Origin of the sequence: Variovorax endophyticus (genome assembly GCF_025376855.1) — a bacterium.
GTDB lineage: Bacteria > Pseudomonadota > Gammaproteobacteria > Burkholderiales > Burkholderiaceae_C > Variovorax.
Genome location: NZ_JAHUTH010000001.1, coordinates 1 through 230,686 on the forward strand (window position 1 = coordinate 1; position 230,686 = coordinate 230,686).

The window sequence follows — 230,686 nt, forward strand, 5'->3', positions numbered from 1 at the left end:
GCTGCATGCCGAGCGCAACCAGGACATCGAGGTCGAGCACGACGAGACCCATTGGGTGGGCCACGACCGCGCCAAGACCATCGACCACGACGAGACGGTGCACGTGGGCCACGACCGTACCGAGACCGTGGACCACGACGAGACCATCACGGTGCACAACGACCGCACCGAGACCGTCGACGGCAACGAGCGCATCACCATCCACAAGAACCGCGGCGAGCGCGTGGACCAGAACGAGACGATCTCGATCGGCGAGAACCGCAAGGAGGACGTCGGCCTCAACGAGACCATCAAGATCGGCGTCAACCGCACGGAGACGGTGGGCAACAACGAGAAGGTGAAGATCGGCGTCAACCAGAACCTCACGGTGGGCTCCAACAAGCAGGAGACCATCGGCCTGACCAGCCTGAAGAACGTGGGCATCGCGCAGATGACCAACATCGGCGCCGCCTACAACCTCAACGTGGGCGCGATGTGGATGAGCAACGTGGGCTTCCTGCACACGCACAACGTCGGCACCCGCTACGCGACCACGGTTGGCACCAGCTATTCGCTGAGCTCGGGCAAGACGGTCAGCGTGAACGCCGGCAGCACCATGGTGCACCAGGCCGGCGATGAGCTCACGCTGGTGTGCGGTGCCTCGTCGATCACGCTCAAGTCGGACGGAACCATCGCCATCCGCGGCGACCGCATCCAGGTCAACGGCGCCACCGTCGTCGACATGGACGGCCAGCACATCCACATGAACTGACGATGGCCATCGCCCTGATCAACGAGACCCCGTACCCCGCCTTTGGATTCGACACCGAGCTGTACGACGAAAAGGAATACCACAGCCTCGCCGCCAAGGCGACCTTCGCGATCACGGCCCAGGGCCTGTCGCCGCTCGAGGAGCAGCCGCCGCTGAACATGGCCGACCGCTACGCGGGAGAGCCGGGTGCGTCGAGCCTGCTGCAGCCCAGCGACCTGATCCCGTTTCGCGAACGCACCGACGTGCTGGTGACCGGCGAGGCCAGGGCGCCGGGCGGCGAACCGGCCCATGGCTGGCTCGCGCACGTGCAGGTGGGCGCGCTGCGCAAGTCGCTGCAGCTCACGGGGCCGCGCCACTGGCGCTACCGCGCCATGGGGGGCTGGGAGCTGTCGCATCCCGCGCCGGTGCGCGGCGTGCCGCTGCTCTACGAGCATGCCTTCGGCGGCGAGCATCCGAGCGGCGACGACGAGCCGCGCGATGCCTGGCTCGCCAACCCGGTCGGCGTCGGCTTCGGCGGCCGGCACCGCGGCGAACGCGGCGAGCGCTGGGAGCGCGACCGCGAATGGCCGGCGCCGCAGCTGCTGTCGCCCGAGGAGACGCTGGCCGCCGCGCCCGGCCGCCATTACCGCACTCTCAACTTCGCGCCCGTGCCCGGCGACTGGCAGCCGCGCGTCTCGCGCATCGGCACCACCGACGAGGCCTGGCGCAAGCAGGTCGCGCCGCACCTGCCGCGCGACTTCGACCTGCGCTACTTCAACTGCGCGCCCGACGACCAGCAGACCAACGGCTATCTGCGCGGCGACGAGGACGTGGAGCTCGAGGGCCTGTTCGAGGCCGTGCGCGGCTTTCGCCTGCCGGCGCTCAAGGCCACCGCGCTGATGGCGGACCACGACGGCATCGTGGTGCCGCTGGACATGGACCTGTCGACCGTCCACATCGACCTCGACCTGGGCACGCTGGCGCTGGTCTGGCGGCTGACCACCGGCGCGCAGGACTGGTCGCAGGCCAACCTCAGCATCATGGAGCGCTGAACGCATGGCCGCGCCCGAGCAGGCGGAGAAACGCCACGAACACTTCGCGCTGGCCAAGGCGCCCGACTGGAAGTACACGCCGCTCAAGCCCGACAAGGGCGTGCCGGTTCCCTACTGGACGATCTCGTACTTCGACGAATCGGTGCAGACCGCCAGCCGTTCCGACGGCCGCACCAACGAGTACTTCCTCGACCGCTCGCGCGTGCCGGTCAGCCGCGGCGGCGAGGCCGGCAAGGGCAAGGGCGTCATGTCGGGCACGTACATGGACGAGTTCGAGCCCAAGGAGTGGTCGCAGACGCTGCACATCGACGGCGGCCTGGCCGTGTTCAACGGCCACATGGGCACCATCAACAAGGGGAATGCGCCGGCCAAGGTCTACACCAGCATCAACCCCGAGCAGGCGATCGCCGACAAGGCCTGCTGGGAGCAGATGAAGACCAACATGGCCGCCCTCGGCGTGGCCAGCAAGGACCGCATGTTCGCGGACCCCGCGGGCTGCGGCAAGGACGTGCTCTCGGGCGCCTGGAACACCATCACCGGCGACGTGGCCGCGGTGGGCGACATGCTCGGCAGCGTGTGGGGCGGCATCAAGGCCTTCTTCTCCGACCCGCTGGGCTCGATGAGCAGCGCGGTCGACGGGCTGCAGAAGTTCGGTGCCCAGGCGGTGGAGGCGGGCAAGCAGGTGGTGGGCGTGATCAACGGCCTGCGCGACGGCTCCATCACCATGGACGACCTGCTCGACTTCGCGGCCGACATGCTGCAGGACCAGCTCTGCGAGATTGCCGCGCAGGTCGAGGAGATGGTCAAGCAGGGCAAGGGCTGCGAGGCCGTGGGCGTGATCCTCGGCCAGACCGCGGAGGCCGTGGCCGTCTCGCTGGCGACGGCCGGCGTGGGCGCGGCGGCGGGCGGCGCGACCAAGGCCGCGCAACTGATGGCCAAGGCCGGCATCACCAAGGGCGATGACATCGCGGCGGCGATCCGCAAGCTCAAGGAGTTCAAGAAGAAGCACAAGGAGCGGCCGCACGAGGGCGGCGAGCCGCATCCGCGCAGGCTGGCGGACGGGGAGGATTCGAGCACGCCGGGGGATCGCAAGCCCGATGTCTGCCCGATGTGCCCGGTGGTGGGCAAGCCCGTGAACCCGGTGCTCGGCTGCAAGGTGCTGGGTGGCGGGCTCGAGCTCGACTTCGACCTGCCAGCACCGCTGCCGCTGCCGTGGCAGCGCACCTACGTCTCGCGCAATGCGCGCGTCGGCTGGCTGGGGCAGGGCTGGACCCTGCCGCTGGGCCTCGTCGTGGAGGAGCGGCGCATCCAGGGGCGCGCGAAGCTCGTGCTGGTCGACGAATCCGGCCGCGACATCGTCTTTCCCGCGCTCAAGCCCGGTGCCAGCCACTACAACGAGTTCGAACGCTTCACGCTCAGGGCGCTCGATGCGCAGCGGCTGCAGCTGGAAGGCCTGGATGGCGAGCAGCGCTTCGTCTTCCGGCGCTTCCCCGGCGGCGCGGGGCGGAGCGCCCGCTACCTGCTGGCGTCGATCGTGGACCGCAACGACAACCGGATCGACATCGAGCACGGCCCCTCGGCGCTGCCCGAGCGCATCGTCGACAGCGCGGGGCGGGTGCTGCTGCTCGGCTTCGAGCACGTCGTGCCAGGCGCGCGCGAGCCGCTGCGGCTGCGCAAGGTCGAGCTGCTGTCGGCCGACGGCGGGCGCCGCACGCCGCTGGTGGGCTACGAGTACGACCGCGCGGGCGACCTGGTCCGCGTGACCGACCGGCTCGGCGGCATGCGGCGCGAATTCGAGTACCGCAACCACGTGCTGGTGGCGCACACCGAGCCCGGCGGCCTGCGCGCCTCCTACGCCTACGACGTGGAGGCGCCGCACGGCCGGGTGCGTTGCAGCGAGATCTCGAACGGCGAGCGCTACGACTTCGAGTACCTGGCGCGAGCGACCCGCGTGACCGACCAGCTGGGCCGTGTCGAGGTCTACGAATTCAACGCCGACCGCGAATGGACCGCCACGGTCGACGCGATGGGCGGGCGCACCGTGCGGCAGCTCGATGCCTTCGGCCGCCTGCTCGCGCTGACCGATCCGGCCGGGCGGACCACGCGCTACGGTTATGACGAACGCGGCCGGCCGGTGCGCGTGCAGGTTCCGGGGGCCACCGACACCGAGTTCGTGGTGACCACCGTGCGCTACGACACGGCGACGGGCCAGCCCGCGAGCCTGGCCGATGCGCTCGGCGCCACCACCGGGTACCGCTACGACGCGCGCGGCAACCTGGTCGAGGTGATCGACGCGCTGGGGCAGCCCACGCGCTACCGGTACGACGACCGCGGCCTGCCGGTCGCCATCGTCGACGCGCTCGGCAAGACGCGCCACCTGAGCTACAACGCGGCGGGACAGGTCGTGCGGCAGGTCGATTGCTCGGGGCAGCCCACGGGCTACGGCTACGACGAGTGGGGCCGGCTCGAGAGCGTGACCGATGCGCTGGGCCACACCACCCGCTACCAGCGCGACGAGCTCGGACGGCTGCGCTCGCTCGTCGGCGCCGACGGCACGGTCGAACGCTTCGAGTACGACGCGGCGGGCCGCCTCACGGCGCATGTGAGTCCGCTGGGTGCCCGCACCGAATACCTGCTCGCGCTCGATGGACTGCCGCTGGTGCGGCGCAATGCGGCCGGCGGCGAACTGCGCTACGAGTACGACGGCGCCCGCCGCCTGGTGGCGCTCTACAACGAGAACGCCGTGCGCTACGACTTCGGCTACGACGCGCTGGGCCGGCTGGTCGAGGAGACCGGCTTCGACGGTCGCCACACGCGCTACGTGCGGGATCCCGCGGGCTTGCTGCTCGCGAAGATCGAGCTCGGCTGCCTGACCCTGCGCCAGCGGCTCGACCAGCGGCTGGCGCGCGAGCAATCGCGCCAGCCGGGCACGCCGCAGGCCCTGCCGCCGAGGCGCACCGCGCCGACCTTCGAGGATCCCTGGGGCTTCGGCCTGACGGACGAGGTGACGGCTGCCGCGGCGAGCGCCGCCGGCCAGGCGATCGTGACCCGCTACGAGCGCGACGCGGGCGGGCGGCTGGTGCACAAGCTCGTGGCGGGCCACGTGCTCGACGCGCGGGGGCGGCGCGTGGCGCAGCACAAGTCCACGCACTATCGCCACGATGCCGCGGGCCGGCTGGTCGAGGCCGCCAACGACAACGGCGGCCGGATCTCGCTGGGCTACGACGCCATGGGCCAGTTGCTCGAGGAGACCCGCGTCGGCCAGGGGCTGCGCACGACGCAGCGCCATCGCTACGACGCGCTCGGCAACCGGCTGGCCACCGTGCTGCCTGACGGGCGCGAGATCCGCTGGCTCCACTACGGTTCGGGCCATCTGCACCAGATCAACCTCGACGGCCGGGTGGTCTGCGACATCGAGCGCGATGCGCTGCATCGGGAGGTCGCGCGCAGCCAGGGCGCGCTGGAGAGCCGCTATCGCTACGATCCGGTCGGCCGCCTGCTGGCCCAGGCCACCGCGCGCCCGCGGGCCGACGAGGCGCGGGTCGATCCCGGTGCCGGCACCGATGCCGTCCCGGGATGGGACGAGCGCTTCGTGCTGGCGCGCCAGTATGTCTACGACCCTGGCGGCAACCTGCTCGAACTGGTCGATCGCCGGCATGGCCGCGCGCGCTATGGCTACGACCGCATCGGCCGGCTGCTGTCGGCATTGCAGCCGATGTCGCAGGAGCAGTTCGCGTTCGATCCGGCCCACAACCTGCTGCCCGGCGCGGACGCCGGCGGCGGTGCCGCCCCTTCGGCGGGGGCGATCAAGGACAACCGCGTCGAGGTGTTCGAGGACAAGCGCTACCGCTACGACAGCCACGGCAACCTGGTCGAGAAGAGGATCGGCCGGCACACGCGCATGCAGTTCGAGTGGGACGTGGAGCACCAGCTCCAGGGCGTCACCGTGGTGCGGCAGGGCCAGGGCGGCAGCACCACGACGCAGACCACGCGCTACCGCTACGACGCATTCGGGCGCCGCATCGAGAAAAGCGATCGGCTCGGACGCACGCTGTTCGAATGGGACGGCAACCGGCTGCTGAGCGAGCAGCGCGGCGCGCTGCAGACGCTGTATCTCTACCAGGGGCTTGGCTTCGTGCCGGTCGCGCAGGTCCAGGCCGAAGTCCTCCGGGGCGAGCCGGCGGGCGAGGCGCGAGAGGACGACGAAGAGCAGGACTGGCAGCCTCGCCGGTCCCGCACCGCCTTCGTCGACCGGATGCTGGCCACCGCACGCCAGATCCAGGCGCGCAGCCGGGGCGAGGGCGAGGCAGCGCCCGTCGTGCCGGCGCAGGACGAGCCAGCCGCCGGCGCCTCGGTGGTCGATCTCGATGCCTGGCGCATCCGCTACTACCACACCGACCACCTCGGCACGCCGCGCGAGCTCAGCAGCGAGGATGGCGAGATCGTCTGGAGCGCGAGCTACAAGGCCTGGGGCAACACGCTCAAGGTGGAGGTGCCTTCAAGCACGCCGCGCGCCGGGACGCAGCCCGTCGAGCAGAACCTGCGGTTCCAGGGCCAGTACTTCGACGCCGAAAGCGGGCTGCACTACAGCCGCTTTCGCTACTACGACCCCGATGTCGGGCGCTTCGTGAGCGAGGACCCGATCGGCCTGGCCGGCGGCGAGAACTTCTTTGCCTATGCGCCCAACCCCATCGGCTGGATCGACCCGTACGGCCTGGCGGGCATCATCCTGCTGGGCGAAGGGCAGGATGCCGTCGAGGCCGTTGCGTCGAGGCTCGGCGCCCGGACCATCAAGAACGACTGGCCCGACAATTTCCCCAATCTCAAGGGCGTGACCGATCCCGAGGAGTGGCGGCGCCGGATGTGCGAGGCGGTGGATTTCAACCGGCAGTGGATCCGCGACCGCGCCGCCGAGGGCTACACCTTCCAGACCATCGGCGTGCAGGGTTCCAACAGTCCCTATTACGCCGCGGAGCTCGAGGAACTCTCCAAGCTCGGGCACAAGGCGACGGTGGTCAAGAAGGTCAAGGATTCGGACGGCGTGTTCAGAACCATCGACGAGATGCGGGCCAAGTGCAACTGCCGGCCGCGAATGAAGTACAAGAAGCTGCAATGCGACTGACACCGAAAGCGCCGACGCCATGATTTCCGTGATCCTCGGATCGAACGACAAGCCCCGCATGGAGCGCTTCCTGGCCTTGCTGGGGTTTGCGAGCCAGGACGGGCGTTCCTACGTGGCGCCCGGCCATCAAGGCTTCGAGTTCTACTTCACCGAGGCGCCGTCCAAGCCTTCTGCGAGCACCGAGATCTTCGTCTCGGTGTCGAGCCAGGCCGACCCCGATGCCTTCTTCGAGACCCTCGAGCAGATCGGATTGCCGTTCGAAACCTGGGAGCACCCGAGGTTCTACGACGTCCGCGTGACCGATCCGGCCGGCCGGTTGTGGCAGGTGATGCTCAAGTCGTAGCGGCGAACAGCGCCCGCACCCGCGCCAGGTCTTCCGGCGTATCCACGCCCGGACCCGGCGCCGCGTCGCTCACGTGCACCGCGATGCGGTGCCCATGCCACAACGCGCGCAACTGCTCGAGCGCCTCGATGCCTTCGAGCGGCGAGGGCGGCAGCGCGGGAAATTGGCGCACGAAGCCCGCGCGGTAGCCGTAGATGCCGATGTGGCGCAGCGGCGCCGGCGAGGGCAGCCGCGCAGGCGGCACGCCGGGCGCGGCGCCGTCGCGCCACCACGGGATCGGCGCACGGCTGAAATAGAGCGCGTTGCCCTGCGCGTCGAGCACGGCCTTCACGACGTTGGGATTGAGGTAGTCGGCCACCGAATCGATGGCATGCACCGCGGTGCTCATCGCGGCATCGGGCCGCGAGAGCAGCGCCGCGGCCACGGCGTCGATCAGCGCCGGGTCGATCAGCGGCTCGTCGCCCTGCACGTTGACCACCACCGCGTCGCCGTCGAGACCGAGCTGTTCGCAGGCCTCGGCGAGGCGGTCGCTGCCGCTCGGATGGTCCTGGCGCGTGAGGATCGCCTCCACCCCATGGGCCTGGCAGGCCGCGAGGATCGAGGCATGGTCCGCTGCCACCACCACGCGCGCCGCGCCGGATTGCGCCGCGCGCTGCGCCACGCGCGCCACCATCGGCACGCCGGCGATGTCGGCCAGCGGCTTGTCGGGCAGCCGCGTCGACGCCAGCCGGGCCGGCACCAGAACCGTGAAGCTCACAGCCCGAGCTCGTCGTCGGACAGGGTGCGGGCCTCGTTCTCGAGCAGCACCGGGATGCCGTCGCGCACCGGATAGGCCAGGCGCGCGCTGCGCGAACAGAGTTCCTGCTTTTCGGGATTCCAGGTCAGGGGGCCCTTGGTGACGGGGCAGACGAGCAGTTCAAGCAGCTTGGTGTCCATCGGTCGATGATAGCTTTGCGTCGAGTGCCGCGAGGAAGGCGTCGGAGGGTTCGAACAGCAGCGGCACGGCCAGCGCATCGGGCTTCTTGCGCCAGAGCTTGACCGCGTCCTTCTCGGTGCACAGCAGCAGGTGGTCGGCCGGCAGGTCGTCCTGCCAGTCGACGAAATCGTGGTGATCGGGCAGGGCGATGGTTCGTTCGGGTTCGATGCCTTGCGCGCGCAGCATCTCGAAGAAGGCCTCGGGCCGCGCGATCGCCGCCAGCGCCGTGATGGGGCGCGCAGCCAGCGAGGCCAGCGGCGTCCGGGTGCCGTCGTTCGCCACCGCGTAGGTCGCCAGCTGGCGCGTGGCGGTGAAGCCGCCGGCGAAGGCCGGATGCTCGCCGCTGTGCAGCAGCAGGTCGCAATCGCGCGGCCAGGGTTCGCGCAAGGGGCCGGCCGGCAGCAGCCAGCCATTGCCGATGCCGCGGTCGTCGAACACGCAGATCTCGATGTCGCGCGCCAGCGCCAGGTGCTGCAGGCCGTCGTCGCAGACGATGACCTGCGTGGCGGGATGGGCCGCGAGCAGCGCGCGCGCCGCCTCGGCGCGGCGGCGCGCCACGAACACCGGCACGCCCGTGCTGCGCCGGATCAGCGCCGGCTCGTCGCCGACCTCGCGCGGATCGCTGTCGGGCAAGACTTCGCGGCAGTCGTCCGTATGCCGGCCGTAGCCGCGCGACACCACGCCCACCCGCCAACCCCGCGCACGAAGATGCCGCGCCACGGCCATCACCACCGGCGTCTTGCCCGCGCCACCCGCGATCACGTTGCCGACGATCACCACCGGCACCGGCATGCGTTCGGCCCGCAGCCAACCGAGGCGATAGAGCAGCGCGCGCAGCGCCACCAGGGTGCGAAAGAGCAGGGACAAGGGCCACAGCAGCAGCGCGAGAGGTCCGCGCCGCAGCCAGGCGTGCCGAAGCCGCGAGGCGGTTGCGCCGGTGTCGGTGCCGTTGCGCCCCTGCGACGGCAACTCAGTGCCCGGCTTGCGCCGTCGACTGGGCGGCGAAGGTGATCTGCATCAGGCCCGCGCGGCGCGCCGCTTCCATCACCGTGACCACGGCCTGGTGCGGACTGCTGGCATCGGCGCTGATGATCACCACGCTGTCCTTGCCGCCGGTGGCGGCCGCGGCGAGCGCCGCCGCCACGGTGTCCACGGCGCGGTCGGGCAACTGCGTCTTGTTGATCGAGTAGCGCCCGTCGGCCGAGACGCCGACGATCACTTCCTTGGGATAGTCGCGCTGCGCGTCCACGTCCGCCGTCGGCAGCCGCAGCTGCATCTCGGTGAACTTGCTGTAGGTGGTCGACAGCATCAGGAAGATCAGCACCACCAGCAGCACGTCGATGAACGGGATCAGGTTGATCTCGGGCTCGTCGCGCGCGCCGTGGCGAAACTGCATGCGGCCGCGGCTCATCGGGCGCTCCCGGCGGCGGCCATGGCGGCGGTGGGCGCGCTCATTTGCGCAGCGCGTTGAGATGGCGCGCGAAGCGCTCGCCCGAGAGTTCCAGGTTCAGCAGGTACTCGTCGACGCGGCTGCGGAAATAGCGCCAGAAGATCAGGGTCGGGATCGCGACGATCAGGCCGAAGGCGGTGTTGTAGAGCGCGATCGAGATGCCGTGCGCGAGCTGCGCCGGATTGCCCGAGCCCACCGCGCCGCTGGTGGGCGACTGCGAGCCGAAGATCTCGATCATGCCGATCACCGTGCCCAGCAGCCCGAGCAGCGGGGCGGCCGAGGCGATGGTGGCGAGGGCGGGCAGGTAGCGCTCCAGCCGGTGCGCCACGGTGCGGCCCGAGGCCTCCATGGCGGCGCGCAGGTCGTCCTCGGTGCAGCGCGGATTGGCGTTCAGCGCCCGCAGGCCGGCGGCCAGCACCTGGCCGAGCATCGAGTTGTTTTCCAGCTTGGTCACCACGTCGGGCCCCGGCACCGCGTTGTGCGACACCGTGATGGTTTCTTCGAGCAGCTTGGGCGGCAGCACTTTCACCGTCTTGAGACTTGTGAAACGTTCTATAACAAGCGCGAGTGCGATCACCGAGCAAGCGAGCAGCGGCCAGATGGGCCAACCTGCAGCAACTATGATGGAAAACAAGGAATCCTCCGGCCCCGTAGGCTGTCAATGCGCGGCGATTATCCACCGAGCCCACCATCGCCACGGCGCTTGTTTGCGTGTCGGCCAAGACGCACAGATTCTGTGGATAACTTTGTGATTAACCTGCTGCGCAAGTCGCCGCGAGCCGCGCCAACTGGGCTTTCCATTAGATCGATTGAATTTTGGGCACCGCTTTTTTTAATGAAATCAACAACTTGCACGAGAAACCGTGCAATTGTCCGACCCCGGGGGCGCGGCGCCCCGCCCGCGGCACCCGTTGTGGAAGAGTGCCAAATCACGATTCGGCGGTTCTGTGAACTTGCGTGACCCGAATCCGCCCGCCGGGCCCCGCGTATGGGCCGTCGGCGCGTTGTGCCGCGCGGTCGCCGATGCGCTCGATGCCCGCTTCAATCCGGTTTCCGTGCGCGGCGAAATCTCCGGTTTCTCGCGCGCGTCGAGTGGACATTGTTACTTCTCGCTCAAGGACGAGTCGGGCCAGCTGCGCTGCGCCATGTTCCGCCGCGCGGCGGGTCTGCTCGATTTCTCGCCGCGCGACGGCGACCAGGTCGAGGTGCGCGGTCGCCTCGCGGTCTACGAGCCGCGCGGCGACCTGCAACTGGTCGTCGAGAGCCTGCGCCGGGCCGGGCAGGGCGCGCTCTTCGAGCAGTTCCTGCAGCGCAAGGCGCGCCTCGAGGCCGAGGGGCTGTTCGACCCGGCGCGCAAGCGCGCGCTGCCGGTGATGCCGCGCGCCATCGGCGTGGTCACCTCGCTGGGCGCCGCGGCGCTCCACGACGTGGTGACCGCGCTGCGCCGGCGCGTGCCCCATATTCCCGTGACGGTGGCGCCCGCCGCGGTGCAGGGCGCCGGTGCGCCCGGCGAACTGGTGCGCGCGCTGCAGTCGCTCTATGCGCTGCAGCCTGCGGTCGACGTCATCCTGCTGGTGCGCGGCGGCGGCTCGATCGAGGACCTGTGGGCCTTCAACGACGAGAGCCTGGCGCGCACCATCGTGCAGAGCCCGGTGCCGCTCATCAGCGGCGTGGGCCACGAGACCGACTTCACCATCGCCGATTTCTGCGCCGACCTGCGCGCTCCCACGCCCACCGCCGCGGCGGAGCTGGTGAGCGCGCCGCGGGCGCTGTGGCTCGATGCCCTCGCGCTGCTCGAGGAGCGCCTCGACGACGCCATCGGCGCGCGGCTCGATGCGCTGGGCCAGCGGCTCGACCAGGCCGCCGGCCGGCTGGGCCGTCCCTCGACGCTGGTGGCGCGGCAACAGCTGCGGCTCGCGCATCACGCACAGCGCCTGCACTATGCGGTGCTGTCGAGGACGCAGCGGCAATCGCAAGCGGCCCAGAGGCTGGCCGACGATTTCCCCGCGAAGTTCGACCGTGCGCTAGTGCAGCGCCGCGAGCGCCTGGAGCGCGTCGCGCTGCGGCTGAGGCTGCTCGATCCGTCGCTCGTGCTGCAGCGCGGCTATGCCTGGATCACCGACGCCGACGGCCGCGCCGTCGTCAGCGCGAAGGCGCTCGCACCCGGCGATGCCGTCGTTGCCCGCCTGTCCGATGGCTCCGTCGATCTGACCGTCGCGTCACGCGGCGCGACGGGAACGCGTCCGACGTGAGCGCCACGTTTCCTTTCTAGAATCATCGATTCCCCACAACCAACCCACGAGAAAAAACCATGGAACATGTGCTCCCACCCCTGCCGTACGCCCTTGACGCGCTGGCGCCCGAGTACTCGAAGGAAACCCTCGAGTACCACTACGGCAAGCACCACAACGCCTACGTGGTGAACCTCAACAACCTGCAGAAGGGCACCGAGTTCGAGTCGATGACGCTCGAGGAGATCGTCAAGAAGTCCAGCGGCGGCATCTACAACAACTCGGCCCAGATCTGGAACCACACCTTCTTCTGGAACTGCATGAAGCCGCAAGGCGGCGGCGCTCCCAGTGGCGCGCTGGCCAAGGCCATCGATGCCAAGTGGGGCAGCTACGACGCCTTCAAGGAAGCCTTCGTGAAGTCGGCCGTGGGCAACTTCGGCTCGGGCTGGACCTGGCTGGTGAAGAAGGCCGACGGCAGCGTGGACATCGTGAACACCGGCGCCGCCGGCACGCCGCTGACGACCGCCGACACGGCGCTGCTGACGGTCGACGTCTGGGAACACGCCTACTACATCGACTACCGCAACCTGCGTCCGAAGTTTGTCGAGACCTTCCTGGCCAAGCTGGTCAACTGGGAGTTCGCCGAGAAGAACTTCGGCTGAGACCGACGAGAGGCACCATCACGGTGCTTTCACGAATGAAAAAGCCCCGCATGCGGGGCTTTTTGCTGGGCCAACCGCTATCGGTTGGCGGCGCGGGCACGCAAGCAATCAGCGCTTGCCGGCGGCGAACAATTCGCCGGTGATCTTCGCGCCCTTCTTGATGTTCTTCTTCTTGAACCAGCCCTGGTTCATCTCGAGCACGTACTTCACCGGCTCCTCGGAGCAATGCGAATCGTCGGTCTGCGGCTTCATGTCGGCCAGGTTGACGATGCGGCCGTCCTCGGCCACGAAGGCTGCTGTCAGCGGCAGCAGCGTGTTGCGCATCCAGAAGCACTGGGTGGCCGGCTGCTCGAACACGAAGATCATGCCTTCGGCCTGCGGCATCTCCTTGCGGAACATCAGGCCGACCTGGCGCTCGACCGGCGCCTGGGCGATCTGCGCATCGATGGTGTAGAGGCCGATCGACAGCTTGGTGCGCGGGAGGTTGGTTTGGGGTTCCTGCTGGGCGTGGGCCGGAGCGAGCAGGGCGGCGGAGATGGCGACGGAGCAGGCCAGGAGGGCGGCAAAACGCTGGAGCATCGGGGTTCTTTCAGACTCTTCCATACAAAGAAGGCCGTGCCCGGCCCCATGAAAAAAGCCCGCTGACGCGGGCCTGGCGGGCATGGCCTGTGAAGGCGGCTAGCTTACGCCTTCTTGGTGGCGACGTGGGCCTTGGCGACCTTGCGGGCCTTGTGCTTCTTGGCGGCGGCGTGCTTCTTGGCGGGTGCCTTGGCCTTGGTGACCGCGGGAGCGGCCGCGGCGGGTTCGGCGGGTTGTTGGGCAAAGGCACCGAATGCGACGAGACCGGCAACCAGGGCAGCGAACAGCTTCTTCATGACAAATCCTTTGAGATTGTTAGGTATGGACCACCTCCCGGTGGAGGTGCATGTTCAACGGAAAGCATTCGTCGCGGTTGACAGGCGCGTCCCCTGAAAAATGAGCAAGCAATGAGGGCGAAAAAAAAAGCGCCCCGATGGAGCGCTTTCTTTCAAGAGGACGAATCCTTAGTTGGGCGTGCCGCCTTGGGTCGACTTGCGCTTCACGCTGCCGTCCTTGTTGCGACGACGCTGGTCGCGGGTTTCAGCGCGCTTCTCGCCGGAGGTGGCAGCCTTGTCGGTGCCGATGGCGCCGCCTTCGGGCGTCTTGGCGATGTCGCCAGCGGGAGCAGCCACCTTGCCGGCAGGACGTGCGTCCTTGCGGGCTTCAGCGCGTTGCTGCGCCTTGCTGTTGCTGGCGTTCCCTTGTTCGGGGGTGGTGCCAGCCGGGTTTTGGGCATAGGCGCCGGCTGCGAACAGGCCAGCGATCATGACTGCGAGAAGTTTGCTCATTGATGATTCCTCTATCGAGAATTGGTTGGAAACGCCTCCCGGCGAGCAGAAGGTCAGGCACTAACGAGGCCGGCGGCCCGCAGGTTGACAAACGCCCACTGATGGGTTGCGTCTAAAATGTACAGCGATTTGTTCGCGGGCTGTACAGCGAATCTCCCTCGCTGTCTGAATTCGCAGACAGTCGTCCTGAATTAGGTCCACCCTCGGAGTTTTCCCCCTTCATGTCCAGCTACCAGCACATCAAAGTCCCGGCCGAAGGCCAGAAGATCGCGGTCAACGCCGACAACTCCCTGAATGTGCCCGACCAGCCGATCATCCCCTTCATCGAAGGCGATGGCACCGGTCTGGACATCACGCCCGTGATGCTGAAGGTGGTGGATGCGGCGGTGGCCAAGGCCTACGGCGGCAAGAAGAAGATCCACTGGATGGAGGTCTATGCCGGCGAGAAGTCGACCAAGGTCTACGGTCCCGACGTATGGCTGCCCGAGGAAACGCTGCACGCCGTGCGCGACTACGTCGTTTCGATCAAGGGCCCGCTGACCACGCCCGTCGGTGGCGGCATCCGTTCGCTGAACGTCGCGCTGCGCCAGGAACTCGACCTCTACGTCTGCCTGCGTCCCATCCAGTACTTCGAAGGCGTGCCCAGCCCGGTGCGCGAGCCGCACAAGACCAACATGGTCATCTTCCGCGAGAACTCGGAAGACATCTACGCCGGCATCGAGTTCGAAGCCGAGAGCGACAAGGCCAAGAAACTCATCAAGTTCCTGCAAGAGGAAATGGGCGTCAAGAAGATCCGTTTCCCCGAGACCTCGGGCATCGGCGTCAAGCCGGTGTCGAGGGAGGGCACCGAGCGCCTGGTGCGCAAGGCGCTGCAGTACGCGATCGACAACGACAAGCCGAGCGTCACGCTGGTGCACAAGGGCAACATCATGAAGTTCACCGAAGGTGGCTTCCGTGACTGGGGCTACGCCCTGGCCCAGAAGGAGTTCGGCGCCGAACTCATCGACGGCGGCCCGTGGATGAAGTTCAAGAGCCCGAAGACCGGCAAGGACATCACCGTCAAGGACAGCATCGCCGACGCGTTCCTGCAGCAGATCCTGCTGCGTCCCGCCGAATACAGCGTCATCGCAACGCTCAACCTCAACGGCGACTACGTGTCCGACGCACTGGCCGCGCAGGTCGGTGGCATCGGCATCGCTCCGGGCGCGAACCTCAGCGACACGGTCGCCATGTTCGAAGCCACCCACGGCACCGCGCCCAAGTACGCCGGCAAGGACTACGTGAATCCCGGCTCCGAAATCCTCTCGGCCGAAATGATGCTGCGCCACATGGGCTGGAAGGAAGCCGCCGACCTGATCATCAGCGCGATGGAAAAGTCGATCGCCAGCAAGCGGGTCACCTATGACTTTGCCCGCCTGATGGACGGCGCGACGCAAGTGAGCTGCTCGGGCTTCGGCCAGGTGATGATCGACAACATGTGATCTCGCCGTCGGCGTTCTCGAACGCCGAAGCGACAGCCGCAAGCCCTCGAGGTTCTCGCGAACCTCGAGGGCTTTTTCTTTGGTGCACGCGTCTCTTTTGACGCTCTGGAAAGACTCGTTGGGGGCAAAGATCACGGTTGAAGTTATGCCCGTGCGCATTTAACTATTGCTAGAAACTGGGGACGAAAAAACACGCTACCCCCTCCACAGAATCGCGCTCATCGAGGATCACGGGAGCGCACGATGAGGGAGAGAAAAAAGCAGCGATCGATGCCACCATGCGCACATGCCGCGCGTCGTTTCGCGCAGGCGTGCACGAGGCCCACGTACGAGGGCGAACGGCCATGACGCGGTCTCGCCGGGCCCTGTTCGGAAAGCTCGACCTCACGCTGTTTCGTGCGATCGAATCGGCGACATCGTTCGCGAGATTGCGCGGCAATCCTTGCATCCGCGGCGAGCAATTGATGAGCGCGCTGCTGCGGAGCCCGGACCTTCGGCGCGTGCTGTTCGAGATTGCACCCGCGTTTCGCGCCCTGGCGGCCGAACGGCGGCCCGACGAGCTGCTTGCGCTCGTGACAGGCTCTCCCGAGGATGCGGAGGGGCCTTACGATGGATCGAGCACGATGCCGGCGCCGCCGCGCGAAGCGGGTCGTGCGATGGAACTGGCCACGCCGTCCGGCGCAGCGTTGGTCACCTACTGCACCGATCTCACCGAGAGTGCGCGCGCCGAGCGGATCGATCCCGTCATCGGCCGCGGCCAGGAGATCGGCGCCATGGTCGACATCCTGCTGCGCCGGCGCCAGAACAACCCCCTGCTCACCGGCGAGGCCGGCGTGGGCAAGACCGCAGTCGTCGAGGGGCTGGCACTCGCGATCGCCAGGGCCGAGGTCCCGCCGAAGCTGCGCAACGCACGATTGCTGAGCCTCGACGTCGGCGCGCTGCTGTCCGGCGCCGGCCTGCGTGGCGAATTCGAGTCCAGGCTCAAGTCGCTGCTGCAGGAAGCCGCGCAATCGACGCAGCCGGTGATCCTGTTCATCGACGAGGTGCACATGCTGGTCGGCGCTGGTGGCCAGGGCGCGGCGGCGGATGCGGCCAATCTTCTCAAGCCGGTGCTCGCGCGCGGCGCGCTGCGCGTGATCGGCGCGACCGCCTGGCGCGAATACAAGCGGCACATCGAGAAGGATCCCGCGCTCGCGCGCCGCTTCCAGGTGCAGCAGGTCATGGAGCCGCCGGCCTCCGCCGCCATCGACATGGTGCGAGGACTCGCATCGACATTTGCCGCGCACCACGGCGTGACCGTGCTCGACGAAGCGGTGCGTGCCGCCGTCGTGTTGTCGCAGCGCTACCTGCCCGCGCGGCAGTTGCCCGACAAGGCCGTCAGCCTGCTCGACACCGCCTGCGCACGCGTCGCCATGTCGCTGCACGTGCCGCCGCCGGCTGTCATCGGCCTGCGGCAACGGATCGCGTCGCTCGCGGCGGAGGTCGCTCTGCTGCGTGACGAGACCCGGATTGCCCACGGCTGCGAGACCCGGCTGGCGCGGATGCTCGCGGCGCGGGAATCGCTCGAAAAGATCCGCGACGAGCTCAGGGCACAGAAGATCAAGTGGAGGGGGGAGAGGGCGCTGGTCCGGCAGATCCAGGCGCTGAGGGCTGAAGAAGAAAAGGAGGGGGAGGATGAGCCGGACCATCTTCCGCACCTCGACGCGTCGGCGCTCGAGGAAGAGCTTCGAGGTCTCCAGCAAGGCACGCCGCAGGTCTTCCTCCAGGTGGACGAGGCGGTCGTCGCGAAGATCGCCGCCGAGTGGACCGGCATACCAGCGGGCCGATTGCTCACCGACGAGGCCGCGGTCGTGCTGGAGCTTCAACGCACGCTCGAGCAGCGCGTGCTCGGCCAGACGGGGGCCCTCGAACTCATCGCCCGGCGCATCCAGACGGCGCGCGCATGTCTCACGGATCCCTGCAAGCCCGCGGGCGTGTTCCTGCTGGCCGGGCCTTCGGGTGTCGGCAAGACCGAAACCGCGCTCGCATTGGCCGAGGCGATGCATGGCGGCGAGCAGAACCTCGTCACCTTGAACATGAGCGAGTTCCAGGAGCCGCACAGCGTGGCGACGCTGCGCGGCGCGCCACCGGGCTATGTCGGCTATGGCGAGGGCGGCGTGCTCACCGAAGCCGTGCGCCGCCGGCCCTACTGCGTCGTGCTGCTGGACGAGATCGAGAAGGCCCATCCCGACGTGCACGAGGTCTTCTACCAGGTGTTCGACAAGGGATGGATGGAGGATGGCGAGGGGCAGCGCATCGACTTTCGCCACACCACGATCCTGCTCACCAGCAACGCCGGCTCGGCGTTCGTCGAGCATGCCTGCCGAGACGCGGCATCGATGCCTTCGGTCGAGGCCTTGTGTTCAGGCTTGGCAGCGCCGCTGCGCCGGGTCTTTTCCGCGGCCTTTCTCGGCCGCGTGACGGTGGTGCCGTACCTGCCGCTGTCGACGCCGGTCATGGCGGGGATTGCCGCGCTGCATCTGCGGCGCATCGCGGACCGGATGGGCGAGCAGCACGGGATCGACCTGAGCTACGCGGACGATCTCATCGCCCATGTCATCGGGCGGTGCCCGGTCCGCGACACCGGCGCCCGGCAGCTTGCCGCGTTCATGGACCAACAGCTGTTGCCCGTGTTGTCGGGGCATTGGCTCGACGCGCTGCGGAGCAGGCGCGAGATCACCCGCATGCATGTGGGCCTTCGCAGCCATGGCGTGGAAACGCTTGCGCAGGGTGCGGCGGAGGCCGCCGAGAAGCGCATCGCCTGTCACATCGAGTACGCCTGAGGTGGCCAACCCGCACAACCGGGCATCGTTTTCGTTCGGGGGCCTGTTCCGCGCAGGTTCGTCATTCACTGTCTTTTCAGGAGGGTTTTCATGATCGACAACAGCAGCCAGAAGTTCATCGCTCGAAACCGGGCGCCGCGTGTGCAGATCGAATACGACGTGGAGGTCTACGGGTCCGAGAAAAAGATCGAATTGCCGTTCGTCATGGGCGTGCTCGCCGATCTCTCGGGCAAGCCGGCCGAGCCGCTGCCACCGGTCGCGGAGCGGAAATTCCTCGATATCGATGTCGACAACTTCGACGAGCGCATGAAGGCGATCGCTCCGCGCGTCGCATTCGCCGTCCCCAACACGCTGACGGGCGAAGGGCAACTCATGGTCGACATCACGTTCGAAAGCATGGAGGACTTCTCGCCGGCAGCCATCGCCCAGAAAGTCGAACCGCTCGCGCGCCTGCTCGAGGCACGCAGCCAGCTCGCCAACCTGCAGACCTACATGGACGGCAAGGCGGGTGCCGAAGACCTGATGAACCGGCTTCTGCAGGATCCCGCGCTCCTGAGGTCCCTGGCGTCATCGGCCAGGCCGGCGTCCGAACTCGGATGCGATCCCGGCATCGTGGCCTGCGCCTGAGCGGCCGAACCGCTCCCAGGAGACGCCCATGTCATCCAGCGACGCCATCGTTCTTGCCGAGCCCGCACCCGGGCGCTACGCCGAAGTCCCGGACTTCGCCGAGCTGCTCGACCGGGAATTCCGGCCCAAGACGGAAGAAGCCCGCGGCGCGGTCGAAGCGGCCGTGCGCACCCTGGCCGAACAGGCCCTGTTCAACGCCGCGACCATGACCGACGATGCCTACACCAGCATCCAGGCCATCATTGCCGAGATCGACCGCAAGCTGTCGGCGCAGATCAATCTCGTGCTGCACAAGGAGGAATTCCAGCAGGTCGAGTCGGCCTGGCGGGGCATGAGCCACCTCGTCAGCAACACCGAGACCGACGAGAAGCTCAAGATCCGGTTCATGGACGTCTCGAAGGACGAGGTCCGCCGCACGCTGCGCCGCCACCGCGGCATGGCGTGGGACCAGAGCCCGGTCTTCAAGCGCATCTACGAAGAGGAATACGGGCAGCTCGGTGGCGAGCCCTACGGCTGCCTGGTGGCCGACTACTACTTCGACCACACGCCCGCCGACGTCGAACTGCTCGCGGCGATCGCCAAGGTGGCGGCCGCCTCGCATGCCCCGTTCATCGCCGGCTCGGCGCCTTCGCTGCTCGGCATGGAGTCCTGGCAGGAGCTCGCGAATCCCAGGGATCTCGCGCGGATCACATCGAACCTCGAGCACGCGCCGTGGAACTCGCTGCGCGGCACCGAGGATTCGCGCTACGTCGGCCTCGCCATGCCGCGGTTCCTGGCCCGGCTTCCCTACGGTGCCAAGACCAACCCCGTGGACGCCTTCGATTTCGAGGAGGAAACCGAGGGCGCCGACCATCGCAACTACGTCTGGAGCAACGCCTCGTATGCGATGGCGGTGAACATCAATCGCAGCTTCAAGCGCCATGGCTGGTGCACGATGATCCGCGGCGTGGAGTCGGGTGGCGTGGTGAAAAACCTGCCGTGCCACACCTTTCCGACCGATGATGGCGGCTTCGACATGAAGTGTCCGACCGAGATCGCGATCTCCGACCGGCGCGAGGCCGAACTCGCCAGGGCGGGCCTGATACCGCTCGTGCACAGGAAGAACTCCGACAGCGCTGCCTTCATCGGCGCGCAATCGATCCAGCGGCCGCAGGAGTACATGGACCCCGACGCCACCGCCAACGCCCACCTGGCGGCGCGCCTGCCGTATCTCTTCGCCAGCACTCGGTTCGCGCACTACCTCAAGTGCATCGTGCGCGACAAGATCGGCAGCTTCAAGGAGCGCGACGACATGCAGCGTTGGCTCAACGGCTGGATCATGAACTACGTCGATGCCGACCCCGCGAACTCCTCGCAGGAGACCAAGGCGCGACGGCCGCTCGCCGCCGCCGAGGTCGTGGTCGAGGAACTCGAGGGCAATCCAGGCTACTACGGCGCCAAGTTCTTCCTGCGTCCGCACTTCCAGCTCGAGGGGCTGACGGTCTCGCTGCGGCTCGTGGCCAGGCTGCCCTCGCTCAGGGAAGAGGCCTGAGCGGCACTTGTTCCCTTCAAGCCGCGACCCGCGGTCCATGCATGTTTCGGAAGCCGACAACGACAGAACAGGGAGTTCGCATGTCTCAAGACATTTTTTTGAAGATCGACGGCATCGAGGGCGAGTCCCTGGATGCCGAACACAAGAACGAGATCGAGGTGCTCGCCTTCAACTGGAAGGCGTTCCAGGAGTCGTTCATGCATGCCGGTTCGGGCGGCGGCGCCGGCAAGGCCACGGTGGAAGACCTGGAGTTCGACCACCACATCGACCGCGCCAGTCCCAACCTCATGAAGTACTGCCTGACCGGCAAGCACGTCCAGGAAGCCAGACTGACCGTGCGCAAGGCCGGCGGCAGCCCGCTCGAGTACCTCAAGTACACCTTCACCGACGTGATCGTCACCGCGGTCCACACGTTCGGCGCGAACTCGGACGAACTGCGCATCAAGGAGCGCGTGCGGCTTTCGTTCTCGAAGATCAGGCAGGAGTACGCCGTGCAGAACGCGCAGGGCGGCAGCGCGGGTGCCGTGACCGCGGGGTACGACATCAAGGGCAACAAGGAGTCCTGAGCGGAGGTCCCGACATGCGCGTTCCCGCTGCCTCATTCCCGGCTTGTCCGATGCGCCTCAACCGACGCGATGCGCTGCTCGTCGTGCCGCTGATGGCGCGGCCGGCGATGGCCCAGTTCCCGTCGCCCAAGGAACAGATCCGCCTGGAGCTCGCCGTCATGGCCGAGGCGGAGGTCAATCCGGACGACAAGGGCCGACCGGCGCCGATCCTCGTTCGCCTCTACGAACTGAAGTCCAGCGCGGCCTTCGAGGCGGCCGACTACTTCACGCTGCATGGCAACGACAAGGCACTGATAGGCGCCGACATGCTCGTGCGCGAGGAGTTCATCCTGCGACCCGGCGAAACGCGTGCGATCCGTCGCAAATCCCATCCCGACCTGGGCGCCATCGGCGTGCTGGCCGGCTATCGGGACCTGGGGCTCTCCGATTGGCGCGCCGTGCAGCAGGTGGAGGCCGCGCCCGAGATCGCCTGGTACCGCGCCGTGCTGCCGGCCCACAAGCTCAAGCTCGAGGTCCGGCTGCAGGCGCGCGGCATCCGGCTCATTTCGGCCGACTGAGCAGCGGCCATGCAAACGGGCGCCGAACCATGAGCTGGTACAACAAGGTCGTCTGGAGCGAGGGACTCTTCCTGCGCCCACAGCTGTTCCAGCAGCAGGAGCGCTACCTCGAGCACCTGGCGCACAAGCGGTCGGTCGCGCTCGATCCGTTCTACTGGGGCTTTCACAGGTATGCGATCGATGCCGAGTCGCTGTCGCTCGGCAAGCTGGTGCTGGCGGGCGCCGCCGGCGTGTTCCAGGATGGCACGCCGTTCGACGTGCCCGGCCAGGCCCTTGCTCCCGCACCGCTCACGGTGCTTGCGGAGCATGTCGACCAGGTCATTCATCTGGCGGTGCCCATCCGCACGCCCGACGGCGAGGAGACCACCTTCGACGACCCTGCTGCATCGATGGGCTCGCTCGCGCGTTTCGGTGTATTCGACACCGAGTTGCGTGACGCCAACTCCATCGGTCAGGGACCGAAGACGGTGCAGCTCTCGCGCCTGCGTCTGCGCCTGCTGCCCGAGCGAGAACTGTCGGACGCCTGGATCGGCCTGCCGCTGGCCAGGGTCAGCGTGCTGCGATCCGACGGCAGCATCGCGCTCGACCACCGCCTGATTCCGCCGGTGTCGAGCTATGGCGCGAGTACGTTGCTGAGCGACTGGATCACGCACCTGCACGGGCTGTGCCGCCTGCGCGCCGATGCGCTCGCCGCGAGGTTGACCGGCGGCGACGGCAAGTCCGGCGCGACCGCCGAGGTCTCGGACTTCCTGCTGCTGCAGACCCTCAACCGCTACGAGCCCTTGCTGGAGCACTGGCTGCAGGTCAGGGACACCTCGCCGCAGCAGTTGTTCATGGCGCTGCGCGCATTCGGCGGCGAACTGGCCACCTTCGGGCGCGCCGGCCATCGCCGGCCTCCGGCCCATGGCGGATACCGGCATGTGGACCCCTACCTGTCGTTCAAGGGGCTGGTCGCCGAAGTGCAGTCGCTGCTCAACGATGTGCTGGTGCGCAGCGCCCAGTCCATCGCGCTGGCGGAGCGGGCCCACGGCGTGCACGTCGCGAGCGTCGAGCCCGCGGAGCTCCAGGGCTATCAGAGCCTGGTCTTCGCCGTGGCGGCGCACCTGCCGCCCGATCAACTGGCCAGCCAGTTCGTCGCCTGCTGCAAGGCCGGGCCCAGCGATCGGCTGCCCGAACTGATCCGCTCGCATCTGCCAGGCATTCCGCTCCAGGTCCTGCCGGTTCCACCGCGGCAGATCCCGTTCAACGCCGGCTTCGTCTATTTCCAGCTCGACCCGCACGGTGCCCTCTGGGAGCACATGGTTCGCCACGGGGGGCTGGCGCTGCACGTGGCGGCGGAATTTCCAGGGTTGCGCATGGAACTCTGGGGAGTGCGGGAGAAATGATGCAAGCCTTGCGTTGCGAAGCGTGCGCCTCGTTCGATCCGGAGGGCTGGGCATGAGTACGCCGATTGCCCAGCTCGCCAGGGAGCACGCCCGTCTGCTCGACGGTGGCCGCGCGGCCATGACCATCGCCGGCGCCGACCTGACCGCGGGTTTCTTCGCGGGCGTGGCCTGGCACAACCTGCGTTTTGTCGACTGCGATTTCGCGGGCGAGGGCAACGTGCGGCTCGACGCCATGTCCGGCTGCCGATTCATGGATTGCCGGTTCATCGCCCCGAGCCATGACTTCGGCGTGATGGACGACGTGCGCTTCGTTCGCTGCAGGACCTCCGGCACTGCGATTCTCGGTGGCAGAGACGCCAGTTTCGGCGTGGTCTTCGAGGAGTGTGTCTTCGCGGGCGGCGACACGGTCTCGCATGCGCGCGAAGGCATCGGCAGCACCGGTGAAACGACTTTTCGCCGCTGCACGGGCCGTGGGGCCGTTCTCGTGGCCGGCACGCGGCTCGCGATCGAGGGTTGCAGCTTCGAGCACATGAGTTTCACGATCGGCCGACAGCGAGACCGCGGCGTGCCATTGGCGGCCACCGTCGTGATCGAGAACACGCAGGGCACCGGCGTCTGGCGCATGACGGACGCACGCATGAAGACCTGCCATATCCGCAACAGCCGCTTCGAGCGGATCGTCGACGACGGTTCCGAATGCGAGGCCTGAGCATCGCTTTCGCACCTGCTTGCCTGCCACGCACCATGCACTACCCCGAAGAAAAGAGCGATCCGGCATTCGTTGCCGATGACTTCCATGCCGGCGTCGCGAGTGCGTCGCTCGACGAGGGCGGTTCGGTGCGCGAGCGCCTGGCGGCCATCGCGGCGGCAAGGAATCCGTTGCTCGAAGCGGCCCAGCCGCTGCTGCGTGCGCTGGCGGATCTGCCGCGGTCCCTTGGCGAGGAGGAGGTCGAGGTGTGGCACGGATTGCTCGAGCGCGAAGTCGCGGCCTTCCAGTCCATCTGCGCCGCCGCGAGGATTCGCCATGAACATGCGCTGGCCGCGAGCTACGCGTTGTGCACCGCGATCGACGAGGCCGCGAACAGCACCGCGTGGGGAGGCGGGCAGGCGGGCGAGGCGGGTGTCTGGGCCGGCCTCCAGTTGGCGGCGCGTTTCCATGGCGACACCAAGGGCGGCGACAAGTTCTTCCTGCTGATCGGTCGGCTGGCCACCGATCCCGAGCAGCATGCCGATCTGCTCGAACTGATGTACCAGGTCCTCGGCCTCGGTTTCGAGGGCCGCTACAGCACCGCCGACCACGGAAGCCGGCAACTCGAAGCCGTGCGTCACCGCTTGTTCGAACTGCTCGCGACAGTCCGTCCCCAGGTGCCGCACGAACTCTCGCCGCACTGGAAAGGGGGGCCGGCGGGACGGCTTCGGCTGGCGCGCAGCGTGCCGGTATGGATCACGAGCCTCGTGGCCGCGTTCGTCCTGTCAGGCCTGTTCGGCTGGTACAGATACCAGCTCTCGGCGATGAGCGGGGACCTGACGCAGCGGCTGGCCGCCATCGGGCGGATGCGACCGCCGAACCCGCCGATGGCTTCGGTGGCCCGGCCGCCGCGGCTGAAGGAACTGCTGTCGTCCGAGATCGCGCGCGGCAGCGTGAACGTCGACGAGAACGCGCACCGCAGCACCGTCAGCTTTCGGGGCGACGAGATGTTCGTGCCCGGCCGCGCGAGTCTCGGTGCGCGAATCCTTCCGGTGCTGGACAAGGTCGCTGGCGAGATCAGGCAGGTATCCGGCACCGTGCAGGTCGTCGGGCACACCGACAACCGGCCGATACGCACGCGCGAGTTTCCCGACAACCAGGTGCTGAGCGAAAAGCGCGCCGCGGCCGTGGCTGCCTTGCTGCGGGACAAGGGCGTCGAGGCCGCGCGCATCCGAAGCATCGGGCAAGGCGACGCCGCTCCGCTCGACGACAACGCCACGGCGCAGGGCCGTGCCCGCAACCGGCGTGTCGACATCGTTGTGTCCCAGGACACGGGCATCGATCCGCACGCCCGGGGGCCCGCGCCCGCGCGGAGCGAAAGCCCGCCGCTGCTTCATCGCTGAAGAGAAAGGTCGCCGGATCCATGCCATACCTCAAACAAGCGGGCGCATTCATGGTGTCGCGGCCATTCCTGGCGCTGCTGGCCGTCGTGTTGGCCGCCTGCATCATCTGGTTCACGGGCGACCTGCTGGCCCTGAGCGGCGTGCGCCCCATGGCTTCGCGCGAAGTGCGGCTCGCGCTGATCGTGCTGTTGCTGCTGCTCGGCATCCTCTGGCTGGCCTCGGGCCCTTACAGCCTCGTCGGCGTCGGGGCACTGTGCCTTCTCATATGGCATGCGGGACCGACCCTGGCGATCGGGGAGGCCAGGCCGCTCGCGCCGATTGGAACGCGCATCGCGCTCCTGGTCGCGGTCCTGTCGCTCTACGCCCTCTACGGCTGCTTCCGCCTCTGGCAGGCCTTGCGCAGCAACGACGACCTGCTCGCCAGGTTCCTGTTTCGCAAGGCGTTGCCCCAGGAACACGAGGCCGCGAAGGAAGAACTCAGGCGCGTGGCCGCCGGGATTCAGGCGGCCGTGGCGGCACTGCGGAAAATGCGCGGCTTCGGCCGCCTGCACCGGATGCTGGATGGCAAGCGTCACCTGTACGAACTGCCGTGGTACATGGTCCTCGGGAGCCCCGGCGTCGGCAAGACGACAGTTCTGCGCCATTCGGGGCTCCAGTTTCCGCTGACGCGCCAATGGGGGCTTGAGAGCCGGACGATGCTGTCCGATGCTCCGGCCGAAACGTTGCACTGCGATTGGTGGATCGCGAACGAGGCGGTGTTCATCGACACCGCGGGCCGCTACACCACCCAGCGCGGCCATGCCGCCTGCGATCCCGCCGAGTGGCGCGGCTTTCTTGGCCTGCTTCGCTCGCATCGCGTGCGCGCGCCGATCAACGGCGTGATCGTCGTGCTGAGCGTGGCCGAGCTGCTCGCCCAGGGCGATGCCGAACGATCCGAGCATGCGGCACTGGTGCGCGATCGACTGGCCGAGCTTCGCCAAGTGCTGGGCATCCGCTTTCCGGTCTATGTGATCGTGACCCAGATCGACCGGTTGCGCGGCTTCCGCGAGTACTTCCATTCGCTCACGAGCGACAGCCGCGCCCAGCCCTGGGGTTTCACCTTGCCGCTCGCGCTGAAGGGGCGCCTCGATTCCCGCGGCAGCCCGGCACCGGAGGGGGAGGGCTTGCACCCACGGGTTCGTGCCGAGTTCGAGCTGCTCCAGCAGCGGATCGAGGCCGGCCTTCATGCCCGTTTGAACGAGGAGTTCGACGTCGAGCGCCGACGCCGCCTCTTCGCGCTGCCGCGCGAGCTGGCGGGACTGTCGTCGCGATTGCTGCCTTTGCTGGAGCAGGTCTTCCTCTTGTCCCGGTTCGACGACACGCAGAACCGCGAGGCGCTTCGCGGCGTCTATTTCACGAGCGGCGCGCAAGCGGGCGCCGAATTGCCGGCGGATGGCGCGACGCTGCTGCAACGGATGCGCCGGCGGCTCGCGGAAACCCGCGACGTGCCTTCGGCCTGCGCGTCGCAAGAACACGCCGACCCGGAGGCTGCGCGTGGCCAGCAAGGCTTCTTCATCCAGGGAGTGCTGGCCCGGGTGATCATTCCCGAAGCGCACCTGGTGCGCCCGAACCTGCGCTGGGAGTTCCGTTTCAGGCTCATGCGAATCCTGGGGCACACGCTGGTGATCGTGCTGTTCGTCTGGCTGGCCGGTGCGTTGGCGCTGAGTTTCGGCAACAACCAGCGTTATCTCGAGGCGGCGAGCCAGCGAACGAATGCACTGTCGCTGCAGGTGCGCTCGTTGTTCGAAGGCCTCAGGACCACCGACGTTCCCGATGCATTGAACGCCGCGCACGAACTGCCCAGTCAACCCGGGCTGGATCTCGACGACCCGGGCGGTGCCTATCTCTACGGGCTCTATGCCGCACCAGGCGTGCTGGCGGCGGCCGGCGAGACCTATGCCCGCCTGCAGAACCGCACCTTGCTGCCCGCCATCGTGCGGCGCATGGAGGCCGTGTTGTCGCAGCGCATGAAGGAGGGCGATGCGAAGGCGGCCTACGACGCCTTGCGCGCCTACAAGCTGTTGTTCGACCGGTCGCGCTACATGAAGGGCGGCGCGGCCGAGGTGCGCGACTGGGTGCTCGGGGACTGGGAGCTGTCCGGCGGCGCCACCGCATTCGGCGGCCGGGCCGCGGTGGTCGAGCATGCGGTAGCGCTCTTTTCGGGGGAACGCGCGCTTGAAGTGGATGCACTGCCCGATGCGGCGCTGGTGCGCGCGGCGCAGGATTTTCTCGGCACGCAGGCGTCGACCCAGCGGATCTACGAGCGCGCGAAGGCGGCGATGGAAGCGGAGGCGCCGCAAGCCTTCACGCTGATTCGAGCGGTCGGGCCGCAGGCCGGAGCCGTCTTCTCGCGCGACGGCGGGTTGCCGCTCGATCAAGGCGTGCCGGGCCTTTTCACCTACGACGGCTATCACGAGGTCTTCGACAAGCGCCTGCCGGAGTTCGCCGCGCGTGCGTTCGATGACGATGGCTGGGTCATGGGGCGAGGGGCCGCTTCCTCGATCGAAGGCTCGGCGCGCGATGCACAGGGCGACCCGCGGCTGGCCGACATCCGGCGCCGCTACCTCGAGGAGTACGCCAAGCACTGGGAGCACTTTCTTGCTTCGGTGCGCCCGGTCGGCGGCAGCGACGCAGCCGCCACGAACCTGGGCTTCGACCTCGGTGTGCTGCGGCAGCTTGCTGCCCTCGACTCGCCGCTGAGTCGGCTCGCGCGCGCCGCCGCACGCGAAACCACCTTGTCGCGCCCGTTGATGGTTCCGGCGCAAGAGACCAGGGGATTGCTCGACAAGGCTGCCGAACAGATGAGCCGGCAGACCGAAGCGATGGGGCGTCGCCTCGGCATTCGCGCCGAGGAGCGGATGGAACGGCAGATCGTGGACGACCGTTTTGCCGCGCTGCGCGAACTGATCACCGGGCAGCCCGACGTGGGCGCGCTACCGGGTGGCACGGCGGGTACCGCGAAGCCGGGGCTCGAAGCCGTCACCGGCCTGATCAACGAGTTCTACACGCTGCTGGTGGTGGCCGACACGGCCTTGAGCGCCCAAAGCCTGCCGCCCGGTGGTGCCGAGGTCGGTGCGCGCCTGCTGCTCGAAGCCGGGAAGCTGCCGGCGCCTTTTCGCGAAGTGTTGACCGCGCTGGCCACGAGCGGCGGCAGCAAGGTGGTGCAGGGAGCGACCACAATCCTGCGTGGCCAGGCGCAGCTCCAGTTCGATCGTCTCATGAGGTTGATGGCGCAGCAGGTCGGCGAGCCTTGCCGGCGTGGCGTGGAAGGCCGCTACCCGCTGGCGGCGACCGTGCAGGATGCCTCCATCGAGGACTTCACGCTGATGTTCGCCGTGGGAGGGGCGGCCGACGAGTTCTTCGCAAAGCACTTGGCGGCCCTTGTCGATACCAGCGTGCGTCCCTGGCGCTACAAGGATCCGGGGAGCTTTGCGAGTCTCGAGGTCCCTGCGGGCCCGGCGGCACCCGTGGCCGCAACGGGGACCACCGGGCCCACGCTGGCGGGAGAGCTGCTCAAGCTGCTCGCGCTCGGCGGTCCGAACCTCGAGGCCTTCGACCGGGCACGGCAGATCCGCGATCTCTTCTTTCGCGAGGCAGATGGCAGGAAGCTCGGGTGGAAGCTGGAGCTGAAGGTACTCGAGCTCGAGCCCAGCATCACCGACCTCGGCATCGACATCGATGGGCAAGGCCAGCGCTATGTCCATGGGCCGGTGCAGGCGCTTTCCATCCACTGGCCCGGTCCGCGCGGTGGATCGATGGCGGAACTGAGCGCGAATCCGCGGGTGTCGGGGCCGACCTCGACCGTGGGCGCCAGCGGGCCCTGGGCGCTGTTGCGACTGCTGGACAAGGGCCGTCTCGTGAGCACGGCGACCCCGGGACGCACGAGCGTCGAATTCCAGTTCGACGGACGGCGCGCGCTGCTCGACATCGGTTCCGGCAGTCAGCCGCATCCGTTCAACAGCGATCTGCTCAAGGGGTTTCGCTGCCCCGGGCGCATGGGGTGATCCGATGTTCGGCGAACTGATCGCGTCGTGGCAGGTGACACCGCCCGCCATCTGGGGCAAGTTGTCCGGTCATGCGGACTTTGTCCGCTTCGGAACGGGACAGGGAGAGATCGAGGCCTGGCGGGCCTGGCTCGCGCAAGAAGCGCGCCGATGCACCTTGTCCGCGGGGGACAAGGCCGGGCAGTCCCTGTCGGGCGCGGAGCGGCGGCCGGGGTTGCCGGTGGCCTTCGTGTTGCCGCCCGGAACCTTGCCGTTCGCCCGGCGGCAATGCGTTCTCGGTGTCATCGCGACCTCGGGCGACAGCCTCGGACACCGCCATCCGCTGGTCGTCTATCAGGCGGCAAGGCCGAGCTGGATCCGGCGCCACTTCGAAAACCATGCAGCGCAGCCGCGAGACTGGCAGTTCTGGCTGGCCCGGATGCTTGGGCGCCATCTGGCGGCGGCCTCGCCGGCGAACATCCGGACGCTGGCGATCGCGGTCCGGGCGCTGTGGGACGAGCAGTCGCGCGCTGGCGGCACGCCAGGCCTGCCGCCGGGCCCCGCCTTCGCGAATGCCAGTGGCCGCGACGACCCCTCAGGCCATCGGATGCAGGCCGTGATCGATCGATGGACGGCACCGAGGCCGGCGATCGATCCTGTCGCGCATGTGCGTGGCGTTCGCTTCCTGCCCTGGTCCGACTGGCCGGACCGGACCTGGAGCGCGCATGCCGGCAGCGCTTTCTGGCAACAGGACGCCGAGGGACGTTTCGTCGATGCGAGCCATCGGTTGCAGGCCACCTGGGGCGTGCTGCCATGAGGCGGTCTTTGGCCGTAACAGGTCGCGGTGCGTTCGAAGCCGCGTCGGCCCCCGAGCCGTGGGATTTGCCGCCGCGCGAGCACTTTCCGCATCGCGAAGCAGAGGCAGACCCCTTCGGCCTGCTCGACATCGCGGGCGCGCGGCACCGTCGGCGCGCGGATGTCGTGACCTCGTTGCTGCACGAAGGCCCCCCGCTGCCGCGGCCTTCCCGGTCGCTGTCGGTGCGTGACGACCGGGATTCCTCCATCGACGGGGCGAGGGGGCGCTGCGCGCTGTTCGAGCAGTGGCACGAAGAGTTCGTGCGCGTGGTCCGCGATCCCGGCGCGCTGGCTGGCCGGGCCGGCTCGCAGTGCCTCGCGGAGCCGGGCGGGAGCGCCGCGCCGACATGGGCACAGTTGAATGCACAGGGCGCCCGCTTTTCCTCGCCCCTGGACATTTTTCGTGCCCGCGACAGCATCGATCGGGTGATCGAAGGCTTCGACCGGCTGGATGGTCCCGATCTGCTGGCACCCGGGCAGCCCGCGGAAGTGCTCTCGGCATTCGCTCCCGAGCTCGTTGGACATGCCGGCGGGGCGCTGCCCGGGCTGACGCGGCGCGAGCACCACGACATGGCGACCGACAGCCCGGTCCGCATCGGCGCACGCGCGGGTGGCCACGGGGATTCCACGGCATGAACGAGGAACTCCCCGGCGCCGGCGCTGTGGCGCGGCAGATGGCCGAGATGCTCGACGCGGCCAGCCATGCGCCCTGGAGGTTCGGCTTCTTCGCGTTGCTGCGCCGGCTTGCCGCCGCCAGGCCCGACCAGCCGTCGATCGGGTTGGCGGCGCGCCCGCGGCAGGAAGCCTTTCGCCTGGGGCAGGCTGCGGCCCTGGCCTTCGCGCCGCGCGAAATCGCCGAGATCGCGATGCCGTCGCAATCCGCCGCGCACCGAGGTGGCAACGACCCGTCGCGGCCGCTGATCCGGCTGTACGGGCTGGGCATGCTCGGATCGAACGGACCGCTGCCATTGCATTTCACCGAGATCGTGCGCGACCGCATGGAGAACGCGGGCGACAGCACCCTCGCGGACTTTCTCGATCTGTTCCATCACCGCTACCTCACGCACATCTACCGGGCCTGGGCGCAGAGCCAGTCGACCGAGGGGCTGGATCGCCGCGGGGACGAGCGTTTCAGCCGCTATATCGCGCGCCTGACCGGTCACGATCCGGCCGAGATCCTCGATTCGGTGCTGCCGTCGCACGCACGGCTGGCCGCGGCCCCGCACCTGGGTCGGGAGACGCGCCATCCCGATGGCCTGGCGGGCACGCTGGCGCATTTCTTCGCCATCCCGGTTCGGCTGCGGGAGTTCATGCCGTATTGGATCTGCATCGCGCCCGAGGAGCGCAGCCGGCTGGGAAGCGCCAGCGCCCCGAGCGTGATGGGCGCGGGCGCCGTGGCGGGCGAGGTGGTTGCCGACCGGCAGGGCCGGTTCCGGCTGGTGCTCGGCCCGCTGACGCTCGAGCGCTATCTGCGCCTGACCCCGCAGGGCTGCGACCTGCCGCTGCTGGTCGAGTGGGTCCGCGCCTTTGTCGGCCATGAATTCGCCTGGGATGTCGAACTGCGGATCCGTCGCGACAGCAGGCCGCCCGCGCGCCTCGAGGCGCTGCGCCGGCTGGGGTGGTCGACCTGGCTGGGCGGGGACGAGGCAGCCTGCGGGGATTACACGGTCGGCATGGTGTTCGAGCCCGAGCGGTACATGGGCACCGCGGAGTCGCCATGAATCCGTGGCCCGCGGTTTCCGGCGACCTCGTCGACGACTGGGGAGCCCAGTGGCTGTCGCCGGTCAGTCCCACGGCGCCCTGCGGCCCCAGCCTCGAGTACGACCCGGACCATGCGGTGCTGCGTTCGCGCATGCTGCCGCGGGCCGAAGCGCAATACGGCGATTTCATCGGGCTTGCGGAGGCGCCGAACTGGGGTGACGTCGAGCGGGACTGCGTGCGCCTGCTGGCGCGCACGCGCGACATCCATCTGCTGGTCTGGCTGTGCCGGGCGCGCACGCGGCTGGCGGGCGCCACGGGGTTGGCGCAGGGGCTCGCGGTGCTGGCCGCGGTCCTCGCCCGTTGGCCGGACGCCGTGCATCCGCAGCGCGTGATCGAGGGCGAGGACGATCCGACGGTGCGCGCGAACGCCCTGGCAGCCCTGGCCGATCCGGACGGCCTGGTCGGAGACGTCCGCGAGATCGTCGTGCATGCCGGTTCGGCCGCGCGCCTGACCGTGCGCGATGTCGATCGGGCGCTGCATGCGGCGGGCGGGGCATCGTTGCGGGATTCCGTGGGAAGGCAACTGTCCGAACTGCGGCGCGTGTCGGGCTCGGATCCGGGGGCGCCGCTGAATCGCCTGGCGAGCGCAGCGTGCTCGGTTCAGCGCATCGTGCGGTGGAGCAGGGCACAACTCGCTGGCGAGGCGCCCGAACCGCATCCGCTGCAACGGCTGCTGAGCCCCTTTCACCTCTCCAATGACGTCGCTGCCCATGAAGCTCCTGGCCGGCGTACCTCGTCGGTGACGGTCGCGCCTCTCGCCGACGCGGCCGCGCATCAGCGGCCCACCTCGCGGGACGACGCGCTGAACGCCATCCGGGCCGTGCGGGCCTGGTTCGAGGTCCATGAGCCGAGCACCCCGGTCGTGCTGCTGCTGCGCCAGGCTGAGAGCCTGGTCGGAAGGCCCTTCGCGGAGGTGGTCGGTGCGATTCCACAGGAACTGCTGCAGAAATGGGGCGCCGCGAAGTGAACCCGCTCCCGCCGGCATGGCTGCTCGCGGGCATCCTCGCCATTGGCTGGCTCGGCGGCGGACTGTCGGCATGGCTGTTCCTGCGAACGGGGCGCAAGGCGCCACGGGTCTCGCGGCAACCCGCCCGGCCCGATGTACCCGTGGCCGAACGCCCGGCAGCCCGGGTTTCCCGGATTCCGCGGCCGGCCGAGGCCACACCGCCCGTACCGCCGCCGGAACTACCGGAACGTCGGCTGCTCGACCTCAGCGACGAGGAAATCGACGCGCTTCCGGCGGAACTGCCGGCCGCCGAACGTGCCCAAAGGCGCAAATTGCCGGGTCCCCGAAAGCCTGATCTGCGGAATATCTGAGCGCGACATCGTCAAAATCCGTTGAAAAGGATTTTTGGCGGCGGATGAGGCGCAAGCCTCTTGATTTGTCGAATTCTCGCCACCAGCTTTTCCCGAGCCGGCACGGCGCTTGCACGCTCTATAGAATCTTTTTCATGGCAACGAGAATTCCTTCGACCCCTCCCGCTCCACCGGTGCGCAAGCCGGCGCGAGACGACGGAGATTCGGTCGTCCTCGAGCGGCGTCCGCAGAAAACGGCGCCACCCCAGATGTACCAGGTGGTCATGCTCAACGACGACTACACGCCCATGGAGTTCGTGGTCGTCGTCTTGCAGGAGTACTTCAGCAAGGACCGCGAAAGCGCCACCCAGATCATGCTCAAGATCCACCTCGATGGCCGCGGCGTCTGTGGGGTCTATTCCCGCGACATGGCGGCCACCAAGGTCAACCAGGTGATGGAAGCCGCCAAGCAGGCGGGGCACCCTTTGCAATGTGTCAGCGAACCCGTGGAATGAACCTGTTGATTTAGGCAAGCTCCAACCCATCTGAGAACTTATTTACAGCAAGGCAAAAAGGAAATCACATGATTGCCCAGGAACTGGAAGTCAGCTTGCACATGGCCTTCGTCGAGGCCCGGCAACAGCGCCACGAGTTCATCACCGTGGAGCATTTGCTGCTCGCTTTGCTGGACAACCCGAGCGCCGCGGAAGTTCTGCGCGCCTGCTCGGCCAACGTCGATGACCTGCGGGCGTCGCTCACCAACTTCATCAAGGACAACACGCCCCAGGTGGCGGGTACCGACGATGTGGACACCCAGCCCACGCTGGGCTTCCAGCGCGTGATCCAGCGCGCCATCATGCACGTGCAGTCCACCGGCAACGGCAAGAAGGAAGTCACTGGCGCCAACGTGCTGGTCGCGATCTTCGGCGAGAAGGATTCGCACGCGGTCTACTACCTGCACCAGCAGGGCGTGACCCGCCTCGACGTGGTGAACTTCATCGCCCACGGCATCAAGAAGAGCGATCCGCCGGAAGCCGTCAAGGGCAACAGCGAAGCCTCCTCGAACGAGAACGAAGAAGGCGGCGGCGAGAAGAACGAGAAGGCCTCGCCGCTCGAACAGTTCACGCAGAACCTCAACCAGATGGCCAAGGACGGCAAGATCGATCCGCTGATCGGCCGCGAGTACGAGGTCGAGCGCGTGATCCAGATCCTGTGCCGCCGGCGCAAGAACAACCCGCTGCTGGTCGGCGAGGCCGGCGTGGGCAAGACCGCGATCGCCGAAGGCCTGGCATGGCGCATCACGCAGGGCGACGTGCCCGAGATCCTGGCCGAGTCGAACGTGTTCTCGCTCGACATGGGCGCGCTGCTCGCGGGCACCAAGTACCGCGGCGACTTCGAGCAGCGCTTGAAGGGCGTGCTCAAGTCGCTCAAGGACAAGCCGAACGCGATCTTGTTCATCGACGAGATCCACACCCTGATCGGTGCCGGCGCGGCCTCGGGCGGCACGCTCGATGCGTCGAACCTGCTGAAGCCGGCGCTCTCGAGCGGCCAGCTCAAGTGCATCGGTGCGACCACCTTCACCGAATACCGCGGCATCTTCGAGAAGGATGCGGCCCTGTCGCGTCGTTTCCAGAAGGTCGACGTGGTCGAGCCCTCGGTGCAGGAAACCGTCGACATCCTCAAGGGTCTGAAGTCGCGCTTCGAGGAGCACCATGGCGTGAAGTACGCGGTGGCCGCATTGCAGGCCGCGGCCGAGCTGAGCGCCAAGTACATCAATGACCGTCACCTGCCCGACAAGGCGATCGACGTCATCGACGAAGCGGGCGCGGCCCAGCGCATCCTGCCGGCGAGCAAGCGCAAGAAGACCATCAGCAAGACCGAGGTCGAGGAAATCGTCGCGAAGATCGCGCGCATTCCCCCGGCCAACGTCAGCAACGACGACCGCAGCAAGCTGCAGACGATCGAGCGTGACCTCAAGAGCGTGGTGTTCGGCCAGGACAAGGCGCTCGAGGTGCTGGCCTCGGCCGTCAAGATGGCGCGCTCGGGCCTGGGCAAGGGCGACAAGCCGATCGGCTCGTTCCTGTTCTCGGGTCCCACGGGCGTCGGCAAGACCGAAGCGGCCAAGCAGCTCGCCTACATCATGGGCATCGAGCTGATCCGCTTCGACATGTCGGAGTACATGGAGCGTCATGCGGTGAGCCGCCTGATCGGCGCGCCTCCGGGCTACGTCGGTTTCGACCAGGGCGGCCTGCTGACCGAAGCCGTCACGAAGAAGCCGCACGCGGTGCTGCTGCTCGACGAGATCGAGAAGGCGCATCCGGACATCTTCAACGTGCTGCTGCAGGTCATGGACCATGGCACGCTGACCGACAACAACGGGCGCAAGGCCGACTTCCGCAACGTCATCATCATCATGACGACGAACGCGGGTGCCGAGACCATGAACAAGGCGACCATCGGCTTCACCAACCCGCGGCAGGCCGGCGACGAGATGGGCGACATCAAGCGCCTGTTCTCGCCCGAGTTCCGCAACCGGCTGGATGCCATCGTCAACTTCAAGGCACTCGACGAGCAGATCATCCTGCGCGTGGTCGACAAGTTCCTGCTGCAGCTCGAAACGCAGCTGGCCGAGAAGAAGGTCGAGGTCACCTTCACCGACAAGCTGCGCAAGCACCTGGCGAAGAAGGGCTTCGATCCGCTGATGGGCGCACGGCCGATGCAGCGCCTGATCCAGGACACGATCCGTCGTGCACTGGCCGACGAACTGCTGTTCGGCCGCCTGACCGAAGGCGGGCGCCTGGAAGTCGACCTCGACGAAAAGGACGAGGTGCTGCTCGATATCCAGCCGCTGCCGAAGAAGGAAGGCAAGTCGAAGCCCGAAGCGGAAGAGGCCGCGACCGGTTAAGGCAAGCGAAGGAACTGGGCATTCCGTGGCCGGCGAGGCCGCGGAACCGCCTCCAAAGGCCGGTAGCATCGCGCTGCCGGCCTTTTTCTTTTTATCGGTCCGCCCCTCGCCTTGATCCTCCCCGAACTCAGTCCCGAATGGAAAACCGGCCTCTCCCTGGCATGGAGCGGCTACATCGCCGTGCTGTCGGTCTGGATCGTGATGCAGAAGCGCGCACCGGTGTCGACGATGAGCTGGATCCTGTCGCTGGCGCTGCTGCCGTTCGCGGGATTCGTCATCTATTACTTCCTCGGGCCGCAGCGCCTGCGCAAGCAGCGGCTCAAGCGCCTGCGTACCCGCGCGAACGCCAACGCGCAGGCCGACCTCGCGCGGTTGCGCGACGCGGCCGAGCATGCGCCGCCGGCGCTGCAGCAGATGGCGCGGCTGGGCACCGCGACCTGCGGCATCCCGGTATCGAGCGCCACCGGCGTCGAGCTGCTCTCGGGCGGGGCACGCACCTTCGACGCGATCTTCGAGGCGGTGCGCGCGGCACGCGACCATGTGCATCTCGAGTACTACATCTTCGAGCCCGACACCATCGGCACCGCGCTGCGCGACCTGCTGGTGGCGCGCGCGGGCGAGGGCGTGAAGGTGCGCCTGCTGATCGACGCGCTGGGCTCCAAGCGCATCGGCCGCAAGTTCATGGCGCCGATGCTGGCCGCGGGCGTGCAGGTGGCGCTGTTCCACGACACCAAGATCGGCCGCCGCCTGCGTCCCGTGACCAACTACCGCACCCACCGCAAGATCGTGGTGTGCGACGGCCGCGTGGGCTTCACCGGTGGCGTGAACATCACCGACGAGGAGGACAAGCGCACGCGTCCCGACGCCTACCACGACGTGCACCTGCGCGTGGAAGGCAGCGCGGTGCGCTGGCTGCAGACCACCTTCATGGAGGACTGGACCTATGCCACCGGCGAGGACCTGCACAGCTTCGGCGACGGGCTTGATGCGATGCTGCCCAAGGTGGAGGCCGGCGAGATCCCGGTGCAGATCGTCACCAGCGGGCCCGACAACACGCTCGAGGCCATCCACCGCATGCACGTCGAGGCGATCCACAACGCCAACCATCGCGCCTGGCTCACCACGCCGTACTTCGTGCCCGGCGAGCCCGCGCTGATGGCGCTCACCAGCGCCGCGCTGCGCGGTGTCGACGTGCGGCTGCTGGTGCCGCGGCGCAGCGACTCGGCCATCGTGAGCGCCGCCGCGCGCTCCTACTTCGACGAGCTGATCGCCGCGGGCGTGAAGGTGTGGGAGTACAAGGCGCGCATGCTGCACTCCAAGACGCTGGTGGTCGACGAGGACTGCGCGATGATCGGCACCGCGAATTTCGACAACCGCAGCTTCCGCCTCAACTTCGAGGTCTGCGCGGTGGTCTATGGTCCGGCGCTGACCCGGCCGCTGGCGGCGCAGTTCGAGACCGATCTGCACAGCTCGGCCGCGGTGCGCGCGCATCGGCCGCAGCCCTTCTGGCAACGGCTCGGCGACTCGATCGCGCGGCTGTCGTCGCCGCTGCTCTGAGGCCGGGCGCCGCACCCGGTATCCGCTTTCGCTTTCCCACAACGACATGACCGCTCAAACCTTCCTCTGGCACGACTACGAAACCTTCGGCGCCGTGCCGCGCCGCGACCGGCCCTCGCAGTTCGCCGCCATCCGCACCGACGCGGCGCTCAACGAGATCGGCGAGCCGCTGATGATCTATTGCAAGCCCGCGCCCGACTACCTGCCGAGTCCCGAGGCCACGCTGATCACCGGCATCACGCCGCAGCTGTGCCTCGAACGCGGCCTGCCCGAGCACGAGTTCGCGGCGCGGATCGAGCGCGCCTTCTCGCAGCCCGGCACCATCGGCGTGGGCTACAACACCATCCGCTTCGACGACGAGGTCACGCGCTTCCTGTTCTGGCGCAACCTCATCGATCCCTATGCGCGCGAGTGGCAGAACGAATGCGGCCGCTGGGACCTGCTCGACGTGGTGCGCCTGACCTATGCGTTGCGGCCCGACGGCATCCAGTGGCCGAAGAAGGAGGATGGCAGCGCGAGCTTCAAGCTCGAGGACCTCGCCAAGGCCAACGGCCTGCTGCACGAGTCGGCGCACGATGCGCTGTCGGACGTGCGCGCCACCATCGCGCTGGCGCGGCTGATCCGCAACGCGCAGCCCAAGCTGTTCGATTTCGCCTTCGCGCTGCACCGCAAGGACCGCGTGGCCACCGAGCTCGGCCTGCCGGCGGTGCGCGAGACCGCGAAGCCCTTCCTGCACGTCTCGGGCATGTTCCCGGCCGAGCGCGGCTGCCTGGCCGTGATGTGGCCGCTGGCCAGCCATCCCACCAACAAGAACGAGCTGCTGGCCTGGGACCTCGCGCACGACCCGAGCGAACTGCGCGACCTCGACGCCGACACCGTGCGCCTGCGCATGTTCACGCGCGCCGCCGAGCTGCCCGAGGGCGTGGTGCGGCTGCCGATCAAGGGCGTGCACCTCAACAAGTCGCCGATGGTGGTGGGCAACCTGCGCACGCTGGCGGCGCCCATGGCCGAGCGCTGGGGCATCGATCTCGACACGGCCATGCGCCATGCCGCCATCGCGCGTGACCTGCCCGACATGAGCGCGATCTGGGCCAGGGTCTACGAACGGCCGAAGGAGGATGCGCCCGATGTCGACGAAGACCTGTACGGTGGTTTCGTCGGCAACGGCGACCGGCGCCGGCTCAACCAGCTGCGCGCGCTCTCGCCGGCCGAACTCGCGAGGGACCGCACCGGTTTCGACGACGGGCGGCTCGAGGAGATCGTGTTCCGCTACCGCGCGCGCAACTGGCCCGAGACGCTGAGCGAGGAAGAGGCGCAGCGCTGGGAAGAACACCGCGTGGCGAAGCTGTTCGACGGCGAGGGCGGTGCCCGCACGGTCGAGGGGCTGTTCGCCGAGATCGATGCGCTGTCGGAGACGGTGGACGAGCAGGGTGAGGAACTGCTGGGCGCCCTCTACGACTACGCGGACGCGATCGCGCCGTCGCGTTGAACCTGCGGGATCGTTCGTGCCGATGCCGTCGATGCGACGACTCCCACGCGGGCTCGCCGCCGCGATGCTGGCGCTGTCTCTGGCGGGATGCGGCTCGCTCCCCGCATCGCCAGGTGCAGCGGCCTGTGCCCCAGGCCTCTCGCCCTTCGAGCGCGACACCCTCTATTTCGGCCGCGCCATTCCCACCGGCCGCCAGGTCTCCGAAGCCGACTGGCTGCGCTTCCTCGATGGCACCGTGACCCCGGCCTTCCCGCAAGGGTTCACCGTCATCGACGCCGTGGGCCAGTGGCGCGGCGCGGCGGGCGCGGTGGTGCGCGAGCCCTCGAAGATCGTGGTGCTGCTGCATCCGCGCGACGACAAGGCCGACGCGGCCATCGCCCGGGTCATCGCGGCCTACCGCCAGGCCTTCGCGCAGGAGGCCGTGCTGCAGGAAAGGCAGGCTGTCTGTGTCCGGTTCTGAACAGAACTCCGAGGCGGATGTCGTCCGGCGGCTGGTGCCGGCCGACGCCGTGGCCTATCGCGCGCGCATGCTCGATGCCTACGAGCGGCATCCCAGCGCCTTCACCTCGACGGTGGCCGAGCGCGGCGCCTTGCCGCTGCGTTTCTGGGAGGAGCGGCTGGCGTCCGGCGATGACACGGCCGACGTGGTCTATGGCGCCTTCGACGCCAGCGGGCTGGTCGGCGCGGCCGGTCTGAGCTTCGAGCGGCGCGAGCGCGCGCGGCACAAGGCGACGCTGTTCGGCATGTCGGTGGCCGAATCGGCCCGGCAGGCGGGCTTCGGCCGCCGGTTGGTGCTGGCGCTGCTGGACCATGCGCGCCAGCGGCCGGGCCTGCGCCTGGTGCAGCTCACCGTGACCGAGGGCAACGACGCCGCCCAGCGGCTCTACGAACGCTGCGGCTTCCGGCCCTTCGGCGTCGAGCCGCTGGCGATCGCGCTCGATGGCCAATTGCTGGGCAAGGTGCACATGTGGTGCGACTTGCTGCAGCCCGGCCAGGCGCGGGGCTGAAGCCCGGGGCAGGTCGAGCGCCGAGCGGCACCATTGCGGCCGCAACGGCGGTCCTGATTTCCCCCGGGCGCGCGTCCCCGGGCCCGGCCTCGTATGCTCCCCGCATGAATGCCACCGCCGCCGCGCTCGCCGATTTCGCCACGCGCCACCGCAAGCTGTTCGTGCTGACCGGCGCTGGCTGCAGCACCGAGTCGGGCATCCCCGACTACCGCGATGCGCGCGGCGAATGGAAGCGGCCCGCGCCCGTGACCTACCAGGCCTTCATGGGCGAGGAGGCGACACGGCGCCGCTATTGGGCGCGCAGCCTGATCGGTTGGCCGACCATGGCGCTGGCCCGCCCCGCGGCCGCGCACCTGGCGCTGGCACGGCTCGAGGCCGCGGGCCGCGTCGGCCTGCTGCTGACCCAGAACGTCGATGGCCTGCACGAGGCCGCCGGCAGCCGCGCCACCATCGACCTGCACGGGCGCATCGACACCGTGCGCTGCATGGGCTGCGAACGCCGCCAGCCGCGCGCGCAGCTGCAGCGCGAGCTGCGCGCGCGCAACCCGCGCTGGGCCGCGCTCGAGGCGCGCGCGGCGCCCGACGGCGACGCCGACCTCGAGGGCCACGATTTCTCGGCCTTCGACGTGCCGGCCTGCGCCCATTGCGGCGGCCTGCTCAAGCCCGATGTGGTGTTCTTCGGCGAGAGCGTGCCGAGGGAGCGTGTCGCCGCCGCCTTCGCGGCACTCGAGGCCGCCGATGCGGTGCTGGTCGCGGGCTCCTCGCTGATGGTCTATTCGGGCTTCCGCTTCGTGCAGGCGGCCGCGGCGGCCGGCAAGCCGGTGGCGGCGGTGAATCTCGGGCGCACGCGGGCCGACGCGCTGCTGGCGCTCAAGGTCGAGCGGCCGGTGGGCGAGTCGCTGGCGGCCCTGGCCGAGACGCTGGCGCCCGAACCGCGCGCGGCTTGGCGAGCCAGCTAGCGCAGCGAGCGGATGAAGCCGTCCACCGCCGAGGTGTAGCCACCCGGCAGGCCGAGTTCCGCATCGATCTCTCCATGCGACAGGTCCTGCGGCAGCAACTCGGCGCGGCCGCCGCTCGCGGCCACCCGGTCGGCGAACGCGCGGGCCTGCGCGCAGGAACCGTCGCGCCGCTGCGTCGAGCACACGAGCAGCAGCGGTGCCGTGCCCGGCGCGAGCTGGTCGGTCGGCGACACGCGGCGCCAGAAGGCGGGGTCGGTGCCGAACACGCGGTCGTAGAAGCGCAGGTGAGGCCGCTGCATCAGCGCCGCCGTGTCGAGCGCGGCGCTGTCGAGCGCGACCGTGCCGAGCCAGGGCCGCACGCCCTGTTGCCGCGCGAGCGGCGCGGAGGCCGCGAGCAGCGCGACCAGGTGCGCGCCGGCCGAGTGGCCCATGAGCACGACGCGGGCCGGGTCGCCGCCCCAGGACGGCGCCTGCGACTGCACGGCCGCCAGCGCGCGCGCCACGTCCTGCGCCTGCTGCGCCACGTCGACCTGCGGCACGAAGCGGTAGCCGACCGACACCAGCACGAAGCCCCGTTCGCGCACCCAGTGCTCGACCTTGGGGCCGACGACCGAGGCCGCCGCCTTGTCGCCGAACATCCAGGCGCCGCCATGGACCATCACGAGCACCGGGGCGGCTTGGGCGTTGGCCGGCAGGTAGGCGTCCATGCGCTGGCGCGGATCGGGGCCGTAGGGCAGGTCGGCGATGCGGCGCACCCCTGCCGCGGGCGACGCGGCCGTCGATTCGGGTGGCGCCGCGGCCGGCAGCGGTGCCGCGCATGCCGCCGCCAGCAGCAGCACGAGCACACGGGGCACGAGGCGTTTCACCGCGGCGTGTGCGTTGCCGGCGCCAGGACTCAGGCCTTCTTCGCGAGCATCCAGCTCGTCGCGTCGCCACGGCCCGGCAGGTGCAGCGCGGCCGTCGCCGCCGGCGTCTCGGCCAGCAGCCGGCCTTTGCGGAACACCTTCAGGCGCGTCGCGCGCAGCCGGATCGCCTCGACCGGATCGCGTGCCTGCAGCAGCACGAAGCTCGCATCGCGGCCGGCTTCGAGGCCGTAGTTCTCGAGGTGCATCACGCGCGCGGCGTTGGTGGTCACGGCCTCGAAGCACTGGCGGATGCCGGCCTGGCTGGTCATCTGCGCCACGTGCAGGCCCATGTGCGCCACCTCGAGCATGTCGCCCGAGCCCATGCCGTACCAGGGGTCCATCACGCAGTCGTGGCCGAAGGCGACGTTGACGCCGGCGGCCAGCAGCTCGGGCACGCGCGTCATGCCGCGGCGCTTGGGATAGCTGTCGTGGCGGCCCTGCAGCGTGATGTTGATCAGCGGGTTCGACACCACGCTCACGCCGGCCTCGGCGATCAGCGGCAGCAGCTTGCTCACGTAGTAGTTGTCCATCGAATGCATCGAGGTGCAGTGCGAGCCCGTGACCCGGCCCTGCAGCCCCAGGCGCTGCGTCTCGAAGGCCAGGGTCTCGATGTGGCGCGAGAGCGGGTCGTCGGACTCGTCGCAGTGCATGTCGACCAGCTTGCCGCGCTCGGCCGCGATCTCGCACAGCCGCTTCACGCTGGCCGCGCCGTCGGCCATGGTGCGCTCGAAGTGCGGAATGCCGCCGACCACGTCCACGCCCTTGTCGAGCGCGCGCTCGATGTTCTCGAGCCCGCCCGGGATGCGCAGCGCGCCGTCCTGCGGAAAGGCCACCAGCTGCAGGTCGAGGTAGGGCGCCACGCGGCGCTTGACCTCGAGCAGCGCATCGACCGCCAGCAGGCTGGCATCGCTGGTGTCCACATGCGAGCGCACCGCGAGCAGCCCCTTGGCCACCGCCCAGTCGCAGTAGGCCTGTGCGCGCTCGATCAGCGCCTCGGCCGTCAACAGCGGCTTGAGTTCGCCCCACAGCGCGATGCCCTCGAGCAAGGTGCCGCTCTGGTTGACGCGGGGCAGGCCGTAGCTCAGCGTGGCGTCCATGTGGAAATGCGGGTCGACGAAATGCGGCGCGACCAGCTGGCCGGCGGCATCGAGCGTGTCGTGCGCCGGCGCGGCCAGGCCGGCCGTGACTTCGGCGATGCGGCCGTCCTGCACGGCGATCGACATGCCGGTGCGGCCGTCGGGGAGGGTGGCGTTGGTGAGGAGGAGGTCGAGCATCGTGCGGGCTTGCGGATCGTTGTGGGGAGATTCGGCCTGGCGTGGCCGGTCGGCCGATCTCAGCGCGTGCGCTGCGGCCGGAAACGGTACTGGCCCGGTGCCGGGCCGACCTCGATGGTCACGCGCCGCAGCTTGTCGTCGTGCCCCGAGTCGGCCTTGGCCGTCAGCACGATGCCGCGCGGCGTGGCGCGACAGGTCAGGTCGCTGAGCGCGATCTCGGCATGGTCGTTGTCGAGCTCGGCAATGGCCACCGTGTGCGCGGCCTGCAGGCTGCCGTTGGCGTCGCGCGCCATCCACTGCACGTAGAGGAAGGACTGCGCGTACTGTTCGGCGTGCACCACGCGGTAGGTGCCCTGGTGGTTCGGTCCCCAGGCGCCGCAGAGCTGGACCCAGGTGACGGCGTCGGGCGTCTTGAAGCTGTCGTAGCCGTAGTCGCTGCCCAGCGCATGGGCGCCCGGGCCGCCGAGTACCAGCAGCGCAGCGAGACAGGCCGCGCGCAGGCCGGTCGCGGTCATCAGCGCTCCCCCTTGCGGTAGGGCTTCATCAGCGCCTGCGGATAGCTGGCCTTGCGGGCCACGAGCACCAGGGCGAGGATCGACAGCAGGTAGGGCAGCATCAGGTACAGCTGGTAGGGCAGGAAGGCGTCGCCCGATTGTTGCAAACGAAGCTGAAGCGCGTCGAAGAAAGCGAACAGCAGCGCACCCAGCAGGGCCTTGCCCGGCCGCCACGAGGCGAACACCACCAGCGCGACGCAGATCCAGCCGCGGCCGTTGACCATGTTGAAGAAAAAGGCGTTGAAGGCCGACAGCGTGAGGAAGGCGCCCGCCACGCCCATCAGCGCCGAGCCGGCCACGATGGCGCCGGTGCGCGTGGCCGCGACCGACACGCCCTGGCTCTCGGCCGCCTGCGGGTTCTCGCCGACCATGCGCAGCGCCAGGCCCAGCGGCGTGCGGTAGAGCAGCCAGGCCACCGCGGGCACCAGCGCCAGCGCGAGCAGGGTCAGCGGCGTCTGGGCGCCCAGCACCGGGATGTGCAGCCACTCCATGGGCGCGAAGGGCACGATGGTCGGCGGCGTGTTGACCTTCGGGAAGCTCACGCGGTAGCCGAAGTAGCTCAGCGCGGTCGCGAGCATGGTGATGCCCAGCCCCGACACGTGCTGCGAGAGCGCCAGGCCCACGGTCAGGAAGGCATGCAGCAGCCCGAACACGGCGCCCGTGAGCGCCGCGATGCCCACGCCCGCCCACAGCGGCGCGCCCAGGTACACCGCGAGCCAGCCGGTGAAGGCGCCCGCGACCATGATCCCCTCGATGCCGAGGTTGAGCACGCCGGCGCGCTCGCACAGCAGCACGCCGAGCGTGCCGAGGATCAGCGGCGTGGCGATGCGCAGCACCGCGACCCAGAAGGCCGGGTTGGCGAGGATGTCGAGCAGCTCGGTCATCGGCTCCTCCGCACGCGGTACTGGGTCAGCAGGGTCGCCACCAGCACCGCGATCAGCGAGGCCGCGACGATCACGTCGGCGATGTAGGTCGGCACGCCGACGGCGCGGCTCATGGTGTCGGCGCCGACCAGCACGCCGGCCACGAACACGCCGGCCGCGATCACGCCCAGCGGATGCAGGCCGGCCAGCATCGCGATCACGATGCCGGTGTAGCCATAGCCGGGCGACATGTCGAGCGTGACGTAGCTGGTGCGGCCCGCGACCTCGATCGCGCCCGCCAGCCCCGCCAGCGCGCCCGACAGCAGCGCCACCGAGACCACGGTGCGCGTCACCGGCACGCCGGCGAAGGCGGCGGCACGCGCATTGGCGCCGACGGCGCGGATGTCGAAGCCCAGCACCGTGTATTTGAAGACCGCCCACACCATCACCGCGAGCGACACGGCCCACAGCAGCCCGGTGTGCACGCGCGTCTGGGCGATCAGCTTGCCGAGCTCCAGGTCCGACTGCAGCGACACGCTCTGCGGCCAGCCCATGGCGGTCGGGTCCTTCATCGGTCCGTCGAGCAGTGCCGACACGCCCAGCAGCACGATGAAGTTGATCAGCAGCGTGGTCACGACCTCGTCGACGCCGAGCCTGTTCTTCATCAGCGCCGGGCCCAGCAGCATCAGCGCGCCGGCCACGGCGGCGGCCAGCATCATCAGCGGAAACAGCAGCCAGGGCGAGAGCTCGAAGCCGGTGCCGCCATGCATGCCGCCCACGGCGACCGCGGCCAGCGCACCCGCGTAGAGCTGCCCCTCGGCGCCGATGTTGAACAGCCGCGCCTTGAACGCGACCGTGGCGGCCAGCCCGGTGAGGATCAGCGGGATCGCGCGCGTGAGGGTCTCGCTCCAGGCGAACACCGAGCCGAAGCCGCCCTGCAGCAGCAGGGCGTAGGTGCGGCCCACGGGCGCGCCGGCCCACAGCACCAGCAGCGCGCTGATCGCGAGCGTGAAGGCGACCGCGCCGATGGGCGCCAGGACCAGCGCGGTGCGCGAGGCCTGGTGGCGTCGTTCGAGTCGCATCATGGCGTGGCCTTCTTCGTGGTGGAGGCGGTGGAGGCGGCGGCACCGGCCATCGCCAGGCCGATCGCCTCGCGCGTCCAGGCCGAGGCGGCGCGCGCCTCGCCGAGGTGGCCGCCGTGCATCACCGCCACGCGGTCGCCGAGCGCCAGCACCTCGTCGAGGTCGTCCGAGATCACGAGCACGGCCGCGCCGGCATCGCGCGCGGCGATCAGCTGCTGCTGCACATAGGCCACGGCGCCGATGTCCAGGCCCCAGGTCGGCTGGTGCGCCACGATCAGGCGCGGGGCCTGGGTCGGGTACTTGCGTTCCTCGTCGCGGTCGGGCTCGGGCTGCTCGGGCGGCAGCAGGGCGCGGCCGAGGATCAGCTTCTGCATGTTGCCGCCCGACAGCGAGCGCGCCGGCGCCATCAGGCCGGCACCGCGCACGTCGAAGGCCTGCTCGATGCGGCGCGCATGCAGCCGCGCGGCCGCGCGCTTCACGAACATCGCGCCGCGCGAGAACACCGGGCTGCGCAGCCGCTCCGACACCGCGTTCTCCCACACCGGCAGGTCGCCGACCACGCCGACCGCATGCCGGTCCTCGGGAATGCGCGCCACGCCGCGCTGCACCAGCCGCGCGGGCGAGGGCGGCAGGGCGCGGCCCATGAGCTGCGCGCGGCCCGCGGTGGCGCGGCGGGTGCCGCACAGCAGCTCGGCCAGCGCCACCTGCCCGTTGCCCGAGACGCCCGCGATCGCGGTGATCTCGCCCGCGCGCAGCGTCAGCGAGACCTCGCGCAGCCGGTCCTGGCCGCCGCTCTTCGAAGCCGCGGTGCTCACGCGGTCGAGCACGCAGACCGCGTCGCCGACCGACTTGGCGGGCCGGCGCCGGGGCGCCTCGACCGCATGCCCGACCATCCACAGCGCGAGCTGCGCCTGCGTGGTGTCGGCCGTGGCCGCCTCGGCCACCAGCTTGCCGCCGCGCAGCACGGCCACGCGGTGCGACACGCGCAGCACCTCGCCGAGCTTGTGGCTGATGAAGATCACCGACAGGCCCTGCGCCACCATCTGCGAGAGCGTGGCGAACAGCGCCTCGCTCTCCTGCGGCGTGAGCACGGCGGTGGGTTCGTCGAGGATCAGGATGCGCGCGCCGCGGTACAGCGCCTTGAGGATTTCGACCCGCTGGCGCTCGCCCACCGACAGGCTGCCGATGGTCGCCTCGGGCCGCACCGGCAGCCCGAAGCGCTGCGCCACCTCGAGCAGCCGGGCGCGCGCGGCCGCGCGGCGCGACAGCGGGCGCCACAGCGGCTCGGTGCCCATGGTCACGTTGTCGAGCACGCTGAGGTTGTCGGCCAGCGTGAAGTGCTGGTGCACCATGCCGACGCCCGCGGCCAGCGCGGCCTTGGGGTTGCCCGGCGCGAGCGGCGCGCCGAAGACCTCGATGCGGCCTTCGTCGGCGACGTAGTGGCCGAACAGGATCGACATCAGCGTCGACTTGCCGGCACCGTTCTCGCCGAGCAGCGCCAGCACTTCGCCGGCACGCAGGTCGAGGGAGATGGCATCGTTGGCGACCAGGCTGCCGAAGCGCTTGGTGATGCCCTGGAGGCGAAGGACGGTCGTGCTGCTCATGAATCTCTGGTTCCTTCCCCGCGTCGGTCCCGCGGGGCAAGGGGTGTCACTTCCACGCAGCCAGGAACGCCAGCATGACCTTCGCGGAGTTGTCGGCCGCGATGTTCATGAAGGTGCCCATCTCGTTCTCGCCATCGCCGCCGCCGGCCAGGTCGCTGAGCGAGCGGAAGGCGATGTACGGCACGCCGTTGCTGTAGGCCACCATGCCCACGGCCGCGGTCTCCATGTCGAGCACGTTGGCCTGGAAGGTCTTGAAGGTGTATTCGCGATAGGCCTTGTTGTCCATGAAGGCCTGGCCCGAGACGCCGTTGCCGCCCACCACGAGCTGGGGCTTGCGCGCCAGGCACTTGCCGGCGCTGCAGCTCGCGAGGTCGACGTTGCGGATGCCGCGCGCCACCTCGAGCATCCTCGGGTCGGCCTCGAACCAGAACTTGCGCTCGATGCCGGGCCGCGCGGCCGAGCGCACCTCGACCGGGCGCGGGAACATCATGCCGAAGTTGGGCAGGGTGGCGTCGGTGATGAAGGGCGGGGCCGCGTACTTGCCGGGCGCGGTCTCGCGCGCCATCAGCACCTCGAGGTACTGGCCCCACTGGGCCGGCACCGTCACGTCGCCGACGTGCAGCGCGGGGTTCACGCCGCCCGCGATGCCGCTGAACACGATGTTCGTGACGCGGAAGCGGTTGAGCGCGAGCTGCGTGTTCATGGTCGCGTTGGTCATGCTGATGCCCGAGAGGAACAGCACGACCGGCTTGCCCTCGAGCGTGCCGGTGGTGAATTCGACGCCGTTCACGCTGTGCTTCGCCGCGCCCTGCAGGCGCGCGAGCAGCAGCTTGAGTTCGGGCTCGAAGGCCGAGATGACCGCGATGCGCGGCGTGTCGTCGAGCCGGGTGCCGCTGTTGATGCTGACGCCGGTGCCCTTGTAGACACCGACGCAGCCCGCGAGGCCGAAGGCCAGCACGCCGGCCGCGAGCAGGGAACGCCAGCGCGGGGTCATCGCTCGGCTCACTTCGCGGTGGACTTCGGTTGGCCGTCGTCCACCTTCACGGTGAACTTGCCGGCGAGGATGTCGGCCTGCTTGGCCTTGACCTTGGCGACGATCTCGGCCGGCACCTTCTTCTCGAAGGTGCCCAGCGGCGCGAGCTCGGAGCCCTTGTACTTCATCTGCGAATAGATGCCGTAGTCCTCGGCGGCGAACTTGCCTTCCTTCACCAGCTTGATCGCGCGGTCGGCCGAGGGCTCGAAGTTCCACAGCGCCGAGGCGACCACGGTGTCGGGGTACTGGGCCTGGGTGTCGATCACGTTGCCGATCGCGAGCTTGCCCTTTTCCTTGGCCGCGTCCGAGACGCCGAAGCGCTCGGCGTACATGATGTCGGCGCCTTTGTCGATCATCGCGAAGGCCGCTTCCTTGGCCTTGGGCGGGTCGAACCAGCTGTTGATGAAGCTCACGCTGAACTCGACCTTGGGATTGGTCTCCTTGGCGCCGGCCATGAAGGCGTTCATCAGGCGGTTGACCTCGGGGATCGGGAAGCCGCCGACCATGCCGATGCGGTTGCTCTTGGTCATGCCGCCGGCGACCATGCCGCTGAGGTAGGCCGGTTCCTGGATGTAGTTGTCGAACACGCTGAAGTTGGGCGCCTGCGGCTTGAGCGAGGAGCCCATCAGGAAGGCGACCTTCGGGAAGTCCTTGGCGACCTTGCGCGCCGCGGCCTCGACGCCGAACACCTCGCCGAGGATCAGCTGGTTGCCGCCGGTGGCGTATTCGCGCATCACGCGCTCGTAGTCGGCGTTGCTGACGTTCTCGGTGGCCTTGTACTCGATCTCGCCGCGCGCCTCGGCGGCCTTCAGCGCCTTGTGGATGCGGCCCACCCATTGCTGCTCGAAGGGGACGGTGTAGACCGCCGCCACCTTGAGCTTGGCCTGCGCGAGGGCGAGGCCGGGAAGGCCGGCCGCGAGGGCCGCGGCGATGGCGATGGAACGAACGATCAGGGGGCGGCGTGCTGTCACGGTGCTTCTCCTCGGGTGATGGATCTGGTGGAACTGGTGCGGGCTCGGATCGTCGCACCGCGCCCTGCGCGGGGCGGTGGACCGATGCTGCGAAGCAGGAACCGGGCCGCTTCTCTTCTTGTCTGCGTTTACTTGGTGCCGAAGATGCGGTCGCCGGCGTCGCCGAGACCAGGGAGGATGTACCCGTGGTCGTTCAGTTCGCGGTCGATCGCGGCGGTGTAGATCGGCACGTCGGGGTGCGCCTTCTGCATCGTTGCCACGCCCTCGGGGCAGGTCAGCAGGCAGACGAACTTGATCGACTTGGGATTGAGTTCCTTGAGCCGCTCGACCGCTGCCACCGCCGAGTTGCCGGTGGCCAGCATCGGGTCGACCACGATCACGTCGCGGTTCTCCATCTCGCCGGGCATCTTGAAGTAGTACTCGACCGCGGTCAGCGTCTTCGGGTCGCGGTACAGGCCGATGTGGCCGACGCGCGCGCCGGGCACCACGGTGAGCATGCCGTCCAGGATGCCGGTGCCCGCGCGCAGGATCGACACCAGCACCAGCTTCTTGCCGTCGATGACCTTGGCCTGCATGGTCTCGAGCGGCGTCTCGACCTCGACGTCCTGCATCGGCATGTCGCGCGTGACCTCGTAGGCCATGAGCATGCTGATCTCGTTGAGGAGCCGGCGGAAGCTGTTGGTGGACGCGTCCTTGCGGCGCATCAGCGTGAGCTTGTGCTGGACGAGGGGATGGTCGAGGAGGTGGACGTTGCTCATTGGAATTCTTCGATTCGTTCTGCGTTGGCGAAACCCGGAAGTCTAAAAGACTGGCCAGGCCCTAGAAGACCGTGCCGTCGCTCTCGATCTGCAGCGGTGGCGCACCGTCACGCAAGCGCTGTGCCAGTGCCCGGCCCGCGGCCCAGGTGCCGCCCTCGAGCACGCAGGCCAGCGGCAGCTGCTCCTCGGTGCGGCCGAGCACCTTGCGCACGCGCGGCGCCAGTTCGTCGAGCAGGGCCACGGTGAGCGCGCGCCACTCGACGATGAACTCGTCGCCGGCCTTCCAGCGCCGCTCGAGCAGCGCCGCGTCCTTGGGCACGATCACGCCGCTGTCGATCAGCAGGCCGCCGTTGCGGTATTCGGGCAGCGCGGTCAGGGCCTCGAGGTGGCGCACCTTCACGCCGGCCCACTCGAAGGGCTCGAGCAGCGAATAGGTCAGCCACTGCGAGAGCTTGTGGAAGGGCATCCAGCCGTTGGTGAGGCCCGGGCCCGGCACCGCGCTGTGGCGCCAGCAATCGCCGAGCGCCAGCGCGGGATCGCCCGAGCCGATGCCGCCGGGGTTGTCGCTGCCGTCGGCCGCGATGCTGTCGACCGCATTGGCCGAGGGCCAGATGCGCGACAGCGAGTCGAGCAGCAGCGACAGGATCGCGTGCGCGCCGATCTCGGCGGTGGGCGGCGCGGCCGGGCCGAAGGGGCCGACCAGCGCGTCGAACAGGTTGCCGGGCCGGCCGTCCTCGCCGAACACCTCGGGCTGCTCGGCCAGCGCCTCGCCGAGCCGGCGCAGCAGCGTGGCGCGGCCCGCGAGGCCGACCAGCGGATTGACCTCGCTGACCTGGAAGGCGGCGCCGAGCCGGTCGGTGACCAGGCCGCGCAGCCCGGCGGCATCGGCCTGCAGCGGGCGCTCGGGGTCGGAGGAGAACAGGCCGCTGGTGAAGGCGTGGAAGCTCGCCACGCCCAGGCCCTCGGAGCGCGTGAAGCGCTCGCCGCTGGCCGGTTCGGTGTAGTGCCAGTCGGGGCCGGCGCCGGCATCGAGCAGCACGCTGACCAGCACCAGGTCGATGTGGGCGCGCGCGCGCTGCCGCGCATCGGCCTCGCCGAGCAGCTCGTCGAGCTGGGCCCGGCGGTCGACGCCGCCGGCCTCGAAGTGGCGCCAGCGGCTGTGATAGGGGATGGTGTCCCAGGGATAGCGCTCGCGCGTGACCTCGGCCACGGTGCGCGCGGCGTCCTCGAGCGCGTTGTCGTCGCCGATGCGGAACCAGCGCGATTCGCCGTGGCGTGCGCGCGCCAGCAGGCCGGCGGCGCGGCGGCGCACTTCGGCGGTGCTGCGCAGCAGGCGCGCGGCGCCCGCGGGATGGCCGGCATCGACCGCGAACTCGGTCGCGGGATCGACCCGGCCCTCGTCGCCGGGCCGCAGGCTGCCCGAGCCGTCGACGGGAAGGTGGTCGCGAAAATCGTTGTTGCTGCTCGTCATTCGTTCAGTCCCCGGCCCTTGGCCTTCTTGAGTTCCTCCGCGTCCGGCACCGGTCCCGGCGTGAAATAGCCGGCGGCCATCTTGGCGTCCATCTCGACGCGCGCGTCGGCGGGGATCAGTTCGTCGGGAATGTTCACGCGTTCGCCGATCTCGATGCCCGAGCCGACGATGGCGTCGAACTTCATGTTGCTCATCGACACCAGCCGATGGATCTTGCGGATGCCCAGCCAGTGGAAGACGTCGGGCATCAGCTCCTGGAAGCGCATGTCCTGCACACCGGCCACGCATTCGGTGCGCGCGAAGTACTGGTCGGCCGTGTCGCCGCCGACCTGGCGCTTGCGCGCGTTGTAGACCAGGAACTTCGTGACCTCGCCGAGCGCGCGGCCTTCCTTGCGCGAGTAGGCGATGAGGCCGACGCCGCCGCGCTGCGCACCCTGGATGCATTCCTCGATGGCGTGCGTGAGGTAGGGCCGGCAGGTGCAGATGTCGGAGCCGAACACGTCGGAGCCGTTGCACTCGTCGTGGATGCGCGCCGTGAGCTCGACCTCGGGATTGGCCAGGTCGCGCGGGTTGCCGAAGATGTAGAGCGTCTGCCCGCCGATCGGCGGCAGGAACACCTCGAGGTCGGAGCGCGTGACCAGCTCGGGGTACATGCCGCCGGTTTCCTCGAACAGCACGCGGCGCAGGTCGGTTTCGGAACAGCCGAAGCGCCGCGCCACCTCGGGCAGGTACCAGACCGGCTCGATCGCGGCCTTGGTCACCATCGCGGCGCCGCCGGCCGTGAGGAAGTGACCGTCGGCCTTGAGCCGGCCCTTCTGCAGCGCCTCGATCACCTCGGGCAGGATCACGTGCGCCTTGGTGATGGCGATGGTCGGGCGGATGTCGTAGCCGGCCGCGAGCTCGCTCCTGAAGGCATCGGCCACCAGCGCGCCCCAGGGGTCGAGCGAGACGATGCGCCCGGGTTCGCTCCACTGCGGATAGGGGCCGATGATGTCGGTGGGCGCGGTGTTCGTGAGGTCGGCCTTGTGCTCGCGCTTGAGCGCGCCCGCGGCCACCGCGAGGGCGCGGTACACGCTGTACGAGCCGCTGTGCGTGCCGATGACGTTGCGGTGCGCGCGCTTGGTGGTGGTGCCGACGATCGGCCCGCGCTCGGTGGCGGTGGCCGCGCCCCAGCGGATCGGCAGCGCGCCGAAGCCGCCGCTGTGCGAGGTCAGCCGGATGTGGCCGCTGGGCGTGGGGACGACGGTCTGGACCGGGAGCGCGGCGGCCGAGGGAACCGGGGGCACCGGCGCGGCGGGGGGAACGGGGGAGGCGGAGGACGAAGGGATCGCAGTGCTGTCGACGGACATGAATGGCCCTCAAAAAATGCAATGTACCGATCGACCGCATGGCTTGCAAGCCGGGGAACGACGGACAACGCCGCGTGCGTGGCGCGGCCGAAGGCGCGAGACGGATCGCGGCGAAGAAGCTCAGGCCGGCGAGGAGCGCAGCCCGTAGACCTTGCCGTCGACGAACAGGTACTCGGCGCGCAGCACCGGGTCGCCTTTCTCGCCGATGAAGGTGAAGCCCAGCACGCCGAGCTGCGTGCCGGTCTTGATCTCCTCCACGCCCCAGGCCGACAGCCGCGTGAGCGGCGCGAGCTCGACCAGCCACTTGCGGTCGCGCCGCGTCGGCAGCTGGGCCTTGGCGAGCAGCGAGGGCCCGTCGACCGAGGCGCTCTGCTTCGGCAGTGCGCGCTGCTTCAGGTCGGCCGGCAGCACGGGTTTCTCGGGCAGTTCGAGTTCGAGCTCGCCGTGCGGGTTGCGCCACATCACGCGGGTGGCGCGGCCCTCGAGGTAGAGCGGGCGCTCCTGGTCGAAACTGCTCCAGCCATGGTGCGCGCGCGCCGGTAGCGCGAGGCCCAGGCCGAGGCCCAGCGAACTGGCGACGAAGGTGCGTCTTGGCAGCGGCATGGCGGTCTCCTCGGAGGATGGGTGGGAGCGGGCCGGGGCCGGCTCAGGCATAGGCGATCCAGCGCCCGCAGATGATGACAGCGAGCCAGAAGGCCAGCGACAACAGGCACTGCAGCCGTCCGGTCTTTGCGGCGGGCCCGTCGAGCAGGGCGGAGCCGCCGCGCGCATGGAACAGCGCCGCGTTCGCGCCGGCCAGCGCGATCAGCAGCAGCTTGAGGCGGAAGGCCGGATTGGCGAGCAGCTCTCCGGGCTGGCCCGCGAACATGGCCAGGCCGGTGGCGGCGCACAGGCCGAAGCCCGCCAGCGCGGGCCCCAGCGTGAGGCGCGCGAGCCGGGCCGCGGGCAGGTCGCGGCCCAGGCCCAGCGCGCGCAGCTCGAACACCAGCAGGCCGCCGAACAGCATCGCGATGCCGACGATGTGCACCGCCTCCAGCGCCGGGTAGGCCCAGGGATGCGAGACGAGTCCTTTGAACACCGGGGCGATGCCGGACGACATGAGCACTCCTCGAGGGGTTGGCGGGGCAGCTTAGTGCAGCGGGCGGTGTCTCGGGATCAAGGCCCGGCACCGCGCGGGCCCTTGCGGCCGCATGGTGGCGTGGTGGCATCCGGCGGAACTTTTTCGGCGCGGCTGTAACCTGCCGGTGCGATGGCACGAAACAACGAAGGCAGCAGGATGCATGCGAGCGACGCCGAGGCGGTGCTGCGCGGCCTCTTCCTTCGCGGCCTCGACGGCGACGCGAAGGCGTACCGCGACTTCCTGCAGCGACTCAGCGCGCACCTGCGCGCTTTCCTGGGCCGGCGGCTGTTCGGCTGGCCCGATGATGTGGAAGACCTCGTCCAGGAATGCCTGCTCGCCATGCACAACCAGCGCCATACCTACCAGAGCGACCAGCCGCTGACGGCCTGGGTGCATGCGATCGCGCGCTACAAGATGATCGACCTGCTGCGCGCCAAGTCCTCGCGCGAGGTGCTGCAGGATCCGCTGGACGACGAGCAGGGCCTGTTCGCCGCCTCCGAGATCGAGGCCAGCGACGCGCGCCGCGACCTCGGCGGCCTGCTCCAGACCCTGCCCGAGCGCCAGCGCCTGCCGATCGTGCACGTGAAGATCGAGGGCCTGTCGGTGGCCGAGACCGCGAGCCTCACCGGCATGTCCGAGTCGGCGGTCAAGGTGGGCATCCACCGCGGGCTCAAGGCGCTGGCGGCGCGTTTCGGAGGCGCGGCGTGAAGACCGACGACCTCGTCGCGCTGCTGGCTGCCGGCCCGGTGGCCGCGCCGCGCCGCGCGGCAAGCCGGCGGCTCTGGCTGGCCCTGGCCGTCGGCGTGCCGCTGTCGCTCGCGATCATGTTCGTCGGCTACGGGCCGCGGCGCGACCTGCTGGCGGTGCTGTTCTGGCCGATGTTCTGGGTCAAGCTGCTGTTCCCGCTGGCGATCGCGGGCGCGGCCTTCGTGATGGCGCAGCGGCTCGCGCGCCCGGGCGTGCCGGTGCGCCGGGCCTGGATCGGTGCCGCGCTGCCGGTGCTGGCGATCTGGATGCTGGCCGTGGTGGTCTGGATCGATGCCCCCCAGGAGGCGCGAATGCCCTCGCTGATGGGGCAGACGTGGCGCGTCTGCACGGCCAGCATCGCCCTGATGGCGCTGCCGGTCTTCGCGGGCGCGATGGCCGCGCTGCGCAGCCTCGCGCCGACCCGGCCCGCGCTCGCCGGCGCGGCGGCCGGCGCGCTGGCCGGCGGCGTGGGCGCGGCCGTCTATGCGCTGCATTGCCCCGAGCTCACCGCGCCGTTCATCGCGGTCTGGTACGTGAGCGGGATCGCGGTGCCGGTGCTGGTGGGTGCCTTGCTGGGGCCGCGGCTGCTGCGCTGGTAGGGGCCGGCTCTGGCAGCGCCTGCGAGCGCTCGTACGCCTCACTGGGACAAACCCTGCACGGCGGCGAAATGTCGTTCGCTGAACAGTTCGAAAAGAGCGAAAGGATTGCAATCGCGTCGCGTTTTTCCTCACAACAAAGGAGACATCGATGCGAGACATCCTCAGAGCGGGACTGCGGGTCCTGGGCCTGTGCGTGGTCGTCACCCTCGCGAGCTGCGGCGGCAGCGGGGGCAGCGGCGTGGCGTTGCCGATCCTTCCTCAGACCAGTCCGCCGCCCACCTCGCCGCCAGTGACGGGCGAGCTCGAGATACGCACGCTGTCGAACCGCGCCGACATGCTCAGCGACGGCGACGCCTACGTGGAGATCGTGCTGCCCAAGGGCGCCGATGCGCTCGACCTGGCGGTCGACCTCGACGGGCGCGACCTTGGCGCGGCCTTCGCGCTGCGCCCCAACGGCCGCGTGCTGGGCACGGTGTCGGGCTTGCGCGAAGGCCGCAACCTGCTCACGGCCACCTTGAAGACGGCGAAGAAGGGCGCGCGGCTCGCGCTCACGAACTTCGGCCGCGCCGGCAACATCTTCGCGGGCGTGCCGATCCAGCCCTGGGTGTGCGCCACCAGGGCGCCGAGCGCGGCACTGGTGAATCCCGCGGGCACGGGGCTGTCGGCCACGGTCATCACGCAGGTCAGCGGCCTCGACGCCGATCCGGTCGATGCCGACTGCAACGCGCCCACCCGGTTCACCCACTACTACCAGCCCAAGGCCAAGCAGGGCACCGACTGCGGCTACGCGCCGGTCGGCGCCAACCCCTGCTTCGTCGAATACGACCCGGCGAAGCGGCCCGCCGATGCCGAGATCGCCGATTTCACCAACGACCGCGGCGACACGGTGAAGAGCCTGCTGCGGGTGGAGCTCGGCACCATGGGCCGCAGCATGTACCAGGTGGCGGTGTTCTTCGACCCGGCCAGGCCGTGGACCCCCTGGGCGCCGCAGAAGGGCTGGAACGGCAAGGTGCTGTGGAAGATGGGCGCCTCGGCCTCGGGCAACCGCTTCCAGCAGAACCCGGGCCTCGCGATCTTCGACGACAACGCGCTGCGCGCGGGCTACATGACGGTCAACTCGCAGCTCACCAACCACAACGACAACAACAACGAGTTCCTCGCGACCGAGAACATCATGATGGTGAAGGAACACGTGATCGACACCTACGGCGAGATCCGCTTCACCATGGCCGACGGCGGCTCGGGCGGCTCGATGATGCAGACGGTGCCGGCCTCGGTGATGCCGGGCCTGCTCGACGGGCTGCAGACCGGGGTGAGCTATCCCGACGCGGTCACGACCTGGATCGAGACGCGCGACTGCGGCATCCTCTGGCGCTACTACATGACCGCCGCGGGCACGGGCCTGACGCCCGCGCAGCGCGCCGCGATCGAGGGCCATCCGAGCGCCGACCACTGCACCACCTGGGTCTATTCCTTCCTCGCGCCGCAGAACCCGGTGCTGGCCGCCAATTGCGGCCCGGGCTTCCCCGACGCGGTGGTCTACGACCCGGCGCTGCGGCCCACCGGCGTGCGCTGCTCGATCCACGACGTGATGACGCCGGTCCTCGGCACGGTGGTCGACGTCGACCGCAACGTGAAGCCGAACCTGCCGTACGACAACGCGGGCGTGCAGTACGGGCTCAAGGCGCTGCGCGCCGGCACCATCACGCCCGAGCAGTTCGTGGCGCTCAACGAGGGCGTGGGCAGCTGGGACGCCGACATGGTGTGGTCGGGCGACCGCGTCGCGGTGCCGGCGCCGCGCGCCCGCGCGCTGCCCTCGTCCATGAGCGCGCTCTACCGCAGCGGCCTGGTGAGCGTGGGGCGCAACCTCGCGCAGGTGCCGATCATCGACCTGCGGCCGCAGCTCGGCGTGGACATCCACATGACCTGGCGCACCTGGCAGCAGCGCGCGCGGCTCGACGCGGCCAACGGCCAGCACGACAACCACGTGGTGCGCGCCAGCGGCGCCTACACCGGGCCCGCGATGTTCCGCCAGACCTTCCTGATGATGGACCGCTGGCTCAGCGCGATCGAGCGCGACAAGTCGGGCGACACGAAGGAGCGCAAGGTGGTGAAGAACAAGCCCGCCGACGCGGTCGACTTCTGCATCGCGGGCGCGGGCAACACCGAGGCCGAACTGGTGGACGTGGGCTTCGAGAGCGCCGCCTGCCCGGTCAAGCCCTACGAGTCGGTGCGCATCGTCTCGGGCGGGCCGCTGTCGGAGGACGTGTTCAAGTGCCAGCTCAAGCCGCTGGACTTCGCCTCGGCGGACTATGCCGGCGCCGTCTTCACGGGCGCCCAGCAGAACCGGTTGAAGGCCGTGTTCACCGATGGCGTGTGCGACTGGCGCAAGCCGGGCGTGGGCCAGGTGCCGTGGACGCCGACCAGCTTCCGCGGCGGCCCGGGCGGGCAGGACCTGCCGGCCGTGCCGGTGTCGACGCCGCTCTGAGGAAGCGGGCGTCTCAGGCGGGCTGGTTGGCCGGATAGCGCGACAGCCGCTGCCGGTCGAGCACATTGATGCAGCCGTAGCCGGTCTTGATGAGCTGCGCGGCCTCGAGCTCGTGCAGCGCCACGTTCACGCGCTGGCGCGACACGCCGACCATCCAGCCGATCTCTTCCTGGCTGATCTGCAGGGTGGCATCGGTGTTGGGATAGAGCACCGGGTGGAACAGGCTCGCGATGCCGCGCGCGACGCGGCCCGTGGGCTCGAGCAGGCGGTCGAACTTGACCGTGGCGATGAACTGGCTGAGCCGCTCGTTCAGGTGCGACAGCATGAAGTGGTTGAACGGCACGCTCCTGTCGAGCAGCCAGGTGAAGGTGTCGCGCGGCAGATGCAGGGTGACGGTGGGGCGGGTGGCGGCGATCTCGTACTTGCGCTGCTCGACCTTCAGCAGCGAGCCCTCGCCGATCCAGCCGCCCGCGGCCACGCCCGTGAACATCACGGGCTTGCCGTCGGCCGAGGTGTCCTGCACGCGCAGGAAGCCCTCGATCACGCCGATCCAGCTGTCGGCGATCTCGTTGCGCTGGCAGACGAACTCGCCCTGGCCGTGCTCGCGCGTGTAGAGCGCCTTGTAGGCGGTCTCGCGCTCGCATTGCGTGAGCACGCGCGGCCAGATGCAGCGCTCCCAGAACGCCGCGATGTCCCTGGCCGGTGTCTTGCCCGAGGACATGGGTGCGTTGCCGCCCGGTTCAGCGCTTCTTCGAGCCGAAGATGCCGCCGAGCACGCCGCGCAGGATCTCCTTGCCGACCGAGGTGCCCATGGTGCGCACCGCCGACTTGGCCATGGTCTGCACCAGGCCGTCGTGCTTGGCGCCGCGCGGGCCGGTGTGGCCGAACAGCAGGTCGTTGAGCATGCCGCCGGCGCCCGAACCCTCTTCGGCCGGCTTGCCGGGCGCCGTCTTGCCCGCCGCGGGGGCATCGGGCGCGGTCTCGGCGCGGCCCTTGAGCTTCTCGTAGGCCGATTCGCGGTCGACCGCCTTCTCGTAGACGCCCGCCACCAGCGAGTTGGCCAAGAGCGCCTGGCGCTGCGCGGCCGTGATCGGGCCGATCTGGCTGCCGGGCGGCAGCACGTAGACGCGCTCGGTCACGCTCGGGCGGCCCTTGTCGTCGAGGAAACTCACGAGCGCCTCGCCGACCGCGAGCTCGGTGATGGCCTTCTCGATGTCGAGGCCGGGCTTCTGCCGCATCGTGGTGGCGGTGGCCTTCACCGCCTTCTGGTCGCGCGGCGTGAAGGCACGCAGCGCATGCTGCACGCGGTTGCCGAGCTGGGCCAGCACCGAATCGGGAATGTCGAGCGGGTTCTGGGTCACGAAATAGACGCCCACGCCCTTGGAGCGCACCAGCCGCACCACGAGTTCGATGCGCTCGACCAGCGCCTTGGGCGCCTCGTTGAACAGCAGGTGGGCCTCGTCGAAGAAGAAGGCCAGCTTGGGCTGGTCGGGGTCGCCGATCTCGGGCAACTGCTCGAACAGCTCCGACAGCATCCACAGCAGGAAGGTGGCATAGAGGCGCGGCGAATTCATGAGCTTGTCGGCCGCGAGGATGTTGACCACGCCCTTGCCGCCCACGGTCTGCATGAAGTCGGCGATGTTGAGCATCGGCTCGCCGAAGAACCTGTCGCCGCCCTGGGTCTCGATCTGCAGCAGGCCGCGCTGGATCGCGCCCACGCTGGCGGCGCTGATGTTGCCGTACTGGGTGGTGAACTGGCTCGCGTTCTCGCCCACGTACTGCAGCATGGCGCGCAGGTCCTTGAGGTCGAGCAGCAGCAGGCCGTTGTCGTCGGCGATCTTGAACACCAGGTTCAGCACGCCGGCCTGGGTTTCGTTGAGGTCGAGCATGCGCCCCAGCAGCAGCGGCCCCATGTCGGAGATGGTGGCGCGCACCGGGTGGCCCTGCTCGCCGAACACGTCCCACAGCGTGACGGGGCAGCCCAGCGGCTCGGGCAACTCGATGCCGCGCTCCTTGAGGGTGGCGGCCATCTTCTCGCCGATGGCGCCTTGCTGGCTGATGCCGGTCAGGTCGCCCTTGACGTCGGCCATGAACACCGGCACGCCGATGGCCGACAGCTTTTCGGCCATGGTCTGCAGCGTGACCGTCTTGCCGGTGCCGGTGGCGCCGGTGATGAGGCCGTGGCGGTTGGCGAGGGCCGGGAGGAGGGTGCATTCCACGCTGTCGTGGCGGGCGATCAGAAGAGGGTCGGCCATGGACGGTTCCGGGTCGTGTCGGGGCGGCCAGTCTAATCAAGCTGCCCTCCTATAATCCACGGCCCACGCGCCCCCGCGGCAAAAAGTTTCTGGAGGTTTTTCTTGTCTTCGACTGCTCAGCCCCCCATTCCCGCCGATGGCGATGCCGAACAGTCGCCGATCGAGCAGGAACTGGCCGTGCTGCTGGTGAACGCCCTCAATCTCGAGGTGGCACCGGCCGACATCGTCCCGACCGAGCCGCTGTACGGCGAAGGCCTCGGCCTCGACTCGATCGACATCCTGGAGGTCGCGCTCGAAGTCTCGCGCCGCTATGGCTTCCAGCTGCGTTCGGACGACGAACGCAACCAGCAGATCTTCCAGTCGTTGCGCACGCTCGCGGCCCACGTCGCCCAGAACCGCGCGGCCTGAATCCCATGTCACGTTGGCGCCTGGCGCTCCTGCTGCTGGTGGGGGTGGCCTATGCCGGTGCTTCCCACTGGATGATGCTGTTCCACGCCACCGAGCCGTGGGCGGTGGTCGTGCTGCTCGGGCCGCTGTGGCTCGCCGCCATGGGCTTCGCCGCCAGCCGCTTCGGCCGCTGGGGCTTCGCCGCGGTGGTCGCGCTGGGCCTGGCCGGCTTCGCGCTGGTGCTCAGCGGCGAAGCGGGCGACACCAACCGGCTCTACGTGTTCCAGCACGTGGCCATCAATGCCTTGCTGTGCGGCTGGTTCGGCTCCACGCTGCGCGGCGACAGCGTGCCGCTGATCACCCAGTTCGCGCAGCGCGTGCATCCGTTGCGCGGCGCGATGCGGGCCTACACGACGCAGCTCACGCGCATCTGGACCGCTTATTTCGCGCTGGTGGTGCTCTCGTCGATCGTGGTCTACCTCACGCTGTCGTTCTCGGCCTGGTCGCTGCTGGCCAACGTGCTGACGCCCGCCAGCGTGGCGCTGCTGTTCGTCGGCGAACACCTGCTGCGCTACCGGCTGCACCCCGAGTTCGAGCGCACCCGCATGGTCGATGCGGTGCGCGCCTTCTACGGCAACTCGTCGGCCGACAGCGGCGCCGGCGGCGGCCCGCGCTGAGCCCCGCCGGCCCGGCGGACCGACACGAAAGAGGAAAAGGCACCGCGTGACACCGAATCCTGGCCTGCTGCCGCTGCTCGCCGAGCGCGATCCCGATGCGCCGCTCGCCTGGCGCGCCGGCGTGCCGCTGAGCACGCGCCGCTTCCTGGCCGACGTGGCCCGCCTCGCGCCGCAGCTGCCGGCCCACGGCGCCGCGGTCAATCTCTGCTCCGACCGCTACGACTTCATCGTCGGCATGGCCGCGGCCCTGGTGCGCGGCCATGCCAGCCTGCTGCCGCCCGACGCGCGCGCCGACACCCTGTCGCGGCTGCGCGAATCGCATGGCGACGGGCTGTTCGCGCTGGTCGACGACCCGGCGCTGCAGACGCCCGGCATGACGCGGCTGGTGATCGAGAAAAGCGCCGGCCCGGCGCCCGCCGAGGCGGTCGACCCGGCCGCCGTGCCGATGATCGACGCCGAGCGCCACGCGGCCAGCCTGCTGACCTCGGGCTCCACCGGCGCGCCCCAGCCGCATGCCAAGACCTGGCGCACCCTCACGGGCGACGTGGCGGTGGCGGTGGAGCGCCTGTGCCGCGTGCTCGATCTTCCTTCGCTCGCGGGCCTGACGCTGGTTGCCACGGTGCCGGTGCAGCACAGCTACGGGCTCGAATCCTCGGTGCTGCTGGCCATGCTCGGCGGCGCCGCCTTCGACAGCGGCAGGCCCTTCTTCCCGGCCGATGTGGCGCAGGCGCTGGCCTCGGTGCCGCGGCCGCGCGCGCTGGTGACCACGCCGTTCCACCTCAAGACGCTGCTGCTGTCGGGCATCGCGCTGCCCGAGGTCGACCTGATCCTCTCGGCCACCGCGCCGCTGTCGCCGCAGCTGGCCGCCCAGGCCGAACAGGCGCTGCACGGCGTGCTGCTCGAGATCTACGGCAGCACCGAATCGGGCCAGGTCGCGATGCGCCGCACCACCGAGACCGAGGTCTGGGAGACTTTCGGCCAGATCCGCGTGCATGCCGAGCCGGGCGGCGAGGACGGCAACGAGCGCTTCATCTTCAGCGGCGACTTCCTGCCCGAGCCGACGCCGATGGCCGACGTGCTCGAGCTGCTCGACGAACGCCGCTTCCGGCTGTTCGGCCGCGCCAACGACCTGATCCACGTGGCCGGCCGGCGCAGTTCGCTGGCCCACCTCAACTACCACCTCAACAGCATTCCCGGCGTGGACGACGGCGCCTTCTGGCTGCCCGACGAGGTGGCCGACGGCGTGGTGCGGCCGATCGCCTTCGTGGTGGCGCCCGAGCTCACGGCGGCGGCCATCGTCGGCGCGCTGCGGCAACGGCTGGAGCCGGTCTTCGTGCCGCGGCGCGTGGTGCACGTGAAGAGTTTTCCGCGCGAGGGCACGGGCAAGCTCACGGTGCGCGCGCTGCGCGAGTTCGCGCTGGCGCAACTGGCCGAGGACGGCACGCCGGTGCGGCTCGTGCACACGGTGCCGGTCGACCATCCCGCGTTCGCGGGCCACTTTCCGGGCCAGCCGCTGCTGCCCGGCGCGCTGGTGCTGGCCGAGGTGCAGGAGGCGATCCGCCGCGTGCCGGCGCTGCTGGCCCGGCTCGGCCCCAACCCCACGCTGGCCGCGGCCAAGTTCCTGGCGCCGGTGCGCCCGGGCGCGGTGCTGGCGATCGAGCTGAACCCCGAGGCCGCCGGTGGCGGTGTGCGCTTCGACGTGCGCTGCGACGGCGTGGTGGCCGTCACCGGCCGCTGGACCCCCGTGGCAGAGTCGCCGCGATGAAGCACACCGAGGCCGAGACCCGCGCGGTGAACGCCGCCGCCCGGACCGCGCCCCCCGCGGGCGGCGCCACCGCCGACGCGGCCGACTGGACGCGCGCCCCCGAGCGCAGCAACATGCTCGCGCTGCGCTTCATCTGCTTCATGGCGATCTTCTTCGGCCGCCGCATCACGCGGCTCCTGCTGCCGCCGATCGCACTCTATTTCCTGCTGTTCGCGCCCACGCCGCGGCGCCACATCAAGCGCTACCTGTACCGCGCCATCGGCCCGCAGGCCGGCTGGGTCGACGGCTTCAAGCTGCTGCATGCCTTCGCCTCGACCGTGCTCGACCGGGTGTATTTCCTGCGCGGGCGCATGGACCTGTTCGACTTCCGCATGGACGGCCAGGTCGAGCTCGAGACAGCGGCGCTCGAGGGGCGCGGCGCCTTCCTGCTTGGCGCGCACGTGGGCAGCTTCGAGGCCATGGGTGCCTGCAAGCGCCAGCAGCCCGACCAGGCGCGCATGCGCCTCGCGATGCTGATGTACCCGGACAACGCGCAGCGCATCACCGCCATCCTCAACGCGATCAGCCTGCCCGAGGCGCGGCCGCACGTGATCGCGCTGGGCCGGCCGCACTCGATGCTCGCGCTGCGCGACTGGCTCGACGGCGGCGGCATGGGCGGCATGCTGGCCGACCGCACGCTGCCCGGCAGCGAGGAACAGCCCGCGCAGCAGCGCGGCAACAACATCGTGCTGCCGTTCCTGGGCCGGCCCGCCAGCTTCAACGACGGGCCGTTCCGGCTCGCGGCGCTGCTGCGGCGGCCGGTGTTCTTCATGGCCGGGGTCTACCGCGGCGGTGCGCGCTACGATGTCCGCTTCGAACGCCTGGCCGACTTCGGCCAGCGCCCGGCCGATGCCGCCGAGCGCGAACGGCTGATCCGCGCCGCGGTCGAAGCCTATGTGGCGCGCCTGGAGGCGCTGTGCCGCGCCTACCCCTACAACTGGTTCAATTTCCATGATTTCTGGCTCGAAGATGCAGATGCGCCCGCGGCGGCTTGAACGGTTCTTCCAGGCCCTGCTGCTCGTGCTGGCCTTCGGCGCCGCACCGGCCTGGGCCTTCGACCTCAACGAATTGATGGGCCTGCTGGCCAGGCAGAAGAGCGGCGAGGCCCGCTTCACCGAGCAGCGCTTCGTGCACGGCCTCGAAGGCCCGCTCGATGCGCGCGGCACCTTGAGCTTCGACGCGCCCGACAAGCTGGTGCGCCGCACGCTGTCGCCGCGCGTCGAGACCATGGCGGTCGAGGGCAACACGCTGACCCTGTCGCGCGGCGGCCGCAACCGCACGCTGGCGCTCGACAGCATGCCCGAGCTGCTGGGCCTGGTCGAAGCCATGCGCGGCACGCTCAGCGGCGACGGCACCACGCTGCAGCGCTATTTCCGCAGCACCGTGACCGGCTCGGCCAATCAATGGGCGCTCGACCTGACGCCGATCGACAGCCGGCTCGCGGCCCAGGTGCGCAGCATGCGCATCAGCGGGCGCGCGAGCGACGTGCTCGGGCTCGAGATGGAGTTCGTCGGCGGCGACCGCTCGGTGATGAATATCGTGCCCGACCGTCCCGCGGCCCAGCCCGCACCGGCCGCGCCGGCCGGGCGTACCACGCCGTGAGCGCGACCGCGCCGCAGGGGCCGCCGAGCTGGCAGCGCCGCGCGGTCGTGCTGCTGGTCTGGGTGGCGCTGCTGCTGGCCGGCGTGCTCGAGATCTCGCGCACCCAGTTCAACGCCGACCTGTCGGCCTTCCTGCCCAAGAGCCCGGATGCGCGCCAGCGCGTGCTGATCGAGCAGCTGCAAAGCGGCGTGGCCTCGCGCACCCTGATGCTGGGCCTCGAGGGCGGCACGCCCGAGGCGCGGGCGCAGGTGTCGCGCGCGATGGCGAAGGACATGCGCGAGAGCCAGCTGTTCGACCTGATCCAGAACGGCGACACCGGCGACTGGACCGAGGCCGGCACCTGGGTGTTCCAGCACCGCTACCAGCTCTCGCCGGGCGTGGCGCCCGAGCGCTTCACGGTCGAGGGCTTGCGCGACGCGATCAACGAGACGCTGTCGATGCTCGGCACGCCGGCCGGCAACGTGATCAAGCCCTTCCTCGACCGCGACCCCACGGGCGAGACCACGCGCATCGCCGAGGAACTGGTGCCGGCCAGCGCGCCGCGCAGCGAAGGCGGCGTGTGGATGTCGCGCACCGCGCCGCGCGCGCTGATGATCCTGACCACGCGCGCCGCCGGCAGCGACCTCGACGCGCAAGCGGTGGCGATCGCGCGCGTACACGCGGCCCACGAGGCGGCCACGCGCGACCTGGGCGAGGCCGGGCCGCAACTGCTGCTGACCGGCCCGCCGGTGTTCTCGGTGCTCAGCCGCGACAAGATCAAGACCGAGGCGATCCATCTCGCGATCGTCGGCGGCATCGTCATGGGCGGGCTGCTGCTGCTTGCCTTCGCCTCGCCGCGCGCGCTGGTGATCGCCTTCCTGCCGGTGGCCACCGGCGTGGTGATCGGCACCGCGGCGGTCAGCTGGGTCTTCGGCTCGGTGCACGGGCTCACGCTGGGCTTCGGCAGCACGCTGATCGGCGAGACCGTCGACTACGCCATCTACTACCTGATCCAGGCGCGCGGCGCCGCCGTGCCCGGCACCGGCTGGCAGCGCTGGCGCACGGTGCACTGGCCCACGGTGCGCATCGGGCTGCTGACCTCGGTCTGCGGCTTCGCGGCGCTGGTGTTCTCGGGCTTTCCGGGCCTGGCCCAGCTGGGCGTGTTCTCGATCGCGGGCCTGGTCGCGGCCGCCGTCGCCACCCGCTACGCGCTGCCGATGCTCGCGCCCGACGGTGCCACCGGCATGGGCATGCGGCGCCAGATGGCGAGCTTCGCGGGCCTGCTGGTGCGCAACCTGCCGCGCCTGCGCTGGCCGCTGGCGGCGCTGGGCGTGGCCGCGGCGGCGCTGGTGCTGTGGCAGGGCGGCCACCTGTGGCGCGCCGACCTCAGCGCGATGAGCCCGGTGCCGCGCGCGCAGCAGCAGCTCGACGAGATGCTGCGCAACGACATCGGCACCAGCGACGGCGGCATCATCGTGATGGCCAACGGCGCCGACGCCCAGGCGGCGCTGCGCAACAACGAGGCCGCGAGCGCGAAGCTCGGCGCGCTGGTCGACCGCGGCGAGCTCGGCGGCTTCGAGACCGTGACGCGCGTGCTGCCGAGCATCGCGGCCCAGCAGGCGCGCCTGGCGAGCCTGCCCGATGCCGACACGCTGCGCACCCGCCTGGCCGAGGCCACGCAGGGCCTGCCGCTGCCGGCCAGCCGGCTCGCGCCCTTCGTGGCCGATGTCGAGGCCGCGCGCCAGCTCAAGCCGGTGCAGCTCGACGAACTGCGCGAAGGCCCGCTGCGCGCGGTGGTCAGCTCGCTGATGTACGAGCGCCCGGGCGGCGGCTGGTCGACGCTGATCGCGTTGCACCCGGGACCGAAGTTCGAGCAGGCGAAGCTCGAGGCCGCGCTCGCCGGCGTGCCCGAGGTGCAGGTGGTCGACGTGGGCCGCGAGCTCGGCGGCCTCTACCAGCGCTACCTGCACGAGGCCTTCGTGCAGGTGCTGCTGGGCGCGCTGGCGGTGGTCGTGCTGCTGGGCATCTACCTGCGCTCGGGCCGGCGCCTGCTGGCGGTGTGCCAGCCGCTGCTGTTCGCCGTGATGCTCACGCTCGGCGGCATGGCCGTGCTGCAGGCGGCGCTCGGCATCCTGCACCTGGTGGGGCTGCTGCTGATCGTGGCGGTGGGCTCGAACTACGCGCTGTTCTTCGACCAGCTGCGCACCACGGGCCGGGCCGACGAGGACACGCTGGCCTCGCTGATGCTCGCCAACCTGACGACCGTGGTCTCCTTCGGCCTGATCGCGATCTCCGACATTCCCGCGCTGTCCTCGATCGGCCGCGTGGTGGCGCCGGGCGCGCTGCTGGCGCTGCTGCTGTCGGCCGCCTTCGCGCGCCGCGTGGCACCACCCGTGGGCGAGGCGGGGTCTTCGGGCGACGGCGCGCGCGGCTGACGCACAATCCCGCGCCATGTCGACCGCACCCGCCGCCCCCGAATCCTGGCCCTGGCCGCCCGCCATCCGCGCCAGCGCGGCCTGGCACGCGGCCGCCGTCGGCGCGGGCGTGCTGGTGCCGGGCGCCTGGCCCTGGGCCCTCGGCGCGATCGTGCTCAACCATGCGCTGATCACCGCGGCCGGCCTCACGCCGCGCAGCCGGCTGCTGGGTCCCAACGTCACGCGGCTGCCCGCGGCCGCCATCGCGCGCCGCGAGGTGGCGATCACCATCGACGACGGCCCCGAGCCCGCGGTGACGCCGCGCGTGCTCGACCTGCTCGATGCCCATGGCCAGCGCGCCACCTTCTTCTGCATCGCCGAGCGCGTGCAGGCCCGGCCGGCGCTGGCACGCGAGATCGTGGCGCGCGGCCACAGCATCCAGAACCACACGGCGCGGCACCGGCACAACTTTTCCTTCCTCGGCCCACGCGGCTTCGCCAGCGAGATCGCGCGGGCGCAGCAGATCCTGGGCGAGGTGACGGGCCAGCGCCCGAGCTGCTTTCGCGCGCCGGCCGGGCTGCGCAACCCCTTCCTGGAGCCGGTGCTGCACCGGCTCGGCCTGTCGCTCGTGAGCTGGACCCGCCGCGGCTTCGATACCCGCGAGGGCGATGCGCAGCGCGTGCTGGCACGCCTCACGCGCGGCCTGGCGGCCGGCGACATCCTGCTGCTGCACGACGGCAATGCCGCGCGCACCGCCCGTGGAGAACCCGTATTGCTGGAGGTACTGCCCTTGCTGCTCGAACGCCTGCGCGCCGATGGACTGCGCGCCGTGACCCTGCCCGAGGGGCTTCGGGAATGAGCACCGTGCTCTCGACCGACGGCGCCTGGCGCGAGCTGCACGAGGCCGCCACCGATCCCTACAGGAAGGGCGGCAGCTTCGCCTGGCATTTCGCGCGCGGCAAGCTCGGGCGCGATCCGGTCTTCCGCGGCCTGCTCGAACGCGGGCTGATCGATGCGCGGCATCGCCGCGTGGTCGACATCGGCTGCGGCCAGGGCCTGTTCGCGAGCCTGCTGGCCTCGATGAGCCGCATGCAGCAGCAGGGCCGCTGGCCCGCGGGCTGGGGCGCCACGCCGAGTGCCGCCGAGTACACCGGCATCGAGCTGATGCCCAAGGACGTGGCGCGCGCCGAGGCCTCGATCGGCCATCTGGAGCCGGCGCCGCGGCTGCTCTGCGCCGACATGTGCGCGGCCGATCTGCCCGATTGCGACCTGGTCGTGATCCTCGACGTGCTGCACTACGTGGACCATGCCGCGCAGGAAGGCGTGCTGCGACGCGTGCGCGACGCCTTGCAGCGCGGCGGCAGTCCCCGGGCGCGGCTGCTGCTGCGCGTGGGCGATGCCTCGAGCCGCCGCGGCTTCGCGATCAGCCAGTGGGTCGACCGCACCGTGACGCGCGTGCGCGGCCACAAGGTGTCGCCGACCTGGGGCCGTCCGCTGGCCGAATGGATGGCGCTGCTCGAGCGGCTGGGCTTCGGCGTGCGGAGCATCCCGATGAGCGAAGGCACGCCGTTCGCCAACGTGCTGCTGGTGGCCGATCTGGTGCCGGAGCTCGCGCGATGAGCTTCGTGCCGCAGACGCTCGAGCGCGACGGCATCGCGCAGCGCATTCCGCACCGCGGCAGCATGTGCCTGCTCGAACGGCTCGAGGGCTGGGATGCGGAGACGATCCGCTGCAGCACCACCACCCACCGCCAGGCCGACAACCCGTTGCGCACGGCCAGCGGGCTGCTGGCGCCGAATGCCATCGAGTACGCCGCGCAGGCCATGGCGCTGCACGGCGGGCTGCTGGCGAGCGAAGGCGCCACGCCCTCGGCCGGCTTCCTCGCGAGCACGCGCGGCGTGCGCACGACGGTGGCGCGGCTCGACGAGGTCGAGGGGCGCCTGCAGGTCGAGGCGCGGCGGCTGTCGGGCGACGCCCGGCAGGTGATGTATGAGTTCTGGCTCAGGGACGGCGAAGGCCGTGCGCTGGCCGATGGCCGCGCGGTGGTGGTGCTGAACACGCCGCTGGCCCTGGATACCCCGAAGGAATCATGAGCCTCCAAGGAAAACGCGCCCTGATCACGGGCGCCAGCGGCGCGCTCGGTGCCGCCATGGCCGAGCGCTTCGCGCGCGACGGCGCGACCGTGCTGCTGCATGCGAACTCGCGGCCCGAAGCGGTCGAGCAGCTGGCCGCGAAGATCGCCGCGGCCGGCGGCAAGGCCGAATGCCATGTCTTCGACCTGCGCAGCGACGAGGCCTGCGCCGCTGCCTGCGCGCGCATGCTCGAGCCGGGGCCGGTGCAGGTGATCGTCAACAACGCGGGCGTGCACGACGACGCGGTGCTGCCGGGCATGCGCGCCGAGCAGTGGCACAAGGTGATCGACATCTCGCTCAACGGCTTCTTCCGCGTGACCCAGCCCCTGCTGCTACCGATGATGCGCACCCGCTGGGGGCGCGTGCTCAACATCTCGTCGGTGGCGGCGCTGGTGGGCAACAAGGGCCAGGTGAACTACGCGGCGGCCAAGGGCGCGCTCAACAGCGCGACCAAGGCGTTGTCGCTCGAGGTGGCCTCGCGCGGCGTGACGGTGAATGCGATCGCGCCCGGGATCATTGCCTCGCCGATGGCCGACGCGGTGTTCGACCCGGCGCTGATCCAGCAGATGGTGCCCGCCAAGCGCGCCGGCAAGCCCGAGGAGGTGGCGGCGCTGGCGGCCTTCCTCGCGAGCGACGAAGCCGGTTACATCACCGGGCAGGTGATTTCCGTGAACGGCGGGATGATCTAGAGCGGCAGCGTGTCGAAGGCCGCGTACGCGGTCGCGAGCCAGGACTTCACGCGCTGCCTTTCGAGCAGGCCCAGCGCGTGCGGGCCTTCACGGTCGTTCACGGCCTTCCAGAAGCTGGTGCTCTGCGCATCGATCTTGCGCATGCTGGCTTCGTGCAGCCGCGGCAGCGCGATCACGCGCGCGCCGTTGGCGGTGGCCTTGGACATCGACTGCGAGCCGAGCAGGGTGCCGAAGTCGCTGCCGCGGCCGTAGTTCTGCACCACGATGTAGTTGGGCCGGTTGCCGAAGGTATCGACCAGCGTGCCGAGCAGGTCGGAGGAGTCCTTGCCGTCGTCGAGCACGTGCCAGAAATTGACGGTCACGCCGATCTCGGCGAAGACGTCGAACAGGTCGGATTCCTTGATCCAGCGCGCCAGCGGTGCCAGCGTCTGTGCCGCGAGGTCGACGATCACGCTCTGCTGCGGGTGGGTCTCGAAGCCGTTGACCACCGTGTCGAGCCCTTCGAAGCTGTCGACCACCACGGGCGAGGCGAAGCCTTCGTAGAAGCGGGTGAACGAGCTGTGCGAACGGTCGGTGTCGAAGCCCGTGAAGGAGCGGCTGTGGTCGATGAAGTACTGGGCCAGGACCCGTGCCGTGACCGACTTGCCGACCCCGCCTTTTTCGCCGCCGATGAAATTGATGGAGCTCATGGTGTCGCTGGTAGATGTGGAAGATTCAGGGAGCCGGCGACAGTTTGCCTCAGCTTCCGGGGGCGGGTTCCCGGGACGAGGACGAATCGCCTGAACGGCCGCTGTCGCCGCCGTGGGGCTGGCCGTGCGGGGAGGGCGCGGCGAGGCCGCCGTCGCCGCCGCCGCCGATGAAGCGACGCCTCGCGGCCGTGAAGGCGGCGCTGCCGGCACCGAGCAGGCCCAGGGCGGCGCAGGCCGCGCCCGCGTCGATCAACAACTCCAGAACCACGATACCGACTCGCATGCGCCAATTCCCGTCATGTTGCGTTGAACTATGTCACCTGGGCGGACGCATCATCGCGGAAAGTTGTGCGCGTGTGTATCGCCGGCCTCGCCGCGATGCCGGCTCCGCCGGGCCGGGAGTCTATTGGCCGCGCCGGGCCATGCCCTGCAGCAGGGGGTGGGATTGCAGGCGCTGCCGCAGCCGCGCCTTCCAGGGCGCGGGCAGCGTGGCGCCGTCGATCATCGCGGGCCATTGCTCGCGCGCGCGGCGCGCGGTGTCGCCGACCACGCGGCGCACCTGCGGCTCGTGCAGGCCGGCCGAGAAGCAGAAGGCGCGCACGTTGGCCGGGCTGAACAGGCCGCTGCGCTTCGGGGCTGCCTTGCCCGCCGCGGGCAGCAGCGGCAGCGCATGGCCCTCGACGCCCTGCAGCGCCGCGTAGGCCACGATGTCGTAGGCCGGCGCGAAGCGCGGCGAGGCGCCATCGGGATAGAGCACGCCGAAGTTCTTCAGGTGCGCATCGGGATTGCCGAGCAGCTCGTTGACCGCGAGCCGGCGCACCAGCTCGAGCACCGCCTCCTCGCCGAGCGAGGGAAAGGCCCGCATCGCGAGCGCCATGTCGAGGTAGCTGCCGCCGTACTTGTGCAGCGGATCGAAGCCCAGCACCTGGGCGAAGTCCTCGAAGTGGATGCGGCGCGCGCCTTCGCGGTCGAAGCGCGTGACGGCAAGGAATTCGGGCTCGTCGGGCAGGGCGTAGCTGTGCTCGGCCGAAATTGCGGACAGCGGCGCGAGTTCGGCATGGCAGACCGCCACGCCCGCGGCGGACGCCATCTGCAGCGAGAGCATCTCCAGCTGCGGCATGTGCGGCCGCCCGGCCACGGGCAGCTTGGCGATCACGCGCGTGCTGGCGCCGGCGCGGGTGCGCGCCACGTAGCGCCCGCCCTGGCGGCGCAGGCCCAGCTTGGGCTGCACGCCCGACACCGAGATGCCCTGCGGCATCGGCAGCTCGACCACCGACATCTCGAGTGCGTCCTGGTCCTGCGTGATGAGCCGCTGCAGGGTGGCGCGGTCCACCGACACCGGGCGCGCGCTCACCGCGCCCGGCAGGTCGCCGCCGCAGGCCGCGAGCAGCTCGAAATGGTCGTTCTCGCGGCAGCCGCGCAACTGGGCGATGTGGCTGCGCAGCACGCCTTCGGGCAGCAGGTTCTGGAAGAAGCGCGGCAACTGGCCGCCCTGCGCATTGAACAGCGGATTCTTGACGTCGCTCCAGAGGGCGGCCTGCGAGGCGGCATCGTTCGCCACCATCGACAGCGACAGCACCTCGGCCGGCGGCGCCGCGACGATCTCGGGCTCGGCCACGAAGCGGCACAGGTCGGCGTACTGGAACAGCTTGCCGAAGCGGCGCGCGCCGAGCGCGATTTCGAGGATCTTGACGTTCATGGCGAGCGCCTGCGCGAGCCGCGGCGGGCCGGGGCGCCGGGTGCGTAGGGCGGCGGCGCGGGCGACTGTGCCATGGCGGCCACCGCGGTGCCCACGCGCGTGGGAACGGGGCGGTAACCGGCATCGGTGTCGAGCGCGGCGCTGGCGCCGAAGCCCTTGGGCGCCAGCTGCAGCTCGAGCCCCAGCGCATCGACCAGCGCGAGCAGCGAGGACATCTGCGGATTGCCCTGCGGTCCGAGCGCGTTGCGCACCGAGCGCTCGGTCAGGCCCGAACGCTGCGCGATCTCGGCGCCCGTGAGGCCGGAGGCCTCGCGGCGGGCGATCAGTGCGGCGATCAGTTCCTGTTTGGTCATGGAAAGATATTACCGCAAATGCGAAAATCGGAAATATGTTTCCGATATCTTCCTTGGGCCGAGGCGAAGGCGGCGTGCCGCCCGCCCGGATTCAGCGCGGCACCAGCGTGAAGAAGGGCATCACCACGCCCATCACCCAGTTCTGTCCGAAATCGAGCGCCGCGCGCCGGTACTTCTCGTCGGCCTGGGCCGCCAGCAGGTCGAGCCGTGCAACCACCTTCGACAGCTCGCGGTCGGCCACGAGATTGCGGCCGCGTTCGCTGATCTCGGTGGCCAGCAGCAGCGGCTGGCCGTCGGGGCCGGTCTTGGAGGCGATCAGCCACAGCGAGATCTCGAAGTTGCGCGCGGCCCGATAGCTGTTCTCGGCGTTGACGCCGTCGATCATGGACTGCTCCCAGGTGTCGCCGTTGGCCTGCTTGAGCATCGAGGCCCAGCCCACCACCAGCGCGGCCACGCGGTCGCCCTGGTAACCCTGCGGCCCGGTGTCGAAAGCCAGGCGGATCGCCTCGATGCCGGTGGCGCCGTGCAGTTCGGGCAGGTCGGGTCCCTGCGTCACGGCGGTCCAGGCGCGCTGGCTGGCGGCGTCCATGCTGGCGGCCGACTTGCGCCATTCGCGCGGATTGCGCCGGTAGAGCGTGGTCTGCACGCGCCGTATCGATTCGAGGTTGTCGCGCAGCGAGAGGTTGGCGATGCGGTTGGCGCCGGACTGCAGCCACTCCTGGTTGGCATAGGGCTCGGCGCGCTGAGTGTTCTGAAACGCGCCGCAGCCGCCGAGCCCGAGCAGGGCGCCGGCGCCCGCCAGCAGCCAGGCGCGGCGGTCTTTCAGGGGAGAAACCGAGGATTCGCTCATGCCCTGACGTTATCATCCACGGCTGGGGCGGCGGCCTGCTTCAAGCGGCGGGCCCGTGCAATTTTCCTTACAAATCAATACCTTGGCGTTAATTGTTGACCTGACCTCCCGGGCCGGGACACAGTGACGCAGGACAGGCCGACAAGTCGTGCGTCTCAATTCCATCAAGCTCTCGGGCTTCAAGTCGTTCGCCGAACCCACCAACTTCCTGCTGCCGGGCCAACTGGTCGGGGTGGTCGGGCCCAACGGTTGCGGCAAGTCGAACATCATGGATGCGGTGCGCTGGGTGCTCGGCGAATCGCGTGCCTCGGAACTGCGCGGCGAGTCGATGCAGGACGTGATCTTCAACGGCACGACCTCGCGCAAGCAGGCCAGCCGCTCGAGCGTGGAACTGGTGTTCGACAACGCCGACCACCGCGCCGGCGGCCAGTGGAACCAGTTCGGCGAAATCGCGGTGCGGCGCGTGCTCACGCGCGACGGCACCAGCAGCTACTTCATCAACAACCAGCCGGTGCGCCGGCGCGACGTGCAGGACGTGTTCCTCGGCACCGGTCTGGGCCCGCGCGCCTACGCCATCATCGGCCAGGGCACGATCAGCCGGATCATCGAATCGAAGCCCGAGGAACTGCGCCTGTTCCTCGAGGAAGCCGCGGGCGTCTCGAAGTACAAGGAACGCCGCCGCGAGACCGAGAACCGCCTGGGCGACACGCGCGAGAACCTCACGCGCGTCGAGGACATCCTGCGCGAGCTCAACGCCAATCTCGAGAAGCTCGAGAAGCAGGCCGAGGTGGCCGCACGCTACAACGCGCTGCAGGGCGATGCCACGAAGAAGCAGCACCAGCTGTGGTTCCTCAAGCGCGCCGAGAGCGAGAGCGACAAGGCGCGCATCAAGGCCGAGTCCGAGAAGGCGATCAACGACCTCGAGTCGCGCACGGCCGACCTGCGCCACATCGAGAACGAGCTCGAGACCGTGCGCCAGGCCCACTACGGCGCCGGCGACCTGGTGAATCAGGCGCAAGGCAAGCTGTACGAGGCCAGCGCCGAGGTCGGCCGGCTCGAGGGCGAGATCCGCTTCGTGGTCGAGGGCCGCCAGCGCGTGGAGCAGCGGCTGGTGCAGTTGCGCGAGCAGATCGCGCAGTGGGACAACCGCCGCGTCGAGGCCGAGGCCGAGATCGAAACGCTGGCCGGCCAGGGCGTGGACGCCGAGGAGCAGGCCGTGCTGCTCGCGGCCCAGCTCGAGGAGCACGACGCGCGCATGCCCGAGCTCGAGGAAGCGCAGCAGCGGGCGCAGGACCAGGCCAATTCGCAGCGCACGGCCGTCGTGCAGGTGCAGCAGCAGATCCAGGTGCTGGCGGCCGACCAGCGCAACATCGAGGAGCAGTCGCGCCAGCTCAACCAGCGCAGCGAACGGTTGCGCGCCGACCAGAACGCACTGGCCGCGCCCGACGAGGCGAAGCTGGTGGCGATGCAGGAGCAGCTCGAGGCCGCGCAGGAAGCGGCCAGCGAGGCCGACGCGCGGCTGCAGGACCTGCAGGAAGCGGTGCCGCGGCTCGACGACGACCGTCGCACGCGCCAGCAGGCGGTGAACAGCGAGGGTGCGCGCCATGCCGAGCTGTCGGCGCGGCTCGAGGCATTGCGCGCGCTGCAGGAGAAGGTCAAGACCGACGGCAAGCTCGCGCCCTGGCTCGCCAAGCACGGGCTCGACGGCCTGCAGGGCCTGTGGAGCCGCATCCACATCGAGCAGGGCTGGGAGAACGCGCTCGAATCCGCGCTGCGCGAGCGCCTGGGCGCGCTCGAGGTCAGCCGCCTCGACATGGTCCGCGCCTTCGCCAACGACGCGCCGCCCGCCAAGCTGGCCTTCTTCAGCCCGCCCGTGGCCGGTGTGCCCGAAGGCGCCGCCAGTCTGCCGCGGCTGTCGAGCCTGCTGCGCCTCAACGACGCGGGCCAGCAGGCCTTGCTGGCCGACTGGCTGCACGGCTGCTACACCGCCGCGAGCTTCGAGGAGGCTCTGGCCCAGCGCGGCGCGCTACAGCCTGGCGAGACGATCTACGTGCAGAGCGGCCATGCGGTCAGCGCGCACGGCGTCAACTTCTACGCCCCCGACTCCGAGCAGGCCGGCATGCTGGCGCGCCAACAGGAGATGGAGAACCTCGACCGCCAGTTGCGCGCCCAGGCGCTGATCAGCGAGGAGGCCCGCGCGGCCCTGGTGCGCGCCGAGGCCGCCTACGCCGACGCCGCGCAGCGGCTGGTGTCGGCGCGCCGCGAAGCCGCCGACACGCAGTCGCGCGCGCACGAACTGCAGGTCGAGACGCTGCGCCTCACGCAATTGGCCGAACAGACCCGCGCGCGCAGCGAGCAGCTCGCGGCCGACCTCGGTGAGGTCGATGCCCAGCTCGAGGAACTGCAGGAGCGCCGCATCGCCGCCGAGGGCCGCTTCGAGGAGCTCGACATGCAGCTGGCCGACAGCCAGGAGCGCCATGCCGAGCTCGACGAACGCGTGATCGAGGCCGGCCGCGCGCTGGCCGCCAGCCGCGAGCAGCACCGCAGCCTCGAACGCCAGGCGCAGGAAGCCACTTTCGCGCAGCGCACGCTCGAGGCGCGCCGCGGCGAACTCAACCGCTCGATCGAGACGGCCTCGCAGCAAACCGTGGCGCTGGCCGACGAGGACGAGCGCGCCCGCGGCGAACTGGGCCGGCTGTCGGATGCCGCCGCCCAGGCCGGGCTGCAGGACGCGCTCGCGCTCAAGCTCGAGCGCGAGACCGCGCTCGGCGCCGCGCGCAGCCAGTACGACGACCTCACGCTCAAGCTGCGCGCCAGTGACGAGCGCCGGCTGCAGCTCGAGCGCGAGCTCGACCCGCTGCGCCAGCGCATCACCGAATTCCAGCTCAAGGAACAGGCCTCGCGCCTGGGCTTCGAGCAGTACGAGCAGCTGCTGGCCGATGCCGGTGCCGACCTCGAGGCCATCGCGCTGTCGATCGAGACCGACAAGGTGCGGCTGGCCGGCCTGCAGGGCGAGATCGACCGGCTGAACCGCGAGGTGGTGGCGCTCGGCGCGGTCAACCTCGCGGCGCTCGACGAGCTCGCGGTGGCGAGCGAGCGCAAGGTCTTCCTCGATGCGCAGTCGAGCGACCTCAACGAGGCGATCACCACGCTCGAGGACGCCATCCGCAAGATCGACGCCGAGACGCGCGACCTGCTCGGCGGCACCTTCAAGACCGTGAACGAGCACTTCAGCCGCATGTTCCCCGAGCTGTTCGGCGGCGGCAACGCCAAGCTGATGATGACCGGCGACGAGATCCTCGACTCCGGCGTGCAGGTGATGGCGCAGCCGCCGGGCAAGAAGAACCAGACCATCCACCTGCTGTCGGGCGGCGAGAAGGCGCTGACCGCGATCGCGCTGGTGTTCGCGATCTTTCAGCTCAATCCCGCCCCGTTCTGCCTGCTGGACGAAGTGGATGCGCCGCTGGACGACGCCAACACCGAGCGCTACGCCAAACTCGTGACCGCCATGAGCCGTGAAACCCAGTTCCTCTTCATCAGCCACAACAAGATCGCCATGGAAATGGCCGAGCAGCTGATCGGCGTGACGATGCAGGAGCAGGGCGTGTCGCGCATCGTCGCGGTCGACATGGAAGCGGCGGCCTCGATGGTCGAGGCCGCCTGAGGCGCGCGCACCCATGAGCAATCTCACGCTTGCCCTGGCCATCCTCGGTGGCCTCGTCCTCGCGGCCGTGATCGGCTACGACGCCCTGCGTTCGCGCCGCAACGCACCGCGCCAGCCCGATGCGGCCGATGGCGATCCGGCCGATGCGCAGCGCGCACCGTCCGACGACGGCTACGAGCCGGTGATGCACGTCGATCCGCGCCAGGTGCCGACGAACGACCGGCATGAACCGCTGTTCGATCCCGACCTGCCCGCGCCCGGCACGCTGCCGGTGCCCACGGGCGAGCGGCGCGGCGGGCTCGATCCGCTGATCGACGTGATCGCGCCGATCTCGCTCGATGGCCTGGCCTCGGGCGACGCGGCCATTGCCGCCATGCCGCCGACGCGCCGCGCGGGCAGCAAGCCGGTCGCCATCGAGGGCCTGAACGAGCACTCGCGCCAATGGGAGCCGCCCGTGCCGGGACAGCGCTACGGCGCCTTCCAGGTCGGCGTGCAGCTGGCCAACCGCACCGGCGCGCTCAACGAGATCGAGTATTCGGAATTCGTGGTGAAGGCCCAGGCCTTCGCCGACGCGCTGAACGGCGCGCCCGAGTTCCCAGAGATGCTCGACGAGGTGGCGCGCGCGCGCGAGCTCGACCAGTTCGCCAGCGCGCACGATGCGCAGCTGGGCTTCGTGCTGCGCGCCTTGCACGCGGCCTGGAGCCCAGGCTACGTGCAGCAGAACGCCGCGCGCCTGGGCTTCGTGGCCGGCATCATCCCGGGCCGCATGGTGCTGCCGACCAGCGAGCTGGGCCTGCCGCCGATCCTCGGCCTGGCCTTCGACACCCAGGCCGCATTGGCCGACGACCCGGCGCAATCGGCCATCCGCGAACTGAGCCTGAGCCTCGACGTGCCCCAGGTCGACCGCGGCGAGCAGCCCTTCACCCGCATGCGCGAGATCGCCGCCACGCTGGCGCGCGAGATGGACGGCGTGGTGACCGACAGCGACGGCCAGCTGCTGCGCGACGAGACCATGGACGCCATCGGCGCCGACCTCGAGCAGCTCTACGACACGCTCGACGCGCGCGACCTCGCGGCGGGTTCGCCGCTGGCGCGCCGGCTGTTCAGCTAAGCCGTTCCCGCCATGCACAAGGCCGCCCAGCCCGCCACGAAGCGGTCGGGCGGCCGCATCGTTTTTTCGGAAGACACCCCATGACCACGCGCGACGAAGCGGCCCGCGAAGCCGCCGACCTGAGCGAGAAGCTCCACCACAACGCCCATCTCTACTACGTGCTCGACGCGCCCGCGCTGCCCGACGCCGAGTACGACCGCATGTTCCAGCGGCTGCAGGCGATCGAGGCCGAGTTCCCCGACCTGCGCACGCCCGACTCGCCGACGCAGCGCGTGGGCGGCAAGGTGCTCGACGGCTTCGTCAAGGTGCGCCACAGGGTGCCGATGCTGTCGATCCGCACCGAGACCGACATCACGCCCGGCGGCGCCAGCAGCTTCGACGCGCGCGTGCGGCGCGAGCTCGGCCTGGCCGAGGACGGTCCGCAGATCGCCTACGTCTGCGAGCTCAAGTTCGACGGGCTCGCGATGAACCTGCGCTACGAGAACGGCGTGCTGGTGCAGGCCGCCACGCGCGGCGACGGCGAGGTCGGCGAGGAGGTCACGCAGAACATCCGCACCGTGCGCGAGATCCCGCTGCGCCTGAAGGGCAACGCGCCGCCGGTGGTCGAGGTGCGCGGCGAGGTCTACATGAAGCGCGCCGACTTCGAGGCGCTCAACGAGCGCCAGCGGCAGAGGATCGCGGCCGGCCAGAAGAACGAGAAGGTGTTCGTGAACCCGCGCAACGCGGCCGCGGGAGCGGTGCGGCAACTCGACCCGGCGATCGCCGCCGAGCGGCCGCTGAGCTTCTTCGCCTACGGCCTCGGCGAGGTCACGCCGCCGGCCGAGGGCGGGCCCGACTGCCCGACCCAGTTCGACTGGCTGCAGCAGTTCCATGCCTGGGGCTTTCCGGTGGCGATACAGACCGCGCGCGCGACCGGCGCGATCGAGCTGATCGCGTTCCACGAGAACATCGGGCGCCAGCGCGACAGCCTGCCCTACGACATCGACGGCGTGGTCTACAAGGTCGACAGCGTCGAGCTGCAGCGCCAGCTCGGCTTCGTCTCGCGCGAGCCGCGCTGGGCCGTGGCGCACAAGTACCCGGCGCAGGAGCAGATCACCGAGGTGCTCGGCATCGAGGTGCAGGTGGGGCGCACCGGCAAGCTCACGCCGGTGGCCAAGCTGGCGCCGGTGTTCGTCGGCGGCGTGACCGTGACCAACGCCACCCTGCACAACGAGGACGAGGCGCGCCGCAAGGACGTGCGCGTGGGCGACAAGGTGATCGTGCGCCGCGCGGGCGACGTGATCCCCGAGGTGGTGGGCGTCACGCCCGAGAGCCTGGCGCGGCCCGAGGGCGAGCGCGGTGCCGTCTTCACCATGCCGCGCAAGTGCCCGGTCTGCGGCTCGGACGCCGTGCGCGAGGAGGGCGAGGCCGACTACCGCTGCACCGGCGGGCTGTTCTGCGGTGCCCAGCGCAAGGAGGCGATCCTGCATTTCGCCGCGCGCCGCGCGGTCTATGTCGACGGGCTCGGCGACAAGCTGGTCGAGCAGATGGTCGATGCCAACCTGATCCGCACCTTGCCCGACCTCTACAAGCTGGGCTTCACCACGCTGGCGGGGCTGGAGCGCATGGCCGACAAGTCGGCGCAGAACCTGGTCGACGCGCTCGAGGCCTCGAAGAAGACCACGCTGCCGCGCTTCCTGTTCGGCCTGGGCATCCGGCACGTGGGCGAGAGCACGGCCAAGGACCTGGCCAAGCACTTCGGCAAGCTCGACGCGATCATGGACGCGAGCGAGGAGCTGCTGCTCGAGGTCAACGACGTCGGCCCGGTGGTGGCGCAGAGCCTGCGCACCTTCTTCGACCAGCCGCACAACCGCGAGGTGGTCGAGCAACTGCGCGCCTGCGGCCTGAGCTGGGAGGAGGGCGAGCCCGCGGCGCGCGTGCCCAAGCCGCTGGCGGGACTGACCTTCGTCATCACCGGCACCCTTCCTACGCTGAGCCGCGACGAGGCGAAGGACAAACTGGAGATGGCCGGCGCCAAGGTCGCCGGCTCGGTCAGCAAGAAGACCCACTACCTGGTGGCCGGCGAGGACGCCGGCAGCAAGCTCGACAAGGCGCGCGAGAACGGCGTCGAGGTGATCGACGAGGCGCGTATGCTGGACATACTCGCCAACGGCGTGCCTCCGGCCGCGGAATGAGAGGACGGCGTCCTCCTTACCGGCCGTTACGCGACTTCACACCAGCGCAGTCAACAGGGCCTACAAGCTGGTACGTTGAATGAACGCAGAAGGCTGACAAGGAGACCCTCATGCAGAAAACTCGTGTTCTCGGTTTATGCCTCGCCGCCGGCGGCCTCGCGCTGCTCACCGGCTGCGTCGCGGTGCCCGGCGATCCGTACTACAGCGGGGGCTACTCGGATCCCTACTATTCCGACCCGGTGGTGGTGCAGCCCGCGCCGGTCTACATCAATGGCGGGGCGTACTACGACCGCCGTCCCTATTACCGCGATCGGCCCTACTACGGGCGCCCCGGCTATCCCTACCCGCCGCGTCCGGGATGGAACGGCGGCGGCGGGCGTCCGGGCTGGGGCGGTGGCCGCCCGCCGGTCGTCGCGCCGCCCGTGGGGCTGCCGCCGCAGCGGACCGTGCCGGTGACCCCCGGCACCGGGCGTGGCGTGCCGGGCGCCCTGCCGGGCATGCCGGGCTATGTGCCGCAGAACATCGCCCCGGGCTCGCCGCACCAGCAGTAAGGCGGCCGCGAAAGGCCGGGCGCGTCGCGGGGCGCGAGTGCCGTCGCGATAATCCGCGCCATGGCCATCCACGAAATCCTCAAGATGGGCGACCCGCGCCTGCTGCGCATCGCACAGCCGGTCACCGCCTTCGACACCGACGAACTGCACCTGCTGGTGCGCGACATGTTCGAGACCATGCATGCGGTCAACGGCGCCGGCCTCGCGGCGCCGCAGATCGGCGTCGACCTGCAACTGGTGATCTTCGGCACCGACGTCGTGAATCCGCGCTACCCCGATGCACCGCCGGTGCCGCGCACCGTGCTGTTGAACCCGGTCATCACGCCGATCGGCGAGGCCGAGGAAGAGGGCTGGGAAGGCTGCCTGTCGGTGCCGGGACTGCGCGGCGTGGTGCCGCGCTTCTCGAACATCCGCTACACGGGCTTCGATCCCTACGGCGACCCGATCGACCGCACGGCCAGCGGCTTCCACGCGCGCGTGGTGCAGCACGAGGTCGACCACCTGCTGGGCAAGCTCTATCCGATGCGGGTGCGCGACTTCTCGCGCTTCGGCTACACCGAGGTCCTGTTCCCGGGCCTCGACGCGGCCGACGACGATTGAGCCGGACTACTTGTTGTTGAGCCCGAAGCGGCCGCCGCCCGTGAACGCGAGCGCGATGGCCGCGAACAGGAACATGCCCTGCAGCTCGAGCGCCCAGCCGCCCTGGCCGTTGAGGGCGCCGAGGTCCTTGCGGTGCACCAGCCAGATCGCCACGAGCATGTTGATCGCCACGATCGCGGCAGCGGGCCGCGTGTACAGGCCGATGATCAGCAGCACCGGCGCGACGATCTCGCCCACGTAGACCAGGTAGGCCAGCACGCCCGGCAGCCCGTGCGAGGCCAGCATGCCGCCGATGCCGTCCACGCCCTTGCTCACCTTGGCGATGCCGTGCAGCAGGATCAGGATGCCCAGGGCGACGCGAAGAATGAGCTTGCCGGTGTCGTCGGACTTGAACATGGTCGGGGTTCCTCGGTGATGGTTCGAAATGTTGCGAGGGCCGTATGGTAGTGAAGAAACGGCATGCATCGGACCAGGCATCCATGGCGCATGCACGGGCTTCGCATATGCATCCAACCGCCTGTTCCTTGGCGGCCCGGCGCGCCGCCTCGTACACTGCCTTTTTGCCTGAGGAGAACCCATCCATGACGCCCCGATTCCGATCCGCCTTCGCCCTGGCGGCGACCGCCGCCGCGCTGGTCGCCGCCGCGCCCGCCTTCGCCGGCAAGACCCTCGACGCGGTCAAGCAGCGCGGCAGCCTCAAGTGCGGCGTGACCAACGGCGTGGCAGGTTTCTCGGCGCCCGACACGCAGGGCAACTGGTCGGGCCTCGACGTCGACACCTGCCGCGCGATCGCCGCGGCCGTGCTCGGCGATGCGAAGAAGGTCGAGTTCGTGCCGCTCAATTCGCAACAGCGCTTCTCGGCGCTGCAGGCCGGCGAGATCGACATCCTCGCGCGCAACACCACCTGGACGCTCACGCGCGACGCCTCGCTGGGCTTCAACTTCACGACCATCACCTACTACGACGGCCAGGGTTTCCTGGTGCCGAAGAAGCTCAAGGTCACGAGCGCCAAGCAACTGAAGAACGCGACCATCTGCACCCAGTCGGGCACCACCAACGAGAAGAACGTCTCCGACTACTTCCGGGCCCAGAACATCCCCGTCAAGACGGTCGTGTTCGAGAGCTTCGAGGCCTCGTTCAAGGCCTTCTTCTCGGGCCGCTGCCAGGCCTTCACCACCGACGCCTCGGCGCTCGCCGGCCTGCGCAACAAGGAGGCGCAGAACCCCGACGACTACCTGATCCTGCCCGAGCTGATCTCCAAGGAACCGCTGGCGCCGCTGGTGCGCCGCGGCGACGACGAATGGTTCGCGATCGCCAAGTGGGTGCCCAATGCGCTGATCGAGGCCGAAGAGGCCGGCATCACCGAGGCCAACGCCGAACAGCTCAAGGCCTCGAGCAAGGACCCCGCGCAGCAGCGCCTGCTGGGCGCCGGTGAAGACCTCGGCAAGCTGCTGGGCCTCGACAAGGACTGGTCCTACCGCGCGATCAAGGCCGTGGGCAACTACGGCGAGATCTTCGAGCGCAACGTCGGACCGAAGTCGGTGCTGAAGCTGCCGCGCGGCTCCAACAACCTCTGGAGCAAGGGCGGCCTGATCTACGCACCGCCGGTGCGATGAGCCTGCGGGCCGCGGGCGGTGAACGCCGCTCGGCCTGGCTGGCCTGGGCCGTGCAGGTGCTGTTGGTGCTGGCCGTGGTGGCCGGCGCCTTCTGGGTCGTGCACCACGCGCTCGAGGTGCTGCGCGCGCGCGGCGTGCGCTCGGGCTTCGACTTCCTCAGCGAGCCCGCGGGCTTCGCGATCAGCGAGGGCTGGCTCGACTTCGAGGCCAGCCAGCCGTCGTGGCGGGCCTTCCTCGCAGGCCTCGTCAACACCGTGCGCGCCGCGGTGCCGGCGGTCGTCTTCTCGGTGCTGCTCGGTACCCTGATCGGCATCGGCCGGCTCGCGCCGCATGTGCTGGTGCGCGGCATCTGCGCCGCCTATGTCGAGCTGCTGCGCAACGTGCCGCTGCTGGTGCAACTGCTGATGCTGGCCTTCGTGATGGCGAATCTGCTGCCCGACCCGACCGAGCCGGTGCGGCTGCTGCCGGGCGTGTGGCTCAGCAAGGGCGGACTCAGCGTGCCGTGGCCGGTGGCGGGCGAGGGCGGCTGGTGGCCCACGCACCTCGAATGGCCCGAGCGCGGCGACTTCGGCGTGAACGGCGGCGCGGCGCTGAGCCCCGAGTACGTGACCATCGTCGCGGGCCTGTCGCTCTACTCGGCCGCCTTCGTGGCCGAGATCGTGCGCGCGGGCATCCTGTCGGTGTCGCAGGGCCAGGTGCTCGCGGGGCAGGCGATGGGCTTCTCGCCGGTGCAGCAGCTGCGCATCGTGATCCTGCCGCAGGCGCTGCGCGTGATCGTGCCGGCGCTCACCAACCAGGTGTTGAGCCTGGTCAAGAACTCCTCGCTCGCGGTGGCGGTCGGCTATCCCGAGCTGGTGTCGGTGGCCAACACCACCATCGGCGCGAACGGCCGCGCCTTCGAGTGCATCGCGATCATCATGGCGGTCTACCTGCTGCTGTCGCTCGTGATCTCGCTGGGCATGAACCGCTACAACGCGCGCGTCGCGCTGCGGGGCTGGCGATGAGGGTCGTGCGAGGCCCGATCGCCTGGCGGCACGAACTCTGGGGTTCGCCGCTGCGCACGCTCGCCACGCTGCTGCTCGCGGCGCTGCTGGCCTGGGCCGGCTGGCACCTGGTCGACTGGGCCGTGGTGCACGCGGTGTTCCGCCCCGATGCCGAGGCCTGCCGCGCGGTGCGGCACGGCGCCTGCTGGGGCGTGGTGGCCGAGAAATGGCGGCCGATGCTGTTCGGCCGCTTCCCCTATGAAGACCAGTGGCGCCCCGCGATCGCGGTCGCGCTGCTGTCGGCGGTCACGCTGCTCAGCGCCTGGCCGCGCAGCTGGCGCTGGTGGCTGCCGGCGCTGTGGCTGCTGGCGCTCGCGGCCTTCGTGCTGCTGATGCGCGGCGGCGCGTTCGGCTGGAGCCACGTGCCGACCAACCGCTGGGGCGGCCTGCCGCTGACCATCGGGCTCGCGGTGGTCGGGCTGGCGCTGGCCTTTCCGCTCGCGCTGCTGCTGGCGCTCGGGCGCCGCTCGGGCTGGCCGGTGGTGCGCACGCTCTGCGCGAGCTACATCGAGCTGGTGCGCGGCGTGCCGCTGATCTCGGTGCTGTTCATGGCCTCGTTCCTGCTGCCGCTGCTGTGGCCCGCGGGCTGGCAGCCCGACGTGCTGGTGCGCGTCCTGGCCGGGCTGTCGCTGTTCGTGGCCGCCTACCTGGCGGAGATCATTCGCGGCGGCCTGCAGGCCGTGCCGCGCGGCCAGACCGAGGTCGCGATGGCGCTGGGCTTCGGCCGCTGGCCGGTGCAGCGCGACATCGTGCTGCCGCAGGCACTGCGGCTGGTCGTGCCGGCGCTGACCAACAACGTGGTGGGCACGCTCAAGGACACCTCGCTGGTCACGGTGGTGGGGCTGTTCGAGCTCACGGGCGCACTCGGCCTGTCGCTCGGCGGCGATCCGACCTGGCGGCCGTTCTACCTCGAGGGCTACCTGTTCATCGCGGCGATCTACTGGCTGCTGTGCTTCGGGCTCTCGCGCTACAGCGTGTGGCTCGAGGGGCGCCTGTCGGCCGTGCCGCGCGTGGTCCAGGCCGAGCCGGCCTGAGGCGTCCTGTACACTCCGCCCCCATGTCGTGTTTCCACCCCGCCTTCGCATCGAGCGCCGCCCGCATGGGCCGCATGATGCCGTCCGCTTCCGCGCGGACCGGATGGGCAATGGATGCACGAATGATTACCACCATTACCACCGCGGCCACCTGAGCACGCGCAGGTGGCCGTTCCGGCAGCCACCTGGTGATCGCTCTTCCCCCGAACGAATGAAACCCAGCTCTGGCAGCTGGGTTTTTGTTTTTGTCGTTTGGAGAAGCCCATGTACCGCGATCCCGTCCAGTCCCTAGAAACCGTCGTGCCCAGCCAGGCCATGCGAGCGCTGCGCGTGGGCATGATCGGCATCGGCACCGTCGGTTCGGGCACCTTCCGCGTGCTGGCGCGCAACCACGACCAGATCGCCGCGCGCGCCGGTCGCGGCATCGAGATCGTCATCGTGGCCGCGCGCAACCTCGCGCGCGCCGCGGGCATCGTGGGCGAGGGCGTGGCGCTCACCGACGATGCGATGCGCGTCGCGACCCATCCCGAGCTCGACGTGGTGGTCGAGGTGGCCGGCGGCACCGGCGCGGCGCGCGACTGGGTGCTGGCCGCGATCGCCCACGGCAAGCACGTGGTGACGGCCAACAAGGCGCTGCTGGCCGAGCATGGCGGCGAGATCTTCGAGGCCGCGCGCCGCCACGGCGTGGCGGTGGCCTACGAGGGTGCGGTGGCGGTCAGCATCCCGATCGTGAAGGCGCTGCGCGAAGGCCTCGTGGCCAACCGCATCGAATGGGTGGCGGGCATCGTCAACGGCACCACCAACTTCATCCTGAGCAAGATGCGCGACGAGGGCCTGGACTTCGGGGCCGCGCTCGCGCAGGCCCAGGCGCTCGGCTATGCCGAGGCCGATCCGACCTTCGACATCGAAGGCATCGACGCGGCCCACAAGCTCACGCTGCTCGCGGCCAATGCCTTCGGCATGCCGCTGCGCTTCGCCGACGTGCAGGCCGAGGGCATCACGGCGCTGCAGGGGCTGGACGTGGCCTGCGCCGAGCAGCTGGGCTTTCGCGTCAAGCTGCTGGGCGTGGCGCGCCGCCGCGAGGAGGGCGTCGAGCTGCGCGTGCAGCCCGCGCTGGTGCCCGCCGAGCACCTGATGGCGCATGTGAACGGCTCGATGAACGCGGTGATGGTCAAGGGCGATGCCTCGGGCGTGACGATGTACTACGGCGCCGGTGCCGGCTCGGAGCAGACCGCCTCGGCCGTGATCGCCGACCTGGTGGACGTGGCCCGGCTGGCCGGCACCCCGGCCGCGCAGCGCGTGCCGCACCTGGGCTTCCATGCGCATGCGATGAATGCGCTCGAGGTGCTGCCGCGCGCGGCGGTGCGCAGCGCGCACTACCTGCGCGTACCGGTGCACGCGGCCGGCGGCATCGAGTCCGTCACGGCCTGGCTCGCGAGCCAGCAGGTGCCCTTGCGGCGGGTGACGCTGGCCGCGCCCTGCGCGGCCGGTGCGCAGGTGCTGGTGCTGACCGAGCCGATGGCGCAGGGCGCGCTCGATCTCGCGGTGCATGCGCTGCAGTCGCACCCGGCCGTGGCCGGCGCGGTCGCGACGCTGCGCGTGGAGATGCTGGAGGCTTGACGCGCGTTCAGGCGGCCCGTGCGGGCAGGCTGCGGGGTGCGCGCGGTGCCCCGTCGTCGAGTTGCCCCAGTGCCAGCGCGGCGGCGCGCGGCCGTTGCGTGACCAGGCTCACGGCCACCACCACCGCCGCATTGATCGCCATCGCGATCAACCCGGCCTCCCATTGCGGCAGCGCGGTGGCCCAGAACTTCGCGGCCGGCGGCGCGAGCAGGGCCGCGAAACCCGCGATCAGCCCGGCCAGCACGCCGAGCGCGCTGGTGCGCTTCCAGAGGAAGCCGAGGAACACGCCGGGCGCCAGCATGCCGATGGCCGAATAGGCGTCGAGCAGGATCTTCACCAGCGAGCCCTTCTGGCTGATCGACAACCACACGGCGATCGCCGCGAAGCACGCCAGCGAGCCGCGCGACAGCGCCAGCGCCGCGCCTTCGCCGAGCGCGGGCCTGAAGGGCCGCACCACGTTGCGCGTGAAGATCGAGCCGGCCGTCAGCAGCAGCAGCGAGCCCGGCGCCAGTGCCAGCAGGAAGCCGGTGCCAGTGAGCAGGCCCACGGTCCAGGCCGGATAGCGGTCGGACACGAACTGCAGCAGCGCCGCGTTGAGGTTGCCGCCCGGCGGCTGCGTGCCCGCGATCAGCGCCGCGAAGCCCAGCAGGATGATGAAGAAATAGGCCAGCGAGTAGATCGGCTGCCAGATCGCGTTGCGCCGGATCGCGGTGGCGCTGTGCGCCGTGTACGACATCTGGAACAGGTGCGGGAACACCCAGTTGCCCAGCGCGATGTTGATGGCCGAGGTCATGAGCCAGATCGCGGTGGTCGGCGAACTCGCATCGAGGCCCGGGAAGCTGCCGATGCCCGGATGTTTCGCCTCGGCCAGCGCGAACAGGTCGAGCAGCGAGGCCGCGCCCACCTTGCTCGCCACCGTCACGCTCAGCAGCACCACGACCAGCACCATCAGCACGTCCTTCACGCCGGCCGCGAAGGCCGCCGAGCGCACGCCGGCCACGAACACGAAGGCGATCATCAACAGGCCCGCGCCGATGGTCGCGGCCTCGCTCGACACCGCGCCGTCGAGCGTGAGCTGCACGATCAGGCCCAGGCTCACGAGCTGGATCTGCACGTAGACCACCAGCGAGGCGATGCCGACCACGCCGGTGAGCACGCCGAGCCAGGGCGCCTCGTAGCGCGCGGCGAAGAAGTCGGATTGCGTGAGCAGGCGCCCGATGCGCCCCGCGCGCCAGATCTTCGGCATCAGCCAGTAGCCGACCGCATAGCTCATCGACACCGAGCAGAAGGCCAGGTAGGCCGGCGCGCCCAGCGCCCAGGCGTAGCCCGAGATGCCGAGCACCGCGAAGGTGGTGTAGACCTCGCCCGCGTTCATGAACCAGAACAGCAGGGTGCCGAGGCTGCGGCCGCCGACGGCCCATTCGGCCAGGGTGGCGGCGCGCCGGGTGCGGCGGCCATAGGCGATGGCGCCCGCGACCGTGGCGAGCAGGATGGCCAGGACGATCGCGAGCTTCATCGCGCGCTCCCGTGGCCGTCGGTGCCGGCGTCCTGGTGCCGCGCGAGGAAGTCGGCTTCCTCGTCCTCCACGCCATGGCGCGCGTCGAGCCGGAACACCAGCGCGATCGCCACGCTCGTGAGCACGATGCCCGCCATCTGCCAGGCCATCGGGAACGGCAGGCCGAAGGGCCGCAGCGCGATGTCGTTGACCACGGGCGCGAGGCCGGCCTGCCAGACGAAGGGAAAGGCCAGCAGCCATCGGTAGGCGCGGCGGCGCGGAGGCGATGCGGTGGAGGAGGGAGACGGGCCGGCCATTCGAAACTCCTGTGAAGTGCTGCTGCACGAGATGGGCGCGGAGTGTGCAGCGAAAGTGCACGGAATACAAGCGGGGCGAGTTCGGGTTTTCCTTGTAAATAACGCATCGATCCTGGGCGTTCAGCCAGCTTGACGTGCACCGTCATGGCACATAGCATTGCCTCATTCGTGCTGTCACACTGCACAAAGGAAATTCCCACCCATGATCGGCGAACGGCTCAAGGAACTGCGCACCGCGCGCGGCCTCTCGTTGCGCGAGCTCGCGGCCCAGGCCGGCGTGTCGGCCACCTTGCTGAGCCAGATCGAGCGCGCGGTCACCGACCCCAGCCTCGAAACCCTGCGCCGGCTCGCGGGCGTGTTCGGCGAATCGGTGTCCTCGCTGTTCTCCGACCCCGCGCCGCCCACCGTCTGGGTCAGCCGGCCGGGACGGCGCGCGATGCTCACGGCGCCGCAGGGCCAGGTCGCCTACGAGCGGCTGACCGCCGGCGTGGGCCAGCTCGAGGTGCTGCGCGCGGTGCTGCAGCCGGGCCAGATGTCGGCCGACGAACCGCGCGGCCATGCCTCGGCCGAGTGCGTTTACGTGGTGGCCGGCGCGCTGGTGGCGCAGGTCGCGGGCGTCGACTACCCGGTGCAGGCCGGCGAGAGCATCTCCTTCGACGCGCGGCTGCCGCATCGCTACATGAACGCCTCGCAGGCGCCGACCGAAATCATCCTGTCGGTGACGCCGCCCAATCCCTGAGCAGGAGCCTCCCATGAGCACACCGACCGATCCCGCCGCCGAGCGCAGCTTCACGCTGCACGACCTGCGCGTCGAGGTGGTCGCGCCCGAGGGCGCGCGCATCTACTGCGGCCAGCCCGGCGACCACTTCGAGCTGCGCGGCGAGATGCTGCACCTGCCGCCGGGGCAGGGCTTCTCGATCTACTCGCTGGGCGCGGTGCTGCCGCTGCTGGCCGCCAAGCAGCGCGCCACCGACGGCAACGACTGGATGAGCACCGACGCCGAGATCGCCTGTCCAGACCCGAACTGCCCCTCGCGCCTGCGCATCACGCGCATCGGCACGCGCGTCTTCCGCCACGCCGACACCACGGCCGTGGTCCACCCTTCCGACCTTCGACCATGAGCACCGTCCCCCGCACCGAACTCGCCCCCGGCTATTCCATCTCGCGCATGCTCAAGGGCGGCTGGCAGCTCGCCGGCGGCCATGGCGGCATCGACCGCGCCGCGGCCATCGCCGACATGTCGGCCTACTACCAGGCCGGCATCACCACCTTCGACTGCGCCGACATCTACACCGGCGTCGAGGAACTGATCGGCGAGTTCCGCCGCGAGCACCGCGCGCGCCACGGCGCCGACAGCCTTGCGCAGCTGCGCGTGCACACCAAGTTCGTGCCCGACCTCGCGCTGCTTTCGACCATCGACAAGCGCCAGGTCGAGCAGATCATCGACCGCTCGCTGCGCCGCCTCGGCGTGGAGCGGCTCGACCTGGTGCAGTTCCACTGGTGGGACTACCGCGTGCCGCGCTACGTCGAGGTCGCGCACTGGCTCGCCGAGCTCCAGCGCGCCGGCAAGATCGAGCTGCTGGGCGGCACCAACTTCGACACGCGGCGCGCGCACGAACTGGGCGACGCGGGCCTGCCGCTGCGCAGCATGCAGGTGCAGTACTCGCTGCTCGACCAGCGGCCGCGCGCGCGGCTCGCGGCCTGGTGCGCGCAGGCCGGCGTGAAGCTGTTGTGCTACGGCAGCGTGGCCGGCGGCTTTCTCTCGGAACGCTGGCTCGGCGCGAGCGAACCGGCCGAGCCGCTGGAGAACCGCTCGCTGGTCAAGTACAAGCTGATCATCGACGACTTCGGCGGCTGGGATCTGTTCCAGGCACTGCTGCAAGCCTTGCAGCAGATCGCGCAGCGGCACGGCACCTCGCTGTCGGCGGTCGCGATGCGCTGGGTGCTCGCGCAGCCCGAGGTGGCCGCCGTGATCGTCGGCGTGCGCCGCGGCGACCATCTGCCCGACCACCTGCGCATGCTCGCGTTGCAGCTCGATGCGGCCGACCTCGCGGCGCTCGACGCGGTGCTCGCGCAGCGCCGCCCGGACAGCGGCGATGTCTACGAGGTCGAGCGCGACATCGAGGGGCGGCATGGCCGCGTCATGAAGTACGACCTCAACGACAAGCCGCACTGAGGCCCGTCCGGCTCAGTCGCGATCCAGAGTTTTCTCGCGCATCCTCAGTTCGGCATAGCCCGTGGCCTCGTCGTGCTCGCGCGAGAAGCGCCATGCGGGCAGCAGCGCCAGCAACACTTCAGCGGTGGTGCGCACCACGCAGCCCGGCGCCGCATGGCCGCCCCAGACGCGGCCCTGCGCGTCCGCCACGCTGATGTGCAGGTGCGAGCCGTCGGGCGAGAGCGAGCCCGCGAGCGTGAGGATCTCCAGATCGCCTTCGAGCGCCGAGGGCTCGGGTGCGCCCGCGAAGCGGATCCGCGCACCGCGCAGGCTGCCGATGCCCGAGAGCACGAAGGCCGCGTCCACCGCCTGCTGCGCGAGCACGCGGTCGAGCGCCGCGCGCAGGTCGTCGCCGGGCGAGAGGCGCAGGGGCAGCGTGCGCATCGCGCGACCGGTTTCAGGGCGCCGCGAGCGCGCCGTCGACCACCTGCTGCGCTTCCTCGAGGATGCGCGCGAGATGCTCCCGGCCCTGGAAGCTCTCGCCGTAGATCTTGTAGATGTTCTCGGTGCCCGAGGGGCGCGCGGCGAACCAGCCGTTCTCGGTGACGACCTTGACGCCACCGATGGCCGCGCCGTTGCCGGGCGCATGGCTCAGCACCTCGACGATCTTCTCGCCCGCGAGCTCGGTCGAGCGGATCTGCGCCGGCGACAGGTTCGACAGCCGCTTCTTCTGCTCGACCGTCGCCGCCGCATCGACGCGGTCGGACACCGGCCGGCCCAGCGCCTGCGTGAGCTCGGCATAGCGCTCGCCCGGATCGCGGCCGGTGCGCGCGGCGATCTCGGCCGACAGCAGCGCCGGCACGATGCCGTCCTTGTCGGTGGTCCAGGCCGTGCCGTCGCGGCGCAGGAAGGTCGCGCCCGCGCTTTCCTCGCCGCCGAAGGCCAGCGAGCCGTCGACCAGCCCGTCGACGAACCACTTGAAGCCCACCGGTACCTCGTACAGCCGGCGGCCCAGGCGCTGGGCCACGCGGTCGATCATGCGGCTGCTCACCACCGTCTTGCCGACGGCCGCGGCGGCGGGCCAGCCGGGGCGGTGCGTGTAGAGGTAGTCGATCATCACCGCGAGGTAGCTGTTGGGCTGCATCAGGCCGCTGCTGCCCGCCACCACCCCGTGGCGGTCGTGGTCGGTGTCGCAGGCGAAGGCGATGCCGAAGCGGTCCTTGAGCGCGATCAGCTGGTGCATCGCATCGGGCGAGGAGGGGTCCATGCGGATGCGGCCGTCCCAGTCGAGCGACATGAAGCGGAAGGTCGGGTCGACCTCCTGGCTCAGCACCGTCAGGCGCGAGAGCTTGTAGCGCTCGGCGATCGCGGGCCAGTAGTGCACGCCCGCGCCGCCCAGCGGATCGACGCCCAGCGCGATCGGCACGTCGCGGATGGCGTCCATGTCGAGCACCTGCGCCAGGTCTTCCACATAGGTGTTGAGGTAGTCGTGCCGGTGCGTGGTCGAGGCCTGGAGCGCCTGCGCCAGCGGCAGCCGCTTCACGCCCTGCAGGCCGTTGGCCAGGAAGCCGTTGGCGGCGGCCTCGACCGCCGAGGTGATGTCGGTGCCGGCCGGGCCGCCGTTGGGCGGGTTGTACTTGAAGCCGCCGCTCTCGGGCGGGTTGTGCGAGGGCGTGATGACGATGCCGTCCGCCAGGCCGCTGCTGCGGCCGCGGTTGTAGACCAGGATCGCGTGCGAGACGGCGGGCGTGGGCGTGTATTCGTCGTCCTGCGAAAGCATCAGCTCGACGCCGTTGGCCGCCAGCACCTCGACCGCGCTGTTGAAGGCCGGCGTCGAGAGCGCATGGGTGTCGATGCCGAGGAACAGCGGGCCGTCGATGCCTTTCTGGCTGCGGTAGTCGCAGATCGCCTGGCTGATCGCGAGCACGTGCCATTCGTTGAAGCCGTTGTCGAAGGACGAGCCGCGGTGGCCCGAGGTGCCGAAGGCCACGCGCTGCGCGGGCACCGAGGGATCGGGCCGGCCGCTGTAGTAGGCCGAGACCAGCCGCGGCACGTTCACCAGCAGGTCGTGCGGCGCGGGCTGGCCGGGGAGGGCGGCGGGTGCCGCGGTCTTGGAGGCAGGGCTCATCGGTGTGTGTCCAGGGTTCGGAAGGCGGCGCCGGGCCGGGTGCTCCTAGGATACGGTGGCAAGCGCCGATGGCACAGTCGGCGATCGGCGCGTCATCGCCGCTGGACTGCGCGCCGGATCGCATGCCAAGATCAAGCAAACGTTTTCCCTCTGGAATCTGGTAGGGAGATCGTGAATTTTGTCGATACTTTTGTTCTCGTTTGGCCGAAATCGCCCGAATTCGCGGCCGGGCGCGACTAAGCTACGCCCCGTTCAAGGAACCCCCGAATGCGCATCCACGGCCGACACTGGCTCTCTCTCGCGGCATTGCTCCTGCTGGCCGCCGGCTGCCAGGCGCCGCCCAAGGACCGTCCTCTCACCTCCGAAGTGCCGGAGCCGCCGGCCTTCGCGCCGCCGCCCGAAAGCTGCCTGGCCGAGGGCGTGCGCTTCGCGCTGGGTTTGCGCGCCACCCAGCCGCTGCTCGAGGAAATGCGCCAGCGCAGCGGCGCCAGGTTCGCGCGCACCGTGCTCTCCACCGACCCGCCCGATCCCGTGCTCGATCCGACCCGCCTCAACGTGCGGATCGAGCCCTCGGGCCGCATCGTGGGGGCGAGCTGCCAATAAGAAAGACCTGCCGGCTCGACCTCGCTTCCCCGGTTCCAGGGCACCGCATCCGCGAATGCTTTGGTCCTGCTTCGATGCCACGGTGTTGCGCGAAGACCGCGAACGTCACAATTCGACCCGCCCGGATCGCTCCACGGTCAGTTTTGAGAGAACAATAGATTGCGATTTTCCGGACTCAGCCCTTTGTCGACCAAGCAACCTCCCGCCATGGCCCTGCCGGATTCCGGACTCAAACGCCTTCCCCCCGATGAGGTGCTGCGCCCCCTGCTGGCCGACTGGGCCCGCGAGGGCAAGCGCCTGGCCATCGTCTGCTTCATCGACCTCGACCGTTTCGCCGACGTGAACCAGCGCCTGGGCATGGCGGGCGGCAACGCCGCGCTCGAAGAAGCGCGCCGCCGCCTCAAGGCCCAGCTGCCGCGCGAGGGCCTGCTGGCCCATGTCGGTGGCGACGAATTCGCGGCCGTGTTCGCGGGCATCGGCAATTCGCAGTGCCACCAGGTGCTCGAACGCATGCTGGCCGCGCTGGCCGAACCCTGGGAGTGGCGCGGCCATGCGGTCAACCTCGAGGCCAGCCTCGGCGCGCGGCTGCTCGACGCCAGCGGTCCGCCGCCCGAGCTCGCGCTGCGCCAGGCCAGCCACGCGGCCTTCTTCGCCAAGCGCGCGGGCGACGGCCGGGTGCACTACTTCGACGCGCCGCAGGCCCATGCCGACGAACAGATGGTGCGCGCGCGCCAGCGCATCCAGGAAGGCCTGGAGCGCGACGAATTCTTCCTCTGCTACCAGCCCAAGGTCGACATGCAGCGCGGCGTGATGGTGGGCGTCGAGGCGCTGATCCGCTGGCAGCATCCCGAGCGCGGCCTGTTGCAGCCCGGCCAGTTCGTGCCGCTCACCGAGGGCGACGAGCTCGCCGAGCGCATGGGCGACTGGGTGATCGGCGCGGCGCTGCGGCAGGCCTACGAATGGCGCGCGCTCGGGCTGCGCACCGCGATCAGCGTGAACGTGAGCCCGCGCCACATGATGCGCTGGGACTTCGTCGACCGGCTCGCGCAGCACCTGGCGCAGTTTCCCAAGCTCGGCGCCGGCACGCTCGAGCTCGAGATCCTCGAGACCACAGCGATCAGCAAGTTCTCCACCGTGGCGCGCTTCGTCGAGGCCTGCAAGGGCCTGGGCGTGCCGGTGGCCATCGACGACTTCGGCACCGGCTATTCGTCGCTGACCTACCTGCGCCAGCTGCCGGTGTCCTCGGTCAAGATCGACCAGTCCTTCATCCGCGGCATGCTCGAAAGCGAGCAGGACCGCGCGATCGTGCAGGGCATCCTCGCGCTGCTCAAGGCGCTGGGCCGCACGCCCGTGGCCGAGGGCGTGGAGACGCTGGAGATCGGCGGGGCGCTGCTCGAGATGGGGTGCGCGCTGGCCCAGGGCTATGGCATCTCGATGCCGCTGGCGGCCTGCGACATTCCGCAATGGGTGACGGACTTCGAGCGCGAGCCGCTGTGGGCCCCGCTCCCGCACTACGCGCAGGCGCTGCCCGTGGCGGGGGCGCCGGCCTCGGGCGGCTGAGCGCGCCCAACGAACAGAAAACCGCGCGAGTCCCCTCGGGGCCGCGCGGTTTTTCTTTGTGGCGCCTCGCCGTTCAGAGCAGCGGCGTGTAGGGCGACACCAGCGGTCGCAGCGTCGTGCCCGTGGGCACGCCCAGCGTGCTCGAGCCGTCGAACACGTAGCGCAGGTAGAGGCTGCCGGTGAACTGCCGGTAGTCCTGCGCGTTGTTCAGGCCGATCGAGCCGCCGAGGAACATCTTGGGCGCGAGCTGGTACTCGAGCACCGCGGCGAGGTTGTAGGCCAGGCCGGTCTTCGAGGTCTTCGCGTAGCGGCCGGTGTAGATCGCGTTGGTGAGGCCCAGGGCGGCCGCGCCGGCGGCGGCCCGGCCGGCATCGCCGTTGCGGCTGCTGTCGGTCGGGAAGTAGGGCGTGTCCTTCTGGTTGAAGGCCTGCACGCCCAGCGAGGCATTGACGCGCCACGACAGCCGGTTGTTGCGCCCGCTCCAGTCCACCGGCAGCGCGAGGCTCACGAAGCTCTGCGGGCTGAAGTAGCCGCCATGGCCGAAGGTGTAGTAGCTGAGGTTCTTCTCGTAGCCCATGATGCCGAGGTTGAGCCCCAGCGTGAGCTTGTTGCCGGGCTCGCTCAGCAGGTGGATGTAGCTGCCGCCGCCGATCTCGAAGCGCGAGTTGCTCGCCACGTTCTTGCCCGTGAGGCCGTGCAGCGCGCCATAGCCGTAGAAGCCGTAGGTGCCGTCGTCGTAGCCGATGTCGCCGCGCGCGCCGGTGGCGACCACGCCGCCCCAGCGCTCGCCGGTGCGCTCGTCCTTCGCGCCCGCGAAGGACAGCAGGCTGTCGGTGACCGGCCGGCGCGACAGGTCGGCCTTGTACGACCAGGAGTCGCCGAAGGCGCCCTTGAAGGAGACGTTGCCGATCAGGTTGACCTGCTGGAAGCCCAGTGGCGTGGTGCCGATGCTGGCGCCGAAGTTCGTGCCCTCGTAGCCCACGCTCAGGCCCAGGCCGGCGGCGTTCTGCTGGCCGGCCGTGGTGCCGTTCATCAGGCCGGTGAAGGCCGAGCCGGGACCGCCGCCGAAGCGGCTGGCGGTGGCCCAGTCGCCCGCGGGCGAGCCGGCATCGAGGAAGGTGGGCGTGACGCCCACGACGATCTTGCCGTCGCCGACCGGGAAGCGGGCCTCGAACGGAATCTCGAAGTCGGTCAGCCGGCTCAGGCCCGCTTCGCCCGCGCGGTTGCGGAACACGGTGCCCGCGGTGAGGGTGACCGAGCGCGCGGCCTCGAGCTCGCGCAGCTCCGCCGCGGCCGAATCGGCCGGCGGCTGGGCGCGCGGCGCGGCATTCCAGCCGGCGTCGACCTGCGCCGAGCCCGGGCGAGGCAGCGGCAGCAGGCCGCCGCCCTGCACATAGGGCTGCGGTGCCTGGGCGTAGACCGGGGCCAGCGTCTGCGTGCCGGCCGCCGGGTATTGCTGCAACGGCGGCGCGATGTAGGCCGTGGCCTGGGGCGTGTTGGCCGCGCGCGCGGCGGTGCGCGTGTTCGCGGCCGGCGCGGTGGTACCCGTGGTGCCGGCCGTGCGGCGGCCCTTGGCGGTGGCCGCGGGTTGCGCGTTCGTCGTCGGCCAGGGCGTGGCGCCCGGCGCGGCCGCGACCGGATAGCCCGCGTTCGCCGGAGCGGCCGCATAGGCCGGATATTGCACGGGATAGGTCGCCGGGTAGGCGCCCGCGGTGGCGGCCGGCGCATAGGCCACCGGCTGCATCCGCGCCTGCGCGAAGGGATTGCCGCCCGCGCCCGCGGGCACCGGCAGCGCGGTGCTCGCGGCGCCGCCGGTCATACCGGCGAAGGGGTTCGCGGGTGGCAGGCCGCCCGGCACGCCAGGCGCGCCCGGGGCACCGCCCGAAGCGAGCCGGCTGTCGGCCTCGACCGCGGCGCGCAGGTACTGCTCGGCCTTGCGGCTGTCGCCGGCATTGCGGTAGACGCGGCCGGCCGCGGTCAGCACGCGCGATTCGTCGGGCGCCTGCTTGAGCGCGGCCATCACGTAGCTCTCGGCATCGCCGTGGTTGCGCTGCGCGCTCGCGCTCGCGGCGGCGGCCAGCAAGGTGTCGAGGTCGGTCGGGCTGCGCTGCAGCACGCGCTGGTAGAGCGCCAGCGCCTGGGCTTCGTCGCGCGCGGCCGAATAGAGCCGCGCGAGCGCGGCCAGCGCCTTCGGATCGTCGGGCCGCTCGGCCAGCACCGGCGCCATCGCGTTGTAGGCGGCCTCGAGGTTGCCGGCCTCGCGCAGCGCGTCGGTCTGGCGCAGCGCGTAGGCGATGCGCAGCGCATCGAAGTCGGCGCGCTGGGACGAGGTCATGCTGGTGCTCGCGAGCTGGCGCAGCACGGCCGACAGCTCGATGTCCTGGCGCGTCTTGAGCAGCACCGAGGCATAGAGCAGGCGGTTGGCGACGGTCGGCGTCGGCGTGCGCGCGAGCAGCTGGCGGCTCATCGCGAGCGCGCGCGGCGCATCGCCGATGTCGGCATAGGCGCCCGCGAGCTGGCCGAAGATCTCGCTCGGCATGTCGCTGCTCAGCGAGGCCTCGGCCTGGCCCAGCAGCTGGCGCGCGGCATCGACCTGGCCCTGGCGCGCGAGCGCCTGCGCGCGCTGCGCCTGCGACTGCGCCCAGAGGCGGCGCTGCAGCGCGGCCATCTCGCGGGTGCGCGAGCCGGCCGGGATGCGCTCGAGGTACTGCATGCCGGCGGCGGCATCGCCGGTCTCGGAGGCCAGCAGGGCGCTCGCGAACAGGGCGTCGGGCATGTCGGGCTGCGACATCAGCAGGCCTTCCATCACGCCGCGCGCCTCGGCCACCAGGCCCTGGCGGCGGTAGATGTTGGCGAGATCCAGCCGCACCCACGGACTGTCGGGCGCGGCGAGCATGGCGTCTTCGAGCGTGCGTTGCGCGCCGGCGCCGTCGCCGGCATCGGCCTGCTGCTTCGCCTTGGCACGCGCCTGCTCGACCTGGATGTCGCGCAGGCCGCCGAGCTGGGCCGCCTGCTCGGGCGTGAGGCGGCGCGAGAGTTCGAGCGCTTCGTCGGCGCGGCCCTGGCGGCCGAGCACCGCGATCAGGCCGCGCAGGGCCTGGCCATCCGAGGGCTTGCTCTCGAGCACGCGGCGGTAGCCCTGCTCGGCCTGCGGCAGCTCGCCGGCGGCGGCGCGCAGGTCGGCCAGCGCGACCTGGCCCACGGGCTCGCGCGCATCGATGCGCACGGCGCGCTCGAGCAGCGACTGCGCGCTGCGCAGGTCGTTGCGGCCCTGCGCGGCGCGCGCCTGGTTCACGAGGTTCCAGTAGGTGGCGCTCTGCAGTGCCGAATTCCACTTGGTGTTGCCGCCGCGCGCGGCCTGCTCGAGGTACTGCTGCGCCTCGGCGAAGCGTTCCTGGCGCAGCCGCACCAGGCCCAGGCCGCCGAGTGCCTCGCTGTCGTCGGCCTTGGCGCGCAGCGCCTGCTGGAAGCGCTGCTCGGCGGTCGCCGGGTCGCCGCGGTCGAGCGCGCGGTAGCCCTCGCCGAGCGGCACGCCCGGGCCCGAGGCCGCGGTCGTGCGGCCGCTTTCGAGCGCCTCGAGGCGCGCGGCCACGGCCGTGTCGTTCTGGTTGTTGGCGAGGAACTCGCGGTACAGCGGCATGTCGGGCGCGCGGGCGTCGAGCCAGATCAGCGCCTGGCGCCAGCTCGCGCGCGCGGCCGCGCCCACGGTCGGCTGCTTCGACAACTCGGCCAGGCTGCGGATGCCTTCGCGCCGCGTGCTCTCGCTGTAGGTGCGCAACTGCGCGAGCGCGAGCTTGTAGCTGGCGTTCTCGGGGTATTCGCGCACCAGCTGCTCGATGCCGCGGCGGCCTTCGTCGGCACCTTGCGGCGTGCTGCTGAGCGTCTGGTAGTACTCGAGCGCCAGCGCCTCGGGCGGTGGCCGGTTGTCGAACTGGTCGCGGTACAGCTGCACCGCCTCGGCCGCGCGACCGGCGCGCGCCGCCGCGCGGGCGCGCTGCAGCAGGCTGCCCTGGCCGGGGTTCTGCGCCTGCTGCTGCAGGCGCGACAGGCGCGGATCGTTGGGCGCGGCGGCGCGCAGCCGCGCGATCCAGCTGCGCGCCGGCTCGGCGTTGCCGCGCGAGAGCTCGACCTGCGCCATGCCGTACATCGCGTCGGCCGACTGCGGATTCACGCTGAGCAGCTTGCGCCAGCTTTCCTCGGCCAGGTCGGCGCGACCCTGCGACTGCCAGTAGTTGCCCTGTTCGATCAGCGCGGTGGCGGCGTCGGCCTGGGCGTGCGCCGGATTGGCGGCGCCCAGCGTGGCGAACAGGCCCAGGCAGGCCAGCCAGCGCACGGAGGGCAGGCCTGCCGGAGCGCGGCGCAACCGGGTCGGGCGCGGCGATGTCATGCCGTGCGGGTGGGTCGACATAGCAGTCTCCATGAGGTTTGCAGCTGGCCGTTCCGGAGGAACTGGTAGCGCCCGTCGAGCCAGGCCTGGCCGAAGAGCAGCAGCATCTGTTCGTAGTAGGGAAGCAGGGCGGTCGACGGCTGGCCGTCGGCGCGCGAATTGGGCAGGCGCGCCAGCTCGGTGGCCAGCGCCTCGGGCATGTCCTGCGCCTTCAGGTAGGGCAGCAGCGCGCCGGCGAAACCCAGCGGTCCCATGCCGCGCACGGTGCCGGTGGCGGTGTCGACCAGCTCGGGGATCGGCTGCCGGTCGGCCAGCAGGCGCTTCGGGCCCGCCAGGGCCTGCAGCAGCGCCCGGCGGTCGGGCGACTGTTCGGCCAGCATGCCGGCCCAGAGGTAGACGCGGATCGCGTCATAGCTGCCGACCGTGCCCTTCTCGGGGTCGGCGACGAAGGCGCGCGCGTCCTCCGACCAGGCGCACCAGTCGGGCGAGAAGCCGCGCGGCGCCGTGGCCGCGAGCAGGCGCACCGTGTTGTCGGCCACCGCGGCCCAGGGGCCCTGCGGATCGGCGTGCTGGAAATAGCGCAGCAATTGCAGCGGCATGTAGCTCGGGTTGAGCCGCCACACCGAGCCGCTGGCCACCGACTTGGGCCAGGGCAGGAGCATGCGGCCGAAGCCCGACAGCGAGACCACCTCCTCGCGCGCCACCAGCGCCAGCAGGCTGCGGCCCATGCTCGCGTAGCGCGGTTCGTTCCAGAGCCGGCCGGCCTCCATCAGCGCATAGGCGATCCAGAGGTCGGCGTCGGAGGCGGGATTCGGATCGAGCACGCCCCAGCCGCCGCCGGGCTTGCGGCCCCACTGCCAGGCCGGCAGGTTCTTCGCGACGCTGCCGTTCGCGAGGTTGGTCTCGGCCCAGCCCAGCACGCGCGCGAACAGCTCGCGGTCGTTGTGGACCAGCGCGAAGAACATGCCGTAGGACTGGCCCTCGGAGGTCGAGTGCTGCTGCGGCGTGTTGAAGTCGATCACGCGGCCGTCGCGCTGGACGTGGCGCGCGACGAAGGCGTTCCAGTCGGCGGCGGGGTGGCAGGTGGCGGGCATGGGCGCGGCGGGTGGCGCCGCGGGGGCAGTCGGCGCGGCCTGCGCGGCCGCGCGCGTGCCGGTCCAGGCCAGCGCGGACGCAGCCACGGCCGCGAACAGCGAGCGGCGCTGCCGGTCGGGAACGGAAGGGGGAAGCGTGGGCTTCGAACCTGTCATCGTGGGGTCGGTCTCCGGGGCGCGGGTCGTCACTTGAGGCGGCGACGCGCGCGGATCTGCAGGCTGGCATAGGCCACCGCGGCGCCGATCACGGCCAGCAGCACCACCAGGGCCGCCAGCAGCAGCGGGCTGCGCGAGAGGTTCCACTGCAGCCAGGCGATCGGCGGCAGGCGGCCGACGTAGTAGGTGTCGCTGCCGAGCACGCTGTGCACCTGCGCGTCGCGCACGATGGCCATGCTGCCCTGCACGCGCTTGAGCAGGTCGGGCGTCATCAGCGCGTTGAGCAGCGCATCCTTCGAGGTACTGTTGGAGATCGCGGCGACCACGCTGCGGCCGCTGCGCAGCGGCGACTCGAAGCCCGCGAGCACCGCGTCGCGGCCGTCGTCGCTGACCGCGATCTGCATCGAGCCCGGCAAGTCCTCGCGGGTGCGCGCGCCGATCACGAAGTCGATCGCGGTGTCGATCCAGCTCGACAGCTTGAACTGCGGCGAGCCGTCGCCGCTGCCGTTGGCGGCCGCGGCGCGCTTGAGCGGCATGCGCTCGGCCCACTGCGTGAACAGCGGCTGGTTCTGCAGGCTGCCGATCACCAGCAGGTCCTTGTCGGCCCACTGCGAGACCTCGGCCGAGCGGCCCACCTTCACGCGCAGCACCGGGTAGCCGGTGGCGCGGCCGATCTGGCCCATCAGGCCGAGGTAGGTCTCGGTGTCGGAGGTGTCGGCCTGGTCGGGCAGGATCACCGCGGTGTCCGACAGGTCGGCCATGCGCGAGAACGGGAAGCCGCCGTTGGCGTAGGCCGCGAGCTCGGGCATGGCGATGAAGTGCGGGAAGCCCGAGACGTCGATCTTCGAGGTCGGGTCGATCGAGCCGCGCACGTTGTCGAGCTGCGGGATGCAGCGGCCGGCCACGGGCTCGAAGTAGTAGTGCAGGCGCAGCTGGCTGCGCGGGCCCAGCGCCAGCGGCGGCAGGATCACTTCCTTGCGCTCGGCCAGCGTGCCGTCGGGCATCAGCTTGACGGCCAGCGGGTTGTACCAGCGGTCGCCGGCCGGGTTGGCCGAGCGCAGCGGGATCGCGCCGATGAAGTTCTCGTTGACGTTGACGTTGAGCGTCGACTGGTCGGGCCGCACGCGCGGCGTGTAGCGGTAGAGCAGGTCGAGCGGGATGCCGCGGCTGCGCCAGGTGAACAGGTCGGGCGGCAGCTGCAGGTTGACCCGCACCACGTCGGGGTTGTAGCCGGTCACCGACAGGTCGGCCGCGGTCGTGAGCTCGCCGAACTGCAGCGGCCGGTCGCTGGGCACCCAGCGCGGCGCGTCGTAGGGCTTGCGCGCCGGCGGCTCCTGGAAGGCGGCGATCGCGCTGGTCGCGCCCGACAGCGCGCGGCTGTTGAGCGCCAGCGAGGCGGCGGCGGTGCGCAGCTCGTTGGCGTCGCGGCCCATCACCAGCAGCAGCTTGGCGGTCGGGTCCTGCGGATGGTCGACCACGGCCAGCGCCGGGCCCTGGATCGAGGGCAGCACCAGCCCGGGCAGGCTGGTCTCGGGGGTGGCGAACACCACCGCGTGGCCGCTGGGCAGCTGGCCGCGCGAGACCGGGAACACGGCGCCGCGGTAGTCGGCGAGCGCGCCGAACCACGACGAGACCACGCCCGCGGCCTCGAGCAGCGGGCCCGATTCGGCGCTGCCGAAGACGAAGGGAATGCGCGCGCGGCGCACGTCGCGGCGGTCGAAGAAGGGCTGCGGCAGCGTCGCCAGGTCGTTGGTCAGCTTGAGCGGCGACACGTTCAGGCGCAGCGTGCTCGAGGCGTCGATGCGCGCCCACAGGCTGGTGTGGGCCGGGTCCTCGCAGTCGCGCGTGTAGTGGCCGATCAGCTCGACGTTGATGCGGTTGAACTCGGTGATCAGGCGCCGGTCGATCGGGATGTCGGCGGTCTGCGGCTTGCCGCCGTCGGCGCGGTTCACCGGCAGGGTCGCGACCAGCACGTCGTTGACCGTCACCTTCAGGTGCGACAGCTCGGGGATCAGCGAGGGCGAGTAGGCATAGTTGAGGCGGAACGAGGCCGCGGTCACCAGCTCGTCGGCGCGGATGTTGAACGGGATGCCGATGGTGCCGCTGATGCCGCGCAGCTGGATCGCGTAGTCGATGCCCAGCTGCGTGAGGTTGAGCTCGCGCACCGTGCCGCCGGCCGCGGCCGTGCTGGCCACGGGCACCGGCGCCGCGGCCGCGCCGGGCAGCTGCTGGGCCGGCAGCGCGAGCGTGGGCACGGCGGCGGGCGCGATCGAAGGAACGGTGGCGGGAACGACGGCCGGCGCGGCCGGACGCTGCTGCGTGGAGGCCGTGCCGGCCGCGGTCAGCGCCAGCAGGGCCAGCATGGCGCCGGCGGCCGGACGGAAGGAGGGAGCGGCGCCGCGGCGCGGCGCTTTCGGAGTGATCGTCACGCGGGTTCCTTCTTCGTTCCGACGGAGCGCTTGGGCAGCCGCAGCCGCGAGAGGCCGGCCCGGTAGTAATGGGAGAACATGTCCTTGAAGCCGACCAGGCTGATGCTCGTCAGGTGGGCCAGCACGCGGTGCACGCCCACGCGCGGATGGTTGCCCCAGCGCGCGGCCCAGATGTCGGCGCGCGCGGTCGTGCACTGCACCAGCGCGCGCTCCTGCGCGAAGCTCATCGGCGCGAAGCGAAGGCCCAGGCGTTTGCCGTTGCTGAAGCGCACGGTGGCGGGGAAGCGCGACTCCGCGTCGCCGCGGAACAGCGCCACCTCGATCGGTTCGTCGGGCGCCAGCTTGACCTCGGTCGGCAGCTCCAGGCCCAGGCCGCCGGTCGAGAAGTCGAAGGTGTTGCAGCGCATCGAGTGGCCGTTGGCGAAGTACAGCGCCGCCGGCACGTCGAGCGTCACGCGGTGCGCGGCGCGCACCTGGCGCGACTCGTTGGCCGCCGCCACGCAGGCGCCGAGGATCATGAGGTTGTAGATGGTCCAGGCCAGGTTCAGCCACACGGTGGCGATGTTCTGCGGATCGACCCAGGTCAGGCGCCAGATGCCGAGCGCCACGCCGATGAAGTTCAGCGCCAGCAGCACCAGGCTGGCCTTGGCGATCGAGGTGTCGAAGTACTGCTCCTGGATCAGGCCGCCCTTGGCCGTCACGTTGAAGCTGCCGAGCTTGGGATTGATCAGCGCCACCAGCGTGGGCCGGAAGATGTACCAGGCCAGCACCGCCTCGTAGACCTCGTTCCACAGCAGGTAGCGGAAGCGCCCCTGGATCCGGCTGTTGGTCAGGTTGGCGTGCAGGATGTGCGGCAGCGCGAAGGCGAAGATCATCGAGGCCGAGGCATGGATCACGCTCGCGCCGAAGTACAGGTAGGCCAACGGTGCCGTCAGGTAGATGAGGCGCGGCAGGCCGTACAGGAAGTGCAGCATCGCGTTGAGGTAGCACAGCCGCTGCGCCCAGTGCAGCCCGCGGCCGAACAGCGGGTTGTCGACGCGGAAGATCTGCGCCATGCCGCGCGCCCAGCGGATGCGCTGGCCCACGTGGCCCGACAGGCTCTCGGTCGCCAGGCCCGCGGCCTGCGGCAGCGCGAGGTAGGCGGTGTTCCAGCCGCGGCGGTGCATCTTCAGCGCGGTGTGGGCGTCCTCGGTCACGGTCTCGACCGCGATGCCGCCGACTTCCTCGACCGCCGTGCGGCGCAGCACGGCGCAGGAGCCGCAGAAGAAGCTGGCGTTCCAGAGGTCGTTGCCGTCCTGGATCAGGCCGTAGAACAGCTCGCCTTCGTTGGGCACCGTGCCGAAGGTGTCGAGGTTGCGCTCGAAGGGGTCGGCCGAGAAGAAATAGTGGGGCAACTGGACCATGGCCAGCTTCGCGTCGCGGTTGAACCAGCCCATTGCGATCTGCATGAACGAGCGCGTGGGGATGTGGTCGCAGTCGAAGATCGCGACGAACTCGGCGCTGGTGTTCTTGAGCGCGGCATTGATGTTGCCGGCCTTGGCATGGCGGTTGTTGTCGCGCGTGACGTGGGTCACGCCCACGGCATCGCAGAACTCGCGGAACTCGGGGCGCCGGCCGTCGTCGAGCACGTAGATCTTGATCTTGTCGCGCGGCCAGTCGATGGCCTGCGCGGCCAGCACCGTCGGGCGCACCACCGACATCGGCTCGTTGTAGGTCGGGATGAACAGGTCGATGGTCGGCCACTCGGCCGGGTCCGCGGGCAGCGGCGAGGGCTTGCGGCCCAGCGGCCAGGCGGTCTGGATGTAGCCCAGCAGCAGCACGACGAAGGCGTAGAGCTCGGCCATGAGCAGGCCGACGCCCAGCACCAGGTCGACGATGTTGTCCATGTACATCGTCTCGGTGATGCGCCAGTAGGTGTAGCGCGAGGAGACGATCACCGACAGCAGCATCAGCACCAGGCCCGCGAAGTGGCCGCGGAAGCGGTTCACGAACAGCGCGGCCAGGAAGATGCCGACCGAGAGCACCAACTGCTGCTCGAAGGTCATGGGCGCGATGATCAGCGCGGGTGCCGTCGTGAGCAGGATCAGCCAGCCCACCAGCCGCACCGGCCACAGGCGCAGGAAGGCCGGCGCGGGCCGCGGCGGGCGGTCGGCGCCCAGCGGGGTATCGGGCGAGGGAGGCGGCGCGGAGTCCGCCCCGGAGGCCGGCTGCGCCGTGCTGCTGTTCATCGGGGCTCCATCTGCCAGGCCGGGGCGGCCGCGGGCTGTGCGGGGGCGTTGCGGTTCGCGGTGGCCGCGGCGATGCGCGCCAGCAGCCGGTCGGCGCACACCGAGAGGTCCTGCGCCGCCTGGCTCAGGGGCGCGTAGCGGTGCACCGGCAGCGCCGAGGCGAGTGCCTCGGACACCGATTCGTCCTGGTGCAGCACGCCCAGCAGTTCCGACTGCAGGCGCGCGCGCAGCATCTCGAACACGTCGTGGTTGAGCCGGCGGCTCGGTGCCACCTGGTTCACCACGTAAGCGCTGCCGCCGTAGTCGGCGCGCGGGCGGCAGTACTTGTCGACCATGCGCTCGATGATCGGCAGGGTGGCGAAGGAGCCGGCATCGGCCAGCACCGTGACCACGCAGAAGTTGGCCGTGCGCAGCGCCTGCTGCATGTAGACCGTGGGGCCGGGCGGCGTGTCGAGCACCACCAGCGTGTCCTCGGGCAGCGCGAAGCGCGCGAGCGTGTCGCCGAGCCAGTCCGGATGGCGCGCGAGCTGCTGCTCGAGCTCGATCTGCCGTTCGTCGTCGACCGTGCCGAAGGGCAGCACCACCGTGCCGCCATGGCCGGGGCGCATCGCCTGGGTCCAGGTCAATTGGCCGGCCGCGACCTCGGCCAGGCCCTCGACGCACTGGTGCGGGTCGTTGGCGAGGTGGAAGCGCAGCGCGTTCTGCGGATCGAGGTCGATCGCCAGGACGTGGTGGCCGCGCTCGGCGAGCACGGTGCTCAGGTTGGCGGCGACGGTGGTCTTGCCAACACCGCCCTTGGATGAAATGACGGGGATGACGACCATGGTCACGTCGGCCGGCGCCAGCGTGACATGGGGCCCGGCGGGGGCTCGGGGCGCTGCGGTCCCGCCAGGCGCGCGAACAGCGCGTCCAGCTCGGTCGGGCTCCGTGCGTCCGAGGCGGGAGGTGTCGGCGTGGCGGTGGAGGGATGGGCCGGGGCAGGGCCCGGAGCGAAAGCGGGAGCGGGCCGGGCGGCCGCCCAGGCGGGCACGGGCTGGGCCGGCGCGGCGACGGCCGGTGCCGGGCCGAACGGGCTCGCGAGCGGGGAGGCCGGCCGCGCGGGCGCGATGGCCGGAGCCGGTCGGACCGGCGCGGGCGGCGGCACGGGCGCGGCCTGCACCGGTTTCACCGGCGCGGCAGGCGGGGGCGGCACCGGGGCGGCAGGCGGGGGCGGCACCGGGGCGGCGGGCGGTTCCGGCGCGCGCTCGATCGGCGCGCCCGACAGCAGCGGCCAGCCGGCTCGGCCGTCGGCATCGGTCGGCTCGGGCGGTGCGAATTCCCTGTAGACATGCGAGTCGCCGCCGAACTTGCGAAACAGCCCGGCCACGTCTTCGGCGGATGGATCGTCGTTGCTCATGTGGAAGACCTCGCCAATCGGAGTTCGATCACCGCGCCGGGCTGCGCGGGGGACGGCAGCGCCTGCACCCGCAGCGAGGCGGGCAGGCGCTGGCCGGCGAACCAGGTCTGGTAGACGCCTTCGAGGAAACCGCTGCTCCAGCCGGTGGATTCGGGGCCGAAAGCCATGGCCAGCGGGCTGCAGGCATGGCGGATGCGCAGGCCGTCGGCTTCTTCGCGCAGCGTGCCGTAGCCCCAGTCGATGCTGTCCCAGCGGGCATTGAATTCGGTCTCGAGCTCGGCCAGGGTCGCGCAGGAAGGCACCGGAAAGGTGCGTGCCACGTTCTCGCCGATGCGGAAGAAAAGCTGGTGCAAATCCTCGGGCGGAAGCCCGGCGGCCAGTTCGGCTGCCATGCCGCGGTTGAATGCGAGCCACTGCGCGCTGCAAGCCCGGCGTTCAAAGTGATCGATGACCCCGTTTGTTTCTTCCATGCTGGGGCATTCTCTGGGAATGGTTAACGATTGACAACAATCGTTTACTGAGTTGGTACTAGTTCACAGCTGATTGTCGGGAATTCGTGACGATCCAGTCGCGTTCCGCCCTGTTCCGTTCAGTGCGATCCATGGCCCCGACTTTGAAGGCGACTTCCCTGGATCGAGCCGGTAACTTAAGTGTTACGTATTCGTCAGCCAAATGGATTCGCTGAATCCGGGGTTTCCCCAGGAGGTCCGGATGGCTGGGGCGCGGAGGCGCGGGTGCCCGTTCCAGCGTGTGGCGGATTGGCGACGAAACGATGAGGATGTCGAAGTTCGGCCGCTTCAGCCCGGCATGCGCTCGGCCGGCGCCGAGCCCGCTCGCACCACGCCGCGGCCAGCGGTCTTGGCCGCATAGCAGGCCTCGTCGGCCGCATGCAGCCAGGCCTCGACGCTGCGCGTCTGCGGCGTGAGGCTGGCCACGCCGATGCTCGCGCCGATGCGCAGGTCCGCGGGCAGCGAGGGCATGGCGATCTCGGCGATCGAGGCCACGATGGCCTCGGCCACGCGCACCGCATCGGCATGGCGGCAGCGCTCGAGCAGCAGCACGAACTCGTCGCCGCCCAGCCGCGCCGCCAGGTCGCCCGCGCGCACCCGCGAGGCGATGGCGCTGGCGGCCGCGCGCAGCATCGCGTCGCCGGTCAGGTGGCCGCCGGTGTCGTTCACGCGCTTGAAGTTGTCGAGGTCGATGAAGACCATCGCGGCCGGCATGGTGGCCGGCAGCCCCGCGATCAGCCGTTGCGCATGGGCCTCGAAGCGCTGGCGGTTGGCCAGCCCGGTCAGGCTGTCGTGCGCGGCCGACCATTCGAGCGCCGCGCGGATGCGGCGCTGCTGGTCGATGTCGGTCAGGATCCAGATCGTGCCGAGCTCCATGCGCGCCACGTCCACCGGCTTGCTGCGCAGCCGGGCCCAGAAGCGGCTGCCGTCGGGCCGCTGCACCTGGCATTCGCCCACGTAGGCCTGGTCGGCGCCGAATGCCAGTGCCTCGAGCGCGGCCAGCGGGGTTTCGCCCGGCTCGGGCGGCACCAGCACCTTGCCGGTCAGCCGGCCCAGCAGGTCCTCGCGCGCGCAGCCCAGCAGCCGGCAGAGCTCGTCGCTCGCGAGGTCGAAGCGCCCGTCGCGCACCAGCGCGATGCCGACCGGCGCCGCGCGCATCACCGAGCCGAGCTTGGCGATGCTCTCGCTGTTGAGCCGCTCGAGCTCGGCGCGCTGGATGCCCACGCGCCGCAGCACGTTGCCGAGCTGGCCGATCTCGCCGCCGGCGCGCGGCCAGCCGTCGGCCGCGCCCATGCTGCCGTCGAACAGGTGCTGGGCGCGCCGCTCCAGCAGGCGCAGCGGCCGCAGGCCCCACCACAGCAGCGCGAGCAGCCCCAGCGCCAGCGGCGCGACGATCAGGCCGGCCCAGCGCAGCGACTGGGCGCGCGCGGTGGCGAAGGGCGCGGTCAGTTCGGACTGGGGCCGGGTGCGCCACACCATCCAGTCGGGCCCGGCCACGCCGGCGGCGCTGGCGATCTCGCCGGGCTGCGGCAGCGCCACGCCCGCGGGTTCCGCCGGGCTGTGCTCGGCGGTCCAGGCCTTGAAGGCCTGCCCCAGGCGCGGTTCGTCGGTGAGCGAGCCCATGATCCGGCGCCGGTCGGGATGCGCGAGCACGCGGCCGTCGAGCGTGGTGACGACCAGCAGCGCGTTGTCGTCGCCGGCCTGCGGGTCGACCAGGCCGTCGAGCAGGTCGCGGCTGGACAGCCGCAGCACGCCGCCGAACACCGCGTAGATGCCCGAGGCGTTGCGCGCCGGCTGGGTGAACACCACGATCGGCTCGCCCGACAACGGGCCGTTCAGCGGCTCCGAGACGATCGCCCGGCCCTCGGCCAGGGTGCGGCGGAAGTAGTTGCGCTGGGTCAGCGGCAGCGGCGGGCGCGAGACGCCGTTCTCGGCATCGACCAGGATGCGCACTTCGCCGTCGGGGCGCGCGATGTAGAGCACGGTGAAGAGCCCGCGCAGGATCGGCTTGCTGTCCATGAAGCGCGCCAGCGCCGCGGGGTCGTCGAGCGTGGCCTCGTCGAGCGATTCGGCGACCGACAGCAGCGCGCGCTGCAGCTGGACCACGCTGCGCGAGAGCAGGGCGGCGGTGCGGGCCGACTCGCCGAGTTCGCGGCGCTGCTGCGCGGCGAGCAGGTCGCGCTCGGCGATGCCCAGCAGCACGCTGGTGCTCAGCGCGATGCCCAGGGCCAGCGCCACGATGCCGCCCAGCGTGAGGCGGACCTTGAGCGATCCGAACACGCGCTCGAGGCGCCCGCGTGGCCGGCCGATCATCAGATCATCCGTGCGGTCGGCCGCTGCGCCCGCGCTTTTCGAGGTACATCGCGGCATCGGCCAGGCGCAGTGCCTCCTCGGCCGTGGTGAAGCGCGGATCGACCGCCACCGCGCCCACGCTGGCGCCGCCGTAGCCGATCTCGACCGCGCCGAGGTGGAAGTGGCCGACCGTGGCGGCCGCCACGCGCTGGCCGAGCGCCTCGGCCGCGGCCGGCGATTCGCCGCCCGCGAGCGCGGGGCCCGGACCGACCACCACGAACTCGTCGCCGCCGAGGCGGGCCAGCAGGTCGCCGGCGCGCAGCGTGCCGTGCAGCCGGCGCGCGATCTCCACCAGGAAGTCGTCGCCGGTCTCGTGGCCGTGCAGGTCGTTGATCTTCTTGAAGCCGTCGAGGTCGACGAAGGCGACCAGCACGCCGGTGCCGTCGCGCTGGCCCTGGGCCAGCATGCGGCGCAGGCCCTCGAGGAAGGCGCGCCGGTTCGGCAGGCCGGTCAGCGCATCGGTCGCGGCATGGGTGGCGAGCTCGGCATTGGCCGCCGAGAGCCGCTGGAACAGCTGCTCGCGCTCGACCTGGTGGCCGATCAGCCGCGCGAACAGGCCCAGTACGTTGGTGGCGTTGGCCGGCAGCGGCTGGCGCTCGGCGCTGGCCGCGCACAGCGTGCCGTAGAGGCCGCCGCTGTCGGTGCGCACCGGCGTGCTCACATAGGTCTGGATGCCGAGCTGGCGCGCGGCATCGGAATCACCCCAGCATTCGGCGACGTTGTCGGTGTAGACGCGGCCCTCGTCGAGGGCGCGCTTGCACAGGGTGTCGCCCCAGGGCACGGCGAGGCCTTCGGGGATCTGCAACTGGCGCGCGTTGCGCGCGTACAGGATGTGCTGGAGCCCCTGCTCCAGGTCGATGCGCGTGAGATAGGTCGATTCCAGGCCGGTCACGGCCTCGAGCATCTCGAGCATGGGACGGGTCAGGTCCTCGAGGGTCCTGGCCGACGATACGGAACTCGAAAGCTGGGTCAGCAATGTGTCCATGGGGTGCATTCTGCCGTTTGGACAGAAAAAAGAAACATTTGGTATTCAATTCACAAGAATTTGTGAACTTTTGTCGCGAAAGAGGCCCGGCGGAGCGGGCCGCCGGGCTGGCCACTCAGGCCTCCAGGGCTTCCATCAGCTCGGTCTCGATCGCGGCCTGCGTGCGCTGGCCTTGCAATTCGGGTCCGCTGATGAGAAAGCTGTCTTCGACCCGCTCGCCCAGGGTCGTGACCTTGGCGAGCTGCAGGTTCAGGTGGTGCCGCGCGAGCACGCGCGCCACCGAATAGAGCAGGCCGGCGCGGTCGCTGGCCGAGATGCTGAGCACCCAGCGCTGCGCCTTCTCGTCGGGCACCAGGCTGATGCGCGGCTTGATCGGGAAGCTGCGCACCCGGCGCGACACCCGGCCCATGCTCGGCAGCGGCAGGGCGCCGGCCTCGGTCAGGGTCTGCGCGAGCCCCGTCTCGACCATGTTGATCAGGTCGCGGTAGTGGTCGGGCAGGAAGGTGGTCACCACCTGGAAGGTGTCGAGCGCGTAGCCGTTGCTCGCGGTGTGGACCTTGGCGTCGAGGATGCTGAACGAGGCCTGGTCGAAGTAGCCGCAGATGCGCGCGAACAGGTCGGGCTGGTCGGGCGTGTAGACCACCACCTGCAGCCCTTCGCCCACCGGCGACAGGTGCGCGCGGACCACGGGCGGCGCGGCCGGATCGATCGGCACGTTCTTCGGCGGCACGAAGCGCGACAGCTGCATCGCGTGCCAGGCGATCTCGCTGGCGTCGTGGCGCATGAAGTAGCCGACGTCGAGCGTGTCCCACAGCGCCTTGTGCGCCTCGAAGCGCTGGGCATGCAGCGCGAGCTGCACCAGCGCCTCGCGCTTGCGCGACTCGACCTCGGTGTCGGGATCGGGCATGCGCCCGCCGAGCGCGCGCAGGGTGTAGCGGTAGAGGTCCTCGAGCAGCTTGCCCTTCCAGGCATTCCACACGCGCGGCGAGGTGCCGCGGATGTCGGCCACGGTCAGCAGGTACAGCGCCGTGAGGTAGCGCTCGTTGCCCACGCGGCGCGCGAAGGCGCCGATCACCTCGGGGTCGCTCAGGTCCTGCTTCTGCGCCACCTGGCTCATCACCAGGTGCTCGGAGACCAGGAACTCGATCAGCTTCGAGTCTTCGCGCGAGATGCCGTGCTGCTTGCAGAAGCGCGCCACGTCGCGCGCGCCCAGCGTGGAATGGTCGCCGCCGCGGCCCTTGGCGATGTCGTGGAACAGCGCGGCCACGTACAGCAGCCAGGGCTTGTCCCAGCCGGCCGCGAGCTGCGAGCAGAACGGGTACTCGTGGGCGTGCTCGGCGATGAAGAAGCGCCGCACGTTGCGCAGCACCATCAGGATGTGCTGGTCGACCGTGTAGACGTGGAACAGGTCGTGCTGCATCTGCCCCACGATGCTGCGGAACACGCGCAGGTAGCGCCCCAGCACCGAGGTCTGGTTCATCAGCCGGAAGGCATGCGTGATGCCGTAGGGCTGTTGCAGCATCCGCATGAAGGTGTCGTGGTTCGCCGGGTCGTTGCGGAACTTGCTGTCCATCACATGGCGCGCGTTGTAGAGCGCGCGCAGCGTGCGCGCCGACAGGCCCTTCACGCCGATGGTCTTCTGGTAGAGCAGGAAGGTCTCGAGGATCGCGTGCGGCTCGCTCTCGTAGAGGTCGTCGCGCGCGATCTCGATCAGGCCGGCGCGCTCGAAGAAGCGCTCGTTGATCGGCGTCGGCTGCTCGTCGATCGGCTGCAGCCGCTCCGAGATGTTGAGCAGCAGGATCTGGTTGAGCTGCGAGACCGCCTTGGCGGCCCAGTAGTAGCGCCGCATCAGCGCCTCGCTCGACTTGCGCTGCGATTCGCTCACGTAGCCGAAGCTCGCGGCCACCGCGGTCTGCAGGTCGAACACCAGCCGGTCCTCGCGCCGGTTGGCGATCACGTGCAGCCGCGCGCGGATCAGCGACAGCAGCGCCTCGTTGCGCTTGATCTGCTGCGCCTCGAAGGGCGTGGCCAGGCCGTTGCGCGCCAGGTCGTCCCAGCGGCTGCCGAAGCCCGCGGCCTTGGCGACCCAGAGGATGGTCTGCAGGTCGCGCAGGCCGCCCGGCGATTCCTTGCAGTTGGGCTCGAGCGCGTAGGGCGTGTTGTCGAACTTCTGGTGCCGGTGCCGCATCTCCTGCGACTTGGCGATGAAGAAGGCCTGCGGGTCGATCACCGTGCCGAAGCGCTTGCGGAAGGTGGCGAACAGCTTCTTGTCGCCCGCGATCAGCCGCGCCTCGAGCAGCGAGGTCTGGACCGTGACGTCCTTCTCGGCCTCGGCCAGGCATTCCTCGATGGTGCGCACGCTCGAGCCGATCTCCAGGCCGGCGTCCCAGCACTGGCCGATGAAGGCCTCGAGCCGCGCCGGCTCGACCGCCTGCTCGCCGCCCTCGGGCGGCAGCAGCAGCAGCACGTCGACGTCGGAGTAGGGGAACAGCTCGCCGCGCCCGTAGCCGCCGACCGCCACCAGCGCCAGACCGTCGCCGAAATCGGCGTCCTGCCACAGCGTCTGCAGGTTCTCGTCGGCCAGCGCCGCGAGCTGGCGCAGCACCGTGTGCACGCTGCGCGTGGGCGCGCGCGCGAAGCGCAGGGTTTCGAAAAGGGCGAGCTTCTTCGCGCGGTAGGCTTCGCGCAGCGTCGCGACGTCGTGTCGAGCGGCTTCGATCATGGCGGTGGGGTGGCGCGGCCGGCCGCGCGGCTCATGTCTTGATGGCGCTCACGAACGACGGCAGCGGCGGGCTGCCTTCGGACAGGGTCAGCACCTCGTAGCCCGTTTCGGTGACCAGCACCGTGTGCTCCCACTGGGCCGAGAGCGAATGGTCGCGCGTGACGATGGTCCAGCCGTCGTACTGCCCGCCCTTGAAGTCTTCCTTCACGTCGCGCTTGCCGGCGTTGATCATCGGCTCGATGGTGAAGATCATGCCGGGCTTGAGTTCTTCCATGGTGCCCGGGCGGCCGTAGTGCAGCACCTGCGGTTCTTCATGGAAGCGCTGGCCCACGCCGTGGCCGCAGAACTCGCGCACCACCGAGAAGCCCTGGCCCTCGGCGAACTTCTGGATCGCATGGCCGACGTCGCCCAGGTGGGCACCGGGGCGCACCTGCAGGATGCCGTGCCACATGGCCTCGAAGGTGATGTGGCACAGGCGCTTGGCCGCGATCGAGGCGTCGCCCACGACGTACATGCGCGAGTTGTCGCCGAACCAGCCGTCCTTGATGACGGTGACGTCGACATTCATGATGTCGCCCTTCTTCAGGGGCTTGTCGTTCGGGATGCCGTGGCACACCACGTGGTTGACCGAGGTGCACAGCGACTTGGGGAAGGGCACGCTGCTGGCGCCCATGTAGCCCACCGTGGCCGAGGTGGTGCCCTGCTTGACCATGTACTCGGCGGCCAGGCGGTCGACGTCGTTGGTCGTGATGCCGGGCTTGATGAAGGGCGTGAGGTAGTCCAGCACCTCGGACGCGAGGCGGCAGGCGACGCGCATGGCGGCGATGCCCGCGGCGTCTTTGTAGGTAATGCTCATGCGTGGAATTATCCCATCCGGGCGAAGAAATCAGCGCCCGAACGGGCTCTGGCCGGCCGCCCGGGCGAGGCTTTCGCCATGACCTAAAATTCGCGTCCTGCGCGGACGGCCCCAGTCAGCGGCCGCCCGCCCACGGATTTCCAGACCTCTCCAAAGCCCAACGCGGCCCCAAGGCCCCACCCATCGTGACGCAGTCCGCTTCCGTTTCCACAGCCCTTCCCGTCGTAACCATCTTCGAGGGCGGCAGCGCACTCAGCGAATTCCGCGCGCGGCAGCTCCTGCCGAAGCTCCAGGCCGTCGATCCGCGCATCGAGGGCATCGCCGCGCGCTTCGTGCACCTGGTGGTGACCGACGGCGCGCTCGACGCCGCGGGCCGCGAGCGCTTCGCGGCGCTGCTGAGCTACGGCGAGCCCTTCGAGGCGCCCGCCGCCAAGGCCTCGGCGGCGGTGGTCGTCACGCCGCGCCTGGGCACCGTGTCGCCCTGGGCCTCCAAGGCCACCGACATCGCCCACAACTGCGGCCTGGCGCTGCGCCGGGTCGAGCGCGTCACCCAATACCACCTGAAGCTCAAGGCCCCGCTGCTGGGCAAGGCGCCGGTGCTCGAGGGCGAGGCGCTGGCCGCCGCGGCCGGCCCGCTGCACGACCGCATGACCGAATCGGTGCTCGCCACGGTCGACCAGGCCGCCAGCCTGTTCAGCGAGCTGCCGGCCCAGCCCATGGCGACGGTCGACGTGCTGGCCCAGGGCCGCGCGGCGCTGGAGGCAGCCAACACCGGCTTCGGCCTGGCGCTGGCCGAGGACGAGATCGACTACCTGGTCGATGCCTTCACGAAGCTGGGCCGCAATCCCAGCGACGTCGAGCTGATGATGTTCGCCCAGGCCAACAGCGAGCACTGCCGCCACAAGATCTTCAACGCCGACTTCACGATCGACGGCGCGGCGCAGCCGCAGAGCCTGTTCTCGATGATCCGCCACACCGAGCGCCAGAACCCCCAGCACACGGTGATCGCCTATGCCGACAACGCCTCGGTGATGGAGGGCGGCGAGGTCGAGCGCTTCATCCCGCGCGGCGCCGGCGCCGCGAGCGCGCCGGCCTACACCAAGGACACGGCACTGACCCACGTGCTGATGAAGGTGGAGACGCACAACCACCCGACGGCGATCTCGCCGTTCCCGGGCGCCTCGACCGGCGCCGGCGGCGAGATTCGCGACGAGGGCGCCACCGGCCGCGGCTCCAAGCCCAAGGCCGGCCTGACCGGCTTCACGGTCTCGAAGCTCTGGCCCGAGGAGGGCCACTACGGCAAGCCCGAGCACATCGCGAGCCCGCTGCAGATCATGACCGAGGGCCCGCTGGGCGGCGCCGCCTTCAACAACGAGTTCGGCCGGCCCAACCTGCTGGGCTACTTCCGCGAGTACGAGCAGGCCCTGGCGAGCGACCTCGACACGGTGCAGCGCGGCTACCACAAGCCGATCATGATCGCGGGCGGCCTCGGCAGCATCGACGCCACGCAGACCAAGAAGATCCGCTTCCCGGCCGGCTCGCTGCTGATCCAGCTCGGCGGCCCCGGCATGCGCATCGGCATGGGCGGCAGCGCCGCCAGCTCGATGGCCACCGGCGCCAACGCGGCCGAGCTCGACTTCGACTCGGTGCAGCGCGGCAACCCCGAGATCGAGCGTCGCGCGCAGGAGGTCATCAACCACTGCTGGCAGCAGGGCGCGGCCAATCCGATCCTCGCGATCCACGACGTGGGCGCGGGCGGCCTGAGCAATGCCTTCCCCGAGCTGACCAACGACGCCGGTCGCGGCGCGCGCTTCGACCTGCGCGCGGTGCCGCTCGAGGAATCGGGCATGGCGCCGAAGGAGATCTGGTGCAACGAGAGCCAGGAGCGCTACGTGCTGGCGATCGCGCCCGAATCGCTCGAACAGTTCAAGGCCTTCTGCGAGCGCGAGCGCTGCCCCTTCGCGGTGGTCGGCGCGGCGACCGAGGAGCGGCAGCTGCTGGTGGCCGACGAGGGCGCCGCGCTGCAGCCGGTCGACATGCCGATGGACGTGCTGCTGGGCAAGCCGCCCAAGATGCACCGCGACGTGCAGTCGGTGGCGCGCAGCTTCCGGCCGCTCGACCTCACGGGCGTCGACCTGCAGAAGGCCGCGATCGACGTGCTGTCGCACCCGACCGTCGCCTCCAAGCGCTTCCTGATCACCATCGGCGACCGCACCGTGGGCGGCCTGAGCCACCGCGACCAGATGGTCGGCCCGTGGCAGGTGCCGGTGGCCGACTGCGCCGTGACCCTGGCCGACTACCAGGGCTTCGCGGGCGAGGCGATGAGCATGGGCGAGCGCACGCCACTGGCCGCCTACGACGCGCCTGCTTCGGGCCGCATGGCGGTGGCCGAGGCCATCACCAACCTGCTGTCGGCGCCGATCGAGCTGTCGCGCGTCAAGCTGTCGGCCAACTGGATGGCCGCCTGCGGCGAGCCCGGCGAGGACGCCGCGCTCTATGCCACGGTCAAGGCCGTCGGCCTCGAGCTGTGCCCGGCGCTGGGCATCTCGATTCCGGTCGGCAAGGATTCGCTGTCGATGCGCACGCAGTGGAAGGAGGGCGGCGAGACGAAGAAGGTGACCTCGCCGGTCAGCCTGATCGTGAGCGCCTTCGCCTCGCTCGACGATGTGCGCGGCACGCTCACGCCGCAGCTCGACGCCAATGAGGAGGACAGCACGCTGGTGCTGGTCGACCTCGGCCGCGGCCAGCACCGCATGGCTGGCAGCATCCTGGCGCAGACGCTGGGCCAGAGCGGCGACACCGTGCCCGACCTCGACGATCCGGCGCAGCTGGTGGCACTGGTCAATGCCGTCAACGCACTGCGCGCCGACGGCAAGATCCTCGCCATGCACGACCGCAGCGACGGCGGCCTGTTCGCCGCCGCCTGCGAGATGGCTTTCGCGGGCCATGTGGGCGTGGCGCTCAACGTCGACATGCTGGTCACCGAGGGCGACGGCATCTCCGACAGCCGCATGGAGACCGGCGACGCCAAGAACTGGGCGCAGCAGGTCAGCGCGCGGCGCGAGGAGCTCACGCTCAAGGCGCTGTTCAACGAGGAGCTCGGCATGCTGCTGCAGGTGCGCACCGCCGAGCGCAACGAGGTCATGCAGGTGCTGCGCGCCCACGGCCTGAGCACCCACAGCCATTTCGTCGGCAAGACCCGGCCCGCGAGCTCGGCCATCGAGGCCGGCAAGGGCAAGCTCGAGGTGTGGCGCGATGCCAAGTCGGTGTTCAGCGCCAGCCTGCACGACCTGCACCAGGTCTGGGACTCGGTGAGCTGGAAGATCGCGCGCGAGCGCGACAACCCGGCCTGCGCCGATGCCGAGCACGCGGCGGCCGGCGAGCCCGCCGACCCGGGCCTGCACTGGCATCTGCCGGCTGCCGTCGAGCCTGCCGAGCCCGCCGCACCCGCGGTGCTGGCCTCGCGGCCCAAGGTCGCGATCCTGCGCGAGCAGGGCGTGAACTCGCACGTCGAGATGGCCTATGCCTTCAACGAGGCCGGCTTCGAGGCCTTCGATGTCCACATGACCGACCTGCAGGCCGGCCGCGCGCGGCTCGCCGACTTCAAGGGCGTGGTGGCCTGCGGCGGCTTCAGCTACGGCGACACGCTGGGCGCCGGCATCGGCTGGGCCCGCAGCATCACCTTCAACCAGCGCCTGGCCGACGAGTTCAAGCGCTTCTTCGGCCGCGCCGACACCTTCGGCCTCGGCGTGTGCAACGGCTGCCAGATGTTCGCCGAGCTGGCCGACATCATCCCCGGCGCCGAGGCCTGGCCGCGCTTCACAACCAACCAGAGCGAGCGCTTCGAGGCCCGCCTGTCGATGGTCGAGGTGCTCGATTCGCCGAGCCTGTTCTTCGCGGGCATGGCCGGCGCGCGGCTGCCGATCGCGGTCGCGCATGGCGAGGGGTACGCCAACTTCAAGCATCGCGGCGATGCCTCGAAGGCCATCGCGGCCATGCGCTTCGTCGACAACCACGGCCAGCCCACCGAGCAGTACCCGTTCAACCCGAACGGCAGCGCCGGCGGCCTGACCTCGGTGACCACGGCCGACGGCCGCTTCACCGCGGTGATGCCGCATCCCGAGCGCGTGTTCCGCAACATCCAGATGAGCTGGAACGGCGGCGACGCGAGCGAGCGCAGCCCCTGGATGCGCATCTGGCGCAACGCCCGCCGCTGGGTGGGCTGATCGCCGACGGCAAGGGTCCCAATCCGGCAAGGCCGGTGGGGCCTTTGATGGCCGCCTGCGCGACGGGACCGGTAGACTCGGCCGCATGCTGCGCACTTCCGCTCCCACGCTGACCGCACCGGCCCTGCCGGGCGCGCTCGCGCGTGGCCGGCGCCGCGCGGCGCGGATGACGGCGCTCAAGCGCCGATCGCCCTGGCATTCCTGAGCCCGGCGATCCTTCCTCCTCCCGTTCTTCTTTCGCGCACTTCCTGATCGCCGGGCCTCCTCCAAGCCCGCGCGTCGGCGCGTCCGCCTCATCCCGCTCCCTCGATGGAGCCCGCGGCACGCCTTCACTTCATCAGGAGCGATCCATGCAAGCCACCGCCTCGTTCACGCGACTCGAACGAACCCTCACCCAGCTCGACCACGCGCGCCTGCACAAGCTCGCCGCGCACGCGCTGCAGACGCGCGGCGCCAGCGACCCGGTCGCGCTGGCCCTCGAGGAGATGCTCGACTGCAGCGAGGTCGTGGCGCCGCAGGACGCGTCGCCGGACCTCGTCACGATGAACTCGCGCATCGAGCTCGAGGACCCCGCGCGCGGCGAGCGCTACACGATCACGCTGTGCTATCCGCGCGATGCCAAGCCCGCCGAAGGCGAGGTCTCGGTGATGTCGCCGGTGGGCGCGAGCCTGCTGGGCGCGCGCGTGGGGCAGGTGGTGGAATGGACCACGCCGGCCGGCGTGCACGGCTCGGCGCGCGTGGTGGCGCTGCAGTTCCAGCCGGAGGCAGCGGGCGAATACCTGCGCTGAAGCCGTCGCTTCAGCTGGCGGCCCCGTGCAGCAGGCTGCCGGGCGTGGTGCCGTAGGCGCTCTTGAAGGCGCGCGAGAAATGCGAGAGGTCGCTGAAGCCGCACTGGTAGGCGGCCTGCGTGACCTGCTGCACGCGGCCCTCCGACAGGATGTGGAAGCTCTGCGCGAGCCGGCGCTTCCAGAGGTGATGCATCACCGTCGTGCCGTGGGCCGCGAACACGCGCGTGAGCGTGCGCGGCGAGACGTGCGCGGCCTCGGCCACCTCGGCCATCGAGAGGCCGGTGTCGTCCAGGTGGGCGTCGATGTAGCGCACGGCCTTCTCGTAGATCGAGCCGTGGCGCGTCGCCGCGGCGGCGCCCTCGGCCACGTCCTGCAGCTCCATCGCGGCGCTCAGCGTGTCGAGGAAGGCCGCGGCGAAGCGCGCCTGCGCGGGCAGGGCGGCATCGCGCGTCTCGAAGCGCAGCGCCTCCTCGGCCATGCCGTGCAGCAACCCGGCCAGCGAGCTGCCGTCGGCGATCTTGAGCGCCATCATGTGCTCGGCCTTCGGAAAGCGCGACAGCAGTTGCTGGCGCGGAAAGCGCACCAGCAGCAGCGATTCGGGCGCGAGCTCGTGCACGAAGGGCCGGGCCGCGTCGTACAGCACGATGTCGCCGGCCGCCGCGCGCAGCGTGCGGCCCTGTTGCGCCATGTTGGCCTGGCCGCGCTGGAAGAAGGCGGCGACGATGTCGTCGTCGGGCGCGATGCGCGCGAGCTGGTCGGTGCGGATGAAGGTGTGCGGCTTCGACTGCATGCGGCACACCGTGAGGCTCGCGAGCTGCTGGCCCGAGAGGCAGCCGTCGAAGTCGCGTGCGAATTCGCCGCGCGCCGGTATCAGGCGCCGGCACACCGACTCGCGCCAGAATTCGGTCTTGTGCCGCGGCGCGAGCGCCTCGGTCGAGTGGTAGAAGCCCATGGTCGACACCCTCCGCGCCGATGGCGCGCCGCGGATTCTTGCAAGAAACAAGCCCAAAGAAAAACGGCCCGAAGGCCGTTTTTTTTCATGAGAGAGGGCGGGCAGGGCGCGCCGCTTACTCGATCTTCGCCTTGGCGCGCAGGTCTTCCTGGTACTTCTGCAGGCGCTGCTGCTGCAGCTGCTGCGTGATCTGCGGCTTGATGTCTTCCATCTTCGGCAGCTGGGCCTGGCGGATGTCGTCGACGCGGATGATGTGCCAGCCGAACTGGGTCTTGATCGGGGCCGGCGTGGTCTCGCCCTTCTTGAGCTTGATCATCGCTTCCGAGAATTCGGGCACGAAGTTGGCGGGGTTGGCCCAGTCGAGGTCGCCGCCATTGGCGCCCGATCCGGGGTCCTTGCTCTGCTTCTTGGCGATGTCCTCGAACTTGGCGCCCTTCTTGAGGTCGGCCATGATCTTCTTGGCCTGGTCCTCGGTCTCGACCAGGATGTGGCGCGCCTTGTATTCCTTGCCGCCATTGGCCGCGACGAACTTGTCGTACTCGGCCTTCACGTCGGCGTCCGAGACCGGATTGGTCTTGCGGTAGTTCTCGAACAGGGCGCGGATCAGGATCGCCTGGCGCGCGAGCTCGAGCTGGTTCTTGTAGTCCTCGGTGGCGTCGAGGCCCTGCTTCTGCGCTTCCTGCATGAACACTTCGCGCGCCACGATTTCCTCGCGCAGCTGGCCTTGCATCTCGGGCGTGACCGGGCGGCCGGCCGCGGCCAGCTGCTGGGCCAGCGCGTCCATGCGTGCCTTGGGCACTGCCTTGCCGTTGACGATGGCTGCGTTCTGCGCCAGGGCAGCCATGGGAACGGCACCAAGCAGCGCTGCGGCCGCGACGGCCTGCAAGATTTGTTTTTTCATGGATTGAATGTCAGGCTGAGAAATGCGCGTTGGATGAAAGTGCGCGTGGAGGAAACCGGAGGAAAGACACAGGGGAGGGAGCGCCGCCGCGGAGAACCGGGCCCGGCAGCCGGAGGCTGGCGGTGGATGGACGACTCAGAGCACCTCGATGGCGATGGCGTGCAGACCCTGTGCGATGAAAAGTTGGAGGGCATCATACACAAGCCGATGACGCGCCACGCGTGGCTTTCCCTCGAACAGCGGGGAGGCGATGCGGACCCGGAAATGGGTGCCGAATCCCTCGGCATTGGCACCCGCGTGGCCCGCGTGCGCGGCGCTCTCGTCGATGACCTCGAGCGCCGTCGGCCGCAGCGCGGCGCGCAGCGCGGCCTCGAGGGCCGCCACGGTCGGCAGCGGATGCGAAGCGGTGGTGCCGTTCATGCTCAGGCCGCCGGCTTGTCGTCGCCGCTCTTGAGATGCGGCGAGATGTACAGCCCCTGCGCCACCAGGAACACGATCGGGAAGGCGTAGCCCCAGAGCTTGAAGTTGACCCAGGCCTCGGTCGTGAAGTAGGCCGCGACGTAGCCGTTGATGGCGGCCATGAAGAGGCAGTAGCCGATCCATGCGATGTTCAGCCGCATCCAGATGCGGTCGGGCAGCTCGAGCTGCGAGCCCAGCAGCATCTTCAGGAAGTTCTTGCGGAAGGCCCACAGGGCCACGGCCAGCGCCACCGCCATCGCGCCGTAGAGCACGGTCGGCTTCCACTTGATGAAGCGGTCGTCGTGCAGCACCAGCGTGAGCGTGCCGAACAGCAGGATCAGCACCAGCGTGGCCTTCTGCATCGCCTGCAGCTTGCGTTCCATCGCGTAGATGATCGCCATCTGCACCACCGTGGCGGCCATGAGCACGCCGGTGGCGGTGTAGATGTCGGCGAGCTTGTAGGCCCCGAAGAACAGCAGGATCGGGAAGAAGTCGAGGATCAGTTTCATGCAGTCGGATGGCGAGGGGCCGGAGGGAAAAGGAGGGCGCCGTTCAGGGCTTCTTCTGGAAATCCAGCGAGGCCGAGTTCATGCAGTAGCGCAGGCCGGTCTCGGTCGGTCCGTCGGGAAAGACGTGGCCCAGGTGCGCGCCGCAATTGGCGCAGACATTCTCGGTGCGCACCATGCCGTGCGAGCGGTCGACGATGTTGCGGATCGCGCCGGGCACGGCTTCCTCCGAGAAGCTGGGCCAGCCGCAGCCGGCGTCGAACTTGGTGGCCGACTCGAACAGCTTGGCGCCGCAGCACACGCAGTGGTAGGTGCCGTCGTCCCAGTGGGCTTCGTACTTGCCCGTGAAGGGGCGCTCGGTCGCCGCGTGGCGGGTCACCTCGAAGGCGGCCGGTTCGGCGCCCTTCTCGGCGAGCAGCGCTTTCCATTCGGCATCGGTTTTCTGGACGGGTGTGTTCATGATGAGCAGCTGATTTCGATCGTGGAAGCCCAGTCGGGCGGGAACCCGGCATACGCATCGGCGCCGGGATGTTCTTCAAATGGGGATTCCAGCAGGCCGAGCAAGGTGGCCACGCCCGAGAAGTCCTTGCGGTCAGCCGCTTCGATGGCCTGCTGGCCCAGGTGGTTCCGCAGCACGTACTTCGGATTGCTGCGCAGCATCAGTTCGGCGGCCTGCTCGCGCGGGATCTGGTTGTGGCGCTCCAGAAACGATAGCAGCCAGGCGTCGAAGCCGGCGCGGTCGATGAACAGCTCGCGCACCGGCTCGATGTTGCCGTCGGCCCGGTACTGGGCCAGGCGGCGCCAGAAGATCGTGTAGTCGGTCTTCTCGGCCGCCAGCAGCTTGAGCGCGTCCTCGATCAGTTGGCGGTCGCCATCGGCCGCGTCGGCGAGGCCGAGCTTGGCGCGCATGCGGTTCTCGAAGGCGTTCGGAAAGGCGCTCTTGTAGGGCTCGAGCGCGGCCAGCGCGAGTTCCTGGTCCTCGATCAGCGGCAGCAGTGCCTGGCCGAGGCAGAACAGGTTCCAGTACGCCACGTTGGGCTGCTGGTTGAAGGCATAGCGCCCGCCGGTGTCGCTGTGGTTGCAGATATGGCGCGGATCGAAGCCGTCGAGGAACTGGAACGGTCCGTAGTCGATGGTGAGCCCCAGGATGCTCATGTTGTCGGTGTTCATCACGCCATGGCAGAAGCCCACGGCCTGCCAGTGGGCCAGCAGGGTGGCGGTGCGCTCGCTCACGGCCTCGAGCAGCGCCGCATAGGGGTTGCCGCCGAAGCGCCCGTTGTGGCGGCAGGCCGGGTAGTAGCGGTCGATCACGTAGTCGGCCAGCGCGCGCAGTTCCGCGTGCTGCTGGTTCGCCGCGAAGTGCTCGAAATGGCCGAAGCGGATGAAGCTCGGTGCCACCCGCGTGACCACCGCGGCGGTCTCGATCTCCTCGCGGCGCACGCGCGCGTCCGAGCCGGTCACGCACAGCGCGCGCGTGGTCGGGATGCCCAGGCCGTGCATGGCTTCGCTGCAGAGGAACTCGCGGATGCTCGAGCGCAGCACGGCGCGGCCGTCGCCCATGCGCGAGTAGGGGGTGCGGCCCGCGCCCTTGAGCTGGATCTCGAGGCCGCCCGCGGTCTCGCCGAGCAGGATGGCGCGGCCGTCGCCGAGCTGGCCGGCCCAGACGCCGAACTGGTGGCCGCTGTAGACGCTGGCCAGCGGCCGCGCGCCCGCCAGCGGAACGTTGCCGCTGAGCGCCTCCAGGAGCGCGTCGCTGCGCCAGTCCTCGGGCAGGCCCAGTTCGCGCGCGACCTGGTCGCTGTGGCCGACCCAGTACGGTGGCGTGGGCGAACTCAGCGGGGTGGGGCGCAGCTCGGTGAAGAAGCGCGGGCCCAGCGCCGCGAAGCCTTCGACCCATTCCAGGCCCAGGTCGGCGTTCTCGGGCCGGGTTCCGGCTGGATCGGTGCGGGTTGCTTCGGCAAGCGGGCTCGTGGGCGTCATGGCCCGATTGTCCGGCAGACCACGAGACCCCAGGCCGGGGGCGGTCAGGCGGCGGCGCGCAGCAGCGGCAGGTTGGCGCCCTCGCCATGCCACAGCCGCGTGCGGTACTGCGCCGGCGGCAGGCCGAACCAGCGCTTGCAGGCGCGGAAGAAGTTGCTGCTGTCGACGAAGCCCAGCAGGTCGGCCACGTCGGTCAGGGTGTGGCGCTCCTGCGCCAGGTACTGCTGCGCGAGTTCGCGCCGGGTGCGGTCGAGCAGCGCCTGGAACGACACCGACTCCTCCTGCAGCCGGCGCTGCAGCGTGCGCTCGGCCAGGCCCAGGCCCGAGGCCACGTCCTGGCGGCGCGGCTCGCCGTGCGGCAGGCGGCGCGCGATCTCGGCGCAGACCAGGGTGCTGGTGGTGGTCTGGCCCAGCTGGTCGAGCTGGTCGTCGAGCAGGTGTTCCTGCATCTCGCCGAGCTCGGGGTGGCTGGTCGGCAGCGTCATCGCCAGGTCGGCGGCCGACAGCAACATGCGGTTGGCCGGGGCGCCGAAGCGCACCTCGCAGCCGAAGGCCTCGCGGTGCGGCCGGTCGTCGTCGGGGGGCGGATAGGCGAACTCGATCGCCAGCGGCTCCATCTCGCGCCGGATCAGCCAGCGGCACTGCATCAGCATGGTGAGCAGGGCGTACTCGACGCGCTGGCGCGGGATCGGCAGGCTGCCGCCCGTGTGCTGCATCACCATCCAGCGGCCGCGCGCCTCGGGCTGCACCGAGAAGGCGGTGGCATCGGAGATCACGGGCATGTAGCGCGCGAGCCGGTCCATCGCCTCGCCGAGGTCGACGCAGCAGGCCATGACGTGGGCGACGGTGCCCAGCTTGCTGTGGGTGGCGGCCAGGCCGCGGTGCAGGCCCAGCGTGGGCCGGCCCGCGCGCGCCACGGCCAGCTGCCACAGCACGGTGACCTCGTCGACCGGGATGCGCGCGTTCTGCCGCAGCAGCGACTCGGGGTCGAAGCCGGCGTCGCGCAGCAGCGAGGGCACGTCCAGGCCCTCGGCCTCGAACATCCTCAGCACCCCCTCGAGCCATGCCGACGAGCTGGTGCGCAGCTCGGGCTGCGGCATGCAGCCCGGACGGCGTGCAGGCCGGCGCGCATGGCGCGGGTTGGAGGCTCCTGAAGTCATTCGATTGGCTCGCTTGCGATAGCGGTGGAAACAGCACCCGTTCCTAGAATTTTTTTCGGGTTCGGCGGGCCGGAGTATGGCTGCCGGGCGCCGACGCAGGAATTCCGATTAACCCGGTGTGGAGACAAACACATGCAAGCAACGGCAACGGCACGAAAAAGCCAGGGTACGGCAGGACAGAAGACGAAGGTGGCCTCGGCCATCGCCATGGCCGCGATCGCGGCCGCCAGCCTGGGCCTGGTGGCCTGCGGTGGCGGCGGCTCGGGGCCGAGCGGGTTCCTCCCGGTGGCGCCGCCGCCCCCGCCGCCGCCCGCGCCGCCCCCGGCCGCCGACGGTCCGATGGTGCGCCAGACCACCGCCGGCAAGATCGAGGGCACGGACGACAGCGCCGCCACCGGCACCTTTTCCTGGAAGGGCGTTCCGTTCGCCCAGGCGCCGGTCGGCAACCTGCGCTGGGCGCCGCCCGCCGATCCCAAGCCTTGGGAGGGCGTGCGCGCCGCGAGCAAGTTCGGCCACAGCTGCGCCCAGGGCGGGCGCTACTTCAGCCCCGCGCCCGGCGACGCGCCGTTCGGCCTCGCCACCCGCGAGGGCTTCGGCAAACCGGTGGGCGACGAGGACTGCCTCACGCTCAACATCTGGCGCCCGAGCAACGACAGCGCCAAGCTGCCCGTGATCGTCTACATCTACGGCGGCAGCAACATCTCGGGCTACACGGCCGATCCGGGCTACGACGGCGCCCAGCTCGCCAAGCGCGGCAATGCCGTCGTCGTGACGATCAACTACCGGCTGGGCGTGCTCGGCTGGCTCGACCTGCCGCAGCTCAAGAACGGCGAGGCGAAGAACGACTCGGGCAACTTCGCGCTGCTCGACCAGATGCAGGCGCTGAAGTTCATCCAGGCCAACATCGGCGCCTTCGGCGGCGACGCGGGCAACGTCACGGTGATGGGGCAGTCGGCGGGCGCGGTCAACACCTGGGGCCTGGTGGTGTCGCCGTCGTCGGCCGGCCTGCTGCACAAGGCGGTGCCGCTGAGCGGCGGGATCGCCTTCTCGACGCGCGCCACCGCGCAGACCTATTCGAAGGGGTTGCTCGCGGCCATCGCCATCGCCGACGGCAAGGCCGCCGACACCACCGCGGCCAACGCCTGGGTGGCCTCGCAGACCGATGCGCAGATCGCGAGCTACCTGCGCGGCCTGTCGGCGAACAAGCTGCTGAGCGTCGTGCTCGCGAACCCGCAACTGGGCAATGCGCCCGCGCCGATCGAGGACGGCACCATCCTGCCCGTGAACTCGGTCGCCGAGGTCGCCGCCGGCCGCTTCAACAAGGTGCCGATGCTGATCGGCAACACGCGCGACGAGGGTACCTTGTTCGCCAACCTGTTCGGCACCTTCACGGGGCAGGGCCTGGGCTTCAAGCCGACCGACTACGAGCGCTTCGGCCTGCAGTACACCTTCAATCCCGACGTACCGACCACGCTCACCGAGGCCGACCTGATCAACGCGCCCTACCTGCCGGTAGGTAAACCGCTGACCGGCTGGAAGGCGGCCTCGGATTTCGCGACCAACGCGATCTTCCTCAACATCCTGCCGCCGCAGATCGATTCGGTTGCCAGGTACCTGCCGACCAAGACCTGGTACTACCGCTTCGACTGGAGCCAGCAGGTGGCGCCGTTCAACACCGTCTATGGCGCGACGCACGGGCTCGACACGGTGTTCATGTTCCACAACTTCGGCACCGGCATCTTCTCGTTCGCCTACGGCGAGGCGAACCGCCCGGGCCGCGAGGCGCTGTCGGATGCGATGGTCGGCAGCCTGTCCGCGTTCGCGCGCACCGGCGATCCGAACCATGCGGGCCTGGGCGTGACCTGGCCCAACTGGCCGCGCAAGATCGTGCTCGACGCGAGCAAGACGCAGCTGCAGAACAGCGCGCCCTGAGACGGTGCAGTGGCTGCGTACACCACCGTGGCGGCCAACGCCGCCACGGTGCCTGCATGCTCCGGCGGACGCCGGCTGTCGTCTGGACGACAGATCGGTGTCCGCAGACTGCGGGTTTCTGTCATTGTGCGAACGCACATAAATTGCGTGAATCGCGCTAGTCCTGAAAACCGCTGAATTTTGTTGAAAGAAGGAGCCTGTAGATGCTGGGTTTGATGCAAGACCGACCGCTTTTGATCTCGTCGCTGATCGAGTTCGTCGAGCGCCACAACGGCGACGGCGAGATCGTCTCGCGCCGGGTCGAGGGCGACATCCACCGCTGTACCTGGAGCGACATCGCATCGCGTTCCCGGCAGGTGGCCAATGCGCTGGACGGCGAGCAACTGCTGTTCAGCGACCGCATCGCGACCCTGGCCTGGAACGGCTACCGCCACTTGGAGCTCTACTACGGCGTCAGCGGCAGCGGCCGCGTGCTGCACACCATCAACCCGCGCCTGCATCCCGACCAGATCGCGTGGATCGCGAACCACGCCGAAGACCAGATCCTGTGCTTCGACCTCACCTTCCTGCCGCTGGTGCAGGCCGTGCACGCCAAGTGCCCGACCATCCGCAAGTGGGTCGCGCTGTGCGACCCCGACAAGCTGCCGGTCGACAGCGGCGTGCCCAACCTCGTGAGCTACGAGGACTGGGTCGGCGGCCAGTCCACCGAGTACCAGTGGCCGGTGTTCGACGAGAACTCGGCCTCGAGCATGTGCTACACGAGCGGCACCACCGGCAACCCGAAGGCCGCGCTCTACAGCCACCGCTCGACCATGCTGCATGCCTACGCCGCCGCGCTGCCCGACGTGATGCGCATCTCGGCGCGCGACTCGGTGCTGCCCGTGGTGCCGATGTTCCACGTCAATGCCTGGGGCATTCCGTACTCGGCCGCGCTCGTGGGCTGCAAGCTGGTGTTCCCGGGCCCGGCGCTCGACGGCAAGTCGGTCTACGAACTGATCGAAGGCGAGGGCGTGACCTTCGCGGCCGGCGTGCCCACCGTGTGGCAGATGATGCTGGGCCACATGCAGACCAACGGCCTGAAGTTCAGCACGCTGAACCGCACCGTGATCGGCGGCTCCGCCTGCCCGCCGGCCATGATCAAGGCCTTCCAGGACCTCTACGGCGTCGAGGTGCTGCATGCCTGGGGCATGACCGAGATGAGCCCGCTGGGCACGCTGTGCACGCTCAAGAACAAGCATCTGAAGCAGTCGCCCGAGGAGCAGCTCACGGTGCGCCTCAAGCAGGGCCGCGCGATCTTCGGCGTCGACATGAAGATCGTCGACGGCGAGAACAACGAGCTGCCCTGGGACGGCAAGGCCTACGGCGACCTGCTGGTCAAGGGCCCGTGGATCATCAAGGAGTACTTCAAGGGCGAGGGCGGCGATCCGCTGATCGACGGCTGGTTCCCCACCGGCGACGTCGCCACCATCGATGCCGACGGCTACCTGCAGATCACCGACCGCAGCAAGGACGTGATCAAGTCCGGCGGCGAATGGATCAGCTCGATCGACATCGAGAACATCGCGGTCGCGCACCCGGCCATCGCCATGGCGGCCTGCATCGGCGTGCACCACCCCAAGTGGGACGAGCGCCCGATCGTCGCGGTGGTGAAGAAGCCCGGCGCCGAGGTCACGCGCGAGGAACTGCTGAAGTTCTACGAAGGCAAGACCGCCAAGTGGCAGATCCCCGACGACGTGGTCTTCGTCGAGGCGATTCCGCTGGGCGCCACCGGAAAGATCCTCAAGACCCGGCTGCGCGAGCAGCTCAAGGACTACAAGCTGCCCGGCCTCTGAAGCGGGTTGCGGCGCCGGCTGTGTCGCCTAGGCGATAGCACGGCCACCGCCGCGGCCCGGCTTGCGGGCAATCCCTGTGCGAACGAAAAAAGCGCGCTTGTACGCTGCAAAGGCAGCCGATCGAGCCGCCCTACAACCTGGAGACCTTCATGCGTTTTGCCCTCAAGTCCATCGCCGTGTGCGCCCTGCTGGCCGGAGCCGGCGCGTCCTTCGCCCAGAAGGGCGAGACCGTCAAGATCGCCTGGCTCGACCCCCTGTCGGGCCTGATGGCCGCGGTGGGCACGAACCAGCTCAAGACCACGCAGTTCCTGGCCGAGGAATTCAACAAGAAGAACGCGTCGGGCGTGAAGTTCGAGATCATCGGCATCGACAACAAGCTCAGCCCGCAGGAAACCACCGCCGCGCTGCGCTCGGCCCAGGACCAGGGCGCGCGCTACATCCTGCAGGGCAACGGCTCGGGCCCGGCGCTCGCGATCATCGATGCGATCGAGAAGAACAATGCGCGCAACCCGGGCAAGGAACTGCTGTACCTGAACTACGCCGCGGTCGACCCCGACCTGACCAACAGCAAGTGCAGCTACTGGCACTTCCGCCTCGACGCCGACACCTCGATGAAGATGGAGGCGTTGACCACCTGGATGAAGGACCAGGCGGACATCAAGAAGGTCTACATCCTCGGCCAGAACTACGCGCACGGCGTGCAGGTCAGCAAGTACGCCAAGGAGAACCTCAAGACCAAGCGGCCCGACATCCAGATCGTCGGCGACGACCTGCATCCGCTGGCCCAGGTGCGCGACTTCTCGCCCTACATCGCCAAGATCAAGGCCTCGGGCGCCGACACCGTGATCACCGGCAACTGGGGTTCCGACCTGTCGCTCTTGATCAAGGCCGCCAACGACGCGGGCCTCAACGTCAAGTTCCTGACCTACTACGCGCCCGGCGCCGGCACGCCCACGGCCATGGGCTCGGCCTCCGCGGGCAAGGTCTACACCGTGGCCTATGCCCACTACAACATGGGTGGCGACATCCAGCGCCTGCTCGGCGAATTCAAGAAGAAGATGAACGACGACCTCACGCAGGCGTCGATCTTCCATGCCTTCGCGCTGCTCGACAACGCCTTCGTCCAGACCAAGTCGACCGATCCGGTCAAGGTCGCGGCCGCGCTCGAGGGCATGAAGATCAAGAGCTTCAACGGCGAGGTCGAGATGCGCAAGACCGACCACCAGCTGCAGCAGGGCCTGTACATCGCGCGCTGGGAGAAGGCCAGCGCCAAGTACCCCTACGACGCCGAGAACACCGGCTACACCAACGTTCCCGTGAAGTACTACGAGTCGTACGTGGCGAGCACGCCGACGACCTGCCAGATGAAGCGTCCCTGAGCGCGTTCATGTGCATTTCCTACCCAAAGGTAGCAAAGCCTACCGCCGGGTAGAAATTGGAGAAATGCGCTGTCGCCTGCGCGATAGAAACCGGGCTTCCCGGCACTCCCCTTACGGGCAATCCCTGAGGGGAGGGGCAGGGAACGCTTGTACGCTCGTGCAAGGCTTTTTTGATTCGGTTTGACCAGGAGATATAGATCGTGAAGTTCACTCTGAAAATCGCTACCGCAGCCATCCTTGCCGCGAGCGCCGCCGGCGCCCTGGCCCAGAAGGGTGAAACCGTCAAGATCGCATGGCTCGACCCGCTGTCGGGCCTGATGGCCGCGGTGGGCACCAACCAGCTCAAGACCTTCCAGTTCCTGGCCGAGGAATTCAACAAGAAGAACGCGGCCGGCGTGAAGTTCGAGGTCATCGGCATCGACAACAAGCTCAGCCCGCAGGAAACCACCGCCGCGCTGCGCTCGGCCATGGACCAGGGCGCGCGCTACGTGGTGCAGGGCAACGGCTCGGGCCCGGCGCTGGCCATCATCGACGCGCTCGAGAAGCACAACGCCCGCAACCCCGGCAAGGAAGTGCTCTACATCAACTACGCGGCCGTCGATCCCGACCTGACCAACAGCAAGTGCAGCTACTGGCACTTCCGCCTCGACGCCGACACCTCGATGAAGATGGAGGCGCTGACCACCTTCATGAAGGACCAGCCCGAGATCAAGAAGGTCTACCTGATCAACCAGAACTACTCGCACGGCCAGCAGGTCTCGAAGTTCGCGAAGGAAAACCTCAAGACCAAGCGCCCCGACGTCGAGATCGTCGGCGACGACCTGCATCCGCTGGCCCAGGTGCGCGACTTCGCGCCCTACATCGCCAAGATCAAGGCCTCGGGCGCCGACACCGTGATCACCGGCAACTGGGGCTCCGACCTCGCGCTGCTGATCAAGTCGGCCAACGACGCCGGCCTCAACGTCAAGTTCTACACCTACTACGCCGTCACCAACGGCACGCCGACCGCCATGGGCGCGGCCTCGGACGGCAAGGTCTACCAGGTCGGCTACAGCCACTACAACGCGCCGGGCCCGGTGCAGCCGCTGATGGGCGAGTTCAAGAAGCGCTTCAACGACGACCTCTACACCACCGACATCTACACCGTCTACGCGATGCTCAGCGAAGCCTTCGTGCGCACCAAGTCGACCGAGCCGGTCAAGGTGGCCGCGGCGCTCGAGGGCATGAAGTTCAAGAGCTTCAACGGCGACGTCGAGATGCGCAAGGCCGACCACCAGCTGCAGCAGGGCCTGTGGATCACGCGCTGGCAGAAGGCCGACGCCAAGAACCCGTACAGCCCGGAGAACACCGGCTACACGCTGGCCCCGGTCAAGTACTACGAAGCCTACGTGGCGAGCACGCCCACCACGTGCCAGATGAAGCGGCCCTCCTGAACGCGGGACGCCCCTGAACGGTCGAGGCCCGACTTCAACACTCGGGCCTTTTTCTTTTTCATGTGATCCGAAAGACCGATGAACGTCGAATTCTTCGTCATCTCGCTGCTCAACGGCGTGAGCTACGGCCTGCTGTTGTTCATGCTGAGCTCCGGCCTCACGCTGATCTTCAGCATGATGGGCGTGCTCAACTTCGCGCACGCCAGCTTCTACATGCTGGGCGCGTACATCGCCTACACGCTGTCGAACATCATCGGCTTCTGGCCGGCGCTGTTCCTCGCGCCGCTGCTCGTGGGCGCGCTGGGCGCGGGCTTCGAGCGCTACTGCCTGCGGCGCGTGCACAAGTTCGGCCATGTGCCCGAGCTGCTCGTGACCTTCGGTCTTTCCTACCTGATCCTCGAACTGGTGCAGCTGGTGTGGGGCCGCTCGACCGTGCCCTACGGCCTGCCGGCGCAGCTGCAGGGCCCGCTGTTCTCGCTCTACGGCACGCAGTTCCCCAAGTCGCGCTCCTTCATCATGCTGGTGGCGGTGCTGATGCTGGTGTCGGTGTGGCTGCTGCTCACGCGCACGCGCATCGGCCTCGTGATCCAGGCCGCGCTCAAGCATCCCGACATGGTCGAGGCGCTGGGCCACAACGTGCCGCGCGTGTTCATGCTGGTGTTCGGCGGCGGTGCCGCGCTCGCGGGCCTCGCGGGCGTGGTGGGCGGCAACACCTACGTCACCGAGCCGGCGATGGCGGGCTCGGTCGGCTCCATCATCTTCGTGGTGGTGGTGGTCGGCGGCATGGGTTCGCTGGCGGGCGCCTTCCTGGCCTCGCTCCTGATCGGCGTGATCCAGACCTTCGCGGTCGCCATGGACCAGTCGCTGGCCGGCGGGCTGCAGGCGCTGGGCGTGGCGGTCAGCGAGCAGACCTTTGGCTACGAGCTGCTCAAGCTCACCATCTCGCAGGTCGCGCCGATCCTGCCTTATCTGTTCCTGGTCCTCATCCTGATCTTCAGGCCCAAGGGCCTGCTGGGCACCCGGGAGGACTGACGCCATGACATCGACCACGCAAGCTTCCCGCTACTACCGCTTCAAGCCCTGGAACATCGGGCGCTACCTGATCTGGGCGCTGTTCGCCATCGCCCTGATCGTCGCGCCGCACCTGTTCAAGAGCAGCCTGGCGCTGACCATGCTCTCGCAGATGGGCTACCTCATCATCATCTGCCTGAGCTACAACATCCTGCTGGGGCAGGGCGGCATGCTGAGCTTCGGCCATGCCGTCTACGTCGGCCTGGGCTCGTTCATCGCGATCCACACGATGAACCTCGCGAGCAAGGGCGCGGTGCCGGTGCCGCTGGTGCTGATCCCGCTCGTGGGCGGGCTCGCGGGCATGTTCTTCGCGATCCTGCTGGGCTTCGTCACCACGAAGAAGTCGGGCACCACCTTCGCGATGATCACGCTGGGCATCGGCGAACTGGTGGCCGCGATGGCGCTGATGTTCCCGAGCTTCTTCGGCGGCGAGGGCGGCATCACCACCGACCGCGTCTACGGCACGCCCTTCCTGGGCATGACCTTCGGGCCGCAGATCCAGGTCTACTACCTGATCGCGTTCTATTGCTTCGTGTGCACCGCGCTGATGTTCGCCTTCACCGGCACGCCGCTGGGCCGCATGCTCAACGCGGTGCGCGATAACCCCGAGCGCGTGGAATTCATCGGCTACAACACGCAGCGCGTGCGCTACTTCGCGTTCATCATCGCGGGCTTCTTCGCCGGCATCGGCGGCGGCCTGGCCTCGATCAACTTCGAGATCGTGAACGCGGCCGACAGCCTCAACGCGGTGCGCTCGGGCGGCTACCTGCTGTTCACCTTCCTCGGCGGCGCGGTGTTCTTCTTCGGCCCGATGATCGGCGCGGTGCTGCTGGTGTTCGCCTCGATCCTGCTGTCGGAGCTCTCGAAGGCCTGGCAGCTCTACTTCGGGCTGGTGTTCGTGTTCATGGTGATGTTCGCCCCGGGCGGCATCGCGAGCCTGATCATGATGAACCTGCGCGTGGCCAAGTTCGGCAAGTTCGGCCGCTTCTGGTGGCTCTACCTCGCGCTCGCCGCGGCGCTGGTGCCGGTGGTGATCGGCGCGGCCGCGCTGATCGAGATGATCTACCACATCCAGCTCAACGCGGCGATGGGCCCGAGCCTCAACTTCTTCGGCGTCTCGCTCAATACCGCGGGCACGGGCAGCTGGCTCGGCGCGGTCGCGATCCTGGCCGTCGGCCTGGGCGCGCTCGAGGTCGCGCGGCGCCGCTTCGTGCGGGTCTGGGGCCAGGCGCAGGAAGAGATCGAAACGGAAATCAAGCGTCGGGAGGCGGCGTAACACATGAGCGCTGAATACGCACTGGAACTCAAGGCGCTGCGAAAGAACTTCGGCAAGACCGAGATCATTCGCGGCGTGGACCTCGCGGTGAAGGCCGGCGAGCGCGTGGCCGTCATCGGGCCGAACGGCGCGGGCAAGTCCACGCTGTTCAACCTGATCAGCGGCCGGCTCGCGCCCACCAGCGGCGAGGTGCTGCTCAACGGGCAGCGCATCGATGGCAGGAAGCCCTATGAGATCAACCGGCTGGGCCTCGCGCGCAGCTTCCAGATCACGAACATCTTCCCGAAGCTCAGCGTGTTCGAGAACCTGCGCTGCGGCGTGCTCTGGAGCCTCGGCTACAAGTACACCTTCCTGCGCTTCCTCTCGAACCTCGACGATGCCAATGCGCGCACCGAGGAACTGATCCGCCAGATCGGCCTGGAACGCAAGCGCGACGTGCACGCGGTGAACCTCACCTATGCCGAGCAGCGCGCGCTCGAGATCGGCGTGACCATCGCCGGCGGCGCCAGCGTGATCCTGCTGGACGAACCCACGGCCGGCATGAGCAAGACCGAGACCTCGCACTTCATCGCGCTGATCAAGCACGTGACCACCGGCAAGACCCTGCTCACGGTGGAGCACGACATGGGCGTGGTGTTCGGCCTGGCCGACAAGATCGCGGTGGTGGTGTATGGCGAGGTGATCGCCTTCGACACGCCCGCGGAGGTGCGCGCCAATGCGCGCGTGCAGGAGGCGTACCTGGGTTCGTCGGTCGCCGATGCACAGGGAGCGGGACACTGAGATGCTGAAGCTTCACGACATCCACGCCTACTACGGCAAGAGCCATGTGCTGCATGGCGTTTCCTTCGACGTGCAGCCCGGCGAGATCGTCGCGCTGCTGGGCCGCAACGGCTCGGGCCGCTCGACCACCGCCAAGGCCATCATGGGCCTGGTGCATGCCGAGGGCACCTTGCGCTGGAAGGAGCAGGACATCCTGCGCAAGAAGGCCTACGAGATCGCCCACCTGGGCATCGGCTACGTGCCCGAGAACCGCGACATCTTCCCCAAGCTCACGGTGCACCAGAACCTGCTGCTGGGGCAGAAGGGCAGCGGCAAGGGCAGCCGCTGGCAGTTCGACGACATGTACGCCATGTTCCCGCGCCTGAAGGAGCGCCAGCACACCGAGGCCGGCGTGCTCTCGGGCGGCGAGCAGCAGATGCTCACGCTGTGCCGCACGCTGATGGGCGACCCCGACCTGATCATCATCGACGAGCCCACCGAGGGCCTCGCGCCCAAGATCGTCGAGCTCGTTGGCCAGTACCTGCGCACGCTCAAGGACAAGGGCATCTCGGTGCTGCTGATCGAGCAGAAGCTCACCATCGCGATGGCGATCTCCGATCGCGCGCTCGTCATGGGCCATGGCAGCATCGTCTTCGACGGCACGCCGGCGAGCCTGCGCGCGGACGGATCGACGCGCAAGGAGTGGCTCGAGGTCTGAGGAGCGGGATCGGGCAGCCGAACGCAGAAGAAAAACCAAAGTAGCGCGGAAGTCGCAGAAGGGAATACCATTTTTGGGTTTCCCTTCTGCGGCTTCTGCGCATCTTCGCGACTTCTGCGTTCTGAACCCGCTTTCTTGCTCTTGTCCCTCCAGCGACTGCGTGCCATTGTTGCGCCGCGCCAAAGGCCTAAAATCCCCGGAAAAAGAACACTCGTGCTTTTTCTTTTTTCTCATCACACACCAAGGAACGCAGCATGACGGCTGAATACAAAGTGCTCGGCGATGTCGCCGTGATCACCCTGACCAATCCCCCGGTCAACGGTCTCGGTTTCTCGACCCGCATCGGCATCACCGACGGCCTGTCGAAGGCCCATGCCGACGATGCCGTCAAGGCCATCGTCATCACCGGCGCCGGCAAGGCGTTCTCGGGCGGCGCCGACATCAAGGAATTCGGCACGCCCAAGGCGCTGCAGGAACCCAACCTGCTGAGCGTGATCCTCGCGCTCGAAGCCGCCACCAAGCCGATCGTCGCGGCGATCCATTCGGTGTGCATGGGCGGCGGCCTCGAGCTCGCGCTCGGCTGCCACTACCGCGTCGCGGCCCCGGGCACCAACGTTGCGCTGCCCGAAGTCAAGCTGGGCCTGCTGCCCGGCGCCGGCGGCACGCAGCGCCTGCCGCGCGTGCTCGGCGTGGAGACCGCCCTCAACATGATCGTGAGCGGCGAGGCCGTGAAGTCCGAACTGCTCGCGAGCCTGCCGGGCCAGAAGCTGTTCGACAAGCTGGCCGCCTCGCCCGAGACCGTGTTCGACGAAGCCGTCGAGTTCGCCAAGGCCGCGGCCGCCAAGGGCGGCGAGCTGCCGCTGGTGCGCAGCCTGCCGTGCAAGCACCCGCAGGGCGATGCCTACTTCCAGTTCACCAAGAACATGGTCGGCGGCATGTCGAAGAACTATCCGGCGCCGCTCAAGTGCATCGACGCCGTGCAGGCCGCGACCAAGCTCAAGTTCGACGAGGGCATGGCCGAGGAACGCCGCCTGTTCACCGCGCTGATGTTCACGCCCGAGTCGCTGTCGCTGCGCCACCTGTTCATGGCCGAGCGCGCCGCCTCGAAGATTCCCGACGTGCCCGAGGACACGCCCAAGCGCGAGATCAAGACGGTCGGCGTGATCGGCGCCGGCACCATGGGCGGCGGCATCTCGATGAACTTCCTCAACGCGGGCATCCCCGTGAAGATCCTCGAGATGAAGCAGGAAGCGCTCGACCGCGGCATCGCCACCATCAAGAAGAACTACGAAGCCCAGGTCAAGAAGGGCAAGCTCAAGCAGGACAAGTACGAGCAGCGCATGGCGCTCTTGAGCACCACGCTGAACTACGACGACCTGAAGGACGCCGACCTGATCATCGAAGCCGTGTTCGAGGAGATCGGCGTCAAGGAGAAGGTCTTCAAGGAACTCGACCGCGTCGCCAAGAAGGGCGCGATCCTGGCCTCGAACACCTCGACGCTCGACGTCGACAAGATCGCATCGTTCACCGAGCGTCCGCAGGACGTGGTCGGCATGCACTTCTTCAGCCCCGCCAACGTGATGAAGCTGCTCGAGGTGGTGCGCGGCAAGCAGACCGCCAAGGACGTGCTCGCCACGGTCATGGCCATCGGCAAGAAGATCAAGAAGACCTCGGTGGTCTCGGGCGTGTGCGACGGCTTCATCGGCAACCGCATGATCGAGCAGTACAGCCGCCAGGCCGGCTTCCTGCTCGACGAGGGCGCGACGCCGCAGCAGGTCGACAAGGCGATCGAGAAGTTCGGCTTCGCGATGGGCCCGTTCCGCATGGGCGACCTGGCCGGCAACGACATCGGCTGGGCGATCCGCAAGCGCCGTGCCGTCGAGCGCGCCGACATGAAGTACAGCCGCACGGCCGACAAGCTCTGCGAACTGGGCCGCTTCGGCCAGAAGACCGGGGCAGGGTGGTACGACTACCAGGCCGGCAAGCGCGACGCGATCCCGTCGGAGCTCGTCAACAAGATGATCGAGGACCATCGCAAGGAACTGGGCATCACGCCGCGCAAGATCTCCGACGAGGAGATCGTGCAGCGCCTGGTGTACGCGCTGGTCAACGAAGGCGCGCACATCCTGGAAGACGGCATCGCCTCCAAGTCGGGCGACATCGACATGGTCTACCTCACGGGCTACGGCTTCCCGATCTGGCGCGGCGGCCCGATGCACTACGCCTCGCAGGTCGGCCTGTACAACGTGGCCGAGACGATGAAGCGCTTCGCGAAGAACCCGCGCGACGACGCCGAGTTCTGGCAGCCCGCGCCGCTGATCCAGAAGCTGGTGGCCGAAGGCAAGTCCTTCGGTTGATCGTCCGGGAACCCGACCGCCCATGCTGAAACGCATCTTCCTGGGGTTGCTGCTGGTGCTCGTCGCGCTGGCGGCGGCCGTGGCGGTCAAGACCTGGACCACGCCATCGCGCCAGCTCGCGGTGGCGCCGGCCCCCAAGCCCGAGATCGACCTGCAGGCCGCCGCGAAGCGGCTCGCGGGCGCGATCCCCATTCGCACGGTGTCCAGCCTCGACGACCCGGCCGCCAACCTGGCCGAGTTCGACCGGCTGCATGCCTACCTCGAACAGAACTTTCCCAAGGTCCACGCCACGCTCAAGCGCGAGGTCGTGGGCCAGAAGGCGCTGCTCTACACCTGGACCGGCAGCGATCCGCAGGCCAAGCCGATCGCGCTGATGGCGCACCAGGACATGGTGCCGATCGCGCCGGGCACCGAGAAGGCCTGGAGCGTCGATCCCTTCGGCGGCGAGATCAAGGACGGCTTCGTCTGGGGCCGCGGCACGCTCGACAACAAGGGCAACCTGTTCGCGCAGATGGAAGCCATCGAGCTGCTGCTCGCGAGCGGCTTCCAGCCGAAGCAGACCGTCTACCTCGCGATGGGCGACGACGAGGAGGTCAGCGGCCTGCGCGGCGCGCTGCCGATCGCCGAACTGCTCCAGTCGCGCGGCGTGAAGCTCGACTGGGTGCTCGACGAGGGCCTGCTGGTGCTCGACGGCGTGCTGCCGGGCCTGAGCAAGCCGGCGGCGCTGATCGGCCTGGCCGAGAAGGGCTACGCCACCTTCTTCCTCTCGCTCGACACCGCGCCCGGCCACTCGTCGATGCCGCCCGCGCACAGCGCGATCGGCCGCCTGAGCGCTGCGCTCGCGCGCCTCGAGGCGAACCCGATGCCCGGCGGCATCCAGGGCGTGGCCGGCCAGATGTTCGGCACGCTCGCGCCCGAGATGAGCGGCATCAACCGCGTGATGCTGTCCAACCTCTGGCTCACGGCGCCGCTGGTCGAAGGCCAGCTGCAGAAGAGCCCGAGCAGCAACGCGATGCTGCGCACCACCACCGCGCTGACCATCGTGCGCGCCGGCAACAAGGACAACGTGCTGCCCGGCCGCGCCGAGGCCGCCGTCAACTTCCGCGTGCTGCCCGGCGACACCATCGACAGCGTCGAGGCCCACCTGCGCAAGCAGCTGGGCGACGACGAGATCAAGATCAAGCGCTACCCCGGCAACTCCGAGGCCTCGCCGGTCTCGCCGACCGACAGCGCCGGCTACCGCACCATCGAGCGCTCGGTGCGCCAGTCCTTCCCCGACGCCATCGTCGCGCCCGGCCTCATGACCGCGGCCACCGATTCGCGCCACTTCTCGATCCTGAGCGACGCGGTGTTCCGCTTCTCGCCCTTCCGCATGAAGAACGAGGACCTCGCGCGCTTCCACGGCACCAACGAACGCCTCGCGATCTCGAACTACGGCGAGATGATCGGCTTCTATCAGCAGCTGCTGCGCAACGCTTCCGGCGCGCAGTCCCAGTAACCCGGCTTTCCCTTCCATCTTCGAAAAGGACCTCACCATGACCAGCGCCGTCATCGTTTCCACCGCCCGCACGCCGCTCGCCAAGAGCTGGAAGGGTGCCTTCAACATGACGCACGGCGCCACGCTCGGCGGCCATGCGGTGCAGCACGCGATCGCTCGCGCCGGCATCGAGGCCGCCGAGGTCGACGACGTGATCATGGGCTGCGCCACGCCCGAGGGCGCGACCGGCTCGAACATCGCGCGCCAGATCGCGCTGCGCGCCGGCTGCCCGATCACCACCTCGGGCATGACCATCAACCGCTTCTGCTCCTCGGGCCTGCAGACCATCGCCACCGCCGCCCAGCGCGTCATCGCGGGCGAGGGCGACGTCTACGTGGCCGGCGGCGTCGAGAGCATCTCGTGCGTGCAGAACGAAGCCAACAAGCACATGCTGGCCGACCCCTGGCTGGTGAAGCACAAGCCCGAGATCTACTGGAACATGCTGCAGACGGCCGAGCAGGTCGCCAAGCGCTACAACATCGGCCGCGACGCCATGGATGAATACGGCGCCGCGAGCCAGCAGAAGGCCACGGCAGCGCTGGAAGCCGGCCGCTTCAAGGACGAGATCGCGCCGATCACCGTGCTGGCCGGCGTGGCCGACCCGGTGCTGGGACTGCGCACCAAGGAAGTCACGATCGAGAACGACGAAGGCATCCGCCCCGGCACGACCAAGGAAGGCATCAGCGGCATCCGCTCGGCGCTGCCCGGCGGCCTGATCTCGGCCGGCAACGCCAGCCAGTTCTCGGACGGCGGCGGCGCCTGCGTGGTGGTCGACGAGAAGTACGCCGAGCGCAAGGGCCTGAAGCCGCTGGGCCGCTTCCTGGGCTTCGCGGTGGCGGGCTGCGAGCCCGACGAGATGGGCATCGGCCCCGTCTTCGCGATCCCCAAGGTGCTCAAGCGCCTGGGCCTGACGGTCAACGACATCGACCTGTGGGAGCTCAACGAAGCCTTCGCGGTGCAGGTGATCTACTGCCGCGACAAGCTCGGCATCCCGGCCGACCGCCTCAACGTGGACGGCGGCGCCATCGCCGTGGGCCACCCTTACGGCGTGAGCGGCCAGCGCCTCACGGGCCACGCGCTGATCGAAGGCAAGCGCCGCGGCGCGAAGAAGGTCGTGGTCACGATGTGCATCGGCGGCGGCATGGGTGCCGCGGGCGTGTTCGAGGTGATCTGAGCATTGTCCTGAACCGCTGAATTCGGACTTCCGGACGCAGAAGTCGCGAAGGTTACGCAGAAGTCGCAGAAGAGAAACCAAAATTTTTTCATTGGTTTTTCTCTGCGACTTTTTCTTGGTTTCCGCGCCTTCTGCGTTCGGCTGTCCGATCCCGATCCCGACCCTGATCCCGCTTTCCTGGAACTCATCATGAGCCTGCGTCCCACCCTCGATTTCCTGCTCTACGACTGGCTGCATGCCGAAACGCTGGCCGCGCGCGAACGCTTCGCCGACCACTCGCGCGAGACCTTCGACGCGGTGCTCGACACCTGCGAGCGCATCGCGCGCGAGAAGTACGCGCCGTTCAACCGCACCGTCGACACGCAGGAGCCGCACTTCGACGGCGAGAAGGTGATCCTGCCGCAGGCCACGCACGACGCGCACAAGGCCTTCGTCGAATCGGGAATGATGAGCGCGGCGCAGGACTACGACATCGGCGGCATGCAGCTGCCCTACACGGTGCAGGCCGCGGCCAACAGCTTCTTCGCGATGGCCTCGGTGAGCATCGGCTCGAACATGCTGACCAGCGGCAACGCCAACCTGCTGATGGTGCACGGCACCGATGCACAGAAGGAGGTGTTCGCCAAGAACGAGTTCTCCGGGCGCTGGGCCGGCACCATGTGCCTGTCGGAGCCGCAGGCCGGCTCCTCGCTGAGCGACGTGGCCACGCGCGCGGTGCCCGATGGCGAGGGCTTCCAGGACGATCCGCTGGGCCCGCGCTACCGGCTCACGGGCAACAAGATGTGGATCTCCTCGGGCGACCACGAGCTGACCGAGAACATCGTGCACATCGTGCTCGCCAAGATTCCCGACGAGAACGGCAAGCTGGTGCCGGGCACGCGCGGCATCTCGCTGTTCATCGTGCCCAAGCGCATGGTGGACACGCAGGGCGAACTCACGGGCGAGCGCAACGACGTGGCGCTCGCGGGCCTCAACCACAAGCTGGGCTGGCGCGGCACCACCAACACGCTGCTGAACTTCGGCGAAGGCAAGTACCCGGTCGGCGGCAAGGCCGGCGCGGTGGGCTACCTGGTCGGCGCGCCCGGCAAGGGCCTGCACTGCATGTTCCACATGATGAACGAGGCACGCATCGGCGTCGGCACCGCCGCCACCATGCTCGGCATGGCCGGCTACCACGCCTCGCTCGACTACGCGAAGAGCCGGCCGCAGGGCCGCCTCGTGAAGAAGCCCGAGGGCGGCGAGGCCAAGGTGGTCAAGGACTCCGCCGGCCCGCAGGTGCGCATCATCGAGCACGCCGACGTGCGCCGCATGCTGCTCGCGCAGAAGGCCTATTGCGAGGGCGCGCTGGCGCTCGAGCTGTACTGCGCGCGGCTGGTCGACGAGCAGAAGACCGGCAGCGAGCAGGCCGCCGACGACGCGCGGCTGCTGCTGGAAGTGCTGACGCCGATCGCCAAGAGCTGGCCCAGCGAATGGTGCCTCGAGGCCAACTCGCTCGCGATCCAGGTCCATGGCGGCTACGGCTACACGCGCGACTTCCCGGTCGAGCAGTACTGGCGCGACAACCGCCTCAACATGATCCACGAGGGCACGCACGGCATCCAGGCGGCCGACCTGCTGGGTCGCAAGGTGCTGATGGAGAAGGGCCGCGGCCTGCAGCTGCTGGCGGGCCGCATCACCGAGACCATCGGCCGCGCCGCCAAGGCGCCCGCGCTCGCCGCCCATGCCAAGGCGCTGGGCGAGGCGCTGCAGCGCGTGGGCAGCGCCACCGAGGCCGCCTGGTCCACCGGCGACCCGGCCGAGGCGCTGGTGAACGCGGTGCCGTACATGCAGGCCTTCGGCCACACGGTGCTGGCCTGGCTGTGGCTCGACGTGGCGCAGCGCGCGCTCGAACTCGACCCGGCGCAGGCCGCGCCCGCGACTGCTGGCAAGATGGCGGCCGCGCGCTATTTCTTCCACTACGAGCTGCCCAAGAACGGCGCCTGGCTCAACGTGGTCGAGAGCCGCGATCCGACCTGTACCGCCTTGCCCGAAGAGGCATTCTGATGCCTGCCATTGCCATGACCCCTCCCACTCCCGCCAAGCCACCCAAACCGCATGCCACGCTCGAGAAGTGGATCTGGATCCTGATCTACGGCGGCCTGTTCCTCGTCATCCTCGGCATCGCCACCGGCCGCACCGAGCCGGCCACCGGCTGGGCCATGGCCGTGCCCGGCGGCATCGCGACCGTCGTGGGCTTCGTGCTGATCTACGTGCGCTCGCGCATGAACGACCGGTAAGGAGCGAGGCCATGCTCAGGCACATCGTGATGTGGAAGTTCAAGGCGCACGCCGAGGGCGCCGACAAGGCCGCCAACCTCGCCAAGGCCAAGGCGCTGCTCGAGGCCTGCGCGACGCTGTCGCCGGGCACCGTGCGCTTCGAGGTCGCGCTGGCCCAGCCGGGCCTGGAAGCCACTTACGACCTGATCCTCAATTCGGAATTCACCGATGCCGCCGCGCTCGCGGCCTATGCCGAGCATCCGCAGCACGTCGCGCTCAAGCCCTTCATCGGCGCCGTGCGCGAAGCGCGCCAGTGCATGGACTATGAGATCTGACATTCCCCGAACACCACCGACCTCCGGAGACATCCCCATGACCACCCGCACCACCCAGCAATTGTTCGACCTGCGCGGCAAGACCGCGCTCATCACCGGCGGCTCGCGCGGCCTGGGCCTGCAGATGGCCCATGCGCTCGGCGAGGCCGGCGCGAAGATCATGCTGAGCTCGCGCAAGGCCGAGGACCTCGAGCAGGCCGCGGCCGAGCTGCAGGCCGCCGGCATCGACGCGCGCTGGATCGCCGCCGACTGCGCGAAGGAGGAGGACACCCGCCGCCTGGCCGAGGAGACCCTGCAGCGCCTGGGCGCGATCGACATCCTCGTGAACAACGCCGGCGCGAGCTGGGGCGCGCCGGCCGAAAGCCATCCGGTCGAGGCCTGGGACAAGGTGATGAACCTCAACGTGCGCGGCTATTTCATCCTGTCGCAGCACGTGGCCAACCAGTACATGATCCCGAAGAAGAGCGGCCGCATCATCAACATCGCCTCGATCGCGGGCCTCAACGGCAACCCGCCCGAGATGCAGACCCTGGCCTACAACACCTCCAAGACCGCGGTGATCGGCTTCACGCGCACGCTGGCGGCCGAATGGGGCAAGTACAACATCACCGTCAACGCGATCTGCCCGGGCTTCTTCATGACCAAGATGGCGGCCGGCCTGATCAAGTCGCTGGGCGAGGAGAAGATGGCCGCGCAGGCGCCGCTGGGCCGGCTGGGCGACGACGAAGACTTGAAGGGCCTGACGCTGCTGTACGCGAGCGATGCCGGCAAGCACATCACCGGCCAGTGGCTGGCGGTCGACGGCGGCGTGAGCGTGGTCCTGGGCGCGGCCTGAAGCAATGACCCAAGACTCCGACGACATCAACATCCGCTCGTACACGAGCCAGATCCCGTTCGCGCGCCACCTGGGCTTCGAGCTCGTGAAGTTCGAGAACGGCGAATCCGAGATCCGCTACACGGCCAAGCCCGAGCATCTCAACACCTTCGACGTGACGCACGGCGGCGCCTGCATGACCTTGCTCGACATCGCCATGGCCGCGGCCGCGCGCAGCGTGACGCCCGAGACCGGCGTGGTCACGATCGAGATGAAGACCAGCTTCATGCAGCCCTCGGTCGGCCCGCTGCGCGCGCGCGGCACGCTGATCCACCGCACCGCCACGCTGGCCTTCACCGAGGCCAGGATCTACGACGAGCAGGAGCGCGTGTGCGCCCATGCCACCGGCACCTTCAAGTACGTGAAGCGCCGGCTGCCGACCGGCCCGGCGAGCGCCAACGCGATGCGCCCGCCGTCGACCGACTGACGGCGAACAGTCCAAGGGCGGCGGACCCCGTTTCGCCGCCCGCAGTCCGAAGGCGCCTCGCGCGCCGCCATCCAGCTTTCCAGGAGACACGACCATGCCGACCAACAAGCAGCAGATCCTCGACAACCGCCCCGAGGGCGAAGCCGTCGCGAGCAACTTCAAGCTCGTGACCGCGCAAACCCCGGCGCTCCAGGACAACCAGGTGCTGGTGCGCCACCACTACATGAGCCTCGATCCCTACATGCGCGGGCGCATGAACGACGCCAAGAGCTACGCCCAGCCGCAGCCGCTGGGCCAGGTGATGCAGGGCGGCACCGTGGGCGAGGTGGTCGAGAGCAAGCACCCGAAGTACGCCGTGGGCGACAAGGTGGTGGGCTTCGGCGGCTGGCAGGAATACAGCGTGGTCGATGCCTCGCAGCCCGGCGCGCTCAAGAAGGTGGACACCACCCACGTGCCGCTGTCGCACTACCTGGGCGCGGTCGGCATGCCGGGCGTGACCGCCTGGTACGGCCTGGTCAAGATCATCGCGCCCAAGGCCGGCGAGACCGTGGTCATCACGGCCGCCAGCGGTGCCGTGGGCAGCGCCTTCGGCGCGCTGGCCAAGGCGCGCGGCTGTCGCGTGGTGGGCATCGCGGGCGGACCCGACAAGTGCAAGTACGTGACCGACGAACTGGGCTTCGACGCCTGCATCGACTACCGCCAGCATCCCGACGTCAAGACCATGAGCGCGGCGCTCAAGGAAGCCTGCCCGAACGGCATCGACGGCTATTTCGAGAACGTCGGCGGCTACATCTTCGACGCCGTGCTGCTGCGCACCAACGCCTTCGCGCGCGTGGCGCTGTGCGGCATGATCGCGGGCTACGACGGCCAGCCGCTGCCGCTCGCGAACCCCGCGCTGATCCTGATCAACCGGCTCAAGGTCGAGGGCTTCATCGTCAGCGAGCACATGGAGGTGTGGCCCGAGGCGCTGGCCGAACTCGGCGCGCTGGTGGGCAGCGGCAAGCTCAAGCCGCGCGAGTCGATCGCGCAGGGCATCGAGGCCGCGCCCGAGGCCTTCCTGGGGCTGCTCAAGGGCCGCAACTTCGGCAAGCAGCTCGTCAAGCTGATCTGAGAGAAGAGAACGCGAAGGAGCCGGCATGGACGCGACCCACGAGGTATTCAACCAGCCGGCACCACTGGCCGGCTACAACCTCTTCGACACCCACCGGCCCCTGCGCGATGCGTTGAATTTCAATGCGCCACAGTTGCCGACGGAGTCGCTGCGGCAACTGGGCGAAACGCTCGGTTCGGCCGAGATGCAGACGCATGCGCGGCTGGCCAACGTGCACACGCCCGAGCTGCACACGCACGACCGTTTCGGTCGGCGCATCGACGAGGTCGAGTTCCATCCGAGCTACCACCTGCTGATGACCGCGGCGGTGGGTGCGGGCCTGCATGGCACGCCATGGCGCGCCGAGCCCGGCGCGGCCGCGTCGCCCCATGTGCTGCGCGCCGCGGGCTTCATGCTCTTCACCGAGCTCGAGCCCTCGATGCTGTGCCCGATCTCGATGACCTACGCGGCCACGCCCGCGCTGCGCGACAACGCGGCCGTGCATGCCGACTGGGGCGCGAAGCTCGGCAGCCTCGTGTACGACCCCGCGCTCAAGCCGGTGGCCGACAAGGCCGGCGTGACCATGGGCATGGGCATGACCGAGAAGCAGGGCGGCTCCGATGTGCGGGCCAACACCACGAAGGCGGTGCGCGCCGGCAGCGACGGCTGGGGCGAGCGCTACGAGATCACGGGCCACAAGTGGTTCTTCTCCGCGCCGATGTGCGATGCCTTCCTGGTGCTGGCGCAGGCGCCGACCGGGCTCAGCTGCTTCTTCCTGCCGCGCGTGCTGCCCGACGGCACGCGCAACGCGATCCGCATCCAGCGCCTGAAGGACAAGCTCGGCAACAAGGCCAATGCCAGTTCCGAGGTCGAGTTCCATGGCGCCAGCGCCTGGCTGGTGGGCGAGGAGGGCCGCGGCATTCCGCAGATCCTCGAGATGGGCACGATGACGCGGCTCGATTGCGCGCTTGGCACCAGCGGGCTGATGCGCCAGGCCCTCGCGCTGGCTCTGAACCACACGGCGCAGCGCAGCGCCTTCGGCAAGCCGCTGATCGCGCAGCCGCTGATGCAGAACGTGCTGGCCGACATGGCGCTCGAGAGCGAGGCCGCCACCGCGCTCGCGATCCGCCTCGCGCGCGCCTTCGACCGGCCCGCCGACGAGCACGAGCGACTGATGGCGCGCCTGCTGACGCCGGTCGCCAAGTTCTGGATCTGCAAGCGCGGCAGCCTGCTGGGCCAGGAAGCGATGGAATGCCTGGGCGGCAACGGCTACGTGGAGGAGGGCGGCGAGGGCGTGATGGCGCGCGTCTACCGCGAGATGCCGCTCAACTCGATCTGGGAAGGCGCGGGCAACATCATGGCGCTGGACCTGCTGCGCGGCCTGCGCAAGGGCGACGCGGTGGCGGCGCTGGCGCACGAACTGGCGCCCGCGCGCGGCCAGCATGCGGCGCTCGACCGCCTGGCCGACGCGCTGCCCGCGCGCATCGAGGCGATGGCCTCCGAGGTCGAGGCGCGTCGTCTGGCACAGGACGTGGCGCTGGCCGTGCAGGCTTCGCTGCTCGCGCAGACCGCGCCGTCGGCGGTGGTGGGCGCGTTCTGCGCCTCGCGCCTGGGCGGCGACTGGGGCCATGCCTTCGGCACGCTGGGCGCGGGCACCGATTTCGATGCGATCGTGCGGCGCGCGCAGCCGGTCTAGAAGAACACTGTCTCCCTCTCACAAGGAAAAACCACGATGGCCGATCTGATCCTGCACCACTACGCCACCTCTCCCTTCTCGGAGAAGGTGCGCCTGATCCTCGGCGCCAAGCAGCTGCCGTGGAAGTCGGTCTTCATCCCGCCGATCATGCCCAAGCCCGACGTGGAGGTGCTCACGGGCGGCTACCGCAAGACGCCGTTCCTGCAGATCGGCGCCGACATGTACTGCGACAGCGCGCTGATCGCCGACGTGCTCGAGCACCTGCAGCCCGCGCCCACGCTCTACCCCGAGCCCGAGAAGGGCATGTCGCGCATCCTCGCGCAGTGGGCCGACACCACGCTGTTCTGGGCCGCGATGGCCTGGAACCTGCAGCCCAAGGGCGCGGCCGAGGTGTTCGCCAAGGCGCCGCCCGAGGCCGCCAAGGCCTTCGGCGAGGACCGCGCGAAGATGAGCGCCGGCAACATGACGCGGCTGCGTCCGGCCGACGCCACCAGCGCCTACAAGTCGTACCTGCGCCGGCTGTCCGACATGCTCGACGACAAGCCCTTCCTGCTCGGCGAGGTGCCCTGCATCGCCGACTTCTCGGCCTACCACCCGCTGTGGTACACGCGCCGCATCGAGGCGGTCAAGGGCATCCTCGACCTCACGCCCGCGGTGGTCGACTGGATGAACCGCATGGCGGCCATCGGCCATGGCACGCCCGAGAAGTTCGGCGCGGAGGAAGCGATCGCCGTGGCCAAGGCCGCGACGCCGCATTCGCTGCTGACCGACAGCACCTTCCAGGACGACCACGGCATTCCGCTGGGCAGCGCCGTCACCTTGCGCGCCGAGAGCTTCGGGCTCGAGGAAACGCCGGGCATCCTGGTGGCGGCCACGCGCACCCACTACACGCTGGAGCGCAACGGCGAACGCACGGGCCGGGTGCACGTGCACTTCCCGCGCATCGGCTACGTGCTGAAGAAAGCCGAGGGCTGAAAAACCGCCGGGCCGTCGATCGCCGGCCCGGCGCTCCCGCTCAGTTCACCGTGTGCGAGCCCAGGCCGTCCGAGGTGTTGATCGGGAAGCTGTCCCACTGCTCCGCCGGATCGAAGGGCAGCAGGGGATTGCGGTCGCCGGCCTTGACGGTGGGCTTGCGGCGCAGCGTCTGGTCCAGCGTGCTCACGCTGCCGCTCTTCCATTCGGTGCCGGGGTCCACGCCGACCTGGCCGATGCGGTCGATGACCGTGCCCGACTTCTCGATCGTCAGCGCATCGTCGCCGTTGTAGTTGACCACGCTGCTGACGATCGAACCCGCTGGCTTGAAGGGCGTGGTGGCGCCGCTGTTCGAGAGCACCAGCGTCGCCCCCGGTGCCAGGGTGCCGCTGAGCACCTGCGTGTTGGTCGCGGTGCTCGCGCCGTTCGAGTACAGCTTGACGGTGTAGAGGCTCAGGTCCAGCGTCGCCGCGGTCGGGTTGTAGAGCTCGATCGCCTTGTTGTTCGAACTGCCTTCGATGTACTCGCTGAAGAACAGGTCGGGCGGGCCGGGCGGAACCACCACGATCTTGCTGACAGCGACGGTTCCGGAGCGCGTGGCGGTCTGGCCCGCCGAGTTGGTCAGCGTGATCACCACGTCGAAGCTGCCCGCGGCCGCGTAGGTATGCGTCACCGTGCCGGCGCCCGGCGCGGTCGTCGCGGCGCTGCCATCGCCCCAGTCGACCGAGAGCGAAGTCAGGGTGGCGCTGCCGCCGGGCAGGGCCTCGGTGATCGTCACGCCGTAGCTTTCGCCGGCCCGGGCGGTCGCGGGGATGGTGCCGCCGAGGATCGGCAGCGTCACGGCCGTGTCGGCCGCGAGGTTCAGGCCCACCAGCACCGGGTCGTGGTCCGAGGCGCGGTACGGCGTGGGCGCGTAGCGGTCGTCGGTCGTGAAGTCGGTGTTGTAGTCGAGCGCGGTCGGCTCGTCGGCGTTGATGTGCCACACGCCCACGCCCGCGACCTGCGTGGCGAGCGAGCCCGAGGCATAGGCATGGTCGAGCGCGCCGGTCTCGCCGCCGAACACGTAGGTGTAGCGGTCGTTGGCGGGCATGCGCTTGAGCAGGCTCTCGTTGCCGGCCGACTCGAGCACCTTGGTCGGGTCCTCGAGCAGGTAGCTGTTGAAGTCGCCCATCATCAGCACGTCGGCCTCGCCCTGCGCCTTGAGCTTGGCGACGAAGCTGTTGAGCGCCGTCGCCTGTTTCGTGCGCGCGAGGTTGAAGCAGCCCTGGCCCAGGTCGATGTCGCCGGTGCTCGGGCAACTGCCCTTGCTCTTCAGGTGGTTGACCACGAACCAGAAGCCGCCGTGGTTGCCCACCGCGCTGAAGCGCTGCGCCAGCGGCGGCCGGCCGCTGGGCGCGACGTAGTCCGCGAGGTCGGTGCCGGTGGGGAACACCAGGCCGCCGACGCGCTGCACCTTGGCGGGCTTGTAGAGGATGTCGACCTTGATCGCGTCGGTGCCGAAGCTGCCGCTGCGCACCGAGGCGTAGGTGCCCGCGCCCAGCTTCGCGTTGAGCGCGGCCACGAGGTTGTCGGTCGCCACGTCGGTGTTCTGGATCTCCATCAGGCCGATCACGTCGGCATCGAGGCCCGCGATCGCGGCCACGATCTTGGCCTGCTGGCGATCGAACTCGGCGCGGTTGTTGGCGCCGCGGCAGTTGCCCGCGCTCGGTGCCTCGCTGCCGAGCGTGCAGCCCTGGCCGGTCTGGCCCGCGGCGTTCTCGCCGTTCTGGAAGGTGGTGAAGTAGTTCAGCACGTTCAGGCTCGCCGCCTTCAGCGTGCCGCCGACCGCGGGCGCGGTGGCCGGGCGCGGGTTGGCCTGCGCGAAGCTGGTCGCCTCGGTCGGCTGGATCCGGTAGGCCACGAAGTTGTGGCTCAGGATGCCCGTGACCTTCTGCGTGGTGTCGCCCATGCGGCGCGTGCCGTCGGTGCCCGCGGCGCTCAGGTAGGGGATGGGGTTCGGGTTCTGGCGCGACGAGCCGTCGTCGAGCACGATGCGCGCGAGCAGGTTCTGGTCGTGCGTGGCGGCCGCGTTGCCGTTGGTGGGGTTGAACTGGCGCCCGTTGAGAGACAGCACCAGCTGGCCGTAGCGGCCCAGCTCGAACAGCTCCGACACGGCCAGCGGTTGCGCGATCTCGACCAGCATGCCTTCATAGCGCTCGAGCGTGGATTCGTCGGCCACCGGCAGCGTGATCGGGGTCGGCGCGATCGCGAGGCCCGAGCCGCAGATGGAAATGGCCACGGGCTTGTCGGTCGTGCCCGCGATCTGCGTGATGCTGTCGGGCTTGGCGTTGGCGCCCGCGGTCTGGCCGAACTCGGTGACCGTGCCCGAGACCTGCACGTAGTCGCCGACCGCCACGCGCGTCGCATTGGCCGGCGCGTAGACGAAGAGGCCTTCGGAGGTCAGCGGATCGGCATCGGGCACCAGCGACTGCACGAAGAAGCCGTTGAGCCTGGTGTCGCCGGTGCCGGTGGCCTGGAAGTCGCCGACCACCACGCCGCGCACGGTCACGCCCTGGTCCGCCATCGGGCTCAGGTGGCCCGTGCCCTGCACGGCGGGAATGGCCGCGAGCGGCGCGTCGGCCGGCACGGCGGCCGCGCAGGTGGGCGGCGGGGGGGGCGGCGGCGGTTGCACCGCGGGCGGCGCGGTACCGGAGGAGGGCGGGGGAACGAAGGGGAAGACACCCCCGCCGCCGCCACCGCCGCCGCAGGCGCTCAGCGCGACGACTGCCGCGAGTACCAAAGTTCTGAGTTGCCAGGTCGGCCTCGGCGCTGCATGGATCATGGAAATTTTCTGGATGGAATGAAGGACCGGCGAGCGGGCTGCGGCGGTTTATAGGCAGCTTGTATGTAGCTTCGGAGACACCCTTTGGCGCTGCCGGCCCATGCGTAAACCAAAGGCTTCGCGATGCGTCGCCCGAACGACAGCCGCGTGCGCGCCGACGCGCTCTAATGCTCGGCGCAGAGCCATTCCAAAGGAACGTATCCAATGATTCAGGACTTCAAGGGCAAGACCGCCGTGCTCACCGGCGCGGGCTCGGGCTTCGGACTCGAATGCGCGCGCATCGGCGCGGCGCGCGGCATGAACCTCGTGCTGGTCGACGTGCAGCAGGACGCACTCGACAAGGCCAAGGCCGAGATGGAAGCGGCCGGCGCGCAGGTGCTGGCGCGCAAGGTCGACGTGTCGGACGCGGCGCAGATGGAAGCGCTGGCCGCCGCCGTCAAGGAGCGCTTCGGCGCGCCGCACTTCGTCTTCAACAACGCCGGCGTGGGCGCGGGCGGCCTGGTGTGGGAGAACACCGTGGCCGACTGGGACTGGGTGCTCGGCGTCGACCTCTGGGGCGTGATCCACGGCGTGCGCCTGTTCGTGCCGATGATGCTCGAGGCCGCCGCGAAGGACCCCTCGTACCGCGGCCACGTGACCAACACCGCGAGCATGGCCGGCCTGCTGACGCCGCCGAACATGGGCATCTACAACGCGGCCAAGGCCGCGGTCGTGAGCCTCACCGAGACCATGTATCAGGACCTGAACCTGGTCACCGACCAGATCGGCGCCAGCCTGCTGTGCCCGTACTTCGTGCCCACCGGCATCACCAGCAGCGAGCGCAACCGGCCCGATGCGCCCAAGCAGAGCGAGCTCACCAAGAGCCAGCTGATCGGCCAGGCCATGAGCAACAAGGCGGTGAGCAGCGGCAAGATCACGGCGGCCGAGGTCGCGGCCAAGGTCTTCGAGGCGATCAGCGCCAACCAGTTCTACGTGTTCAGCCACCCGAAGGCGCTGGGCAACGTGCGCAGCCGCATGGAGAACATCGTCTCGATCACCAACCCCGCCGATCCCTTCCTCGAGCGGCCCGAGATCGGCGCCAGGCTGCGCGAGCAGTTGCGCGCGCCTTGAATTCGGACAGCCGAACGCAGAAGGAATACCAAGGAGCGCAGAAGTCGCAGAAGAACATCCATTTTTTGGTTGTTCCTTCTGCGACTTCTGCGAAACCTTCGCGCCCTCTGCGTTCGGCTGCCCGCTCCCGCCTTCAACCCGCGGCCTGCCGCAGCGCCACGGCCACCAGCACCGCCGACGACAGCGCGGCCGCGGCGGTGCGCACGCTGTTCCACATCGTCCAGGTCCGCAGGTAGCTGTGCCACAGCGCCTCGGTGGGTGCGGCGGCCAGCTGGTCGTTGAGCGGCACGTTGAAGGCCATGGTCACGCCGAAGCAGCCGAGCAGGTAGAGCAGGGCGCCCAGCAGCACCAGCTGCGAGTCGGCCTGCGAGATCGAGAACAGCGACCAGATCGCGAGAGCGATGCCGAGCACGGCCGTGCCCATGAACAGCGCCATGAAGCTCGGCGTGATCACCGTCACGTTGATCGCGTTCATCGCGCGCATGCCCTCGGCCGGCGGCACGCGTGCCAGCGCGGCCATGATGAAGGACGAGAACGCGTAGAACATGCCGGCGACGAGTGCGCTGGACAGCGCGCCGGCCAGCACCAGCGCGCTCAGCAGCTTGCCGCTCACGACGCGGCTCCCCAGACACCCGTGGGCGCGGTGCGCGCGAGGTACTCGGCGAAGCCGCGCGGCGGGCGGTCCAGCGCGCGCTGCACGCCGTCGGCCACCGGCGTGTTGCGGCCGTCGAGCACGGTCTTGAAGAGGTAGATCACGAGCCACGCGAGATCGGCCGGCAGGCCGGCCTGGCCCAGCGCGGCGGCGTAGTCGTCCATGGTCACGATGCGGCAGCCGATGTCGCGGCCGGCGGCCTGGCCGATGCGGCGGATCGCCTCGGGGAAGTCCAGTGCCTCGGGGCCGGTGAGTTCGTAGAGCTGGCCGCCATGGCGCCCGCCCTCGGGATCGAGCAGCGCGGCGACCGCGATCTCGGCGATGTCGTCGGCGTCGACGAAGGGCTCGGGCGCGAGGCCCTCGGGCAATGTGATCTCGCCCGCGACGATCTCCTCGAGGAAGTAGTTCTCGCTGAAGTTCTGGAAGAACCAGCTCGCGCGCACGATGGTCCAGTCGAGCGCGCTGGCGCGCAGCGCGTTCTCCGCGTCCTCGGCCTCGGGCTCGCCGCGGCCCGACAGCAGCACGGCCTTGCGCACGCCGGCCCGCGCGATCGCTTCGCAGAAGGCGCGCACGGTCTCGACCGCGCCGGGCACGCAGAGGTCGGGCTGGTAGGCGATGTAGACCGCGCGCACGCCCTCGAGCGCCGGGCCCCAGGTGGCGCGGTCGTTCCAGTCGAAGGCGGGACGGGCGCCGCGCGAGCCGGCGCGCACCGCGTGGCCGGCGGCCCGCAGCAACGCCATCACGCGCGCGCCGGTCTTGCCGTGAGCGCCCAGCACGAGGATGGGACGCGCATCGTCCCGCATCTGCACCTGATCGATTGCCATCTCGGACTCCTTCGGTTAATGTGAGGACTACTCACGTAAAAAATGATATTCCCTCACATTTCGAGCGTCAACCGTTTTTTTCGAGCCCGATCCGCCATGAATTCCATCGCCACCGCCTCGGCCGCCCGCAAGAACCCCACGCAGGAGCGCAGCAAGGCGCGGGTCGAGCTGATCCTCGAATGCGCCTCGGAGCTGATCGCGCGCGGCGGCAGCGACTCGCTCAAGATGAGCGAGGTGGCCGCGCGCGCCGGCATCTCGATCGGCTCGCTCTACCAGTACTTCCCCGACAAGAGCGCGCTGATCCGTGTGCTGGCCGAGCGCATCAACGTCCACAGCCGCGGCTGCATCGAGGAGGGCCTGAAGGACGTGCACGACCTCGCGAGCCTGCGGCGGGCCTTCTCGGTGCTGGTCGACCGCTATTTCGAGATCGTCGTCGCGCGGCCCGTGATGCGCGACATCTGGAGCGGCATGCAGGCCGACAAGCAACTGCTGGGGCTGCAGATCGCCGAGAGCCGCATTGCCGGCGCGATGCTGGCCGAGGCGATGCGCAAGGTGCACGGCGACGCGCAGCGCGAACGCATCGAGCAGTCGGCCTTCCTGATCTGGGAACTGGGCGAAGCCACGATCCGCCTCGCGATCGGCGTGGCGAGCGAGGAGGGCGCGGCGCTGGTCGCGGCCTACAAGCGCATGGCGCTGCGCGAGATCGCCGGGCCCTTCGAGGACTGATCAGCCAGCCGGCTGTGCTTGCGACGCGATCCAGTCCCAGACCGCGCGCACCGCTGGCTCGTCCTCGCGCCCGTTCGCGGTGGCCAGGAAGTAGCGCCCGGTATCGAGCGCCGGCCCGAAGGGCTGGACCAGCGCGCCGCTGCGCAGTTCCTCGGCCGCGAGCGTGAGGCTCAAGAGCGCCACGCCATGGCCGCCGAGCGCGGCCAGGATCGCATGGGTCTCGTCGGAGAACGAGAGCTCGGCCTCCGGCGCCTCCTTCGCCGCCTGCCTCGCGGAGCGGCCGCGCGGCGGCGCCAATCCCGCCGCCTCGAACCAGCGCGGCCACAGCGCCGGCGCATGGGCCTGCGGCTGCCAGTCGCAATGGATCAGCCGGTGCCGCGGCAGGTCTTCCACGCGCGCCAGGCCCAGCATCGGACTGCACAGCGGCGCGTAGCGCTCGGGCATCAGCGCGCGCGCCGCGAGGCCCGGCCAGCGGCCGCTGCCCAGGCGCACCGCGATGTCGGCCTCGCCGCGCGCGAGGTCGACCACCGTGTCGCTCGCATGCAGCCTGAGCTCGATGCCCGGGCAGGCCGCGCGGAAGGCGGCCATGCGCGGGATCACCCAGCGCGCGGCGAAGGCGGTGTTGGTGCTCAGCGTCACGGCCTGGGTGGCGGCCGGCCGGCGCAGCCGCTCGACGCCGGCCTCGAGCGCATCGAAGCCCTGGCGCAGGTCCTCGAACAGCCGCTCGCCCGCGGGCGTGAGCGCCAGTTGCCGCGTGAGGCGGCGAAACAGCGGCTGGCCCAGCGTGTCCTCGAGCGCGCGCACCTGGTGGCTGATGGCCGAGGGCGTGACCGACAGCTCGCGTGCCGCGCGCAGGAAGCTGCCATGCGCCGCCGCGGCCTCGAAGGCGCGCAGCGCCTGCAGCGGCGGCAATCGCCTGGGTGACCTGACAGATGAATCTGGCTCGTTCATTGAAGGAAAAACGATCGTTTGTGAGACGGCGGAGAGGCCCATAGATTCTCGCTACGCCTCGGCCGATCGCCATTCTGGCATCGCGAGACGAAAGACATCCATTCACTCATCTCCAGGACCACCGACCATGTCCCTCCGACTGCTCCACATCGACACCAGCGCGCGCCCGGGCCGTTCCGGCACCGATCCCCATGGCTCCCACTCGCGCCGCCTGTCGGCCCGCTTCGTCGAGCGCTGGCAGGCCCTGCGGCCCGGCGACGCGGTCGAGCACCTCGACGTCGGCCAGCAGCCGCCGGGCTTCGTCGATGGGCGCTGGATCCATGCCGCCTTCACCGCGCCCGAGCAGCGCGAGCCCTGGATGGCCGAGCGCCTGGCCGAGAGCGACCGCCTGGTCGACCAGTTGCTGGCGGCCGACCTCGTGGTGGTCGGCCTGCCCATGTACAACTTCGGCGTGCCGGCGCAGTTCAAGGCCTGGATCGACAACGTGGTGCGCGTGGGCCGCACCTTCGGCTTCGACCGCGCGCGCGGCGCCGTGCCGTACTGGCCGATGCTGCCGCCCGGCAAGCGCCTGGTGCTGCTGGGCGCGCGCGGCGACCATGGCTACGGTCCGGGCGGGCGCATCGCGCACATGAACCATGGCGAGGCGATGGTGCGCACGGCCTTCTCGTACATCGGCCTGACCGAGGTGCACGAAGCCGCGGCCGAGGGCGACGAGTTCGGCGGCGCGCTGCTGGCCGACTCGCTGGCCCGGGCCGAGGCCGAGGTCGATGCGATGGTGGATGCGCTGGCCGGGGCGGTGACGGCGCCGGCGGCCGGGCGGCCCGCCATCGCCGTTTGACGGCCGGGCGCGGCGGCTGCATCCGTTCGGGCCGCCGCCGCGTATCGGGAAGCGGAGGTGCATGACGTTTCTCACCTTCCGCTGACCGACGAACGCACCGATACTCGCCCCAGGTCGCACGAGCCGGCACGGAACCCCGGCGCGCCATTGGCCTTCATCTCATTCATGACCCCTTCGCGACCGTTCCATCGCCGTTTCGGACTCCACACCCGCGTCAGCCTCGGCGTCGCCGCCGTGGTGCTGGCCGCGACCGTCGCGATCGCGATGGTCGCGCTGCAACTGGTGCGCGGCAGCCTGCGCGCCTCGATCACCGGCGAGCAGTTCGCGCGCGTCTCCTCGATCGCGACCGGCGTCGACCAGAAATTCGGCAGCCGCCGCATCCTGCTGCAGACCTTCGTCGACAGCGTCGAGGCGCAGAACTTCCAGGACGGCCGGCCGCTGCAAGCCTTCCTCGAGCAGCACAAGTCGCTGCGCCTGGCCTTCGACAACGTGGCCTTCCTCGACCTCGAGGGCAACCTGGTCGCCAACCTCAGCAATGCCAGCCAGGTCGGCACCATCAACATCCGCGACCGCGCCTATTTCCAGCAGACGGTGCAGTCGGGGCTGGGCCTGATCTCGCGGCCCTACCGCAACCGGTTGAACGGGCTGGCGCAGGTCGCCATCACCGAGCCGGTGCTCGACGCGCAGGGCAAGGTGCGCTTCGTGGTGTCGGGCGCCCTCAACCTCAAGGACCGCAACATCCTCGGCGACCTGGCCGACGTGCGCTTCGGCAAGACCGGCTACCTGTTCATCCTCACGGCCGACGGCGTGGTGGTCGACCATCCCGACGCCGCGCTCATCCTGAACCGGCTGCCGACCGAGAACGGCGCCAATCCCGAGATCCGGCGCGCGATCGCGGGCTTCGAGGGCACCAGCGAAGGCACCGACGAGTCGGGCGTGCGGGGCCTGTTCGCGTTCCAGCGCACCGACCAGACCAACTGGATCGTCGGCGCCATGTACCCGAGCGACGAGGCCTTCGCGCGCATCGACGCGATCGAGCGCGTGGCGCTCGGCGGCGGCTTGCTGGCGGCGCTGCTCGCGGGCGCTCTCGCGCTGGGCTTCGTGCGGCGGCGCCTGACGCCGCTGGCCGCGCTGCACGGGCGCATGCAGTCGGCGCAGGATCCGGCCGCCGGCGTGCCCGAGCCGCCGGCGCGCTATGCGCAGGACGAGATCGGCGAGCTCGCGCGCAGCTTCGACCAGCTGATGGCGCAGCAGCGCGCCGGCGAACTGAGCCTGGCGCGTTCCGAGGCCCAGGTGCGCACCATCGCCGACAACATCCCGGCGCTGGTCTCGCACGTCGATGCCTCGCTGCGCTACACCTTCGTCAATGCGCACGTGAAGGCGATGCACGACGACGACGAACTGGTCGGCCGCGCGATGCCCGAGGCGCGCGGCGCGGAGGACTTCGCGGTCGTCGCGCCGTACTACGAACGCGCGCTGCGCGGCGAGACCGTGATCGTCGAGAAGGCCGGCAACCCCGCGCGCGGCGTCGGCGACCGCACCTACAAGGCGCACTACATCCCCGACCGCGACACCGAGGGCGTGGTGCGCGGCGTGTTCGCGATGACCTTCGACATCACCGACGAGGTCAACGTGCGCAAGGCCCTGACGGAGCAGGAACGCCGGCTGCGCGACGTGACCAACAGCATTCCGGCGCTGGTCGGCTACTTCGACCGCGACGAGAACTGCCTGTTCGCCAACAGCCGCGCGCGGAAGCTGGCCGACCTGTTCGACGGCCCGCTCGCGGGCGTGAGCCTGCGCTCCTCGCTCGGCGAGGCGGTGTATGCGCAGATCCGGCCGCACCTGCCCTCGGTGCTGGCCGGCAAGAACGCGCACTTCCCGGTCGATGCGCCGATCCACGGCAGCGACGGCCATTTCCAGACCCACCTGATCGCCGACATCAGCCTCGAGGGCGAGGTGCTGGGTTTCTACCTGATGGCCTTCAACATCACGGCCCTGAAGGAGGCCGAGCTGCGCGCCGCCGAGAGCGAGCTGCGGCTGCGCGCCATCACCAACAGCATGCCGGCGCTGATCACCTACATCGACCGCGAGGAGCGCATCACCTTCGCCAATGCCACCAGCCACGCATGGCTGGGCCTCGAGCCTTCGCAGGTGGAAGGCCGCCATCTCGAGGAGGTGGCGGGCCGCGAGGTCTACCTGTCGCGCCGGCCGATGCTGGCGCGCGCGCTGGCCGGCGAGAAGGTGGAGTTCGAGGCGCGCACGCAGCGCGCGGGCTACGACCGCGTCACGCAGGTGATCTACGTGCCCGACACGCGCGGCGACGGCAGCACGCACGGCATCTTCTCGCTGGCGCTCGACATCACGGCGCTCAAGCTGGTGGAGCGCCAGCTGATCGAGCTCGCGCGCATCGACACGCTGACCGGCCTGCCCAACCGCCTGGCCTTCAACGAGTTCCTGCCCGACGCCGTGCTGCGCAGCCGGCTCACCGGCCATTCGCTGGCCGTGATGTTCCTCGACATCGATCGCTTCAAGGCCATCAACGACACGCTGGGCCACGCGGTGGGCGACGCGGTGCTGGCCGAGTACGCGCGCCGGCTCAAGGCCTGCGTGCGCGCCAGCGACATGGCGGCGCGGCTGGCCGGCGACGAGTTCGTGCTGGTGATCGAGAACATCCGGCAGCGCGAATCGGTCGCGGCCGTGGCCTCGAAGATCGTGGAGCGCATCAACCGCCCGGTGTTCACGGTCGACGGCCAGCGCATCGAGGTCGCGACCAGCATCGGCATCGCCTTCCACGGCCCGGCCGAATCGGCGGTCACGGCGGCCGAGCTGCTGGCGCGCGCCGATGCCGCGCTCTATGCCGCCAAAGCCGCGGGGCGCAACCGCTACGCCTTCTTCGCGCCGGGCGAGGGCAGCCAGGGCAAGGCGGTGTTCCCGCGGTCGCAGCCGTCCTTCCTCGAGCCGCCCGAAGGCGAGGGCTGAAGCCGGGGCAGGGCGCCCGCGCCCACTTGCCTGATCCTGCGAAGAGTCCGAGCGGCGGACAGGGGCTCGTGATGGCTATAGCATGCAGCCCTTCGCAAACCGTGCCCGTGCCCCGTGCGCTTCCCGCGCCCCGATGTGCCCCGACGCACCGCGCCTCCAGGAAGTCCTGCGTGACACCCGAAGCTCCTCCCACCAAGACCACCCACCGCGCGCTGGTCATCGCGTCGATCATGGCGTCGATGGCCATGGTCGCGATCGAGGCGACCATCGTCTCCACCGTCATGCCGCAGATCGCCTCCGAGCTCGGCGGGCTGCATCTCTACAGCTGGGTCTTCGCCTCGTTCCTGCTCGCGCAGACCGCGATGACCGTGGTGTTCGGCAAGCTTTCCGACCTCTACGGCCGCAAGCCCGTGATGTTCGCGGGCATCGCGATCTTCCTCGTCGGTTCGCTGCTCGCGGGCTTCTCGTGGTCGATGCCGGCCATGATCTGCTTCCGGCTGATCCAGGGCATCGGAGCCGGCGCCATCCAGCCGGTGGCGCTGACCATCGTGGGCGATCTCTACCCGGTGCGCGAGCGCGGCAAGGTGCAGGGCTATCTCGCGAGCGTGTGGGCCGTGTCGGCGGTGCTCGGGCCGATGCTCGGCGCGCTGATCGTGCAGAAGCTCTCCTGGGCCTGGATCTTCTGGATCAACGTGCCGATCGGCCTCGCCGCCGCGCTGGGCTTCTGGGCCTTCCTGCACGAAGCGCCGGCCACGCGCCGCGCCTCGATCGACATCGTGGGCGCGGTGCTGTTCGCCGCCGGCATCGCGGCGCTGATGATCGCGCTCACCGAGTTCGGCATCGGCAACGACGCCTCCGCCTGGGGCTGGACCGCGGCCTTTGCGCTCACGGTGGTTCTGTTCGTCTGGCAGGAGCGCCGCGCGGCCGACCCGATGGTGTCGTTCAAGCTCTGGGGCGCGCGCGTCATCGCCACCGTCAACGGCGCGGCCCTGCTCGCGGGCATGGTGCTGATCGGCATCACCACCTTCCTGCCGATGTACGTGCAGGTGGTGCTCGAGCGCTCCTCGGTCACGGCGGGCCTCACCCTGACCATGGTGATGCTGGGCTGGCCGATCGGCGCCACGCTGACCTCGCGCATCTTCCAGCGCGTGGGCCTGTGGCGCATCCTCGTGGCCGGCGCGGCCCTGATCCCGGTCGGCTGCTCGAGCTTCGTGCTGCTCGCCGCGGGCAGCACGCCGGTGCTCGCGGGCGTGGGCTCGTTCGTCATCGGCCTCGGCATGGGCCTGCTGAGCCTGAGCTCGCTGATCCTGATCCAGGAGTCGGTCGATGTCGCGCATCGCGGCAGCGCCACCGCCTCCAACGTGTTCTCGCGCAACCTCGGCAGCGCGCTCGGCGCGGCCTTCTTCGGCGCGGTCTTCAACTTCGGCCTCACGCGCGCCGACGGCCGGCTCGCCTTCACCGACGAGCAACTGCGCCTGCTGCTGCAGGGCCCGGCCTCGCCCGCGGCCGGCGACGCGGCGCTGCGGCTCGCGCTCGGCGGCTCGCTGCATCTGACCTTCGTGATGATGCTGGTCGTGGGCCTCGCGGTGTTCGCGCTCTCGCTGTGGCTGCCGCGCGAGGCCACGCAGATGCATGCGCTCGCACGGCGCGAAGCCGCGCCGAAATAGCAGCCGCCCAGGCTTGCTGACCGCGCCCTGACCACGGGGCGCGAAATTGCAAATCCGTTGCTTCTACGGCGTGCCGCGCACGCCGTGCGCGCGCCTGCGCGCGCTGTTTCCGAAGGCGGAAGAAAGCGCTAATGCGCGCCTAAGTCTGCTGCCTTCGGACTGACATTTGGCAAAACCACCATCGACCGGTCCTTGAATCAAGGGCCGCCGGATTCGGCGAATCCGTGCGTCCGTTCGCATTCCCCAACGATCGAGAGTCGACTTTGAAAAACATCCACAAGATCAAGACCGGCCTGCTGTGCCCCGCGCTCACGGTGCTCGCAGCCTCCGTGCTGACCGCCTGCGGCGGCGGTGGCGGCAGCGGTGTCGCGTTCCTGCCGTCCGGCGACGGCAGCGGCGGCAACGCCGTCACGCTCAGCGGCGTGGTCGCCGCCAGCGGTTTCGTGCCGGGCAGCGCCTCGGGCAACCCGACGCTCAAGGCCGGTTACTACGCGAAGGCCACGGTCTTCGTCGATGCCAACGGCAACGGCGTGCTCGACAGCGGCGAAGCCTCGACCACCACCGACGCCAACGGCAAGTTCACGCTGACCACCACCCAGGGAGGCCAGCTCGTGGCCGACATCGGCACCTCGGCGACCAACACGGCCACCGGCGCCAAGGTCGCGAGCCACCTGATCCTGCGCGCCTCGGCCGACCAGATCGCCGACCAGGGCGCGGCCAAGATCGTCATCAGCCCGCTGTCGAGCGAAGCGCAGCGCCTGGTGGAAGCCAACGGCAGCAGCTACAAGGCCGAGAAGGCCAACCTGCTCGCGCGCCTGAACGTGCCCACCTTCAACCTCGGCACGGCCGCGCTCACCGATCCGCTGGCCGACGTCAACGGCCTGAAGGGCACCGACCAGTACGCGGCCCTGTACCAGGACAACGAGCTCACCAACCGCTACACCTACGCGACGGCCAAGCTCGACCGCAAGGACATGTTCCCCGACCACCTCGCGGTGGCGGGCGGCGACCCGCGCCTCGTGGGCCTGTCGGGCGTGACCCTCAGCAACAAGGACGGCAGCAGCGTCGCGCGCTCGCAGCCGCTGCAGAAGCAGGCGCCGATCACCTTCGCGCAGGCGCAGCAGGCGGCCTTCAACGTCGAAGGCGTGCCGGCTTACGACAACATCTTCGTGATCATCGAGGAGAACAAGTCGACCGACGTGATCGTGGACAACCCGCGCGCCGTCAACATCAACTACATCCTCAAGAAGTACAACCAGCTCAGCACCTACTACTCGACCGGCAATCCGTCGGAGCCGAACTACACCGCGCTGGGCGGTGGTGACGACTTCGGCATCCACGACGACAACTGGTTCGGCTGCGGCGCCGTCGCGGGCACGCCCTACGCGGTCACCGACGTCGAGTTCAAGGGTGGTACGGCGTCCGACGGCCAGCCCCTGCCCACGCAGGCCAACCTACCGCCGGCGAACAGCACCACCCGTGCCGGCTACAGCACGACCAAGGGCGAAGCCTGCAGCGACACGCCGACCGGCGGCACCGTGCACAACATCCCAGGCGACAACCTGTTCACGCTGATGTCGAAGACCGGCCGCACGATCCGCACCTACAGCGAATCGATGAACCCCGGCCAGGACGTGCGCGCCGACAGCATCGCCGATTCGAAGGTCGCCGCCACCTACGACGCAGCCAAGCTGGGCATCACCAACCTCGACGGCTCCACGCCCAGCCTCAAGGGCTCGGACAACTACGCGGTGGGGAACGGTCTCTACAAGGTCAAGCACGGCCCGTCGATCGCCTTCCAGGATGCGCGCAACCTGCCCGAGTTCGTGGCCACCAACCGCACCATCTTCGGCACCCAGTACCAGGAAGCCGACTGGCTCAAGACCTCGGTTTACGGCATCCCCAGCGGCTGGATCTACGACCAGTTCAGCAAGGATCTGGAGACCGGCGATGTCGGCAACATCAACTTCGTCGTGCCCGACCAGTGCGACGACATGCACGGCGTCGGCCAGGACACCAGTTGCGTGAGCGCCAACAGCGGCCAGGCCAATGGCGTGCAGCGCGCCGACATCTACCTCGGCATGGTGGTCAAGAAGATCCAGAACTCGGCGCTGTGGAAGAACCCGAACAAGCGCGTCGCGATCGTCGTGATGTACGACGAAGGCGAAGGCGGCAACAACGGCTCGTGCTGCGGCTGGAACGCGGGAGGTTCGAATTCCGGCGCCGCGCCAGTGACCGTGGACGCGAGCGGAAAGGCCCTGCCCACCGCCCCGCCGCCCAACTATGCCGGCGGCAACTTCGGCCACGGCAACTCGATCTTCGGGATCATCAGCAACCAGCAGGACGTGGGCGGTGCGAAGAAGCAGGTGGTGGACAGCGATGCCTACAGCCACTTCTCGTTCGTGCGCACGCTGCAGGACATGTTCCAGATCGCCGACCCGGCCGTCGATGCGAGCTACCTGAACCGCGCCAAGTACACCGAAGCCTTCATCACGGCCAACATCGCGGCACTGCCTGAGTACTCGGGCAGCGCGGACACGCACTTCGACTCGGTGCGGCCGATCAACCATGCCTACGTGATTCCGGCGGGCTATACGCAGAAGCTCTATCCGGCCGATATCGTCGGCGTGAAGAATCCGGACAAGGGCAACGAGCTCGAAGGCCAGATCACGCCGCAGGTGGGACCTGACGCGACGCAGGCCAACGTCTGGGCGACGAAGTAAGCCGAAGGACGATCCGCGGGGCGAGGTGGATCGCCTCGCCCCGCGGGTCGGTTCCCCTCATGCCATTCCAGACGGGATCCGTTGCGGACCGTCTGGAATCTGGCGTTTCAGGTTTCCGAAATCCCGCAAGGCGGCCCGGCCGCCTTCGCGGGATGCAACGTTGAATGATGAACTTGGCAATGGAAAAGACGGTCGCGCTCGGCATGGTGCTCGCGGCCGCGCTGTGGGCCCTGGCGGCCTGCAACAGTACCGACCCGGCGGCGGCCAAGGGCGCCGTCGCGGCGCGTCCCCAGGTGCTGAGCCTGCCGGCCCAGGTCGGCCAGCTGGCCTTCTTCGACAAGCGGCTCTCGGGCGGCGGCAACATGTCGTGCGCGAGCTGCCACGACCCGCAGTACGCCTATGGTCCACCCAACAGCATCTCGGTGCAGCTCGGTTCCGACATCGCGCAGACCGGCGCGCGCGCCGTGCCTTCGCTGCGCTACCGCGAATCGACGCCGGCCTACGACGACAACGCGCCCAACCCCGACGGCGTGACCTCCGAATCGCCGGGCGGCGGCTTCATGTGGGACGGCCGCGCGGCCACGATGGCGGCGCAGGCCGCGCTGCCGCTGCTCAACCCGGTCGAGATGAATGCCGCCTCGAAGGAGGCGGTGGTGAAGGCGGTGCGCGAGGGCGGCTATGCGGCGCTGTTCCAGCAGGCCTTCGGCGCCAGGGTGTTCGACGACACCGACCAGGCCTTCGATGCGCTCGGCAAGGCGATCCAGGCCCTCGAGACCGAGGACCTGAGCTTCCATCCGTACAGCAGCAAGTACGACCTCTATGTCTTCAACAAGATCGGCGGCGTGCTGACGCCCGCCGAGCGGCGCGGCGAGGTGCTGTTCCACAGCAGCGGCGTCGCCAACTGCTCGGGCTGCCACTACACGGGCGCCAACTTCAACGGCAACACCGGCCTCATGAGCGACTTCACCTACCAGGCGCTCGGCGCGCCGCGCAACGACCGCTCGATCCCGAACAATCCCGATCCGATTCCGGCCAACGACGACCCGAAGTACTTCGACATGGGCCTCTGCGGTCCCTTCCGCACCGACCACATGCCGGCCACGGCGGACACGGCGAACCCCTACTGCGGCATGTTCAAGGTACCGGTGCTGCGCAACGTGGCGACGCGCGGCAGCTTCTTCCACAACGGCGTGTTCCATTCGATGGAGCAGGTGCTCAACTTCTACAACACGCGCGACACCCATCCCGAGTACTGGTATCCGGCCGACAAGGACGGCAGTGGCGCGCCGCGGGCGAATCCGGCCTGGGCGCTGCAGCCCACGGCCGTGCCGGGCGCGACGGTGCGCAAGTACAACGACCTGCCGCGCGCGCAGCAGGGCAACATCGACGAGGAAGTGCCGCTGGGCACGGGCGAGGGCGGCGACAAGACGCTGGCCAGCGGCACCCAGCCACGCACGCCGGGCTCGGCGCCGGCCATGACGCCGCAGCAGATCGCCGACCTGGCCTGCTTCCTCGGTACGCTGAGCGATGGCTACCAACCCGGCGCCACGCCCTCGGCCTCCGACAGGTGCGCGAAATGACGGCCCCGCGCTCCAGCCCCTGGCGGCGCTTCGGCATCGCCGCCTGCCTCGCGTTGCCGATGGTCTTGCTCGCTGCCTGCGGCAACGAGGAGGCGCGCCTGCCTAACCGCGACAACTTCACCGCGGCCGCCGCCGACTACCTCGCGCAGCGCGGCCACGTGTGCCTGGCCAAGTACGACTGGCCGATCAAGGTCGCGACCGGATCGAACGCGCCCGACGCACAGCAGATGCCGCTGCTCGAGAAGCTGGGCTTCGTGACCGGCAAGGACGTCGCGGCCGCGCGCGAATACGCGCTGACCGACACGGGGCGCCAGCACTATCTGCAGGTGCCCGTGGTGGTGCGCACCACCACGCAGACCGTCGTGCATCCGGGCGACCTCTGCGCGGCCACCTTGAGCCTCGACCGCCTGGTCGGCTGGGACCCGCCACAGACCCGCGACGAGCGCACGACGACTTCGCTGCTCTTCACCTACCGCATCGCGCTCGATCCCTGGGCCGCCGCGCCCGAGGTGCAGCAGGCCTTCCCGCTGCTCGCGCGCGCGATCCAGCGCGAGGGAACGATGCAGATGCGCCTCGGCGTCCACCTCACGCGGCGCGGCTGGGTCGCGGACGAACTCGACCTGCACTGAGCCCCGCCTTGGCTACCCGATACCTCCACCAGAACCCCATGAATCTCCGTTCCTCGCTCCAGACCCTGACAACCCTCACGGCGATGGGCGCGCTCTGCGCGCTCGCCGCCTGCAGCGCCGGCCCCGACGCCAGCGCCCCCACCGCCGAGAACCTCGCGGCCCCGCTCGATGCCTACCTGGCCGAGCGCGGCGACATCTGCCTCGCGATGTTCGACTGGCCGATCGACCTGACCGAAGCCGAGGCCGGTTCCGGCGCGCGCCATGCGGTGCAGTTTCCGGTGATGGAGAAGCTGGGCCTGGTGCGCAGCACCATCGTCGCCGCGCCGAAGAGCGCCGAGAACCCCGACGGCGCGGTCAAGCGCTTCGAACTGACCGACGAGGGCCGCAAGTTCTACAAGCCGCATTCGCATGCCACCCGCGACGCCGAGCATGCCAACGACTTCTGCGTGGCGCACCTGCAGCGCGAGAAGATCGTCGACGTGAAGCTGGCCGGCATCGACACCAGCCATCCGATGGCCGTGGTGAGCTACACCTATCGCATCGAGCCGGCGCCGTGGATGCAGGACCCCGACGCGCAGCGCGTGTTCCCGATGGTCGCGCGCATCATGAATGGCGCCAACGGCCCGCTGCAGCTGCGCCAGGGCTTCACGCGCGGCGACAAGGGCTGGGTGCCGCACCTGGGTCCCGTCTGATCGGCGACCGGCCATGAGCACCGTCGTGCGCTTTTCCCCCGAGCTGGGGCGCTGGCTCCAGGGCATGCTCGATGCCGGCCAGATGCCGCAGGCGCTGGTCGCCACGATGCGCGGCAAGGGCATGAACGAACGCGCCGCGCAGGCCATCGTCGCGGCCCATGTCGATGCGCGGCAGCGCGGCGCGGCGATGCCGGTCGATGCCATCGAGCTGCCGGATGCGGGCGCCGCCCGGCCCGCGATGCGGCTCGCACCGGGCACGCGGATCCAGGCCATCGACCGCGAGATCGTCGTGCATGCGCGCGGCGAGGACCCGGTCCATGCCTCGCTGGGCAACGTGATGGATGCCGAGGAGTGCCGGGCCCTGATCGAGATGGCGCGGCCGCGCCTCGCGCCTTCCACCCTGGTCGATCCGATGAGCGGGCGCGACGTGGTCAGCGACCGGCGCGCGAGCTGGGGCATGTTCTTCCGCCTGGCCGAGAACGAGCTGGTGGCCCGCCTCGACCGGCGGCTGTCGGCGCTGATGAACCTGCCGCTGGAGAACGGCGAGGGCCTGCAGTTGCTGCACTACCCGGAGGGCGCGGGCAGCGATCCGCACCACGACTACCTGGCGCCGAGCAACCTGGCCAACCGCGAATCGATCGCGCGCAGTGGCCAGCGCGTGAGCACGCTCGTGACCTACCTCAACGACGTGCCCGAGGGCGGCCAAACCGTCTTTCCGCAGCTGGGCCTGGCGATGTCGCCGATTCGCGGCAATGCCTGCTACTTCGAGTACGGCGACGACGAGGGGCGCGTCGACGCGCGCTCGCTGCACGCGAGCGCGCCCGTGACGCGCGGCGAGAAATGGGTCGTGACCAAGTGGATGCGCGCGCGCCGCTTCGTGTCGGCCGGCGAGCTCAGGCCGGCGCGTTGATCGGCACCGCCACCGCGCTGCGCTCCGCGAACTGCCCGTTCCAGTACGGGTAGTACGGATAGGGCGGCGCGATCGCGCTGGCCGTGTCGAGCCGCGCCATCTGCGCGTCGCTCAGCTGCCAGCCGAGAGCGCCGAGGTTCTGCCTGAGCTGCGCCTCGTCGCGCGCGCCGATCAGCACGCTGGCCACCGTGGGCCGCTGCAGCAGCCAGTTGAGCGCGATCTGCGCGTGGGTCTTGCCGGTCTCCTCGGCCACGATGTCCATCGCGTCGACGACGCGGTAGAGGCGCTCGTCGTCCACCGGCGGCGCGAAGCCGGCGGTCTCGTGCAGCCGGCTGCCCGCGGGCAGCGGCTGGCCGCGCCGGATCTTGCCCGTGAGGCGGCCCCAGCCCAGCGGGCTCCAGACGATCGCGCCCACGCCTTGGTCCAGGCCCAGCGGCATCAGCTCGAACTCGTAGTCGCGCCCGACCAGCGAGTAGTAGGTCTGGTTCGCCACGTAGCGCTCGAGGCCGAGCCGGTCGGAGGCCGCGAGCGACTTCATCAGCTGCCAGCCCGAGAAATTCGACATGCCGATGTAGCGCACCTTGCCCGACTTCACGAGCGCATCGAGCGTGCCCAGCACCTGCTCGACCGGCGTCATCGCGTCGAAGGCGTGCAGCTGCAGGATGTCGATGTAGTCGGTGCCCAGCCGCCTGAGCGCGGCCTCGGTCGCGCCCACCAGGTGGTGGCGCGAGGCGCCGACCTGGTTCGGGCCGTCGCCCGCGCGCAGCGAGAGCTTGGTCGAGACGATGGCCTTGTCGCGCCGGCCCTTGAGCGCGGCGCCGAGGATGGTCTCGGAGGCACCGTTCGAATAGACGTCGGCGGTGTCGAACAGGTTCACGCCGGCATCGAGCGCGATGTCGACGATGCGGCGCGCGCCGTCGGTGCCGGTGTTGCCCCAGGCACTGAACAGAGGACCCTGTCCGCCGAAGGTGCCGGCGCCGAAACCGAGGGCGGGCACCTTGAAGCCCGAGCGACCGAGAAAGCGTTGTTCCATGAGGGTTCTCCTTGAGCGTGGGGTGGATCAGGCGCGCACCGAAGCGCAATCGCCGGGCAGGGCGCGGTCGCCGCGCCGGTCGAGCGCGCGGCTCCACAGCGCGATCGCGAGGCCCGCCACGGTCAAGAGCGCCGCGGCCCAGCCCAGCGCGCGCAGGCCCGGGCCATGGTCGATGACCACGCCGCCGGCCCAAGCGCCGAGTGCATTGCCGAGGTTGAAGGCCGCAATGTTGAGGCTCGAGGCCAGGTTCTGGCCCGCGCCCGAGGCCTTCTCGAGCACGCGCAATTGCATCGGCGCCACCGTGGCGAACGAGGCCACGCCGAGCAGGCCGACGAAGACCACCGCGGCGATCGGCGTGCCGATCACGAACTGCATGCTGCCGAGCACCACCGCGAGCACGGCCAGCGTGCCGAGCACCGCGGGAATGGTCGCGCGATCGGCCAGCCGGCCGCCGAGGATGTTGCCCACGGCCAGGCCGCCGCCGAACACCAGCAGGATCGGCGACACCGCCGATTCCGACAGGCCCGTGACCTGGGTCAGCAGCGGCTGGATGTAGGTGAAGACGGCGAACACGCCGGCGAAGCCGAGCACCGTCATCGCCAGGCCCAGCAGCACCTGGGGCCGGGCCAGCACGGCGATCTCTTCGCGCAGCGGCGCGGGCTTCGCCTCGCCCTCGACGCGCGGCACGAACACGGCCAACACCGCGAGCGCCACGAGGCCGATCAGCGCCACGGCCCAGAAGGCCGCGCGCCAGCCGAAGTGCAGGCCCAGCCAGGCGCCGAAGGGCACGCCCAGCAGGGTGGCGGCGGTCAGGCCGGTGAACATGATGGCGATGGCCGAGGCGCGGCGTTCGGGCGCCACCAGGCCGGTGGCCACCACCGAGCCGACGCCGAAGAAGGTGCCGTGCGCGAGCGAGGTGATGACGCGCGCGCCCATCAGCAGTTCGTAGCTGGGTGCCAGCGCGCAGGCGATGTTGCCGAGCGTGAAGATCGCCATCAGCGCCAGCAGCACGGTCTTGCGCGGCAGCCGGCGGGTGGCGATGGTGAGCAGCGGCGCGCCGACCGCGACCCCGAGCGCGTAGCCCGAGATCAGCAGGCCGGCGGCCGTGATCGAGACCTGGAGGTCGGTCGAGACCTGCATCAGCAGGCCCATGATGACGAATTCGGTGGTGCCTATTCCGAAGGCACCGGCGGTGAGGGCGAGTAGAGCGATGGGCATGATGCCCTGTACTGTGCGGACGAAGTCCCTCGTTGACTAGAATGCCGCCGGTCAATGCACTTGTGAATTCAACTCACAAGCCGAATCCACCGGAGAACACGCCATGCCGCGCATCGAGGTCAACCGTTCGGGCGAGATGGAGGCCTTCGTGCAGGTGGTCGACGCGGGCGGCTTCTCGGCCGCCGCGCGGCTGCTGGGCATGACGCCCTCGGCCGTCAGCAAGCTGGTGGCGCGCCTCGAGGCGCGGCTGGGCATCCAGCTCGTGCACCGCTCCACGCGCAAGCTGCAGCTCACGCCCGAGGGCCTGCATTTCTACGAGCGCAGCCACCGCGTGCTGGCCGACATGGACGAGGCCGAGCGCTGCGCCGCCGCCGGTGCCGCGCCGCGCGGCCGGGTCAGCATCAATGCCAGCGTGTCCTTCGGCCACCACATGCTGGTACCGCTGGTGCCGAAGCTGATCGAACTGCATCCGCAGATCACGCTCGACATCGCGCTGACCGACCGCATCGTCGACCTGATGGACGAGCGCGCCGACATCGCGATCCGCTGGGGCCAGCTGCCGGCCTCCGACCTGGTGGCGCGGCGCATCGGCGACACCAGCCAGACCCTCCTGGCCGCCCCGTCCTACCTCGCGAAGTACGGCACGCCGCGCACGCCGCAGGAACTCGAGGCGCACAGCCGCCTGGGCTGGACCTACCGGCGCAGCGCGCCCGACTGGCCGTTCCGTATCGACGGCCGGACGATCCTGCTGCCGGTGGCCGGCCCGGTGCGCGCGGGCGATGGCGAGACCCTGCGCCACCTCGCGATCGCGGGCGCGGGCATCACGCGGCTGTCGCTCTATCACACGCAGCACGACATCGACGCGGGCCGGCTCGTGCCGCTGCTCGAGGAGTTCAACCCGAACGAGGTGGAGCCGATCCACGCGGTCTACATCGGCAAGGCCGGCACCCTGCCGGCGCGGGTGCGCGCGGTGCTCGACTTCCTCGTGGCCTGTTCGGGCGTGGGTGGCGGGCGCTACACGCGCAGCCGCACGGCGCCGATGCCGGGGAAATCGGCCGTCACCTGATCGCCGCGCGCGCAGGGCAGCAGGCCGATCCAGGAACCGGTGGTGACGACCGTGCCGGCCGGTACGCTTTGGCCATGGCGCGTGAGATGGCGCAGCCAGATCGGCAGCAGCCAGGCCGGGTCGCCGAGCGGATGGCTGCCTTCGCGCACCACCGTGTCGGCGTTGCCGATCTTGGTTTCGCAGCGCTGCGAGGCCCAGTCGATGGCGGCGAAGGGCCGCCATTCGCCGAGCACCAGCGCGCCATGCACCTGCGAGTCGGCCAGCCGCAGCAACGGCGTGGCGGCCTCGCGGTCCTGCCAGCGCGCATCGCAGACCTCGATGGAGACCGTCATGGCATCGACCAGCGCGGCCGCGTCTTCATGGTCGAGCGACGCGGCCTGTGCCGGCGTGACCTCGCGGCCCAGGCGCAGCGCGATCTCGGCCTCGATGCCGGGCTGGTGGAACACGAGGTCGGAACAATCGGCCGGGCTCTGGCGCACGCCGGCGGGCGGCAGCGGCGCATGCGTGAGCGTCGCATTGCGCGAGCCGCCGCCGGACTTCCAGCAGCCGGGCAGGGTGCCCGCGTCGAACCAGCCGAGTGCCGCGGCCACCGCGTCCTGCACCGCGTAGGCCTCGGCGGGCTCGTGCAGCGTGTCGAGCCAGGGCACGGCATCGAGCGTGCGGTTGGCGCGGCGCGCGGCGACGAGGGCGTCGGCCAGCGCGGAAAGAGAAGGGGGCAGGGTGGTCGTGTGTGCGTTCATGCCGCCGATCTTCTCAAGATTCGACGCGCACGTTGCCGTCCTTCACAACCTTGGCCCACTTGGCGATCTCGGTGTGGATGAACTGCCTGAACTTGTCCTGCGAGCCGCCGCCGTCCTCGGCGCCGTAGGTGTCGAGCTTCTCCTGCACGTCGGGCATGGCGAGCACGGCATTCACGTCGCGGTTGACCTTCTGCGCGATGGCGGCCGGCAGCTTGCCCGGGCCCGCGAGGCCGTACCAGGTGGTGGCCTCGAAGCCTTGGAAGCCCTGTTCCTGCATGGTCGGCACGTTCGGGTGGCCCTTGGCGCGCTGGGTGCGCGTCTGCGCCACGGCGAGCACGCGGCCGCTCTTCACGTGCGGCGTGGCCGCGGTCATGGTCTCGAAGCTGTACTGGATCTGCCCGCCCATCAGGTCGGCCAGCAGCGGCCCGCTGCCCTTGTAGGGCACGTGCAGCGCATCGACGCCGGCCTGCAGCTTGAACATCTCGAGCGCCAGGTGCTGCGCCGATCCCGCGCCGGCCGAGCCGAAGCTCAGCGTGCCGGGTGCGGCCTTGCAGGCGGCCACGATGTCCTTCACCGTGAGCGCCTTCTGCGCCGGGCTCGCGATCAGCAGGTTGGGCGTGACGCCCACCAGCACGATCGGCACGAAGTCGCGCTCCACGCTGTAGCGCAGCTTGGGCTGCAGGCTGGGCGCGAGCGCATGGCTGTTGATGTGAGCCATCAGCAGCGTGCTGCCGTCGCTCGGCTGCTGCGCCACGTAGTCGGCCGCGAGCACGCCGGCCACGCCGGCCTTGTTCTCGACGATCACCTGCTGGTTCCACATCTGGGTGAGCTTCTGCGCCACCACGCGCGCCAGCGCATCGGTGCCGCCGCCCGGCGGGAAACCCACCACGATGCGCACCGGCGCGTTGGGCCAGTCCTGTGCGAACAGCCGGGGCACGCCCAGCGTGGCGGCCGCGGCGGTCGCGGCCTGGATCAGGGAACGTCGTTGCATCGTGCTTGTCTCCGTGGATGGATGGGGGTGTCGGATGCGGGGCGGGAAGGGCGCATGTCCGTGCGGCCCTCGCGCCGAGGCCGCCGCGCCGTTCGAGCGGCGCGCTGCGGCCTGGAATCGATCGAGGCTCCCTGTGTCGCTATGCGGCCTTCTTCAGCGCCACCGGCGCGGCCGCATGGCTCGCGAAATGGTCCATCGCCGCCTGCACGCCGCTGCCGGCCAGCTTGATGCCGGTGAGCTTCATGCCCATCTCGACACCCGCGACCATGGCCACCAGCGTGAGGTCGTTGCTGTCGCCGAGATGGCCCATGCGGAACATGCGGCCCTTGAGCTTGCCCAGGCCCGTGCCCAGCGAGAGGTCGAAGCGCTGGTGGATCAGCCGGCGCAGCGCATCGGCGTCGACGCCCTCGGGCGTGATCACGCCCGTGAGCACCGGCGAATAGACGGCCGGATCGGCGCACTGGATCGGCAGGCCCCAGGCCTGGACCGCGGCGCGCACGCCCGCGGCCCAGCGGCGGTGGCGCGCGAACACGTTGTCCAGCCCTTCGCCCAGCAGCATGTCGAGCGATTCCGAGAGGCCGTAGAGCAGGTTGGTGTTGGGCGTGTAGGGCCAGTAGCCATCCTTGTTCATCTCGACGATCTCGTCCCAGGCCCAGAAGGCCTTGGGCAGCTTCGCGCTCTTCGATGCCTCGAGCGCGCGCGGCGAGAGCGCGTTGAAGCTGATGCCCGGCGGCAGCATCAGGCCCTTCTGCGAGCCGCTGACCGTGACGTCCACGCCCCATTCGTCATGGCGGAAATCGGCGCTCGCGAGGCCCGAGATGCTGTCGACCATCAAGAGGGCCGGATGGCCGGCCGCGTCGATCGCCTGGCGCACCGCGGCGATGTCGGAGGTGACGCCGGTGGAGGTCTCGTTGTGCACCACGCACACGGCCTTGATCTTCTTCTCGGTGTCTTGGCGCAATCGTGCCTCGATCAGCTCGGCCTGCACGCCGCGGCGCCAGCTCGGCGCATGGGGCAACTGGTCGTCGCTGCCCGCGTAGGCGAGGAACTCGGTCGACACGCCCAGGCGCGTGGCCATCTTCTGCCACAGCGAGGCGAAGTGGCCGGTCTCGTACATCAGCACGTGGTCGCCCGGGCTCAGCGTGTTGGCGAGCGCGGCTTCCCAGGCGCCGGTGCCCGAGGCCGGGTAGATCGCGACCGGGTGCTTCGTCTTGAAGATCTGCTGGATGCCGCCGAGCACCTTCAGGCCCAGCGTGCCGAACTCGGGCCCGCGGTGGTCGATGGTGGGCAGGCTCATGGCCCGCAGGATGCGGTCGGGCACCGGGCTGGGGCCGGGGATCTGGAGGAAGTGACGGCCGGTGGGATGGAGGTCGAGTTGCAGCATGGCGGGTCCTTTCGGCGCCAGTTTTGCATTCAAAATTCATTTTGTTCTGCTGGTTTACCCTGAATATCAGAGGTTGTAGGCCTTCTTTTTTGCATTCAAAATGCAATCACGAGGCCCAAAGAACGCATCCCATGACCGCCGAAATCATCGAAATCTCCCGCCTCGCGCTGCACGACCAGGTCGCGGCGCGGCTGCGCACCATGCTGGTCGAAGGCCTGATCGCGCCGGGCGCCAAGCTCAACGAGCGCGAGCTCTGCCTGCAATTGCGCGTCTCGCGCACGCCGCTGCGCGAGGCGATCAAGCTGCTCGCGGCCGAGGGCCTGGTCGACCTGCTGCCCAACCGCGGCGCGGTGGCCGTCAAGCTCACCGAGGCCGACGTGATCGACACCTTCGAGGTGCTGTCGATGCTCGAGGGCATGTCGGGCGAGCTGGCCGCGCGCCGCATCACCGAGGAGCAGCTGTCCGAGGTGCGCGCGCTGCACTACGAGATGCTGGCCTGCTATGCGCGGCACGACCTCTCGGGCTACTACCGGCTCAATGCGCGCATCCATTCGGCGATCAACGAGGCCGCGGGCAACCCGGTGCTGTCGAACACCTACCGCTCGATCAATGCGCGCGTGCAGTCGCTGCGCTTTCGCACCAACCAGAACGAGGCCAAGTGGAAGAGCGCCGTGGCCGAGCACGAACAGATGATCGAGGCGCTGGCCGCGCGCGACGCCGCCGCCATGCGCAAGGTGCTGGTCGCGCACGTGCTGCGCAAGCGCGACACCGTGCTCGAGCTGCTGCGCGAGGGCGAGATCTATCCGCCCGCGAAGAAGACCCGTTCCAAGGCGCCCTGAGCGCGCTCCCCCCAAAAGAAAAACCCCCGATGCTCATCGAACCCGCCAGCCGCATCCAGCCCGCCGGAACCGTCCTGCCGCCCAACGACACCTGCGAGGCGCTCGCGCGCCGCCTGCGCGCCGAGACGCAAGGGGAGGTGCTGTTCGACGCCGGTTCGCGCGGCCGCTACGCCACCGACGCCTCGATCTACCAGATCACGCCGGTCGGCGCCTTCGTGCCGAAGACCGAGCGCGACATCGCCACCGCCATCGACGTGGCGCGCGAGCTCAAGGTGCCGGTGCTCGCGCGCGGCGGCGGCACCAGCCAGTGCGGCCAGACCACGGGCGCGGCGCTGGTGATCGACAACAGCAAGCATTTCCGGCGCGTGCTCGACCTGGACCTCGAAGCGGGCACCGCCACCGTCGAGCCAGGGCTGGTGCTCGACCACCTCAACGCGCAGCTCAAGCCGCACGGCCTCTGGTATCCGGTCGACGTGTCGACCAGCGCCCAGGCCACGCTGGGCGGCATGGCCGGCAACAACTCCTGCGGCTCGCGCTCCATCGCCTACGGCAACATGGTGCACAACGTGCTCGGCGCGAGCGCCTGGCTGTCGAGCGGCGAGCTGGTGGACTTCGGGCCCGTGGGCACGCTGGGCGTGCGCGCCGCGGGCATCGCGCAGTTCGTGCGCGGCCTCGCGCGCCAGCACCGCGAGGCGATCGCGGCGAACTGGCCCAAGGTGATGCGCCGCGTGGCCGGCTACAACCTCGACATCTTCGACAACCAGAGCGAGAAGCCCTACACGGCCGACGGCAGCGTGAACCTCGCGCACCTGCTGATCGGCGCCGAGGGCACGCTGGCCTACACGCGCAGCCTCACGCTCAAGCTGGCGCCGCTGCCGCGCGCCAAGGTGCTGGGCATCGTCAACTTCCCGACCTTCCACGCGGCCATGGATGCCGCGCAGCACATCGTCAAGCTCGGGCCCACCGCGGTCGAGCTGGTCGACCGCACGATGATCGAGCTGAGCCTCGCGAACCCGGCCTTCAAGCCCACGGTGCAGACCGCGCTGATCGGCAAGCCGGCCGCGATCCTGCTGGTGGAGTTCTCGGGCGCCGAGAAGGCGCCGCTGCTGCAGGCGCTGGCACGACTGGTCGAATTGATGGGCGACCTGGGCCTGCCGGGCAGCGTGGTCGAGATGCCCGACGAGGCGCGCCAGAAGAACCTCTGGGAGGTGCGCAAGGCCGGCCTCAACATCATGATGAGCCTCAAGGGCGACGGCAAGCCGGTGAGCTTCATCGAGGACTGCGCCGTGCCGCTAGCGCACCTGGCCGAGTACACCGACGCGCTGACCGAGGTGTTCGCGCGCCACGGCTCGCGCGGCACCTGGTACGCGCATGCCTCGGTCGGCACCCTGCATGTGCGGCCGATCCTCGACATGCGCGCCGATGGCGGCGCCAAGATGCGATCGATCGCCGAGGAGGCCTCGGCGCTGGTGCGCAAGTACAAGGGCGCCTTCAGCGGAGAGCACGGCGACGGCCTGTGCCGCGGCGAATGGATCGAGTGGCAGTTCGGGCCCGCGATCAACGAGGCCTTCCGCGCGATCAAGCACAAGCTCGATCCCGTCGGCCTGTTCAATCCCGGCAAGATCATTGACCCGCCGCGCATGGACGACGGCGCGCTGTTCCGCTTCGCGCCGCCGACCGCGCCGAAGCCCTATCGCCGCATCGAACTCAAGCCGGTGCTCGACTGGTCGGCCTGGAACGTCAATGCCGACCCGGTGACCGAGCAGACCTCCGCGCCCGGCACCGGCGGCGACAGCACCGGCGGCCTGGCCAAGGCGGTCGAGATGTGCAACAACAACGGCCACTGCCGCAAGTTCGACGCCGGCACCATGTGCCCGAGCTACCGCGTCACGCGCGACGAGCAGCACCTCACGCGCGGCCGCGCCAACACGCTGCGGCTGGCGCTGTCGGGCCAGCTCGGCCCCGATGCCTTCACCGGCGAGGCCCTGCACGAGACCATGGACCTGTGCGTGGGCTGCAAGGGCTGCAAGCGCGACTGCCCGACCGGCGTGGACATGGCGAAGATGAAGATCGAGTTCCTGGCCCACTACAAGCGGCGCCATGGCCACACGCTCAAGGACCGGCTGGTGGCGCGGCTGCCCGACTACGCGCACCGCGCGAGCCGGCTGCCGTGGCTCCTGAACCTGCGCAACAGCGTGCCGGGCGCCGCCTGGCTCGGCGAGAAGCTGCTGGGCTTCTCGGCCAGGCGCTCGCTGCCGGCCTGGCGCGGCGACACCTTCTGGCGCGCCAGGGATGGCGAGCCCGGCCTGTTCGCCGATCGCGACACGGTGCTGGCGATCGCGCGGCGCGGCGGCAAGGCCGCGGTGCTGTTCGTCGACACCTTCAACGGCACCTTCGAGAGCGAGAACGCGCTCGCGGCCGCGCGCGTGCTGCAGGCCGCGGGCTATGTGCTGCACACGGTCGAGAAGCGCGGCGCGCACCATTGCTGCGGCCGCACCTACCTGGCCAGCGGCATGGTGGAGGAGGCCCAGCGCAAGGCCGAGGCCCTGATCGATGCCTTGCTGCCGCTGGCGCGCGCGGGCGTGCCGGTGGTGGGCCTGGAGCCCTCGTGCCTGCTCACGCTGCGCGACGAGACGCTGGTGATGGGCTTCGGCGAGAAGGCCGAGACCGTGGCGAAACAGGCGCTGCTGTTCGAGGAGTTCGTCGCGCGCGAGGTCCGCGCCGGCCGTTTCGAGCTCGCGCTCAGGCCGGCCGAGGCGCCGATCCTGCTGCACGGCCACTGCCACCAGAAGGCCTTCGGCGCGGTGAGCCCGGTGCTCGAGGTGCTGAAGCTGATCCCGGGCGCCGCGCCCGAACTGATCGAGAGCTCGTGCTGCGGCATGGCCGGCAGCTTCGGCTATGAGGCCAGCCACTACGAGGTCTCGATGCGCATGGCCGAAGCCAGCCTGTTGCCCGCGATCCGCGCCAAGCCCGGCGCCATCGTGGTGGCCGACGGCACGAGCTGCCGGCACCAGATCGCCGATGGCGCGCAGCGCGAGGCGGTGCATGTGGCGGTGCTGCTCGAGCGCCTGCTGGTGCAGGCGGACGCCGGCGTGCACTGAGCGGCCGATTCACGCGCGACAGCGCGGCGGCGCGGCCTGCCGCAGAATGGTGCCTCCCCGTGCACCGCCCGATGTCGACCACCCTGACTTCCTCCGCCCCCGTGCCGCCCACCTTGCGGCTGGCCTTCGCCCTGTCGATGGGCGCGGCCGTCTCGCTCGGCATCACGCGCTTCGCCTATGCGCTGCTGCTGCCGCCGATGCGCGACGACCTCGGCTGGAGCTATGCGCTGGCGGGCGGCATGAACACCGCCAACGCGGTCGGCTACCTGGCCGGCGCGCTGGTCACGCCGGCGCTGATGCGGCGCTTCGGCGTGAGCCGGCTGCTGGTGGTGGGCGCGGTGCTCGCGAGCCTGTTCATGGCCGGCAGCGGCTTCGTCACCGCGGCGCCCGCGCTGCTGCTGCAGCGGCTGCTCGCGGGCATCGCGAGCGCCTGGGTGTTCGTGGCGGGCGGGTTGATGGCCGCGCGGCTCGGCGAGGCCGATGCCTCGCGCGGCGGCCTGCTGCTGGGCATCTACTACGGCGGCACCGGCTTCGGCATCCTGGCCTCGGCGCTGCTCGTGCCGCAGGTGCTGCAGGCCGCGGCGGGCGAACCGCATGGCTGGGCCTGGGCCTGGTGGGCGCTGGCGGTGGCCAGCGGCGTGGCGACCGTGCTGCTGGCCTGGGCCGGCCGCGCGCTGCCCGATCGGCCCGCGCCCGTGCCCGCCGCCGCGGCGCCCGGTGCCGCACCCGGCGCGCCGGTCGCGCTGCGGCGTTTCGGCTGGGCGCTCGCGGGCTATGGCTTCTTCGGCATCGGCTACATCGGCTACATGACCTTCGTGATCGCGCTGCTGCGCGAGCAGGGCGCGAGCGCGGGCTTCGTCACGCTGTTCTATTCGCTGCTGGGCATCGCCTGCATCGCCTCGTCGCGGCTGTGGGCCGGGCTGCTCGATCGCTACCGTGGCGGCCAGCCGCAGGCGCTGCTCAACGGGCTGCTGGGCGTGGCGACCTTGCTGCCGGTGCTCAGCGCCTCGGCGCCCATCGCGCTGGTCTCGGGGCTGCTGTTCGGCGGCGTGTTCCTCTCGGTGGTGGCCTCGACCACCGCGCTGGTGCGCCACAACCTGCCGTCCTCGCGCTGGGCCCAGGGCATCAGCGTCTTCACCATCGTGTTCGCCTTCGGCCAGATCGTGGGCCCGACCATCACCGGCTGGATCTCCGACGGACCGGGCGGACTGGCGCGCGGCCTCGTGGGGTCGGCGATCGCGCTGTGGCTCGGAGCCGTGCTGGCTTCGCGCCAGCATGCGCTGGAACCCGCATGAACGCCGGCTTCGCCGTGTTCGATACCGCGCTCGGCGTCTGCGGCGTCGCCTGGGGTCCGCAAGGATTGGTCGGCGTGCAACTGCCGCAGGACGACCCCACCGAGCAGCCCGCGCGCCGTCGCATGCGCCAGCGCTTTCCGGAGCTGCCCGAGGCCGAGCCGAATGCCGAGGCGCGACGCGCCATCGCCGCCGTGCAGGCCTTGCTGGAAGGCGCGCAGGACGACCTGCGCGACATCGTGCTCGACATGCGCGGCCTGTCCGACTTCCATCGACGCGTCTACGAGCTCGCGCGGCGCATTCCGCCGGGCCACACGCGCACCTACGGCGAGATCGCCGAGGAACTGGGCGACAGGACGCTGGCGCGCGCGGTGGGCCAGGCCATGGGCCTCAATCCCTTCGCGCCCGTGGTGCCATGCCACCGCGTGCTGGCGGCCGGCAACAAGCCCGGCGGCTTCTCGGCCGGCGGCGGGGCGCTGACCAAGCTCAGGATGCTCGATATCGAGGGCGCGCGGCCGAACGGGATGGCGTCCCTGTTCTAGCAACGTTCAGCAGCTGGCTCAAGGACGCGACCTCGCGCCGTTCCCCGCCCCGATGGGTGTCGGCAGCTCGCACCTTCGCGCCGAAATCGAGGGAGGTCCTGCGCTCCAGTTCCGCGATGCTCACGTGGTAGCGCTTCACCTTCTCGAAGCTCACGCGCGCCAGGGCCGCTTCGGACAGCACGGCCTCGGGCACGTAGTCGATGAGCGGCGTCTGGTCGATGCTCAGGGCGGTCGCCCGCAACTGGCCGTCCTCCACGCGCAGAACGATCTTCCAGTACTCGCGCGGGGCCTTGAACCCGGCCATTTCGGGCATGCCGCGGTCCCAGGGAATGTCGTTCTCGTCGTCGAAGATCGGTCCGGTGAACACGCTCACGCGCGCCTGGTCCGCCACCGCGTTGTTGAGCGCGAAGTCCTCGAGCGCGCGCCAGTACAGCGTGCCGCCCGCGTGCGCGGCGGCTTCGGCGCCCGGCTTTCTCTTGCCCATGTTGAAGAAGCCCACCTGCGGCGATCGGTTGGTCACGTGGAAGGTGTCGGCATTGGCGCGCACGACGATGTCGTCCGGGCCCCAGAGCGGATCCTGCCGGCGCGTCAGGTGGCCTTGCTGGAAGATCCGGTTCGCATGGTCCGCCTTGCGCTTGTCGACGATGGCCGCGCCCTGCGCGTCGTAGGCCGTCTGTCCCGCGTACAGCGCGGGCGGGGTCTGCTCTTCCTCGGGGATGCGCGGATCGATGAACCAGAGCTCGCTGGCCTCCGGGGCCTCGTCCGCTTCTTCCTCGCCCGGATGGAAGGCGGCGATGACGCCGGTGCTGCGGTCGTAGCTCTTGGCCAGCCGTCCGTCGATGTTGGTGGCCGTGAAGCAGGCCAGCCGCCGTTCCTTGTGCATCACCACGCTGAAGTGTTCGTACGCCAGTTCGTACCTGGGCCGGCCCGCCTTGGGACGCGTGTTGACGGAGACCGCGCGCAGGGCCGCCGCGCCGCGCGGCTTGGGCAGGGGAACGGCAACGCCGGGCAGGAAGTCGGGCTGGTAGCCGTCGCGGTTGCCGTAGTCCGGATCGACCTGGACCCGTGCCTCCTCGCCGGTGCCCGGCGGCATTGCAGCGGCGGGCAGTTGCGGTGCGGCGTCCTGCGCGGGGCCGCGGGCCGGGTAGCCGCCCAGCTGCACGCTCACGCGCAGCGGGATGGTCCAGGTCGCCGTGCCGTCGCTGGCCACGTCGACCGATGCGCCGAGCGACGCGTCATGCGCCACGGCCGGCGCGGACTCCACCGACGACAGCACCTGCGGGTCCAGCCCCGCGGCGATGGCCTCGGTGATCTTCTCGCGCTCGCGCGCCGGCAGGCCGCTCTTGCGCGTGTTCATGTCGGTCACGATGGCGCTGATCCGGATGCCCTCGTTGACCGTCTTGGCGATCCGCTTTCCGTTCTGGTCAAGAAGGTCGCGGTGCGGCGATCCCCAGTGGTGCAGGGCGATCACCTGCCACAGCACGTTGAAGACCGGCGAGCCCGAGGAACCCGGCTCGGTGTCGGCCACGTAGTGCAGCGTGGTGCTCGCGCGCGAGACCAGCTGGTTCTCGCGCAGCACGGCTTCCTTCATGCGGCCGTCGGGGTGCTGGACGATGTTGGCGTGGTCGCCCAGCTGGTGCTTGTCGCGGGCCGCGGAGATCGGCAGGAAGCTGTAGCCCGCGAGCGTGCCGGGGCCGCTCAGGCGGCCGCCGACCGCCAGCACGGTGTAGTCGAGGTCGTCCTGGTCGTTGGTGAGGAAGCAGGCCTCGGGCGCGAAGGCGAAGCGCGTCGGCACGCGCGGGCGTCCCGCGAGGTCGCGCTCGTAGTCGAACTCCACCAGCAGGTCCGCCGCATCGGCCTTGGAGCCGATCACGTGGTTGTTGGTGAGGAACAGGACGGGCGAGATCATGAAGCCGGTGCCCAGGCCCTGGCCGTCGCGCGTCGCGATCCGCGCCACGGCGCGCGCCGCATAGGCGCCACGCTGCAGGAAGGCGACGTCGACGAAGTCGATCGTCTTGCCCCAGACCTTTTCCGCGCCCGAATGCGGCGCCTCGCGCGCGGCCTCCTGCACCGGCAGGCCGATCCGTCGCTGCAGCACGGCGCTGCGGCGCAGCATCTCGGGCTCGGCGTCGCCGGGCCGGCCGGCGCCGATCGCATCGAGCGAGCGCTGGATCTGTTCGGCCTGCTGCTGGATGCGCAGGCGCGCGGCGACACCGATGTGGGCGGGCTCGTTCATGTTCTCCTCCAACTGGCCGCGGGGGCGGCGGCGATTGCGGATTCGCGGACCGTCTCGCTCGCCTTTTAGAGGGCCTTGATGACAGGACGATGCAAAGGCACGGCCGCGTCAGGCGCTCTGGATCAACCGCCGCAGCTCGTCGACGTGCCGGCGCAGCGCCGCGTCGTCCATCGCCGTGTAGCCGATCACCAGCCCCGGCGGCAGGTCCTTGCGCCGGCAGAAATCGGAGATCGACTGGAAGCGCAGCCCCTGCCGCGCGGCCGCGCGCAGGAACGGCTCGAGCGCCATGTCCGGCGGCAGCCACCACACGAGGTGGAAGCCCGCGTGTTCCCCGGTGACATGCAGCCGCGCGGGCTCGAGCGCTGCCCGGAGGCCGCCGAGCACGAGATCGCGGCGCCGCGCATAGACCAGGCGCGCGCGCCGCACATGGCGCGCGAAGTCGCCGCTCTCGAGGAAGCGGGCCAGCGCCATCTGCTCGATCACGCCGGTGGAGCGCCCGGCGATGTGGCGGGCGCGGCGGAAGTCGGCGACAAGCGCGCGCGGCAGCACCATGTAGCCGATGCGCAGCGCGCCGAACAGGGTCTTGTTGAAGCTGCCGCAGTGGATCACGCGGTCTGCCGCATCGAGGCTCTTGAGGGCGGGCAGCGGGGCGCTGTCGTAGCTGAACTCGCTGTCGTAGTCGTCCTCGACCAGCCAGGCCTGCGCGGCTTCGGCCCACGACAGCAGTTCGAGCCGACGCGACACGGGCATCGTGATCCCGCTGGGCGACTGGTGCGCGGGCGTGACATGCGCGAGCCGCGCATCGGGATGTTGGCGCGCATGCGCGACCGGGAAGCCCTCGGCATCGATGGGCACCGGGACCGCCTGCCGCCCATGCTGGCCGAAGATCGGCGCGGCATGCAGGTAGCCGGGGTCCTCGAGCAGGACCTTGTCGCCGGGCGCGAGCAGCAGCCGCGCGCAGAGGTCGAGCCCTTCGCGGATGCCCGAGACGACCACGATCCGCTCGGCCTCGCAGGCGATGCCGCGTGCCACCCCGAGGTAGCCGGCGATCTGCTCGCGCAGCTCGGGCAGTCCGAAGGGGTCGTCGTCGCCGAGTTGCGCCGCGGTCACGCGCCGCGCGCTGGCCTGCAACGCGCGGCGCCAGAGATCGAGCGGGAACAGCGCCGGATCGGCCACGCGCGCCATGAAGGCCTGGTGGGCCTCGGTGGCGGCGAGCGGCGCCATGTCGGTCTTCCAGGCCGGCCGCGAGCGGGGCGTGGCCGGGCGCCGCTTCGCGTCGCCGACCTCGAAGAAGCGGTCGGGCACCTGCGCCGCCACATAGGTGCCCGATCCGGCCCGGCTGACCAGGTAGCCCTCGCTGCGCAACTGGTCGTAGGCCGCGTCGACGGTCACGCGCGATACCTGCCAGCGCTGCGCGAGTTGCCGGGTGGAGGGCAGGCGCGCGCCCCTGGCCAGCGCGCCGTCGAGGATGCGGGCGCGGATCTGGCGGTAGATCCAGGCCTGCTTGGCTTCGCCCTCGCGCGGTGGTTCCGTCGCGAGATCGAGGTTCGATGGCGTGCGCCGGGCCTGCGGGGGGCTGGAAAGTGGCCTTATCGCTTTCTCCAAAATGGATCTACAGGCAAGACCACATTCTATTTAGATTCGCGTCCAAGGCATTCCACCCACGAAGCTCCCCATGACGACGAAGCCCACGCATTTCTTCTGCACCCTCGCGCCCGACGGCCCGCGATTTCCCCTCGATGGCGCGGGCAGCCTGCTCGACGCGGCGCTGGCGCAGGGCGTGGCCGTGCCGTTCTCCTGCAAGCGCGGCGAATGCGGTTCGTGCCGCGCGCAGCTGCTCGAAGGCGGCGTCGAGCGCATCGCGCCGCCTTCGGAGGCGGCCTACCAGGTCGACGCGGGCGAACTGCTGATGTGCCAATGCCGCGCCACCAGCGACCTGCGGCTGCGCTTCGCGCACTGGAGCGCGCCGGCGCTCGCGCCATCGCGGCATTCGGCGAAGGTGCTGGTTTGCGAGCCGCTCACGGCCAAGGTCACGCGGCTCGTGGTCGAGCTGCAGAGCGCCGAGCCCTTCCGCTGCGCGCCGGGCCAGCATGCGCAGTTCGTGCTCGAGGACGGCGAGCACCGCAGCTTCTCGATCGCCAACCGGCCGTCGGAAGAGGGCGAAGCCTCGAACCGGCTCGAGTTCCATATTCGCCGCATGCCGGGCGGCCTGTTCACCGAGCAGCGTCTCGCGGCGCTGCGGCCCGCGGACCTGCTCGAGCTCGAAGGGCCCCATGGCGCCTTCGTCTGGCAGGCACCCGCCGACGGAATCGAGCACCTCGTGCTGCTGGCCACCGGCACCGGCTTCGCGGGCGTTCGGCCGATCCTGCGGACGGCGCTCGCGAGCGGCGCGTTCCGCACGGTGTCGCTTTACTGGGGCGTGGCCGAGCCCGGCGACTGCTATGCGGCCGCATGGCTCGACGAGATGGCGCGCGTGCACGCGGGCTTTCGCTGGACCGCGGTGCCGTCGTCACGCGTGGAGGGCAAGCAGCATGTGCAGCACGCGGCATCGAAGGCCGCGCACGACTGGGCGCGGACCATCGTCTATGCCTGCGGCAACCCGGCCATGGTGCGCGACGCGCGGGCGCTGTTGCAGGCCGAGGGGCTGCCGAAGGCGCGCTTCGTCTCCGAGGTGTTTCTGCCGAGCACGAAGCAGGTCGTGCGCCATCCCTGGGAGAAGGTGGGCGCCACGTTCACGCGCGACGGCATCCTCGAGGCGCGCCGCCGCTCGATGGAGGCGCTGCCGCAGATCGCCGCGCTGATCGAGCCCGGCATGACCACCGGCGAGGCGATCGCGGTCGCCGACCGGCATCTGCGCCGGCTCGGCGCCGCCTACAACTGGCATCCGACCTATGTGCGCTTCGGGCCCGACACGCAACGCACCTCGCGCGAGCCGGTCGACCGCCAGCGGCGCCTGCGCGAGGACGACGTCTACACCGTCGACCTGGGCCCGGTCTGGGATGGCTACGAAGGCGACTACGGCGATACCTTCGTTCGCGGTGCCGATGCCGACCACGCGCGCGTCACGCGCGCGGCGCGCGGCATCTTCGAACGCGCGCAGGAGGCCTGGCGGCAGGGGCTGAGCGGCGCCGCGCTCTACGACTTCGCGAGCGGCCTCGCGCGCACGCATGGCTGCGCGCTGGTGCGCGAGACCGGTGGCCACCGCGTCTCGGACTTTCCGCATGCGCTCTACGGCAAGCACCGCCTGGCCGAGGCCGACTTCGTTCCGGGCGACGGCATCTGGGTGCTCGAGGTCCAGGTGCGTGATCTCGAACGGCCGATCGGTGCCTTCTTCGAGGACGTGCTTCTTAAGAATTGATTCAGAACATTCCTAGCTCTGCGGCCTAGAGTTCGGCAATGACTGTGAACCGTATCGAACCCAGGCCGTTTTTCCTTCCTCGCACCTTCCGTTCTTCCGCGCCGCGCATGGCGCTCGCGGCTCTTGCCGCGGGCACGCTGCTCGCGGGCTGCGTGACACCGGGCGAGCATGCGCGCGAACAGCGCATGCGCGACGAGCAGAACTGCATGGCCTATGGCTTCCGACCCGAAAGCCCGGCCTACGCGCGCTGCCTGCAGAACGAGAACCTCTCGCGCCAGGACCGCGACAACCTGCAGGACATCGAATCGCGCCGCCGCTCCGACGACTACCGCCGCCATGGCGGTGGCGGCGGCTGGGAGCGCGAACGCGAACGGGAACGCGATCGCTACGACCGCCTCAACGACAACCAACGACAGGCGCTGCGCAACTGCGACCTGCTGCCGCCCGCCAACCAGCCGGGCTGCCGCGCGATGGTCTGGTCGACGCTCAAGTAGGGCTGCGCAACGCCGCCGCCGAGGGGGCGGCATCGAGCTTCGCGAGCGCGATCACGGCCGCCTGCAGCACGAAGCCCGCGAGCGCGAGCAGCAGGCAGCCGGCTTCGCCCCAGAGCGCGCCGGCCCCCGCGCCGAGCGCCGCGCCCACGGGCCGCGCGCCGGCATTCACCGTGAGGAACACGGCCGAGACGCGGCCCAGCATGCCCGCGGGTGTCACGCCCTGGCGCAAGGTGGTCGAACTGATGGTCCACACCATCGGCCCGGCGCCGAACACGAACAGCGACAAGGCCGCGAGCCCGGCGCTGGGCCACCGCAGTGTCGACGCCATCAACACCGCGGCCAGCACCGCGCTGAAGGGACCGACGCGGATCGCACGGCCCGGGCTCGTGCGCGCCGCGATGTGCGGCGTGAGCAGCGCGCCCACCACCATGCCCGCGCCATACATCGCGAGCGTGAGCCCCACGCCCTGCGCGCCGAGCCCGAGCGCGCGCACCGCATGCGGCACGTAGCCGGCCTGCAGCACGAACCACGCGATGTTGAAGATGGCGCCGGTCAGCAGCATCGGCCGCAACCAGGCATGGCTCAGCACGAAGCGCGCGCCTTCGCGCAGTTCGGTCCACGGATGGCGCGCGGCGGGCATGCGGCGCGCCGGCTCGGGGAGCTTCCACAGCAGGGCCACGGCCGCGGCCGACAGCGCCGCCGCCAGCACGAAGGCCGCGCCCGCGCCGGTCCAGGCCACGAGCGCGCCCGCCACGGCGGGGCCGGCCGCGAAGGCCGCGCTGCGCGCCAGCTCGATGCGGCCATTGGCGCGCGCCAGCGCTTCGCGCGGCACCAGCTCGGGCACCAGCGCGGGCGCCGCGACGCTGAAGGCCACGGTGCCGATCGCGCCGATGAAGCCCAGCAGCGCCATGCCCGCGATGCCCATGCGCGCCGACCACGGCGCCGCCAGCAAGGCGAGCATCAGCAAGAGCGACAGCGCGCGCAGCACTTCGGCGCGCAGCATCAGGCGCCGGCGCGGCATGCGGTCGGCGAGCAGGCCCAGCGGCATCGCGAGCAGCAGGAAGGGCAGGGTCTGCACGGCCGCGAGCAGCCCGGTCTCGGCGGCGCCCGCGCCATAGGCCATCACGGCGACCAGCGGCACCGCGGCCAGGCCGAGCTGCTCGGCCGACTGCGCCGCGAGGTTGGCATGGGCCAGGTGGAGAAAGGGGCGGGGCAGGGCGGAGGACATGAGGCGATGGTCGTGGACCGCGCCGCATCGGGCTGGCCGAAAACGGACCCGCAAAAGAAGACTCTTTTGGAAGTCCTTCCGCGACTTTCGCGAAACCTTCGCGCCCTCTGCGTTCGGCTGTCCGCCTTCCGGTCCGTCGATCAGCCCGCGCCGGCCTGCTGCGCGAGAAGCATGTCCTCGAACCAGTCCGCCACCTGCCGCGCCTCGGGCGCCGCGCCCGGTGCGAGCCCGTAGTAGTAGCGCTCGAGCCGCATGCGCAGCGCGGGCAGCGGCGAGTGCAGCCGGCCCGAGGCGAGGTCGTGCGACACCAGCGAGGTCGGCGCGAGCGCGATGCCCAGGCCGTCGACCGCGGCCTGCAGCACGAAGTGCAGGTGATCGAACTGCAGCCGCCCGGCCGGCCGCACGCGCGGCGCGCCGACCTGTTTCTTCCAGGCCTCCCAGTCCTCCTTGCGCGTGCGCGCCGACAGCTGCACGTGCGCGGCCAGCGCGCGCAGGTCGCGCAGCGGATGGGCCTTGAACAGCGCGGGCGCGCCGACCACCAGCACCTCGTCCTCGAGGAAGGGCCGCACCGCGATCGCGCCGGGCCAGCCCTCGAGCCCGCGGCGCACCGCGATGTCGAAGCTGTCGGCCACCTGCTCGGGCATCACGGTGCTCGTGATCACCTGCGGCTCGATGTCCGGATGGCGCTCGACGAAGGAGGGCAGGCGCGGGATCAGCCAGCGCACCGCGAACGAGGGCCGCACGTTGATGCGCACCGTGCGCGCCGCGCCCTGCGCCTGCAAGGCACGCGCGGCGGCGCCGATCTGCGCCAGCGCGGGCTCGACCTCGGCGAAGAACTGCTGGCCCTCGGCGGTCAGCGCGACCTGGCGGATGCGGCGTTCGAACAGCGCCACGCCGAGGAAGGCCTCGAGGCCCTTGATCTGGCGGCTGATCGCGCTGTGGGTGACGTGCAGTTCGTGCGCCGCGCGCGTGAAGCTCAGGTGGCGCGCCGCGGCCGCGAAGGCGCGCACGGCGTTCAGGGGAGGCTCGCGGGACGGCATGCGTGCGATTTTGTCACGCATGCGGCGCGTTAATGTCGTTTGTCGGCGCGGGCTTTGCGGGCGCACGATGCGGGCTCGATGTCTTCTTCCCGCCGTTCCGCTTCCGTCCCCGCCACTCTCGCGGCCCCCGTCTCCGCCACCGACCGCAACTCCCGCCATGCCGCGCTCTCGCTCGGGCTCGCGCTGCCGGGCGACGTGGTGCTCTACCTCCTGCTGCCGATGTATGCCGCGCAGTTCGGCGTCACGCTCGCCGAGGCGGGGCTGCTGCTCGCGGCCAACCGCCTCGTGCGCATCGCCGGCTATGGCTGGGTGGCCGACTTCTATGCGCGCCACGGCGACCGCCGCACCTGCACGCTGGCCGTCGCGGGCGCGGTGCTGTGCTGCCTCGGCTATGCCACGCTCTCGGGGCTGTGGTTGCTGCTGCCGTTGCGGCTGGTCTGGGGCCTGTGCTTCGCGGCCTTCAACCTCTCGACGCAGGCGCTGGCCACGGCCGACCCCGTGGGCGCCGCGCGCCGCAGCGGCCGCTCGCGCGCCTTCATCGCGCTCGGGCCGGTGGTGGCGCTGCCGCTGGGCGCGCTGCTCGCGCACTGGAGCGGGCCGCGCACCATCTTCTGGCTGCTGGCGGGCGTGGCGCTGCTCGGGCTGCTGGCCGCGCGCCGGTTGCCGACGGCGCCGCATCCGGTCGCGGTGGCGGCCAGGCGCTTCCAGCGGCCGAACAGCCTCGACGGCTGGTCCTTCATGGAAGGGCTGGCGCTCGACGGCCTGTTCATCGTCGGCCTGTCGTACCTCGGCAAGGACCTGCTGCCGGGCGCGGCGGTGGTGGTGGCCGGCCTGCTGATGGCAATGCGCTACCTCTCGGAGATCGCGCTCGGCCCCGTGGGCGGCCGCATGGCCGAGCGCTTCGGCGCCGAGCGCCTGCTGGTGAGCCTGTCGCTGCTCACGGCGCTGGCGCTGGTGGGCTTCGGCCTGGGCTGGCTCTGGAGCTGCGCGGCGCTGATCGTGGTGCTGCGCGCGCTGCAACTGCCGCTGATCGCGCCCATCGTCGCGCACCGCACGCCCGGACCCGAGCGCGTGCAGGCGTTGGCCGCGCGCTCGACCTGGCGCGACATCGGCGCGGGCGCCGGGCCGGTGCTGGCCGGGCTGCTGTTGCCCATTGCCTCGTCGGCCTGGGTCTACGGCGTGGCGGCGGTGCTGCTGGCCGCCATGGCCATCGCCTGCGGGCGCAGTGCCGCGAAACTCGAGCCCTCCCCGGATTCCCTTCACCATCGACCGTCATGACCCACGACCCGCACGCGATCCAGACCCTGGCCCAGCTCCAGGCCCTGTTCGGCCAGCCCGGCGAAGCCTCGCTCAAGAAGGAGATCGACTGGCTGCATCCGTCCTACCGCGCGCTGATCGAAGCCTCGCCGTTCGCGGTGCTCGCCACCCTCGGGCCGGACGGCCTCGATGCCTCGCCGCGCGGCGATCCGCCGGGCTTCGTGGCGGTAAAGGACGAGAAGACGCTGTGGATGCCCGAGCGCCGCGGCAACAACCGCATCGACAGCCTGCGCAACATCGTGGCCGATCCGCGCGTGGCGCTGCTGTTCCTGATCCCGGGCGTGGGCGAGACCCTGCGCGTCAACGGCCGCGCACGGCTCACGGTCGATCCCGCGCTGCTCGCGCGCTTCGCGGTGGAGGGCAAGGCGCCGCAGTGCGTGATCGAGATCGCGGTCGAGACCGTGTTCTTCCAGTGCGCGCGCGCGATCCAGCGTTCGCGGCTGTGGGCGCCGCGGCCCGATGAGGCGCGGCCCGACGTGCCCACGCCCGGCGCGATCCTGTCGGCGCTGACCGATGCCGCCTTCGACGGCGCGAGCTACGACCGCGAGCTGCCGGCGCGGCAGAAGGCCACGCTGTACTGAAGGAGCGCAAAAAATTTTGCGAAGGACTGAGGGTTTGGCGCCCTTCGTTCGTCTTCAGGAGGTCGGTCCCGTTTCGGACCCTCGAAGACAGCGAAGAAAGCCCCGCCCGCCATGCACCCCGGTCAGTCCCCGTTCGAATCCCTGCAGCCCCCGAGCCCGGTGCCGCGCCGCCGCTCCAAGTCCTTCGTGCTGCGCTGGTGCGGCAACGGCTGCGGCGACGCGGCGGTGGTCGGGCCGCTGGGCTGGTGGCCCTGCTGCTCGAAGGAGTGCTGGGAGGCCTGGCGAAAGCTCGAGGCCGTCCGGGCCGCGGACGCGACCCGGCGCGCCGGCGCGGCCTCCTGAACGCGCTTCAGGCGCGGCCGGGCGCCGCGGCCTGCTCGGTGCGCGCGTCGTGGCCGATGATCAGCACCAGCACGAAGGCCACGGCCGCCAGCAGCGCGAGGAAGATCACCGCGTAGATGTCGTTGCCCATGCGGTCCTTGAGCGTGCCGAAGATGGTCGGGCCGATGTAGCCGCCGAGGTTGCCGATCGAGTTGATCCAGGCGATGCCCGCGGCCGCGGCCGTGCCGCTGAGGATCGCGGTGGGCAGGGTCCAGAAGGTGGGCAGGGCACTGAAGATGCCGAAGGCCGCGAGCGTCACGGCGGCCATCTTCGGCACCGGCGCGCTGGTCTCGGCCGCCAGCACCAGGCCGACGAAGATGCAGGCCAGCGGGATCAGCAGGAACCACTTGCGTTCCTTGCGCGCGTCGGAGGCGCGGGTCCAGAACAGCATCGCGATCGCGCCCACCAGGTAGGGGAAGGCGTTGATGAAGCCGATCTCCACGTTGCCCAGCCCGCCGAAGCCCTTGATGATCTGCGGCAGGAAGAAGCTCAGGCCGTACAGCGGCACCGTGATGCCCATGTAGACGAAGCCCAGGCCGATCACGCGCGGGTTCAAGAGGGACTGCTTCCACGAGATCTGGTTGATCGACTCGCGGTTGCGCCGCTCGGCGTCGAGCGTGCCCTGCAGCCAGGTGCGCTCCTCGTTCGTGAGCCACTTCGCGTCCTTCGGACCGTCGGGCAGGTAGAACAGCACGAAGAAGGTCAGGATCAGCGAGGGGATCGCCTCGAGGATGAACAGCCACTGCCAGCCGTGCATGCCGCCCATCCCGTCCATGTTGAGGATGAAGCCCGAGATCGGCGAGCCGATCACGGTGGAGATCGGGATCGCGAACATGAACCAGCCGACGATGCGCGCGCGGTAGGCCGAGGGGAACCACAGCGTGATGTAGAAGATGACGCCCGGGAAGAAACCGGCCTCGGCGATGCCGAGCAGGAAGCGCACGACGTTGAAGCTGGTCGAGCCGCCGACCCAGGCCTGGGCCGCCGACAGGATGCCCCAGCTGAACATGATCCGCGCGATCCAGCGGCGCGCGCCGAAGCGCTCGAGCGCCATGTTGCTCGGCACCTCGAACAGGAAGTAGGCGATGAAGAAGATGCCGGCCGCGCTGCCGAACACGGCCGCGCTGAAGCCCAGGTCCTTGGACATGGCGGCGCCGGCGAAGCCGAGGTTCACGCGGTCGAGGTAGGCGATGAAGTAGCTGACCATGAGCAGCGGCAACAGCCGCCAGCTCATCTTCGAGATGGTTCTCTGCTCGATCGGATTCACGTGTTGTCTCCTGTTGTGTGTGATAGGGGAGGCGTCGAGGAAAAGCCGCGGCCCTCGGACCATGGTAGGCCGGCGAGGGCCGCCATTCCTGACGTGGAAATGATCGAGGCGCCAAAGCACGGGGCAGGGCGCTTGTGCACCTTCCCCGGCCGGCCTGCACCGGGCCCGGGACTCGACCGGTTCGCGCATATGGTTATCGCTTTTCCATCGTTCCGGCCCCCGGGGCGCAGGTATAGCCTTCGTGACGATCCACGCTTTGCCGACCCGCCCCGATGTCCACGAACGCCGCTTCCTCCCCGTCTTCTTCTCCCGCCGAACCCACCGCCTCCCGTGGTCCCTCCGTCGCCTGGATCGCGGGCGTCGGCGCGAGCGCGGGCCTCGGTGCCGCGCTCGCGCGGCGCTTCGCGCAGGAGGGCTTGGTCGTCGCGCTGACCGGCCGCACGCCGCAGCAGCTCGAGGCGGTGGCCGCCGAGATCGCGGCCGCGGGCGGCACCGCCCATGCCTTCGCGGCCGACGTGGCGAGCGAGGCCGAGGTGCACGGCGTCGGCCAGCGCGTGCGCGCGCTCGGGCCGCTGTCGGTGGCGGTGTTCAACGCCTCCAGCGCGGCGCGCGCGCCCACGCTCGAGATCTCGGTCGAGCAGTTCACCCAGGCCTGGCGCACCAGCACGCTCGGCGGCTTCGTGTTCGCGCGCGAGGCGTTGCGCGGCCTGCTGGCCAATCCCTTCGAAGGCGCCATGCCCGCGGGGCGCGGCAGCCTGCTGTTCACGGGCGCCACCGCCGCGCTGCGCGGCAAGCCGCCGTTCGCCGCCTTCGCGGCCGCCAAGGCCGGCCTGCGCTCGCTGAGCCAGAGCCTGGCGCGCGAGTTCGGCCCGCAGGGCATCCACGTCGCCCATGTCGTGATCGACGGCGGCATCGACGGGGAGCGTCTGCGCAGCGGCTCGCCGCAGCGCGCCGCGCAGGCCGGCGAGGACGGACTGCTGCAGCTCGATGCCATCGCCGAGAGCTACTGGCAGCTGCATGCTCAGCATCGCAGCGCCTGGACGCAGGAACTCGACCTGCGGCCTTTCAAGGAGCCCTTCTGATGTTCCGGGACCGGCCGTGAGCACGCGCAAGCAACTGCGCCTGGGCGCCTTCATGCGCCCGGTCAGCATCCATACCGGCGCCTGGCGCTACCCGGGCGCCTGGCCCGACGCCAACTTCAACTTCGAGCGGCTCAAGCAGCTCGCGCAGACGCTGGAGCGCGGCCGCTTCGACGCCTTCTTCATGGCCGACCACCTCGCGCTGCTCAACATGCCGATCGAGGCCTTGCAGCGCAGCCACACGGCCACCTCGTTCGAGCCCTTCACCCTGCTGTCGGCGCTGGCGCAGCACACGCGGCACCTCGGGCTGATCGCCACCGCCTCGACCACCTTCGACGAGCCGTTCCACATCGCGCGCCGCTTCGCCTCGCTCGACCACCTGAGCGGCGGCCGCGCGGGCTGGAACATCGTGACCACGTCCAATCCCGACGCGGCGCTGAACTTCGGCCGCGAGGACCACATGGAGCACGACGCGCGCTACGACCGCGCGCGCGAGTTCCACGACGTGGTGACCGGCCTGTGGGACAGCTGGGCCGACGATGCCTTCGTGCGCGACGTCGACAGCGGCCGCTTCTTCGATCCGGCCAAGCTGCATGTGCTGGGCCACAAGGGCGAGCACCTGTCGGTGCGCGGGCCGCTGCACATCGCGCGGCCGGTGCAGGGCTGGCCGGTGATCGTGCAGGCCGGCGCCTCGGAGGCCGGGCGCCAGCTCGCGGCCGAGACGGCCGAGCTGATCTTCGCGGCGCCGGGCACGCTGGCGAACGCGCGTGCCTTCTATGCGGACATCAAGTCGCGCATGCGCAAGCTCGGGCGCGACCCCGAGCACCTCAAGATCCTGCCGGGTGCCTTCACCATCGTGGCCGACACGGTCGACGAGGCGAAGGCGATCCGCGCCAAGCTCGACAGCCTGGTGCACTACGACAGCGCGATCGCCTCGCTGTCGATCGCGCTGGGCCACGATGCCTCCAGCTTCGACCCCGACGGCCCGCTGCCCGAGGTGCCGCCCACCAACGCGAGCCAGAGCGGGCGCGAGCGCGTGATCGAGCTGGCCCGGCGCGAGAACCTCACGGTGCGCCAGCTCGCGCAGCGCCTGGGCGGCTATGGCGGCCTGGCCTTCGTCGGCACCGCCCGGACCATCGCCGACGAGATGCAGGAATGGCTCGAGAGCGAGGGCTCCGACGGCTTCAACGTGATGTTCCCGTGGCTGCCCGGCGGGCTCGATGCCTTCGTCGACCGCGTGGTGCCCGAACTGCAGCGCCGTGGCATCTTCAGGCAGGAATACGAAGGTCGTACCCTGCGCGAGAACCTCGGCCTGCCGCGGCCGGCCAACCGTTTCTTTCCGCAAGATTAGCGGGGGGCGAGGCGAGGGGACACTGGGCGCGCCGCCGGCGCGCGGGCGGCGCATTGGCGACAATCGCTCCAATGCGTTCCTCTCCCTTCTTCCGCATGGCCCTGCTGCTGGGCCTGCTCTCCGCCATCGGTCCCTTCGCCATCGACATGTACCTGCCGGCCCTGCCGGCGATCGGCCAGAGCCTGCGCGCCGACATCGGCGCGGTGCAGATGAGCCTCACGGCCTTCTTCATCTCGCTGGGCGCGGGCCAGCTGCTGTACGGGCCGGTCTCCGACATGGTGGGCCGCAAGCCGCCGCTGTACGCGGGCCTCGCGGTGTTCGCGATCGCCAGCGTGGGCTGCGCGCTGGCGACCGACATCCAGACCCTGATCGCGCTGCGCTTCATCCAGGGCCTGGGCGCCGCGGCCGGCATGGCGATCCCGCGCGCGGTGGTGCGCGACCTGCACACCGGCACCGATGCCGCGCGGCTGATGTCGCTCTTGATGCTGGTGTTCAGCATCTCGCCGATCCTCGCGCCGCTAGTGGGCAGCGGCGTGATCGCGGTCACCGGCTGGCGCGGCGTGTTCTGGGCCGTGACCGTCGCGGCCGTCGCCGGCCTCGCGATGATGGCCACCTTGCTGGCCGAGACCCGGCCGGCCTCGGAGCGCGTCGAGAGCAGCATCGGCAGCGCACTGTCGGCCTACTGGCTGCTGCTGCGCGACCGCCACTACCTGGGCCTGGTGTTCATCGGCAGCTTCGCGATGGCGGGCTTCTTCACCTACCTCGCGAACTCCTCGTTCGTGATGATCGACCACTACGGCCTGTCGCCCGCGCTCTACAGCGTGGCCTTCGGCGTGAACGCGGCCGCCTTCTTCGGCGCCTCGCAGTTCAACGGCGCGCTCGGCGAGCGCTTCGGCCTGGCGCGGCTGGTGAAGTTCGGCGTGGCCGGCTGCGGCGTGGCGATGGTCGCCATGTTCGCCTACTACGCCATGGGCGGCGACAGCCTGTGGGTGATGATCGTGCTGTACTTCATCGCCTCGGGCTTCATGGGCTTCGTGATCCCGACCACCGGCGTGCTGGCGCTCGAGATGCACGGCGCCATCGCCGGCACCGCCTCGGCGCTCTTGGGCACGCTGCAGATGCTGACCGGCGCGGTGGCGATGGCGGTGGTGGGCGCCTTCACCGACGGCGGCCCGCTGCCGATGGTGACCGGCATGGCCGCGGGCGCGCTGATCGCTGGCGTGCTGACCTGGCTCACGCTGGGCGGCGGGCGCGGCACGCAACCGGCGCGCCGGGTGCAGGAGGCCTGATGAGCAGCGTGGCGGCCAGCCTGGGCACCGAGGGCGGTGCGCGCGTCAGCGATGGCCTCGACCAGCCCGCGCGGCGCTGGTCGATGCTGGTGATCATCCTCGGGCTGATCGTCTCGGTGCTCGACGGCACCATCGTCAACCTCGCGCTGCCGGGCATCGCGCGCGAGCTCAACGCCAGCGCCTCGCAGTCGATCTGGGTGGTCAACGCCTACCAGATCGCCATCCTCGTGATGCTGCTGCCGCTGGCCTCGCTGGGCGACCTGGTGGGCTACCGGCGCGTCTACCTGGTGGGCATGGCGGTGTTCACGCTGTCCTCGGCGGCCGCCACCTTCGCCAACTCGCTGACCACGCTGATCGCCGCGCGCGCCTTCCAGGGCCTGGGCGCGGCCGGCATCATGAGCGTGAACGCGGCGCTGGTGCGGCTGACCTATCCGTCCTCGCAGCTCGGCAAGGGCATGGCGATCAACTCGCTGGTGGTCGCCACCTCGTCGGTGGCCGGGCCCTCGGTGGCGGCGGCCATCCTGTCGGTGGCCTCGTGGCCGTGGCTGTTCGCCATCAACGTGCCGCTGGGCATCGTCACCTTCGCGCTCGGCATGAAGGCGCTGCCGTTCAACCGCGTGGCGCCGGCCGCGGGCCTGCGCTTCTCGCCGGTCGACGTGACGCTCAACGTGCTGATGTTCTCGCTGGTGTTCCTCGGCGTCGACCGCCTGGGCGTGCGCGAGGGCGGGGTGGCGGCGGGCGGCCCGCCGCTGAGCGCCTGGCTCACGCTGCTGGCCGGCGTGGCAGTGGGCTTCGTCTACCTGCGCCGGCAGCGCAAGCTCGCGGTGCCGCTGTTCCCGATCGACCTGCTGCGCATCCCGGTGTTCGCGCTCTCCATGGGCACCTCGGTGGCGGCCTTCTGCGCCCAGATGCTGGCCTACATCGCGCTGCCGTTCCTGCTGCTCGAGGTCTACGGCCGCAGCCATTTCGAGGCCGGCCTGCTGATCACGGCCTGGCCGCTGGCGATCGTGGCGATGGCGCCGCTGGCCGGCCGGCTGATCGGCCGCTATCCCGACGGGCTGCTCGGCGGCATCGGCCTGGGGCTGATGGCCGCCGGCCTGTTCTCGCTGGCGCTGCTGCCGGCGCACCCGGTCAATGCCGACATCGCCTGGCGCATGGCGCTGTGCGGCCTGGGCTTCGGGCTGTTCCAGTCGCCGAACAACCACACCATCGTGACCTCGCCGCCCGCGCACCGAAGCGGTGCGGCCAGCGGCATGCTCGGCACCGCGCGGCTCACGGGCCAGACCCTGGGCGCGGTGGTGCTGGCCGGCGTCTTCAGCCTCTGGAGTCCGCACGGCGGCCACGGGCCGGTGGTGGCGCTGGTGCTGGCCGGCTGTTGTGCCGGTGTCGCCGCAATCTTCAGCAGCTTGCGGCTCAGGACGACGGGACACGCGGGCTGAATAGGTTAGGGTACGGCCCCATGAAGGAAGTACCTGACACGGTGGTATGCCCGGGCTGCGACGCGGTCTATGCCCGCGCCGAACTGCAGCCGCGCGAGGTGGCCCATTGCGCGCGCTGCGGCACCGAGATCGGCCGCCACCCGGGCGCGCAGGAAAGCCGCATCCTGCCGCTGACCGTGACCAGCCTCATCATGTTCGCGATCGCCAACCTGTTCCCGATCGTCGAGATCGAGCTGCAGGGCCTGCGCAGCCAGACCACGCTGGCCGGCGCGGTGGTGGTGCTCGGGGCCGAGGGCATGTCGGTGGTGGCGCTGCTGGTGCTGGCCACCACCATCCTGTTCCCGCTGCTGCAGCTGTGCATCCTGGTCTACCTGCTGATCCCGCTGCGGCGCGAGCACCGGCCGCTGGGCTTCGCGATCCTGGTGCGGCTGATGCAGTCGCTGCGGCCCTGGGGAATGATCGAGGTCTTCCTGCTCGGCGTGCTGGTGGCCGTGGTCAAGCTCTCGAGCATGGCGACGGTGGTCGCGGGGCCGGCGCTGTGGGCCTTCATGGCGCTCACGGTCACGCTGACGGCGGTGCTGTCGTTCAACCCGGGCGCGTTCTGGGAGATGACCTTCCGCGCCGCCGGCGACGAGGACGAGCAGGGGGCTTCCGCATGAAGTTCCCCGCCTTGCGCAGGCCGCCCGCGCCCGAACCGGAACCCGCCGCCGACCCGCCGGTCGTCACCGCCGCCTCGCTGGGCCTGCTGGCCTGCCCGCACTGCGCGGCCGTCTGGCAGGACGCGCAGGAGGGCGACGCCTGCGGGCGCTGCGGCACGCACCTGCACACGCGCAAGCCGCAGAGCCTCACGCGCACCTGGGCCTTCCTGATCGCGGCCTGCATCATGTACATCCCGGCCAACCTGCTGCCGGTGATGATCACGCGCACGCTGTTCGGGGCGCAGTACGACACCATCCTCAGCGGGGTGATCTATTTCTGGGTCTCGGGCGCCTACGGGCTCGCGGCCATCGTCTTCATCGCGAGCTTCCTGGTGCCGCTGTTCAAGCTGGCGGTGCTGTTCCTGCTCGTGGTGATGGCCCAGCGCGGCAGCAGCTGGCGGCAGCACGAGCGGGCCAAGCTCTATCACATCATCGAGATCATCGGCCGCTGGTCGATGCTCGACGTGTTCGTGGTGTCGCTCCTGACCGGCCTGGTGCAGATCCAGGGCTTCGCGGTGATCACCGCGGGCGTGGGCATCGCGGCCTTCGGCTCGGTGGTGGTGCTGACCATGCTGGCCTCGCTGAGCTTCGATCCGAAGCTCACCTGGGACAGCCGGCAGGCACAGGCCGTGCAAGAGAATTTCGAGAACAGGGAAGAACAAGCAGCATGAGTGAAGAAGAACGACCGCAAGACCGACCGGCGCCGTCCGCGCCGCCATTGCCGAGGCCGCAGGTCAAGCGCCGCCGCGAGTGGCTGCCCTCGCTGATCTGGCTGATCCCGATCGTGGCCGCGCTGGTCGGCGTGATGCTGGTGGCGCGCATCCTGATGGAGCGCGGCCCCGAGATCGTGCTGACCTTCAAGACCGCCGAGGGCCTGGAGGCCGGCAAGACCGCCGTCAAGTACAAGGACGTGCAGATCGGCCTGGTGCAGAGCCTGCGCCTGGCGCGCGACCGCTCGCACGTGCGCGTGCTGGTGCAGCTCAACAAGGAGGCCGAGGGCTTCACCTCCGAGGACTCGCGCTTCTGGGTGGTGCGGCCGCGGCTCGACACCTCGGGCATCTCGGGCCTGAACACGCTGCTGTCGGGCGCCTACATCGGCGCCGACGCCGGCGTGTCGAAGGAGACCTCGGGCGAGTTCAAGGGCCTGGAGGCGCCGCCCATCGTCACGCGCGACGACTCGGGCCAGCAGTTCCTGCTGCGCGCGGCCGACATCGGCTCGCTCGACGTCGGCTCGCCCGTCTACTTCCGTCGCATCAAGGTGGGACAGGTCGCGGCCTACGAGCTCGACGGCGACGGCCGCGGCGTGACGCTGCGCGTGTTCGTCAACGCGCCCTACGACAAGTTCGTGGGCGTCAACACGCGCTTCTGGCAGGCCAGCGGCATCGATGCGCAACTCAGCGCCAGCGGCTTCACACTGCGCACCCAGTCGCTCGCGACCATCCTGCTCGGCGGCATCGCGTTCCAGGCGCCCGACGACGCCATGGGCCCGCTCGCGAAGGAGAACACGGCCTTCATGCTGGCGGCCGACGAGACCACGGCGATGAAGGAGCCCGACGGTCCCTCGCAGACGCTGCTGATGTATTTCAACCAGTCGCTGCGCGGCCTGGTGCCGGGCGCGCCGGTCGACTTCCGCGGCGTGGTGATCGGCGAGGTCAAGTCGATCGGCGTGGAGTTCGACCGCGCCGAGCGCGAGTTCCGCATGCCGGTGCTGGTGCAGATCTATCCCGACCGGCTGCGCCGCCGCAGCACCGATCGCGCGAGCGAGAACGAGCCGCGCTTCTCGCAGCAGGAGCGGCTGCGCTTCCTCACCGAGAAGGGCCTGCGCGCGCAGCTGCGCAACGGCAACCTGATCACGGGCTCGGTCTACGTCGCGCTCGACTTCTTCCCGAAGGCGCCGCCCGCCAAGATCGACCTGAGCAAGAGCCCGATCGAGCTGCCGACCATGGCCAACAGCCTCGACGAGATCCAGTCGCAGGTGCAGGAGATCGCGAGCAAGCTCAACAAGGTGCCCTACGAGCAGATCGCGCAGGACCTGCGCACCACGCTGGCCACGCTCAACAAGACGCTGACCGCCACCGAGCAGACGGTGAGCCGCATCAACAACGACGTGACGCCCGAACTGGCCGCGGCCATGAAGGACGTGCGCAAGACCGTGAACTCGGCCGAGCGCACGCTGGCCGACGACTCGCCGCTGCAGCAGGACACGCGCCAGATGCTGCAGGAACTCACGCGCGCCGCCGGCTCGGTGCGCGTGCTGACCGACTACCTCGAGCGCCATCCCGAATCGCTGCTGCGCGGCAAACCGGACGACAAGAAATGACGAAGACGCACAGCCGAACCCTTCTCGCCGGCATCGCCGTGCTGGCCGCGCTCGCCGCGGGCTGCGCGAGCAAGCCCGACAGCTACTACACCCTTGCCAGCAGCGTGCCCGCGGACCAGATCGCCGCGCCCGCCGCCAGCGGTACCGTGCCGCTGGCCATCGAGCTCGCGCCCGTGGCCGTGCCCGAGCGGCTGGCCCGGCCGCAGATGGTGGTGCGCAAGCCCGGCGGCAGCGTGCAGGTCGAGGTGCTCGAGCAGCACCGCTGGGCTTCGTCGTTCGAGAACGAGCTGCGCGACGCGCTGGCCAGCGGCATCGCCACGCGCCTGGGCGCGCTCGACGTCAGCAAGGGCGGCCGCCCCAATGTGCAGCCGGTGTGGCGCATCGCGGCCCAGCTCAAGCAGTTCGACGCGGTCGACGGCGGGCGCGTGGAAGCGGCCTTCAGCTGGACCCTGCGGCGCGCCGACGAGCCGCGCACCCTGGTGTGCAGCTTCGAGGCCGGCGAACCCGTGGGCACCGGCATGGACGCGGTGGCGCAGGGCGCCCAGCGCGTGACCGCGGCCGCAGCCGCGGCGATGGCGCGCAGCGTGGCTGCCGCGCGCGCGAATCCGTCGGCGACCGCCTGCGCGCCTTGATGGCGGCCGTCCCGCGCCAGCAGCGGGGCGGGGCAGGGCGGGGTGGCGAATCGATGCTCTGGAGCGGAGACCAGCGATGGCACAGATCGGCAAGACGCCCGGCGACGACACCGGTTGCCCCGAGGCCTCCAGGCCCTGGGTGCTGGCCGCGGCCATCGTCGGCTCGAGCATGGCCTTCATCGACGGCACGGTCGTCAACGTCGCGCTGCCCGCGATCCAGGCCGACCTGCGCGCCACCGCCTTCCAGGCGCAGTGGGTGGTCGAGTCCTATGCCTTGCTGCTGGCCGCGCTGCTGCTGGTGGGCGGCGCGCTCGGCGACCATTTCGGGCGCCGCCGCGTGTTCGCGATCGGCGTCGCGATCTTCGCGTTCTCGTCGGTGGCCTGCGCGCTCGCGGCCAGCGTGCAGCAGCTGATCGCCGCGCGCGCGGTGCAGGGCCTCGGCGGCGCGATGCTGGTGCCGGGCAGCCTGGCGCTGATCAGCGCGGCCTTTCCCGAGAAGGCGCGCGGCAAGGCCATCGGCACCTGGTCGGGCTTCAGCGGCATCACGGGGGCCGTGGGGCCGGTGCTCGGCGGCTTCCTGGTCGATCATTTCTCGTGGACCTGGGCCTTCCTGATCAACGTGCCGATGGCGCTGCTGGTGCTGTGGATCTGCTGGCGCCACGTGCCCGAGAGCCGCGGCGCCTCGGCCCGCGGCGGCCTCGATCCCTGGGGCGCGCTGCTGGCCACGGCCGGGCTCGGCGGCATCGTCTATGCGTTCATCGAGGCGCCCACGCAGGGCTGGGCCTCGGCGGCCGTGCGCGCGGCGCTGGCGATCGGCATCGCGGGCAGCGTCGGCTTCGTCGCCATCGAGCGCCGCGTGCGCGCACCGATGCTGCCGCTCTCGCTGTTTCGCAGCGGCAACTTCAGCGGCGCCAACCTGCTCACCCTGCTGCTCTACGCGGCGCTCGGCGGCGGCCTCTATTTCTTCCCGCTCAACCTGATCCAGGTGCAGGGCTGGTCGGCCACGGCGGCCGGCGCGGCGCTCTTGCCCTTCATCCTCGTCATGTTCGCGCTCTCGGCCTGGGCCGGCCAGCTGGTCGACCGTTTCGGACCGCGGCTGCCGCTGGTGATCGGGCCCGCGATCGCGGCCGTGGGCTTCGGGCTGTTCGCGCTGCCCGGCGTCGGCGCGAGCTACTGGAGCGGCTTCCTGCCGGCCGTGGTGGTGCTGAGCCTGGGCATGGCGGTGACCGTGGCGCCGCTCACCACCACGGTGATGAATGCCGTCGGCCCCGACCTCGCGGGTGTGGCCTCGGGCGTGAACAACGCGGTCTCGCGCGCGGCCGCGGTGCTGGCCATCGCGGTGTTCGGCGCGGTCATGGCCTGGGCCTTCGACGCCGCGCTGGCCGAGCGGCTGCAGGCCGCGGGCGCCTCGGCGCAGGTGACGGCCTTCTTCGAAGGCGAGCGCGCCAGTCTCGCCGGCGCCGCCATGCCGCCGGGCGTGGACGCCGCCACGGCCGAGACCTTGCGGCGCGCGGTGGCCGAAGCCTTCGTGGCGGGATTTCGCTGGGTGATGCTGCTGAGCGCCGGGCTGGCGCTGCTCAGCGCCGTCAGTGCGTGGCGCATGATCGGCGGCAAGGCCGGCAACCGCCCCTGAACGCGGTGCCATGACACCTTTCGATGACAGGACGATGCATAGGCCTGCTCTATGCGACACCGAAGATTTTTGAATTGGATCGATGGCAAGCGCCAGTGATTTACTCCGCCCGAAGTTGCATTCGCCACGGCAGACACGGCGAGGCAGCGAGGGAATCATCCCCACGACCCCTGTGATGAGGAGACATCATGAAGTCATCGATCCGGGCACGCCTGGCTGGCCTGTTCCTGACGGCCGCGGCGCTCGCCGGCCCCGCCGCCGCGGCCTCGTTGGACGCGTTCGCGCCAACGCCCAATGCGGCCATCGCGGGCCACAACGTCGAGAACCTGGCGCAGTCCAGGCCCGAGATGTGCGCCGCGGCCTGCCTCGGGGCGCCGCGCGCGGCCTGGTGCGTGTCCTTCGACCACCACCGGGCCAACCAGAGCTGCGATCTCAGCGACAAGCGCGCCGAGGACGTGGGCGGCCTGAAGACCGACTACCCCGGCCATCCCTATGACCACTACAGCCTCAAGCCCGACCCGCTGAAGCCTTTCGTGCGAACGCCCGATGCGGCGATCAGCGGCCACAACACCGAGAGCCTGCAGTCGGTGACGCCCGGCGACTGCGCCAATGCGTGCACCGACGCGAGCCGGTCGACCTGGTGCCGTTCCTTCGACTACTACAAGGCCCAGCAGCGCTGCGACCTCAGCGACAAGCGCGCGAGCGACGTGGGCGGACTGAAGACGGACTATCCCGGCCATCCCTACGACCACTATTCGCTGATCGCGGGCGAAGGTATTCCCAACCCCGTGCCGGGCAACAGGCATGTGCTGCTGATCGGTATCGACGGCCTGCGCGGCGATGCGGTGCAGTGCGCGGGCTGCGTGGCGACGCCCGCGATGTCGGCATTGATCGCGGGCGGGGCCTTCCACGGCAACGTGCTGGCCGGCGGCACGAAGCAGGCGACGGTGAGCGGTCCCGGCTGGTCGTCGGTGTTCACGGGGTTCTGGGCCGACAAGCACGGCGTGACGTCCAACGACACCAGCCTGCCGCTGCGCAAGACGCACGTGTTCGACCGGATCAAGGAGGCCTGGCCGACGGCCACGACGGCAGTGGTGGGCGACTGGTTCAACATCACGCACAACCTGCGGCCCGCGAAGGCCGACTTCGTGGTCGCCAACGCGGCCAAGAATTCGCAGCAGGCCACGGACACGGTCAAGGGCTGGCTGAGCTGGAAGCATGCGCCGACGGCGATCTTCTACTACCTGCACAACGTGGACGTGCATGCACCGAGCTACGACCCGCTCAATGCCTTCTATCGGGGCAAGATCGCGGCCGAGGACCAGCAGATCGCGCAGGTGCTGGCGGCGCTGACGGCGCGGCCGAACTATGCGAACGAGGAGTGGCTCGTCGTGGTGACCTCGGACCATGGCGGCGTGGGCAGCGGCCATGGCGGACAGGCGGCCTCGGAGCGAGACACGCTGCTGATCCTCAACAACAACTACCTCAACCCGCTCAAGACCGCCTATTGCCAGGGCAACCTGAGCGCGGCGCCGTTGCTGCAGGTGGATGGCACGGCACCTCACATCCTGGACTTCATGGGCTTGCCCAACGACACCGAAGGCCGCAAGCACCCGGCCTGCGGCCGCTGAGGCGCGCATCGGGCGCGGGATCGCTCAGCGCGGCGGCGGATTCGACGGCCAGGCCGAGAGCAGGGCGTCGAGTTCGGTCCAGAGCGGATCGCACTGGCCGGCCCGGTAGGCGGCGGCCTTGAAGGTGGCGTGCTCGCCGCGGTAGGTCTCCCAGAGGTCGCGATGGCCATCGGCCACGCAGGCGCGCACGTTGGCCAGGCGGTCGGCGGCCTTCACGGTCAGCGCGAGTTCCTGCTCTCCCTTCACATGCGACATGGCGGCATAGGTACGGGCCTTGCGCTCCTTGCGGTTGGCACCGGGCGCGTCGCTCAGCAGCGCCACGCAACCCGCCACCAGGGTGCCGAAGCGTTCGGCGATGTCGGCCACGGTGGCGTCGGTGTCTTCCACCACGTCGTGCAGGAAACCCACGACCTGTGCCTGTTCCCCATAGGGCCGCAGCAGCGCGACCACTGCATCGAGGTGATGGACGTAGGGGTGCACGCCGTACTTCTGGTCGCCGTGCATCTGGATGGCATAGCTTCTCGCGGCGTCGGGGGAGGTCTCTGGGGTCATGCGGACAACCCTAGCGGGTCGTGTGTTCTGTGGCAATGGCGTGGGGGCCGTGTTGTCGTAGGTCGGGGGCGGGCTCACGCCGACGGGGTACTCCCCTCCGCGAATGTCCCCCGCCATCGGCTCCTCCTTGATTTCGCTGCGGGGAGTACCCCGTCGACGTGAGCCTGGGGCAGGGCGGGTGAACCGGCCCGCACAACTGCTGCGCCTCCGTGCACAGGGCAATGGGTGCTTCCCGCAGCGAAATCAAGGAGGAGGCCGAAGGCCGGGGGACATTCGCGGAGGGAAGTACCCGCTGTCCTGTGCACGCGTCCACAGCGCCGCAAAAAACCGCCGTTTACGAAGGAAAACACCTACCGAAACCACATTGCCGCCCGTCTTGTGTATCGATACAGTAAATCGTTCCACCAAACGGCACCAAACGGGCGTTCCGACCCACAGGAGACAAGCCATGACCTCGATTTCACGCCGCCGCTTCGTCCAGTCATCGTCGGCCCTGCCGCTAGCGATGGCGGCCGCCGGCACGGGATTCACGCCCTTCGTCGCCGCGCAGGACAAGACCGTCGCGCTGCGCCTGTCGTCCTCGCACGTCGCCGACCTCAACTCCTCGCACTTCGCGTGGAACCAGCTCATGCAGGTCAACCTCAAGGAGGCCGTCGGCGAGCGCATCCGCATCGACTACTTTCCCAACAACCAGCTCGGCAAGGAAAGCGACGTCGTGCAGCAGGTCAAGGTCGGCTCCATCGACATGATGCTCACCGGCTCCTCGATCTGGGCCACCGTCACGCCGCAGTTCGGCATGCTCGACCTCGGCTACCTGTTCGACAGCTACGAGCATGTCGCCAAGGCCCTCGACGGCGGCGTCGGTGCCAAGCTCAACGACATGCTCGTGAAGAGCACCGGCTGCCAGGTCATCACCTGGGGCCAGCACTACGGCGCGCGCAACGTCTACACCAAGCAGCCCGTGAAGTCGCTGGCCGAGGTGAAGAACGTCAAGCTGCGCGTGCTGCCCACGCCCGCCTTCATCGAGACCTTCAAGATCATGGGCGCCATCCCCACGCCCATCTCCTTCGGCGAGCTCTACATGGCCGCGCAGACCGGCGTCGTCGACGGCTTCGAGCACGATGCCGCCACCGTGCTCGCGAGCAAGCTCAACGAGGTCGTCAAGCACTGCTGGATGACCGAGCACCTGTTCAGCCCCATGGTCTGCATCGCCGGGCGCCGCGCCATGGACCGCATTCCGGCCGACCTGCGCCCGGCCTTCCTCAAGGCCGCGGCCGAGTCGACCGCGCAGCAACGCCAGATCGGCGCCGAGAAAGGGCAGGGCGCCATCGAGGAACTGAAGAAGCTGGGCCTGAGCTTCACGCCGATGGCGAAGAACGAGCGCGACCAGGTGCGCAAGGAGATGGAGGCCAGGCTCTGGTCGGCCTTCGCCAAACAGTATCCCGAGACCGGGCCGCTGTTCGCCGCCATCAACGCCGCCCGCGCCTGACCGGCATGTCCAGCGTCCTGCCTCCGATGGCTCCGGTCACGCCCGTTTTGCCGCCCGTGTCGCCGCTGCCGGCCGCGGGCCATGGCCACAATCCGCGCGCCCTGGGCTTCAGCACCGCCCACCCCGCGGGCCGCGGCCTCGCCTGGCTCACGCGCGCCATGGAGAACGTGGCGGGCGTCGTGCTCGCGATCGATGTTCTCATCGTCTTCGTCTCGGTCGTGTTCCGCTACTTCCTGCACGACCCCTTCGACTGGGCCGAGGAGGTCGCGCGCGCGCTGATGGTGATCCAGGTCTTCTTCGGTGCCGCCACCGTGCTCGCGCGCAGCCAGCACGTGGGCGTCGACCTGTTTCGCGGCCTGCTGCCCGCGCGCTGGCAGCCCGCGCTGATCCAGTTCGGCAACTGGATCGTGGTCGGCGTCTCGGCCAGCCTGCTCGTCTCCTCGTGGGAGCTGCTGCTCGACGCCTACAACATGACCACCCCGATCGGCCTGCCGCAGTGGATCTACGTCTACCCGGTGGTCATCGGCAGCCTGTTCATGACGCTCTTCGGCCTCGCCAATGCCGTCAACGGACCGGCACGGCGCGTGTGGAGCACCCTGGCCGTCGGCATCGCGCTCACCGCCGCCGTCGTGGGCTGGAACGCCTTCGTGCCCGGCCACGCCATCGCGCCCTGGATGCTGCTGACCGCCGGCTTCCTCGGCGGCCTGATGCTCGGCGTGCCGATCGCCTTCGTGCTCGCGCTCTCGTCGCTGGTGTTCTTCATGGCCGATCCCTCGCTGCCGATGCTGGTCTATTCGCAGCAGGTGATGGCCGGCACCGACCACTACGTGCTGCTCGCCATTCCCTTCTTCGTGCTGGCCGGCCTGCTGATGGAATCCAACGGCATGTCCTCGCGGCTGATCGAGCTGCTGCTGCGCATGTTCGGCCGCCTGCGCGGCGGCCTGGGCCTGATCACCATCACGGCCACCGCCTTCTTCTCGGGCGTTTCGGGCTCCAAGCTGGCCGACATCGCCGCGGTCGGCGGCATCATCATGCCGGCCGTGCGCAAAACGAAGCAGGACCCGAACGAGACCGCCGGCCTGCTGGCCTGCACCGCGGTGATGGCCGAGACCATCCCGCCGTGCATCAACATGATCATCATGGGCTTCGTCGCCAACATCTCGATCGCCGGGCTGTTCATGGCCGGCCTCGTGCCCGCCGTGGTGCTCGCGCTCTCGCTGGCCGCGGTCACCATCTACGTCGGCGCGCGCATCGACCCCGACCAGGCCTTCGACGTGCGCACGCCCATGTTCCGGCTGCTCGGCGGCGCGCTGGTCGCGCTGGTGATGGTGGCGATGATCGGCAAGGGCGTGACCTCGGGCGTCGCGACCTCGACCGAGGTCTCGTCCTTCGCCGTGGTCTACGCGCTGGTGGTGGGCTGGCTGGCCTTCCGCGAGCTCACCTGGTCGTCGGTGGCGCGCCTGTTCGTGCGCTCGGCCTCGATGGCGGGCAGCATCCTGTTCATCGTGGCGGCCGCCTCCAGCCTCTCGTTTGCGCTGACAATCCAGCAGATCCCGCAGTACCTGTCGTCGTTCATGATCGAGTTCGCGCACGCATGGGGCAGCACCATGTTCGTGATGCTCTCGGTGCTGATCATGATCGTGTTCGGCGCCATCCTCGAGGGCGCGCCCGCGCTCATCATCTTCGGGCCGTTGCTGACACCGATCGCGGCGCAGTTGGGCGTCAATCCGCTGCACTTCGGCACCGTGATGGTCATCGCCATGGGCTTCGGCCTGTTCGCGCCGCCGGTGGGCCTGGGCCTGTTCGCCACCTGCGCCATCACCGGCACCCAGGTGAAGGACGTGGCGCGGCCGATGATGAAATACCTCGCGGTGCTGTTCGTCACCCTGGTGCTGCTGGTGCTGGTGCCGGCCTTCTCGGTCTGGCTGCCGACGCGCATGGGGCTGTGACGAGGCACGACCGCAGGACCGCGATGAACCCGAAAGGACCCCGAAAACCGTGAGCAGAATCAGCGATGTCGCCCAGCGCGCGGGCGTTTCGACCAGCACCGTGTCGAACGTGTTGAATGGCCGCGTGGACCGCATGGCGGCCGCCACCCTCGAGCGGGTGCAGGACGCCATCCGCGAACTCAAGTACCGGCCCAACACCTCGGCGCGGCAGCTCAAGACCGGCCACACGCCGCTGATCGGCCTGCTGGTGCCCTCGATGGCCAACCCGATGTATGGCTTCATCGCGCGCGAGGTCGAGGCGCTGGCGCAGGAGCGCTACGGCTTTCGCATCATGATCGGCAACACCTACCGCGAGAAGGAACGCGAGGCGCGCTTCTTCGAGGACCTGATGGCGCACGGCGTGCGCGGCGTGATCATCATCTCCTCGCTGATCGACGAGCAGCATGTCGAGGCCGCGGCCGAGCGCGGCCTGGTGGTGGTGAGCTACGACCGGCGCGCCACGCCCGGCGAGGCCTCGGTGATCGACCACGTCACGGTCGACAGCTTCGAGTCCTCGCGCATCGCCACCGCGCACCTGATCGAACGGGGCCACCGGCGGCTGGCTTTCGTCACGCCATCGGGGCGCACCATGAGCCGCAACGAGAAGATCCAGGGCTTTCTCGCGGCCGCGCGCGCAGCCGGCCTCGAGAGCAGCGCGCGCGTGGTCGAAGGGCTGCCGGTCGACGAGTACGGCGACTCGATGATGAGCGAGCTGGGCCGCACCCAGGCCAGCCAGCTCGCGCAATTGCCCGAGCGGCCCACCGGCGTGGTCGGCGTCAACGACCTGCTGGCCTACGGCCTGATGGCGGGCTTTCGCGATGCCGGGCTCGCGGTGCCCGACGACGTGTCGGTGGTCGGCATCGACAACGTGTTCCTCTCCACCCTGATGTACCCCGCGATGACCTCGGTGCGCGTGCCGGTGCCCGAGATGGCGCAGGTGATGGTCGAGCGCGTGATGAGCCGCCTGGCCGACGGCGCGCTGCCCGCGGGCGAGTTCCTGTTCGCGCCCACGCTGGTGGCGCGCGACTCGGTGGCGCCGCCGCGCGGCTGAGGCCGCCTTTTTCTTTTCTTCCTGCCTTGTCCATGACCACGGTTTTCGTCAGCCATCCCCAGAGCAAGCTCGCCCACTACTTCGGCGAGCGCGCCAGCAACGAGCTGCGCGCCTTCGCGCAGGTGCGCTTCAATCCCGAGGACCGCGATCTCTCGTCGCACGAGATCGCCGAGCTGGCGCGCGACTGCGACGCCATCGTCTCCTACCGCCAGACCGTGGGCGACGAGGCGCTGTTCGCCGCGCTGCCGAAGCTGCAGGCCTTCGTGCGCTGCGCCATCGACATCCGCAACATCGACCTCGCCGCCGCGAGCCGCCACGGCGTGCTCGTGACGCAGGCCAGCGCGGGCTTCATCGCCTCGGTGTCCGAATGGATCGTGGGCGCGATGATCGACCTCGCGCGCGGCATCAGCACCTCGACCGCGCTCTACCACGCGGGCCTGCCGGTGCCGCCCGCCATGGGCCGCGAGCTGCGCGGCGCCACGCTCGGCGTGATCGGCTACGGGCAAATCTCACGCTACCTCTGCACCGTCGCGCAGGCGCTCGGCATGCGCGTGGTGGTGCACGATCCCTTCGCGGTGGTGGCGCAGCCCGGCATCGCGCAGGCCGGCTTCGACGAGCTGCTCGCGCAATCGGACTTCGTGGTCTGCCTCGCGGCGGCCACCGAAGACACCGAGAACCTCATGAACGCCGCGGCCTTCGCGGCGATGCAACCGGGCGCCTTCTTCATCAATGCCGCGCGCGGCAACCTGGTCGACGAGGATGCGCTGGTCGCGGCACTCGATGCCGGCACGATCGCGGGCTGCGCGCTCGACGTGGGCCGCGCGCCCGACCAGATGCCGTCGCCCGCCGTGGCGCGCCATCCGCGCGCGATCGCCACGCCGCACATCGGCGGCCTCACGCCGCCCGCGGTCGAGCACCAGGCGATGGAAACCGTGTCGCAGCTGGCCGAGATCTTCCAGGGCCGGGTGCCGAAGGGCGCGGTGAATGCCACCGAGGCCCATCGCTGGCGCCAGGCCTTCGGCGTGCCGGCCTGATCCCTTTCCCCATCCACCGAGAGCCTCCATGGAACCGACCCGGAACGCGCGCTATGCAGGCGCCTGCGACTGCCACGTCCACATCTACGAAGACCGCTTCCCGCTGATTCCGAACGTCGCCTGGGTGCCGCCGCATTCGCCGGTGTCGGCCTACCGCGAGCAGGTGCAGCAGCCGCTGGGCATCGAGCGCGCGGTGGTGGTGCAGCCCACGGGCTACGGCTTCGACAACCGCTGCACCCTCGATGCGCTGGCGCAGTTCGGCGAGGCGGCGCGCGGCATCGCGCTCTTGGCGCCCGATGCGCCCGACGCCGAGATCGCGCGCCTGCATGCGGGCGGCATGCGCGGCGTGCGCTACATGATGATCGGCGGCGTGCTGGGCTGGGAGTCGCTGCCGGGCATGGCCGCGCGCATGGCCGATGCCGACTGGATGATCAACCTGCAGCTCGACGGCCGCACCATGCCCGAGCACGAGGAGGTGCTCAGGAAGCTGCCGTGCCGGCTGGTGCTCGACCACAACGGCAAGTTCCTCGAGCCGGTGGCGCCCAGCCATCCCTCGTTCCAGTCGCTGCTGCGCGTGATCGACGCGGGCCGCGTGTGGATCAAGCTCTCGGCGCCCTACGAGACCTCGAAGAGCGGCGCGCCCGGCTACGACGACGTGAGCCTGCTCGCGCGCACGCTGGCCGAGACCTTTCCCGAGCGCTGCCTGTGGGCCAGCAACTGGCCGCACCCGGGACGCGATCCGCGCCCCGAGAGCGCGCCGCTGTACGACCTGCTGTTCTCGTGGGCCGCGAGCGAGGACACGCGCCGGCGCATCCTGGTCGACAACCCGGCCGCGCTCTACGGCTTCGCGGCCTGAGCCTCGCGCGTTCGGCTACAGCGGTGAGGACACCGGCGCGGCCGGCAGCACGACACCGCCAGTCACCGCGCTGTAGTCGAGCAGGCCCGCGGGCTGCTGCTGGCCGACGCCGGGCTTGGCGAAGTCGCAGACACCGTCGGGGAAGACGGCACGCAGCCGGCCGAGCTGCGCATCGCTCAGGGTCGAGGGCGCATAGTCGGCCGCGGCGATCGGCTTCAGCTGGCACTTGAGGATGTTCTCGGTGCGCGCGCCGCCCGCGACCTGGCGCGGCGAGGCACGCAGCACCAGGCCCGGATCGGCGTCGCAAACGGCAGGGTCCGTGACCTTGGTGGTCTGCGTCGCATCGCTCGACAGGTAGCAGAAGTCGAACACCGAGCGCGGCCTGGCCGCGACCACCTGCTGCTGGGTCCGCGCATCGTTCACGAAGGCCTTGGGCGCGCTGGTGTTCAGTGCGCTGAGCCAGGCGTCCATGCCGAGGAAGGAGTCGAGCGTCATCGACGCCGAGGCCGCCAGCCCCGGGCCGAAGCGCCAGATGACCTGGTTGCCATGGCCGCCGGCGTCCGCGTCGATGCGGTCGCGCTGCGAGAAGCTGCGCCAGGTGTGGTGGATGCCGGTCTCGTCGCGGCCGCGCGCATCGATGATCGGCAGCTTCGAGAAGTTCAGGCCGCTGCCCACGTTGCCCGAGCGGTAGGCGATGGGCAGCGCGGCCGCGTCGGCCACCGAGCGGGCCGGCGAGCGTTCGTTGTCGGCATCGAGCCCGCCGATCTTCTCGTTGAGCACGACGAACTCCTCGGGCGTGATCGCGGCCGAGCGCAGCGCCTTCAGGCCGTACTGGATGCCGGTGTTGTCGTACGTGAGGTTGGCGCGGCGCGTGCCCGGCGCCGTGCCCCAGACGGGGATCGCGGCATCGACGTCGGTGCAGCGCACGCCGGCGGGATTGGTCTTCGCGTCGTAGACCAGCGCGGCGGGCAGGCCGCAGTTGTTCCTCGGCGCGCCGAAGGGCGCCATGTTGCCGTCGGCGTCGATCACGGCCTGGATCACGTAGTTGCCGGGCTTGAAGAAGGGGCCGAAGGCGTTGTTCCACGAATGGCAGCCGAGCTGGTCCTGGTGGCCGTTGATCGCGGCCTTGCGTGCGTTGACCTGCGCGGGGGACATGCCGGCGACGAGTGCCTTCCACGCGGGCGAGGCGTAGTAGTTCACCAGCAGCACGCAGTCCTCGACCTCGGTCGCCGTGGTCGTGGTGTCGCTGTAGTCGCACTGCACCTGGATGCCGTCGAGCAGGCCCGGGTAGATCGAGGCGGTGGTGTTCTGCATGATCGAGCCGCCCGAGCAGCCGTTGCCCATGGTGTATTTGATCTCGCCATAGGTATCGACGATGTGCTCCTTCATCATCATCACCGTCTCGGTGTGCTGCACGTGGTTGGCGTTGTAGGCCGAGTCGGTCAGGCCGTTGGCCACCACCATCATCCCGCGCGACAGCGCCGCGTCGTCGGCCCAGTTCTGCGAGCTGCGGAACTGCAGGCGCGGCTGGCCGGTGCTGGCGCCGAAGGAATAGACGACCTTGCCGCTCCACTGGGGCTGCGGGTCGGCGGGGTTCCAGGCGCGCGTCGGGTCGATCAGCACCGCGATGTCGTAGATGCCGCGGTTGATCGTTCCGCGCTCGATCTGGACGATGTACGGCACCGATTCGGCCAGGCCGTCGGGCCGGGTCTTCGCGACCTTGGCGAGCGGCGTGCTCGCCGCGTCGTAGGGCTGGAAGCAGGAGTTCGCGGGCGTGGAGGCGGGCGTTCCGGGGGCCGAGGGCGAGGGGTCGGGCAGCACGAAGGAACAGCCGCCGTCGCCCGCCGCGACCGAGACGGGCGTCAGGGTCCGGTAGAACAGGCGCCGTTGCGTCGCGATCGCGCATTGCGCGTCGGTCGCGCTGCCGGCCAGGCCGCTGGCATTGGTCGCGGGCGTGGTGGCGTCGCCGGGCGTGGCGGCGGGCGTCGCGCAAACGTAGGGCAGGGACTGGACGCCCGAGAACACAGGGCCTTGCGCCGGATGGTTGGTGACGACCAGCGCCGCCGCAGCGAAGGAGCTGTCGGTGGCGGCCACCGTCAGCTTGTTGGTGCCGATCGCGAGGCCGCTCACCAGGCCGAGGATGCGCCCCTGGCCGTTGGGCTTGAAGGCACCGGAGACATCGGTGCCGCCGAGGCTGACCTTTAGGCTCGACCGGTTCGCGGACGGCGGCAGCACCACCTCCACGAGCGCCGATCCGCCGCTGACCATGTCGGCGCGCGTCGACAGCACCTTGAGGCTTGCGGCCGCGGGGGCGGTCGTTCCGCCGCCCGCTGGCGGCAGGGGAAGGAAGGCGCTGCTGCTTCCGCCGCCGCCGCATCCCGCGGCCAGCAGCACGAAGGCCGCGGCGATCCATGGCGCCACGGTCCGGCTTTGTCTCGATGTCATCCGTTGTTTTCCTTGTCGATGCGGCACGCGTCGAAGACCCACCGGAGTCCTCCAGCCGCGTGCCGCCGCCAGCTTAGGCAGCGCGGCTTCGCGCGGCGATCAGACTATTCCGAGCCGGGGTAGGTGTTTGCCCAAGGGCGCGCCAGGACTCGGGCTCAATGGATCAGGCCGTTGCGCACCGCGTACAGCACGAGCTCGGCCGTGCTCGCCACGCCGAGCTTCTCGAGCAGGTTCGCGCGGTGGGTGCTGACGGTCTTCACGCTGATCAGCATCTCCTCGCCGATGTGGGTCAGCGACATGCCCTTGAGCAGCATCAGCATGATCTGGTGCTCGCGCATCGTGAGCCGGTGGTGGGGCGGGCGCGTGTCGAGGCCGACGGCCTGCTCGTGCAACTGGGAGGCGATGCGGTGGCCCACGTACTGCCCGCCGGCGGCCACCTGGCGGATGGCGCCCATGAGCTCCGCGGGCTCGGCGTCCTTGGCGACATAGCCGTTGGCGCCTTCGCGGATCGCCACCAGCGCGTACTGCGTCTCCGGATACATCGAGAGCACCAGCACCGGCAGCCGCGGCCACTTGATGCGGATCGAGGCCAGCAGGTCGAGGCCGCTGCGGCCCTCGAGGTTGATGTCCAGCAGCACCAGGCTGAAGCGGCCCTGCTGCAGCTGTTCGAGCGCCTGGCCGACGTTGCTGGCCTGGCCGGCCACGCGGATGTCGCTTTCGTCGAGCATCAGCCGCTGCAGGCCCGAGCGGAAGATGGCGTGGTCGTCCACGATCAGCAGGTCGATCATGGGCTGTCTCCCTTTGCTAGAGGAGGGGAGCGCGCAGCTCCAGCCGCGTGCCCTGGCCGGGCGCTGCGTCGATGCGCAGCGTGCCGTCGATCTCGTGCGCGCGCTCGCTCATGCCGAGCAGGCCGAGCGCGGGGCCGGCCACCGTCGCGGGGTCGAAGCCCTGGCCGTCGTCGTGCATGGCGAGCACGAGCTCGTCGCCGGCGGGCTCCAGCGCGACCTCGAGCAGCATGGCCTGCGAATGGCGCGCCACGTTGGTCAGCGCCTCGCTGAAGATGCGGTAGACGGCGAGGGCGCGACGGGGCGACAGGCGCGCCGAGATCTCCTGCGCCTGGACCCGGTGCGCGATGCCATGGCGGCGCGAGAACTCCTGCAGGTCGCGCCGGACGGCGACCGACAGGTCGAGGTGGTCGAGCGCGCTCGGGCGCAGGGCCTCGGACATGCTGCGCACCGCGTCGATGGTCTGCTGCGTCAGCCCCAGGATCCCCTGGACCAGCGCGCGCGTCTCCTCGCCCTCGCTGCGCTTGAGCACGCGCGATGCGTCCATCTTGATCGAGGTGAGCATGCCGCCGAGCACGTCGTGCATGTCGCGCGCGAAGCTCTGGCGCTGTTCCTCGAGCGTGCGTGCCGTGTGGGCGGCGAGGTCGCGCAGGCGTTGCTGCGAGGTGCGCAGCTCCTGCTCGTTGCGCAACTGCTGGGTGACATCGACACCGACGCCCATGACGGCCGGGCGGCCGCCGAACATCATGCGCGTGCCGTGCACCTCGATGTAGATGGTGCGGCCGTCGCGATGCAGCCCGCGCGTGATGAAGCGCAGGCTGGGCGGATTGCTGTCCAGCCGCAGGTGGTAGCGCCGGAGCACCTCGGGCAGGAAGTCGGGCGGGACGAAGCGATCGAGGTGGGCGCCGATCATCTCCTGCGGCGTGTAGCCGACCAGCGCGGCCCAGGTGGCGTTGGCATAGGCGAAGCATTCGTCCTGCAGCACGTAGATGCCGGCCAGCGACTGCTCGACGATCGCATGGAACGGGATGTCGGGCAGTGAGGGGTCCTGCGCCATGGCCTGCTTCAGTCCAACGGTGGCGGCTCAACGCGGCGCGACATTGCCGTCCAGCGTGTAGGCCTTGAAGAAGTCCCAGGTGATGCGCGAGGCGTCGGGGCCCTGGGGATCGCTGAACAGCATGCCGGGCTTGCCGCCGCTCCAGGCGTGGTTCATGCCGTCGATGGTGTACATCTGGACCAGTATCTTCGTCTTGTCGGCGCTCAGGTAGCTTTCTTTGCGGTAGGCATGCTTGTCCGCCGTGCCGGCGATCGATTCGGTGCTGCTGGGCAGATTGCGCTTGAAGCCGTCGTCGTAGGACACCTGGCCCGCCGGGCTCTGGAACGGCACGGAATCGTTGTCCCTGGCATCGTCGGCGATGTCGTCGAGCTGCACGAACTGCTGCGCGACCTGCTTGCCGTTCTTCGGATTGACGACGGCATCCGCCGTGCCGTGGAAGACCAGCAGGGGCATCAGGCGCGCGCGCCTGCCGCCGCACTCCCAGGCATCCTGGCCGCGCACGTCGGGGTCGGCGCTGCTGCCGGTCAGCAGGGTCTCGAGGCCGTGCAGCGGATCGGTGGCGGCCTTGTACATGCCGCCCGAATGGACCGCCGCGGCGGCGAACACCTCGGGGTAGCAGGCCGCCATGGTCGCGGTCATGGCGCCGCCGGCCGAGATGCCCGCGACGTAGACGCGGTTGCGGTCCACGACACGCGAATAGGTGTTCATCGCCTCCTGCAGGATCGCCTGGATCGCGCCCGGCTCGCCGGAGTCGCGCGCCTGGTTCTCGGGCTGGTAGAAGTTCCAGCACCGCATCGGGTTGCGCAGGATCGGCTGCCGCGGATAGACGACGATGAAGCCTTCGCGGTCCGCCAGCTCGTTCATGCGGCTGACCTCGGCCATGTTCTCGGGGTCCGAGGTGCAGCCGTGCAGCAGCAGCATCACGGGCAGCTTGCGGCCCGCGAGCAGGCTGGCGTCGTAGCCCGAGGGCAGCCACACCTTGTAGGCGTAGGTGTTCAGCAGGAAGGGCCAGCCGGCGATGTAGAGGCCGTCCTTCCATTGGCCGGCGGCCGCGGGTCCCGCGAAGCCGAGCGATGCGATCAGAAGGGGCAGCGCCAGCAGCAGGCGGATGAATTGCCGGGTCCGGTTCGACGACATGGGGGCCTCCTTGGATGTTGTGGATCGCGTGCCTCGCGCAGCACGCCGCCTATTGGAGGCGGGCGGCCCCGGTGGCGGCCATCGGAAGTTTCTGATTGCGCCCCGGGGTTATCCCGTCCGGAAAGCCCGCGATAATCCGCGCTCCCCGCCTTCCCTTGAACCGCCTCAGGTCAGCCACGCCGCGTCGAAGCCAACCTGCCTCCTGGACTTCGACCCACCCTTGCCGGTGCCGGCGCGCCCGTGTTCGAACGCTATTACCGCGAACTGCTGAACTTCCTGTCCCGCAAGGTGCCGGACCGCGCCACCGCGGCCGACCTCGCCCAGGAGAGCTATGCGCGCGTCTACGAGGCGCAGCGCGCGGGCAGCGTGGTGCGCGATCCGCGCGCGCTGCTCTACCGGGTCGCGCGCAACCTGGTCACCGACCATCACCGGCGCAGCAGCGTGCGCGCCGGGCTGGCGGACGCCGCGACCGAGGACGGCCTGGGCGAGCCCGACGACTGCATGGGCCCCGCGAGCTTCGAGCCCGACGCGGCGCTGGCCTCGAGCCAGGGGCTGGCCGCGATGATCGCCGCCATCGACGGCCTGCCGCCGCGCTGCCGCGAGGCCTTCGTGCTCTACAAGTTCGACGGGCTCTCGTATGCCGAGGTCGCCGAGCGCATGGGCATCTCGGTGCGCACGGTCGAGATGCAGCTGCGCATCGCGATGGCCGCCTGCTGGGACTGCCTGGAGCGCGACGGGAAATGAACGCAGCCACGATGAACCGAAGAGAGACCGCGTCCTACAGGGTTGGCGCCCGCTCGTGCGTCTCCATCCCCAGGGACGCCCTCGCCACATGACTTCGACGCCACCACCGGAAGACGCATCGCGCCTGCGAGAGCAGGTGCTCGACTGGTTCGTGCGCCGCCAGCGCGAGGGCTGGAGCGCCGGCGAGGAGCGCGAGTTCCAGGCTTGGCTGGTGGCCGATCCGCGCCGCGGCGAGGCCTGGCGTGCCTGGGAATCGCGCTGGCGGGCCGTCGACGCGATCCCGGCCGCGACCGTGGCCGGCTGGCGCGAAGGCTTCGCGGGCCGCGCGGCCGCGCCCACGCGGCGCGGCTTCATGAAGCCGGCGCTGGCGCTGGCGGCCACCGGCATGGCCGTCGGCGCCGGCTACCTGGGCTGGCGCGAACTGCAGGCGCAGCCGGTGTTCGTGCAGGCCTTCGCCACCCGGCGCGGCCAGCAGCTCGAACTGCCGCTGCCCGACGGCACGCGGCTGCGGCTCGACACCGCGACCCGGATCGAGGTGCAGCTGTTCCGCGACCGGCGCGAGGTGCGGCTGCTCGAGGGACAGGCGGTGTTCGCCGTGCAGTCCGATGCGCAGCGGCCGTTCTCGGTGCTGGCCGGGCCGCTCGAGGTGCGCGTGGTCGGCACCCGTTTCGCCGTGCGCCACACGCCGGGGATCGACGGCGCGGACGGCACGCGGGTGTCGGTGGAGGAGGGCCGGGTGCGGGTGGCGCGGCGCCACCGTACCGGGGACGGTGCCTGGGCCGCGCCCTCGGCCGCGAGCCTGCGCGAGGCGGTCTTCCTGGTCGCCGGCCAGCAGCTCGAGAGCGATGCCCAGGGCCTGCTCGGCACGGTGGCGGCGGTGCCGGCCGAGGGCATCGCGCCCTGGCGCGAGCACCGGCTGAGCTTCGTCGACACGCCGCTGGCGCGCGCGCTGGCCGAGCTCGAGCGCTACGGCAGCACCGGCCTGGTGGTGAACGATCCGGCCGTGGCGGCGCTGCGGCTGACCGGCACCTTCGATCCGCGCGATCCGCGCACCCTGCGCCGCGCGCTGCCGAGCGCCTTGCCGGTGCGGCTGAAAGACGCGGGCGCGGTCACCGAGCTGGTCGCCGCGCACTGAGACAAGCGCGGGCCCAAAAAAATTTTCGGCGGGGCTACGGTATTTCCCGCCCATCGTGCGTCAACCCAGATGAGAACCATTTGTATTCGAAATCTGGAAACGTAGATGAACTGCTTGACATCGAAGCCGGCACCGCTGGCCCTGGCCCTGGCGCTCGCGCTGTCCCACCTGACCGCATCGGCCCAGGCGCTGCCGGCCGACCCGGTGCCGATCCGCATCGCGGCCCAGCCGCTGGCCCAGGCGCTCAACGACTGGGCGCGCCAGACCGGCGTGCAGCTCGTGGTGCAGCAGAGCCTGGTGGCGGGCAAGACCGCGCCGGCGGTCTCGGGCCGGCTCGCACCGCGCCAGGCGCTCGACCAGCTGCTGGCCGGCAGCGGCCTTGCGGCCAGCGTGGAGGGCAACGCCGTGGTCATCCGCACGCTGGTGCCGGGCGCTTCCAACGCGTCGTTGCCGGCGGTCACCGTGCAGGCCGAGGGCGAGCAGAGCGCCACCAGCCGCGTGCAGGGCTACGTGGCCCGGCGCAGCGCCACCGGCACCAAGACCGACACGCCGATCATCGAGACGCCGCAGTCGATCTCGGTGATCACGGCCGACCGCATCGAGGCCATGGGCGCCGCCAACCTCAAGGACGCGCTGGGCTACACGCCGGGCGTGTCGACCACCACCTACGGCGCCGACTCGCGCTACGACTGGATCTCGCTGCGCGGCTTCGATGCCTATTCGCCGGGCTTCTACCTCGACGGCCTGCCGCTGCGCAACAACAGCACCTGGGGCGTGTGGCGCACCGAGAACTACGGCGCCGAGCGCATCGAGCTGCTGCGCGGACCCTCGTCGGTGCTCTATGGCATGAGCGGGCCCGGCGGGGTGGTGAACGTGGTCAGCAAGCGCCCGACGGCGGAGCCGGTGCACGAGCTGCAACTGCAGCTGGGCGACCACGCCCGCAAGCAGGTGGCGGGCGATTTCTCGGGCGCCCTGGATGCCGACGGCAAGCTGCTCTATCGCATCACCGGGCTGCTGCGCGATGCGCAACTGCCGGCGGCCAGGGAGGCCGACGACCGCAGCTACATCGCACCCTCGCTGACCTGGAAGCCGTCGAGCGACACCACGCTCACGCTGCTGTCCCAGTTCACGCGCACGCGCAGCGGTGTCTACACGCGCGCGCGGCCACAGGTCGGCTCGCTCGATCCGACGGCGATCGGCAGCTTCATTCCCTCGAGGCTGTTCGTCGGCGAACCCGGCTTCGACCGTTTCGACCAGGACCAGGAAATGGTCGGATACCAGTTCGAGCACCGGATCGACGACACCTGGACGGTGCGGCAGAACGCACGCTATGCGCACCAGAAGCTCGACTACACGGGAACGCAGTTGCGCGGCTTCAATGCGCTGAACCCCGAGGTGCCGAACGATCCGGTCAACTTCCAGCAGATGGCGCGCAGCGTGTTCGGCAGCCGCGAGAACATCGCCGCCGTGGCGCTCGACAACCAGGCGCAGGCCGACTTCCGCACGGGCGATGCGCAGCACAAGGTGCTGGTCGGGCTCGATTACCAGCGCACCCGGATCGACCAGGTCACCTTCAGCGGTGGCAGCGCGTCGCCGCTGAACATCCATGCGCCGGTGTACGGCGGGCCGATCGAATTGCCCGCGCCGTATTTCGACGGCATCACCCGGCTGACGCAGACCGGCCTGTACCTGCAGGACCAGGTCAAGTGGGGCGAGCGCTGGTCGCTGACCGTGGGCGGTCGCTACGACACGGCCGACAGCACGGTCTTCAGCCGCCTCGACGGCTCGACCCAGCGCATCCGCGACCACAAGTTCACCAGCCGCGCCGGCCTGGTCTACCTGCATCCGAGCGGCTGGGCGCCGTACCTGAGCTACTCGGAGTCGTTCGCGCCGACCGCCACCATCGACCCGGTCTCGGGCGACCCCTTCAAGCCAGAGAGCGGCAAGCAGTTCGAGGCCGGCGTGCGCTACCAGCCCATGGGCGGCAAGGCGATGTACAGCGCGGCCGTCTTCGACCTGCGGCGCAAGAACTACATCAGCTTCGACGGCGATGCCAAGCCCAGGCAGACGGGCGAGATCTCGGTGCGCGGCCTGGAGCTCGAGGCCACGGCCGAGGTCGCGCCGCGCATGAACCTCACGGCCTCCTACAGCTACACGCCGCGCGCCGTCGTCACGGCCAGCAGCAATCCGGACGAGATCGGCAAGCAGGCCACGGCCGTGCCGCGCCACCGGTTCTCGGTCTGGGCCGACTACCGCTTTTCCAACGGCCTGAAGGTCGGACTCGGGGCGCGCTACACCGGCACCAACCACGGCGACGGCGAAGCCACGCGACCGAGCAAGGTCCCCGCATCCACGGTGCTCGACGCCATGCTCGGCTACGACATCGATCGCTGGACCCTGGCGCTGAACCTGCGCAACCTCACCAACAAGACCTACATCGCCAACTGCGGCTACGGCAACTGCTACTACGGCTATCCGCGCACCGCGACGGCCACGGCCACCTACCGCTGGTAGGCCTCAGGAGCGCGGCATCAGCTCGTAGAAGTCGAAGCCGTTGCTGCGTCCGCCGAGGCAGCCGGCCAGCGTGTCCTCGACCTTGCGCCACAGCGCGAGCCGGTTGCGCCACTTGCGCACGCTGTGGCCCTCGTCGGGAAAGCTCAGGAAGTCCACCGGCCGGCCGAGCCGGCGCAGCTCGGCCACCACGTCGTCCGAATCCTGGCGCAGCACGCGCACGTCGTTGGCGCCGTGGATCACCAGCAGCGGCACCTCGATGCGCTCGAGCTGCGACACCGGCGAATCGCGCAGCATGCGCGCGCGTTCCTCGGGCTGGTTCACGTCGCCGAAAAAGCGTGCGAAGTAGTGGCGGTTGCGCCAGAACGGCGGCCAGTTCTCGATCACGCGCGGCCAGTTGGCCACGCCGACGATGTCGATGCCGCAGCGGTAGTCGTGCGGCTTGCGGATCAGCTGCGCGAGCACCGAGAAGCCGCCGAAGCTGGCGCCGAGCACCGCCATGCGCCGCGGATCGGCCACGCCCTGGTCGATGGCCCATTGCGCGGCCTCGGCGATGTCCTGCTGCAGCCGGCCGCTGGTCTGGCCCGCGCCGGCCAGCATGAAGGCGCGGCCGTAGCCGCCCGAGCCGCGGTAGTTGACCTGCAGCACCGCATAGCCGCGGTTGGCGAGCATCTGCACGGTGTTGAAGCCCGCGGGTTGCCAGTGGTCGCGGATCCAGGGGCCGCCGTGGATGTAGACCACCAGCGGCACCGGGCCGCGCACGCCGCGCGGGCGCGCCAGGTAGCCGTGGATGCGCAGGCCGTCCGAGGCTTCGAAGGAGAAGGGCTCGCTCGGCGAGAAGAAGCGCTCGGCGTGCTCGCTCGGCGGCGGGGCGAGCCGCGTCAGGGCGTGGCTGTCGCGGTCGAGCAGCAGCTCGATGCCGCCGGTCTCGGTGACGGCGCGCAGCACCATGCGCCGCTGGCCGAGCGCGCTGCTCTGCGGGCGCGCGACCACGGGATCGGCGGCGAGCCAGCCGCGTTCGCGTGCGAGCTTCATGGCGGCGGCCACCTCCGCGTCGAGCGTGGCATCGAGGTAGCGGATGCGCGGGCGGCCGGGCTCGGAGGTCCAGGCCTGCGGCGCGCCCTCGTTCGGCGGGAAGTAGACGGCCCCGAGGTCGACCTGGTCGTCCTCGGCCAGCACCTTCTCGGCGCCGGTGGCCAGGTCGGCCTCGACCAGCACCAGCTTGTCGCGCCCGATGTTGCCGAGCGCCCAGAGCCGGCCGCCTTCGCGATCGATGCGCAGCGGCGCGTAGGCATCGAAGGCCTCGATGGTCTTGAACGGGCGCCAGCTGCCGTCGGCCTGGCGCAGCTCCATCAGCAGGTCGGAGCCGTCGACGCTGCCGAGCTGGCGCATGCGCGCGGCCAGCTCGCGCCGGGTGTCGATGTACCAGGCGACCACGCGGCTGCCGGGCTCGCCGCGCGCCACCTCGCGCACGCTGCGGGTGCGCGGGTCGGCCTCGAACAGGTCGAGGCTGGTGCGGTCGTTGCGGTTGCTCGCGAAGAAGAAGTTCGGGCTGCCGGGCGCGCCGCCGATGACGCCGGTCGAGCGCACGCCGGGCCAGGGCGTGACGGCCCAGGGTCTGGCCTCGGGCGACTGGCTGTCGAGCACGAAGATCTGCGTGTTCTCGTCGCCGCTCGCGTCCTTGAGGTAGGCGATGTGGCGGCTGTCGGGCAGCCAGGCGTAGGCGGCCCCGCTCGCCAGCGTGCCGGTGGCGAAGCTGCGCGTGCTGGCCGACTGCACCGTGGCCGCGTCGGCGCTGTCGCGCACGGCCAGGCCCACGTCGGTGCCGACGGTCTGCACCCACAGCAGCTTGCGGCCGTCGGGCGACAGCACATGGCCGCCGACCGTGTCGACATTGGCGACGAAGCGGCGCATCGGCACCAGCGGCGGCAGCGTCCGGTCCTGGCTGGCCCGGGCCAGCGCCGGATGGGTGGGCGCGGTGGCGCAGGCGGACAGCAGCAGCGCGCCGGCGGCGCAGGCCAGGGCGAGCAGGGCGGTGGGGCGAAAGTCGCGGCGCATGGTTCCGGTTCCTGGAGACGGTGGCCGGCGATTGTGCGAAGCCCGACCTTGGGCGAAGCCAAAGATGGCGCGCCCTGTCTTTGGCTGGGCCGAAGGTCGGCGCGCGCACAATCGCCGCGTGCATATCCTGCTGATCGAAGACGACCTCGACCTGGGCCGCGCGCTGCAGGCCGCGCTCAAGGTGGACGGCCTCACGAGCGAATGGCTGCGTCGCGCCCGCGACGCGCCGCGCGTGCCCGACGCGGCCGTGTTCGACTGCGTGCTGCTCGACCTCTCGCTGCCCGACGGCAACGGCTTCGAACTGCTGGCGCGCTGGCGCGGCGCGGGCGGCACGGTGCCGGTGATCGTGATCACCGCGCGCTCGGCGGTCGAGGACCGGCTGGCCGGCCTCGATGGCGGCGCCGACGACTTCGTCATCAAGCCCTTCGCCACCGCCGAGCTGATCTCGCGCATCCGCGCGGTGCTGCGGCGCTCGGCGCGCCAGGCCAGCGAGGTCTGGACGCTGGGACCGCTGTCGATCGCGCCGCGGCGCCACCAGGCCACGCTCGCGGGCAGCGCGCTCGAGCTGTCGCCGCGCGAATTCAGGCTGCTGCTCGAACTGGCGCGCGAGCCCGGCGCGGTGGTCGCCAAGGGCGTGCTCGCGCAGCGGCTGGAACCGCTGGGCGAGCCGCTGGACTTCGCGGCGGTCGAGGTCCACGTGTCGAACCTGCGGCGCAAGATCGGCGCCACGCGCGTGCACACGGTGCGCGGCGTGGGCTACATGTTGACGCCATGAACCGTCTGTCGTTCGCATGGCCCGGCCCCAGCATCGGCCGGCGCGTGCTGGCCGCGATGCTGATCGCCTTCGTCGGCGTCTGGCTGATGCTGCTGGCCTATTTCTACGTCGAGTTCCGCCAGGCGCTCGCGGTCGACCAGGGGCTGAAGAAGCTGGGCCGCGCGATGAGCGCCTCGCTGCGCGAAGTCGACAGCGACGCGCAGGCGGTGGGCGTGATGCGTTCGACCGCGACCCAGTTCAGGACCCTGCGCATCAGCGGCAATCCGGGCGGCAGCGTGTGGATGGAACTGCGCCGGCGCGACGATGGCGCGGTGCTCTACCGCTCGGCCTCGCTCGGCGATCGGGTGCTCGACGCGCCGGCGCCGCAGGTGATCGAACGCGATTTCGACGGCGTCTCGTACTGGGTCCACGGCAGCGAGGCCGGCCGCTGGCGGCTGCAGCTCGCCGAGCCGCGCATCACGGGCTGGTGGGTGCTCGAGCGCAACGCCACGCGCCTGCTGCCCTACCTGCTGCTGGCCTTCCCGATCGTGCTGCTGCCGGTGTGGCTGGCGGTGCGGCTCGGGCTGCGGCCGCTGCAGCGATTGGCCGACCTCATCGCGCGGCGCGGCAGCAGCGACCTGTCGCCGATCGGCTACGACCCGCCCCAGGCCGAGCTCAAGCCGCTGACCTCGGCGCTCGAGCGCATGCTGCGCCAGCTGCGCGACAAGCTCACGCAGGAGCGCGCCTTCGTGCACGACGCGGCGCACGAGCTGCGCACGCCGATGGCGGTGATCGCCGCGCAGGCCCATGCGCTGGCGGGCGCGGCCGATGCCGCCGAGCGCGAGCGCGCGCAGCTGCATCTGGAGCAGGCGATCGCGCGCGCTTCGCATCTCACGCAGCAGTTGCTCGACCTGGCACTGCTCGACGATGCGCAGCCTTCGGCCCCGAAGCGCGTCGACGTGGCGCAGTTCGCGCGCGGGCTGCTCGCGCAGGCGGCGCCGCAGGCCATGGCGCGCGGCATCGAGCTGGCGCTCGAGGCGCCCGACAGCCTGCGGGCCGAGGTCGACGTGCCGGCGCTGCAGTCGGTGCTCGAGAACCTGCTGCACAACGCGATCCGCCATGTGCCCGACGGCGCACAGGTGGCGATGACGCTGCGTGTGGAAGACGGCCGCCTCGCGCTGCTGGTGGCCGACGACGGGCCCGGCATTCCCGCGGCCGAGCGCGAGCGGGTGTTCGAGCGCTTCCACCGCGGCGAGGGCGCGCACGAGACGCCGGGCTCGGGCCTGGGCCTCGCGATCGTGAAACAGGCGGTGCACCGCATGGGTGGCGAGGTGGCCATCGTCGACGGCCTGGCGCCGGGGCGCGGCGTGGGTTTCAGCGTCCGGCTGCCGCTTGCGGGCCGCACGAACACTTACGGCTGAAGGGCATCGCCCGGGTTGACAGCAGCCGCGCGCAGCTTCGATACTGAACTTGCAGGTTCATCAATCAAGCTCCAAGGAGATACCCATGCAAAGAATCGTTCCCTGCCTCTGGTTCGACGGCAATGGCGAGGAGGCATTGAAGTTCTACAGCGCGATCTTCCCGAACTCGCGCGTGACCGACACCCTGCTGTGGGGCGACGTCAACCCGGCCAAGAAGGGCTCGCTGCTCACCGCCACCTTCGAGCTCGACGGCCAGGCGTTCATGGTGCTCAACGGCGGCCCCGAGTACAAGTTCACCCCGGCCATCTCGATGTACGTGAGGTGCGAGACCCAGGCCGAGGTCGACCACTACTGGGACAAGCTGCTCGAGGGCGGCGGCCAGCCGGTGCAGTGCGGCTGGCTCACCGACCGCTTCGGCGTCTCGTGGCAGGTCGCGCCCGACGCGATCATCCGGATGTTCCAGGACAAGGATCCGGCCAAGGCCAAGCGCGCGATGGAGGCGATGATGAAGATGGTCAAGCTCGACATCGCCACCGTGAAGAAGGCCTTCGACGGCGCTTGATCGCTACACCAGCCGCTTGATCGCCTTCTTGCGCCACACCAGCTGGTAGTACGCGGTCTGCAGCAGCAGCATCGCGCCGAAGGTCACCGGGTAGGCATACCAGATGCCGTCCAGGCCGATGCGGTGGCTCATGAACCAGGCCACCGGCACCTCGAGGCCGAGCAGGCAGGCGATCGAGATCAGCGTGGGCACCAGCACCGAGCCGCTGGCGCGCATGATCCCCGACAGCGCAGAGGCCATGCCGAAGATCACCAGGCTCCACAGCATGATGTGCAGCAGCTCCTGGGCGATCTCGATCACCGGCGCGCTGGTGATGAAGAAGCCCATCAGCGGCCGCGAGAACAGGTAGCCCAGCAGCACCAGGCCGCCGGTGAGCAGCAGGTTCATCATCAGCGCCGTGCGCGCGATGGCGCCGAGGCGGTCGGCGCGGCCGGCGCCGATGGCCTGCGCGCCGAGGATCGAGGCCGTGATCGCGATCGAGATGGCCGGGAACTGCACATAGGCCACGACCTGGTTGACCGCGCCGTAGGCGGCCGTGGCGCTCGAGCCGTAGCCGTTGACCAGCGACAGCAGCACCACCTCGGCCAGCGCCACCACGATCATCTGCACTCCCGTGGGCACGCCGACCTTGAGCACGGTCTTGAGCAGTAGCGGGTCGATGCGCATGCTGCGCAGGAAGACCGCGTCGGGCGCGAGCGGGCTGTTGCGCCGGCGCAGCCGCCAGCCCAGCCACAGGGTCGCGACCAGGAACGAGAGCACCGAACCCCAGGCGCCGCTGGTCACGCCGAGCTGCGGCAGGCCGCCCCAGCCGCGGATCAGGGCCGGCGTGACGAGCATGCCGATGGTGGTGGAGATCAGCAGCGTGAGCAGCGGCGTGACGGTGTCGCCCACGCCGCGCAGCATCGCGGTCGAGATCAGGAACACGAACACGCCGGGCATCGCGATCAGCATGATCCGGGCATAGCGCGTGGCCTCGGCCAGCACGTCGGGCGGCGTGCCCAGCGCCGCCAGCAGCGGCGTGGTGAAGGCGCCGCCGAACACCGCGATCACCAGGCCCATCAGGATGCCCACGCTCAGCGTGGTGCCGGCCACCGCCTTGGCGCGGGCGACGTCGCGCGCGCCCCAGGCCTGGCCGATCAGCACCGAGGCGCCGGCGCCCAGGCCGATCACGAAGGCGATGAAGAAGAAGAACACCGGGAAGAAGCTGGAGACCGCGGCCAGCGCGGTCACGCCGATCATCTGGCCGATGTAGATGTTGTTGAGCGTGCCCGACAGCGACTGCAGGATGTTGCTCAAGAGCATGGGGGCGAGGAAGAACAGGAAGGTCTTCCACAGGGCGCGCGGCGCGCCCACGGGTGCCACGGGCGTGCCCTGGAGGCCGCTCGGGTTGGGGGCTGTGTCTGTCTTGGCGTTCATTCGTGGGTCCAGCTCGCGCCGGAGAGTTCTTGGAGGTGGGCCCGCAGGTCCTCGGGCCAGGTCGAAATGTGTTGCTCGAAGCGTTCGCGCTCGAGCGCGAACAGGGCGCGCATGGCTTCCTCGAAACCGGGCAGGTTGCCGGCCAGCACGGTCATCACGCCGTAGGTGGCTTCCCGCGCCGCGCGTGCGGCATCGCGCCCCGCGTTGACGCGGCGTGCCTCGTCGATCAGCCGGCGCAGCGCGACCGAGGCGCCGCCGGGCTGGCGGCCCAGCCATTCCCACTGGCGCGGCAGCAGCGTGACCTCGCGCGCCACCACGCCGAGCTTGGGGCGGCCGACGCCGCGCGGCGGCTCGCCGGCCGGCGCCGGTGGCTCGCGCAGGTCGAGGTCGATCTGCGCGCCGCTTTGGTCATCGAACACCAGGTACGGCGTGTCGTCGGTGCGCGCGCGCAGCGCGGCGACCAGCTCGGCGCGCGAGCCGCGTGCGATGCGGTGGAAGCCGGCGAAAGCAGTCAGGGTGGACGCGGGATCGGCGCAGGCCGGGAGGGAGGAAGTCTCGAGGGTCATGGAGGCGGAGCGGTAATTTACCCGGGCGCAATGAAGAAAGCCTGACTTTTCTTGCGCCCGGCGAATGAGGAAGGTGAGGGGGACGGCGGGCACCGGCGAAGGCTCAGGCGCGCGGTCGCGCCGGGCCGTTGTAGCCCTGCGCGCCATGGCAGCCGGACTCCTCGGCCCAGAGCTCGAACAGCGCCTCGAGTTCGGCCGCGCGGTCGAAGGCCGGGTCGTCGCGCTCCTTCACGCGCGCCAGTTCCTCGAAGGCGAAGGCCTCGGCGCCGAGCGCGATCCAGTCCTGCTGCAGCGCCTTGTTACGGTGGCTGCGCAGGTTCAGCTCGAAGCGCTGGCGGTTCATCGCGCCCATGATGTCGAGCGCGGCCGCGGCGTAGACCCGGCCCGTCTTCAGGTTGCGGATCGCGAACACGCCGGCGGGGAGCGTGCTGTCCTTGTACTGCCGGGTGAGGGCGCGCCGTGATTCCTGGGAAAGTGTCATGGCGTCAATTTTACCCGGGTTAAATTGAAAACATCAATATACCCGGGTAAAAATAGGCGCGCGCCTCAAACCCCGCGCAGGCGCCGCCAGGCCCGCAGCGCGCGCCGATTGAAGGCATGCACCAGCCGCCAGGGCCGGCTTTGCCGCACGAGGCCCAGCACCCGGTCCTTCCAGGCCTTCCAGCGCGGATACCAGCGCGCGAACAGCGGGATGCGCATCAGCGTGCCCTCGACCAGCTGGAAGATCCGTGCCACCACAGCGGTGCCGGCCAGCTTGGCCGCGACCAGCACCGCGACGCCGCTGCCCGCGTGGCCATGGCTGAACAGGAACAGCGCCAGCACCTTGACCGGCAACAGCAGCAGCACCGGCAGCAGGAAGGCCAGGAGCGCACCCCAGGGCGGCAGGCCGCGCAGCCAGGCCTCGGCGCGCGCCCACAGCGGCAGCCGGGCCAGCCGCGCCGCGAGCGCGGCCAGCGGTTCCCAGCCCCATTCCTCGAACAGCAGCAAGGGCACCAGCAGCACGGCGAACACCGTCCGTAACAACTTGCCGAAGCGGGACGGCGGCCGGCGCGGGCCAGGGGAGGAGGGTGGTTGCACGGTGGGGAGGTGGGGGCACGGAGCGGTCGGACAAGTGTCCGCGCCCGGTGGCCGGGCGCCATTTTCACTATGGCAAACTCGCGCGCTTCATTCGACCAACGCGACCGGCCGGCCGGTCGCAGCGACAGGGACGCCACTCAGCAATGCAGAAAATCATTCGCCAGCTCGCCGCCGAAATCAAGGTGGGCGAGCATCAGGTGAAGGCCGCCGTCGAACTGCTCGACGGGGGCGCCACGGTTCCATTCATCGCGCGCTACCGCAAGGAAGCCACCGACGGCCTCGACGACACCCAGCTGCGCGAGCTCGAGGCGCGCCTGAGCTACCTGCGCGAACTCGAGGACCGCCGCGCCGCGGTGGTCAAGGCCATCGACGAACAGGGCAAGCTCACGCCCGAACTGCGCGCCGCGATCGAACTCGCGCCGACCAAGCAGGAGCTGGAAGACCTGTACCTGCCGTTCAAGCAGAAGCGCCGCACCAAGGGCCAGATCGCGCGCGAGTTCGGCATCGAGCCGCTGGCCGACAAGCTGCTGGCCGACCCCACGCTCGATCCCGCCGTGGAGGCCAAGGCCTTCCTGCAGCCCGCCACCACGCTCGACGACGGCAAGCCCGGCCCCGACTTCTCGACCGTGCCCGCCGTGCTCGACGGCGTGCGCGACATCCTCTCGGAACGCTGGGCCGAGGACGCCGTGCTGGTGCAGCGCCTGCGCGAATGGCTCTGGAACGAAGGTCTGCTCAAGTCCGGCCTGATGAGCGGCAAGGACGAGAACAACGCCGACGTCGCCAAGTTCCGCGACTACTTCGACTACGACGAGCCGATCGGCCGCGTGCCCTCGCACCGAGCGCTGGCCGTGTTCCGCGGCCGCGCGCTCGACATCCTCGACGCCAAGCTGGCGCTGCCGGTGGAGCCCGAGCCCGGCAAGCCCAGCGTCGCCGAAGGCCGCATCGCGCTGCACCTGGGCTGGAGCCATGCCGGCCGCCCGGCCGACGACCTGCTGCGCAAGTGCGTGGCCTGGACCTGGCGCGTGAAGCTCGCGCTGTCGACCGAGCGCGATCTGTTCACGCGCCTGCGCGAGGACGCCGAGAAGGTCGCGATCAAGGTCTTCGCCGACAACCTGCGCGACCTGCTGCTGGCCGCGCCGGCCGGCCCGCGCGTGGTGATGGGCCTGGACCCCGGCATCCGCACCGGCGTGAAGGTGGCGGTGGTCGATGCCACCGGCAAGCTGGTCGAGACCGCGACCGTGTTCCCGCACGAACCGCGCAAGGACTGGGAAGGGTCGCTGCACACCCTCGGCAAGCTCTGCGCCAAGCACGGCGTGAACCTGATCGCGATCGGCAACGGCACCGCCAGCCGCGAGACCGACAAGCTCGCCGCCGACCTGATCAAGCTGCTCGCCAAGATGGCCGCCCAGGCCGGCGCGCCCGAGATGAAGGTCGACAAGGTGGTGGTCAGCGAGGCCGGCGCTTCCGTCTATTCGGCCAGCGAATTCGCGGCCCAGGAGATGCCCGACGTCGACGTCAGCCTGCGCGGCGCCGCCTCGATCGCGCGCCGGCTGCAGGACCCGCTGGCCGAGCTCGTGAAGATCGACCCCAAGAGCATCGGCGTGGGCCAGTACCAGCACGACGTGAACCAGAGCGAGCTCGCGCGCACCCTGCAGGCCGTGGTCGAAGACTGCGTGAACTCGGTGGGCGTGGACCTCAATACCGCGAGCGTGCCGCTCCTGAGCCGCGTCTCGGGCCTGTCCTCGGCCGTGGCCAAGGCCGTGGTGCGCTGGCGCGATGCCAACGGCGCCTTCGGCACCCGCAAGCAGCTGCTCGAGGTCACGGGCTTCGGCCCCAAGGCCTTCGAGCAGAGCGCGGGCTTCCTGCGCATCCGCGGCGGCACCGATCCGCTCGACGTCACCGGCGTGCATCCCGAGACCTATCCGCTGGTCGAGCAGATCATCGTCAAGACCGGCAAGCCCATCGCCGAGCTGATGGGCCGCGCCGACATGCTCAAGACGCTCAAGCCCGAGCTGTTCGCCAACGAGAAGTTCGGCGTCATCACCGTCAAGGACATCCTCGGCGAACTCGAGAAGCCCGGCCGCGACCCGCGCCCCGACTTCAAGGTGGCGCGCTTCAACGACGGCGTGGAGGACATCGCCGACCTGCAGGAGGGCATGATCCTCGAGGGCACCGTGAGCAACGTCGCCCAGTTCGGCGCCTTCATCGACCTCGGCGTGCACCAGGACGGCCTGGTCCACGTGAGCCAGCTGAGCCACAAGTTCGTCAACGACGCGCGCGAGGTCGTGAAGACCGGCGACATCGTCAAGGTGAAGGTGATGGAGGTCGACGTGGCGCGCAAGCGCATCGGCCTGTCGATGAAGCTCGACGCCGCGCCCGCGCGCCGCGACGGCCCGCGCGACAACCGCTTCGAAGGCGCCGGCCGCGGCCAGCAGCCGCGCCGCGACAACACGCCGCAGCCTTCGGGGCAGATGGCGAATGCGTTTGCGAAGTTGCAGGGGTTGCGCAAGTAATCCGCGCGACGCGCACGAATCCTGCTGATGGCCCTGGCATGAAAGCCCTGCGCATCTACGCCGGCCCCGCCGCGCGCCGGCACATCGAGGTCCAGGGCCTGCGGCCGCAGGACGTGCGCACGATCCCCGGCGCGGCCGGCGGTCCCAAGGGGCTGATCCTCGGGCCGATCGACCGCTTCGTCTTCGG

At 70.0% G+C, this 230,686-nt stretch carries 193 protein-coding genes and 1 pseudogene (1 of these 194 cut by a window edge); 119 read left to right on the plus strand and 75 right to left on the minus strand.

Translation table 11 applies throughout. The annotated features are described in order from the left end of the window. The 4 genes from KV106_RS00005 to KV106_RS00020 all read left to right on the plus strand — a co-directional run. Window positions 1–751, plus strand: a 751-nt coding sequence (locus tag KV106_RS00005) for a bacteriophage T4 gp5 trimerisation domain-containing protein (protein WP_409976465.1), incomplete at its 5' end; no start/stop codon positions are given. A 2-nt stretch (window positions 752–753) separates the two neighbouring features. After that, window positions 754–1,782: a DUF2169 family type VI secretion system accessory protein gene (locus KV106_RS00010; RefSeq protein WP_261205571.1), complete on the plus strand. Its 1,029-nt coding sequence runs from the start codon at window positions 754–756 to the stop codon at window positions 1,780–1,782. Between the two features lie 4 nt (window positions 1,783–1,786). Next, window positions 1,787–6,904, plus strand: a complete 5,118-nt coding sequence (locus KV106_RS00015; protein ID WP_261205573.1) for an RHS repeat-associated core domain-containing protein — start codon at window positions 1,787–1,789, stop codon at window positions 6,902–6,904. 19 nt (window positions 6,905–6,923) lie between these two features. Then, window positions 6,924–7,247, plus strand: a complete 324-nt coding sequence (locus tag KV106_RS00020) for a hypothetical protein (protein ID WP_057598756.1) — start codon at window positions 6,924–6,926, stop codon at window positions 7,245–7,247. Here KV106_RS00020 and kdsB read toward each other — a convergent pair. From kdsB to KV106_RS00045, 5 genes are read right to left on the minus strand one after another with little or no spacing between them, the layout of a single operon-like run. Beyond that, on the minus strand, window positions 7,237–8,004 hold the full coding sequence (gene kdsB / locus KV106_RS00025; RefSeq protein ID WP_261205575.1) for a 3-deoxy-manno-octulosonate cytidylyltransferase: 768 nt from the start codon (window positions 8,002–8,004) through the stop codon (window positions 7,237–7,239). The genes KV106_RS00020 and kdsB overlap by 11 nt on opposite strands. After that, window positions 8,001–8,183 (minus strand): Trm112 family protein, encoded by a 183-nt coding sequence (locus KV106_RS00030; RefSeq protein ID WP_057596378.1) that lies wholly within the window; start codon window positions 8,181–8,183, stop codon window positions 8,001–8,003. The genes kdsB and KV106_RS00030 overlap by 4 nt, the downstream gene beginning before the upstream one ends. Then, on the minus strand, window positions 8,164–9,192 hold the full coding sequence (lpxK, locus tag KV106_RS00035) for a tetraacyldisaccharide 4'-kinase (protein ID WP_261205576.1): 1,029 nt from the start codon (window positions 9,190–9,192) through the stop codon (window positions 8,164–8,166). Before lpxK ends, KV106_RS00030 begins: the two co-directional genes overlap by 20 nt. A 1-nt stretch (window position 9,193) precedes the next feature. Continuing rightward, window positions 9,194–9,619, minus strand: a complete 426-nt coding sequence (locus KV106_RS00040; RefSeq protein WP_409976473.1) for an ExbD/TolR family protein — start codon at window positions 9,617–9,619, stop codon at window positions 9,194–9,196. Window positions 9,620–9,674: 55 nt separating this feature from the next. Continuing rightward, window positions 9,675–10,307, minus strand: a complete 633-nt coding sequence (locus KV106_RS00045) for a MotA/TolQ/ExbB proton channel family protein (RefSeq protein WP_057596380.1) — start codon at window positions 10,305–10,307, stop codon at window positions 9,675–9,677. Window positions 10,308–10,620: 313 nt separating this feature from the next. Between KV106_RS00045 and xseA the strand changes: the two genes are divergently transcribed. Together xseA and KV106_RS00055 are read left to right on the plus strand one after the other, a co-directional pair. Further along, the gene (gene xseA, locus KV106_RS00050; RefSeq protein WP_261205578.1) at window positions 10,621–11,925 is read left to right on the plus strand and encodes an exodeoxyribonuclease VII large subunit; all 1,305 of its coding nucleotides are present in this window, start codon (window positions 10,621–10,623) and stop codon (window positions 11,923–11,925) included. A gap of 59 nt (window positions 11,926–11,984) precedes the next feature. Further along, window positions 11,985–12,566 carry a superoxide dismutase gene (locus tag KV106_RS00055; RefSeq protein WP_261205579.1) on the plus strand — a complete coding sequence of 194 codons (582 nt, stop codon included), beginning with the start codon at window positions 11,985–11,987 and terminating at the stop codon, window positions 12,564–12,566. 108 nt (window positions 12,567–12,674) lie between these two features. Here KV106_RS00055 and KV106_RS00060 read toward each other — a convergent pair whose 3' ends face one another. The 3 genes from KV106_RS00060 to KV106_RS00070 all read right to left on the minus strand — a co-directional run bounded on the left by KV106_RS00060 (window position 12,675) and on the right by KV106_RS00070 (window position 13,933). After that, window positions 12,675–13,145, minus strand: a complete 471-nt coding sequence (locus KV106_RS00060) for a DUF192 domain-containing protein (protein WP_057594843.1) — start codon at window positions 13,143–13,145, stop codon at window positions 12,675–12,677. A 104-nt stretch (window positions 13,146–13,249) separates the two neighbouring features. Beyond that, a complete protein-coding gene (locus KV106_RS00065) occupies window positions 13,250–13,441 on the minus strand; it encodes a hypothetical protein (protein WP_261205580.1) in 192 nt (63 codons plus the stop codon). Between the two features lie 168 nt (window positions 13,442–13,609). Next, window positions 13,610–13,933 carry a hypothetical protein gene (locus KV106_RS00070; RefSeq protein ID WP_057594841.1) on the minus strand — a complete coding sequence of 108 codons (324 nt, stop codon included), beginning with the start codon at window positions 13,931–13,933 and terminating at the stop codon, window positions 13,610–13,612. Window positions 13,934–14,154: 221 nt separating this feature from the next. Here KV106_RS00070 and icd point away from each other — a divergent pair, with 221 nt between their 5' ends. From icd to KV106_RS00180, 22 genes are all read left to right on the plus strand, one after another. After that, complete coding sequence (icd, locus tag KV106_RS00075) at window positions 14,155–15,414, plus strand: NADP-dependent isocitrate dehydrogenase (RefSeq protein WP_057594840.1); 1,260 nt, start codon at window positions 14,155–14,157, stop codon at window positions 15,412–15,414. A 344-nt stretch (window positions 15,415–15,758) separates the two neighbouring features. Then, window positions 15,759–18,236, plus strand: coding sequence for a type VI secretion system ATPase TssH (tssH, locus tag KV106_RS00080; RefSeq protein WP_261205582.1), 2,478 nt, complete (start codon window positions 15,759–15,761; stop codon window positions 18,234–18,236). Between the two features lie 90 nt (window positions 18,237–18,326). Next, entirely contained in the window at window positions 18,327–18,863 is a 537-nt protein-coding gene (tssB, locus tag KV106_RS00085; RefSeq protein WP_057594839.1) for a type VI secretion system contractile sheath small subunit, read from the plus strand. 28 nt (window positions 18,864–18,891) lie between these two features. Beyond that, window positions 18,892–20,394, plus strand: a complete 1,503-nt coding sequence (gene tssC, locus KV106_RS00090; RefSeq protein ID WP_261205583.1) for a type VI secretion system contractile sheath large subunit — start codon at window positions 18,892–18,894, stop codon at window positions 20,392–20,394. A gap of 80 nt (window positions 20,395–20,474) precedes the next feature. Beyond that, window positions 20,475–20,960, plus strand: coding sequence for an Hcp family type VI secretion system effector (locus KV106_RS00095; RefSeq protein WP_261205584.1), 486 nt, complete (start codon window positions 20,475–20,477; stop codon window positions 20,958–20,960). A gap of 50 nt (window positions 20,961–21,010) precedes the next feature. Continuing rightward, the gene (tssJ, locus tag KV106_RS00100) at window positions 21,011–21,517 is read left to right on the plus strand and encodes a type VI secretion system lipoprotein TssJ (RefSeq protein WP_261205585.1); all 507 of its coding nucleotides are present in this window, start codon (window positions 21,011–21,013) and stop codon (window positions 21,515–21,517) included. Between the two features lie 29 nt (window positions 21,518–21,546). Then, complete coding sequence (gene tssK / locus KV106_RS00105; protein WP_261205586.1) at window positions 21,547–22,902, plus strand: type VI secretion system baseplate subunit TssK; 1,356 nt, start codon at window positions 21,547–21,549, stop codon at window positions 22,900–22,902. Window positions 22,903–22,954: 52 nt separating this feature from the next. Then, entirely contained in the window at window positions 22,955–23,611 is a 657-nt protein-coding gene (locus KV106_RS00110) for a hypothetical protein (protein ID WP_261205588.1), read from the plus strand. A gap of 35 nt (window positions 23,612–23,646) precedes the next feature. Next, window positions 23,647–24,993 carry a type VI secretion system protein TssL, long form gene (gene tssL / locus KV106_RS00115; RefSeq protein WP_261205590.1) on the plus strand — a complete coding sequence of 449 codons (1,347 nt, stop codon included), beginning with the start codon at window positions 23,647–23,649 and terminating at the stop codon, window positions 24,991–24,993. A 20-nt stretch (window positions 24,994–25,013) separates the two neighbouring features. Further along, window positions 25,014–29,036 carry a type VI secretion system membrane subunit TssM gene (gene tssM, locus KV106_RS00120; RefSeq protein ID WP_261205591.1) on the plus strand — a complete coding sequence of 1,341 codons (4,023 nt, stop codon included), beginning with the start codon at window positions 25,014–25,016 and terminating at the stop codon, window positions 29,034–29,036. 4 nt (window positions 29,037–29,040) lie between these two features. Beyond that, entirely contained in the window at window positions 29,041–29,832 is a 792-nt protein-coding gene (locus KV106_RS00125; RefSeq protein ID WP_057594832.1) for a TagF domain-containing protein, read from the plus strand. Beyond that, entirely contained in the window at window positions 29,829–30,506 is a 678-nt protein-coding gene (locus KV106_RS00130; RefSeq protein WP_261205592.1) for a TagK domain-containing protein, read from the plus strand. The genes KV106_RS00125 and KV106_RS00130 overlap by 4 nt, the downstream gene beginning before the upstream one ends. Next, entirely contained in the window at window positions 30,503–31,591 is a 1,089-nt protein-coding gene (gene tssG / locus KV106_RS00135; RefSeq protein ID WP_057594830.1) for a type VI secretion system baseplate subunit TssG, read from the plus strand. Before KV106_RS00130 ends, tssG begins: the two co-directional genes overlap by 4 nt. After that, on the plus strand, window positions 31,588–32,598 hold the full coding sequence (locus tag KV106_RS00140; RefSeq protein ID WP_261205593.1) for a type VI secretion system protein TssA: 1,011 nt from the start codon (window positions 31,588–31,590) through the stop codon (window positions 32,596–32,598). Before tssG ends, KV106_RS00140 begins: the two co-directional genes overlap by 4 nt. Then, window positions 32,580–32,948, plus strand: coding sequence for a hypothetical protein (locus KV106_RS00145; protein ID WP_261205594.1), 369 nt, complete (start codon window positions 32,580–32,582; stop codon window positions 32,946–32,948). The genes KV106_RS00140 and KV106_RS00145 overlap by 19 nt, the downstream gene beginning before the upstream one ends. Before the next feature lie 134 nt (window positions 32,949–33,082). After that, window positions 33,083–33,442 carry an ATP-dependent Clp protease adapter ClpS gene (clpS, locus tag KV106_RS00150; protein WP_057594846.1) on the plus strand — a complete coding sequence of 120 codons (360 nt, stop codon included), beginning with the start codon at window positions 33,083–33,085 and terminating at the stop codon, window positions 33,440–33,442. A gap of 68 nt (window positions 33,443–33,510) precedes the next feature. Further along, entirely contained in the window at window positions 33,511–35,832 is a 2,322-nt protein-coding gene (gene clpA, locus KV106_RS00155) for an ATP-dependent Clp protease ATP-binding subunit ClpA (protein WP_261205596.1), read from the plus strand. Window positions 35,833–35,943: 111 nt separating this feature from the next. Beyond that, window positions 35,944–37,389: a cardiolipin synthase gene (gene cls, locus KV106_RS00160; protein WP_261205597.1), complete on the plus strand. Its 1,446-nt coding sequence runs from the start codon at window positions 35,944–35,946 to the stop codon at window positions 37,387–37,389. Between the two features lie 46 nt (window positions 37,390–37,435). After that, a complete protein-coding gene (sbcB, locus tag KV106_RS00165) occupies window positions 37,436–38,878 on the plus strand; it encodes an exodeoxyribonuclease I (RefSeq protein WP_261205598.1) in 1,443 nt (480 codons plus the stop codon). Between the two features lie 64 nt (window positions 38,879–38,942). Continuing rightward, window positions 38,943–39,338, plus strand: a complete 396-nt coding sequence (locus tag KV106_RS00170) for a DUF3574 domain-containing protein (protein ID WP_261205599.1) — start codon at window positions 38,943–38,945, stop codon at window positions 39,336–39,338. Then, window positions 39,325–39,885, plus strand: coding sequence for a GNAT family N-acetyltransferase (locus KV106_RS00175; protein ID WP_261205600.1), 561 nt, complete (start codon window positions 39,325–39,327; stop codon window positions 39,883–39,885). Before KV106_RS00170 ends, KV106_RS00175 begins: the two co-directional genes overlap by 14 nt. A 104-nt stretch (window positions 39,886–39,989) precedes the next feature. Next, window positions 39,990–40,844 (plus strand): NAD-dependent protein deacetylase, encoded by an 855-nt coding sequence (locus tag KV106_RS00180; protein WP_261205601.1) that lies wholly within the window; start codon window positions 39,990–39,992, stop codon window positions 40,842–40,844. On the opposite strand, the gene KV106_RS00185 is transcribed toward KV106_RS00180, so the two are convergent. From KV106_RS00185 to KV106_RS00245, 13 genes are all read right to left on the minus strand, one after another. Beyond that, complete coding sequence (locus tag KV106_RS00185) at window positions 40,841–41,698, minus strand: alpha/beta hydrolase (protein ID WP_261205602.1); 858 nt, start codon at window positions 41,696–41,698, stop codon at window positions 40,841–40,843. The genes KV106_RS00180 and KV106_RS00185 overlap by 4 nt on opposite strands. A 41-nt stretch (window positions 41,699–41,739) precedes the next feature. Further along, window positions 41,740–43,023 carry an amidohydrolase family protein gene (locus tag KV106_RS00190; RefSeq protein WP_261205603.1) on the minus strand — a complete coding sequence of 428 codons (1,284 nt, stop codon included), beginning with the start codon at window positions 43,021–43,023 and terminating at the stop codon, window positions 41,740–41,742. Window positions 43,024–43,082: 59 nt separating this feature from the next. After that, on the minus strand, window positions 43,083–43,538 hold the full coding sequence (locus KV106_RS00195) for a hypothetical protein (RefSeq protein ID WP_057594822.1): 456 nt from the start codon (window positions 43,536–43,538) through the stop codon (window positions 43,083–43,085). Beyond that, window positions 43,538–44,461, minus strand: coding sequence for an ABC transporter permease (locus KV106_RS00200; protein ID WP_057594821.1), 924 nt, complete (start codon window positions 44,459–44,461; stop codon window positions 43,538–43,540). The genes KV106_RS00195 and KV106_RS00200 overlap by 1 nt, the downstream gene beginning before the upstream one ends. Beyond that, window positions 44,458–45,522 (minus strand): ABC transporter permease, encoded by a 1,065-nt coding sequence (locus tag KV106_RS00205; RefSeq protein ID WP_172705451.1) that lies wholly within the window; start codon window positions 45,520–45,522, stop codon window positions 44,458–44,460. The genes KV106_RS00200 and KV106_RS00205 overlap by 4 nt, the downstream gene beginning before the upstream one ends. Continuing rightward, window positions 45,522–47,126, minus strand: a complete 1,605-nt coding sequence (locus KV106_RS00210; protein ID WP_261205605.1) for an ABC transporter ATP-binding protein — start codon at window positions 47,124–47,126, stop codon at window positions 45,522–45,524. The genes KV106_RS00205 and KV106_RS00210 overlap by 1 nt, the downstream gene beginning before the upstream one ends. Window positions 47,127–47,172: 46 nt before the next feature. Then, on the minus strand, window positions 47,173–48,120 hold the full coding sequence (locus KV106_RS00215; protein WP_261205606.1) for a 5'-methylthioadenosine/S-adenosylhomocysteine nucleosidase: 948 nt from the start codon (window positions 48,118–48,120) through the stop codon (window positions 47,173–47,175). Window positions 48,121–48,128: 8 nt separating this feature from the next. Then, window positions 48,129–49,130: a BMP family protein gene (locus KV106_RS00220; RefSeq protein WP_057594817.1), complete on the minus strand. Its 1,002-nt coding sequence runs from the start codon at window positions 49,128–49,130 to the stop codon at window positions 48,129–48,131. A 128-nt stretch (window positions 49,131–49,258) separates the two neighbouring features. Beyond that, complete coding sequence (gene upp, locus KV106_RS00225; protein WP_057594816.1) at window positions 49,259–49,888, minus strand: uracil phosphoribosyltransferase; 630 nt, start codon at window positions 49,886–49,888, stop codon at window positions 49,259–49,261. A gap of 61 nt (window positions 49,889–49,949) precedes the next feature. Then, complete coding sequence (locus tag KV106_RS00230; RefSeq protein ID WP_261205608.1) at window positions 49,950–51,359, minus strand: URC4/urg3 family protein; 1,410 nt, start codon at window positions 51,357–51,359, stop codon at window positions 49,950–49,952. Continuing rightward, the gene (locus KV106_RS00235) at window positions 51,356–52,708 is read right to left on the minus strand and encodes a GTP cyclohydrolase II (protein ID WP_261205610.1); all 1,353 of its coding nucleotides are present in this window, start codon (window positions 52,706–52,708) and stop codon (window positions 51,356–51,358) included. The genes KV106_RS00230 and KV106_RS00235 overlap by 4 nt, the downstream gene beginning before the upstream one ends. Before the next feature lie 120 nt (window positions 52,709–52,828). Then, window positions 52,829–53,311, minus strand: coding sequence for a DUF6152 family protein (locus tag KV106_RS00240; RefSeq protein WP_261205612.1), 483 nt, complete (start codon window positions 53,309–53,311; stop codon window positions 52,829–52,831). A 43-nt stretch (window positions 53,312–53,354) separates the two neighbouring features. Then, window positions 53,355–53,786 (minus strand): hypothetical protein, encoded by a 432-nt coding sequence (locus KV106_RS00245; protein ID WP_261205962.1) that lies wholly within the window; start codon window positions 53,784–53,786, stop codon window positions 53,355–53,357. 171 nt (window positions 53,787–53,957) lie between these two features. On the opposite strand from KV106_RS00245, the gene KV106_RS00250 reads away from it, so the two are divergent. The 3 genes from KV106_RS00250 (at window position 53,958) to KV106_RS00260 (ending at window position 57,662) form a co-directional block, all read left to right on the plus strand. Continuing rightward, on the plus strand, window positions 53,958–54,536 hold the full coding sequence (locus KV106_RS00250; protein WP_057596229.1) for a sigma-70 family RNA polymerase sigma factor: 579 nt from the start codon (window positions 53,958–53,960) through the stop codon (window positions 54,534–54,536). Next, on the plus strand, window positions 54,533–55,174 hold the full coding sequence (locus KV106_RS00255) for a DUF1109 domain-containing protein (RefSeq protein WP_261205614.1): 642 nt from the start codon (window positions 54,533–54,535) through the stop codon (window positions 55,172–55,174). The genes KV106_RS00250 and KV106_RS00255 overlap by 4 nt, the downstream gene beginning before the upstream one ends. A gap of 148 nt (window positions 55,175–55,322) precedes the next feature. Beyond that, window positions 55,323–57,662 (plus strand): DUF6351 family protein, encoded by a 2,340-nt coding sequence (locus KV106_RS00260; RefSeq protein WP_261205615.1) that lies wholly within the window; start codon window positions 55,323–55,325, stop codon window positions 57,660–57,662. A gap of 13 nt (window positions 57,663–57,675) precedes the next feature. Here the strand turns inward: KV106_RS00260 and KV106_RS00265 are convergent, their stop codons facing one another. Together KV106_RS00265 and KV106_RS00270 are read right to left on the minus strand one after the other, a co-directional pair. Further along, window positions 57,676–58,383 (minus strand): Crp/Fnr family transcriptional regulator, encoded by a 708-nt coding sequence (locus KV106_RS00265; protein ID WP_057596226.1) that lies wholly within the window; start codon window positions 58,381–58,383, stop codon window positions 57,676–57,678. 19 nt (window positions 58,384–58,402) lie between these two features. Then, entirely contained in the window at window positions 58,403–59,917 is a 1,515-nt protein-coding gene (locus tag KV106_RS00270) for a helicase HerA-like domain-containing protein (protein WP_057596225.1), read from the minus strand. Between the two features lie 102 nt (window positions 59,918–60,019). On the opposite strand from KV106_RS00270, the gene KV106_RS00275 reads away from it, so the two are divergent. From KV106_RS00275 to fabG, 10 genes are read left to right on the plus strand one after another with little or no spacing between them, the layout of a single operon-like run. Beyond that, the gene (locus tag KV106_RS00275) at window positions 60,020–60,325 is read left to right on the plus strand and encodes a phosphopantetheine-binding protein (protein WP_057596224.1); all 306 of its coding nucleotides are present in this window, start codon (window positions 60,020–60,022) and stop codon (window positions 60,323–60,325) included. 5 nt (window positions 60,326–60,330) lie between these two features. Beyond that, window positions 60,331–60,981 carry a COG4648 family protein gene (locus tag KV106_RS00280; protein ID WP_261205617.1) on the plus strand — a complete coding sequence of 217 codons (651 nt, stop codon included), beginning with the start codon at window positions 60,331–60,333 and terminating at the stop codon, window positions 60,979–60,981. 46 nt (window positions 60,982–61,027) lie between these two features. Next, entirely contained in the window at window positions 61,028–62,746 is a 1,719-nt protein-coding gene (locus KV106_RS00285; RefSeq protein ID WP_261205618.1) for an AMP-binding protein, read from the plus strand. Continuing rightward, window positions 62,743–63,780, plus strand: coding sequence for an acyl-CoA synthetase (locus tag KV106_RS00290; RefSeq protein ID WP_261205619.1), 1,038 nt, complete (start codon window positions 62,743–62,745; stop codon window positions 63,778–63,780). Before KV106_RS00285 ends, KV106_RS00290 begins: the two co-directional genes overlap by 4 nt. Next, window positions 63,737–64,387 (plus strand): outer membrane lipoprotein carrier protein LolA, encoded by a 651-nt coding sequence (locus KV106_RS00295; protein WP_261205620.1) that lies wholly within the window; start codon window positions 63,737–63,739, stop codon window positions 64,385–64,387. Before KV106_RS00290 ends, KV106_RS00295 begins: the two co-directional genes overlap by 44 nt. Continuing rightward, the gene (locus KV106_RS00300; RefSeq protein WP_261205621.1) at window positions 64,384–66,801 is read left to right on the plus strand and encodes an MMPL family transporter; all 2,418 of its coding nucleotides are present in this window, start codon (window positions 64,384–64,386) and stop codon (window positions 66,799–66,801) included. The genes KV106_RS00295 and KV106_RS00300 overlap by 4 nt, the downstream gene beginning before the upstream one ends. 16 nt (window positions 66,802–66,817) lie before the next feature. Then, the gene (locus KV106_RS00305; RefSeq protein WP_261205622.1) at window positions 66,818–67,639 is read left to right on the plus strand and encodes a polysaccharide deacetylase family protein; all 822 of its coding nucleotides are present in this window, start codon (window positions 66,818–66,820) and stop codon (window positions 67,637–67,639) included. After that, complete coding sequence (locus tag KV106_RS00310) at window positions 67,636–68,400, plus strand: class I SAM-dependent methyltransferase (RefSeq protein WP_261205623.1); 765 nt, start codon at window positions 67,636–67,638, stop codon at window positions 68,398–68,400. The genes KV106_RS00305 and KV106_RS00310 overlap by 4 nt, the downstream gene beginning before the upstream one ends. Then, window positions 68,397–68,873 (plus strand): hydroxymyristoyl-ACP dehydratase, encoded by a 477-nt coding sequence (locus KV106_RS00315; protein ID WP_261205624.1) that lies wholly within the window; start codon window positions 68,397–68,399, stop codon window positions 68,871–68,873. Before KV106_RS00310 ends, KV106_RS00315 begins: the two co-directional genes overlap by 4 nt. After that, entirely contained in the window at window positions 68,870–69,601 is a 732-nt protein-coding gene (gene fabG / locus KV106_RS00320; RefSeq protein WP_057596215.1) for a 3-oxoacyl-ACP reductase FabG, read from the plus strand. The genes KV106_RS00315 and fabG overlap by 4 nt, the downstream gene beginning before the upstream one ends. On the opposite strand, the gene KV106_RS00325 is transcribed toward fabG, so the two are convergent. The 5 genes from KV106_RS00325 to KV106_RS00345 form a co-directional block, all read right to left on the minus strand. Continuing rightward, window positions 69,598–70,290: a P-loop NTPase family protein gene (locus KV106_RS00325; RefSeq protein WP_057596214.1), complete on the minus strand. Its 693-nt coding sequence runs from the start codon at window positions 70,288–70,290 to the stop codon at window positions 69,598–69,600. The two genes, fabG and KV106_RS00325, sit on opposite strands and share 4 nt — an antisense overlap. A 49-nt stretch (window positions 70,291–70,339) precedes the next feature. Continuing rightward, window positions 70,340–70,573: a hypothetical protein gene (locus KV106_RS00330; RefSeq protein WP_261205625.1), complete on the minus strand. Its 234-nt coding sequence runs from the start codon at window positions 70,571–70,573 to the stop codon at window positions 70,340–70,342. A 120-nt stretch (window positions 70,574–70,693) separates the two neighbouring features. Next, complete coding sequence (locus KV106_RS00335) at window positions 70,694–71,989, minus strand: type II toxin-antitoxin system HipA family toxin (protein ID WP_261205626.1); 1,296 nt, start codon at window positions 71,987–71,989, stop codon at window positions 70,694–70,696. Continuing rightward, a complete protein-coding gene (locus KV106_RS00340) occupies window positions 71,986–72,342 on the minus strand; it encodes a helix-turn-helix domain-containing protein (RefSeq protein WP_261205628.1) in 357 nt (118 codons plus the stop codon). Before KV106_RS00340 ends, KV106_RS00335 begins: the two co-directional genes overlap by 4 nt. Window positions 72,343–72,433: 91 nt before the next feature. Beyond that, window positions 72,434–73,192 carry a hypothetical protein gene (locus KV106_RS00345; RefSeq protein ID WP_057596210.1) on the minus strand — a complete coding sequence of 253 codons (759 nt, stop codon included), beginning with the start codon at window positions 73,190–73,192 and terminating at the stop codon, window positions 72,434–72,436. Window positions 73,193–73,340: 148 nt separating this feature from the next. On the opposite strand from KV106_RS00345, the gene smc reads away from it, so the two are divergent. The 5 genes from smc to def all read left to right on the plus strand — a co-directional run bounded on the left by smc (window position 73,341) and on the right by def (window position 81,292). Next, window positions 73,341–76,856 carry a chromosome segregation protein SMC gene (gene smc, locus KV106_RS00350; RefSeq protein ID WP_261205630.1) on the plus strand — a complete coding sequence of 1,172 codons (3,516 nt, stop codon included), beginning with the start codon at window positions 73,341–73,343 and terminating at the stop codon, window positions 76,854–76,856. A 13-nt stretch (window positions 76,857–76,869) separates the two neighbouring features. Continuing rightward, window positions 76,870–77,967, plus strand: coding sequence for a cell division protein ZipA C-terminal FtsZ-binding domain-containing protein (locus tag KV106_RS00355; protein ID WP_057596208.1), 1,098 nt, complete (start codon window positions 76,870–76,872; stop codon window positions 77,965–77,967). Window positions 77,968–78,047: 80 nt separating this feature from the next. Next, on the plus strand, window positions 78,048–80,141 hold the full coding sequence (ligA, locus tag KV106_RS00360) for an NAD-dependent DNA ligase LigA (RefSeq protein WP_261205631.1): 2,094 nt from the start codon (window positions 78,048–78,050) through the stop codon (window positions 80,139–80,141). A 110-nt stretch (window positions 80,142–80,251) separates the two neighbouring features. Then, entirely contained in the window at window positions 80,252–80,692 is a 441-nt protein-coding gene (locus KV106_RS00365; protein WP_261205632.1) for a hypothetical protein, read from the plus strand. A gap of 60 nt (window positions 80,693–80,752) precedes the next feature. After that, window positions 80,753–81,292 (plus strand): peptide deformylase, encoded by a 540-nt coding sequence (def, locus tag KV106_RS00370; protein WP_057596930.1) that lies wholly within the window; start codon window positions 80,753–80,755, stop codon window positions 81,290–81,292. A 6-nt stretch (window positions 81,293–81,298) separates the two neighbouring features. Here the strand turns inward: def and KV106_RS00375 are convergent, their stop codons facing one another. Further along, entirely contained in the window at window positions 81,299–81,688 is a 390-nt protein-coding gene (locus tag KV106_RS00375; RefSeq protein ID WP_057596931.1) for a DoxX family protein, read from the minus strand. A 185-nt stretch (window positions 81,689–81,873) separates the two neighbouring features. Between KV106_RS00375 and KV106_RS00380 the strand changes: the two genes are divergently transcribed. From KV106_RS00380 to KV106_RS00395, 4 genes are all read left to right on the plus strand, one after another. Then, window positions 81,874–82,908: an amino acid ABC transporter substrate-binding protein gene (locus KV106_RS00380; RefSeq protein ID WP_057596933.1), complete on the plus strand. Its 1,035-nt coding sequence runs from the start codon at window positions 81,874–81,876 to the stop codon at window positions 82,906–82,908. Beyond that, window positions 82,905–83,912, plus strand: a complete 1,008-nt coding sequence (locus tag KV106_RS00385) for an amino acid ABC transporter permease (protein WP_261205634.1) — start codon at window positions 82,905–82,907, stop codon at window positions 83,910–83,912. Before KV106_RS00380 ends, KV106_RS00385 begins: the two co-directional genes overlap by 4 nt. Next, window positions 83,909–84,985, plus strand: coding sequence for an amino acid ABC transporter permease (locus KV106_RS00390; RefSeq protein ID WP_261205635.1), 1,077 nt, complete (start codon window positions 83,909–83,911; stop codon window positions 84,983–84,985). The genes KV106_RS00385 and KV106_RS00390 overlap by 4 nt, the downstream gene beginning before the upstream one ends. Window positions 84,986–85,249: 264 nt before the next feature. Next, on the plus strand, window positions 85,250–86,605 hold the full coding sequence (locus tag KV106_RS00395) for a homoserine dehydrogenase (protein WP_261205636.1): 1,356 nt from the start codon (window positions 85,250–85,252) through the stop codon (window positions 86,603–86,605). Window positions 86,606–86,612: 7 nt separating this feature from the next. Here KV106_RS00395 and KV106_RS00400 read toward each other — a convergent pair whose 3' ends face one another. After that, on the minus strand, window positions 86,613–88,121 hold the full coding sequence (locus KV106_RS00400; protein ID WP_261205637.1) for a sodium:solute symporter family protein: 1,509 nt from the start codon (window positions 88,119–88,121) through the stop codon (window positions 86,613–86,615). Further along, window positions 88,118–88,417, minus strand: coding sequence for a DUF3311 domain-containing protein (locus KV106_RS00405; protein ID WP_057596940.1), 300 nt, complete (start codon window positions 88,415–88,417; stop codon window positions 88,118–88,120). The genes KV106_RS00400 and KV106_RS00405 overlap by 4 nt, the downstream gene beginning before the upstream one ends. Window positions 88,418–88,619: 202 nt before the next feature. Between KV106_RS00405 and KV106_RS00410 the strand changes: the two genes are divergently transcribed. Genes KV106_RS00410 through KV106_RS00420 form a run of 3 tightly spaced genes read left to right on the plus strand, consistent with a single transcriptional unit; the run spans window position 88,620 to window position 90,593 of the window. Beyond that, window positions 88,620–89,156: a helix-turn-helix domain-containing protein gene (locus KV106_RS00410; protein ID WP_093342133.1), complete on the plus strand. Its 537-nt coding sequence runs from the start codon at window positions 88,620–88,622 to the stop codon at window positions 89,154–89,156. Window positions 89,157–89,169: 13 nt separating this feature from the next. Next, entirely contained in the window at window positions 89,170–89,538 is a 369-nt protein-coding gene (locus KV106_RS00415) for a TIGR04076 family protein (RefSeq protein WP_057596942.1), read from the plus strand. Further along, complete coding sequence (locus tag KV106_RS00420) at window positions 89,535–90,593, plus strand: aldo/keto reductase (protein ID WP_261205638.1); 1,059 nt, start codon at window positions 89,535–89,537, stop codon at window positions 90,591–90,593. Before KV106_RS00415 ends, KV106_RS00420 begins: the two co-directional genes overlap by 4 nt. A gap of 12 nt (window positions 90,594–90,605) precedes the next feature. On the opposite strand, the gene KV106_RS00425 is transcribed toward KV106_RS00420, so the two are convergent. Together KV106_RS00425 and pgm are read right to left on the minus strand one after the other, a co-directional pair. Beyond that, entirely contained in the window at window positions 90,606–91,016 is a 411-nt protein-coding gene (locus tag KV106_RS00425; RefSeq protein WP_261205640.1) for a PPC domain-containing DNA-binding protein, read from the minus strand. A 13-nt stretch (window positions 91,017–91,029) separates the two neighbouring features. Then, window positions 91,030–92,700: a phosphoglucomutase (alpha-D-glucose-1,6-bisphosphate-dependent) gene (gene pgm / locus KV106_RS00430; protein ID WP_261205641.1), complete on the minus strand. Its 1,671-nt coding sequence runs from the start codon at window positions 92,698–92,700 to the stop codon at window positions 91,030–91,032. Between the two features lie 267 nt (window positions 92,701–92,967). Between pgm and KV106_RS00435 the strand changes: the two genes are divergently transcribed. Both KV106_RS00435 and KV106_RS00440 read left to right on the plus strand, forming a co-directional pair. Next, entirely contained in the window at window positions 92,968–93,303 is a 336-nt protein-coding gene (locus KV106_RS00435; protein ID WP_057596950.1) for a hypothetical protein, read from the plus strand. Between the two features lie 252 nt (window positions 93,304–93,555). After that, the gene (locus KV106_RS00440; RefSeq protein ID WP_261205642.1) at window positions 93,556–94,863 is read left to right on the plus strand and encodes a putative bifunctional diguanylate cyclase/phosphodiesterase; all 1,308 of its coding nucleotides are present in this window, start codon (window positions 93,556–93,558) and stop codon (window positions 94,861–94,863) included. 73 nt (window positions 94,864–94,936) lie between these two features. Here KV106_RS00440 and KV106_RS00445 read toward each other — a convergent pair whose 3' ends face one another. The 11 genes from KV106_RS00445 to map all read right to left on the minus strand — a co-directional run bounded on the left by KV106_RS00445 (window position 94,937) and on the right by map (window position 113,977). Next, on the minus strand, window positions 94,937–99,271 hold the full coding sequence (locus KV106_RS00445) for a cellulose biosynthesis protein BcsC (RefSeq protein ID WP_261205643.1): 4,335 nt from the start codon (window positions 99,269–99,271) through the stop codon (window positions 94,937–94,939). Further along, a complete protein-coding gene (gene bcsZ, locus KV106_RS00450) occupies window positions 99,247–100,500 on the minus strand; it encodes a cellulose synthase complex periplasmic endoglucanase BcsZ (RefSeq protein ID WP_261205644.1) in 1,254 nt (417 codons plus the stop codon). Before bcsZ ends, KV106_RS00445 begins: the two co-directional genes overlap by 25 nt. A 29-nt stretch (window positions 100,501–100,529) precedes the next feature. Continuing rightward, the gene (gene bcsB, locus KV106_RS00455) at window positions 100,530–102,929 is read right to left on the minus strand and encodes a cellulose biosynthesis cyclic di-GMP-binding regulatory protein BcsB (RefSeq protein ID WP_057597800.1); all 2,400 of its coding nucleotides are present in this window, start codon (window positions 102,927–102,929) and stop codon (window positions 100,530–100,532) included. Further along, complete coding sequence (bcsA, locus tag KV106_RS00460; RefSeq protein ID WP_082322219.1) at window positions 102,926–105,157, minus strand: UDP-forming cellulose synthase catalytic subunit; 2,232 nt, start codon at window positions 105,155–105,157, stop codon at window positions 102,926–102,928. Before bcsA ends, bcsB begins: the two co-directional genes overlap by 4 nt. Next, window positions 105,154–105,981, minus strand: coding sequence for a cellulose biosynthesis protein BcsQ (bcsQ, locus tag KV106_RS00465; protein ID WP_261205963.1), 828 nt, complete (start codon window positions 105,979–105,981; stop codon window positions 105,154–105,156). Before bcsQ ends, bcsA begins: the two co-directional genes overlap by 4 nt. 2 nt (window positions 105,982–105,983) lie before the next feature. Further along, complete coding sequence (gene bcsR, locus KV106_RS00470; protein ID WP_261205647.1) at window positions 105,984–106,553, minus strand: BcsR/BcsP family cellulose biosynthesis protein; 570 nt, start codon at window positions 106,551–106,553, stop codon at window positions 105,984–105,986. Further along, window positions 106,550–106,945 (minus strand): cellulose biosynthesis protein BcsD, encoded by a 396-nt coding sequence (gene bcsD / locus KV106_RS00475; RefSeq protein WP_261205648.1) that lies wholly within the window; start codon window positions 106,943–106,945, stop codon window positions 106,550–106,552. The genes bcsR and bcsD overlap by 4 nt, the downstream gene beginning before the upstream one ends. Before the next feature lie 405 nt (window positions 106,946–107,350). Next, on the minus strand, window positions 107,351–109,375 hold the full coding sequence (locus tag KV106_RS00480) for a sensor domain-containing diguanylate cyclase (protein WP_261205649.1): 2,025 nt from the start codon (window positions 109,373–109,375) through the stop codon (window positions 107,351–107,353). 4 nt (window positions 109,376–109,379) lie between these two features. Continuing rightward, window positions 109,380–110,399 carry a sensor domain-containing diguanylate cyclase gene (locus tag KV106_RS00485; RefSeq protein WP_261205650.1) on the minus strand — a complete coding sequence of 340 codons (1,020 nt, stop codon included), beginning with the start codon at window positions 110,397–110,399 and terminating at the stop codon, window positions 109,380–109,382. Between the two features lie 115 nt (window positions 110,400–110,514). Then, window positions 110,515–113,121 carry a [protein-PII] uridylyltransferase gene (locus tag KV106_RS00490; protein WP_057597055.1) on the minus strand — a complete coding sequence of 869 codons (2,607 nt, stop codon included), beginning with the start codon at window positions 113,119–113,121 and terminating at the stop codon, window positions 110,515–110,517. Window positions 113,122–113,152: 31 nt separating this feature from the next. Next, window positions 113,153–113,977 (minus strand): type I methionyl aminopeptidase, encoded by an 825-nt coding sequence (map, locus tag KV106_RS00495; protein ID WP_057597054.1) that lies wholly within the window; start codon window positions 113,975–113,977, stop codon window positions 113,153–113,155. Window positions 113,978–114,162: 185 nt separating this feature from the next. Here map and purL point away from each other — a divergent pair, with 185 nt between their 5' ends. Next, window positions 114,163–118,203: a phosphoribosylformylglycinamidine synthase gene (gene purL, locus KV106_RS00500; RefSeq protein WP_261205652.1), complete on the plus strand. Its 4,041-nt coding sequence runs from the start codon at window positions 114,163–114,165 to the stop codon at window positions 118,201–118,203. Window positions 118,204–118,553: 350 nt separating this feature from the next. Continuing rightward, window positions 118,554–118,991, plus strand: a complete 438-nt coding sequence (gene rnk, locus KV106_RS00505) for a nucleoside diphosphate kinase regulator (protein WP_057597052.1) — start codon at window positions 118,554–118,556, stop codon at window positions 118,989–118,991. A 10-nt stretch (window positions 118,992–119,001) separates the two neighbouring features. On the opposite strand, the gene KV106_RS00510 is transcribed toward rnk, so the two are convergent. From KV106_RS00510 to KV106_RS00540, 7 genes are all read right to left on the minus strand, one after another. Further along, complete coding sequence (locus KV106_RS00510; protein WP_261205653.1) at window positions 119,002–119,943, minus strand: helix-turn-helix domain-containing protein; 942 nt, start codon at window positions 119,941–119,943, stop codon at window positions 119,002–119,004. A gap of 115 nt (window positions 119,944–120,058) precedes the next feature. Continuing rightward, window positions 120,059–120,844, minus strand: coding sequence for a peptidylprolyl isomerase (locus tag KV106_RS00515; RefSeq protein ID WP_057597050.1), 786 nt, complete (start codon window positions 120,842–120,844; stop codon window positions 120,059–120,061). A 135-nt stretch (window positions 120,845–120,979) separates the two neighbouring features. Beyond that, a complete protein-coding gene (locus tag KV106_RS00520; protein ID WP_057597049.1) occupies window positions 120,980–121,264 on the minus strand; it encodes a BolA family protein in 285 nt (94 codons plus the stop codon). Window positions 121,265–121,266: 2 nt separating this feature from the next. Further along, window positions 121,267–121,812, minus strand: coding sequence for a septation protein A (locus tag KV106_RS00525; protein WP_057597048.1), 546 nt, complete (start codon window positions 121,810–121,812; stop codon window positions 121,267–121,269). 43 nt (window positions 121,813–121,855) lie between these two features. Beyond that, window positions 121,856–122,269: a peptide-methionine (R)-S-oxide reductase MsrB gene (gene msrB / locus KV106_RS00530; protein WP_057597047.1), complete on the minus strand. Its 414-nt coding sequence runs from the start codon at window positions 122,267–122,269 to the stop codon at window positions 121,856–121,858. Continuing rightward, the gene (locus KV106_RS00535; protein ID WP_261205654.1) at window positions 122,266–123,789 is read right to left on the minus strand and encodes a protein adenylyltransferase SelO; all 1,524 of its coding nucleotides are present in this window, start codon (window positions 123,787–123,789) and stop codon (window positions 122,266–122,268) included. The genes msrB and KV106_RS00535 overlap by 4 nt, the downstream gene beginning before the upstream one ends. A 44-nt stretch (window positions 123,790–123,833) precedes the next feature. After that, window positions 123,834–124,949 (minus strand): AraC family transcriptional regulator, encoded by a 1,116-nt coding sequence (locus KV106_RS00540; protein WP_082322247.1) that lies wholly within the window; start codon window positions 124,947–124,949, stop codon window positions 123,834–123,836. 132 nt (window positions 124,950–125,081) lie between these two features. On the opposite strand from KV106_RS00540, the gene KV106_RS00545 reads away from it, so the two are divergent. The 19 genes and pseudogenes from KV106_RS00545 to KV106_RS00635 all read left to right on the plus strand — a co-directional run bounded on the left by KV106_RS00545 (window position 125,082) and on the right by KV106_RS00635 (window position 148,069). Next, entirely contained in the window at window positions 125,082–126,881 is a 1,800-nt protein-coding gene (locus KV106_RS00545) for a carboxylesterase/lipase family protein (protein WP_261205655.1), read from the plus strand. A 203-nt stretch (window positions 126,882–127,084) separates the two neighbouring features. Next, a complete protein-coding gene (locus tag KV106_RS00550) occupies window positions 127,085–128,713 on the plus strand; it encodes a 3-(methylthio)propionyl-CoA ligase (protein WP_261205656.1) in 1,629 nt (542 codons plus the stop codon). Window positions 128,714–128,862: 149 nt separating this feature from the next. Continuing rightward, window positions 128,863–130,092, plus strand: coding sequence for a branched-chain amino acid ABC transporter substrate-binding protein (locus tag KV106_RS00555; RefSeq protein ID WP_057596420.1), 1,230 nt, complete (start codon window positions 128,863–128,865; stop codon window positions 130,090–130,092). 200 nt (window positions 130,093–130,292) lie between these two features. Next, entirely contained in the window at window positions 130,293–131,525 is a 1,233-nt protein-coding gene (locus tag KV106_RS00560; protein ID WP_057596419.1) for a branched-chain amino acid ABC transporter substrate-binding protein, read from the plus strand. Window positions 131,526–131,603: 78 nt separating this feature from the next. Next, window positions 131,604–132,557 carry a branched-chain amino acid ABC transporter permease gene (locus KV106_RS00565; RefSeq protein ID WP_057596418.1) on the plus strand — a complete coding sequence of 318 codons (954 nt, stop codon included), beginning with the start codon at window positions 131,604–131,606 and terminating at the stop codon, window positions 132,555–132,557. A 4-nt stretch (window positions 132,558–132,561) separates the two neighbouring features. Continuing rightward, a complete protein-coding gene (locus KV106_RS00570) occupies window positions 132,562–133,872 on the plus strand; it encodes a branched-chain amino acid ABC transporter permease (RefSeq protein ID WP_057596417.1) in 1,311 nt (436 codons plus the stop codon). 3 nt (window positions 133,873–133,875) lie between these two features. Next, complete coding sequence (locus KV106_RS00575; RefSeq protein ID WP_261205658.1) at window positions 133,876–134,652, plus strand: ABC transporter ATP-binding protein; 777 nt, start codon at window positions 133,876–133,878, stop codon at window positions 134,650–134,652. 1 nt (window position 134,653) lies between these two features. After that, window positions 134,654–135,349, plus strand: a complete 696-nt coding sequence (locus tag KV106_RS00580) for an ABC transporter ATP-binding protein (protein WP_057596415.1) — start codon at window positions 134,654–134,656, stop codon at window positions 135,347–135,349. 254 nt (window positions 135,350–135,603) lie between these two features. Continuing rightward, entirely contained in the window at window positions 135,604–137,706 is a 2,103-nt protein-coding gene (locus KV106_RS00585; protein ID WP_261205659.1) for a 3-hydroxyacyl-CoA dehydrogenase NAD-binding domain-containing protein, read from the plus strand. A 1-nt stretch (window position 137,707) separates the two neighbouring features. After that, a pseudogene (locus KV106_RS00590) lies at window positions 137,708–139,204 on the plus strand (M20 family peptidase); the annotation flags it as partial. 37 nt (window positions 139,205–139,241) lie between these two features. Continuing rightward, on the plus strand, window positions 139,242–140,417 hold the full coding sequence (locus tag KV106_RS00595) for an acetyl-CoA C-acyltransferase (RefSeq protein WP_057596412.1): 1,176 nt from the start codon (window positions 139,242–139,244) through the stop codon (window positions 140,415–140,417). Window positions 140,418–140,606: 189 nt separating this feature from the next. Next, on the plus strand, window positions 140,607–142,460 hold the full coding sequence (locus KV106_RS00600; RefSeq protein WP_261205660.1) for an acyl-CoA dehydrogenase: 1,854 nt from the start codon (window positions 140,607–140,609) through the stop codon (window positions 142,458–142,460). A 14-nt stretch (window positions 142,461–142,474) separates the two neighbouring features. Continuing rightward, complete coding sequence (locus KV106_RS00605) at window positions 142,475–142,693, plus strand: hypothetical protein (protein WP_261205661.1); 219 nt, start codon at window positions 142,475–142,477, stop codon at window positions 142,691–142,693. 11 nt (window positions 142,694–142,704) lie between these two features. After that, entirely contained in the window at window positions 142,705–143,007 is a 303-nt protein-coding gene (locus KV106_RS00610) for a Dabb family protein (protein ID WP_057596409.1), read from the plus strand. A gap of 37 nt (window positions 143,008–143,044) precedes the next feature. Continuing rightward, complete coding sequence (locus KV106_RS00615; RefSeq protein WP_057596408.1) at window positions 143,045–143,842, plus strand: SDR family oxidoreductase; 798 nt, start codon at window positions 143,045–143,047, stop codon at window positions 143,840–143,842. A gap of 4 nt (window positions 143,843–143,846) precedes the next feature. After that, window positions 143,847–144,308, plus strand: coding sequence for a PaaI family thioesterase (locus tag KV106_RS00620; RefSeq protein ID WP_261205662.1), 462 nt, complete (start codon window positions 143,847–143,849; stop codon window positions 144,306–144,308). Window positions 144,309–144,402: 94 nt separating this feature from the next. Continuing rightward, window positions 144,403–145,419, plus strand: coding sequence for an NADP-dependent oxidoreductase (locus KV106_RS00625; RefSeq protein ID WP_261205663.1), 1,017 nt, complete (start codon window positions 144,403–144,405; stop codon window positions 145,417–145,419). Between the two features lie 25 nt (window positions 145,420–145,444). Next, window positions 145,445–147,094 carry an isovaleryl-CoA dehydrogenase gene (locus tag KV106_RS00630; RefSeq protein WP_261205664.1) on the plus strand — a complete coding sequence of 550 codons (1,650 nt, stop codon included), beginning with the start codon at window positions 145,445–145,447 and terminating at the stop codon, window positions 147,092–147,094. Window positions 147,095–147,130: 36 nt separating this feature from the next. Then, window positions 147,131–148,069 carry a glutathione S-transferase family protein gene (locus tag KV106_RS00635; RefSeq protein ID WP_261205665.1) on the plus strand — a complete coding sequence of 313 codons (939 nt, stop codon included), beginning with the start codon at window positions 147,131–147,133 and terminating at the stop codon, window positions 148,067–148,069. Between the two features lie 40 nt (window positions 148,070–148,109). Here KV106_RS00635 and KV106_RS00640 read toward each other — a convergent pair whose 3' ends face one another. Further along, window positions 148,110–150,887, minus strand: a complete 2,778-nt coding sequence (locus tag KV106_RS00640) for an ExeM/NucH family extracellular endonuclease (protein ID WP_261205666.1) — start codon at window positions 150,885–150,887, stop codon at window positions 148,110–148,112. A gap of 204 nt (window positions 150,888–151,091) precedes the next feature. Between KV106_RS00640 and KV106_RS00645 the strand changes: the two genes are divergently transcribed. Further along, on the plus strand, window positions 151,092–151,997 hold the full coding sequence (locus KV106_RS00645) for an SDR family oxidoreductase (RefSeq protein WP_057594811.1): 906 nt from the start codon (window positions 151,092–151,094) through the stop codon (window positions 151,995–151,997). A gap of 133 nt (window positions 151,998–152,130) precedes the next feature. Here KV106_RS00645 and KV106_RS00650 read toward each other — a convergent pair whose 3' ends face one another. After that, window positions 152,131–152,610, minus strand: a complete 480-nt coding sequence (locus KV106_RS00650) for an anthrone oxygenase family protein (RefSeq protein WP_057594810.1) — start codon at window positions 152,608–152,610, stop codon at window positions 152,131–152,133. Continuing rightward, window positions 152,607–153,473: an NAD(P)H-binding protein gene (locus KV106_RS00655; protein WP_082321992.1), complete on the minus strand. Its 867-nt coding sequence runs from the start codon at window positions 153,471–153,473 to the stop codon at window positions 152,607–152,609. The genes KV106_RS00650 and KV106_RS00655 overlap by 4 nt, the downstream gene beginning before the upstream one ends. A 96-nt stretch (window positions 153,474–153,569) precedes the next feature. Between KV106_RS00655 and KV106_RS00660 the strand changes: the two genes are divergently transcribed. Then, window positions 153,570–154,199, plus strand: coding sequence for a TetR/AcrR family transcriptional regulator (locus tag KV106_RS00660; RefSeq protein WP_261205669.1), 630 nt, complete (start codon window positions 153,570–153,572; stop codon window positions 154,197–154,199). On the opposite strand, the gene KV106_RS00665 is transcribed toward KV106_RS00660, so the two are convergent. After that, entirely contained in the window at window positions 154,200–155,150 is a 951-nt protein-coding gene (locus KV106_RS00665; protein ID WP_261205670.1) for a LysR substrate-binding domain-containing protein, read from the minus strand. It lies immediately after the preceding gene. A 127-nt stretch (window positions 155,151–155,277) separates the two neighbouring features. Between KV106_RS00665 and KV106_RS00670 the strand changes: the two genes are divergently transcribed. The 8 genes from KV106_RS00670 to KV106_RS00705 all read left to right on the plus strand — a co-directional run bounded on the left by KV106_RS00670 (window position 155,278) and on the right by KV106_RS00705 (window position 167,168). Next, complete coding sequence (locus KV106_RS00670; protein WP_261205671.1) at window positions 155,278–155,988, plus strand: FMN-dependent NADH-azoreductase; 711 nt, start codon at window positions 155,278–155,280, stop codon at window positions 155,986–155,988. Between the two features lie 165 nt (window positions 155,989–156,153). After that, window positions 156,154–158,967 carry a sensor domain-containing diguanylate cyclase gene (locus KV106_RS00675; RefSeq protein ID WP_261205672.1) on the plus strand — a complete coding sequence of 938 codons (2,814 nt, stop codon included), beginning with the start codon at window positions 156,154–156,156 and terminating at the stop codon, window positions 158,965–158,967. A 230-nt stretch (window positions 158,968–159,197) separates the two neighbouring features. Continuing rightward, window positions 159,198–160,634 (plus strand): MFS transporter, encoded by a 1,437-nt coding sequence (locus tag KV106_RS00680; protein ID WP_261205964.1) that lies wholly within the window; start codon window positions 159,198–159,200, stop codon window positions 160,632–160,634. A gap of 263 nt (window positions 160,635–160,897) precedes the next feature. Next, window positions 160,898–163,357, plus strand: coding sequence for an alkaline phosphatase family protein (locus KV106_RS00685; protein WP_261205673.1), 2,460 nt, complete (start codon window positions 160,898–160,900; stop codon window positions 163,355–163,357). A 179-nt stretch (window positions 163,358–163,536) separates the two neighbouring features. Beyond that, window positions 163,537–164,937 (plus strand): cytochrome-c peroxidase, encoded by a 1,401-nt coding sequence (locus KV106_RS00690; RefSeq protein WP_261205674.1) that lies wholly within the window; start codon window positions 163,537–163,539, stop codon window positions 164,935–164,937. Then, window positions 164,934–165,566, plus strand: coding sequence for a hypothetical protein (locus KV106_RS00695; RefSeq protein WP_261205675.1), 633 nt, complete (start codon window positions 164,934–164,936; stop codon window positions 165,564–165,566). The genes KV106_RS00690 and KV106_RS00695 overlap by 4 nt, the downstream gene beginning before the upstream one ends. Before the next feature lie 38 nt (window positions 165,567–165,604). Further along, complete coding sequence (locus KV106_RS00700; protein ID WP_261205676.1) at window positions 165,605–166,258, plus strand: hypothetical protein; 654 nt, start codon at window positions 165,605–165,607, stop codon at window positions 166,256–166,258. Between the two features lie 13 nt (window positions 166,259–166,271). After that, window positions 166,272–167,168, plus strand: a complete 897-nt coding sequence (locus tag KV106_RS00705; RefSeq protein ID WP_261205677.1) for a 2OG-Fe(II) oxygenase — start codon at window positions 166,272–166,274, stop codon at window positions 167,166–167,168. On the opposite strand, the gene KV106_RS00710 is transcribed toward KV106_RS00705, so the two are convergent. Both KV106_RS00710 and KV106_RS00715 read right to left on the minus strand, forming a co-directional pair. Then, window positions 167,152–168,201 (minus strand): aldo/keto reductase, encoded by a 1,050-nt coding sequence (locus tag KV106_RS00710; protein ID WP_261205678.1) that lies wholly within the window; start codon window positions 168,199–168,201, stop codon window positions 167,152–167,154. The genes KV106_RS00705 and KV106_RS00710 overlap by 17 nt on opposite strands. A gap of 27 nt (window positions 168,202–168,228) precedes the next feature. Then, complete coding sequence (locus KV106_RS00715) at window positions 168,229–169,419, minus strand: MFS transporter (protein ID WP_261205679.1); 1,191 nt, start codon at window positions 169,417–169,419, stop codon at window positions 168,229–168,231. Window positions 169,420–169,522: 103 nt separating this feature from the next. Here KV106_RS00715 and KV106_RS00720 point away from each other — a divergent pair, with 103 nt between their 5' ends. Further along, window positions 169,523–170,485, plus strand: coding sequence for a LysR family transcriptional regulator (locus KV106_RS00720; RefSeq protein ID WP_261205680.1), 963 nt, complete (start codon window positions 169,523–169,525; stop codon window positions 170,483–170,485). Here KV106_RS00720 and KV106_RS00725 read toward each other — a convergent pair. From KV106_RS00725 to KV106_RS00735, 3 genes are all read right to left on the minus strand, one after another. Next, complete coding sequence (locus KV106_RS00725; RefSeq protein WP_261205681.1) at window positions 170,434–171,225, minus strand: 2-keto-4-pentenoate hydratase; 792 nt, start codon at window positions 171,223–171,225, stop codon at window positions 170,434–170,436. The genes KV106_RS00720 and KV106_RS00725 overlap by 52 nt on opposite strands. Before the next feature lie 13 nt (window positions 171,226–171,238). After that, entirely contained in the window at window positions 171,239–172,216 is a 978-nt protein-coding gene (locus KV106_RS00730; RefSeq protein WP_261205682.1) for a Bug family tripartite tricarboxylate transporter substrate binding protein, read from the minus strand. Window positions 172,217–172,355: 139 nt separating this feature from the next. Then, entirely contained in the window at window positions 172,356–173,600 is a 1,245-nt protein-coding gene (locus KV106_RS00735) for a pyridoxal-phosphate-dependent aminotransferase family protein (protein ID WP_261205683.1), read from the minus strand. A gap of 131 nt (window positions 173,601–173,731) precedes the next feature. Here KV106_RS00735 and KV106_RS00740 point away from each other — a divergent pair, with 131 nt between their 5' ends. The 4 genes from KV106_RS00740 to KV106_RS00755 all read left to right on the plus strand — a co-directional run bounded on the left by KV106_RS00740 (window position 173,732) and on the right by KV106_RS00755 (window position 179,374). Beyond that, window positions 173,732–174,439 carry a GntR family transcriptional regulator gene (locus KV106_RS00740; protein WP_261205684.1) on the plus strand — a complete coding sequence of 236 codons (708 nt, stop codon included), beginning with the start codon at window positions 173,732–173,734 and terminating at the stop codon, window positions 174,437–174,439. A 29-nt stretch (window positions 174,440–174,468) separates the two neighbouring features. After that, complete coding sequence (locus KV106_RS00745; RefSeq protein WP_261205685.1) at window positions 174,469–177,540, plus strand: FAD-binding and (Fe-S)-binding domain-containing protein; 3,072 nt, start codon at window positions 174,469–174,471, stop codon at window positions 177,538–177,540. 71 nt (window positions 177,541–177,611) lie between these two features. Further along, entirely contained in the window at window positions 177,612–178,835 is a 1,224-nt protein-coding gene (locus KV106_RS00750) for a YbfB/YjiJ family MFS transporter (protein WP_261205686.1), read from the plus strand. Continuing rightward, entirely contained in the window at window positions 178,832–179,374 is a 543-nt protein-coding gene (locus KV106_RS00755) for a methylated-DNA--[protein]-cysteine S-methyltransferase (protein WP_261205687.1), read from the plus strand. The genes KV106_RS00750 and KV106_RS00755 overlap by 4 nt, the downstream gene beginning before the upstream one ends. On the opposite strand, the gene KV106_RS00760 is transcribed toward KV106_RS00755, so the two are convergent. Both KV106_RS00760 and pdxR read right to left on the minus strand, forming a co-directional pair. Further along, window positions 179,319–181,610 (minus strand): DNA/RNA non-specific endonuclease, encoded by a 2,292-nt coding sequence (locus KV106_RS00760; protein WP_261205688.1) that lies wholly within the window; start codon window positions 181,608–181,610, stop codon window positions 179,319–179,321. The two genes, KV106_RS00755 and KV106_RS00760, sit on opposite strands and share 56 nt — an antisense overlap. A gap of 108 nt (window positions 181,611–181,718) precedes the next feature. Next, window positions 181,719–183,215 carry a MocR-like pyridoxine biosynthesis transcription factor PdxR gene (gene pdxR / locus KV106_RS00765; protein ID WP_261205689.1) on the minus strand — a complete coding sequence of 499 codons (1,497 nt, stop codon included), beginning with the start codon at window positions 183,213–183,215 and terminating at the stop codon, window positions 181,719–181,721. 70 nt (window positions 183,216–183,285) lie between these two features. Between pdxR and KV106_RS00770 the strand changes: the two genes are divergently transcribed. Both KV106_RS00770 and KV106_RS00775 read left to right on the plus strand, forming a co-directional pair. Beyond that, window positions 183,286–184,968, plus strand: a complete 1,683-nt coding sequence (locus tag KV106_RS00770) for an NAD(P)H dependent flavin oxidoreductase family protein (RefSeq protein WP_261205690.1) — start codon at window positions 183,286–183,288, stop codon at window positions 184,966–184,968. Between the two features lie 107 nt (window positions 184,969–185,075). Beyond that, window positions 185,076–185,462, plus strand: a complete 387-nt coding sequence (locus tag KV106_RS00775) for a hypothetical protein (protein WP_261205691.1) — start codon at window positions 185,076–185,078, stop codon at window positions 185,460–185,462. Here the strand turns inward: KV106_RS00775 and KV106_RS00780 are convergent. Continuing rightward, window positions 185,455–186,690 (minus strand): MFS transporter, encoded by a 1,236-nt coding sequence (locus tag KV106_RS00780; protein ID WP_261205692.1) that lies wholly within the window; start codon window positions 186,688–186,690, stop codon window positions 185,455–185,457. The two genes, KV106_RS00775 and KV106_RS00780, sit on opposite strands and share 8 nt — an antisense overlap. Before the next feature lie 140 nt (window positions 186,691–186,830). Further along, complete coding sequence (locus KV106_RS00785) at window positions 186,831–187,730, minus strand: LysR substrate-binding domain-containing protein (protein WP_261205693.1); 900 nt, start codon at window positions 187,728–187,730, stop codon at window positions 186,831–186,833. Between the two features lie 78 nt (window positions 187,731–187,808). Here KV106_RS00785 and KV106_RS00790 point away from each other — a divergent pair, with 78 nt between their 5' ends. The 3 genes from KV106_RS00790 (at window position 187,809) to KV106_RS00800 (ending at window position 189,970) form a co-directional block, all read left to right on the plus strand. Beyond that, window positions 187,809–189,008, plus strand: a complete 1,200-nt coding sequence (locus KV106_RS00790) for an MFS transporter (protein WP_261205694.1) — start codon at window positions 187,809–187,811, stop codon at window positions 189,006–189,008. Beyond that, entirely contained in the window at window positions 189,005–189,628 is a 624-nt protein-coding gene (locus KV106_RS00795; protein WP_261205695.1) for a pyridoxamine 5'-phosphate oxidase family protein, read from the plus strand. Before KV106_RS00790 ends, KV106_RS00795 begins: the two co-directional genes overlap by 4 nt. A 111-nt stretch (window positions 189,629–189,739) precedes the next feature. Then, window positions 189,740–189,970, plus strand: coding sequence for a hypothetical protein (locus KV106_RS00800; protein WP_261205696.1), 231 nt, complete (start codon window positions 189,740–189,742; stop codon window positions 189,968–189,970). Window positions 189,971–189,977: 7 nt separating this feature from the next. Here KV106_RS00800 and KV106_RS00805 read toward each other — a convergent pair whose 3' ends face one another. Then, window positions 189,978–191,276 carry an MFS transporter gene (locus KV106_RS00805; protein ID WP_057597463.1) on the minus strand — a complete coding sequence of 433 codons (1,299 nt, stop codon included), beginning with the start codon at window positions 191,274–191,276 and terminating at the stop codon, window positions 189,978–189,980. Between the two features lie 272 nt (window positions 191,277–191,548). On the opposite strand from KV106_RS00805, the gene KV106_RS00810 reads away from it, so the two are divergent. The 10 genes from KV106_RS00810 to KV106_RS00855 all read left to right on the plus strand — a co-directional run bounded on the left by KV106_RS00810 (window position 191,549) and on the right by KV106_RS00855 (window position 203,348). After that, complete coding sequence (locus KV106_RS00810) at window positions 191,549–192,358, plus strand: SDR family NAD(P)-dependent oxidoreductase (RefSeq protein WP_261205697.1); 810 nt, start codon at window positions 191,549–191,551, stop codon at window positions 192,356–192,358. 52 nt (window positions 192,359–192,410) lie between these two features. After that, window positions 192,411–193,706, plus strand: coding sequence for an LLM class flavin-dependent oxidoreductase (locus KV106_RS00815; protein WP_409976474.1), 1,296 nt, complete (start codon window positions 192,411–192,413; stop codon window positions 193,704–193,706). 71 nt (window positions 193,707–193,777) lie between these two features. After that, entirely contained in the window at window positions 193,778–194,995 is a 1,218-nt protein-coding gene (locus tag KV106_RS00820; protein ID WP_057607291.1) for a multidrug effflux MFS transporter, read from the plus strand. Further along, window positions 194,995–196,434: an MFS transporter gene (locus KV106_RS00825; RefSeq protein WP_057597465.1), complete on the plus strand. Its 1,440-nt coding sequence runs from the start codon at window positions 194,995–194,997 to the stop codon at window positions 196,432–196,434. Before KV106_RS00820 ends, KV106_RS00825 begins: the two co-directional genes overlap by 1 nt. Before the next feature lie 20 nt (window positions 196,435–196,454). Continuing rightward, window positions 196,455–197,093: a paraquat-inducible protein A gene (locus KV106_RS00830; RefSeq protein WP_057597466.1), complete on the plus strand. Its 639-nt coding sequence runs from the start codon at window positions 196,455–196,457 to the stop codon at window positions 197,091–197,093. After that, the gene (locus KV106_RS00835) at window positions 197,090–197,803 is read left to right on the plus strand and encodes a paraquat-inducible protein A (protein ID WP_057597467.1); all 714 of its coding nucleotides are present in this window, start codon (window positions 197,090–197,092) and stop codon (window positions 197,801–197,803) included. Before KV106_RS00830 ends, KV106_RS00835 begins: the two co-directional genes overlap by 4 nt. Then, entirely contained in the window at window positions 197,800–199,452 is a 1,653-nt protein-coding gene (locus KV106_RS00840; protein WP_057597468.1) for a PqiB family protein, read from the plus strand. Before KV106_RS00835 ends, KV106_RS00840 begins: the two co-directional genes overlap by 4 nt. Continuing rightward, a complete protein-coding gene (locus tag KV106_RS00845; protein ID WP_057597469.1) occupies window positions 199,449–200,084 on the plus strand; it encodes a PqiC family protein in 636 nt (211 codons plus the stop codon). The genes KV106_RS00840 and KV106_RS00845 overlap by 4 nt, the downstream gene beginning before the upstream one ends. A gap of 76 nt (window positions 200,085–200,160) precedes the next feature. Continuing rightward, window positions 200,161–201,717: an MFS transporter gene (locus tag KV106_RS00850; RefSeq protein WP_261205699.1), complete on the plus strand. Its 1,557-nt coding sequence runs from the start codon at window positions 200,161–200,163 to the stop codon at window positions 201,715–201,717. 188 nt (window positions 201,718–201,905) lie between these two features. Continuing rightward, window positions 201,906–203,348 (plus strand): PAN domain-containing protein, encoded by a 1,443-nt coding sequence (locus KV106_RS00855; RefSeq protein WP_261205700.1) that lies wholly within the window; start codon window positions 201,906–201,908, stop codon window positions 203,346–203,348. A gap of 24 nt (window positions 203,349–203,372) precedes the next feature. Here KV106_RS00855 and KV106_RS00860 read toward each other — a convergent pair whose 3' ends face one another. Then, on the minus strand, window positions 203,373–203,900 hold the full coding sequence (locus KV106_RS00860) for an HD domain-containing protein (RefSeq protein ID WP_261205701.1): 528 nt from the start codon (window positions 203,898–203,900) through the stop codon (window positions 203,373–203,375). Between the two features lie 448 nt (window positions 203,901–204,348). Between KV106_RS00860 and KV106_RS00865 the strand changes: the two genes are divergently transcribed. From KV106_RS00865 to KV106_RS00885, 5 genes are all read left to right on the plus strand, one after another. Beyond that, window positions 204,349–205,389: a TRAP transporter substrate-binding protein gene (locus tag KV106_RS00865; RefSeq protein WP_261205702.1), complete on the plus strand. Its 1,041-nt coding sequence runs from the start codon at window positions 204,349–204,351 to the stop codon at window positions 205,387–205,389. A gap of 158 nt (window positions 205,390–205,547) precedes the next feature. Then, window positions 205,548–207,338: a TRAP transporter large permease gene (locus KV106_RS00870; protein ID WP_261205965.1), complete on the plus strand. Its 1,791-nt coding sequence runs from the start codon at window positions 205,548–205,550 to the stop codon at window positions 207,336–207,338. A gap of 49 nt (window positions 207,339–207,387) precedes the next feature. Further along, window positions 207,388–208,428, plus strand: a complete 1,041-nt coding sequence (locus KV106_RS00875) for a LacI family DNA-binding transcriptional regulator (protein ID WP_057590284.1) — start codon at window positions 207,388–207,390, stop codon at window positions 208,426–208,428. Between the two features lie 32 nt (window positions 208,429–208,460). Further along, window positions 208,461–209,462: a hydroxyacid dehydrogenase gene (locus KV106_RS00880; protein ID WP_261205703.1), complete on the plus strand. Its 1,002-nt coding sequence runs from the start codon at window positions 208,461–208,463 to the stop codon at window positions 209,460–209,462. A gap of 28 nt (window positions 209,463–209,490) precedes the next feature. After that, window positions 209,491–210,318, plus strand: a complete 828-nt coding sequence (locus tag KV106_RS00885; RefSeq protein ID WP_261205704.1) for an amidohydrolase family protein — start codon at window positions 209,491–209,493, stop codon at window positions 210,316–210,318. A gap of 15 nt (window positions 210,319–210,333) precedes the next feature. Here the strand turns inward: KV106_RS00885 and KV106_RS00890 are convergent, their stop codons facing one another. The 4 genes from KV106_RS00890 to KV106_RS00905 all read right to left on the minus strand — a co-directional run bounded on the left by KV106_RS00890 (window position 210,334) and on the right by KV106_RS00905 (window position 215,742). Next, window positions 210,334–212,763 (minus strand): DUF6351 family protein, encoded by a 2,430-nt coding sequence (locus KV106_RS00890; protein WP_261205705.1) that lies wholly within the window; start codon window positions 212,761–212,763, stop codon window positions 210,334–210,336. A gap of 155 nt (window positions 212,764–212,918) precedes the next feature. Continuing rightward, entirely contained in the window at window positions 212,919–213,551 is a 633-nt protein-coding gene (locus tag KV106_RS00895; protein WP_261205706.1) for a response regulator, read from the minus strand. 16 nt (window positions 213,552–213,567) lie between these two features. After that, the gene (locus tag KV106_RS00900; RefSeq protein ID WP_057590279.1) at window positions 213,568–214,605 is read right to left on the minus strand and encodes a PAS domain-containing sensor histidine kinase; all 1,038 of its coding nucleotides are present in this window, start codon (window positions 214,603–214,605) and stop codon (window positions 213,568–213,570) included. Window positions 214,606–214,632: 27 nt separating this feature from the next. Beyond that, window positions 214,633–215,742, minus strand: a complete 1,110-nt coding sequence (locus KV106_RS00905; RefSeq protein WP_261205709.1) for an extracellular catalytic domain type 1 short-chain-length polyhydroxyalkanoate depolymerase — start codon at window positions 215,740–215,742, stop codon at window positions 214,633–214,635. Between the two features lie 240 nt (window positions 215,743–215,982). On the opposite strand from KV106_RS00905, the gene KV106_RS00910 reads away from it, so the two are divergent. The 3 genes from KV106_RS00910 to KV106_RS00920 all read left to right on the plus strand — a co-directional run bounded on the left by KV106_RS00910 (window position 215,983) and on the right by KV106_RS00920 (window position 220,135). Then, window positions 215,983–216,486: an RNA polymerase sigma factor gene (locus KV106_RS00910; protein WP_057590277.1), complete on the plus strand. Its 504-nt coding sequence runs from the start codon at window positions 215,983–215,985 to the stop codon at window positions 216,484–216,486. A gap of 88 nt (window positions 216,487–216,574) precedes the next feature. Further along, window positions 216,575–217,621: a FecR family protein gene (locus KV106_RS00915; protein ID WP_261205710.1), complete on the plus strand. Its 1,047-nt coding sequence runs from the start codon at window positions 216,575–216,577 to the stop codon at window positions 217,619–217,621. A gap of 105 nt (window positions 217,622–217,726) precedes the next feature. Beyond that, window positions 217,727–220,135, plus strand: a complete 2,409-nt coding sequence (locus KV106_RS00920; protein WP_261205711.1) for a TonB-dependent siderophore receptor — start codon at window positions 217,727–217,729, stop codon at window positions 220,133–220,135. Window positions 220,136–220,138: 3 nt separating this feature from the next. On the opposite strand, the gene KV106_RS00925 is transcribed toward KV106_RS00920, so the two are convergent. After that, window positions 220,139–222,190: a S9 family peptidase gene (locus tag KV106_RS00925; RefSeq protein WP_261205712.1), complete on the minus strand. Its 2,052-nt coding sequence runs from the start codon at window positions 222,188–222,190 to the stop codon at window positions 220,139–220,141. A 118-nt stretch (window positions 222,191–222,308) separates the two neighbouring features. On the opposite strand from KV106_RS00925, the gene KV106_RS00930 reads away from it, so the two are divergent. The 3 genes from KV106_RS00930 to KV106_RS00940 all read left to right on the plus strand — a co-directional run bounded on the left by KV106_RS00930 (window position 222,309) and on the right by KV106_RS00940 (window position 224,927). Continuing rightward, window positions 222,309–222,965, plus strand: coding sequence for a response regulator (locus tag KV106_RS00930; protein WP_261205713.1), 657 nt, complete (start codon window positions 222,309–222,311; stop codon window positions 222,963–222,965). Next, window positions 222,962–224,365, plus strand: coding sequence for a sensor histidine kinase (locus KV106_RS00935; protein ID WP_261205714.1), 1,404 nt, complete (start codon window positions 222,962–222,964; stop codon window positions 224,363–224,365). The genes KV106_RS00930 and KV106_RS00935 overlap by 4 nt, the downstream gene beginning before the upstream one ends. Before the next feature lie 85 nt (window positions 224,366–224,450). Further along, window positions 224,451–224,927, plus strand: coding sequence for a VOC family protein (locus KV106_RS00940; protein WP_057590272.1), 477 nt, complete (start codon window positions 224,451–224,453; stop codon window positions 224,925–224,927). A gap of 3 nt (window positions 224,928–224,930) precedes the next feature. On the opposite strand, the gene KV106_RS00945 is transcribed toward KV106_RS00940, so the two are convergent. The 4 genes from KV106_RS00945 to KV106_RS00960 form a co-directional block, all read right to left on the minus strand. Beyond that, window positions 224,931–226,343, minus strand: a complete 1,413-nt coding sequence (locus KV106_RS00945; protein WP_409976467.1) for an MATE family efflux transporter — start codon at window positions 226,341–226,343, stop codon at window positions 224,931–224,933. After that, complete coding sequence (locus tag KV106_RS00950) at window positions 226,340–226,909, minus strand: DUF2239 family protein (RefSeq protein ID WP_057590270.1); 570 nt, start codon at window positions 226,907–226,909, stop codon at window positions 226,340–226,342. The genes KV106_RS00945 and KV106_RS00950 overlap by 4 nt, the downstream gene beginning before the upstream one ends. 103 nt (window positions 226,910–227,012) lie before the next feature. After that, window positions 227,013–227,390, minus strand: coding sequence for a GIY-YIG nuclease family protein (locus KV106_RS00955; RefSeq protein ID WP_057590269.1), 378 nt, complete (start codon window positions 227,388–227,390; stop codon window positions 227,013–227,015). Window positions 227,391–227,455: 65 nt separating this feature from the next. Next, window positions 227,456–227,986 carry a hypothetical protein gene (locus KV106_RS00960; protein ID WP_082321993.1) on the minus strand — a complete coding sequence of 177 codons (531 nt, stop codon included), beginning with the start codon at window positions 227,984–227,986 and terminating at the stop codon, window positions 227,456–227,458. A gap of 143 nt (window positions 227,987–228,129) precedes the next feature. Here KV106_RS00960 and KV106_RS00965 point away from each other — a divergent pair, with 143 nt between their 5' ends. Further along, a complete protein-coding gene (locus KV106_RS00965) occupies window positions 228,130–230,499 on the plus strand; it encodes a Tex family protein (RefSeq protein ID WP_261205716.1) in 2,370 nt (789 codons plus the stop codon). Between the two features lie 38 nt (window positions 230,500–230,537). Next, window positions 230,538–230,686, plus strand: partial view of a patatin-like phospholipase family protein gene (locus KV106_RS00970; RefSeq protein WP_261205717.1) — the 5' end (the start) only. It continues 925 nt past the right edge of the window; only the first 149 of its 1,074 coding nucleotides appear in the window; it begins with the start codon at window positions 230,538–230,540; its stop codon lies off the right edge, out of view.

Bases quoted from the DNA above. Each gene is read 5' to 3' on its own strand.
- KV106_RS00935 (WP_261205714.1), top strand. From the start codon at position 222,962: ATGAACCGTCTGTCGTTCGCATGGCCCGGCCCCAGCATCGGCCGGCGC.
- KV106_RS00675 (WP_261205672.1), top strand. From the start codon at position 156,154: ATGACCCCTTCGCGACCGTTCCATCGCCGTTTCGGACTCCACACCCGC.
- KV106_RS00585 (WP_261205659.1), top strand. From the start codon at position 135,604: ATGACGGCTGAATACAAAGTGCTCGGCGATGTCGCCGTGATCACCCTG.
- KV106_RS00625 (WP_261205663.1), top strand. From the start codon at position 144,403: ATGCCGACCAACAAGCAGCAGATCCTCGACAACCGCCCCGAGGGCGAA.
- def (WP_057596930.1), top strand. From the start codon at position 80,753: ATGGCCATCCACGAAATCCTCAAGATGGGCGACCCGCGCCTGCTGCGC.
- KV106_RS00200 (WP_057594821.1), bottom strand. From the start codon at position 44,461: ATGACCGAGCTGCTCGACATCCTCGCCAACCCGGCCTTCTGGGTCGCG.
- KV106_RS00555 (WP_057596420.1), top strand. From the start codon at position 128,863: ATGCGTTTTGCCCTCAAGTCCATCGCCGTGTGCGCCCTGCTGGCCGGA.
- KV106_RS00710 (WP_261205678.1), bottom strand. From the start codon at position 168,201: ATGGAACAACGCTTTCTCGGTCGCTCGGGCTTCAAGGTGCCCGCCCTC.
- KV106_RS00295 (WP_261205620.1), top strand. From the start codon at position 63,737: ATGATTTCTGGCTCGAAGATGCAGATGCGCCCGCGGCGGCTTGAACGG.
- KV106_RS00760 (WP_261205688.1), bottom strand. From the start codon at position 181,610: ATGAACGAGCCCGCCCACATCGGTGTCGCCGCGCGCCTGCGCATCCAG.
- map (WP_057597054.1), bottom strand. From the start codon at position 113,977: ATGAGCATTACCTACAAAGACGCCGCGGGCATCGCCGCCATGCGCGTC.
- KV106_RS00390 (WP_261205635.1), top strand. From the start codon at position 83,909: ATGAGGGTCGTGCGAGGCCCGATCGCCTGGCGGCACGAACTCTGGGGT.
- KV106_RS00480 (WP_261205649.1), bottom strand. From the start codon at position 109,375: ATGATCGGCCGGCCACGCGGGCGCCTCGAGCGCGTGTTCGGATCGCTC.
- KV106_RS00620 (WP_261205662.1), top strand. From the start codon at position 143,847: ATGACCCAAGACTCCGACGACATCAACATCCGCTCGTACACGAGCCAG.
- KV106_RS00775 (WP_261205691.1), top strand. From the start codon at position 185,076: ATGGCGCTCGCGGCTCTTGCCGCGGGCACGCTGCTCGCGGGCTGCGTG.
- KV106_RS00015 (WP_261205573.1), top strand. From the start codon at position 1,787: ATGGCCGCGCCCGAGCAGGCGGAGAAACGCCACGAACACTTCGCGCTG.
- KV106_RS00125 (WP_057594832.1), top strand. From the start codon at position 29,041: ATGTTCGGCGAACTGATCGCGTCGTGGCAGGTGACACCGCCCGCCATC.
- KV106_RS00955 (WP_057590269.1), bottom strand. From the start codon at position 227,390: ATGACACTTTCCCAGGAATCACGGCGCGCCCTCACCCGGCAGTACAAG.
- tssC (WP_261205583.1), top strand. From the start codon at position 18,892: ATGTCATCCAGCGACGCCATCGTTCTTGCCGAGCCCGCACCCGGGCGC.
- KV106_RS00190 (WP_261205603.1), bottom strand. From the start codon at position 43,023: ATGCTCGACCTCCTCCTCACCAACGCCACCCTCCCCGACGGCCGCACC.
- KV106_RS00180 (WP_261205601.1), top strand. From the start codon at position 39,990: ATGAATGCCACCGCCGCCGCGCTCGCCGATTTCGCCACGCGCCACCGC.
- KV106_RS00915 (WP_261205710.1), top strand. From the start codon at position 216,575: ATGACTTCGACGCCACCACCGGAAGACGCATCGCGCCTGCGAGAGCAG.
- KV106_RS00965 (WP_261205716.1), top strand. From the start codon at position 228,130: ATGCAGAAAATCATTCGCCAGCTCGCCGCCGAAATCAAGGTGGGCGAG.
- KV106_RS00645 (WP_057594811.1), top strand. From the start codon at position 151,092: ATGATTCAGGACTTCAAGGGCAAGACCGCCGTGCTCACCGGCGCGGGC.
- KV106_RS00725 (WP_261205681.1), bottom strand. From the start codon at position 171,225: ATGAACGCACACACGACCACCCTGCCCCCTTCTCTTTCCGCGCTGGCC.
- KV106_RS00660 (WP_261205669.1), top strand. From the start codon at position 153,570: ATGAATTCCATCGCCACCGCCTCGGCCGCCCGCAAGAACCCCACGCAG.
- KV106_RS00280 (WP_261205617.1), top strand. From the start codon at position 60,331: ATGTCACGTTGGCGCCTGGCGCTCCTGCTGCTGGTGGGGGTGGCCTAT.
- KV106_RS00580 (WP_057596415.1), top strand. From the start codon at position 134,654: ATGCTGAAGCTTCACGACATCCACGCCTACTACGGCAAGAGCCATGTG.
- KV106_RS00800 (WP_261205696.1), top strand. From the start codon at position 189,740: ATGCACCCCGGTCAGTCCCCGTTCGAATCCCTGCAGCCCCCGAGCCCG.
- KV106_RS00795 (WP_261205695.1), top strand. From the start codon at position 189,005: ATGACCCACGACCCGCACGCGATCCAGACCCTGGCCCAGCTCCAGGCC.
- KV106_RS00945 (WP_409976467.1), bottom strand. From the start codon at position 226,343: ATGAACGCCAAGACAGACACAGCCCCCAACCCGAGCGGCCTCCAGGGC.
- KV106_RS00610 (WP_057596409.1), top strand. From the start codon at position 142,705: ATGCTCAGGCACATCGTGATGTGGAAGTTCAAGGCGCACGCCGAGGGC.
- KV106_RS00665 (WP_261205670.1), bottom strand. From the start codon at position 155,150: ATGAACGAGCCAGATTCATCTGTCAGGTCACCCAGGCGATTGCCGCCG.
- msrB (WP_057597047.1), bottom strand. From the start codon at position 122,269: ATGAACACACCCGTCCAGAAAACCGATGCCGAATGGAAAGCGCTGCTC.
- bcsQ (WP_261205963.1), bottom strand. From the start codon at position 105,981: ATGGTCGTCATCCCCGTCATTTCATCCAAGGGCGGTGTTGGCAAGACC.
- KV106_RS00570 (WP_057596417.1), top strand. From the start codon at position 132,562: ATGACATCGACCACGCAAGCTTCCCGCTACTACCGCTTCAAGCCCTGG.
- KV106_RS00865 (WP_261205702.1), top strand. From the start codon at position 204,349: ATGACCTCGATTTCACGCCGCCGCTTCGTCCAGTCATCGTCGGCCCTG.
- KV106_RS00110 (WP_261205588.1), top strand. From the start codon at position 22,955: ATGAGTACGCCGATTGCCCAGCTCGCCAGGGAGCACGCCCGTCTGCTC.
- KV106_RS00330 (WP_261205625.1), bottom strand. From the start codon at position 70,573: ATGCGAGTCGGTATCGTGGTTCTGGAGTTGTTGATCGACGCGGGCGCG.
- KV106_RS00860 (WP_261205701.1), bottom strand. From the start codon at position 203,900: ATGACCCCAGAGACCTCCCCCGACGCCGCGAGAAGCTATGCCATCCAG.
- KV106_RS00485 (WP_261205650.1), bottom strand. From the start codon at position 110,399: ATGGACACATTGCTGACCCAGCTTTCGAGTTCCGTATCGTCGGCCAGG.
- KV106_RS00415 (WP_057596942.1), top strand. From the start codon at position 89,170: ATGAGCACACCGACCGATCCCGCCGCCGAGCGCAGCTTCACGCTGCAC.
- KV106_RS00385 (WP_261205634.1), top strand. From the start codon at position 82,905: ATGAGCCTGCGGGCCGCGGGCGGTGAACGCCGCTCGGCCTGGCTGGCC.
- KV106_RS00815 (WP_409976474.1), top strand. From the start codon at position 192,411: ATGCGCCCGGTCAGCATCCATACCGGCGCCTGGCGCTACCCGGGCGCC.
- KV106_RS00835 (WP_057597467.1), top strand. From the start codon at position 197,090: ATGAAGTTCCCCGCCTTGCGCAGGCCGCCCGCGCCCGAACCGGAACCC.
- KV106_RS00550 (WP_261205656.1), top strand. From the start codon at position 127,085: ATGCTGGGTTTGATGCAAGACCGACCGCTTTTGATCTCGTCGCTGATC.
- KV106_RS00830 (WP_057597466.1), top strand. From the start codon at position 196,455: ATGAAGGAAGTACCTGACACGGTGGTATGCCCGGGCTGCGACGCGGTC.
- KV106_RS00755 (WP_261205687.1), top strand. From the start codon at position 178,832: ATGAACGCCGGCTTCGCCGTGTTCGATACCGCGCTCGGCGTCTGCGGC.
- KV106_RS00230 (WP_261205608.1), bottom strand. From the start codon at position 51,359: ATGACGAGCAGCAACAACGATTTTCGCGACCACCTTCCCGTCGACGGC.
- KV106_RS00615 (WP_057596408.1), top strand. From the start codon at position 143,045: ATGACCACCCGCACCACCCAGCAATTGTTCGACCTGCGCGGCAAGACC.
- KV106_RS00335 (WP_261205626.1), bottom strand. From the start codon at position 71,989: ATGAACGTCAAGATCCTCGAAATCGCGCTCGGCGCGCGCCGCTTCGGC.
- pgm (WP_261205641.1), bottom strand. From the start codon at position 92,700: ATGAGCCCTGCCTCCAAGACCGCGGCACCCGCCGCCCTCCCCGGCCAG.
- KV106_RS00770 (WP_261205690.1), top strand. From the start codon at position 183,286: ATGACGACGAAGCCCACGCATTTCTTCTGCACCCTCGCGCCCGACGGC.
- KV106_RS00820 (WP_057607291.1), top strand. From the start codon at position 193,778: ATGCGTTCCTCTCCCTTCTTCCGCATGGCCCTGCTGCTGGGCCTGCTC.
- KV106_RS00410 (WP_093342133.1), top strand. From the start codon at position 88,620: ATGATCGGCGAACGGCTCAAGGAACTGCGCACCGCGCGCGGCCTCTCG.
- KV106_RS00600 (WP_261205660.1), top strand. From the start codon at position 140,607: ATGAGCCTGCGTCCCACCCTCGATTTCCTGCTCTACGACTGGCTGCAT.
- KV106_RS00940 (WP_057590272.1), top strand. From the start codon at position 224,451: ATGCAAAGAATCGTTCCCTGCCTCTGGTTCGACGGCAATGGCGAGGAG.
- KV106_RS00130 (WP_261205592.1), top strand. From the start codon at position 29,829: ATGAGGCGGTCTTTGGCCGTAACAGGTCGCGGTGCGTTCGAAGCCGCG.
- KV106_RS00340 (WP_261205628.1), bottom strand. From the start codon at position 72,342: ATGACCAAACAGGAACTGATCGCCGCACTGATCGCCCGCCGCGAGGCC.
- KV106_RS00365 (WP_261205632.1), top strand. From the start codon at position 80,252: ATGCAGAAAACTCGTGTTCTCGGTTTATGCCTCGCCGCCGGCGGCCTC.
- KV106_RS00095 (WP_261205584.1), top strand. From the start codon at position 20,475: ATGTCTCAAGACATTTTTTTGAAGATCGACGGCATCGAGGGCGAGTCC.
- KV106_RS00170 (WP_261205599.1), top strand. From the start codon at position 38,943: ATGCTGGCGCTGTCTCTGGCGGGATGCGGCTCGCTCCCCGCATCGCCA.
- KV106_RS00425 (WP_261205640.1), bottom strand. From the start codon at position 91,016: ATGCGCACGCTGCCCCTGCGCCTCTCGCCCGGCGACGACCTGCGCGCG.
- KV106_RS00270 (WP_057596225.1), bottom strand. From the start codon at position 59,917: ATGGCCGACCCTCTTCTGATCGCCCGCCACGACAGCGTGGAATGCACC.
- KV106_RS00920 (WP_261205711.1), top strand. From the start codon at position 217,727: ATGAACTGCTTGACATCGAAGCCGGCACCGCTGGCCCTGGCCCTGGCG.
- KV106_RS00325 (WP_057596214.1), bottom strand. From the start codon at position 70,290: ATGAGCTCCATCAATTTCATCGGCGGCGAAAAAGGCGGGGTCGGCAAG.
- KV106_RS00490 (WP_057597055.1), bottom strand. From the start codon at position 113,121: ATGATCGAAGCCGCTCGACACGACGTCGCGACGCTGCGCGAAGCCTAC.
- KV106_RS00145 (WP_261205594.1), top strand. From the start codon at position 32,580: ATGGGGCGCCGCGAAGTGAACCCGCTCCCGCCGGCATGGCTGCTCGCG.
- KV106_RS00395 (WP_261205636.1), top strand. From the start codon at position 85,250: ATGTACCGCGATCCCGTCCAGTCCCTAGAAACCGTCGTGCCCAGCCAG.
- KV106_RS00745 (WP_261205685.1), top strand. From the start codon at position 174,469: ATGCTCATCGAACCCGCCAGCCGCATCCAGCCCGCCGGAACCGTCCTG.
- bcsR (WP_261205647.1), bottom strand. From the start codon at position 106,553: ATGAGCAACGACGATCCATCCGCCGAAGACGTGGCCGGGCTGTTTCGC.
- fabG (WP_057596215.1), top strand. From the start codon at position 68,870: ATGAGCCTCCAAGGAAAACGCGCCCTGATCACGGGCGCCAGCGGCGCG.
- KV106_RS00840 (WP_057597468.1), top strand. From the start codon at position 197,800: ATGAGTGAAGAAGAACGACCGCAAGACCGACCGGCGCCGTCCGCGCCG.
- KV106_RS00730 (WP_261205682.1), bottom strand. From the start codon at position 172,216: ATGCAACGACGTTCCCTGATCCAGGCCGCGACCGCCGCGGCCGCCACG.
- KV106_RS00210 (WP_261205605.1), bottom strand. From the start codon at position 47,126: ATGAGCAGCACGACCGTCCTTCGCCTCCAGGGCATCACCAAGCGCTTC.
- KV106_RS00020 (WP_057598756.1), top strand. From the start codon at position 6,924: ATGATTTCCGTGATCCTCGGATCGAACGACAAGCCCCGCATGGAGCGC.
- KV106_RS00740 (WP_261205684.1), top strand. From the start codon at position 173,732: ATGACCGCCGAAATCATCGAAATCTCCCGCCTCGCGCTGCACGACCAG.
- KV106_RS00310 (WP_261205623.1), top strand. From the start codon at position 67,636: ATGAGCACCGTGCTCTCGACCGACGGCGCCTGGCGCGAGCTGCACGAG.
- KV106_RS00780 (WP_261205692.1), bottom strand. From the start codon at position 186,690: ATGTCCTCCGCCCTGCCCCGCCCCTTTCTCCACCTGGCCCATGCCAAC.
- KV106_RS00375 (WP_057596931.1), bottom strand. From the start codon at position 81,688: ATGTTCAAGTCCGACGACACCGGCAAGCTCATTCTTCGCGTCGCCCTG.
- KV106_RS00315 (WP_261205624.1), top strand. From the start codon at position 68,397: ATGAGCTTCGTGCCGCAGACGCTCGAGCGCGACGGCATCGCGCAGCGC.
- tssB (WP_057594839.1), top strand. From the start codon at position 18,327: ATGATCGACAACAGCAGCCAGAAGTTCATCGCTCGAAACCGGGCGCCG.
- KV106_RS00380 (WP_057596933.1), top strand. From the start codon at position 81,874: ATGACGCCCCGATTCCGATCCGCCTTCGCCCTGGCGGCGACCGCCGCC.
- KV106_RS00140 (WP_261205593.1), top strand. From the start codon at position 31,588: ATGAATCCGTGGCCCGCGGTTTCCGGCGACCTCGTCGACGACTGGGGA.
- KV106_RS00855 (WP_261205700.1), top strand. From the start codon at position 201,906: ATGAAGTCATCGATCCGGGCACGCCTGGCTGGCCTGTTCCTGACGGCC.
- KV106_RS00420 (WP_261205638.1), top strand. From the start codon at position 89,535: ATGAGCACCGTCCCCCGCACCGAACTCGCCCCCGGCTATTCCATCTCG.
- KV106_RS00250 (WP_057596229.1), top strand. From the start codon at position 53,958: ATGGCACGAAACAACGAAGGCAGCAGGATGCATGCGAGCGACGCCGAG.
- KV106_RS00895 (WP_261205706.1), bottom strand. From the start codon at position 213,551: ATGATCGACCTGCTGATCGTGGACGACCACGCCATCTTCCGCTCGGGC.
- KV106_RS00565 (WP_057596418.1), top strand. From the start codon at position 131,604: ATGAACGTCGAATTCTTCGTCATCTCGCTGCTCAACGGCGTGAGCTAC.
- KV106_RS00305 (WP_261205622.1), top strand. From the start codon at position 66,818: ATGTCGACCGCACCCGCCGCCCCCGAATCCTGGCCCTGGCCGCCCGCC.
- KV106_RS00810 (WP_261205697.1), top strand. From the start codon at position 191,549: ATGTCCACGAACGCCGCTTCCTCCCCGTCTTCTTCTCCCGCCGAACCC.
- tssK (WP_261205586.1), top strand. From the start codon at position 21,547: ATGAGCTGGTACAACAAGGTCGTCTGGAGCGAGGGACTCTTCCTGCGC.
- KV106_RS00870 (WP_261205965.1), top strand. From the start codon at position 205,548: ATGGAGAACGTGGCGGGCGTCGTGCTCGCGATCGATGTTCTCATCGTC.
- KV106_RS00690 (WP_261205674.1), top strand. From the start codon at position 163,537: ATGGAAAAGACGGTCGCGCTCGGCATGGTGCTCGCGGCCGCGCTGTGG.
- upp (WP_057594816.1), bottom strand. From the start codon at position 49,888: ATGAGCAACGTCCACCTCCTCGACCATCCCCTCGTCCAGCACAAGCTC.
- KV106_RS00525 (WP_057597048.1), bottom strand. From the start codon at position 121,812: ATGAAACTGATCCTCGACTTCTTCCCGATCCTGCTGTTCTTCGGGGCC.
- KV106_RS00070 (WP_057594841.1), bottom strand. From the start codon at position 13,933: ATGAGCAAACTTCTCGCAGTCATGATCGCTGGCCTGTTCGCAGCCGGC.
- tssJ (WP_261205585.1), top strand. From the start codon at position 21,011: ATGCGCCTCAACCGACGCGATGCGCTGCTCGTCGTGCCGCTGATGGCG.
- KV106_RS00950 (WP_057590270.1), bottom strand. From the start codon at position 226,909: ATGACCCTCGAGACTTCCTCCCTCCCGGCCTGCGCCGATCCCGCGTCC.
- KV106_RS00290 (WP_261205619.1), top strand. From the start codon at position 62,743: ATGAAGCACACCGAGGCCGAGACCCGCGCGGTGAACGCCGCCGCCCGG.
- bcsD (WP_261205648.1), bottom strand. From the start codon at position 106,945: ATGGCAGCCGAACTGGCCGCCGGGCTTCCGCCCGAGGATTTGCACCAG.
- KV106_RS00195 (WP_057594822.1), bottom strand. From the start codon at position 43,538: ATGACCGCGACCGGCCTGCGCGCGGCCTGTCTCGCTGCGCTGCTGGTA.
- KV106_RS00520 (WP_057597049.1), bottom strand. From the start codon at position 121,264: ATGAACGGCACCACCGCTTCGCATCCGCTGCCGACCGTGGCGGCCCTC.
- KV106_RS00630 (WP_261205664.1), top strand. From the start codon at position 145,445: ATGGACGCGACCCACGAGGTATTCAACCAGCCGGCACCACTGGCCGGC.
- KV106_RS00605 (WP_261205661.1), top strand. From the start codon at position 142,475: ATGACCCCTCCCACTCCCGCCAAGCCACCCAAACCGCATGCCACGCTC.
- KV106_RS00635 (WP_261205665.1), top strand. From the start codon at position 147,131: ATGGCCGATCTGATCCTGCACCACTACGCCACCTCTCCCTTCTCGGAG.
- tssL (WP_261205590.1), top strand. From the start codon at position 23,647: ATGCACTACCCCGAAGAAAAGAGCGATCCGGCATTCGTTGCCGATGAC.
- KV106_RS00060 (WP_057594843.1), bottom strand. From the start codon at position 13,145: ATGCTCCAGCGTTTTGCCGCCCTCCTGGCCTGCTCCGTCGCCATCTCC.
- icd (WP_057594840.1), top strand. From the start codon at position 14,155: ATGTCCAGCTACCAGCACATCAAAGTCCCGGCCGAAGGCCAGAAGATC.
- KV106_RS00785 (WP_261205693.1), bottom strand. From the start codon at position 187,730: ATGCCGTCCCGCGAGCCTCCCCTGAACGCCGTGCGCGCCTTCGCGGCC.
- KV106_RS00890 (WP_261205705.1), bottom strand. From the start codon at position 212,763: ATGACATCGAGACAAAGCCGGACCGTGGCGCCATGGATCGCCGCGGCC.
- KV106_RS00900 (WP_057590279.1), bottom strand. From the start codon at position 214,605: ATGGCGCAGGACCCCTCACTGCCCGACATCCCGTTCCATGCGATCGTC.
- KV106_RS00705 (WP_261205677.1), top strand. From the start codon at position 166,272: ATGAGCACCGTCGTGCGCTTTTCCCCCGAGCTGGGGCGCTGGCTCCAG.
- rnk (WP_057597052.1), top strand. From the start codon at position 118,554: ATGCAAGCCACCGCCTCGTTCACGCGACTCGAACGAACCCTCACCCAG.
- KV106_RS00655 (WP_082321992.1), bottom strand. From the start codon at position 153,473: ATGGCAATCGATCAGGTGCAGATGCGGGACGATGCGCGTCCCATCCTC.
- KV106_RS00735 (WP_261205683.1), bottom strand. From the start codon at position 173,600: ATGCTGCAACTCGACCTCCATCCCACCGGCCGTCACTTCCTCCAGATC.
- KV106_RS00345 (WP_057596210.1), bottom strand. From the start codon at position 73,192: ATGAGCGAATCCTCGGTTTCTCCCCTGAAAGACCGCCGCGCCTGGCTG.
- KV106_RS00010 (WP_261205571.1), top strand. From the start codon at position 754: ATGGCCATCGCCCTGATCAACGAGACCCCGTACCCCGCCTTTGGATTC.
- KV106_RS00510 (WP_261205653.1), bottom strand. From the start codon at position 119,943: ATGGGCTTCTACCACTCGACCGAGGCGCTCGCGCCGCGGCACAAGACC.
- KV106_RS00905 (WP_261205709.1), bottom strand. From the start codon at position 215,742: ATGTCGTCGAACCGGACCCGGCAATTCATCCGCCTGCTGCTGGCGCTG.
- clpA (WP_261205596.1), top strand. From the start codon at position 33,511: ATGATTGCCCAGGAACTGGAAGTCAGCTTGCACATGGCCTTCGTCGAG.
- KV106_RS00790 (WP_261205694.1), top strand. From the start codon at position 187,809: ATGTCTTCTTCCCGCCGTTCCGCTTCCGTCCCCGCCACTCTCGCGGCC.
- KV106_RS00355 (WP_057596208.1), top strand. From the start codon at position 76,870: ATGAGCAATCTCACGCTTGCCCTGGCCATCCTCGGTGGCCTCGTCCTC.
- bcsZ (WP_261205644.1), bottom strand. From the start codon at position 100,500: ATGACAGGTTCGAAGCCCACGCTTCCCCCTTCCGTTCCCGACCGGCAG.
- KV106_RS00845 (WP_057597469.1), top strand. From the start codon at position 199,449: ATGACGAAGACGCACAGCCGAACCCTTCTCGCCGGCATCGCCGTGCTG.
- KV106_RS00240 (WP_261205612.1), bottom strand. From the start codon at position 53,311: ATGCCGCTGCCAAGACGCACCTTCGTCGCCAGTTCGCTGGGCCTCGGC.
- KV106_RS00065 (WP_261205580.1), bottom strand. From the start codon at position 13,441: ATGAAGAAGCTGTTCGCTGCCCTGGTTGCCGGTCTCGTCGCATTCGGT.
- KV106_RS00205 (WP_172705451.1), bottom strand. From the start codon at position 45,522: ATGCGACTCGAACGACGCCACCAGGCCTCGCGCACCGCGCTGGTCCTG.
- KV106_RS00670 (WP_261205671.1), top strand. From the start codon at position 155,278: ATGTCCCTCCGACTGCTCCACATCGACACCAGCGCGCGCCCGGGCCGT.
- tssM (WP_261205591.1), top strand. From the start codon at position 25,014: ATGCCATACCTCAAACAAGCGGGCGCATTCATGGTGTCGCGGCCATTC.
- KV106_RS00265 (WP_057596226.1), bottom strand. From the start codon at position 58,383: ATGTCCTCGGGCAAGACACCGGCCAGGGACATCGCGGCGTTCTGGGAG.
- KV106_RS00400 (WP_261205637.1), bottom strand. From the start codon at position 88,121: ATGAAGCTCGCGATCGTCCTGGCCATCCTGCTCGCCACGGTCGCGGGC.
- KV106_RS00040 (WP_409976473.1), bottom strand. From the start codon at position 9,619: ATGCAGTTTCGCCACGGCGCGCGCGACGAGCCCGAGATCAACCTGATC.
- KV106_RS00030 (WP_057596378.1), bottom strand. From the start codon at position 8,183: ATGGACACCAAGCTGCTTGAACTGCTCGTCTGCCCCGTCACCAAGGGC.
- KV106_RS00700 (WP_261205676.1), top strand. From the start codon at position 165,605: ATGAATCTCCGTTCCTCGCTCCAGACCCTGACAACCCTCACGGCGATG.
- KV106_RS00925 (WP_261205712.1), bottom strand. From the start codon at position 222,190: ATGCGCCGCGACTTTCGCCCCACCGCCCTGCTCGCCCTGGCCTGCGCC.
- KV106_RS00540 (WP_082322247.1), bottom strand. From the start codon at position 124,949: ATGACTTCAGGAGCCTCCAACCCGCGCCATGCGCGCCGGCCTGCACGC.
- clpS (WP_057594846.1), top strand. From the start codon at position 33,083: ATGGCAACGAGAATTCCTTCGACCCCTCCCGCTCCACCGGTGCGCAAG.
- ligA (WP_261205631.1), top strand. From the start codon at position 78,048: ATGACCACGCGCGACGAAGCGGCCCGCGAAGCCGCCGACCTGAGCGAG.
- KV106_RS00260 (WP_261205615.1), top strand. From the start codon at position 55,323: ATGCGAGACATCCTCAGAGCGGGACTGCGGGTCCTGGGCCTGTGCGTG.
- KV106_RS00680 (WP_261205964.1), top strand. From the start codon at position 159,198: ATGGCGTCGATGGCCATGGTCGCGATCGAGGCGACCATCGTCTCCACC.
- KV106_RS00720 (WP_261205680.1), top strand. From the start codon at position 169,523: ATGCCGCGCATCGAGGTCAACCGTTCGGGCGAGATGGAGGCCTTCGTG.
- KV106_RS00715 (WP_261205679.1), bottom strand. From the start codon at position 169,419: ATGCCCATCGCTCTACTCGCCCTCACCGCCGGTGCCTTCGGAATAGGC.
- KV106_RS00880 (WP_261205703.1), top strand. From the start codon at position 208,461: ATGACCACGGTTTTCGTCAGCCATCCCCAGAGCAAGCTCGCCCACTAC.
- tssH (WP_261205582.1), top strand. From the start codon at position 15,759: ATGACGCGGTCTCGCCGGGCCCTGTTCGGAAAGCTCGACCTCACGCTG.
- KV106_RS00435 (WP_057596950.1), top strand. From the start codon at position 92,968: ATGCGCATCCACGGCCGACACTGGCTCTCTCTCGCGGCATTGCTCCTG.
- KV106_RS00445 (WP_261205643.1), bottom strand. From the start codon at position 99,271: ATGTCGACCCACCCGCACGGCATGACATCGCCGCGCCCGACCCGGTTG.
- KV106_RS00640 (WP_261205666.1), bottom strand. From the start codon at position 150,887: ATGATCCATGCAGCGCCGAGGCCGACCTGGCAACTCAGAACTTTGGTA.
- KV106_RS00535 (WP_261205654.1), bottom strand. From the start codon at position 123,789: ATGACGCCCACGAGCCCGCTTGCCGAAGCAACCCGCACCGATCCAGCC.
- KV106_RS00750 (WP_261205686.1), top strand. From the start codon at position 177,612: ATGTCGACCACCCTGACTTCCTCCGCCCCCGTGCCGCCCACCTTGCGG.
- KV106_RS00695 (WP_261205675.1), top strand. From the start codon at position 164,934: ATGACGGCCCCGCGCTCCAGCCCCTGGCGGCGCTTCGGCATCGCCGCC.
- bcsA (WP_082322219.1), bottom strand. From the start codon at position 105,157: ATGAACAGCAGCACGGCGCAGCCGGCCTCCGGGGCGGACTCCGCGCCG.
- KV106_RS00545 (WP_261205655.1), top strand. From the start codon at position 125,082: ATGCAAGCAACGGCAACGGCACGAAAAAGCCAGGGTACGGCAGGACAG.
- sbcB (WP_261205598.1), top strand. From the start codon at position 37,436: ATGACCGCTCAAACCTTCCTCTGGCACGACTACGAAACCTTCGGCGCC.
- KV106_RS00825 (WP_057597465.1), top strand. From the start codon at position 194,995: ATGAGCAGCGTGGCGGCCAGCCTGGGCACCGAGGGCGGTGCGCGCGTC.
- KV106_RS00215 (WP_261205606.1), bottom strand. From the start codon at position 48,120: ATGACCCCGCGCTGGCGTTCCCTGCTCGCGGCCGGCGTGCTGGCCTTC.
- KV106_RS00575 (WP_261205658.1), top strand. From the start codon at position 133,876: ATGAGCGCTGAATACGCACTGGAACTCAAGGCGCTGCGAAAGAACTTC.
- KV106_RS00235 (WP_261205610.1), bottom strand. From the start codon at position 52,708: ATGTCCGTCGACAGCACTGCGATCCCTTCGTCCTCCGCCTCCCCCGTT.
- KV106_RS00850 (WP_261205699.1), top strand. From the start codon at position 200,161: ATGGCACAGATCGGCAAGACGCCCGGCGACGACACCGGTTGCCCCGAG.
- KV106_RS00515 (WP_057597050.1), bottom strand. From the start codon at position 120,844: ATGAAAAAACAAATCTTGCAGGCCGTCGCGGCCGCAGCGCTGCTTGGT.
- KV106_RS00595 (WP_057596412.1), top strand. From the start codon at position 139,242: ATGACCAGCGCCGTCATCGTTTCCACCGCCCGCACGCCGCTCGCCAAG.
- KV106_RS00405 (WP_057596940.1), bottom strand. From the start codon at position 88,417: ATGGCCGGCCCGTCTCCCTCCTCCACCGCATCGCCTCCGCGCCGCCGC.
- tssG (WP_057594830.1), top strand. From the start codon at position 30,503: ATGAACGAGGAACTCCCCGGCGCCGGCGCTGTGGCGCGGCAGATGGCC.
- KV106_RS00055 (WP_261205579.1), top strand. From the start codon at position 11,985: ATGGAACATGTGCTCCCACCCCTGCCGTACGCCCTTGACGCGCTGGCG.
- KV106_RS00885 (WP_261205704.1), top strand. From the start codon at position 209,491: ATGGAACCGACCCGGAACGCGCGCTATGCAGGCGCCTGCGACTGCCAC.